Origin of the sequence: Caballeronia sp. INML3B (assembly GCF_023631305.1) — a bacterium.
Taxonomy (GTDB): Bacteria; Pseudomonadota; Gammaproteobacteria; order Burkholderiales; family Burkholderiaceae; genus Caballeronia; species Caballeronia turbans.
Window position 1 is genome coordinate 1 of sequence record NZ_JALQDI010000077.1, and the last position, 225,519, is coordinate 225,519.

Genomic DNA, 225,519 nt, shown 5'->3' on the forward strand with positions numbered 1-225,519 from the left:
ATTTACTCCATCCAAAGATGGAAAAACCTTCCTCTGATACTTCGTGTGAGACTCTTGATACTTTCGCTATATCCAGCCCCGAAGAACCAGACCGCACCCAACATCAAGCGCCCACACTTATCGGCTGTTAGTTTTTAAAGAGCATTGCGCCAAGAATTTGCTTTGCTGCTTGCTTGCTTTCTTGCGCACCGTCATTCAACGGGAGGCGAATTATGCGGACCAATTTCGATGCCGTCAAGCGGCTTTTTTAAAAAAAATCGAATCAGAACCACGAGAAGGGCGCCTGCAGCCGACCGATGACTCGCAACGAATTGTCGCCCTGATCGCCGCAGCACGAATGTCGTAGCCCAGTGCTTCGGCCTGCACTCCTTCCTCCGCTAGATTGCACGCTCAATCGCGGGTGCAGATGTACGGCTGGCGCGAAGCCGCCCGGCCGCGACCGTAACCGGGCAGGAAGAACAAGCTCAGGATTCTTGAATGAGCACCCTCGCCGATAGCAGCGGGCACATGCTCGAGATCCCAATCGCGCACGCCGCAGGATGCGTTGACGGGGCACGATGACGCCGACCGCCAGTTCGTCGATGCTCTCGCCGTCGATCGGCATCGAGGGTTACAACTTTAGGGAGACGCTGTTAATCCGATGACCCGGAACGCCATCGGCCGGCATCAGCGCCGTGTTATACACGCTTCGGCGCCAGCGCTGAGCGTCAAATGCAACTCGACGATGCATCAGCGGCAAGGGCACGAGCGAAACGCCCGTTCTCGCCGATTGCAACGAGAAAACCAGTGTCCAGGGGCGTGAGCTACACGAGCGCGGCGAAGCAGAACGGCTTCAAGTTCAATTTGCTTTACGACGGCCCATATGAGCGCGCGATCTCGCTGTCTGCCGTCGCCGAGACATATTCGGCGCGGCGGGATCGACTAAAGGCAGTGAGGCCGCGACGTTTCTGATCGGTCATGACGGGGCGATCAAGGGTGTCGGAGCGAGCGGCTGTCGTTTAGCGGAACGGCGATTCCTCACTGAGACAAAAATTTTCTGGATGCCTCGGTTACGTTTGCAGCCGCGCCTTGTCTTTATCCGGACGCGACGGTCGCCGGGGTCGCGCTTTTCAGCAACGGCCAGTTGCTGACGGCGCTGACGCTGCCCGATCGGTCGGCCGAGTTCGTCGTTGCTGCTGCGAAGTAAGGGACGCGGCGTTTGAGTCGAACGGAATCGATGGCGCCCTCTCGATGCATCTGCCCACCTTTAATTTCGACGGGTCGGTTGATTTAATTCTGGCGTCTACTCAGGCTGTCGGCGAGTGCTGGTTTGCGTGAGTTTCATTTAAAGACCGTTAGTTGCGCTCGCCCCCGCTGGGGCTTCGGCAGATTTCCGGCGACGCGCCGCACCGTCGTACGTAGACTCGAAATTCGATCATCGCGTTGTATCTGCGCGTCCGGTTCGAACGCGGCGAAAAACCGGCGACACGCCTTGGATGTTTTCAAGATGAGCCCTAGGCGCGGTCAAACGCGGCGTCCAGGGACCCGTCAAGTCACTCGCAAGCGTGGATGTTCGCCGTACGATCGGACGACCGGTAGAACCGGTGCGCCGAAGCTGCGTCGCTCACCTTTCGCGATCACAAATCGCAAAGTATGTTTCGTTATCCAAACCAGTTTTTTATGGCGCAGGCGGACGGCGAATTCGATTTCGGCACTCGCTGGGCTACCGCGTCCAGCGCTGCACCGAATTTCGAAGTCGACTGCGAAGACTCCTTCGCGACGAATAGCTAGCGCATCCGCAAGAGGCCATCTGTGCCCTTGCGCCGATATCTGCGATGCTCCGCGCGCGCACCTGGCGCGCGCTGCAGGCACGAGCTTCGTCTCGTTTGGCCGTAATGCCGCGCTAGCATCATGCTGGCCGACGGCGAGCACTGTCCGTTTAGCCGCGCGCATCATTCAATCCTGGCGGAGAGACCTACGATGACTCGTCTGAGTTCTGCGCTGGCTCACGCGACCGTTATTGACTGCCTTCGCAATGCGCGCGTTGACGTGCGGTTCGAGCGGCACCCGTTCGAGTGCGGCGTTTGCGGCTCAGGATCGACCGATGAGGCCGATAGCAAGCCGAGTGCCATCAAGCCCGGAGCAGCGGAACGTCACATATTCAGCTCGACGCGATCCGCCGCCGCGCGCCCGTATTAAGTGGTCTTCTTCAGCGGATTGTGAGCGGCATCAGCCAGAGTTGAATCAGTGATCAAAGCCATATCGTGACGCCTTCTCACGACATTGATGTGGCGCTGCCGGACGCAAACTAAACGCAAGTAGATGCTACGACACAGTGGGATTCTGGAACCGAGGAGGTAGCCATGGCTTTGCTCGAATTGCTCGGCACGACGTTGTTTGTCGCCGTCGTGTTTTTTTCGTTACTGGCGATGATGGACATCCTGATACCGCGCTCGATTCCTGCCTCGATCGGTGGCCGTTCATTTGACCACTCGCGCGCAAGCAAAATTGCAAGAGCACACTCGCGTGCACGCTAATCACGCACCTGGGCTCCGCATCTTCGCTAATTTTCGACTGTGCTGACGGAACCGACTTAAGGCCGGAGCAAGTGCTGAATGCTTGACCCGTGACTACTTTAGGTGGGCCGGTGGCGCCGGCAACGCGACAAATCGCATACCGACGTTTTATCGGACGTGAGCTTGCATGGACGGCCGGTCAGTCCGGTCCAATGCCTACGGCGACGCCCTCGGGCGGCGATCACGTCTCGACGATCGACCGTATTGAATACTACACCGGTCGTTTTGATCACTACAAACGCTCATATGCCTCGTTCGATCGCGCATTCGACGCAGCGATGCTTGAGACGTCCCGCCTAACGCAGGGCCGTTCCGTGGAACAATCCCTCAAGTAGGGGCGCAGACTACTTCTGGAGTCTTATGCAGCAAGGCTCTTAGGGTTTTATCGCTGCTGAGGGGATTGTTTCACGATCTCTTCGTCATCGCGATATGCGCGCGGCGCTCAAGCTGCAGTCGAGATTATTCGCCCCCGCTGACGGCCCGAGCAGATTATCGTCGCGCAGGGATGGCAGGAGGCCATACACATTCGCGACTTATCAAGAGCGCGAGGCATAAACAATCGGCCCGCAATCAATTGGTGGGCTACTCTCTAAACTTACGGATACGTCCAAGCCACCTTGATTTCGACGAACGGATCTGGACGAGAGGCTGGAGTAAATCGGAAAAACTGCGATGGTGTAGGCGGAGTGCTTGCGGCAAGGGCAGAGGTGCCTTGCCCTCTCGTTCCCACGACGCCGCGTTGGGCTTACCGGGCTACCGAATACCCGACAATCGGAATTCCTCAACTCGTTGCGAGTTCAATCGAGCGTCGGCTCGAAGGGCGGCCCCGCAGTTTGTGAAGCCGCTGTCTCTGCCTAATAAGCAGCGACATCGGCATGGCAATTGCGGAACTAGAAATCTGCCAGAGGGCGTGAGAGTGTCCCAAGTCGGGACACTCGCGGGATGGGGCTCAGAAATTCATCGAGTGAAAAACCGGACCAAGAGTGTCCCAAGTTGAGACACTCTGACTAAAGGACGATCGACGTGCGAGTCACGGAGGCGTCGGCTGAAGAAAACCGTCCCCGGCTATCGAACGTTCCTAACCGTTATCCCCGAACAACTGCGCGACCAAATCACGGATCTGCTTTTCTTTATCGGCCGTGAGCATGCCCGCTTTGATTTTGACAGTCAGTCCCATCGAATCCTTGGTGATCGACCCCGCCTGAGATCCGCCCGCGAAAATCTTGTCGATGCTTCGATCGCTCACGCCCTGCGCCGGCTTCCCCTCGTCCTCCAACGCCTGCTTAATCGCCTTCCCAAACTTCAACTGGTCCAAATCGCCCGCTACCACCCGCGCCCACAGATCCTTCGCAATCTCGAACGCAGCGCCATTCCGTCCGCGGAGTACAGAGACGACGCTCTCGGCAGCTGTCGCACCCAGTAAGCGAGGCTGCACATCCAGATCCTGAACAACAAAATCGGGCAGCTCACCGAACGACAAATAGCGATAGAGCTCGGATCGAGAAATCCCCAAGGCTTCAGCCATTCGTTTGCGGTTCGGAAACTCTTTCTCGGTCCGTCGAATCGATCGCGAAATCTCGTAGTCGCAGAGATCCTCGCGTGCGACGTTTTCCACTAGGGCAAGCATCGCCATCTCTTCATCCGAGAGATCGACGACCAAGACCTTGATAAACTCTTTTCCGATCATCTTGTGCGCGCGCCACCGGCGCTCGCCTGCGACAATCTGAAAACCCGCGCCGACGCGGCGAACGACGATAGGCTGGACGAGACCCGCCTCGCGAATCGACTCGGCCAGTTGCACAAGCTTCGCATCGTTGAACACCTGACGCGGCTGCCAAGGATTCGGAACGATTTCCGATACCGGTGCCTCTGACGCGGGACCGGCGTGCTCGAGTTGAGCGATGCGCTGTTGCGCGGCCGCCAATGCGGCCGCCATTCCCGGCGCGGTACGCGGGCTCGCGGCCTTTTCCTGCTGCGGATCGAGCTGAATGTCTTTGGCCGCACGAACTTCAGCGGTCTTGCTCATCATGCGGTCGCGAAGGCTGCTCATTGTCCTGCCCTCCATTGGGCAACATATTGGTCATCGATCCATTTGCAGTAATCCACCATCGGCTGTTTTACACGCGCCAAGGTTTTCGCGACGGTCTCGGCACGCGACAAATCGAACACCGTCGAGAACGCCAACGCACCATTACTCATGACGGAACTGGCCGGGATTTCGGTGGTATGCAACCAGTCTCCATAGGCTCGCTGGGACCACGAGCGTACGACCGGCGCAGACGACGTGCTCCCATAGTCCACACGCGAGAGCAGCACCGATACGAAATCGTAGGTTTTGTCGACCTCGTGTTCGACGAAGCCATTCGCAACCTCGGCAAACAATGACCAGAACGACACGGACGAAATGAAGTCGAGACTTTCGGGGACGAGCGGCATCACCATCGAATCGGCGGCCATCAGCCCGTTGAGCGTCATATACGAGAGCGACGGCGCCGTGTCCAGAATGATGTAGTCATATTGCGCACGCAGCGGTTCGATCCCTTTCCTTAGCACCGACCAGAACTCGAAGTTGGCATTCGTCTTCTGCGCCGTCGGCAGGTGGAATTCGGCGTCGTGCAAATAGTTATGTGCCGGAATGACGTCGAGCCCGTCCCAATACGTAGTCTGTACTTTTGACGAAAGGCCACCCTCGATATCCGGATCGTAAATAAAGGGCAGGACTGTATCCTCCCAAGTCAAATCCTTCTCCGCGTACAAGCCGCACAGTTCCGAAAGCGATGCTTGCGGGTCGAGGTCGATCATGAGAACCTTGCGACCACGCAGACTCAGCCCTTGACCAATGCACATCGACGTCGTTGTCTTGCACGAGCCGCCTTTGAAGTTCGCGGTGATCAGGACGCGACCCCGATGCTCGCGCGTGCCAGTGACGAGCGGCGTCTGGTAGATGTCCGAGACCTGTTGCACCCAAGTCCGCGCATCCTGCAATGAGAAGATGCGCGCACGGCCGGTTCCGTGCGTCTCGCCCGGAGGCAGTTCGCTTCCCTCCTTGGTTGCCAGATAGTTGATCTTTTGGCGATCGATTCCGCACATGTCGGAGAGCTCGCCGATCGTGAAGACGGGAGCCGTCTTCCGCGGCCTGGGCGCCAGAATCTGGTCTCGCAGTTCGTTCGTCATGACCGACAAACGCTCCGCGAACTCTCCAAGATTGGAGAGCTTTACCCTTCGATTGATCCCTGGCAGTTCACTCAAATTCATTCGGCGCTTCCTTTTAAGTCCACGGTGAGGTGTTTTATCACGCTCGGTGGTGTTTCCACGGTTTTGCTGTAACTAGACGTCGAACCGTAGAATACTCGCCGGGTTGATGAATGGCTATTGGAATCGAATGAAAGTTGCAAAATCGTTCGCCGCGCTGAAGAAAACCCTTGTTTATCCGACGCTTATGCACTCGCGCGGTGCCGCTGTTCTGGCTGAACGGCAGCGGATTGGCGCGTCGGTACCTCCATCAGGCAGCAACCTGACACAAAACACCTCACCTCAGCGAGAGGCCGCGCACGCTATGAGCCGCAAAGCGATCGCACCGATCACAATTCGCCTCACCCAAACACCCCGTTTTTATGTGAATGAAAACGCCGCATATGCAATCCCTTTTTGAGTACCCCGCAACCCCTTTGTCCTAACCGCTGGTTAGTTCGTTTTTTTAAAAAAACAAAACGTACCACCACCAACACACATACCAAGTCCCCTATAAATCAGATACATACGCTCACATGGTGAGGTTTACTGTGATCAAAGTGATGTGGATTGAGCATCAAGGTGCTGCGTTTACCACACCAAGGTGAAGCGAAATGCCGCCCAAGGTGAGGCGTCTGGGCGGTAATGGTGAGGAGATTTGTGATGAAGGCCGGTAAAGGTGAGCTTTTATGTGTCGACGGCGGCCCAAGGTGAGGTAGCTTGTGTTGACATCTCACCTTGCAGCCGTTAACGTACCGCTCGATAGCAAAACTACAGCGCGTGACGTGGAGGCGGGATGACGACAGGAGGGCAGGTGGCCACGTCCAGACAACTGGCACTGGCGTTATTCGACGACGCGAACGCCGAAGGCCTGCCCGTTGATGCTGCACGATCGGACATCGGCTTCGCGCGCAAGAACGTTCTGATTCGGATCGTCGATCTCGGTGTGTCGGCTCGTCGTCTTATCGACGCAGCGTATTTCATCGTCGCTCAGGAACACAAGGTTCACGATCTTTACGATGTCGAGCTGGACTATTTCAAGTGGCTCATGCGTTACTCGAGCCGCAACAACGCGCATCTCGAACAGGTGATCACGGAGGCGCAGCGGGCCCTCATTCAGGCGACCGCCGAACCCGATGCCGACGGCTCGAAGCCCTTCGGATCGGTTCAACTGATCGGACGTATTTCGTACGTGGGCGGGCGCTTCCAGTTCCGGGTGCCTCCGGATCTCATCGGGATCATCCGCGGTCCCGGGAAATCGCACTGGCTGAGCCTGCGCATCACATCTCTTTTCACGCTCAGCTACGCGCGCGTCATGTACGACCATCTTCTTCCGTACGCGGGCGAGGGTGTAACCGAATGGTTCACGCTCGATGAACTGCGCGCGTGGCAGGGAACGATGGGCGCGAAGGCACAGGAGTTCAAGTACTTCAAACGGGACTGGCTCGCGCCGGCGGTGGACCAGATCAATGAGGTGTCCGATCTTTCCTTGTCGTACGAGACGCGCAACGAACCGGGCTCTCGCAAGATCGGGCGCATGCGTTTTCGCGTCGAACGAAAGGAGATGGCCGAGCGTTTGCTTCACACGCACGAACATGCGCAGGCGCTGTATCAGACGCTGAAGCAGGAGATTGGTCTTTCGAGCACGCAATTCGGCCAGATCGCTTCCGACCGTGACACCTACACCGATGCACGCCTCGAACAGGCAATCGAGCGCACGCGTTTCAGTCTGAAGCTGGGCAAAGTGTCGAAGAGTCCGGCTGGCTTCTTCATGAAGGCCTTGAAAGAAGGCTGGATCGTCTCCGATGCGGAGCGTCAGATGGTACAGATCCAGGAAGGCTTGTCGCTGACAGACCAACGCGAGGCCGAGGCCAAGGAGCAAGCAGAGGCGCGTCGGGCATTGCAGGTCGCAGCGCAAGACGTCAATGCCCAGAACCGGATCGTCGACGAAGTTCGTCGGGGCTGGGAAGTGTACGAAGCCGCGACGCCGCGACAACGCGAGGACTGGCGCCGCACTTACAAGACAAGCCCCGGCGGGAAACTCACGCTGCGCAGGCTCGGCATCGATCCATCGAGTGACCTGGCCGAAGCCATCATTCAGAAGTACCCCGACCTGCGGGACGGATTCTCGGGGTATGTGTTCAACAAGGTGCGATCCGTGAAGGGCAGGGGCTAGCTGCATCGGGACGATGCCGCTCAGCATTACGGCTGCTCGATCGCCTACGCCCCGAGCGGACGCGCAACCTGCCTTGCGCGCTTCCCGACTTTCGTCGCAGATGCGAACAACGCAAGCCAGAACGATTTCGGCTAGCCTGTCCGTTTCATCTCCAACTTTCACCACGCTTATGTCCCGCGCTCTCCAAATCGACTTCGTCTCCGACATTGCCTGCCCGTGGTGCGCTGTCGGCCTGTCTTCTCTGCTACGCGCGCTGGAGCGCCTCGGTAACACCGTCGATGCGCGCATCACGTTGCATCCCTTCGAACTGAATCCGGACATGGGGCCGCAAGGCGAGCGCATCGTCGATTATCTCGGTCGCAAGTATGGCCGCACGCCGGAGCAGATTCGCGAGACGCAGGCGATGATCCGCGAGCGCGGCGCGCAAGAAGGCTTCGCTTTCGGTGAACGCAACTGGGTGTACAACACGTTCGATGCGCATCGGCTGCTGCACTGGGCGCGCATCGAGGGCAAGCAGCTCCCGCTCAAGCTCGCGCTGTTGCGTGCCTATCACGGTGACGGCAAGGATACGAGCGATCCGGACGTTCTCATCGAAGCGGCCCGAAGCGTCGGCCTCGATGGCGAAGCAGCGCGCGCGGTGCTGGAAAATGGGAAATATGCCGACGAGGTGCGGGCGGAGGAGCGGGAGTTCCAGCAACTCGGCATCCAGTCGGTGCCCGCGATTATCTTCGACCAGAAGTATCTGGTGAGTGGCGGCCAGCCTTCCGAAGCATTCGAGGACGCGATTCGGAAGACCATCGATGAGAACGGTTGAAGCAGTTGTCGATTTTCGGCGATGCTGGCCCGACACTTCTCAGCGCTAGCCGACCACATGTAGTTCACTCGTATGCCCCCGCCGTCAAACGCCCCACGCGCACTATGCGATGCCGTAGAGCGACGAGCGCGCGCATCAGCGCGAAGATTCATGTGGCCGTGCGATGGTCGCTCCAAAAGCGCTTCACGAGATTCCGCGTCGCGCCGTATGCATGACGACTGTCGATCTTGACGGGCCTGCCGTCCTTGTCGCGCTCGTTCAATGCCGATGGGCGCAGTCCAACCCTCGTCTGGAACGCGGCGCTCGCAAGCGCGCAGAGCATTCCTTCAGATGCGTGCACATGTCGCACGAAGACAGACGCAGCCTGTGCCCATGCGCAAGCCGATCAGCGCGCGAAGCGAATCGCCGCCGCCGGGACACTGATCGATGCGAGCGGACCCTACGTTGTGCTCGCGGCGCGCGATCGTCTCGATGTGATCGTCGTCCAAACGTGCGCGAGCAAGCCCGCGACGATCGATCTCGAACTGCACGCGGGCGCGCGGCTGCCTGTCGCTTCGTCGCCGCTGGGCTGGGCGCTCCTCGCCCGCGTATCTATCGAACGTTCTTCACGAGAAAGCGGTCGAGTTGCGCGGCGAAATTCTTGCCGTCGCGCGGTGCATACGGTGACGGTCCGCCCGTCTGGACGCCGGAGCCGCGCAACTGATCCATCATCGCGCGGATCGACAGGCGTTCCTCGATGTTGTCCGCGTTCATCCATTCGCCGCGCGGATCGAGCGCGAAGGCGCCCTTTGCAATCACCGAGGCGGCAAGCGGAATGTCCGACGTGATGATGAGATCGCCGCCCTCGGCAATCTCGACGATGCGCGCATCGGCCACGTCGAACCCCGCCGGCACCTGGATGGCGCGTATCCAGGGCGAGGGTGGCGTGCGAAGAAATTGATTTGCGACCAGCGTCACGTTCACCTTCATGCGCGGGCCTGCGCGAAAGAGGATGTCTTTCACGACGGCGGGGCAGGCGTCGGCATCGACGATGATTTGCATCGGTTGGTATCCCGGAATGTTATGTCGCCGTCGCGAAGGGGAAGCGAGCATAGCGTCGCGACGAGTATCGCACGATGTCTTCCGGCGACGCGGCGCGGACCCGAGCGCCTATACTTTCTGAAACGCATCTCCTCCAGAACGGAGAATCACCGTGAGAACGAAGCTGGCAAGCATTGCTGTGTCACTCATCATGGGCGTTGTGGGCGTGTCCGCGGCCCCGCTTTCCTATGCTCAAGATACCGGTTCGGCCGCAACGGACGCGACGCAAGCCGCACCCATGACGAAAGCGGAAAAAAAGGCCGCGCGAAAACAGGCGCGCGCGAAGAAGAACGCCGAGTTGAAGAAACTCGAGGACGCGGGCTACAACCCCGGCCGCGCCAACGATCCCAACTATCCCCAGGATTTGCAGAACGCTCAGAAAAAAGCGGGGATCGGGGCGGGCGCGAGTCAGTAGGTCTTTGCCCGTCGCGGGTTGCCGTTGCCGCTGAAGGCATCGGTCGATCTCGTGATAGGACGGCTGCGATAGCTGAACAAAAAAATCCGTGCAATTGGGGTTCGGGCCGCTTGCACGCCGAATTCTATTGTCCAACACTTCATTGCATTCCGATTAGCCAGATATCTGTCCGATATACCGGACAGTGCGCCGTGACTAGCTCTACGATGCGGACGGGCTTTGGAACCGGTTCGCTTCCCAATCTTTCCATCAGGACCCGCACATGAAACTCTCGAACTTAGGCGCAAGAAGTGTCTCGCTGTTCGTCATCGCCGCAGCGCTGGCGTTGTCCGCGTGTACGAAAGTTTCGACGCCGGCGGAAGGGGGCCCCACGGCAGGCTCTGCTCCCACGCTTCAGGCCGTACTTCAACGCGGTACCTTGCGTGTCGGCGACTGCCTGACCTTCGCGCCCTTCGGCTTCTACAACAAGGACGGTCAACCGGACGGGTACGACGTCGATCTCGCCAAGGAGCTCGCCAAACAAATGGGCGTCAAGCTCGAAGTCGTGAACACGACGAGCGCGAACCGGATTCCGAACCTGCAGACGAGCAAGGTCGATGTCGTGTTCTGCAACTTCACGCGCAACCTGGAGCGCGCGAAGGTCATCGAATTCACGACGCCTTACGTCGTCGCGAGCGAGGCGTTGCTGGTCAAGAAGAGCAGCGGCATTCAGTCCGTCAAGGACATGGGCAACCGTACGATCGCGACCGTGAAAGGCTCGACCAACGGCGATGAAGTCCGCTCGCTGAACATTCCCATCAAGATCCAGGAATACGACAGCTCGCAGGCCGCGATTCTCGCCGTGAAGCAAGGTCAGGCCGACGCGATGATCGAGGACAACAACTTCCTCGCATATCAGGCGACGCTCGACCCCGAACTGACCGTGACGAACGAAGCGCTCGTGCCGCTCGAATACAACGGCTTCGGCGTGAAGGCGGGCGATCAGGCGTGGCTCAATTACCTGAACCTGTTCCTCTTCAACATCAACGCGTCGAAGCTCAACGCGCAGCTCTACAAAAAGTGGTTCGGCACCGATCCGCGCTATCCGCTCAACCCGCAGTTCTGAGAAAGGCGTGATGTCGATATCGCATGAAACCGGAACGACGCGGAGGCTGAAATGAGTTACGAGTGGCTCACCTTGTGGGGCTATGTCCCCGAGTTCCTGAAAGCCGGCTGGCTGACTCTGCAAGTGACGCTGCTCGCGTTCGTGCTGGCGGTGCTGCTCGGACTGCTGACGGCGCTGGCCAGCATATCGCCGGTCGCCGTGTTCCGGTACATCGCCCGGGCTTATGTCGAAGTCATCCGCAATACGCCGGTTCTCCTGCAGATCTTCATCGTGTTCTTCGGCTTGCCGTCGGCGGGCATTTCGCTCGATGCCTACTGGGCGGGCGTAATCGCACTGGGGCTCAATGTCGGCGCTTACCTGTCGGAAGTGTTTCGCGCGGGCATTCAGTCCGTGCCGCGCGGACAGCTCGAAGCCGCGGGCATCCTCGGTCTCGAGCGCGGTCAGATCTTCACCGAGATCGTATTGCCGCAGGCCGCGCGTGCGGTTTATCCGGCGATCGTCAACTATCTGATTCAGCTCTTGCTCGGCACCTCGCTGCTGTCCGCGATTGCGTTGCCCGAACTGACGGGCACCGCGACGGTGATCAACTCGCGCACGCTGCTGTACGTCCAGACCTTCGCGGTCGTTCTCGTCGCGTATCTGGTGCTGAGCAACGTGCTGTCGTGGATCGCGAGCCAGCTCGGCGCCCGGATGTTTCATCCGCCGCTGATCGTGCGGCCGCGCGCACGGTTCGGCGGCTTCGCGTTGCGCCGCGCCAATCGCGCCTGATGCCCGAACCGGAGCCGCATCATGTCAATCGAATTGCTGAGAACCAGTCTGTCGATCCTGCTGCAAGGTCTCGTGACGACGCTGCTGCTGTCGGTCGCCTCGATCGTCGGCGGCACGTTGATCGGCCTTCTTGCCGCCGTGTTGCGATCGTTCGGACCGTGGGGCACGGATCGCATCGCGCGCCTTTATACCGAGCTCTTTCGCGGCACGCCTGTCCTGATCACGCTGATGTTCATCTATTTCGGTGTCTCTTACTTCGGTTATGCAATCGACGTATTCGCGGCCGGCGTGATCGGCCTGAGCGTCTATCAGGGCGCGTATATCGCCGAAGTGTTCCGTTCGGGGATCGAATCGGTGGCGAAGGGCCAATGGGAAGTCTCGCAGATTCTCGGTCTGTCGCGCATGCAGGCGTTCGCGTTCGTCGTGTTGCCGCAGACCGGCAGGATCGTGCTGCCGCCGCTCATCGGACAATACCTCTCGCTGATCAAGGACACGTCGATCGTCAGCATGATCGGCATGTCCGAGCTGATGCACGGCGGGCAGGCGATCGTCGATCGGATCGGCAAGCCGGTCGAGATATACGGGCTCGTCGCACTCATCTATTTCGTCGTGTGCTTCCCGCTTTCGCAATGGGTGCGCCACCATGACCGCAGGAGACTGTCGTGAGCAATCAAAGCCAGACCAGGCCCGTCATTTCGCTCTCGGGCGTGAGTAAAGCATTCGGCGCGACGCGCGTGCTCAACGAGATCAATCTCGACGTGCGGGCGGGCGAGGTGCTCGTGCTCATCGGCGCGTCGGGTTCGGGCAAGAGCACGGTGCTGCGCATCATGGCAGGACTCGAAAAGACGGATTCCGGCGAAGTCTGGGTCAACGACGTGCCGATGCACGACCCGAAGCGCGCACGCGACATTCGCGGTCACGTCGGCATGGTCTTCCAGCAGTTCAATCTGTTTCCGCACAAGACCGCGCTCGGCAACGTGACGCTTGCGTTGATCAAGGCGCGCAAGATGAATCCGGCCGATGCGCGCAAGCGCGCAATGGAGGTCCTCGATCGCGTCGGGCTCGCGGATCGGGCCGACCATTACCCGAGCCAGCTGTCGGGCGGGCAACAGCAGCGCGTCGCGATCGCGCGGGCGCTCGCGGTCGAGCCGGGTATCATGTTCTTCGATGAAGCGACGTCGGCGCTCGATCCGGAACTCGTCGGCGAAGTCACCGAAGTGATGCGCGGACTCGCACGCGACGGCATGACGATGGTCGTCGTCACGCATGAAATGGGTTTCGCGCGCAAGACCGCCGATCGCGTCGTCTTCATGGACAAGGGCGTGATCGCGGAGCAGGGCGAGCCGGAGGAGATCTTCGTCAACCCATCGAACGAGCGCACCCGGCAGTTTCTGCATCGCGTGCTCGACCATTGACGCATACGGAGTGAATGCATGGCAGTTACAGAATCGTCGCGAGCGAGAGGCGTGGACCGGGTCATTGCCATGTTTCGGCAATTGCATCTCGCCCAGCGCCCGATGACGATGCGCGAGTTGATCGAAGCGACCGGTGCGCCGCGTTCGAGCATCTATGAGCTGGTCGCGATTCTCGCGGAAGTCGGCTGGCTCGAAACATCGGCCGATGGAAGCGTCTTCTTCGGTCGGGAGATGCACTACTACGGCTCCGACTATGCCACGCACAACGACCTGATCAGCCGCGCGCATCAGTCGATTCTCGCGCTGGTGCGCAAGTATGACGAAACCACGCAGTTGTGCATGCTCGAGGGCAACAAGTACACCGTGGTGCTGTCCGAGAACAGCGCGCGCCCGTTCAACATCAGTTCGGATATCGGCGTGAGAGTGCCGATTCCGTGGACCGCGACCGGACGCCTCCTGCTGGGTCATCTGAACGCCGACGACATCCGCGCGTTGATTCCGCGCGAGGACTTCACGCTCGACAACGGCGTGACGATCGACTTCGATGAATTCATGCGCGATGTCCAGCGCGCGAAGGAACTGGGCTACTGCTGCACGGAAGGATTGTCGAACGCGTTTCGCCTGTGCATGGCGGCGCCCGTGCGCGATCGCGCCGGCATGCCGATCGCCGCGCTGTGCTTCATGACGGGTCGCGATACCGATCCCGAACGCCGGCAGGCGATGCTCGACGACCTGCTTCAGTCCGCGAAGGCGCTGTCGCACAGATAATGTTCGTATGGCTCGTCGCAAGTTCGCGTGGAAGAGCGCCGCGCGGCCGGGACGGTTACTTGCACGCTCACGCCGCAGGCGCACGGAGCACACTTCGTCCGCGAATTCATTTACCGCACGCCTTCGCTCTGGTTTGCGCTCCTCGATCGCATCGCGCGAAGGGCACGAGAAAGCGCGGTTCAGCTTTGCCAAGGTACTCGTAAACTCACGCTGTTACGATTTCGCCTCTTTCCTCTCGAAGACAACGAACTCATGAAAAAGGCTGTTCTCGCCGTATTGGCCGCTGGCATGGCATTTTTTTCCGTCGCTCCGGCTTTTGCTGACTCGCATCACCATCATCCGGTGTGCCACAAGGTGCGCGTGCATCATCATTGGGAGCGCCACTGCAAGTAAGCGCATTACGCTGCTGAAAGCACAGAGCCCCGTCGCGAATGCTGACGGGGCTCTTTTTTTGATGCGACGCTTCAGCGAACCCGCGCCACCGGCACCGCCGCATCCGACAACGCCCACCCCAGCCCGAGGCTTTTCTGAAGCGACACGAAGTCCTTCAGCAATTCGGCTTGCGCGGCCACCACGTCCTGTTGCGCGACAAACTGCGTGCGTTGCGCATCGAGCAGATCGATGAGCGTCGATACGCCCGCCGTGTAACGCTGACGCACGAGCGTGGCCGAGCGTTCCGCCGATGCCTGAACCTGCTGAAGCCGCACCACGTGCTCACGCTGATTGCCATAACGCGACAGCGACGAATTGGCGTCCTTCAGCGCGCCGAGCACGGTCTTCTCGTAGCGCGCTTCGGCTTCGTCGCGCGCGGCTTCGGCGGCATCGACATTCGCCGCCGTCCGTCCGAAGTCGAACAGATTCCATTGCAGATACGGCACGCCGACCCAGGAAAAATTCTGCTTGCGCAGCAGATGGCCGGGGTCCGACGCGGAAAAGCCGATATCGCCGAGGAGGGACACCTTCGGGAAATAGTCCGCGATATGCTCGCCGATCTGCGCATTGCTCGACGCAAGACGCCGCTCGGCTGCGCGAATATCGGGACGCTGCTGCAGCATCGTCGCCGGATCGCCGATCGGCACCGACGACGGCAACGCGGGCAGCGGCGCACGCGCGCCGAGTTCGGCATCGAGGGCGCCGGGCGTGCGGCCCGTCAGCACGGCGAGCTGATCCAGCGAGTCGGTGATCTGCACTTGCAGCGGCACGAGCGTCGCGCGCGTCGTATCGACCTGCGTGGTGAGGCGTTCGACATCGACTTCCGCCGCCGTGCCGCGCGCGCGGCGCTGCTCGGTGAGCGTGAGCATCTGCTGTTGATACTCGGCCGTGTGTTCGGCGAGGGCGAGCCGCTGCTGCTGGTCGCGCAGGTCGACGTACACCGAAGCCACTTCCGCGGCGAGCGAAACTTGCGCGTCGGAAAGATCTGCATCCACGGCGTCGGCTTCGTCCGATGCGGCTTCGATCGCGCGGCGCGTGCCGCCGAAGAGGTCGATTTCCCAGGAGGCGTCGAAACCCACGGTGTAGAAATCGACCGGACCGCGCCCGTTCGATGCCGCCGCGCCCTGATCACCCGACGACGAGCCGAAGATCGACGTATCCGGCGAACGCATGCGCAGCGCCGCCGCCGAAGCCGACACCTTGGGCAACTCGTTGGCGCGCTGCCCGCTCAGTTGCGAGCGCGACTGGCGCAGACGCGCCCGTGCCATCTTGAGGTCGGGATTGTGCGCGAACGCGGCATCGATCAAGGTATTCAGTTGCGCATCGTCGAGTGCCTGCCACCACGCCGCGGGCGCATGCGTCGCGACAACGCCTCGTGCCGGTGCGCGCACGAATGCGCCGCTTTTCGCGGCATCGGACGCGACGTCCGGCGCGCCGTGATAGTCGGGGCCGACCGTGCACGCGGCGAGCGCCAGCGCGGCGAGCGGAAGCAAACAGGTGAAGCGTGAAGGAAACATCGTCGAATGATTCATGACATCAGTGGCCGGCGGACGGCATCTCGCCGGCTTGAGCGCGCGGCGTCTTGAGAAGGAGCGCGAGCGGCAGGCACGCGAGCAGTGCGATCGCCAGCACGTAAAAAGTTTCGGAGTAGGTCATCACGATTGCCTGCTGGCCGATTTGCATCGACAACTGACCGAGCGCCTGCATTTTCGCGTGTGCGATGTCGCCACCTTGCGCCGCGAAGCTCGCCGCGCTCGCCGCCATGCGCTCCTGACCGATCACCGAGTTCGCCGTCAGCGATTCGCGGATCGCCGCCGTATGGAAGTCGTTGCGACGGTCGATCACGGTGCCGATGATCGCGAGGCCGACCGACCCGCCGAGATTGCGCGCCATGTTGTAGAGGCCGGCCGCATCGCCGGATTCCTCGCGCGAAACCGCGGCCATCGACGCCTGATTGAGCGGCATCATCGCGAGCATCTGGCCGAAGCCGCGCAGGATCTGCGACCAGAAGAAGTCGTGCCCGACGCTTTGCGCCGTAAGCGAAATGTCGAGCAGGCAACTCGCCGCGAAGAACAGCAGCCCCGTGATGACCAGCACGCGAAAATCCACCTTGCCGAGCAGACGCGGCAGCACCGGCATGATGAGAAACGCGGGCACGCCGGACACCAGCATGATCGAGCCGGACTGCAACGCGTTATAACCCGCGACCACGCTCAGGAACTGCGGCAGCAGGAACGACACGCAGTAGAGCCCCGCGCCCACGGCGAACACGATCAGGATCACGCTCGCATAGCGCGGATTGCGCAGCAGCGAGAGCCGCACGATCGGCTTTTTCGCAAAGAACTGCGAGAGCGCGATGAAGAGGAAGCCGAACGCCGTGACGCAGGTGAGCATCACGATCTCGCTCGATTCGAACCATTGATTGCGCTGGCCTTCCTCCAGCACGACGGTGAGCGAACTCAGACCGATCGCCAGACCCGCAATGCCGAGCCAGTCGGCCTTGAGAAATGCCTCCCAGTGCGACTTCTCGGGCGGCAAGCCGGTGATGAGCAGCGCGACGAGCGCAAAGCCCACCGGCACGTTCACGAAGAAGCACCACGACCATGAGATGTTCTCCGCGAGCCAGCCGCCGAGCACGGGGCCGAGCAGCGGTCCGAGCAGCACGATCAGACCGAAGATCGTCATGCCGACAGGCATCTGCTCGCGCGGCAGCCGCGTGCGGATGATGGTCTGCGCGGTCGGGATCATCGCGCCGCCGGTGAAGCCCTGACCGATGCGGCCCACGACCATCATCGGCAGCGAGTTCGAAAGGCCGCACATTACGGAAAAGAGCGTGAACAGCACCGCGTTGCCGAGCAGGAAGTTGCGCAGGCCGAATACGCGCGTGAGCCACGCGGCGAGCGGAATCATCACGATTTCCGACATCAGGTAGCCGGTCGATATCCATGTGCCTTCGGTGCCGGTCGCGCCGATCTCACCCTGAATCTGCGGCAGCGCGGAGTTGGTGATGGAGATATCGAGCGTGGCCATCAGCGCGCCGAGCGCACCGGCCGTGACCGCGATCCAGTCGACGGCGCTCGCGCGTGCGTGCGATTCAGTCATGGCGATTCTCGGCGGCGACGCGCTTGCTGTCGTCGGTGGCCGCTTTCGTGTCGACATCGACCGTCACCGACAATCCCGGCAGCAGCACCTTGCGCGTTTCCGGACCCGTATCGACGCGAATACGCACGGGCACGCGCTGCACGATCTTCGTGAAGTTCCCGGTCGCGTTCTCGGGCGGCAGCAGCGCGAACTGCGCGCCGGTGCCCGGCGCGAAGCTTTCGACGACACCGTGCAGCTCGGTGCCCTTGAGCGCATCGACGTGCAACGTCGCTGGCTGACCGACACGCATCCGGCCCACTTGCGTTTCCTTGAAGTTCGCCTCGAGATACAGCGACTGGACCGGCACGACCGTCATCAGGCGCGTGCCGGGTTGCACGTACTGGCCGACGCGCACCGTGCGGTCGCCCACGCGACCCGCGACCGGACTCACGAGCGTCGTGTCGTCGAGGTCGAGCTTCGACTGGTTGAGCTGCGCCTGCGCCGCTTCCATCTGCGCGCGCGCCTGCGCGATCTGCGCTTCGGTCGCGCCGATCTGCATCGTGGCGGAGCGCGCGGCGGCGAGATTCGCGGCGAGCGTGGCGCGCGCCTGATCGCGCGTCGAAACGAGACTCGCGAGGCGCTCGGCGGTTTCGGCGCCGGTCGCGACGAGCGGACGATAGCGAGTGACGTCGTCCTCCGCGTGCGTGAGGCTCACGCGCGACACATCGGCCTGCGCCTTCGCCTGCTCGGCGTTCGCGTGCTGCTGCTTCAATTCGGCTTGCGCGCGCTGGATATCGGCGGCGCGCGCATCGAGCGTCGCCTTTGCCTGATCGAGCGATGCCTGATACTGCCGCGCGTCGAGGCGCGCGAGCGGCGCGCCCGCCGCGACGGCCTGATTGTCGTCGACCAGCACTTCCGTGATGTAGCCGCTCACCTTCGGCGCGATGGTCACGCTGTCGGCCTTGAGATAGGCGTCGTCGGTGGTTTCGACGAAGCGGCCGACAGTCCACCAGCGCAAACCCCACGCAACGCCGACGACGACCGCGACGATTCCGATCGCGATCAGCACGCGCTTGCGTGACGGTTTGCCCTGGGCGGCGTCAACGGGTTGGTCGCCGTGCGTGGGCACTGTGACTGACATGATTTCTCCGGGATCTTTTGCACTACCGCGTGCGTACGGTAGTCTTCGGTGAATACGAGACGGCGAGCGCGCTTGCGGCGTGTGCGATACACGCGGTGCGCTCGCCAAACTAGACGGTGTCGTCTAGTATGCCCGAGTCTAGACGATTGCGTCTAGTTTTGCCCGTCCCAGGAGAGACGATGAAGAAGCCTCGTGCGGATAATGAAAGCGAATTGCAGGGTCAGGAGCGCGGCAGCACCGCGCGTTCGCCGCTGCAGGCGCGCGGGCGTGCGCGCATCGAGGCTGTGCTCGACGCGACCGCCGAGTTGATTGTCGAAAAAGGTCTCGAGGGCGTCACGATGCACGGCGTCGCCCGGCGCGCAGAGACGCCGATCGGCTCGATGTATCACTTCTTCCCGGATCGCGACAGCCTGCTTGCCGCGTTGTGGGATCGGCACGCGGCGGCGCTCGACGAACTGGAAGACGAGCTTGGCCGGATCGACAGCGAGACGTGGCGCGGGCTGTCGGCGGAGGCGGTGATCGATCGCATCATGACGCCGCACATCGAATACTTCGAGCGAAAGACCGATTTCCTGATTCTGATGTCGGCGAGGCCGCACGACGAAGCGAAAAAGAAACGCAAGTCCAGCATGATGAGAAAGGTGATCGACGCGCGCATGCCCGGCGTGAAAGCGTCCGAGCGCGAACTTTACGTGGAGATGCTTCATGCACTCGCGGGCGGCGCGTTAGCCGTCAAATTGCGTCCGTCGATGGGCGATGTGCAGTTGGCGCGCCGCTATCTGCGCGAAGTCAAGCGAGCGCTGGCAGCCTATCTGGCCGCTGTGGAAGCGGCGGTCCTCAAGTGATGCGGTTGGGAAACAGCATGCGAACTGATTAGAGCTTCGTCGTGCGAAATATATCGAAGCGCATAGGAGTTCTTCGCGGCCGCGCCGAACGCAAAGCGCTACGCAGTGTTTGCATCCACGCTTATTCTCCGCCGCCGACGACCTCGGCCTGCCTCCGAAGCTGGCGCGTCATGAACTCGCTGGAATCGACATCGTCCGGAGTCAGCGAACGGCCACACGCTGAACACGCGGGCGTGTTGTCCGCGAAGAGGCGGTCGGTGCCGTCGTAGTGGCCGTTATCGGAGAGGCCTTGCAACGTCGCCCGATACCAGTGCGAGTGCCCGTCATCGTAGATGCTTTCCACGATCGAGCCGCGATGCCCGCAGGGGCAGTTCACGTGTGTGATGATGCCGACTTTCATGCGTGCCTCGATAACGATAGCGAAGCGTTGAAATGTGAGAAGCGCCCAGCAAGCGTGTCAATGGACAAAACACGCGCAACGCGTGTACCTGATTTCCTCGAATTTGGCAGGCGATCGGATAGCGAAGTTCATTCCGCATACAAGGAATCCGGCAAATAAGCGTCATCCTTCTCCGTAGCGGGTCGGGTCCGGTGAAAAGGACTCTCGACGCGTTTTTATTGTCGTCATGCATCGGCGGCATCGACGAAAATTTCGCTATACAAAATCCATAAACCGCGTAGGATGGAACAACTCAAGCGAGTTGAAATAATTCGCAGCATCCGATAGCGCTCAAGCGCCGGCCCCGAACGGGACAGCCTCACATCGGAGACCGTGCAACGCGGTCATTCGTGTCAGCTTGCCGATACTGCTCTACGCCCCCTTAATACATTGCCGCCTGCTTGCGGCGAGAGATCATTTCATGACAGTCGAAAACCGCCTTTACCGTGGCCTGGAAATATGCCCGCTCGTCTTTTCACATCGGGCCGCCGGAGCCGTTCACGCATACAACCAGGACGATGGGTTCGATGCCGCCGTGCGCATTCAGGAACCGCCGGAGTCAATGGGCCTGTCGCGCAGCCGTGTATTCAAGCTTAGCGCAAGCGAGCCGTTTCAGAGCGCCGGCGACGCGCGTCGCGCATCGATCGCCTATGCCGAGCAGATGATCGACAAGTGCCCGCAGGCGAGATCTTTCCTCGACTAGCGTGGTGAGCAGTTCGGGCAGCGCCCTCGATGGCCTGCTGTCGCAACCGGCGAGGCCGGGATTGACCGCTTCTCGCGGCGATCGGAGAGTAACTGTGATGCAACCCGACATCAGCAACATTCGCATCGATCCAACGCCGCGCCGGGCCGATGGGGAGTACATGGCGCATGCCCGCATCAGTACCAGCGGTGCGGACGGCCGCGAAACGGATGTCTTCGTGAGCGGCGACCTTGCCGGATTCGACCGGCGCGACGAGGCCGTCGCTTTTGCGGCGAACTGGGCGCGCGCGTGGCTCGAAGTCCGGTTTGGCTGAATTGACATCGGTATAACAAATGCCGTGATTTCGTATGCGCAGGCCGCCGCGCCTCTGGCTAACGTCTCACGTTGGCAAAGAAGCTGAATGTGGAGAGAGGATGGCCGGTTCCCGTCGAAATCAAGTAAGCGAAGTTCATCATCCGGACGCGCAAGGCGTCGTAGCCGATGCGGTGCAGTCCGACCGGCAGCGACGCGCAGACGAACAGCAACGGGCGGTACGCGCTTTGATCCGTGTAGCGAGGGATCAAGGCTTTGTCACGCATGCGCAGATCAATGATCACCTGCCCGATGATGTTGCCCAGCCGACAGTGCTCGAAGATATATCGCGCACGTTCCTCGAAATGGGCGTGACGGTCTACGAACAGGTTCCCGATACCGAAACGCTGTTGCTCGATGACGCGCTTCCTGCTGTCACGCTCGACGATCAGACGGAAGAAGACGCCGAAGTCGCGCTTTCGACCGTCGATGCCGAATACGGCCGCACGACCGATCCCGTGCGCATGTACATGCGCGAGATGGGTGCGAAGCAATTGCTGACGCGCGCGGCCGAGGTTCAAATTGCACGGCGAATCGAAGAAAGTATCAATGAGATGATTCAGGCCATCGCGGCTTGTCCTCCCACCATCTCGATGATTCTCGCGAGCGCCGGGCAGGTCGCGGAGGACAGGCTCGGCATCGACGAACTCATCGACGGCATCGACGATGCATCCATGCCGGCGGATCTCGACAAACCCGGGCGCGCCGATGGCGAAAGCGATCCGGAGGCCGAGGACGAGGCGAACCGGTTGCGGCTGATGCAACTCAGGCACGACGCACTCGATCTTTTTACGCGGGTGGGCCAGTGCGTCGATCAGCTGCGCGAAGCGGGCGCGGACGATGTTCCGGCCGCTCACGAGACGATTCGACATGAACTTGCGCGCGTGCGCTTTACCGCGCGCACGGTCGAACGCGCGTGCAACGACATCCAGCAGCGGCTCGCGCACGTGCGTCAGATCGAGCGGCGGATTTCCGGCATCGTCATCGACCGGTGCGGCATGCCGCGTGAGCAGTTCATTGCATCGTTTCCGGGCAACGAGACCGACCTCGACTGGACCGCGAATACCGCCGCGAAATCGCGCGATTACGGTCCATCGCTGGAACGCAGTCTGCCCGCCATTCAGGCCGAGCAGATGCGCCTGCTCGATCTCGAACGGCAGGCCGCCATGCCGATTCAGCGCCTGAAGCACATCGGCCGCAAGCTGCTCGCGGCGGAATCCCGCATGCGGCATGCGAAGAACGAGATGATCGAGGCCAATCTGCGGCTCGTGATTTCGATCGCCAAGAAATATATGAATCGCGGCGTGCACTTCCTGGACCTGGTTCAGGAGGGCAACATCGGATTGATGAAGGCCGTCGATAAATTCGAATACAGGCGCGGCTGGAAATTCTCGACATATGCGACGTGGTGGGTTCGTCAGGCCGTGACACGCGCGGTTGCGGACCAGGCGCGCACGATTCGCGTGCCAGTGCATATGGTCGAGACGATCAACAAGCTCAACCGCATTTCGAGCGAGATCCTGCAGCAAACCGGCAAGCCTGCGCTGCCCGCGGTGCTGGCCGAGCGCATGGAATTGCCGGAGGCGCGGATCGGCAGCATTCAGAAGATGGCCATGCGCCTGATTTCGCTTGAAACGCCGGCGAACGATGACGCTGACGCGACGCTTGGCGATCTGATCGAAGACTCGAACGCGGAGTCGCCGCTCGATGCCGTCGTGCGCGCAAGTTTGCGCGCTGCCATCGACGATGCTTTGAACGCGCTTTCACCACGCGAGGCCAGAGTGCTGCGCATGCGCTTCGGCATCGATATGCTCAACGAATTTACGCTTGGCGAACTGGGCACGCATCTGGGCGTGTCGCGCGAACGCGTCCGGCAGATCGAAAGCCAGGCAATCCGCAAGCTCATGCATCCTCGTCGCGCGGACAAGCTGCGTTCGTTTCTCGATCATTGAACGCCCGCAGGCATGGACGCAACGGACGCGCAGTGCAATGCGTCAGTCGTTCGTGAGGCTCATCAGTACGTCTGCGTACCAGGCGCTGTTGAGGCCGAGCGACTCGTCGACCTGCAAATCGCGCGTGTTCATGTCGATGGTCGACGAGTGAATGCCCAGCAGCCGCCAGGGAAGTGCGCCCGCCGCCCCGTTCTCATCGGTCGGCAGGTGGCTGATCACTACCGGCGCGCCGCTCGTGCCCCGGTGCGTGCGCGCATCCGTGATGAAGCAGCCTTTGCCCTGAAACCGCAGCCCGAACGCGGACGCGATGATGCCTTGTCTGACCACGGGCAGATGATGCAGCGAGTCATGAAAGCCCAGCGGAAAGCCGACGATCAGCACGGATGCGCCAATCGGCATTGCTTCGCCGGATGTGGGGAGATGTTCGGGACCAAACGCGGCGAACACGGCCGTAGCCGGCAACTGATTGCGGGGGACTTCGAGCACGGCGACGTCGATTTCGCCGCCGGTATCCGATGCCTGGCGCCACAAGCTCATGCCTTTGTCGTATAGCGGCAGTGATGCCCACGCTGACGCGCCCAGATTGCCGCCATCCACGTGCAATTCGATCTCGATACGGTCCGGATAATGCCGGCTCGGGGTGTCCGTGAGCACGTGACGGCTCGTGACGAGAAAGAGGCGATCGCCGCGCGTGAAGAAAAAGCCGCTCGCGTTGGTCAGATGGTGCGTCTGCGCGAAGGTGCGCACTCGCACCGCCGTGAGCAGAAGCGTTTCCACCGTGGGCCCGCGTGCCGCGTCAGATTCGCTGGGGACATTCGAACTGGCCGTGCTTCTTGCGAGGAAGTCTCGCAGCGCTTCGTGCTGCGGGCCCTGATTCTGCCGGTCGTTTTCCGACAGAAACTCCGCGACAGGCTTGTCCGAAACAGATCCGCCGGACGCTGCGTTTGGCACGTGCCTGACAACGGCACGCGCTCCATCGAACAAGAGCCAGCTGTCGCCGTTTGAACTGCGATAAAACTCGGTTGGGTGCATGCCGTAGTGTCCTGGTGACGCGCATTTGCAGCGTCGCCGTCGTCCACGCGACCGTCTATCCAAATGGGTCGCTTCGGGTGCAGCGGTCGCCGGGAATATGCAGATTGGAGAGGACGTGAACCGGAGCATGGATGCTCCCGCTCACGATTGAGGGACTCGAGCGGCGCGGGGTTTTATCGCCGCGTAAGGCAGTTGATTGATGGACAGCTATCGAATGCTCAAGCTTGAATCGACGATACGCATCTCGCTCGACCCGGTCAAGGTGTTTTCTCGGACCAGGCAGCGGGTGAAATGCGATACGCGGACGAACAAGTGCACGCGTGAATGAAGCGAGGCCCGCGGGCCACGCACTATCCGCGTGTGTCGATCCAGTCCTTCGCCCAGCGATAGGCGTAAGCGACCGCCTCGACTTCTTTCGAGAAATAACCGAGGGAATAAAAAGTGTATTGAGATTCTGAAGAACGCTTGCTCGTACGGTCGACAGACACATTTGCCGAAAACGTACGATCCGGCAGGCGGTGGGCGGTCGCTTGTACCGCATAGCCTTGATAACTCTGAATAGATGCCATTAGGTTTTATATTTTTTGGCGCTGATACTTACGTTCAAACGCGATGAGTGGGAAAAGAGTGCGCGCAATCAGTCACCGACCAATGTCGGGACACGCGGCAGGGAGGGGGTGAGGAGAAAAGCGGAGAGACCTGAGGGAACGGGACCCGGAGAGCGGATCCCGTGATGCTGCGATTACAGCGGCTTGATGTTCGAAGCTTGCATGCCCTTCGGGCCGCGCTTCGTTTCGAAGCTTACCTTCTGACCTTCAGCCAAGGTTTTGAAACCGTCAGCGCGAATCTCGGAGAAGTGCGCGAACAGATCATCGCCGCCGTTATCAGGGGTAATGAAACCAAAACCCTTGGTGTCATTGAACCACTTGACGGTGCCGTTATCCATGAAAAATCCTTGAAATAAAAATTGGGGTGTTGAAGAGGTGAAGCATCAAGGAGAGAGTGGACAACGAATTCCGGTGCAACGGACGATTGATGAGCAGCAGTCGACTTCTTGAACTTCAATTTGAATAGTACCAAACCCCAATGAATTGGTCAACTATTACTCGAATTAATTGCGGCGAGCGCGGCGGGACGGCCTCATCGGCATCCATCGGCAGTCATCGGCGACAACGCGCCGCTCGACGATCTGCGTCGCAGCCTTCATGGGACCGTCGCGCTTCGTCCGACAATACGGAGAATTAATGATTGACTGCCTCACGCCGCGAGGCCGATGCTTTCGGCAATACTTCGTCATGGAGCCCCTGGACTGATTACGCGCTGAACATATTTCCTTCCGCCATGCGCGACATTGCATGGTCTCGATAAACGGAGAAGAGAATGCGAAGGATACGAGGGCTGGTTCTCGCTATTTCATCAGGAGTATTGATTTCCGGATGCGGCGGCGACGCCGGGTCCGATGCTCCGGGTTCGAACGGAAAGAGTGCAACTGGGCAGCCGGCGGCGCAGGAAGGTGCCACGACCAAGGGTTATGCGCTGTCGACCGTCATCTGGGACCGCGTTCCCATTGGCGTCTGCTGGGACATGAGCAACGCCGATTTCGCACGGTACTCCGCAGAACGCGGCTGGAGCCGTCTCGCGGTTCAGGCAACCTGGGAGGAGCATTCGGGCGCCCGTTTCACGGGATGGCAGCAGTGCACGAACGATCCGAACTACTACGGCATACGGATTACTGTCGAGGACGAGCCGGGGAGCGCACCGCACACCCTTGGCCTGGGTGCGATGCTGGACAACGCGGCGGGCGGAATGGCGCTCGACTTCACCTTCAGGAACTGGAGCCAGAGTTGCCAGGGGCGTGAAGAGTACTGCATTCGACGGGTTGCCGCGCACGAGTTCGGTCATGCGCTGGGCTTTGCGCACGAGCAGAACCGCCCTGACACCCCTTCGACGTGCAACGAGCCCGCGCAAGGCACATCGGGCGACACGATGATCGGCGCATGGGATCTCGCATCGATCATGAACTACTGCAATCCGAACTGGAATGGCGACGGCGAGCTTAGCGCCACCGACATCGAAATGGCGCAGAAATACTACGGACCCCCGCGGCGCACCGAAACCGTGTACACGTTGACGCGCGCCCAGGCCCCGGCTCGGGTGACCGCGTACGATCTCGCTTCGCGCGTCGCCAAGGCTTCGATCGATCTTTCGCTGACGGGCGACTATAAACAGGTCGATCAGATGTTCGCCAGCCTGGACGGGACACGGCTGCACGTGCTTCTGGAGAGAAATCCGACGTCGATCGATCTCGCCACGATCGACACCGCAACCAACAGGGTTCTGCACGTCACGCCCATCGGTCCATTGCTGACGACCTCCACCGGATATAGCCTCGAGCCTGCGCCGGATGGGAAACAGGTTTATCTGTCGAGCAAGAACATCATCAACGTCATCGACACCGAGTCAGGCGCGCTACTCAGGAAGCTGGTGCTGCCTAAGGACTTCAGCCTCATCAAGGTAGTGACGGCGAAGAATGACGACGAACACCTCTACGCGCTGGCGAGCGCGCCGGGAGCGAGGCTGGAAGTTCTGCGCATCGAGACGGCCAGCGGGTACATCGTGGGCGGCTATCCGGCGGGTTCGGCGTCGAGCACGATGAGCGGCGAATTTACCGTGACCGACGATGCGAAAAAGGCTTATTTCGTGAGCTTTGCGTCCGTTCAGGCCGCGGGCAGCCTGACCGAAATGGATCTCGGGAGCGGCATTACGCGCGTGCTGACCGATCTGCCGGAAAAGAAACCGAGATTCCTCACGGCCATCAATAACCAGCAGATTCTTTTTGCTGACGACAACGACACGAGCCCGAGTCCGATCATCCTCTATGACGTGACGAGCAGAACCCGCACGACCTTGCTGAATTCACCGAGCATGGTGGCATACATGCAATACGATCCGATCAACAGGTCCATTCTCCTCGAGCGAAGCGGCGTTTGGTCGGTCAATCAGTTGAAGCAGCGGGCGGACGGCAAGTACCGGAGCACGGACCTCGGACTGCGGTCATTCACCAGCGGCGCAACGTACAACGGTCTCGCACCGTTCGTATTGGTGGCGCGCTGAACAACGCCATGGCGGGCGCCGTGGGCGACGGTCCATGCGCGCCCGCGCCGTCTCGCGGCCTTCGAAATCGCATGAAGAAAAATATTAAGCGATCCGAACGATGATATTCGTCAGATGTAATGCGGCGAGCTTCGACCCACTGATGAGCGGAAAGACGAAATTGAGAATACGCGCTTGACGATAGCCGAAAGTGCCGTATGATGGTCCTGTATATTGCAGTGCAGCAAAAACCATTTCGGTCATAACTACGGCGTCCCGTCGAATCTCATTTCAGGAGCATCAATGTTTCCTTCATTCCCTAATCAGACATTCGCATTCCCGGCAGCCAACGTGCAAGTTCTCGTGAATATCACCAAGCGCTATGTGAGCGGGCTTCAGCAGCTTGCCGAACTGAACGTTCAGACCGTGAAGACCGTTTTCGAAGAAAGCGCAGCGGTCGCCGGTGCGGGCCCGAAGGCGAAACCGGGCGACTTTCTGAACTGGCAAACTACGCTGCTTGCCGAGATGCCCGAAAAAGCGGCCGCATATTCAAGGCACTTTTTGCAGATCGTTCGTGCGACTCAGACGGATATCCTCAATGAAGCGAGTGGCCCGCTCAAGCAGTTCGGCTTTGAGTTGAAAGGGGTGACTGATTCTGTTTCGCAGAAGCCGCTCGCACTCCTTTCGGATATCGCCAGGACGTCGACCGATGTTGCGGATGCCGGCGCCGAGGCGATCAGCGAATCCGAAAAGGCACTCCGGCCTTCGAAAGCCGACTCGAAGCGCTAATGCATGTCATCAACCTGACGTGCTGCTAATGATGTTCAAAGCCCGCACCAAGCGGGTTTTTTATTCCGCCCGACCCCACGGGGAAAATCGATGAATCCCTTCCATCCCCTTGCGTGGGCGCACGACTCGTTCTGGTCGTTCTTCCCTCGCGAAATCGTCGGTCTCACGGCACAGTTATTCGACAACGCCGAGACCGCGATCGCGGCACCCGCAACTCCATTGCAGTCGGAGAGCGAAGCGCACACAGCGCATGCCAAAGATGACCCGCCGCGCAGCGACACGCCGGTCGCGCGAGTGAGCGCGACCGCCTCCCACGCCGAAACGCTCGTGCCCGAAGCGACCGCTCATCGTTGGTTGAGCAAACATTTCGAGCATGGCAACGAGACGTATCGATTCAAGGTCTACATTCCCGGTGCACACGATGGTCGTCCGTTACCGATGATCGTCATGCTGCACGGTGCGCAACAGGACTCGGACGACTTCGCGTCAGGGACCGGAATGAACATCGTTGCCGAAGAGAATGGCTTTATCGTCGTTTATCCGGAGCAGCCGGAGAGTTCGAATCCACTGAAATGCTGGAATTGGTTCCTGCCGGCGAATCAGACACGCGAATCGGGCGAAGCGGCGGCGATCGCGGCGCTCACGCGCGAGGTCGCGGACATGTTTAACGTCGATCGCGCGCGCATTTATGTTGCAGGCATGTCGGCCGGTGGCGCGCTGGCCGTCAATCTCGCCGTGACTCATCCTGAGCTGTACGCTGCCGCGGCGATTCATTCAGGGCTGGCATTCGGCGTCGCCGACGAGCAACTGGCGGCACTCTGCGCGATGAATGACGGCAAGGGAAAGGTGCGCCTTCCGCAAGCGTCGTCCGGGCGAGCCACGGCGCGCGCCGTGCCGCTGATCGTCTTTCACGGCGATGCCGACGACACCGTGCATCCGCGTAACAGCGAACAGATCGTGTCGATGAGTCGGCTATTGCATGGCATGTCTGACGACACGGTGACGTCATCCGTGGTCCACGTCGCCCAGGAGGAGGGCGGCCACGCTTATACCCGACACGAGTTTCATGATCGTGACGGTGTATTGATCGGCGAGCAGTGGATCGTGCACGGGCTGGGTCATGCATGGTCGGGAGGCCATCCCGATGGAACCCACACGGACATCCGCGGACCGCGGGCGAGCAGGGAAATCGCTCGATTCTTCGATCGACTCGCAGGAAACGGTAGCCTCTAGCCGCCGGCGTCCGGTTCAATGACGTCCGCATTGATTTTTCCTTCTCGCCGCCTAGACTTCGATTCCACACCATAAGCAGTCGACGAAAGCGCGAATTCGTCTGCGCATTTCCACAAGTGCTTCTGCCTGTCCGTGGGCGTGCCGAGAGGAGAGACGATGAAATGCATCGAATTATACACCGGCCACGACGGCCACTCGTCGTTCAGAACCGTCCACACATTCGAAGCAAGCCCCGTGATATTCAATGGCGTCGCCGTGTCGTTATCGGCGCCGCAGCCGTGCGAAAGCGTGCTCGTGCATGAGTTCGACGCAGACTATGTGCTCGGCTGGCACAACCCGCCATGCAGACAGTACGTCGTCGTCCTCGAGGGGGAACTCGAAATCACCGTGCAAGGCAGTGACGCCGCGCAACGTTTTGCAGCAGGCGCGATATTCGTTGCCGGTGACATGAACGGCACAGGCCATACGACGCGCGCCATCCGATCAGGCCGCGCATTGGTCGTCAACCTGCGGGGATGACACCAATGTTATCGAAGGATGCGCTGGCAGTCGTGACGGGCGGCGGCAGTGGCATAGGCCTCGCCGCCGCCGAACGATTCCTTGCCGAAGGCGCGCGCGTGGTCATCAGCGGACGTAACGCGGAAAAACTCGAACGTGCCGCGCACAAGCTCGGCAGGAACGCGCTGCCTGTTGTCGCCGACGCCGCGGTTCCCGACGACATGCGTCGGTTATACGAGACGGCAGTCGGCCACTTCCAATCGAATGTCGATATCGTCGTCGCCAATGCGGGTGTATCCCGTCAAACGCCGGTGCGCGACACGTCGCTGGCGCAGTTCTCCGAAGTGTTCGATACCAACGTCGGCGGGGTCTACGCCACCGTGCGCGAGGCACTGCCGTTTCTCGCGAGACCGGCGTCGATCATTCTCGTTGCGTCGCTTGCGGCCCATCAGGGCACGAAGAATTTTTCTGCGTACTGTGCGTCGAAGGCGGCGGTCGTTTCGCTTGCAAAGAGTTTCGCGGCGGAGTTCGTCGAGTCCGGCATACGCGTCAACAGCATTTCGCCGGGCGTGGCCAATACGCCTATATTCGATAGCCTCGGCATGTCGGAAGCGCAACTGCTGGAATGGTCTCGCGTAATTCCGATGAAGCGGCCCGCCGACCCCGCCGAAATCGCCGCAGCCATTCTCTTTCTTGCTTCCGATGCATCGCGCTACATGACAGGCGCCGACCTCGCAGTCGACGGCGGCATGTCAGGCATCAGTCCATTTTGATGGATGCTGTCAAGACGCCGCGCTAACCAGAAGCGCGCGCCTTTTTCCCGCACCCCGCGAAAACCCCTCTGCCGCCATGCGAAGCACGCTTCGCGGCTCGCCCCCGTTATCCCCGCATCAAGCGAAGCGGCATTCGCCGGCATTGCCAGCGCTCATCGTCTAACCCCTTGCGCGACAAGGCTTTGGCGCGTTTCTTCAAACTGGCACGACCTTCGCAAACAGAAGTGCGTGCGAGCTTCGAGTCTCGCCAAACAGCGCAAAAGGGGCGACAAAATGCACGATATCGGAAGTTCCCGGCCCACCGGATGGGGCCCCGGCTATAACGAGTTTGAGCAGGAATTGTCGGCCGAAGCGGCGGGCGAGACGGCTCAGGAATTCGAGGGCGAAGGCGAGTTCGAAACCGAGTTCGAAGTCGGCGAAAGCGAGTTCGAGAACGAATTCGAAGGCGAAGTCTCGGGCGAAATGCAGGAGATGGAACTCGCCGCCGAACTGCTCGCCGTCAGCAACGAACAGGAGATGGAACAGTTTCTCGGCGGGTTGATCAAGTCCGTCGGACGCGCGGCGACGAACTTCGCGAAGTCGTCCGCGGGCAAGGCGCTCGGCGGCATCCTGCGCTCCGCGGCGAAGTCCGCGTTGCCGATCGTCGGCAGTGCGCTCGGCAACTTCGTGGTGCCCGGAGCCGGCGGGCTGATCGGCGGCAAGCTCGCGAGCATGGCCGGCAGCGCGCTGGGTCTCGAACTGGAAGGGCTCAGCAACGAGGATCGTGAGTTCGAAGTCGCGCGCCGTCTCGTGCGCATCGGCCAGCATGCGACCCAGCATCTCGCGTCGATGCCCGCGCACGTGCCGCCCGCCCGTGCGGCGCGCATCGCGTTCCTGCGCGCCGCGCGTCAGGTTGCGCCGGGACTCGTGCCGGCAATGCGCGCGATCTCGCGCAACGGCATCGCGGCCGCGCGCCAGGCGCCTGTGGCGATCTTCGGTGCCCCCGCGCGCCGCTATCCCGGCCAGCGCTATGCGCCGGGCGCGTACTACGACGGCGCCGCAACCGCATCGGCCTACGAGGGCTCCGCGCCCGCCGCGAGCGCGCCTTGCCCGAACTGCGGCACGCATACGCAGGTCGCGATGCCTCACAGCGGGCAATGGCGTCGTTCGCGCAACGGGCGGGCCATCATCCTCTATCTGGGCCCGCGCCGTACGGCGTACTGAACCGCGAGGCTCGAGTGCGATGAACTCGTGTGAAGAAGCGCTGCGTCTGCTCGAACAAGAGGTGCTCGGCATCCGGGCACGGCTCGACGCGCAACTCCCGTATGCCCTGCAGATGCCGATGGTGCCCGCCGCGAACGTCAGCGACGAAGCGATGGGCGCCATCGAACGGCACATGCAGGCGGCCCGCCAGCAACTGCGCAAGCGCATCGCGCAATTTCTGCGGCAGTTGCGCACGCTCGCGGCCACGCCGGCGAACGTGGCCCGGGCGCAGCGCCGCCATGCGCTCCTGAAGCTGTATTTCCAGGCCGCGCTCACGCATTTCGAGATTTTCGCGGAGGTGCTCACGCAGCGCAGCCAGCACGGCACCGGCATCTGGCTCGCGGGCCTCGATGTCGCCGCGCAGGACGGCCTGCGACAGCCGGGCGTGCCGGTCGCGCCGCCGCCTGTCATCTGCTACGTCGAGCGCGGGCACGGCGGCGCGATACGGCGCGCGCGCACGCGGCTGCCGGGCGGCGGCAACAATCCGGTCGCGGTGATTCGCATGCCGCGCGAGCGGATGGTCGGCACGGGCATCGCGGCGTCGCTCTATCACGAAGTGGGGCATCAGGCGTCGGCGCTGCTCGATCTCGCCAACGCGTACAAGCGCGCCTCGCCGTCGCGTTTCGTGCGCGGGCCTTCGATCTGGCGTGCCTGGGATCGATGGATCGGGGAGATCGTCGCCGATCTGTGGGCGGTGTCGCGTGTGGGCATCGCGGCGAGCGTCGGGCTGATGAGCGTCGTGAGCCTGCCGCGCGCGTTCGTCATGCGCATCAATCTCGACGACCCGCATCCCGCGCCGTGGATACGCGTGAAGCTCTCCGTCGCGATGGGCCGCGCGCTCTATCCGCATCCGCAGTGGTCCGCGCTCGAAGCGGTGTGGGAGCGGCTTTATCCGCGGATGCAGATGAGCGCCACGCAGCGCAGTTCGTTCGATGCGCTGTCGCGTGCGATTCCACGCTTCGTCGCCGTGCTGCTGTCGCTGCGGCCGCATGCGTTGCGCGGCCGGACGATCGGCGCCGCGCTCAGTCTGCCGGACCGTCATCCCGAAGCGCTGCTCGCGCTCTGGCAACGCGTGAAGGCGCGGCCGCAGCAATTGCTCGCGGATACGCCGGCGCTGTCGTTCGCCGTGCTCGGGCAGGCGCGCTACAGCGGTCTACTGCCGGCGCAGACGGAGTTGAAAGTGATCGCCGAGCTGCTGCAACGCTGGGCGCTCGCGGGTTATCTGCCCTGGAGCGCGGGCAGCACGCAACTGAGCGTCGCGCTCAATCAGCGACGGCCGCCCGCAACCTCGCCTCACGCAAGTTCGCTGCACGCAAACCCATTCGCCGCATACGCATGATTTCATGAAGGAGCACAACGATGAGCACCATCTTATTTCCGGGCGTGCTGCAACTGAAGATCGATCGGGACGATCCCACCGATCCCGGCAACTACACCGTGCAGATATCCGTCGAAACGCTCGCCGCCACCGAGCGCAACGCGAAAGGCCTGCTGCTGCGACGCGCCGGCTTCACACCCGCTAAGCCGGCCGCCGTGAGCGCGGGCGGTTCGATCGACGGCGCGCTCACGCTCTACACGAATCCGGACAAGGCGAGCGAGCTGGACGCGGGCGACCTGATGCTGCAACTGGTCGATGCGCTCGGCGCGTTCGTCACGGCCGACACCGACCCGAACGTCATCACGAAGATGGCGGCGTTCCTGCTGCGGGGCGAGAACGTGAAGCTCACGGGCAAATTCACGGCGCCGCTCGATGCCGGGCCCGCGGCGGCGCCGGTGAATGCGCCGGTGAATGCGCCCATGAACGCGCCGGTCGATCCGAAGCGCATCGAACGCATCAAGGTGGGCGCGCGGCCCCTTGCGAACCCCGCGTCCATCGACCCGCTCGCCAACGAGCACCACGCCCTCGCGCCGCTCGCCGAGCACGCTGTGGCGCTGCCGGACCCGCCCGCATCCATCGAGGTCGACGACCAGGACAACGGCGGCGATCTCATCGGCGAACGCTCGGGCGTGGTCAACGACAACAGGATGTTCAGCAAGCTCACGCCGGTCACGATGCGCCGCGCGACGCTTCCGCTGACCGCCGACGTCGCGCTGTGGATCCTCATCAAGCGCAACGCCGACATGCTGTCGTGGGACAACTACACGCGCAATCTCGATCTGCTGTTCTTCACGGGAAAGAGTGTGGACGGCATTCCGCTCTACAACGAAGCCACGCGGCTGAGCCGCCGCCGCTTTCTGCCGTTCACCGATACGGAGGCGTATCGCGCGCTCAAGGTGGCGACCGAGGCGTTCGTCGTGACGTGGGGCGCGGTCGTGCAGAACGGCGACGACATCGTGATGCTCAAGGATCTGCTGATGGGCGACCAGCGCGCGGTGGCGCTCGCCAACGAGCGCCTCGGGCTCAATCTCAACACGACGGACGTGTCGATTCTCGCGGACATGTACTTCAAGGAGAAAGGCCAGCTCGACGATTCGCCGTCCGTGCCTTATCTGGAGCGCATCGTCAGTCAGTTGCAGGGCACGGGGGCGGGCGAGATCGCCGTCGAAATGACGAAGGAGATTCGCGGCGAGCGGAGCGATCAGTGCGGCGGCAAATGCCTCTGGCTCACGCAATGGAACAACAACTACTCCGCGAAGCTGTTGCACCCGCCGCTCGTCGAACTGATCTGGAGCTACTGGATGGAAGAGCTCCAGCTCGTGCAGACGATGAACGCGGTGTCGCGGCGCTTCCAGAACATCTCGAGCGGCCCGCGCGATCCGCTCGGCCAGCTCGAGCTCGATTCGCTTCGGCCCCTGAACAATCTCATCTGGGGCTGGGTGCAGGACGAGCAGCATCGTCTGCCGATCGAGCGGCGCGCGGCGGAATACGCGCATCAATACGGCCTGCAACTGTTCGGGCGCGCCGTTCCGAAGATGCGTACCGCCGATAACCGCAGCAAGTTCCTCGAAGCGTTCCACACGCTGCTGAACCTGTGCGTGCCGTTCTTCCGTCAGGCCGACGACACCACGGTCGTGCCCGACGGATTCCCGATCCTGAACGCGCTGCGCGAAGTGCATCTGATCCTGTCGGAAGGCGCGCACAACCAGTTCCTCGATCTGCCGACGACCTCGCGCATCGAAATGATGATGCAGCAATGGCTGCTCGCGCGGCCCGAATTCCGCGAGTATCTGCCGCGCCGCGCGATGGTCGCGTATCCGGAGCCGTGGATGCATTCCGTCGAAAGCATGCGCAAGCTGCAAGGCTGGGGCGACACCAACTCCTTCCAGTTCTGGCAACTCGCGACGATGGGCGAGCAGATCGTCTCGTCGATCCGCTGGGGCGACTGGAACTCGATCAACGATCCAGCCAATGCCGCGAACTGGGCCACGTTCTTCCGGCCGGAGATCCAGGCGTACATCCACTCTTACCGGGCGGTGACGGGTGTGGACGTGAGTGCGGAACCGGTCGATGTGCAGGTGCCGGGCATTCATCTGCTCAGGCGTCTGCGCGAGCGGCGCGGCAGTCTCGCGGCGTAAAGAGAAGAGGGGCGCGCGATGATCGACTTCGCTTCCGCGCTGTATCTCGGCATGCGGCATCCGGCGGGCGCGCTCGGCGCGTGGGACGCGCTCACGACCGGGCTGCCCGCCGCGCTGGCGGCCGCGCCGCTCGCCCGCCGCGTCGCCGCCGATGCCGCGTCGCTGCAGGGCACGGAAGCGGGCATGGTCGGCGCATCGACGCTGCATCTGGCGATCGATGCGTTCGACCGGCTCGGCCGCACGCATGCGCTGATCGCCGACGACGCGCTGTATCCGGTGATGCGCTGGGCGCTCGAGCGGATGATGGGCCGGGGCGTGCCGGTAACGTGGTTCAGGCACGGCGACGCCGCCGATCTCGCGCATAAGCTCGCGCGGCGCGCGGCGGCTCGCCCGCCCGCCGTCGTCACCGATGCGACCGTCGGCAATGGCGTGCCCGCGCCCATCGAACGATACGTGAACGCGGTACGGCGCGAAGCGGGGCTCGTGCTCGTCGATCACAGTCAGGTGCTCGGGCTGACCGGCGAGCGCGCATCGTCGCGCAGTCCGTGGGGGCAGGGCGGCGGCGGCGCCTTGCGGCATGCCGCGTTGACAGCGCCGTCGACGCAGCCGGTGCTGCTGCTCGCGTCGTGGGCGAAGGCCTTCGGCGCGCCGCTCGCGACGCTGTGCGGGCCGGCGGCGCTGATCAACGATATTGCCCGCGATGGCCCCGCGCAATCGCATTGCAGTCCCGCGAGCGCCGTGGCGCTGCTCGCCGCGCTCGACGCGCTCGCGATCAACCGCCGCGCGGGCGCACGGTTGCGGCTGCGGCTGTTGCATCGGTTGCATCGTCTGCATGACGGGCTGCGCGCGCTCGCGCGGTTCGCCGTGCCCGATCTGCATGTGTCGGGCCGATGGCATCCGCTGCAACGGCTCGAACTCGCGAGCGACGAACGCGCGCTCGCGCTGCATGCGGGCTTGATCGCGCGCGGCATGCGCACCGCGCTGCTGCGTCAGCGCGGCGGCGGCTACGCGCTGATCGTGATCGCGCGGGCCGATCATCGCGTCGCGGACATCGACGCGCTGCTCGACGCGATCGCGTCGCTCGCGCCGCGCCTTCCCGCTGCGAGGGGTGTCGCGCGGCGCATTACAGCATCTACGGAGATCGAGCATGTTTAAGACCGCGGACGGACACACACTGGAGCTCGCGCCGTGGCGCATGCGCCGGCTCATGCGGCTCGTCGCGCAGGCGCGGCGCACGCCGCCAGGCATGAGCTCGCGCACGCTCGGGCAGGACATGCAGATCCTGCTGCGGCGCGCACGGCGCGTGAGCGCCGACCCTCATCGCGGGATCGTGCGTTTCGAAAGCTCGGGCGCGTGCTGTCGCGCGTGCTTTCTCGCGCGGCAGAAGCGCGATGCGATGGAGATCGTCGCGCTTGCGGTCGCGCCGGGCGCGCATGTGCACGAGCAGGAAGCCGGAGGTTTCGGGATCGACTTCGAATCGATGCCGAAGTCGGCGAACATCACGCTCGCATGGACGCCTTACGACAGTCTCGAAAGCGCCGCGAAGAACGTGCGCGGAAAAGGCGTCTATATCCTGACGCGCGGCGGCAAGCCTCGCTATGTGGGCAAGTCGCTCGATCTCGCCGGGCGCATGCGCATGCATCGCCTGTATGCGACGCAGCACGGCGCCGGCCTCGGCGTGTGGGTGGCCAATACGCGCTCGCCGGAACAGGCGGCGGCGGTCGAGCACGCGCTCGTGAGGACGCTGGGCCGCGGCCTGACGAACTCGAAGCTGCATGGCGACATGCGAATCGGCAAGCGCGGGCTCGATATCAACGGTCTGCTGCCGACAGTGTTCGGAACCTACGAAAAGGCCCCGGGAAACCGGGCATTCCGCAAGCCGGGTGGAATTTTCGAGCTCGCGCCATGATCATCGACTTCCATGTACACGCGGGCCAGGGCGACGGCATGACCGGTCCGTGGGACACGACCGCGCCGCTCGCCGCTTACGCGCGCCGCGCGACACGCGCGGGCATCGCGCGTTCGGTGCTGCTGCCGGTGTTTCAGTCCGACTACGCGCGCGGCAACCGCGATGTCGCGGCGATCGTGCGCGCGGACCCGCAGCGCTGGATCGGCTTTGCGATGGTGCATGCCGAGCGCGACCGCGAGCGCATTCATCGCATGATCGAGGAAGCCGTGCTGATGCTGGGCCTGCGCGGGATCAAGGTGCATCGGCACGACGCGCGCATTCATCGGCAGGTCTGCGATGCCGCGCAACGCTGGAATCTGCCCGTTCTCTACGATCCCGGCGGCGAAACGGGCGGGCTGGAGCTGCTTGCGCAAACGCATCCGAATGTCGCGTTCGTGTTCGCGCATCTCGGCAGCTTCGCCGATGACTGGGCCGCGCAGCGGCGCGTCATCGATCTCATCGTTCGATATCCGAATCTGTATGCCGATACGTCCGGCGTGCGGCGCTTCGATCTGCTCGAAGAAGCGTTTCATCGCGCGGGGCCGCGCAAGCTGCTCTTCGGCACCGACGGCCCGTGGCTGCATCCGGGGCTCGAACTCGCGAAGATCCGCGCACTCGAGCCGTCGCGCGAAGCGTTCGACGCCATCGCGGGCGGCAATGCGATGCGCCTCCTCGCGCGCTCGCGCGTCATGGCGGCGCCGCGCGCGGCCGCTCACTGACCTGCTTCGGACGGCCGCATCTGACGACGCAACTGCAGCGCGCGCGGCGTGACGCGCAAGAGTTCCGCCGCGCGGCTCGTCGATCCGGCGCGACGCTCGGCCAGTTCCACGGCAAGCGTCTCCGCAATCTGCCCGATGTTCTTCAGCCCGAGTCCGGCGTCGAGCGCGCCTTCGATTGCGAGCGCGAGCGCCTGTTCCCATCCGCTCACGCTGACGGAGGGCGCGCCGGGCGTGAAGGCGTCGCCCAGACAGCCGGTGCTCAGCACCCGAAAGCCGCGCTGCCTGTCCGCGAGGCGCAGCACGACGTTGCGCAGCTCGCGCACTTTGCCCTGATAGTCCGCCGCAACGAGACGCTGCATTACTTCGGGCATGACCTGCGGCGCGGCATCGCCGTGTTCGGCGAGAAAGTGTGCGACGAGCAGCGGGATATCGTCGCGCCGCTCGGCGAGACTCGGCGCGCGCACGGTCCATCGCGCGATGCGGAAGTACAGGTCGTTGCGAAAGCGCCCGGCGAGCACTTCGCCTTCGAGGTCCCGATTGGTCGCACAGGTGAGACGGAAGTCCGACTTGCGCCACACGTCTTCACCGATGCGCTTGTACGTGCGTTCCTGAATCACGCGCAGCAGACGCGCTTGCAAACGCGGCTCCAGTTCGCCGATTTCGTCGAGAAAGAGCGTGCCGCCGTCGGCCATTGCGACGGCGCCATCGCGCGCGCAGACGGCGTGCGTGAATGCGCCTTTCGCGTGACCGAAAAGCTCGCTGCCCGACAGTTCCGGGCTGAGCGTCGTGCAATCGACGACGACGAACGGCCCGCGCCTTCGCACCGGATCGAGATCGTGCACGAGGCGGGCGAGCAGCTCCTTGCCGCAGCCGCTTTCGCCGAGCAACAGGCAAGCGCCGTCGCCGAAGCGGCCGATTTCCGCCACCGTGCGCAGCGTGTTGCGCCAGATCGTCGACGTGCCGACTGCGCGCTCGCGCAGCCATTCCGAATCGAGGATCGACTCCATCTCCGCGAGACGCGCGACGCGTCGCGCGATTTCATCGAGCAGCAGGTCGTCATCGCGGGCAAGCACCATGTCGCACAGCGACGCGGGCCACCATGCCTCGGGCTGGCAGTCGGCGCGCGTGGCCGGCGTGCATCCGACGATGAAGCCCTCCGGCAACGGATGGCGCCGCAGCCAGCGCGCGGCCGCATCGGCGACCCGGTTGCCCTGCGCGATCACGACGACCACGTATGGGCCCTCGCCCGTCGAACCCATTTCGACTTCGTCAGGGACGCCGCGCTCGCGCAACGCTGCATCGAGCGCGCGCGGATCGTCGTGATGCAGAACGATGCGCATCGCGTTCACATCGGCAAGTGGTCTTGCGGGCTCAGCGAGGCTCGGGTTCTGTCAATGCGCGAACGCGTGCCGTGTGCGTGCCCCGCGCGATGCGCTTGTCGGGAAATGTCCGCGTGTTTCGCATGTGAACCTCGCATTCGGCCGGCTGTCATGCGCCATGCATGCGCCCGCGATCGGGCAGCAAGGCAAGGACGCGCCGTGCCTGAACACGGCGCGCGTGCCTCTGCCCACATTGATCAATGCCCGAAGGATGGTTCCCGCTTTGAGTGTGCGGTCGCGTTGTGATGCCGACGCGTGTGTATCGGAGCCGGTCGAGCAGCTTTCGTGTATGCGTATCGTAGGAAACGTTTGCGCTGTCCTGTTGAACGAAAGCGCTTTACGTGAGGGTTAGCGCACAATCGTCCGCTAATACGCCGAGGGGCGCGAAACCGAATGAATTCGTTATCCGTATCAATGACCGCTAAGTGCGTGATCCTGGCGGATAACGTCTTCAAACGCGGGCTGCGCGGGTTTTCAGTACTTGCTTCGTGAAACGGCGCGGCCCGGTCTTTCGTGCCCGCATCGGCGGCCGACTCGAATGTGGACCCAACGATTGGTCCCGTCTGGCACTAACTTTCCGGATTTTTCGCTGTGGATACTCGGTCACCGGTTCGCTGCACGCGCAACGAGCCTGCACCGGAAAAGGGAATGCCGCGCGCAAGGCGTTTCCCATCCTCCACTTCTCCAGGAAAGCTCATGAAAACGATCCGCGTCTCCGGCTTGAAATGGTTGCCCCGCAAGCTGCTTCGAACGTTCGCGCCGGCGCGCGCGCTGGCCTCGCTTGCGATCGCCGCGTGTGCATGGGGCGTCGCACAGGCAGCCCATGCCGAAGACAAGGAAGTGACGATCGCGTACCAGCAGATCGTCGATCCGTGGGTCGTCGGCATCGCCGATGGCTCGATCGCCAAAGCGACGGGCTACAAGATCAACTGGCGTCAGTTCGAATCGGGCGCGAAGGTCGCGACCGCGATGGCGTCAGGCGACGTCAAGATCGGCGTGATCGGCTCCAGTCCGCTCGCCGCCGCCGTGAGTCAGGGCGTGGATGCGCAGCTCTTCTGGATTCTCGACAACATCAACGAGGCCGAGGCGATGGTCGTGCGCAACGGCTCGGGCGTCGAGAAGCCGGCCGATCTGAAGGGCAAGACCATCGGCGTGCCGTTCGTCTCGACGACGCACTATCACACGATGTTTGCGCTGCAGCACTGGGGCATCGATCCGTCCTCCGTGAAGATTCTCAACATGCAGCCGAATCAGATCGCGGCGGCATGGGAGCGCGGCGACATCGATGCCGCTTATGTGTGGGACCCGGCGCTCTCGCAACTGAAGAAGAACGGCAAGGTGCTCATCACATCGGGCGACCTGTCGAGGCTCGGCAAGCCGACCTTCGATGGCATCGCCGTCGATCGCGCATGGGGCGAGGCGCACAAGGACTTCATGGCGAAGTTCGTCAAGGCTATTTCCGATCTCGATCAGCAATATCGCAGCGATCCGTCCAGGTGGAGCGCGCAGTCGCAGCAGGCCGCGGCGATCGCGAAGACGATCGGCGGGACGCCGGCCGACGTGCCGGGATCGCTCGCGCTGTACGGCTATCCGTCGGCGCAGGAGCAGGCGTCGAAGCAGTGGCTGGGCGGCGGTGCAGCGAGCCGCGCGGCCTTCGCGCTGAAGGACACGGCGGACTTCCTCAAGCAGCAGAAGCGCGTCAACGCGGTGCTGCCGGACTATTCGAAGTACGTGACGGCCGAATACGTCGAGGCGGCTGAAAAGCTGAAGTGAGTCCGACTGCGGGCACGCGCCGCGCGCCCTTGCCATATCCGCGTCCGGGAGGACATATGAGCTGCATGCAGGTGAAGAACGTCAGTGTGGTGTTTCCCGGACGACGCCCGGGCGAGCGCGTGCATGCGCTCGATGGCATCGATCTCACGATCGGTGATGGCGAATTCGTCGTCGCGCTCGGTGCGTCGGGTTGCGGCAAGACGACGCTGCTCTCGCTGATGGCGGGCTTCATCGCGCCGTCGTCCGGCGAGATGTTGCTCGGCGGCAGGGCGGTCGAAGGGCCGGGCGCCGATCGCGGCGTCGTGTTTCAGAAACATGCGTTGCTGCCGTGGCTCAACGTGCTCGACAACGCGACTTTCGGACTGAAGTTGCAGGGCGTGCCGAAGGCGCAGCGTGAGGAGATCGCGAAGCGCAACCTCGCGCTGGTCGGCCTTCAGGACTTCCACAAGCACATGATCTATCAGTTGTCGGGCGGAATGCAGCAGCGTGTGGGCATCGCCCGTGCGCTGACCTGCGATCCCGCGATGCTGCTGATGGACGAGCCGATGGCCGCGCTCGACGCCCTCACGCGCGAGACCATTCAGGAACTGCTGCTCGATGTCTGGCAGCGCACGCAGAAGATGCTGTTCTTCATCACGCACAGCGTGGAGGAGGCGCTTTTTCTGGCGAGCCGCCTGATCGTGATGTCGCCGCGTCCGGGCCGCATCACGCATAGCTACGATCTCGATTTCAACCGCCGCTTCCTCGCCACGCGCGATGCGCGCGCGATCAAGTCGAGTCCCGATTTCATCGAGATGCGTGAGCGCGTGCTCGGCATCATCTACGGCGACGAACGCGCAGCGCATCAGGCTGCCGAGGAGATTCAGCATGGATAAGCGCGTATCGATGACGGTGCCCGCTGCCGCGATCGAACGGGAGATCGGCGCATCGCGGCGACCGCCCGGCAGACCCGCGCGACGGTCGAAGAAGAAGCCGGTGAAACCGGGCGACACCTTCGGCGTGCCGGGCTACGGCAGCAGCCTTGCGATGAGCATCGTCACGGTCGCCGTGCTGCTGGCCGGCTGGTTTCTGATCACCGGCATGCATTGGGTCAAGCCGCTGTTCCTGCCGTCGCCGCAAGCGGTGTTTGCGAAGTTCGTCTCGGTGGCGAGCGAAGGTTTCGCCAACTCGACGCTCACCGAACATATCGCGGCGAGCCTGTTGCGCGTATTCGGTGCGTTCGCGCTCGCCTGCGCCACGGCGATTCCGGTCGGCGTGATGATGGGCGTCTCGCGGCATGCGCGCGGCGTGTTCGATCCGCCTATCGAGTTCTATCGGCCGCTGCCGCCGCTCGCATATCTGCCGCTCATCATCATCTGGTTCGGCATCGGCGAGTTCTCGAAGGTCTTTCTGATCTATCTCGCGATCTTCGCGCCGCTCGCCATTGCCGCGCGCGCGGGCGTGCGCTCGGTCTCGATCGAGCAGATTCACGCGGCCTATTCGATGGGCGCGACGCGCACGCAGGTCGTCATCCACGTGATTCTCAAATCGGCGCTGCCGGAGATCTTTACGGGAATGCGCATTGGCATCGGCGTGGGCTGGACGACGCTCGTCGCCGCGGAAATGGTCGCATCGACGCGCGGCCTCGGCTTCATGGTGCTGAACGCGGCGGAGTTTCTGGCGAGCGATGTCGTGATCATGGGGATCATCGTCATCGGCTTCTTCGCGCTGTGCTTCGATCTGCTGATGCGGTATCTGGAGAAGGCGATGGTGCCGTGGAAAGGGCGGGTGTGAGTGCTGTACCGGCGAATGCGGGCGCTGCTTCGCTACGCCCGCAAGCGCCTGCATGTTCGCGCATTGCGCCTGGCCGTTTCGTACAGTGGCTAATGGCCGTCGCGGTGCGCTGCGACAGCTTAAGCATCGACTGTGCCGCCGGATCATCGACCTCGTCGTGTCGTCGAGGCCCGACGAAGGTTACTGATTGGTCGGCTCTCCCGGGTCCTCGACGCCTTTCTCGATGTTGTCTTTCTGATCACCATAATCCTTTCGATTCGCGCCATTGGTGATCTCGACATCGCCCTTTACCTTGCGGTCTTCATTGCCGGTGACGGTTCCGATTACCGTGTCTGTCCACCCTTTGATCTGTTCCTCGATACCTTCCTTTTGATCGCGGTTCATCGTGTGCTCCGTGGTTCGTATGTGAATCGGCGGTGTGTCCTGCGATGTCCGAAGCGCTCGTCGTGAGCCTAGGCTTCATTGTCGGACTTGCCTGGTCTGCCGCTGCGGCTCGCGGGTTCGAGATCCGGATCGACGTGATCGTGTTCGGGTGCGTACGGACCCTCGTCGGGATGTTCCTTGCCCTTCGGCACGAGGCTCGGGTCGATGTTGCCGTGCTCTCGCTGCTCGATGGTGCCGTCGCGTTTCTCTTTTACATCGCCTTCGCCGAGCGTTTTGCGGCGTTCGTCCGCGCGCTCGACGGGATCGGATGGTTCGTTTTGCATCGTCTGCTCCTTTGCGTCGGATGGGATTGCGTCGTACTTCCAAGCAACGGATATGCCCACGTCCCCGGCGTGTTGCAGCGCGGAAGCGGGTTTGTCAGGCGCAGGCAGTCAGGGGGCACACGTCATGCTGAATCAAGGCAATCCTCAACGAAACGCGGGTATGCCATGCGAATCAAACTGAAATCGCTCGACGAGCAGGTCATCGTCATTACAGGCGCGACAAGCGGGATAGGGCTCGTCACCGCGCGCCTTGCCGCTACACGCGGCGCTCGCCTGATGCTCGTCTCGCGTGATGAGACAGCGCTCACGGAACTCGTTCGAGAGTTGTCGCGGGACGCTCACGACCGCGTCGCGCATGCCGTGGCGGACGTCGGCGACCGGACGCAACTGCAGGCGGCCGCGGATGCCGCGATCCAGCGCTTCGGCGGATTCGACACCTGGATCAACAATGCGGGCGTGTCGATTTACGGACGTTGCGCCGACGTGCCGCTTGACGAGCAACGCAAGCTCTTCGACACCAACTTCTGGGGTGTCGTGAACGGATCGCTGATCGCCGTGCAACATCTGCGTGAGAAAGGCGGGGCGCTCATCAATCTGGGCAGTGAATTGTCGGATGTCGCCGTTCCGCTGCAGGGCGCATATGTGGCCTCGAAGCATGCGGTGAAAGGCTATACCGATGCGCTGCGCATCGAACTCGCCAATGAAGGCGCGCCCGTATCGGTGACGCTCGTCAAGCCCGCTGGCGTCGACACGCTGTTCGTCGAGCACGCCAGGAATCATCTCGACCGGCAGCCCAAACTGCCTCAGCCCGTCTATGCGCCCGATGTCGTCGCGCGAGCGATTCTGCATGCGGCCGTGCATCCGACACGCGACATATATGCAGGCGGCGCATCGCGCGGCATGGCGTGGTTCGGGCGCTCGGCGCCGCGCGTCTACGACGCCATACTGAGCAAGCTCGGCGTGAAGGCACAACTTACCGACGAGCCACGTCGCGACGGCGACGCGCTCGATCGCGGCGGCGCGGATCTGCGCGAACGTTCGGGACGTCATGGCAGGGTGCGCGAACGCAGCTTCTACACCGATGCCTACACGCTCGCCGCAGGCCCGCGCGCGGCGCTCATCGGGATCGCGGGCGTCATGTTGGTCGCGGCAGCGGGGCGCTACCTGCGCGAGGCCAAAGGGCATCGCATATCGGCGTTCTGAAGCGGCGTCGGGAAGGCTGATTCGGCAGCGTCACGGCGCAAAGCCGGTCGAGAGATAGGGAGGCATGGCATGCAAACGCACATCCGGGAATTACTCATCCGCGCGATAGGCTCCGGCTCCGCTGCCGGACTGGCGTCGGCAGCGGTCGCGTCCGCCGGCGCGATGCACAAGGGGCACGGGCCGTACGCGGCGATGAACGCCGTCACGCATTGTTTGTGGCGCGACGCATCATGGCGAAGGAGGCCGAGCGCGAAGTACACGGGCCTCGGCGCGGCGATTCATATGGGCAGCGCGGTCTTCTGGGGCGTGCTGTTTGAAGCGCTGTGCGAGCGCGGATACCGGCGATCCGGGGGGGCGAGCATCGCGAACGCAGCCGCAACGACTGCGGTCGTGGCCTACGTCGTCGATTATCACGTCGTGCCCAAGCGTCTCACGCCAGGTTTCGAGAGCCACCTGTCGAAGGGCTCGCTGGGGCTGACTTATGTCGCGCTCGGTGCGGGCTTCGCGCTCGCGGCGTTGCTGCGGCAGCGGGCATAGCCTCCCCCTCGACGGATGAGACCGCTGTTCCGGTGGCGCGTTGGGCGTCCATGCCGCATGGTCGTTTGTGCGTCGCTTGTGGCGGGTTTTCGTTGATGCCTCTTGGCGCGCTGGAGATCTGTCCGTTGATCAGCAATCGCTAGACGTGGCCCAGTGTCTAGGCGCTACTGGCTGGCGCCCGAGGGCGTGTCGCTGGCGGCCGTAGCAGGGAAGCTCGCCGCAGCCGGACCGGATGCACCCGACGCTGGCGCAGCCGCCGCGGTGTCGCTGGCCGCGTTGCCCGTGGTGACGGTCGTGCGGTTGCGGTTGCAGCCCGCCGTGAGACAACTGCACGCCGTCAATGCGATGATCAGCGATATTTTGATGCGGTTGGAAGCCTTCATGGTGCGCTCCTGGTCAGACGGCGGGTGAGAAGCGATGAGCCCTCATTTGAAGGCAGAGAAGCATCATGCGTACCCGGCGCGGCTCATGCGAAGGAATCGACGGCAGGTTTCACGCATGGTCGTGGTCGGCATCGAGCGGGATCACGGGTGCATCGCCGCGGAAGGACGACGCAAACAGCGAAACCCGATCCGAGTGGGCCGTACTGGATTCGAACCAGTGACCAACGGATTAAAAGTCCGCTGCTCTACCATCTGAGCTAACGGCCCGGACGCACTCGACATCGGTCGTCATCCCGCCACTTCGCGCGTTCCGCTCATCCAATATCAATAGTCCGACTCGCGGATCGTGCCGGCTCCGTTTTCGGCACGGTCAGCGTCAGCACACCGTTATCGAATTTGGCCAGAGCGTGGTCAGGGTCGGCGTCTTCCGGCATCGGGATCGTGCGCATAAAGCGTCCATAGGCTCGTTCGAGCCGATAGCAGCCGTCCTCCTCGCTGCGAACGTCCTGCCGTTTCTCACCGCGCAGTACGATCGCTCCGTCCTCGACGCTCACAGTGACGTCATCGCGTTCCATCCCTGGCAGTTCAGCGGTGACGCGCAGCACTTTCCCTTCGTCGACCACGTCGATGCGCGGCTGGAAGCGCGACGAACTGAAGTCGCCAAACCATCGCTCGAACGCGCCACGACCTGCGAACGGGTCATGAAGGAACTCCTCCACTGCCCGCCACGGCTCGCGGGAGAACAGCCGCGGAAGGTCAGGCCACGAGGCACGCCACTGTTCGTTTTCCGGCGGGCTTTCCGGGCTCTGCGCCTCGGACTTGTGCACCGCCCCGCGAAGAAACTTGAATGGATTCCACTTTTTTGGATCGGTGTTCATCGTTTCCTCCTTCAGGATGCACGGCAAGCGAGCCGAATCGGAGGGTGGCGGCTGACGCGCCGCCACCGATGATCCCCTTGCCGCTACCCCCTGCTTTCGCCTTCAGTCCGTCCGTACCTCGATCCGGCGCGGACGAGCTTCATCCCGTCGCGGGATCGTCAGCTTCAGCACGCCGTCCTTCAGGCTTGCATCGATTTTCGATGCATCCAGGTCGCCGCCAAGAGAGAACGCCCGCGCAAAGTGAGGCTGGCGAACCTCGGCGTGTTGCAGGCGCAGACCCGCGGGCGTGGATACCGCCGCCTCGGCCTCGATGAACAGGTTGCCATCGTGGACCTTCACGTCGAGCCGGTCTTTTGTAACGCCGGGCAGATCGGCCCACAGGGTTACGCCCTGGCTATCCTCGAAGATGTCCACGGGCGGCGTCAGCGTGATCCGGCGTGGCGACGAGTCGTCTTCGCGCCGGGTCATCGCCGTTTCGTCTTTCCGGGTAAGTTCGGTCGTGTCGTTCATGATGTCAGTCCTCAATCCTGCGACAAGTTTCATTGAACAGTGATGGCCCGCGGCTTCGACATCTCTCGCTTGCCGATGCTCACAATCAGACAGCCATTGATGTACTGTGCCGCGACCTTGTCGGGGTCCGCATGGTCCGGCAGTTCAATGACGCGCCGAAAGGCACCGGCGAACCGTTCCTGCGCATACGTTCGCGTGTCGTCGCCGGCTGCTTCCGGTCGCGCAGTCCCGCGCTCGCCGCTGATGTTCAGCAGCCCTTTGTCGATGGATACATCGAAGCTTTTCGGATCGACACCCGGCGCGAACGCGACGATCTCGATGGAATCGTCGGTCGAACCGATGTTGACCTGCGGAAAGGCGCCGGAGCGCCCCGAACGGATGCTGGAAGGGAAACCGCCGAAGGCGTTCGCCATCTGGCGTTGCAGACGGTCGAACTCACTGAAAAGGTCGGTCCCGAAGAAGAGATCGCTCATGGTCATTTCCTCCTTTCAAGCAGCAGGAAACGAACTGGCTTACGCGCTCCAGTCCGTCTGCCGTGCTGCAGGCAAACAAATCGAAACACGCAGCGCGCCGGACTGCCGGCGCGACTGTCCGAGCGAAATTCAAGATAGTTTCGGGAGCGGAAATTTCAAGGGGGCAAGGCGATTTTTTGCACAAAATCAACTGCCGTTCAAAGCCGCTTGGCAACTCTTATATAAGACATAAGACATAAGACGTTTGACGTTGTCCGCGACCTTAAATTAGAATGGCGATGAACGCGGTGCCCGGAACAGCCTCGGTGTGTCTGGAAAGCCTTTCCCTGAAACGCAATACAACGGTCCCCCATGCTTGAAAATTTTCGTGCTCACGTAGCCGCACGCGCAGCGCTCGGCATTCCTCCTCTGCCGCTGACCGCCCAGCAAACCGCCGAACTGGTCGAATTGCTGACGAACCCGCCCGCCGGCGAAGAGCAGATCCTGGTCGATCTGATTACCCACCGTGTGCCCGCCGGCGTGGACGAAGCCGCCCGTGTGAAGGCGGGCTTCCTGGCCGCCGTGGCCAAGGGTCAAACGGCCTGCGCGCTGATCTCGCGCGCCCGCGCCACCGAGCTGCTCGGCACGATGCTGGGCGGCTACAACATCCAGCCGCTGATCGAATTGCTGTCCGATGCCGAAGTGGGCGTCGTGGCCGCCGATGCGCTGAAGAACACCCTGCTGATGTTCGATCAGTTCCATGACGTCAAGGAACTGGCCGACAAGGGCAACGCCAACGCCCGCGCCGTGATTCGAAGCTGGGCCGACGCCGAGTGGTTCACCAGCCGCCCGGAAGTGCCGCAAAGCCTGACCATCACCGTCTTCAAGGTGACGGGCGAAACCAACACCGACGACCTGTCGCCGGCCCCGGATGCGACCACCCGCCCGGACATTCCGATGCACGCGCTGGCCATGCTGAAGAACGCCCGTCCCGGCATCACCCCGGAAGAAGACGGCAAGCGTGGCCCGGTCAAGTTCATCGAGTCACTGAAGGAAAAGGGCCATCTGGTCGCATACGTGGGCGACGTGGTGGGTACCGGCTCCTCGCGCAAGTCGGCCACCAACTCGGTGCTGTGGTTCACCGGTGAAGACATTCCCTTCGTCCCCAACAAGCGCTTTGGCGGCGTGTGTCTGGGCGGCAAGATCGCCCCGATCTTCTACAACACGATGGAAGACGCCGGCGCCCTGCCGATCGAGCTCGACGTGTCGAAGATGGAAATGGGCGACGTGGTCGAACTGCGCCCGTACGAAGGCAAGGCGCTCAAGAACGGCGAAGTGATCGCGGAGTTTCAGGTCAAGTCCGAAGTCCTGTTCGACGAAGTGCGCGCCGGCGGCCGCATTCCTCTGATCATCGGTCGCGGACTGACGGCCAAGGCACGAGAAGCGCTGGGTCTGCCCGCATCGACCCTGTTCCGCCTGCCGCAGCAGCCCGCCGACAGCGGCCGGGGCTTCTCGCTCGCCCAGAAGATGGTCGGCCGCGCCTGCGGCCTGCCGGAAGGCCAGGGCGTCCGGCCGGGCACGTACTGCGAACCGAAGATGACCTCGGTCGGCTCGCAGGACACCACGGGCCCCATGACGCGCGACGAACTCAAGGATCTGGCGTGCCTGGGCTTTTCGGCCGACCTCGTCATGCAGTCCTTCTGCCACACCGCCGCCTATCCGAAGCCGGTGGACGTGAAGACGCACCAGACGCTGCCGAACTTCATCAGCACCCGTGGCGGCATCGCGCTGCGTCCGGGCGACGGCGTGATCCACTCGTGGCTGAACCGCATGCTGCTGCCCGACACCGTGGGCACGGGCGGCGACTCCCACACCCGCTTTCCGATCGGCATCAGCTTCCCCGCCGGTTCGGGCCTGGTCGCCTTTGCGGCGGCCACCGGCACGATGCCGCTCGATATGCCTGAATCGGTGCTCGTCCGCTTCAAGGGCAAGATGCAGCCGGGCGTGACCCTGCGCGACCTCGTCAACGCCATTCCGCTGTACGCCATCAAGCAAGGCATGTTGACGGTTGCGAAGCAGGGCAAGAAGAACATCTTCTCGGGCCGCATCCTCGAAATCGAAGGTCTGCCCGAGCTGAAGGTCGAACAAGCGTTCGAATTGTCGGATGCGTCCGCCGAGCGTTCGGCCGCCGGTTGCACGGTGCACCTGAACAAGGAACCGATCATCGAATATCTCAACAGCAACGTCACGCTGCTGAAGTGGATGATCGCCCAGGGCTACCAGGACCCGCGCAGCCTGCAGCGCCGCATCACCGCAATGGAGCAGTGGCTGGCCGATCCGCAACTGCTTTCGCCGGATGCCGACGCCGAGTATGCAGCCGTCATCGAGATCGATCTGGCCGACATCCACGAGCCGATCGTGGCCTGCCCGAACGATCCGGACGACGTGAAGACGCTGTCGGAAGTCGCCGGCGCCAAGATCGACGAAGTGTTCATCGGTTCGTGCATGACGAACATCGGTCACTTCCGCGCCGCGTCGAAGCTGCTGGAAGGCAAGCGCGACATCCCGGTCAAGCTGTGGGTGGCTCCGCCGACCAAGATGGACCAGAAGCAATTGACCGAGGAAGGCCACTACGGTGTTTTCGGCACCGCCGGTGCGCGTACCGAAATGCCGGGCTGCTCGCTGTGCATGGGCAACCAGGCACAGGTGCGCGAAGGCGCGACGGTCATGTCGACCTCCACCCGTAACTTCCCGAATCGTCTGGGCAAGAACACGAACGTGTACCTCGGCTCGGCGGAACTTGCGGCGATCTGCTCGCGCCTAGGCAAGATCCCGACCAGGGACGAGTACATGGCCGACATGGGCGTGCTCAGCGCGGACGGCGACAAGATCTACAAGTACATGAACTTCGATCAGATCGAGGACTTCAAGGAAGTGGCCGACACCGTGAACGTGTAAGTGTTCTTGTCGTAGCGCCACGCAACGGCGCCGCGGGCTGAAGCCTGCGGCGCCGTTCTTCTTTTCGGGACGAGGAGATTGACGCGCCTCGCATCACATGAGTACCGTTGGAGTTCTTGCGGATACACGGCAACCTGGAGCAATCAGTGAAGAAAATCCTCATCATCGGAATTGGCGCAGGCGATCCGGAATACGTCACCGTTCAGGCGATCAATGCGATGAACCGGGCCGACGTGTTCTTCGTGATGGACAAGGGCGTATCGAAGGCGAAGCTCGTCCAGGTGCGCAAGGAAATCATCGAGCGATACGTCAAGGAGCGGGGCTATCGCATCGTCGAGGCAACGAGCCCCGAGCGTCAGCGGGACGTCGCGAGCTATGTCGATGCAGTCGAAACGCTGAATCACGAGAAGCAGATCGTGTTCGAGCGCCTGATCGAGGAAGAACTGCGTGACGGCGAATGCGGCGCATTTCTCGTCTGGGGCGACCCGTCGCTCTACGACAGCACGATGCGCATCGTCGAAGCCATCGCCGGCAGCGGACGGCATCGGTTCGAGTATGAGGTCATTCCGGGCATCAGCAGCGTTCAGGCGCTCGCGGCGAAACATCGTGTCGCGCTCAACACGATCGGGCGCGCAGTCGAGATCACGAACGGCAGAGGCATCGCCGAAGGTTTTCCTAAGAATGTCGATAGCGTCGTCGTGATGCTCGACGCGCAGAATGCGTTTCGACAGGTCGCGGATGAGGATCTCGATATATTCTGGGGCGCCTACGTGGGCACCGATGACGAGATTCTCATAGCGGGCCGGCTGCGCGAAGTGATGGACGACATCGAACGCGTGCGCGCCGAGGCACGCGCACGCAACGGCTGGATCATGGACACGTATCTCCTCAAGCGACGAACGCAGCCGAAAAACTGAACGAAAACAGCAGTGAAGTTCGATCCGCGTCGGACGATCAGGCGCCCTGCCGCAGGCTTCGTGCGGCCGCGACCATGTTCTTCTGCGCGGGAATGACTTCATCCCACTGACGCGTCTTCAGGCCGCAATCGGGATTCACCCACAAGCGCTCGGCGGGGATGCGCTCCGCCGCCTTCTTCATCAGATCGACGATGTGCGTCTCGCTCGGGATGTTCGGCGAATGAATGTCGTACACGCCCGGCCCGATCTGGTTCGGATATTCGAAGTCATTGAACGCGTCGAGCAGTTCCATGTCGGAGCGCGATGTTTCGATGGTGATGACATCGGCATCCATCTCCGCGATCGACGCGATGATGTCGTTGAACTCCGAATAGCACATGTGCGTGTGGATCTGCGTCTCGTCGCGCACGCCGTTGGCCGTGATACGAAACGACTCGACCGCCCAGCGCAAGTACTCGTTCCACTGCGAGCGGCGCAGCGGCAGGCCTTCGCGCAGCGCGGCCTCGTCGATCTGGATGACGCGCACGCCAGCCTTCTCGAGATCGAGCACCTCCTCGCGAATCGCGAGCGCGAGTTGCTGACACGACACCGAGCGCGGTTGATCGTCGCGCACGAAGGACCAGTTGAGGATCGTCACCGGACCGGTGAGCATGCCCTTCATCGGCTTGTTCGTCTGCGATGCGGCGTACCCGATCCACTCGACGGTCATCGCCTTCGGTCGGCTGATGTCGCCGAAGAGAATCGGCGGCTTCACGCAGCGCGAGCCATACGATTGCACCCAGCCGAACTGGCTGAACGCGTAGCCATCGAGCTGCTCGCCGAAGTATTCGACCATGTCGTTGCGTTCGGCTTCGCCGTGCACGAGCACATCGAGACCGAGCGCTTCCTGTTCCTTCACGGCGCGCGTGATCTCACGCTCCATCGCGGCCTGGTAGCCGGCGTGATCGAGTGCTCCCGCCTTGAACCGGCTGCGCGCGCGGCGGATCTCGCCCGTCTGCGGAAACGAGCCGATGGTCGTCGTGGGAAAGGCGGGCAGGCCGAGGATGGCTGCCTGCTTCTTCGCGCGCTGCTCGTAGGCGCTCTGACGCTTGCCGAGGGCTGCGTCGATCTTCGCGATCGCGGCCTTGACCGCGGGATTATTCACGCGCGGCGACTTTCGACGGCGCTCGATCGCGGCGGCGTTCGCCGCGAGCGCATCGGCGACCGAGCCGCGGCCGTGGTTCAGCGCGCGGGCCAGCACGTTCAACTCATCGAGCTTTTGCAGCGCGAAGGCGAGCCATGATCTGATGTCGGCGTCGAGCGTGACTTCGCTGTTCAGATCGACCGGCACATGCAGCAGGGAGCACGACGGCGCGATCCAGAGGCGTTCACCGAGTTGCCGATGCAAAGGCTCCAGCCAATCGAGCGTCGCATCGAGGTCGCTCTTCCAGATGTTGCGGCCGTTGATCGCGCCAATGGACACGATCGCGGTCTCGGGCAGGTGCCTCACGACTTCATCGATCTCATCACGCGCGTTGATCGCATCGATATGCAGGCCGTCGACCGGCAGCTTGCATGCGAGCGGGAGGTTGTCCTGCAATTGCCCGAAGTACGTTGCGAGCAACAGGCGCACACGTCGCGCCGACAGCGCATCGTAGGCGGTGACGAACGCATCGCGCCATTTCGCATCCAGTTCGGTGACGAGCGCCGGTTCGTCGATCTGCACCCAGTCGACGCCTTGCGCCGCGAAGTGATCGAGCAGCGCGGCATATACCGGCAGAATGCGCGGCAGCAGCGCGAGCTTGTCGCTGTCATCCTTCGCCTTGCCGAGCCACAGATACGTCACCGGGCCGATGATGACGGGCTTCGGATTCACGCCCTGAGCGCGCGCTTCGCCGAGTTGTTCGATGAGGCGCGACGCGTCGAGCCGGAACTGCGTGTCCGCTTCGAACTCCGGCACGATGTAGTGATAGTTCGTGTCGAACCACTTGGTCATCTCGCCAGCCGCGACGCCGCCGCAACATGCGGCGTGGTCTTGCGCGTCCTGCGCCGACCGGCCGCGCGCGACGCGGAACGCGTTGTCCAGCGCATCGCCGTGAAAACCACGCACGCGCGCCGGCAGGTTGCCGAGCGTGAAGCTCATATCGAGCACCTGGTCATAGAACGCAAAGTCGCCGACGGGCACATGGTTCAGATGCGCCTGGTCCTTCCAGTGGCGCGCGCGGAGCCCGGCGCCTTCGGCCTTCAGCGCATCCCGCGACGATTCGCCTTTCCAGTACTTTTCGAGTGCGAACTTCAGTTCACGCTTCGCGCCAATGCGCGGGAATCCCAGGTTATGTGTCGTGACCATCGTGCGATGTCGTCCGTAAAGAATAGATCGTTGCCGATGATAGAATTTTTGACGTATGAATAAAAATGGATTGTTTTCATACTTCGATTAACTTTCTTCATGGAGCGGCGATGCTGGAACGCAGCCATCTGATGGTCGTGCGGGAAGTCGAAAAGCAGGGCTCGCTGACCGCCGCAGCCGACGTGCTGAATCTCACGCAGTCCGCTTTGAGTCACACGGTCAAGAAGCTGGAGCAGCAACTGGGCACGCCGGTCTGGACGCGCGAGGGCCGCAGCATGCGGCTCACGCAGGCGGGGCATTATCTGCTGGGCCTTGCCAACCGCATGTTGCCGCAGTTCGAGCAGGCCGAAGTGCGCATGAAGCAGTATGCGCAGGGCGAGCGCGGCACGTTGCGCATCGGGATGGAATGTCATCCGTGTTATCAGTGGCTGCTGAAGGTCGTGTCGCCTTATCTCGCCCGCTGGCCCGATGTCGATGTGGACGTGAAGCAGCGGTTTCAGTTCGGCGGCATCGGCGCGCTTTTCGCCTTCGACATCGACGTGCTCGTCACGCCCGACCCGCTCAGGAAGGACGGATTGAAATTCTCACCCGTATTCGATTATGAGCAGGTGCTGGTCGTGGCCGAAAACCATGCGCTGGCTTGCGCGGACTATGTCATGCCTGAGCAGCTTGCGTCCGACGTGCTCATCACCTATCCGGTCGAAACGGATCGGCTGGACATCTACACGCGGTTTCTGACGCCGGCAAATGTGGTGCCGAGACGTCACAAGGTGATCGAAACCACGGACATCATGATGCAGATGGTGGCAAGCGGGCGGGGCGTGGCGGCGTTGCCCCGCTGGCTCGCCGAAGAATATGCGGACCGCATGCCGATCACGCCGGTCAAGCTCGGCAAGAAGGGCATCGCGAAAAAGATCTACCTCGGCGTGCGCGAGGCCGATCGGTCTATCGACTATCTGGCGGCATTCATCGCGTTGGCGCGCGAGGCGGATTGGGCGCAGTCGCGCGCCCGCGCGTGACGGTGAGCCCGAAGGCACGAGCAAATAACAGTTGACCGCACCCGTTAACCAGCCTATAACCATCCATATGGATGGCAACAGGAAGGAAATCACGGATATGGCGAAACAGGAAGGTTTTGACGCCGGACGCTCCCGAGGCGGCGAAACGGAAAAAATTACGATCAACCTAGGTCCTGTCGACCTGGGTCAGATCGACCTGCTCGTGGAAGAAGGCTTTTATTCGAACCGGACGGATCTGATCCGAACGGCGATCCGTAACCAGTTATCGGTTCACGCGCTGGTCGTCAAGGAAACGGTGACGCGACGCGAACTGGTGCTGGGCCTCCAGTACTTCTCCCGGCGGGATCTCGAAGCGGTGCGCGCGGCGAACGAGCGGCTCAATATCCAGGTTCTCGGATTGGCCAGCATCGCCAACGACGTATCGCCCGAACTCGCCCTCGCAACGATCGACTCGATTCTGGTGCGCGGTGCATTGCATGCATCGGCGGCTGTCAAGGCCGCGCTGGCGGATCGAATCCGCTAATGCCCGCATCGAACAACATACACACGGTAAATAAGATGAAACTCAATGAAGGTTTTCTGGACTCGATGAAGGCAGCGTTTGCGCACTTTCGCGAGAGCGATCCCGTCGCAGCGACGGAGGTGATTCAGCGCGCCTTGCGCGGCGCGCCGGCAAGCGCGGCGCCCGAAGCACCGGCTGCGTCCGCAGCACCAGCAGCACCCGCAGCGCGGGATGCGAAGGAAGAATCAAGGGCGTCGCACATCGCCGACATCCTGCAAAAGTTCGGCCGTGCCAGGCCGCACACAAGCAAGCCCGAAGTCGAAGATCGCGGGCATTTCAGCACGCGCAGCTACTCCGGCGCCGCAGGCCAGCGCAATTACAAGCTCTACGTGCCGAGCGGTTATCGCAATGAGCCGCTGCCGCTCATCGTCATGCTGCACGGCTGCACACAGGATGCAGACGACTTCGCCGCCGGCACGCAGATGAACGCGCTGGCCGAGCGACACGATTGCATCGTCGTCTATCCGATTCAACCGCAGGGCGCGAATCCGTCGAAATGCTGGAACTGGTTCAAGCCCGCCGATCAAAACCGCGAGAGCGGCGAGCCTTCGCTGATCGCTGGCATCACGCGCGAGGTGATGGCAAGCCACAACGTGGATTCGAAGCGCGTGTATATCGCCGGCTTGTCGGCAGGCGGGGCGATGGCGGCAATCATGGCGCAACGCTATCCCGATCTATACGCTGCGGCAGGCGTGCATTCGGGTCTTCCTGTCGCGAGCGCGCACGATTTGCCGTCCGCGCTCGCCGCGATGCGTGGCGGCAAAGGCCGCGCACAGTCGCGCGCGGCGGACGCGCCCAAGTGCCCGCTCATCGTGTTTCACGGCGATGCGGATACGACCGTGCATCCGGCCAACGGTCGGGACCTCGTTCGCGGATTCAGCGTGAACGCCTCCGCGGCCAGCCAGCCGTCAGCCGGGGCGGCAAGCGCGCGCAAGCATACGGTCGCCCATCTGAAGTCGTCAGACGGCGTGCCTGCGGAGCTTTGGACCATCCATGGCGCACCGCACGCATGGTCGGGCGGCAGCCCGCGCGGTTCTTATACCGATCCGTCCGGGCCGGACGCCAGCGCGGAAATGATGCGCTTCTTCCTTGCTCATCCGCGCGGTCATTGAGCGCACGGGGCACTGACACCGCAGCCGGGATCGAATGTCGATACCCGGCGCGACGGTAGTGAATGTTGGCATTGGGTATCCGACGGCATGGCGATTGCGGTGAGACAGGGTGCACCGCACATCCGCCTATTCCAGGAGAATCCCATGGCTGCCAAGACCTTGAATGATCTGTTCATCCACGCCCTTTCCGACGTGTACAGCGCCGAAAAGCAATTGACCAAGGCGCTGCCTAAGCTGGCGCGCGCCGCAACCCATCCCGAACTTGCCGCCGCTTTCACGACGCATCTTGAAGAAACGCAAGGTCAGGTCGAGCGAATCGACCAGGTCGTCGAGGCTTGCGACATCAAACTCAAGCGCGTGAAGTGCGTCGCGATGGAAGGCCTCGTCGAAGAAGGACAAGAACAGATCGAAGAGATCGAAAAGGGGCCGATTCTCGATGCCGCGTTGATCGCAGCAGCGCAGAAAGTCGAGCACTACGAGATCGCGACGTACGGGACGCTCGCGACCCTCGCGAAGAAACTGGGCTACGAGCAGGGGATGAATCTGCTGCTGGAGACGCTCGAAGAAGAAAAGGCCACCGACACCAAGCTGACAATGCTGGCCAAACAAGAGCTTTCGGAAGCAGAGGTCGGGAAATAACGATTACGAGAAGGCGGTCGGGCGCGGGGTTCGCTCGCGCCCGCTCCGCGGCCCCGTTTGAAGGCTTCCAAACCAGTCAGAACGTAGTGGGACGCTGCGGTTTGGTTCATTCGGCAGTCTCGTCCGATCGGGAATGCCAAGTGCGCGTGATGTTCCTGACATCCTGGAGAAGACAATGCGCACACACACAGGAGCCCGGCTACTCCTGGCCGACGACGATAGCGTGACGCTTCAGGCTTGCGCAGACGCACTGGTGCTCGAGGGATTCGAAGTTCGCACCGCGATCGATGGATATTCCGCACTGACAGTCATCCTGAGTTGGCAGCCCGATATCGCGTTGCTCGATATAGAAATGCCGGTCATGGACGGGCGCACGGTCGCACGGAACGTTCGGACCGTGGCTTCAAAAGCGCCCCCCTTGCTGATCGCGCTGACGGCTTTGGACTCTCTTGCGGATCGATTGGCCTCTATTCAAGCGGGATTCAACTATCACTTCACAAAGCCTGTTCAGTTCGAAGCGCTTCTGCGAACGCTCGACTTTCATCTTGACAAGTCGATCAGGCACTTTCCGCCAGTCGATGGCAAGGCCTGACAGCCAATGCAAAAAAAGCGGCCCATCCTCGGGCCGCTTTTGCATTGCTGTTACACCAACCCGATCACGCAGCTTGGCCTGCTCCGAGTTCAGCACCCGTGACCGGGTCGCTGCTGGGATCGGACGCCGTGCGTGCAGCCATGGCTTGCAGCGTTTCGACATCCGCCGGCGTCACCGTTACCGTCGCCAATCCATCGCCGCCATCCACTGCGGGTTGGGGATCGCCGACAAACGTCCACTCCGGTCCGTCGTTCCACGGGCCACGCGTGACTGCCGCGTCGCCCTGCGACATCTTGTAGTAGACGCCCGCGAATTCCGGGAAGCCGGGAAGCTTGCCTTGCGGAAAGTTCGGCTGTATCGAATGAAGGGCTTTTTCGAATGATTTCTGATGCGCGATCTCTCGCGTCATCAAAAAGCCGAGCGTGTCGCGAATGCCCGAATCGTCCGTCACGTTGATGAGCCGCTCATAAACGATCTTCGCGCGCGCTTCGGCCGCGATGTTGGAACGCAGGTCGGCAGTGGGTTCGCCGATCGTATCGACGTACGCGGCCGTCCACGGCGTGCCGGCCGAGTTGATCAAGGCAGGTCCGCCGCCATAAAGCAGGGATGTGGTGTGCGAATCGTTGCCGCCGCCTGTCATCGAGCGATAGAGTTCTGCCTCGCTCTCGACCGCCTCGGCTAGCTGGCCTTTCGCACCCTTATTCAGCATCGCGATAATCGAGCCGATGATTTCCAGATGGCTCAGTTCTTCGGTCGCGATATCGAACAGCAGATCCTTGCGACCCGGATCGTCCTCGCCCACGGCCTGCGTGAAGTATCGGCATGCAGCGGCGAGTTCGCCTTGCGGTCCCCCGAACTGTTCGAGCAACAGGTTAGCGAGACCGGGATTGGGCGCTGCGACGCGCACGGTGTATTGGAGGCGCTTGTTGTGAATGAACACGACGTTTTCCTTTGAAGAAGAGTCTTCGCCATGTGCACGAGACGTCCCGTATTTATCGGACGCTCTCGCCAATGACGATATTTCGCCGAGCAGTCCCGCGCCAGAATTGACGCGGCACGCCTTCTGATGAAGGCGCTCAGTTCTCAAAGCGAAAATCGCTTTGGCGTGGTTAGTTTCAGTTATCGGGTGTCGATAAGACGGGTGCCTGCATCTCGCGTTGAGAGGCGGCACCGCAAGTGGGCTAACGCTTTGCTTTGCGCTTTTTTGCTTTGGCAGGTGTGAGCGCCGCGGTCCAGAAATCGACCACGCCGCGTTTCGCTGCGGCATTCGCACGACCGCGCGCCGAGCCGATCACCGTGTTCGCACCGCTCAACCACATGCTCATGAACGGATTCTTTTTCGTCCAGGGATTTTTCATGGAATGTCCCTCACAAGAGCCAGGGCGAGCGCCATTCAGAGACGCCCGGCAATCGCCCCGGTTTTCACTTACACGGATTTCGTCGGCGTCTTTACGATCGCATCGTCCGCGCTTTGCGTGCCGGGCGGACGTTCTTGCTCCGCCGTCTTGAGACCGGCCGTGCCGGCGCCGACATGCTGGACTTCGACGTCCGTGCCGCGCAAGGTTTCGTTGATGGTTTCCGTGCGTTCGGTTGCCTCGCGGCCTACGACGACCTCTTCGATGACGTGTGCGGTCTTGGCCACCACTGCATGCTCAGCCGTCTCGCGAATTTCCACCGAACCTTCCTTCAGATCGGCGGCCGTGGCGACGCGATCCACCGGCCGGCGCTCGATCGTCGCGTGGGCTTCGCGCAGATTCACGGTCTCGGAAACAGGCGTTTCCGTGGCACGGGAGTAGACGCGCACGCCACCGGTCTCCACTTCGCGCTTGCCCACGTCGAGCGATTCACGCGTCACCGCGAACGCTTTGCGATCCGCGGCAACTTCATCCGGCGTGTAAGCCTTGGCGGTGGAGTCGAAGCCTGCATAGCCATTGCTCTTCCATTGCGCTACGCGTTCATCGATATCTACGGCGCCCGCTTCATGCAGAGTCGAGCGCACCAGTCCGACGTGCGCTTCATCGACCACCGTGACGGTGAGCAATGCGCCGCCGCGTCGGACGGCTTCCTGATAGTCGCCCACCTCGTCCGGCCGATCGTCTGCGCCGAACATATTGCTGAAGAAATGTTCGATCTTGCCGAATACGCCGACTTCGTCCGTCGTCGCGGTCGACGAGCGCGTATCGACCACCGTGCGCTCGCCGGGCACGTTTGCTTGCCCGGTGGCGTGCACCTCCATGTCGGCGCGGTCGAGACCGCCTTGGACTAGGCGCGAGACAGCGGTCTCAGCATCCTGAAACGAGTCGAATACACCTACGATTGCCTGAGTCATATGTAGCTCCGAATATATGTTGGCAGCCTGACGGCCGGCCAGAAATTGAAATCTATACAGCGGGATTTGAAGCGGACTCGCCCACGCCTGAGGACGGTATCGCGGGGTCCGCGATCCAGTCTCCAGCTGATCCGACTCGTCTTTCTACGACGACTTCCTGATGCTGCACCTCGGCGACGTGGACGTCGGACGTGGTGGAGACGACCGTCGTAATACGCAGCTCTTCTCTGAGCATCAGCCGGAGTTCGGTCACCGGCACATACTCGAAGACGGGCACGATCAAGGTGTCGCCCTCTTTGCGCGGAGCGAACTCGGCATCGACGAATTTATTGACTGCAACACGTTCCATCTGCACGGCGGTGCTGTGCAGCAGAACGGGAAGCTCACGCAGTTCGGTATGGGTGATGGTGCGAACGCGAACCGCGCCGGTTTCCTGTTCGTGGGCCGAAAGGGCTAGCCGTTCCTCGCTAGCAGTCAGCGTAGCCGAGTCGCTAGCGAGTTCCCGCATAGGTTCAGCGTCACTGCTCATGTCCGTGCTCCGGTTCGCGAGGCGCGTCGCTCAGTGCGCAGGACGGCTGCGCGGTGCGGTGCGGTCAGTCGAGCGGACGTTATCGTCCTCGTAGGCAGCACCGCCGGCGTCCTCGAACCGCGGCTGATGACGAAAGCCCGCGCCACCCGAAACAAGGGCGATGATCGCGCCGACCACGAGTGCCGCGAAAGAGAACCATGAGGCACGGGCAACGCCGCGCGCTGCCGTGTCGGCCGCCTGGCGCGTATCGGCTTCAGCCTGAGGACTGGAGGCCATGGCGGTCGCCGAGGCCACCGCGCCCTGAACCTGAGCCTTGAGCGAACCCATCATCGTTCCACTGGCGGCGGACGGATTCGCGGCGGCGGTCACCGTCGCGCCTGTCGATGCAATATTGCCCGCGGTGTTGACGGCGCTGCCGACCAGCGACGTTGCACCGTAAGCCATCACGATGATCATCACCGCCCAGGCGAGGAGGCCGTGAAGCCAGCCCAACACCGGCGCGCAACGGCCGGCGAAGTACGAACCGATGAAGACAGCGATGACCGTCATCGCGATCATGTAAGCGCCCGAACCGAACGCGAAGCCGCGCGTGGGGTCGGGCTGAGTGAGCGGCGACAGGACCGACGCTCCGATAGCCGTTCCGAGCACGGTGAGAACGAGGTAAGCGATCAGGGACAGGATGACCCCGGCGATGACGGCACCCCAGGAGATGCGGGGAAGACCGTCTTGTGTAGTGAGCAGGCGCATGTTCGAATCCATATCGTTAGGAAACCGAAAAACATTGAGTTTTCGGAGGTGGTGCTGAGGTTGGTAGCGCAACGGCTATGGCCAGGGGGCGAAGCGGATGGAGCGAGGCCTTATGCGCACGTTCCGTTGCCCGGATGAGCGCAATTAAGCGATATCCACTCAATCTATGAGTGCCGATGGGTCTAATTACCCGTGGACGCTACGGCGACGGATGCGCTCGAAAGAGTTCGAGCTGAGGGAAGTTTCAAGGAGCTGGACTGGCTGCCACGCGAAGTTCGCTGGGCGTGCTCGACCGGCCTTCGGCATACAAAACCCGCTCGAAAGCGGGTCCTTGTTGCTGCAATGGGTCGTGCTGAAACGAGCAGACCCAGCTATTCAATGCTTTTGATTCGGCTTGTTCACCGACTGCATGGCGGTATCGGCGCCGGTCTTCACGGCATTGCCCGCGGCCGAGACATTCGATTGGGTTTCCTTCGCGAGTGAATCCGCCGCGTTCGCTGTGGCGTCGAACGATGCCGAGGTCGCCTGCTTCAGGTTTGTCTCCACAGCCGCAGCAGCCTTTTCGGACGCCGCGGATGCGTTTTCCACCGCGGTCTTTAAGACCTCGTTGACTTGACCGCCATACGAAGCGAACTGGCTTTGCGCCTCGCGCACCACATCCTCACCGGTCGCCGAGACAATTGCATAAAAATGGCGACTATACGATGCCGATTTTTCCTGAAACTGCTTGAGCAAATTCGATTGCCATTCGCTCACGTCGTTCCCGTTCTCAGGCGTTAAATTAGCTGCACCCTCGTTTTCGGAAATGAGCGTTCTGACCGTTTGCACATTCAATTGCGTCAGCTTTTGAAAACCGTCCATATATTTATCGGTCAGGCTCATCCAGGCCTGGAATTTGGCTTTTTGAAACGCTGCTACTTGTTGCGGAGAAATCATGAACATGGAATATCCCGTGGAAATTTAGAAAGGGTTTGAATCCGAGGCAACGCGGCAAATCTGTTGTTGCACCGCACAGTGAAATTCATGCTACAGCATTAAATTCGAGCGTCAAGCCTTATTTCAGTTAACCCGGAATCAAATTCCCGGCTCGTATTTTTTACGCCGCCCCATTTCGATAATTCCCCGAATGACTTGGAACAGGTATAAACGACCCATTTAATCTTCCAGCACGCCACCTGATTGAGCCGCATATCGTGCGTCGGCGACGGCGTCGAAGAACCGCATCATCTCGCGCGCAGCGTGCGGTCCCCGGGCGTCGGTATGCGTGGCGTTGGAATCGCCGCCCGACCAGGCGTGCCCAAGCCCGTGAATCAGCCACTGTTCGCCGAAAACCTCGCCGCCGCCATGACAAAACGTATTGCGGGTATAGGGATAGCCTTGCTCCACTTGTCCAAGCTCGGTCGTAACCGATGCGCGCGCGTCCTCGGTCCCGGCTATCAGGCTCCGATGCATCTGCATGAGGACCTCGGCGTTTTGCGGATGCACCGTAGTGTCCTGATCGCCATGAAAGACGATAAGGGGCACCGCGCGGCGCACGCCTATCGCATCTCGCGCGGCGCTCAGCTGGGGCGCGCAGGTGCCCATCCTCATTGCAGACATCGCCGAAAAGGCTTCGTCGGCGACGCCGAACGCCAGGCCGGAATGAATTCCAGCCGCCGCGTAAAGATCGGGGTGAGTGACCGCAAGATTGACCGCCATCGCGGCACCCGCCGACATTCCGGCGATGAAAACCCGCGTCGGGTCGATCTCGTAAGATGCCATCACCTCGCGCGTGATGCCTGCGATGATGGAGGCTTCGCCGGAATCGCGGAGCTGATCCGCCGGCCGAAACCAGTTCCAGCATCGGAACATATTGGCACTGGTTCCCTGCTCGGGATACACGACGATATGACCGCCGCTTTCAGCGGCGAGATTCATTTCGGTGCCGAGCGCAAAGTCGTCGGCGTCCTGGCCTGCGCCGTGAAGCATGACGATCAACGATGTGGCTGCGCCGTCATAGCTCGATGGCACGTAGACCTTGAATTCATGCACGCCCGTGGGGTGGGAAAATCGGCCGGAGAGCCATTGCGGGCCCGGTTGCAGCGCGCGTTCGGTTTTATTGCCTGATTTCGGTGAGTGCGAATCGAGATTCGATGCTTCGGTGAAATCGTCATTAGGAACGGCCGAAACGAATAACCCTAATCTGGGGGGTAACTGGCTGTCGAAGGGCGGATGGCTCAAATTGCTTCTTGCGGCTGCTACGTTGAAATTTTTCATTGGACGCTTCTATTTAGAAATGACACAAGCAAGTGTCAAGCGTGGATTGGATACAGGCGTGTCACCGGGCGGCCAGCGAAACTCGAAATGGCCTATTTCCCGGCGGGGGCAAACGCTGCAAATTAAGGTAGTCAGGGAAAAACAGATGCGGTTAGTGCGGCTGATCAAGATTTGTAATTGTGCGCTTCGATATCATCGTACTCGCGTTTACCCTTAACACGAAGGCGAAGATAAATACTTACGCGTGTCGGTACCACAAGATGTCGACATACCGGGTGGAAGCAGGCATACGGTCATCGTTTCCGGCAACCGCGCCGAGTGCACGCGCATAGCGCAGAATAAGACTCTGGGCACTTATAGAGCGAAACGTGCCTGAAGGAAAGCAAATCCATGGTCCAGAGACTACCCACTACAGAGAAAGCGATGAAAAAAGGAAAGACGAAAGTTACGCGTCAGGATGCCGAGCGGCTTTTTGAGGGCCTGCCGGCCGGCACCACGAGAGCAGCGAGCCGACCGGAAAACCCATTCGGTGACGAGCCGGTCAAGGCGGCGAGCCGTGCCGACGACGAAACCAAGCTTTGGAAAGACAATCTCATCACGCTTCCGGTGACGATCGAGTTGCCGAGTGGCTACGCGTCCGCGTCCCGCATGCGCGAGGCGCTTGCGCAGGCGTGGCGCGTGAAGTGGGTGAGAGTGACCGAAAACGAGGTTGTCGGCGATTTTCCTGAAGGATGGAAAGCCGTGCGCCCGGGAACAGGACCGACAGAGTTGCGAGATTCGTCCGACGTGGTACGCGCCGTCTACGGCTGGGCAAAGGATGCCGAGCTCAGGATATTGCCGCGCTACCTGGTGGAGTCGCAAGCGAACAGCACGAGCGGATTAGGCAGCGTGCTTGTCCGCGACCGCGAGACTGGCCAGGTCCTCGAGAGGTCATCGGTCTGGTCGGCGCAAACGGGTACGAATCATCCGGACTGGAGCCGGCTGTCGAACTGGCTCAGCGCGCGCTATCCACACAATCGAGACCCGCTGCGGTACTGGGAAGACTGTGAGGCGAACGTCCCACGCTGAGTCGCTTTGGAAAAGGCGCTCACGCGCGAATCTCGTAGCGAGCGTCATCGCGGTCGTCGACGTCGCGCCGTGCCTGTGCTTGTGCTTGTGCCCGGGCGGACACTGGATGACATCGCCTGCGGGGATTCCGAATCGCGGCTCCCTGCCTCGCTCGATTTGCAACTAATCGTCTGGTTCGCCTGTAGTCCGAGACAGCTTCGCCAATCATCTGCGCGCCTCGTCAAGAATTAATTCGCTATCCAAAACATCCCCGCTACATCGAAAAAAGACACGAAGCGCGGTGTGATGACCAAACGATGCCGCCGCTGATTTGCTTTCGCCAAAGCATTCGTTGGCGATGCGCGCATCGCGCTTTAGCATCGGGCGCCAGAGATGATTTCACGCTCTGGCGGCTTTCCAGGAAAACTTCATGCGATACAAGGGATATGACGTGGCACCGTCCGCACATGCGTTGCCGAGCGGCCTGTATGCGGCGAACCTGATTATCGAGAGCCACACGGCGGCGAGCGGGGCATCGTTTACGTTCGATGCGCTCGACTACTTCTTCGAGCCCGATCACGCCATCGCATATGCGGCGCGCTGGGCCCGGCTATGGATCGATCAGCGCAGCAAGTCCGCGCGCGCCGGTGCGTGACAGGGCGCGCGGCGCTCAGGCGAGATCGGGCGGTGCGGCCTTGAGCACATCGACGTGCTTCGGTATGAGGCCGAGCTCGACGAACGTATCGGCGATCTGCTGCTGCTCGCCGATGATGTCGCGCGTAATGACCTCCGTGCCGAACGCCTGCCGGCTCACCGCGAGTTCGACGACAGGTTGCGGCAAGCCCCAAAGCCGCGCGAGCTCGCGCGCGAGTTCGTCCGGATGCTGCTTGCCCCACTGATCGACCGCCTTGATTTCCTCGATGACGATGCGGATCACATCGGGATTCTTCGCCACATAACGCTGCGACGAAAAATAGTAAGCGCGATTGCCGACGACGCCGCTCGCATCCGCCACGATGCGCGCATTCAGCGTCTTCTGCGCCGCGGCGAAGAACGGGTCCCAGATGACCCACGCATCGATGGAGCCGCGCTCGAACGCGGCGCGCGCATCGGCGGGGGCGAGAAAGGCCAGTTCGACGTCGCCATACTGGAGACCGTGCTTGCGCAGCAGCTTCACGAGAAAGTAATGGACGTTGCTGCCCTTGTTGAGCGCCACGCGCTTGCCCTTCAGATCCGCCGCCGCTCTGATCGACGATTGCGCGGGGACGATCACGGCTTCGGATTGCGGTCGCGCGGGCGTCGCCGCGACATACGCGAGCGGCGCACCGGCCGCCTGCGCGAAGATCGGCGGCGCCTCGCCGACATCGCCGAAATCGATCGAGCCGACGTTGAGCGCTTCCAGTTGCACGGGGCCGGCGGAAAACTCCGTCCAGCTCACGGATACGTTGAGCGGCGCCAGCCGCTTTTCCAGCGTGGCGCGTCCCTTGAGCAGGTTCAGATAACCCTTCTGGTTGCCGATGCGAAGCACGCGCGGCTCTCCTTGCGCGCCCTGCTGCGCGAAGGATGCGGGCATCGCGGCAAATGCGGCGGCGCTCGCCGCGGCGCGCGCGGAAAGAGACAGGAAAGCACGGCGAGCAGCGATAGGTCTACGTTTGGACATGACGGGAATCCGGCGTTTCTAAGGAGCCTCAGATCGTAGAGCGAAGGCGCATACGGACCAACGTAGCAATGGATATAACGCTATCGTCATCGCGTTCATATGCTTGTGCTTCCGGTGGATAGCCGATTTCACCGCGTTCGCGCGCAACGCCGGGCCGAATCTCTCAGTCTGCTTTCGGACCTGGACTGTTGCGAAGCCGTGGGCGGCCTCTGGTCGGCGACGCACAGACAGTGGCGGCGCGCTGCAGGAATATGCAAAGGCCGGCGCGGACAGCTTCGTGCTGCCGGGCTATTGGCGTTTGAATTTCCGCTTCGCCGGGCAAGGGGCGCGTCACGACCGGCGCGTCACGGCCCGCGGTGAAGAAGCGGAGTTTGTCATCGTAAGGGAGGAGTAGATGAAGATGGCTCACCGGGTCACGTCGTCGACGAGCGGCCCCGAATGGGGACTGGTGTTCGGTTTGATCATGACGGCGATCGGCGTGGCACTGTGGTACCGCGGCGTGTCCTCGTTCGCCGATACGGTCGACCAGTCGCTGGGTGTCGCGGCCTTGCTCGTGGGCGTTTTCATGTCCGTGTACGCCGGCCGCGAAACCCTTCACGCGAGACGGCGCAAGTAGCATCGGACCCGGCTGTCTCGAACGTTCGGGCAGCTACTCGATCTGCAAGGCTTCGTTCGAGAATCCCGCGAAGGCGCTCGACGGCGCATCGGGGGTCGGCGTCAGCGCAGGCTACGCGATCGGCGCGACGCAGCACGACCACGAGCGCCTCGACGATCAGATAACCGCCGCCGGCCCGCACGCATTATCGGTGGCTATATCGAAAGACAAAAAAGTCATTTCCGCTGTGCAGCCGACGATTTCATACTGAAGCGTTGATCCGCCGCGCAAAGGGGAAGACCGATGAGCAACAGATCGATTTCCGGCGACGCCGTCGCGGGAAACGCCGCACCGTCGAGCGAAGCGCGCAAACCTTTCGGCACGGAAGACTGGTGGGCAGTCGCCATCGGCTTGCTTGCGATCGTCGTCGCGTATGCGCTGTTCGCCTCGGGCAGCAGCATCAAATGGCTGGCCGTCGCGCCGGCGAAATGGTCGGGCATCGGGCAACTCGCGGGCGATCTCGGCAAGCATGCGAGCGGCTACGTCGCGCTCTTCATCACGTTCGCGGCGGTGTTTTCGGTTGCCATCGCCGCGCTCGGCCTGCACGTCGGGCGATTCCTCGCGGGCTTTCTCGTCATCTTCGTCGTGTCGACGATCATCTTCGCGGCGGGCGCATGGGTAGAGGCGAGCGCCTACAACCTCGAACCGCCGCTGATCGCGCTGGCGCTCGGGCTCTTCGTGTCGAACCTCTTCACGTTGCCCGCCTGGCTCGCACCGGCGCTGCGCGTCGAGTTCTATATCAAGGTCGGCATCGTGCTGCTCGGCGCGACGCTGCCGCTCACGCTGATCGTCTGGGCAGGACCGGTCGCGATCGGACAGGCAACCATCGTGTCGCTCGTCACCTTCTTCGTGATCTACGGCGCGGCGCGGGCGCTTGCCATCGACAAGCGCTTTGCCGCGGTGCTGGGCGTCGGCGGCGCGGTATGCGGCGTGTCGGCCGCCATCGCGATCGCCGGCGCGGTGCGCGCGCGGCGCGAACAGGCGTCGGTGGCGATCACGCTGGTCGTCGTCTGGGCGATCGTGATGGTGTTCGCGCTGCCCGCCGTTTCGCGCGCGCTCGGTCTGCCGACCGGCGTCGCGGGCGCATGGATCGGCACGTCCGAATTCGCCGATGCCGCCGGCATCGCCGCTGCGCAGGCCTACGGCGATTTCGCGCGGCATGCGCCGGGCGTCGTGGCCGGCGCGCCCGATGCGTCGCTGCAGGCCTTCGTGCTGATGAAGGTCGTCGGGCGCGATATCTGGATCGGCATCTGGGCGTTCGTGCTCGCGATCGTCGCGACTACACGCTGGGAGCGCGATGCCGCCGACGGCGTGCAGGCCAAACCGAGCGCCCGCGAAATCTGGACGCGCTTTCCGAAGTTCGTGATCGGCTTCGTCGTCGCTTCGGCGATCGTCACGTGGATCGCATCGCACTACACGCTGGCGGACTATCGCAGCATCGTGACGCCCGCGTTCGTCGCGCCGATCGTCGCGCTGCGCACCTGGGCCTTCACGTTCTGCTTCCTGAGCATCGGACTGACGACGCGCTTCTCGACGCTCGCCGGAACCGGCGCGCGGCCGCTCGCGGCTTTCACGGCAGGCGTCGCGGTCAATGTCGTGATCGGCTATCTGCTGTCGGTGCATCTCTTCGCGCCGTATTGGTCGGCGCTCGGGCAATGAGCGCGCGGTCTTGCGCGGGCGCGCCCGAATGCGGGCGATGCCGCCATTGGGCCGATGACCGCGCGTTGCTCGAAAAGCGTATCCCCGGGCTTGCGTCGTTCGGCTCGGCGTACGGCGCGAGCTTGGGCGAAAGCCGGTTGTGCCTGCGCCACGACCGGCTGACGATGCCGCGTGATCGCTGCATCGCGTTCGTCGCGCGAGCGGCAGTCGATACGCCGTCTCACGATTGACGACCTGCAATGCATTGCAGAAAAGCTTCGTTGTGGAACCGTTCCCGGCGGCCTAGATTTTGAAGCAATGGTCCTGCACGGAGCGAAACCATGAGCGATGTGGTGGTCGAACAACCGGTCGAAGTCGAGGCCGCACTCAACTATCTCGTGCCCACGGGCGTCAGGCCGACTGCCTACGCTTACGAGCCGCCGCCCGGCGTGCCGCGCCGCACCGGCGAATATCGCACGCATGCGGTGACGATCTCGAATGCGCGGCTGCGACCGCCGCCGGGCGGTCTGTCGCTCGACAGGAACGGTTTCGAGCTGCATCGCGAGCCAAGCGCACTGTCCGATTTCTCCGACGATGCCGCCATTCGTTCGGTCTACTACTCGCAATCCGAGCGTCTGCTGAAGCAGTGGACGGGCGCGAAGCGCGTCGTCATCTTCGATCACACGCTGCGCGACGGCAGCGCCGCGCGCGCGAACGGTGTCAGGGAGCCCGTGCATCTGATCCACAACGATCAGACCTTCGTATCGGGACCGCGCCGCGTACGCGATCATGTTCCCGCCGACGAAGCCGCGCGACTGCTGCAAGGGCGCTTCGGGATCGTCAATCTGTGGCGGCCGGTGGGCGACGTGGTCGAGTCTTCGCCGCTCGCACTGTGCGACTCGCGCAGCATCGATGAGCGCGACATCGTCGCGCAGGACTTCATCTATCCGACGATGACCGGCGAAACCTATGCGTTCGTCCACAACCCGCGGCATCGCTGGTACTACTTTCCGCGGATGTCGCCCGACGAGGCGCTGCTCATCAAGATCTACGACTCGGCGGGCGATGGCCTCGCGCGCCTCACCGCGCACACCGCCTTCGACGATCCGGCTTCGCCGCCCGACGCGCGGCCGCGCCGCAGCATCGAACTGCGCACCTTGCTGTTTTTCTGAAGCGCAACGAGCCGCCGTCGCTCGTTCCCAGACAAGATCGATCAATGGGCCTTGAGCGCCGCGCGGACAGTGCGTGCGAGTTCGTCGAGCTGGAAAGGTTTGCGCAGCGCGGTAAAGTGCGTTGCCGTGATCTTTGCGATATCGACGTCCGCGTATCCGGTGGCGAGGATCACTGGAATGTCGGGCCGGATATCGCGCACACGCATGAGGACTTGCACGCCGTTCAAGCCCGGCATCGCATAGTCGACGATCAGCAAGTCCGGCTTGTCGGTGTCGAGGCGCGACAAGCCGCTTGCGCCGTCGTGCGCGTGCGTGACCTTATAGCCCAGCACCTCCAGGCATTCGACGAGCATCGCGCGCACTTCTTCGTCGTCCTCGATGACGAGAATGTGACGTGCAAGGAGCGGGACATCGGGCGAAGCGGCTTCGACGCTCGACTCCGCAATATCGCTCACGCTGACCGGAAGCCAGATCTGCACCGTCGTTCCCTTGCCCGGCTCGCTCTCGATGCGCGCTTCGCCGCCCGCTTGTCGAGCGATGCCATAGACCTGACTGAGTCCAAGCCCCGTTCCTTTTCCAATCGGCTTGGTCGTGAAGAATGGATCGAAGACACGTGAGAGCACGTTCGGCTCGATACCGGAGCCGGAATCGCTGACGCTGACCACGACATAACGTCCCGCAGGGAGCGCCGCATCGTCCGACGTTCGTTCGTCGGCATGAATGGAGAGGCGTCCGCCGCCGGGCATCGCGTCGCGCGCGTTGATCGCGAGGTTCAGGACCGCGAGCTCGAGCTGGTTGGCATCGGCCTTCGTCCAGAGGTGTCTGGAACTCGAAGTCGTCGACAAGTCGATATGCGATCCAAGCGAGATCGAAATGATGTCTCGCATTCCGTCCAACAATGGGGCAACGTTGATTGCCTTGAGGTCGAGGTTGCTCGTGCGGGAAAACGTCAGTAACTGCGCGGTGAGCTTCGCCCCTCGTTCGGTGGCGCGCTTCGTCGTCGCGGCCATCCTGCGGACGCGCTCGTCATCGCTGATGCGCGAGAGCAGTTCAGCGTTCGCCATGATGATGTTGAGCAGATTATTGAAGTCATGCGCGATGCCGCCCGTCAACTGTCCGAGCGCTTCCATCTTCTGAGACTGAACGAGCACTGCTTGCACCTTGGCGCGCTCATGAATCTCTTTCATGAGGCGATTGTTCGCCGACGCGAGTTCCTGCGTGCGCTCCTCGATGCGGCTCTCGAGGGATGCGTTGAGCTTTTCCAGTGCTTCCTGAGCTTGTGCCCGTTCGATCAGATGCTCTTGCGATTCCGCAAGATGTCGACGTGCGTCATATTGTCGAGTGCGAGCGCGCAACGCCGAGGCGACCGCGCGGCGCAGGGTTTCCGAATTCAACGGCCGCTCGAGCACCAGGACATTGCCCAGTCGCTCGAGCATGTCGATGCTCGCCGCCGAACGCCCGCTCGAGAGTTTCCCGGAAAGCAGCACCACCGGAAGGTCCGACCAGGCCGCCTGCTTTTGCAGCCATTGCGCAATCGCCGCACCGTTGTCATGCCGAAGCGACTCTTCGGTCATGATGGCGAGGCCCGCGCCCCGGTCGAGTTCCGTCGCAAGCTCATGCAAGTCGGCGCATACGAAGCACGTGCGATTTTCCGGCGCGAGGACGTCGGTGATCACACGGGCGTCGCGGCCGAACGGGGCCAGAATTAGAACGCGATACTCCATGTTGTCATCGGCCCGGAGGTTCGAGTGACTCGCCGCGGGCCGGCGCAAGCATGGGCGAATCGCCGGAATACGAGGGCAGGCCGCTCAGGATGCCCTCGAAGTCGCGCAACGCTTCACCGACAACCAGTCCTTCACTGTCGAGCCGGAACTGCCGGATCGAGCGCTCGTGTCCGTTCGCGCGACTCTTCACCGCGGTAATGGCGCTCAGGACTTCGCCGTGACGCTCGAAATATCGGAACAACAGGACGACGTCGCTGAGATAGCTGATGTCGATGTCGCTTTGAATTTCTCCGATGATGCCGTGCTGCCCCAGCACCAGTAACGTAATCACGCCGCGCTGGTTGAGGTAGGTCAGCAATTCGTGCATCTGCAGGAGCAGATAGCGTTCACCGGGCATGGCCTGAAGATACGCATTGAGGCTGTCGATGGCGACGAATCGTGCACCGTGTTCCTCGACGCACTTGCGCACGTCGCTCGCAAACTCGCCGGGAGCGATTTCGGCGGGGTCGATCTGGCGAAGCGTCAGCAGTCCGCTATCGAGGTGCGGCCGCAGGTCGATGCCGAGGTTCGTCGAGCGACGCAGGAGCGTCATGCGCGTCTCATCGAAGAGATAGTAGGTGCACGGCTCGCCGCGTTCGAGCGCAGCGAGAAGACAGGACGCGACCGTGGTCGTCTTGCCGACGCCCGAAGGCCCGACGATCAGCGTGTTGGTGCCCGGAACCAGTCCGCCACCGAGCAGCGCGTCCAGGCCGCCGGTGCCGGTGCTGAGCGCGCTGGACGAATAGTCCGTGTGATGCTCGGCTGCGATCAGACGCGGATAGACCTCGATGCCGCCCGTCTTGAGCGTCATGTCGTGAAAGCCTTCGCGGAACCGGATGCCGCGCATTTTCGCGATCCTCAGGCGCCGGCGTTCTCCGCCGTAATCGTGCGTCACGTTGTCGAGGCTAATGACGCCATGCGCGATGCTGTGCAACTGCAAGTCGCCCGGCTCCGAGGTATTGTCGTCGAGCAACAACACGGTGCAGGCACGCGTCGCGAAATAACGCTTCAGGGCAAGGATCTGGCGACGATAGCGCAGCGGATTCTGCGACAGCATGCGAAGCTCGGACAGGCTGTCGAAGACGAGCCGGGCGGGCTTCATCTCATCGACCTTGGCGATCACGTCGCGAACGGTTTCTCCCAGCTCGACCTCGGCAGGATGCAGCACACTCTGCTCGAAGCTCGGGTCCAGCCCTTCATCCGAGAGCAATTCCGTGATGGTGAATCGTGTCGTGTCCCAGCCGTGACTTTCGGCGACCGCGATCAGTTCCGCCTTCGTCTCGGACAAGGTGACATAGAGGCCGGATTCGCCGTTCTCGACGCCCTTGAGTAAAAATTGCAGGGCGAGGGTCGTTTTACCTGCGCCCGGCGCCCCTTCCACCAGGTACATCCTGTGAGGGGTCAGCCCGCCGCCCAGGATGTCGTCGAGGCCCAGAATGCCGGATTCGATGCGGCCGTTCGGGGCGTGAAGCAGTTTTTCCGGCATATGCGCGCTCTTCGATATGAATGTACGGATCGGTAGAAGCGGCAGCGAGCAAGAAACGAGCCCCCCCGGCCGCGGTCGATGGCGCAGCGGCCAGGGCGGCACCGGGTTCGCGGCGAAAGAAAGGGATTCGAAACCTGGTGATTCGCAGCTACGACGCGATTGCCGCCTCGGTGATCTACGCCTCTGGCTTGCTGCGCCCGTACAGCAGCAACATCGCTGCGATCACCACGCCGTAGATGATCTGACGTCCCGCTTCGGGCATCTGTGCGACCGAGAGGATCGACTGCAGCAGCGTGATGAGAATTGCGCCAGCCACGGTGCCGAGGTACGACCCGCGACCGCCCAGAATCGACGTGCCGCCGAGGACGACCGCCGCGATGGCCGGCAACAGGTAGGCATCGCCCATCGACTGCGCGGCCTTCGACGCATAACCTGCGAGCAGCACGCCGCCGAATGCCGCGAACGCGCTGCACACGGCGAAAGCGGCCACGGTCACGAGCCGCGTATCGATGCCGGAAAGATACGCCGCGCGTTCGGTGTTGCCGATCGCGTACAGCGTTCGGCCGAACGTCGTGCGCGACAGCAGGAACATCGTCGCGCCGCCGATCACGACCCACAGCGCGACCGCATTCGGCACGCCCGGCACGAGCCAGCCCGCCGCGAGCCATCGCATCACGTCCGGCGCGGAATCCTGCGGCGACGATCCCCCCGTGTAGACGATCATGATGCCCTGCGCGACCGCATTCGTTGCGAGCGTCGCGATCATCGACGGAATGCGCAGGAGCGCCACGAGAATGCCGTTGACGACGCCGATCAGCACGCCGCAACCGATCCCGACCGGAATCGCGAGGACGCGTCCCAGTTCGCCGTGCCCGGCGACGGCGCACGCCATCATCGCGCCGACCGTGATGGTCCACGGCAACGACAGGTCGATGTGGCCGAGCAGGATCACCATCATCAGGCCGGTCGCGATGATGCCGAGGAACGCGCCGACCTTCAGTTGCAGCAGGATGTATTCCGGCGACGTGAAGCTGCGCGAATACATTCCGCCGACGAGCAATAGCGCGACGATGCACGCGAACGCGATCACGATCGGTTTGTCGATCCGGCGCGCGAGCCTCGACACGAACGTGCTGCGGCCGTTTGCGGACACGTCGCTCATTGGAACCACTCCAGGCGGTTGCGCACCCGGAACAGCCCGCACGCGCCGATCGAGACCGCGAGCAGAAGAATCACGCCCTGGAAGAGCGGCTGCCACAGCGCATCGACGTTGAACACGAACAGCAGGTCGCCGATCGAACGGAACGCGAATGCGCCGAAGACCGCCCCGATCGCGCTGCCCCTGCCGCCCAGCAGCGACACGCCGCCGATGACCACGGCGGCGATCGAAAACAAGGTATAGGAGTTGGCGCTGCCGAGGCTCGCTTCGCCCGTGTCCGTGAAGAACGTCAGAAAGAGGCCGCCGATCGCGGCGAGCAGGCCGGCGAGCGTGTAGCTCGCGAACTTCGCGCGGCGGATCGGCATGCCGGAGAGGAAGGCCGCGGGTTCGGACGAGCCGGTTGCATAAGCCGCGCGCCCGATCGCGGAGCGCTTGAAGGGCACCCAGACGATCACCACGGCCGCGAGCAAAATCAGCAGGCTGGCCGGGACGACGCCGGCGACCTTGCCGGTCAGGGCGTCGGCGAGATCTTCGTTGATGGCGCCGCCGGGCACCGGGCGAAGCAGCAGCGCCAGTCCGTAGTAGACGGCGCCCGTTGCGATCGTCGTCACGATGGGCTGCAGACGGCCGAAAATGATGATGACGCCGTTGAGCGCGCCGCACAGCGCGCCCGCCGCGAGCACACCGGCGATGCCGAGCGCGCTGTGCAGCGCGTCGCCCGTGACGATCCACGATCCCAGGCAATTCGTCAGCACGAGCATCGTTCCGATCGACAGATCGATGCCCGCCGTCAGCACGACGAGCGCCTGGCCCATCGACACCAGCGCGAGCAATACCGCCTTGTTGGCCGCCGTCTGAAACACATTCGCCGACAACGTCGACGGATAGTTGAAGAGGTAAATCGCGAACATCAGCACGAACAGGCCGAATGCGAACGCCGACCCGCGATTTTCCGCATACCAGTAGCGCAATCCGCTCATGGCGCGACTCCTGTGGAAGGCGCAACCTGTCCGACGGGCAGGTCCAGCGCACTGGCGATGAGACTCTGCTCGGTGATCGCCGCCCCGACCAGCTCCTTCTTGATCCTGCCTTCGTACAGCACGAGCACGCGGTCGCAGCAGCCGATCAGCTCGTCATAGTCGGTCGAATAGAACACGATCGCGGCGCCCTCGTCGGCGAGCCGCCTGAGCAACTGATAGATCTCCTGCTTGGTGCCGACGTCGATGCCGCGTGTCGGGTCGCAAAGCAGCAGGATTCGCGGCTGCCGGACCAGCCACTTCGCGATGACGACCTTTTGCTGGTTGCCGCCCGAGAGCGAGCCCACGGCCGCATCGACGCTGAACGACTTGATCGCGAGGAGCGCCATCATCCGGTCGACGAACGACTGCTGGCGGTCGCGATCGATCACGCCTGCGGTGGACATGCGATCGAGCGCGGCAAACGACAGGTTTTCGCGCACCGACATCGGCAGCATCAACCCTTCGGTCTTGCGGTCCTCCGGAATCAGCGCCATGCCGATGCGATTGGCGCGGGCGGCCACGGGGCTTTCGATCGACACGGCCTTGCCATCGATCTCGATCGCCCCTGTGCAACCGCGCAGCACGCCGAACAACGCGAGCAGCAGTTCGCGCTGGCCTTGTCCGTCGAGGCCGCCCAGCCCGAGTATTTCGCCGGGCCTCACAGAAAAGCTGACGCCGCGCAGGGTGTCGTTCCACGCGAGGTCTCGGCAGGCGAGCACCGGTGCGGCGGCGCCGCGCTGCCCGGGCGCGTCCGCGGGCCTGGCGGGAAACACATGCTGGTACTTGCGGCCGATCATCATTTCGACAACCTCGTTGTCGGAGCGCGTGCCTGCCTCGAAGCTCATCACATGACGACCGTTACGGTAGACGGTGCATTCGTCCGCGAGCGCCTTCACCTCGTGCATCCGGTGCGAGATGAACAGCAGCGCGAGCCCTTCGTCGCGCAGGCGCTTGAGCACGTCGATGACGCGCGCCACGTCGGCCGCGGTCAGCGCCGACGTGGCTTCGTCGAGAATCAAAATGCGCGGCTCGTGGGCCAGCCCCTTCGCGAGTTCGACCATCTGCTGGCGCGACAGCGGCAGATCGCGGACCTTTGTAAGCGGATTGATGTCGGCCGCGCCGGCGCGCGCGAGCGCGGCCTCGGCCTGGCGGCGCTGGGCGCGGCGGTCGATCATGCCGAAGCGTCGCGGCGGGTTCGAAGCGAAGATGTTGTCCGCCACGCTCAGGTCGGGGATCAGCGACAACTCCTGATACACGCAGACGATGCCGGCCGCGTTCGCCGCGGCGGGCGACGCGAACGAGACTTCGCGACCGTCGAGGTGCATCGTGCCTTCGTCCGGCTGCACGACGCCGGACATCACCTTCAGCAGCGTGGACTTGCCCGCGCCGTTCTCGCCGAGGACCGCGTGAATGCGTCCCCGGCGCACCGCGAGTTCCGCGTGATCCAGCGCGACGGCGCCGCCGTAGCTTTTCGACACCCCGGACATCTGAAAGAACGGCCGCTCTGCGTCCTGCCGCATGCTTCGTCTCCCGTCACGTGGCCGGCCATCGTCCGGTTACTGGTTGCCCTGGCTCTGCTTCATGATTTCCTGTGCGGAGAAGTTGATGCCGCATGTCGGAAACGAGTTGCCGACGAAGAAGTTGTCGGATTCGTTGGGGAAGTAGTTGACGCCCGCCTTCAGCTTCGCATCGTCCGTGATGTCGAGGGGCAGCTTGATCGCCACGGGAATCGTCTGACCGTCCAGCGCGGCGAGCGCGGTCTTGATCGCCACGGCCACCTGCGCGGGACCGCTGCCCGCCGACGTGCATTTCAGGCCCTGGCTGCCGTACTGCGCGCAGAACTTGCGAAAGCCGTTTTCCGTCTCGCCGCCGAACGGAACGAACGGATGCTTCGCGTCGATCATGGCGCGCACGACGCCGGTGTCGCCGCCCTGCGCCGAAATGCCGTCGAAATGGCCCTGCACCGCAATGGCGTCGGCGGCGGCCTTCTGCGCGACGCCGTCGTCCCACTTGCCGTAGACCTGGACGATGTTCCACTTCTTGCCGGTCTCGTCGAGCGTTTTCTGGAAACCATTGTGCCGGTCAGTATCGACCGAGGTGCCCGCCACGCCGCGCACCTCGAGCACCTTGCCGCCGTTGGGCACATGGCTCGCGAGCCACTTGGCCCACAGCACGCCGAGCCCGTACTGGTCGACGTCGACGTTGATCGCGTCTTCGCTGTCGAGCGTGTTGTCGAACGCGATCAGCACGACGCCGGCCTTCTTCGCGCGGCGAATCGCCGGGCCGAACGAGGACGGATTCTGCGCATCGACGATGATCGCGTCATAGCCCGCATCGATGAAGTTGTTGACGGCCGAGATCTGCGCCGGGACGTCCTCGCCGGTCGAGACGACCTTGAATTCCTTGAGTTTCGCGGCGACCGCCGGTTGCGCGGTGTACGCCTTGGCCGTCTTGATCATCTGGATGCGCCAGGTGTTGGCGATATAGCCGTTCACGAGTGCGATGCGGTAAGGGCCGTTCTTCTTCGGATACTTGACGAACTTCGTGTCGCTCTTCCAGGGAACCATGCACGCCGGATCGCTGGACGGACCGGAAACGATCGAAGCCTGCGCGAAAGCCGCACTTGCGCATAGCGCCAGTGCCGCGCTCGCCGCCACTCGAAGCACCTTGATTCCTGGACGCATGTTGTCTCCTTTTTGTTGGATTGAATCTAACGACTGCTGGCGCACAGGGCTCGTCGTGGATTCGCGACACGGTGCGCGCAAAGCGAGGAATCTTTCAGATTTGCCAGGCGGGATGCGATCGGACTGGCAGCAGGACTTTTTCCAAAGGCGCCCCTCGAAGGCGCGAGGAAGGGCACGCGCGTACACATTCGCGTGTGACAGTACTGGCATACCAATCCACGCGCGATAGTGGTTTACGAGCGTGCGCCATGTATGACGCAATCGGGCTGAAAGGCTTGATGGGAAAGGCTGTAGCACGATCGGCTTGCGGCCGTCATGGCGCGCGACGCGGACCGCTGCGCGCGGCGATGCCGGCACATTTCGCGCGCGAGGCCGGCGAGTTCACGCGGGCCTCGCGCTAGCCGGAGCAGCGGCCCGACAGTTCGAAAGCATGGCACGCGGCGCACGCGTGAGCCTAGCTGTCGCGCGCCACGTCTGCACTGGCGCTGCTGTAGAGCGGCGCCGTCTTCCCACTGGCGATGCTGTCGCCGATAGCCTGCAAGTCGAGAGAAGGCGTCTTCGCGAGCAGCACGTAGGCGAGCCGATTCGTGCGCCACGTGACCGTTTTCATTTCGCCGACCCGACTCGCGCGCACCGGCGCATCGCCCTCGTTTTCCTCGATCACGCACAGCGCGACCGGATCGCCGCGTTCCGGCAGATACACCATCTGAATGAGCGGACGGTCGTGATAGTTCAGGCGCTGCACGCGCTTGAACTTGAGGCCGACCTGACGCAGATCGGGAACGTCGACCGGCATGCCGTCGCGCTGATGGATATCCGCCAGCACCTGCTCGGTGGTGGCCTTGTCTTCCCGGATATTGGCAACCGTGTCGCGCCCGTAGAGCACCTGATAATCCGCGACGCTCTGCACCCATGGATCGACCCCCGGCTTCAACGGATTCACGCCCCCGAGATAACCGGTGAGCACGCCGGAGCAGATCGCACCTGCGACGAAGGCCGCGGCGGCCCATTGCATCGAAAAACGGCGGCTGCCGCGCCGCGCGTCGCGCTCTTGCGGCGCGCTGACGCTCACAAGTTCCTCGATGCGCCGCGTCAGGCTTTCAGGCACGGGCGGCACCGATTGCCGGTCGTAAGCTGCGCGGTAAGGCAGGACCGATGCCTGCAATGCCGCGGCCCGTGCCGCCAGTTCGTCGGAATGCGAGATCGCCGCCTCGACTTCCGCGCGCTGCTCGGGCGAAAGCTCTCCGTCAACATAGGCCATCAGCAGCGTGTCATCGACATTCATCATAATGATTCTCCTTTTCGGGCCGCGGCCGGCGACTGCGCACTGAACTTCTGGCCGATCGTCAGCCGCGCGCGCGACAGCCGGCTCATGACCGTGCCGATCGGCACGTCGAGCACCTCGGCGGCTTCGCGATAGCTGAGTCCTTCGATCGCGACCAGCACCATCACGACACGCTGCGCCTCGGGCAAAGCCTCCACGGCGTCGATCACCTGCCGATGCAACAAATCGAGCTCCGGATTGTGCGCCGCGGGATCGGCGAAGGATTCGATTTCCTCGTCCTGCCAGTCCATGCTGCCGCGGTTTCGAATCGAACGAGCGCGCAGTTCGTTCATCCATGTCGAGTGCACGATCGAAAACAGCCAGCTGAGCGCCGACGTGCCCGGCTGAAGCTGATTGCGCCGCTCGAGCGCCCGCACGCACGCCCGCTGCACGAGATCCTCGGCGTCGTGCGGGTTCTGCGTGAGCCGCAGTGCAAATCGCCATAGCCGCGGCAACAGCGTCGGCAGGACGGTTTGCAGGTCGTCGTCGTTCATCGGCGCAACTCCTGAAATGGGCGCACTCATGATTGACAACACTCCAGGCTGGAATCTATTCCACGAATTTTTCGAGTTTTTTTGCGGAATAAGCAGGCGCGGGCGGCTGTTTTCGGGTCACGGATCGCGCAACGCGGCGCACTCGAACCACCGAATAGGAGACAGATCATGGAGACCCTCCTCGACCGGGCCCGGCAAGCAGGCATGGCGGTCATGCTGGACGCGTGCATCGGACGCGAACGTTTTCATAGCATAGTCGGTTCGGCGGCGACCCTCGAACGATTTGCACAACTTTGCGAAACGCCTGCGGTGGATCGCGAAACGCTCGCGGGCTGGGCGGCGCTGTGCGAGCGCGGGGACATGCCGGCCGTGCAGGCTGCGATCCGCCGGGCGCTCGGCGCGTGATTCAAGGTTGATGCCGGACGTTGAAAAACGCATCGAAGCAGTATGAACAGTTAGCAATCCAAATAAATCAGGGCGATGGAAGTACGCCCGAATTTCAACTTCGCGATCAACGACGACGCGAATTTTGCCTGTGCCGCAAGGCGCATTTTTCTCTGGAGACTGACATGGCCGTAGATATGTTTCTCAAGCTGGGCGACATCAAGGGTGAATCACTGGCGGTGGGTCACACCGACGAAATCGAGGTGCTGAGCTGGTCGTGGGGATGCTCGCAGACGGGCACCACGCACACCGGAACGGGTGGCGGCACCGGGACCGCTTCGGTGCAGGATCTGTCGATCAGCAAGTACATCGACAAGAGCTCGCCCACCATCGTGCAATCGTGCTGCCAGGGCGTGCACATGCCTGAGGCCGTGCTCACGCTGCGCAAGGCGGGCGGCAACGAGCCGGTCGAGTATCTGAAGATCACGCTCAAGGAAGTGCTCATCAGCAGCCATTCGGTCGGCTCGGGCGGCGGCGATCAGGTTGCCGAGAACATCACGCTGAACTTCGCCGAATTCAACATGGAGTACCAGCCGCAGGACAACAACGGCGCGAAGAAGGGCGGCGTGGTGACCGGCAAGTGGAACATCCCGAAAAACTCGGCGACATCCGACTCCGGCGCGAGCAGCAGTTCCAGTTCGTCGAGTTCGACGAGAAGCCGCTAAGCCGCCTTCCGTTCAATGCGCCTCGCGGACACCGCCATGAACCTCGCAGATATCGCAACCTGGCTGACCGACCTCACGCCGGATTCTCCGTGCGGCGAGGACGAAGAGTACAGCGCCGATTTCCGGGCGCTGGAGCAGGCAATCGCCGGCAAGCCCGACGCCCAGTATGGCGGCACCGTGATCGCCGCGACGCCGCCCGACTGGACGCTGGCTCACGCCCTCGCGACGGCCCTGCTCGCACGCACACGCGACTTGCGGGTGGCGGTGCATTACACGCGGGCGAGCATGGTCCGCGAGGACTTCATCGGGCTTGCGCGCGGGCTCGCGCTGATCGAAGGGCTGCTCGCGCGGCACTGGAGCGGCGTGCATCCGCAACTCGATGCAAGCGATGGCGACGATCCGACCGCGCGCGTCAACGCGCTGTCGGCGCTCATCGACGGCTCCGGGCTCGTGGGCGAGCTGCGCGATACGCCCTTCGTCGCGCCGCGCGGCCAGCGCGGATTCACGCTGCGCGACATGGAAGTGCTCGCGGGCGAAGCGCCGCTTTTCGAAGGCGACGAGATGCCGACCCTCGCGGCCATCGATGCGGCGTTCGCTCAAGCGGGCGCCGAAGCGGGACGGGCGCAGTGCGAGGCGCTGTCGTCGGCGCGGGCTTCGCTCACGCAGATCGAGACCTTGCTGACAGAGCACGTGGGGCCGGCGCGCGCGCTCGACTTCGGGCCGCTCGCGCGTCCGCTCGGGCGCATCGCGGAGTTCGTGGCGGCGCGGGTCGGAGCGCCCGATCCGGATACGGGGCGAGGGGGCAGTGCGATGGAGACCCATAGCAGTGAAGAGGGCGCGGGTTGCGCAGCGGCGGCGCATGCCGCCATCGGCGGACCCGCCACGCCCCGGCGTATCGCGAGCGCGCAGGACGTGAGCGATGCGCTCGACGCGATCTGCGCCTACTACGACGAGCACGAGCCATCGAGCCCGCTGCCGGTGCTGCTGCAGCGGGCCCGCAGGCTGGTCGGCAAGCGCTTCATGGAAATCATCGAGGACGTCGCGCCGGACGGCGCACATCAATTCAGGCATCTGGGCGGGGTCGTCTGACCGGACTCAGGCAAAAGCAAAGGAGTGGACATCGTGGCAAAGGAAAGCAGTCAGAAATTCATCGCGCGCAATCGCGCGCCGCGCGTGCAGATTGAATACGACGTCGAAGTCTACGGCTCGGAAAAGAAAGTGAACCTGCCCTTCGTGATGGGCGTGCTCGCGGATCTCTCCGGCCAGAGCGCGGAGCCGCTCGCGCCCGCCGCCGAGCGGAAGTTCCTGGAGGTCGATGTCGACAACTTCGACGAGCGTCTCAAGTCGATGAAGCCGCGCGTCGCGGTGCAGGTGCCCAACACGCTGACGGGCGAGGGCAACGTCGCCGTCGATCTGACTTTCGAGAGCATGGACGACTTCACGCCCGCCGCCATCGCACGCAAGGTCGAACCGCTGCGGCAACTGCTGGAGGCGCGCACGCAGCTCGCCAACCTGCTGACCTACATGGACGGCAAGACCGGCGCCGAAGCGCTGATCGCGCGCCTGCTGGAAGAACCCGCGCTGATGAAAGCACTGAGCGCAGAGCCTCGCCCGAACGGCGACGAAGACGAGCCCACTACCGGAGCATGACGCGATGAACGATCTCAGCATCCAGCAACAGGCCGGCGCCAGCGTGATGGAAACGGCGCCCGCGCTCGACGATTTCTCCACGCTGCTGCAAAAGGAATTCAAGCCGAAGTCCGAGCGGGCCCGCGATGCCGTCGAACGCGCCGTGCGCACGCTTGCCGAGCAGGCGCTGCGCGACACCGGCGTGATCTCGGGCGACGTCCTCGCGACCATCGAGGCGCTGATCGCGCAGATCGATCAGGCGCTCACCGGCCAGATCAATCTGATCCTGCACAGCGAGCCGTTCCAGAAGGTCGAGAGCGCATGGCGCGGCCTGCACTACCTCGTGAACAATACGGAGACCGACGAGTCGCTCAAGATCCGCGTGCTGAACATCTCGAAGCCGGAACTGCACAAGACGCTGAAGAAGTATCGCGGCGTGGCGTGGGATCAGAGCCCGCTCTTCAAGAAGCTCTACGAGGAGGAGTACGGACAGTTCGGCGGCGAGCCTTACGGCGCGCTCGTCGCGGATTACTACTTCGATCACAGCGGCCCCGACGTCGACCTGCTCACGCAGATCGCGAAGATCGCGGCGGCGGCGCATGCGCCGTTCATCGCGGGCGCGGATCCGGCCGCGCTCCTGATGGAGTCGTGGCAGGAACTCGCCAATCCGCGTGATCTGACCAAGATCTTCCAGACGCCCGAGCATGCCGCGTGGCGCTCGCTGCGCGATTCGGAGGATTCGCGCTACATCGGCCTCGCGATGCCGCGCTTTCTGGCGCGCGCGCCCTACGGCGCGAAAACGGACCCGGTCGAAGCCTTCGATTTCGAGGAAGACACCGCAGGCGCGAACAGCAGCAAGTACGCGTGGGCGAACGCGGCGTATGCGATGGCGGCGAACATCACGCGCTCGTTCAGGATGTTCGGCTGGTGCTCGCGCATTCGCGGCGTCGAGTCGGGCGGTGCGGTCGAAGGCCTGCCGGTTCACGCGTTTCCGACGGACGACGGCGGCGTGGACATGAAGTGCCCGACCGAGATCGCGATCAGCGACCGCCGCGAGGCCGAGCTTGCCAAGAACGGCTTCATGCCGCTCGTGCACAAGAAGAACTCGGACTTCGCGGCGTTCATCGGCGCGCAATCGCTGCACAAGCCGGCCGAGTACGAAGACCCGGACGCCACCGCGAACGCCAATCTCGCGGCGCGCCTGCCGTATCTCTTCGCGTGCAGCCGCTTCGCGCATTACCTCAAGTGCATCGTGCGCGACAAGCTCGGCTCGTTCAAGGAACGCGAGGACATGGAGCGCTGGCTGCAGAACTGGATTCTCCAGTATGTCGATGGCGACCCCACGCACTCGTCCGACGACACCAAGGCGCGCAAGCCGCTCGCGGATGCGCAGGTCGTCGTCGAGGAAGTGGCGGGCAATCCGGGCTACTACACGTCGAAGTTCTTCCTGCGCCCGCATTACCAGCTCGAAGGTCTCACGGTGTCGCTGCGGCTCGTGTCGAAGCTGCCGACCGCCAAGACCGCCTGAGCCTCGCCGTGTCCGCCCGTCCTGCCTCGTTTGCTCAAAGGGAGTTGCTCATGTCCGAACCCTCCGCCCGTGACCGCCTGCAACCGTCGTTGCTGGACCGGCTGACCGATTTCGAGCCGCACGCGCGTCATGAAGCGCGCGAGCGTCGCGTGGTGTCGGCGCGCGCGCTGCGCGAGAGCGTCCAACGCGACATCGGCTGGCTGCTGAACGCGAGCGGTCTCGCGGACGGCGCACACGCGCCCGGTCTGCCGCACGTCGCGACATCGGTGCTGAACTACGGCCTGCCGGACCTCGCGGGGCGCAACGTCGCGGCGCTCACGCCCGGCGCGCTCGAGCGCGTGATCCGCGACGCGCTGTGGGCGTTCGAGCCGCGCCTCGCGCGCGAATCGGTGCGCGTGACGGCGATCGACGATACGAAGGGCGCGGCGCGCAGCCATGTGATCCGCTTCGAGATCGAGGCGCAGATGTGGTCCCAGCCGTATCCCGAGCGGCTTTTTCTGCGCACGGAACTGGATCTCGAAGCGGGCGAAGTGCGCGTCGCCGATGCATCGACCACGCGCGCCGGATCATCGGCCGGGGAGCAGCAGGCATGAACCCCGCGTTCCTCAAGTACTACAGCCAGGAGCTTCAGCACGTCCGGGAGATGGGCGGTGAATTCGCCGCCGCGTTTCCGAAGATCGCGGGACGGCTCGCGCTCGACGGCGTCGAATGCGCGGACCCGTACGTCGAGCGGTTGCTCGAAGGCTTCAGCTTCCTCGCCGCGCGCGTCCAGATGAAGCTCGACGCCGAGTTCCCGCGCTTCACGCAGCATCTGCTCGAACTGGCATATCCGCACTATCTGGCGCCGACGCCGTCGATGGCGGTCGTCCAGTTGCACGCGGACCATAGGAATCCGCAGCTTGCCGCGAGCGCCGATGGCATCGTCGTGCCGCGCCATACGGCGTTGCGAGGCATGCTCGACAAGTCCGCCTCCACGCGTTGCGAATACCGCACCGCGCATGCGCTCACGCTGTGGCCGGTCGAGATCGCGCGGGCGAAGTTCTTCACCCATGCGGGCGGCCCCGGTGCATCGTCGTTGCCGGCCAACGTCCGGGGCGGGCTGCGCCTGCGTCTGCGCGCGACCGGCGCGCTCGGCTTCGAGCGCCTTTCGCTCGATCGTCTCGCGCTCTATCTGCGCGGTCCGGACGGCTTGCCCGCGCGCCTGCACGAGCGTCTGCTCGCGCATTGCATCGGCGTGGCGGTGATGCAGCCGGGCGACGGCGCAAGCGCGTCGACCACGCTCGCCGTGCTCCCGAAGACCGCGTTGCAGCCGATGGGTTTCGCCGAGGACGAGGCGCTCCTGCCGGTCGGTCAGCAATCGTTCGACGGCTATCGGCTCTTGCAGGAGTATTTCGCCTTCGCGCCGCGCTTCATGTTCGTCGAGCTGGCCGGCCTGCGCGACGCGCTTCGTCTTTGCCGCGGCGCGGAAGCGGAGATCGTGATCCTGCTCGATCAGGCCGATGCGTCGCTCGAACGCGGGGTCGACGTTTCGCACTTCGCGCTCAACTGCACGCCCGCGATCAACCTGTTTCGCCGCCGCACCGACCGCGTCGCGCTGTCGGACACCGAGTTCGAGTATCACGTCGTCGTCGACCGCACGCGGCCGATGGACTACGAGATCCATCAGATCGACGAAGTGACCGGCTACGGCGCGGGCGCGGCCGCCGAGAAGCAGTATCGGCCGTTCTACTGCGCGAAGGATCTCGATGCGCCGGGCGAGGGCGGCGCGTTCTATCAGTTGCGGCGCGAGGCGCGGCGTGCGTCGGTGCGGCAGCAGCAAAGCGGCGCGCGCAGCAGCTATCTCGGCAGCGAAGCCTTCATCGCGCTGGTCGATGCGGCGAGCGCGCCCGAGCGCGGCGAAGTGCGTCAGCTCGGCATCAGCGCGTGGTGCACGAACCGCGATCTGCCGCTTTCGATGCCCGTCGGCGCGGGTTCGACCGACTTCACGCTCGATGCCGAGGCGCCCGTCACCGCCGTGCGCTGCGTCGCGGGCCCGAGCCGGCCGCTGCCGTCGTTCGCGCAGGGGCCGGCGTCGTGGCGGCTGCTCGATCATCTTTCGCTGAACTACGCGTCGCTCGTGGATACGAACGCGCAGGAAGGCGCCCGCGCGCTGCGGGAACTGCTCGCGCTGTACTGCCCCGCCGACGATGCCGCCGCGCACCGGCAGGTCGAAGGCCTGCGCTCGGTGTCGTGCGAGCCGGTCGTGCGCCGCCTGCCGTCGCCGGGGCCGATCGTCTACGGGCGCGGCCTCGCGGTCACGCTGCGCTTCGACGACGCCGCGTTCGAAGGCGCGAGCGCGTTTTTGCTCGGCGCGGTGCTCGCGCAGTTCTTCGCGCGCTACGTGTCGATCAATTCGTTCACCGAGACCGCCGTCGCGACGCTCGCGCGCGGCCCGATCATGCAGTGGCCTGCGAGGACCGGACGATGCGCGACGCTCTGACCCTCGACGGCATGCTCGTCCGTGACGCGCGCCGCTTCGACTTCTTCCAGGCGCTGCGGCTCATCGAGCAGGCGCATGCAGAGCGCCCGCGCCTCGGCCGCTCGCTCGCCGCGCGCGACGATGCCGTGCGCCTCTCGCAGGACCCGGAGCTGATCTTTCATCCGACCGCGCTCGGCGAATACGTGCCGGGCGAGAACGGCCGGCCGGGGCGGCTCGCGGTGAATTTTCTCGGCCTGCTCGGCCCCAACGGCCCGCTGCCGACGCACCTGACCGCTTACGTGCGCGAGCGCGTCCGTCACGCGAACGATCCCACGCTCGCGCGCTTTCTCGACGTGTTTCATCACCGGATGCTGTCGCTGTTCTATCGCGCGTGGGCGGATGCGCAGCCGGTCGTGAGCGCCGACCGTCCGGGCGACGATCGCTTCGCGGGCTACGTCGGCAGCCTGTTCGGTCTCGGCGCGCCCGCGCTCGCCGATCGCGACGCGGTGCCCGATTCCGCGAAGCGCCACTTCGCCGGCATCCTCGCCGCGCCCACGCGCCATGCGAGCGGGCTGCGGCTCATTCTCTCGCGCTTCTTCGGCGTGCCGGTGTCGGTCGAGCCGTGGCGCGGCCACTGGATCACGCTGCCGGAAGAAGGCCGCACGCGTCTGTCCGGCGCGCGGCTCGGCGAATCGACGGTCGTCGGCACGCGGGTGTGGGACTGCCAGCACAAGTTCCGCATCGTGATCGGGCCGCTGCGCTACGCGGACTTCGCGCGCTTCCTGCCGGGCGGGCAGAGCCTCGTGAAACTCGCCGACTGGGTCCGCGATTACGTGCGCGATCCGCTCGACTGGGACGTATCGCTGCATCTGAAGCGCGACGACGTGCCCGCGCTGCGTCTGCAGGGCAATACCGCGCACGGCGCGCGTCTGGGCTGGAACACGTGGCTCACGAGCGGCGCGCCCGTGCATGACAACCATCGGGTCGTGATCGCCGGGCAGGCGGGCGCGAGCCATCGCAAGGAGACTCCTCATGACTGAGATCAGCCGCATGGCGTTGTTCGGCAAGCTTCATCCGCTCGCCTATCGGGCGATAGAAAACGGCGCGGCGTTCTGCAAGTTGCGCGGCAATCCGTATGTCGAGCTCGCGCACTGGGTGCATCAGATCCTGCTCGCGGCGGATTCCGACCTGCGGCGCCTCGTGCGTCACTTCGATCTCGACGAGACCGCGCTCGAACGCGATCTGACCGCCGCGCTCGACCGCCTGCCGCGCGGCGCGAGCGCAGTCTCCGACATCTCCGCGCAGGTCGACGAAGCCGTCGAGCGCGGCTGGGTCTTCGGCTCGCTGATGTTCGACGCCGCGAACGTGCGCACGGGCCATCTCGTGATCGGCATTCTCCGCACGCCGAACCTGCGCAACGCGCTTTACGCGCTCTCGCGCCAGTTCGAGAAGATCAGCTTCGATGCATTGTCCGCACGCTTCGATGCGCTGCTCGAAGGCTCGCCCGAAGCGCAGGCCGCGCCTGCCGCCGAGCCCGTGGCGCTGCCCGCGCAGCATGACGCGCTCTCCCGCTATACCGTCGATCTGACCGCCGAGGCGCGCGAGGGCAAGCTCGATCCCATCGTCGGGCGCGACATGGAGATTCGCCAGGTCGTCGACATTCTCATGCGCCGCCGCCAGAACAACCCGATCCTCACGGGCGAGGCGGGCGTCGGCAAGACGGCGGTGGTGGAAGGCTTCGCGCAGCGCATCGTCGCGGGCGAGGTGCCCCCCGCGTTGCGCGACGCCGTTGTGCGCACGCTCGATGTCGGCCTGCTGCAGGCGGGGGCGAGCGTGAAGGGCGAGTTCGAGAACCGGCTCAAGCAGGTGATCGAGCAGGTGCAGAAGTCGGACAAGCCGGTGATCCTTTTCATCGACGAGGCGCATACGCTCGTCGGCGCGGGCGGCGCGGCCGGCACCGGCGATGCGGCCAACCTGCTCAAGCCCGCGCTCGCGCGCGGCACGCTGCGCACCATCGCCGCGACGACGTGGGTCGAATACAAGAAGCACATCGAGAAGGACCCGGCGCTCACGCGCCGCTTTCAGGTCGTGAAAGTGCCCGAGCCTTCGGAGGACAACGCGATTGCGATGATGCGCGGCCTCGTGCGCAAGATGGAGTCGCATCACGGCGTGCAGGTGCTCGACGAGGCGCTCGAAGCGGCGGTGAAGCTCTCGCATCGCTTCATTCCCGCGCGCCAGTTGCCCGACAAGGCCGTGAGCCTGCTCGACACCGCCTGCGCGCGCGTCGCGGTGAGCCAGCAGGCGCTGCCCCCGGCCATCGACGATGCGAAGCGGCGCATCGAAACGTGGCAGACCGAAAGCGAGATCGTGGCGCGTGAAGCCGCGCTCGGCATCGACACGCAGGAACGCGCGGCGGATGTCGCCGCGCGCCTCGACGCCGAGCGTGCGCGTCTCGCGGAATTGACGGCGCGCTGGGAAGCCGAACGTGCGCTGGTCGCGCGCATTCTCGCGGCGCGCCGTGCGATCGGGGAGGGCGGCGAAGCCGTGACCCTCTCCGACCTGCAGGGCCTGACCGATGAACTCGCGCAACGCCAGGGCGAAGCGCCGCTGATTCTGCCGGGCGTGGACGCGCATGCGGTGGCATCGGTCGTGCAGGACTGGACCGGCATTCCGGTCGGCCGCATGGTGCGCGACGAAGCCGCGAGCGTGCTCGATCTCGCCACGACGCTGAACCGGCGCATCGTCGGGCAACGCCACGCGATGGACATGATCGCGCGCCGCGTGCAGACCGCGCGCGCCGGCCTCGACGATCCCGGCAAGCCCGTCGGCGTGTTCATGCTGGCGGGCACCTCGGGCGTCGGCAAGACCGAAACCGCGCTCGCGCTCGCCGAAGCGCTTTATGGCGGCGAAGAGAACGTCGTCACCGTGAACATGAGCGAGTACCAGGAAGCGCACACGGTGTCGCTGCTCAAGGGCGCGCCGCCGGGATATGTCGGCTACGGCGAAGGCGGCGTGCTCACCGAGGCGGTGCGGCGTCGTCCGTACAGCGTCGTGCTGCTCGACGAATTCGAGAAGGCGCATCCGGACGTGCACAAGCTGTTCTTTCAGGTCTTCGACAAGGGCCGCATGGAAGACGGCGAGGGCCGCGAGATCGACTTTTCCAACACGCTGATCCTGCTCACAACCAACGTCGGCACCGAGCTGATCACGCAACTGTGCGGTGGCGGGCGCGAGACGCCGTCGCCCGAAGAGATCGCGCGTGCGCTGCGCGCGCCGCTGCTCGACGCCTTCCCGCCCGCGCTGCTCGGGCGCGTCGCGGTGATTCCGTACTACCCGCTCGACGACACGATGCTCGATGCGGTGATTCGCCTGCAGCTCGCTCGCATCGAGCGGCGCATCGCGGAGCGCCATCGCGTGAAGTTCGCCTATGACGACGCCGTGGTCCGACAGATCGCGCGCCGCTGCACCGAGCTCGCGAGCGGCGGCCGCATGATCGACGCGATCCTCACCAATACCGTGCTGCCCCGCGTGAGCGCGGAATTCCTCGGCCGTCTCGTCGATGGCCGCAGTATCGGAAAAGTCGAGGTCGGCGTATGCGACGGCGACTTCACCTATGCCTTCGATTGACAGGGAGCCAGCCATGCCTCAACAAGTCAGCATGGGCGCGACGTTGCAGTGCTCGTTCGGCATGACGCCGTCGACGCTCGTCGTGCTGCCCGTGAACCGCGTGCGCTGCGAAGGGCCGCTCGCCGCGAACATCATGGATCACGAGCCGCTCGTGAACATCATGCCGTTCGGCATGTGCACGTCGGCGGCGAATCCCGAAGTCGCCTCGGCGACCGCCGCCGCGCTCGGCGTCCTGACGCCGATGCCCTGCGTGCCCGCGACCATGACGCCGTGGGCGCCGGGCGCGGTCACCGTGCTGCTCGGCAACCAGCCTTCGCTCGACAACGTGTCCAGGTGCCTCTGCAACTGGGGCGGCGTGGTGACGGTCGTCGAGCCGGCGACGTGCGCCACCCGGATTCCCTGAAGACGAGGCCCGCCATGATGCTCTCCGATACCAATCGCATCGCGCACGTGAGCTGTGCGCTCGGCAAGAACGCGCTCGTGCTCTGGCGCATGCGCGGACGCGAGGCGCTGGGGCGGCTCGCGCAATGGGATCTCGAACTGCTCGCCGATCAGTCGAATCTCGACATCGCGACGATGCTCGGCAGTGATTTCTCGCTGTCGCTGGAGATTCCGGGCGACGGCGCGCGCGAATACAACGGCATCGTCACGGCGTTCGAGCTGGCGCGGCCCGCGAGCACGCAGCCCAACCGGCCGGCGCTGTATCGCGCAACGGTGCGGCCGCGCCTGTGGCTGCTCACGCGCGCGTCGCATTGCCGGTTCTTTCATCAGATGACGGTGCCCGCGATCATCGGCAAGGTGCTCGCCGACTATCACATCGACTTCGAGAACAAATGCTCGGCGGCGTATCCGAGCCTCGAACACTGCGCGCAGTACCGCGAGACCGACTTCGATTTCGTGAGCCGGCTCGCCGAGCGCGAAGGCATTTACTACTTCATCGAGCATCGGGGCGGCACGCATCGGATGATTCTCACGGATTCGTCGCAGGTGCACGAGAGCGCGCCGCACGGCGCGACGCTGCGCTTTCGTCCGCAGCCCGCCGCGCCGCACGAGCACGAATGGGTCTATGCGTGGTCCGCGGGCGGCGAGGTGGCGACGGGCATCGTCGAAACCAACGACTACGACTTCGAGAAGCCGTCGCAATCGGCGCAGGAAGGTCTCGTCGCGCGCGCCCGGCGCAGCGAGCCGTTCGACAAGGCCGTCTACGCGATGCAGGAGCATGGCCTCGGCTACACGCGTCACGAGGACGCCGAGCGCTTCGCACGCGCGCATGTCGATGCGCATCAGGCGGGCAACGTCTTCGTGAGCGCTCGCGCGACGGCGCGCGGCATCTGGCCCGGCGGCCTCGTCAGGCTCACCGGCCATCCGCTCGACGTGCAAAACCGCGAGCATCTCGTCGTGGCGGCCGAGTACGCGCTCAACTCGGACGACTATCTGTCCACGCTCGACGCGCGCGACCGGCCGCCCGTTTTCGATTGCGCGTTCAGGGCGCTGCCGCGCGATGCCGGCTTCCGCGCCGCGCGCAGCACGCCCCGCGCATGTGTCGCGGGACCGCAGACGGCGGTGGTCGTCGGGCCGAAGGGCGAGGAAATTCATACCGACAAATACGGCCGCATCAAAGTGCAGTTCCATTGGGAACAGCTCGGCCCCACGGAGGCGCGCGAGTCCTTGCAGCGCTGCTGGGTGCGCGTCGCGCAGCCGTGGGCGGGCAAGGGCTACGGGGCGTTCTTTCTGCCGCGCATCGGTCAGGAAGTGCTCGTGCATTTCATCGAGGGCGACCCGGACCAGCCGCTCGTGATCGGCAGTGTCTACAACGCGGCGCAGACGACACCAGACGAACTCCCCGCGAAGATGGCGCGCACGACGCTCAGGAGCAATTCGACCAAAGGCGGCAACGGTTTCAACGAAATGCGTTTCGACGATACCAAAGACACCGAGCAACTGTTCTTTCACGCCGAGCGCGATCTGGAGACGTGGGTGAAGCACGACGCGCTGACGCGCATCGGCGGCGAACGGCATGTAATCGTCGAGCACGACGATCTTGCGCGCTGCAACGGCAGCCGCAGCGACGCGGTGCAGGGCGGTCACAGCGCGCGCATCGGCGGCAAATATTCGCTCGATGTCGGCGGCGATACACATCACAAAAGCGGGGCGAATATTTTGGTGGGGGCGGGTGTTAACGTCGATGTGAAGGGCGGGGCCAACGTCACCATCGAGGCGGGCGTGACGCTCACGCTCAAGGCGGGCGGCAACACGATCGTGCTGGGGCCGGAAGGCATCGCGATCAGCGCGGCCGGGCCGGTGTCGATCGACGGCGTCGTCGTGCAGATCAACTGCGGCGGCGGCGGTGGCGGCGCGGGCGCGGCGAGCGCATCGCCGGATGCGCCCGCCGATCCCCGGCAGGCCGACGACGGCACCACATGAACGCACACGAAGGAGAGATCATGCATCTGACGCTCGCGGTCGAGACCTATCAGGGCATCCCGACCGACGCCCCGCTTTCGTGCCGCTTCGGCGCGGCGGGCGGCACCATCGGGCGCGGCTCCGACAACACGCTCGTGTTGCCGGATGCGGCGAAGACCGTGTCGCGGGTGCATGCGCGCATCGACTGGACCGAGGACGGCTGGCGGCTCGCCGACCTCGGCAGCAATCCGAGCCGGCTCAATGGCCGGCCGCTGTCCGCCGGGCAGAGCGCGCGTCTTGCCAGCGGCGACCGGCTGGAGATGGGCGGCTACCGGCTCGATGTGCGGACGATGGAACGCGCGCCCGCCGAAGCTTTCGATGCGCCGCCCGGCGTGCATGACCGCCACGGTTTCGATCCGCTCGAAGCCGTGAGCCTTCAGGACAACGCAGCGCCGCGCTCTTTCGCGCACGATCCGCTCGCGCTGGCGGCGGTCCTCGCTGATGCGCCGCTGCCGGGTCCGCGCTTCGATCCGCTCGCCGCGCCGCTCGACGGTGAGCACGAACCCGCGACGCGGCTCGATGGACGCGCGGCGTTCGCCGGATCGCAGAGCGATCACGTGGCGCCGGAGCAGTTCGCCTATGTGCCGCCAGCCGGCGCGGTAGCGCATGCGCCGGCGGGCGGCATTCCGCATGATTACGACCCGTTGAGCGAAGACGCATGCGCGCCGCTCGCGGCCGTCGTGACTCCGCCGGCGCAGCCTGCCGCGATAAGGCCCGAAGAAAGACCCGAAGAAAGACCCGAAGCGGCCAACGAAGCCATTGCCGAATCGGCCTTTGCCGCGCTGCTCGACGGCATGGGCGTCGATGCCGGCACGCTCGGCACGCGCAACGCCGCCGAAATCGCGCGTCTCGCCGGCGCGATGCTGCGCACGGCGGTGCGCGGCGTAGTCGACGTGCTGCTGTCGCGCTCGGTCCTCAAGCGCGAAATCAGCCTCGACACGACGATGCTCGTCCAGCGCGACAACAACCCGCTCAAGTTCTTCCCCGACGGCGACGGCGCGCTCGCGCAGATGCTGCGTGGCGCGAGCACGGGATATCTGCCCGCGCAGACCGCGCTCGAAGGCGCGTTCGACGACATCCGCCGACACGAGCTCGCGGTCCTCGCGGGCACGCGCGCCGCCATGCAGCATCTGCTCGGCCGCTTCGATCCGCAGGCGCTCACGCGCGCCGATACGCGGCGCGGCTGGCTCGACTGGCTACCCGCATGCCGCAAGGCGCGGCAGTGGGACCGTCTCGTCGCGCTGCATGCCGAGCTCACCCGCGCGAGCGCCGACGACCTTCAGGCGCTGTGCGGCAGCGCGTTCAACGACGCATACGAGCAGCACGCGAACAGCTTCGCCGATACGAAGCAGACTTCCTTCCACTGAGAGCGAGGCATCGATGTCCTGGAACAACAAGGTGATCTGGTCCGAAGGCATGCTGCTTCAGCCGCAGCATCTGCAACAACACGACCGCTACCTGCGCGCGCAGATCGAGACGCGCTGCGCGGCGCTGCGGCCCTATGCGTTCGGCTTCTCGGAACTGGAGATCGACGCCGCGCAACTGAAGCTCGGCCGCATCGCGCTGGTTTCGTGCGCGGGCGTGCTGCCCGACGGCAGTCCGTTCCGACTTCCTTCGGATGACGAACTTCCGCTGCCGCTCGCCGTGCCCGAGGACGCGCGCGACCTGACGGTCGTGCTCGCGCTGCCCGTCGCGCGTCATGGCGTGCCCGAGGCCGCGTATGCGGCGCAGGCCGGCCACGATGGTTTCGTGCGTCACCGCATCGCGGAAACCGAAGTGCCCGACAGCAACGAAGGCGCGGTCGGTGCGGCGCTCGTGCAGGTCGGCAAGCTGCAATTGCGGCTCGCCTTCGAGCGGGACGTGGCCCATGCGCATACCTCGCTCGGGATCGCGCGCATCGTCGAGCGCCGCGCGGACAACAGCATCGTGCTCGATGCCGCTTACGCGCCGCCCTGTCTCGACTATCGCGTGTCGCGCCGGCTGTGCGGGTTCGTCGACGAACTCACGGGCCTCATGCACCAGCGCGCCGATGCGCTCGCCGCGCGCCTCGCCCGCCCCGCGGCGACCGGCGCGGCGGAGATCGCCGACTTCCTGCTGCTGCAGGTGCTCAATCGGGCGGAGCCGCTGTTCGCGGGCATCGCCTCGACGACCGGGCTGCATCCGCACGATCTGCATCAGCATGCGCTGCAACTGGCGGGCGAGCTCGCGACCTTCAGCCAGCCCGGCAAGCGTCCCGCCGCGTTTCCCGGATATCGCCACGAGCGGCTGGATGAAACCTTCACGCCGCTCGTCGATGCGCTGCGCGTCGCGCTGAACGCGGTGATGGATCCGCATGCGGTGCCGATCGCGCTCGAGGAGCGCAAGTACGGATTGCGCGTGGCGATCGTGCCGGATCGCGACCTGTTCCGCTCGGCGAGCTTCGTGCTCGCGGCGAAGGCCGATCTCGCGCCGGCCGCGCTTCTGAACAGCTTCCCGCAGCAGGCCAAGCTCGGACCGGTGGAGCGCATCCGCGATCTCGTGAATCTCCAGTTGCCCGGGATCGCGCTGCGCGCGCTGCCGGTCGCGCCGCGCCAGTTGCCGTTCCATGCCGGCTACACCTATTTCGAGCTGGAGCGCAGCGGCGATCTGTGGCGACAGTTCGCGACCTCGGCCGGCGTCGCGCTGCATGTCGCGGGTGACTTTCCGGGCCTCGAACTCGAATTCTGGGCGATCCGCCCGTGAGCGCCGCGCCCTCTTCGAAGAAGGACCTCATCGTGAATGCCCCGATCTTTCCGCCAGCCGGCTTCGACCCGGACGACACCATCCTGATTCCGCAACCGGGCGGGTCCGTTGCGGCACGCCCGCGCCAGGAGCGCCAGGAAGAGAGCGCGCAGGAGCGGCCGGAAGCCGCGCCGCGCGCGTCGGTCCTGCCGGTCGCGAGCGGCCTGAGCCCGCTCGTGCGTGCGGCGAACCCGATGCTCGAACTCGCGCTGCCGCTGCGCCATCGTGCGGCCATCGCCGATATCGAAGGTTTGCGCGCCGAGCTCGTGCGGATGGTGCGGGCCTTCGAGCACGACGCCCGCGCGAGCGGCATCGACACCGAAACGCTCGCGGCGGCGCGCTATTGCCTGTGTACCTGCATCGACGAGTCGATCTCGGGCACGCCGTGGGGCAGCGGCGTGTGGGCGAGCCGCAGCCTGCTCGTCACCTTCCATAACGAGGCGTCGGGCGGCGAGCGCTTCTTTCTGATCCTGCAGCGGCTCGCGCAGGACCCGGCGCGCCATATCGACGTGCTGGAGCTGCTTTACGTGATCCTGTCGCTCGGCTTCGAAGGGCGCTATCGGCTGATCGACGGCGGGCGCAGCCAGCTCGACTCCGTGCGCGAGCGGCTCGAACGCATCATCCGCAACCAGCGCGGCCCCTTCGAGGCCGAACTGTCGGTGCACTGGCGGCCCGCCGAGCGCGCGCGCAGGCCGCTCGGGCAGCGCATGCCGCCGTGGGTCTGCGCCGCGCTCGCGGGCGTCGTGCTCGTGGCGACGCATATCGCGCTGGCCGTGAGCCTGAACCGCACGTCGGACCCCGTGTTCGACGCGCTCAACCGCATCCGCGTGAGCGAGCGGCCCGCGGCGCAGCCGGCCATGATCGCGCCCGCCGCGATGCCCGCCGCCGCCGCGACGCTCTCGACGTTCCTCGCGCCGGAAATCCGCCAGGGCCTGGTTTCGGTTCGCGAGGCGGCGGATCGCTCCATCGTCACGATCAACGGCGACAACCTCTTCACCTCCGGCAGCGCGACGCTCGACCCGGCCTACGATGCGCTGATCGGCCGCATCGCCAACGCGCTGAAGCAGGTGCCCGGCAGAGTCGTCGTGACAGGCCACACGGATGACCAGCGCCTCCTGTCCGCGCGCTTTCCGTCCAACTGGCATCTGTCGCAGGCGCGCGCCGAAAGCGTGCGGGCGATGCTCGCGTCGCTCACCGGCGTGCCCGCGCGCTTTTCCGCCGAAGGCCGCGGAGACGCCGAACCGCTCGCGCCGAACGACACGCCCGCCGGCCGCGCCAAGAATCGTCGCGTGGAGATCACGCTGCTCGCCCCGGGCGCGTCGTCCTGAGGCGCGGCTCATTCGTTTAGCAGAACAGGCATGGAGACATCGATGAAAAAGATCGCAGGAACGCTCAGGACACCGCAATGGATCACGTTCGCGGGCGTGCTCGCGCTGCTCGTCGTGGTGTGGTTCGAAGGACCGCTCTTCGCGTTCGACGGCCACGCGCCGCTCGAATCGCCGCGCGCCCGCTGGATCGCGATGACCCTGCTCGTCGCCGCCTGGGCGCTCGCGTGGGGCGTGCGCCTCGGCGCCGCGCGTCTCGTCAACCTGCGCTTCATGAGCGGCGTCGCGGGGCAGGGGGCGGGGGCATCGGCGGGCAGCGCGGAGCTCGCCGTGTTGCGCGAGCGCTTCGAGCAGGCGCTCGCGATCCTGCGGCAGGCGCGCATGAAAGGCGTCAACGGGCGTCAGTGGGTGTATCAGTTGCCGTGGTACATGTTCATCGGTGCGCCCGGTACGGGCAAGAGCACGGCGCTCTCGAACTCGGGGCTGCGCTTTCCGCTGCGCGAGAAGCTCGGCGACGAGGCGATCGGCGGTGTCGGCGGCACGCGTCATTGCGACTGGTGGTTCACGGACGACGCCGTGCTCGTCGATACGGCGGGCCGCTTCACGACGCAGGACAGCGACGCGCAGGCCGACGAATCCGCCTGGACCGGCTTCCTGCAACTGCTGCGCAAATACCGTCCGCGCCGGCCGTTGAACGGGCTCATCGTCACGCTGTCGGCGGCCGATCTCGTGCGCCAGGACGACGCCGCCCGCGAGGCGCACATCCGCACGATCCGCAGCCGCCTGACCGAGCTGAGCGAGCGGCTCGGGGTGCGCTTTCCGGTCTACGTCGTCGTGACGAAGTGCGACCTGCTCGCGGGCTTCACGGAGTTCTTCGACGATCTCGGCGAAGCGGAGCGCAAGCAGGTCTGGGGCATCACCTTCGCGCTCGATGAATCCCCGGGCGCGGGTCCGGCGCTCTCGGCGTTCCCGGCCGAATTCGATGCGCTCGGCGCGCGCTTGCAGGCGCGCGTGCTGCATCGCATGCAGCGGGAAACGGACGTAGCGCGGCGTGCGCGCATCTACGGCTTCGCGCAGCAGTTCGCGGGCCTTCAGCCGGCGCTCGGGCGCTTCCTCGACGGCGTGTTTCGCGGCACGCGCTTCGAAGCGTCGCCGCTCCTGCGCGGCGTGTATTTCACGAGCGGCACGCAGCACGGCAGGCCGATCGACCGCGCGATCAGCGCCATCGCGCAACCGCTCGGATTGCAGCGCGACATCGCCTATAACCGCGACGCTTCGGGGCGCGCGTACTTCATCAACGGTCTGCTCAGGGACGTGGTGATTGCCGAGGCCGGGCTGGTGGGCGCGAACGCGCGCTTCGAGCGATGCAGCGCGTGGCTGCGGCGCGCGGCGCTGGCGGCGGTCGGCGTGGCGCTCATGCTCGCGCTCGCGGGCATGGCGGTGAGCTATCAGCGCAACCGCGCGTATGTCGCGGAGTTCGACCGGCAGACGCAGCACGTGCGCCAACTGGCGCGCGACGCGAATGCGGCCGCCGATCCGCTCGCGGTGCTGCCGCTGCTCGACGCGGCGCGCGCGCTGCCCGGCGGTTACGCGGACGCCGGCAAGCCGGTGCCGTGGCTCACCCGGCTCTGGCTCTATCAGGGCGACAAGCTCGGCCAGGAGGCGCGCGTGACGTACCGCCGTCTGCTCGACCAGACCTTGCTGCCGCTCGCGGTCGGCAAACTCACGCAGGAGTTGCAAGACGGCGGCGCGGGAAATGATTCGACCACCGAGGCGTATCGCTATGAAGCCTTGCGCGCCTACCTGATGCTCGGCGACGCGCGCCATTTCGATCCCGCCGCGCTGCGCGCGCATCTGGTCCCGGCACTGGCACGCGACGCGAGCCCGGCGCAACGAAGCGCGCTCGATGCGCACCTCGCCGCGCTGTTCGACCGGACGCACTTCGATCCGTCGCTGCCGCTCGACGAGGCGCTCATCGAGTCGGCGCGCGCGCGGCTGGCCGAACTGCCGCTGTCGCAGCGCATCGGCAACCGGGTCGATGGCGAACTCGCGCAGGCGAACGTGCCCGCGTTCAGCGTGAGCGCCGCGGCCGGTCCCAATGCGCCGCTGCTGCTCAGGCGCGCGAGCGGCGCGCCGCTCACGGGCGGCGTGGCGGGCGCGTACACCTTGAACGGCTACGCTCGCTACGCCCGGCTGCGCGACGCCGCGCTCGCCGATGTCGCGAAGGATGCGTGGGTGCTCGGCCGCGACGACGTCGCGCCCACGCCCGAAGGCGTCACCGCGCTGCGCACCGCGCTCGACGCGCGCTATTTCGACGCCTACGTCCACGCGTGGGACGCCCTGCTCGACGATGTGACCGCCGTGCCCGTCACCGCGCTCGCCGATGGCGCGCGCGTCGCGAACGAACTGTCGGCGCCGGATTCGCCGCTCAGGAAGCTGATCGTCGCGGCGGCGCGCGAGACGACGCTCGCGTCGAACGCATCGGGCAAACAGAACGCGACGACGCCCGTCGACGAGCACTTTCAGGCGCTGCATCAACTCGCGGGCAAGCCGGGCGATGCCGCGTCGCTCGATCGCGAATTCGCGCCGCTCAAGGACGCCGCCGTCTATCTCGATGCAGCCGACGCCGCGCGCAGAACGGGTCAGCCCGCGCCCGCCGGCGATGCGCTCGGCAAGCTGAGGCTCGCGAGCCAGACGAGCCCGGCGCCGCTCACGCCCGTGGCCGCGTCGCTCGCCGCCGCGGGCACGGCGCTCATGGAGGGCGGCGAGCGCGCGCGCCTCAACGCGTTGTGGAACGCGAGCGCCGGCCCGTTGTGCCACCGCGCGCTCGATGGCCGCTATCCGTTCGTGCACGGCTCGACCCGCGATGTCGCCGCCGACGACTTCGGCAAGCTCTTCGCGCCGGGCGGTCTCATCGACGATTTTTTCCAGAAGAACCTCGCCGCGCTGGTGGACACGAGCGCGCCGGTCTGGCAATGGCGCGCCGGCACGCCGCCGGCGGGCATGCCGCGCGATGCGCTCGCGCAGTTCCAGCGCGCCGCGCAGATCCGCGACGCGTTCTTCCGCGACGGCGGCCACGACATGTCGATCCGTTTTCGCGTGAAGGCGCTCTCGCTCGATCCGGCGGTGGCGCAGGTGAATCTCGACATCGACGGACAGCAGCTCGCGCTGAAAGCGGACGGCGTTCAGTCGATGCTGTTGCAATGGCCGGGGAGCAGGAACACGGGCCGCGCGAGCGCGCAGTTCGATCCGCCCGCGACCGCGCAGGGCGCGGCGCTCGACGCGAGCGGACCGTGGGCGCTGCTGCATCTTCTCGACGCGGGCAGACTCGAGCCGACCGCGCAGCCGGACCGCTACACACTCACGCTCGCGTCCGCCGGTCGCCGGGCCGTGCTCGAACTGGATGCGACGAGCGTCGTCAATCCGTTGCGGCGCGCGCCGCTCGAGCAGTTCCGCTGCCCGGAGCATCTGTGATGACGGGACCGGGCATCGCCGGATGCTTCGGCAAGCTGCGAAGCAACGGCGACTTCGTCTCGCGGCGCTTGCCGCCGTGTTTCGTCGAGCAGTGGGATGCGATGTTGCAGGCCGGTGTGCTCGCGAGCCGCGCAACGCTCGGGCGTGCGTGGCTCGATGCGTATCTGACCGCGCCGCTGTGGTGCTTCGCGCTCGGCGACGGTGTCATCGGCGAGACCGGATGGGCGGGCGTGCTGATGCCGAGCGTCGATTGCGCGGGCCGTCATTTTCCGCTCACGATCGCTGCGCCCGTCGAGTCATTCGCGTGGCGCTTTCAGATGGACGGCTGGTTTTCGCGCTGCGCCGCGCTCGCGCTCGCGACGCTGGATCGGGACGCACGTCTCGCCGACTTCGACGCCGCATTGCTCGCGCTCCCGCACGCGCACGCGCACGCGGATGATGCGGCGGGCGTCCCGGTGCCGTCCGGGGCGGGCGAGCGGGGAGTGAGCCATTGGTGGCATGCGGGATCGGTGCGCGCGAGCGCCGGATTGCCCGATGCCGCGTTCGTCGCGGCGCTATTCGATCGTGCAGGCTAGATGCCGTCGAAGCAGACGATGACGGCCGTGATGTTGTCCTTGCCGCCTGCATCGAGAGCGAGGGCGATGAGATGCCTGCACGCCGCGTCGATTCCGTGCGGCTTCACGCCTTTCAGCACGGCCTCGATCTCGCGATGCGACACCTCGCCGTGCAGCCCGTCGCTGCACAGCAGATAGCGGTCGCCGGGAAGCCAGTTGTGCGCTTGGACGACGGGCGCGATGGACGGCAGCGGGCCGAGCGCCTGCAGCAGCACGTTGCGCGGCGGCAGATGTTCGATGGCGCCGCGCTCCAGCGCTTGCTGATAGAGCGTCTGGTCGCGAGACAGTTGCGACAGCGCGCCGTCGCGAAAGCGATAGAGCCGGCTGTCGCCGACGTGAAACGAGATCAACTGCAACGAGCCGGGCGGCTGCCAGATGCCGGTCAACGTCGTGCCCATCGATCGTTGCGGCGTGAGACGCTCGCGCTGGTTCATCGCGTGGAGCGTCGCATTCGCGTGATCGAGTGCGTCGGCGGCGGCGCGCATCGCACACGCCGGCGCGTCGTGCAGGGTGGCGTCGGGATCGTCGGCGCTCGCATGCGTGGCGGGCCGGGCGGCGAGTTCGGCGGCGATGCACTCGAGCGCGGTCGCACTCGCGCGCGCACCGAATGCGTGACCGCCCATGCCGTCCGCCACCGCGACGAGATTGAGCCCGGCGTGGATCAGAAAGCGGTCCTGATTGTCGCGGCGCACGCGCCCGGCATCGGTGTGGCCGAACGCCGAGCAGGCGGCAAGGCGCAGCGGAGCGCGGCGCGTCAACGTGTCGGAATCCATCGGTGAAAGCTCCTTCGGATGCGTGCTTACAGTCCGACGTCGCGCCTGAAGCGCGAGCGGTCGTGTTCGTTGGAGATCGCCGCCGCGAGCCGCTCGTGCAGCGCTTCGAGGCTGCCTGAGCGCGAGGCCTCGCGTTTCGCGACGATGTTCGCGATCGGGCCGAGATAGACCGCGAGCTTCGACGCGGCGGCCTGTACCTCTTCCACGCCGAGCGACGGAAAGCGCGATGCGTCCAAAGACGTCGCGGCGCCATGCGTCGTGCCCGCGCGGGAGCCTTCCTCGAAGGCCGCGACGAACAGCGCGCGGCCCTTGTCGGACGGCACGTGCGGGGCGAGCAGCGCGACCAGCGCGGGCAGGTCCGGCGCGCCGGCGATGCGCGCTGCCGCGCGCCGCACGAGCAGACGGGCCACCGGCCCGATCTGCCCGGCGAGTTGCATCTCGACCGAGGCGAGCATGGCGGCGGGCCACATCGTGAGCGAGGGCAGCGAGTCGCCGCGCCAGGCGCCCGAACCGGAGGCGAGCGGCCCGTCGGGACTCACCGTGCGTGCTTCCAGAATCGTGCGGTCGTCGGCCGGGACGGGCGCGTGATCCAGCGCACGCTGAAAATCGGCGGCGGTCTGAAAACGCGCGTCAGGGCGTCGTGCCAGCGCGCGCATCAGCACGTCGTCGAGCGCGGGGGTGAGCGCCGGATTGCAGGCGGACGGCGCGCGCGGCGTTTCGTGCATGACCTGCCGCATCACCTCGGCCTGCGATGCGCCCGTGAAAGGCCGGCATCCAGTGAGCATCTGATACAGCACGATCGCGGCGGAAAAGAGATCGGAGCGTCCGTCGACGGACTCGCCCGTGAACTGCTCAGGCGACATGTAGCATGGCGTGCCGATCATCGCGCCCGCCAGCGTCAGCGTGGACGATTCGACGTGTGCGACGCCGAAGTCCGCGACCTTGAGCCGCCCTTGCTCGCTGACGAGCAGGTTCGCGGGCTTGATGTCGCGATGCACGACGCCGTGCGCGTGCGCGAAGCCGAGCGCGGCGAGCAACTGGCCGAACCAGTCGACCGCGGTCGCGAGTGCGAGCGGACGGCCCGCGTCGAGCAACTGCTTGAGGCCTTGCCCGTTCACCAGCTCCATGGCGATGAAGGCGGTGTCCGCGGTCTCGCCGTAGTCGTACACGCCGACGATATTCGGATGCGCGAGCCGTCCGCCGGCCTGGGCTTCGTTGCGCAGGCGCGCCAAGAGGCTCGCGCGTTCGCCGCCGTCGAAGAGATCGTGACGGACCGTTTTCAGCGCGACATGCCGCTCGATGTGCGGATCGAACGCGCGATACACGACGCCCATCGCGCCCGCGCCCAGCATCGCCTCGATGCGGTACTTGCCCAGGTGCGTGATGCGCGGCGGGTCCATCGCGGCACCCGTCATCTCATGCCTCGATCATCTTGAATGCTTCGACGAGGCTCGTCTTCATGCGCGCGAACGACGCGGCGAGCGAAGCGATCTCGTCGCGGCCGCGCTCGGTGAAGTCCGCGCCGTCGAGTTGCCCGAGGCTCGCCTGATCGGCGGCTTGCGAGAGCGCCCGGATGCGCCTTGTCACGAGCAGATGCACCATCACGTTCAGCGCGATCAGCAGCAGCACGAACACCGCGAGCAGCGAGGCGAGAAAGGTGCGCAGCACCGCATCGCTGCGCGCGACCGGCAGCGCCATCGGCACCGACACGAAGTCCGCGCCGATGACTTCATGCATCGCCCAGTTGAAGCCGTTGTTCGGGCCGTATTTGTCGATGAGCGTCTTCGGCGCGCGCGAGGGCACGCTGTGGCATTCCATGCACGCGGCATCGTTGATGCGGTTGGGGCGCGCGATATACAGGTTCTGCCCGGAAGGCGTGTCGCGCAGACCGACGACTTCCTTCAGCTCGGGCTTGTCGTGCAGATGCCGGATGACGTCCGCTTCCCAGTCCGAAGGACGGTCGCGCGGATTGGTCGGATTGAGCATCGTCGAACGATACGAGTATCCCGCGAGACGCTTCTCCAGCGTCATCAGGGTTTCGACCGCCGAGAACGCCGGCACCGATTGCGGCACGAAGCTGTATTTGAGCTGCGTCTGCAGGAGCGGCGTGACCTGCGTCGCGGTGTAGTTCTGCGCCGCGCTCGCGGCTTCCATCAGGACGCGCGCATTCTGCACGGTTTCCTCGATGGCCGCGCGCCGCAGCAGTTCACGCGCGGCAAACCCGGCCGACGCGAAACCGATGACGAACACCGCGAGAAACACCAGATTGAACTTGACGGCGAGCGACAGTCTCATGACTCCACCTCGGTTGATTGCGCGTTGACGGGCGCGACCGCGCGCCGGCGCGGCATGGCGGGCGGCGGGCACAGCACGCGCCGCCATTCGGGAAGATCGCGCAGGTTCTGGCGCACTTGCGTGCGAAACGGCTCGCCCTGTGCGAGCGGCCGAAAACGCGCGACGAAGGTGCGCCGGATATCGAGCGGTGCGGTGAGCCAGCCGGCGAGGTCGGCATACGTCGCCGGACGGCCTTGCACCGGCGCGTCGGGTTTCGTTTTCGCGAAGGCGACGAACGCGAGCGGATCGCGGAACGAAACCGGCATCGCGGCGATGAACGATTGAGCCGCGCGCGGGTGCACGTCGAGCGGCTTGCCGGCCGCACGCTCGATGTAGCGCTCGCCGTCGAATGGCTGGCGCGCTTCGGCGTGCTCGGGCAGGGCGAGCGTCACGCTTCCGGTTTCGATGAAGAGCGAGGTCGCATCGCGGCTTGCGTGCAGGACGGCGGAACCTTCGCGCAGGGCAACGCGAAGCGCCGCGGTCTCGATCGACAGGGGTTCGGCTGCGGCGTGAATGCGCGCGATCTTGATCCAGCCCGACAGCAGCGCGAGCGCAACGGCGTGCGGCGCCGCATCGATGGCGAGGCGCGTATCGGCACCGAGGGCGACGATCGTGCCGTCGTCGTCTTCGATTTGCGCGCCGCCGTGGGCATCGGTGGCGAGCAGATCGCCGGGCTCCACAGCGAAGGGTGCATCGACGCTTACGACCGTCTTGCCGCGGACCAGCGTGACCGCGCCGTCGGGCAGCAGGACGGGCTGGCCCGCGTATGCGCACTGGAGCGCGCATAGAGACGCAACGGCGAAGCCTGAGCGCAGAGCGTGAGAAAGGGTTCGGACGTTCATCGCTGTCGATGCCTCGAAGCATGGAGGGATTGCGACGAAAACAGCCGGGACACCGCTTCTATTCCAGAGAATTTCCCCTATGGCCGATGGAACAAATCGGCGCCGCCCGGTGTTGTCGGCAGGACGAGACCGCCGCGCGATGCCGTTCGTGATCGCGCGTCGCTTTCGCACACTCGAACCACTCAACCAGGGCAATCTCCATGATGAGCAAACTTGCTTCACAAGCCGTGGCCGGCGCGCTCGCGCTCGCCGCCTCGCTGACATGCGCAACGAGCCAGGCGGCGTGGCGCGTCGACAGCGGCCAGTCCACGTTCTCCTTCACGACCACGAAGGCCGCCCGTCCGGGCGCGGCGGCGCTCGCGGAAGTGCAGACGTTCAGGCAGATCGACGGCTCGATCGGCGATGACGGCAAGCTCGTCTTCGATGTCGATCTCGCAAGCGTCGAAACGAACATCGACCTGCGCAATCAGCGGCTGAAGGACATGCTGTTCAAGGTCGCGGATCATCCGAAGGCCGTGTTCAACGGTGCCGTCGATATGCGGCGCGTGCAGGCGCTCCATACGGGCGCGAGCATGGACATCGACGTGAGCGGCGCGCTCGCGATCAGCGGCGTGGCACGACCGCTGAGCGCGAGCTTGCGCGTCGTGAAGCTCGCGAACGGCGCGCTTTATGTCGGTACTCGTCTGCCGATCGTGGTGAACCTGAAGGACTATGGCCTGCAAGACGAGGTCGAGGCGCTGCGCGCGCTGATGAACCTCGATGTGCTCGCGGGCTCCGCGCCTGTGAGCTTCGCGGTGATGCTCGAGCCGCAAAGATGAGCGGCTGAACGGCGGACGCCTTCGCGAGCGCGAGGGCGTCCGATGTGTCGAAGATCGCGGGGTGTTACGCGTTCAGGAAACCGAGAACGGCCTTGCGCAGTTTCAGGTCCCAGGTCTGCTCTTGCGCGTGGTTCGCGGCGAGCGTGAGCAGGCCGCTGATCATCGCATCGTCCGACTTGAACGCGAAACCCGCATCCCCGAGATAGCTCGATCCCCAGACCTTGAGGCTATCCACGTATTTGCAGCCCGCCGTGTAGGCCGCCTGCGTGATGATGGTCTCGTCGTCCTTGAACATCGCGAGAAAGTGCATCTTGTCGCCGCAAATGCCCGAGTTGAGGGCGAGCACCGACAGCGCCGGAATCGATACCGCGTAGCGCTTGAACCAGTTGTTGAACGCGATCGGCCGGGTATGCAGTGCATCGCGCTGCATGCGGGCGTCCCAGTACTCCTTCGCCTGCTCGCAGAACCGCTTGATGCGCTTGATTTCGACGATCTTCCAGATGACCTTCGCGAGCGTTTCCATGATGGAGACGACCGCGTCGACGATGGTCGATGCACCCTGACTCGCGAACTGCAAGCCGAGGCTCGCGCCGCCTTTCACGAGGTCGTACACGCCGGAGCCGATGCTCAGCTTCATCGCGCGTCTGATCGCTTCCACGATGGTACCGGGGTGTCCCGCGAGCAATTGCACATCGCGGCCCTGCACCCATTCGCGATACTTGGTGATGCTGCTGTCGACGGTATTCGCGATGCCCTTGGCGATGTCGAGGCCCGCGCCGATGAACGGTGCGAGCGTGGCGAGCAGCTTGCCGCACAGCACGTCCACCAGCTTGCGCAAGAGCGCGGGCATCGTATCGAGCGCGAAGCCGCCGGGATCATTGCGAATATCCGTGACTTTCTCGCGGATCATGTCCCAGAGTTTTTTCGCGCCTTCCTCGACCTTGGCGCGAATGGCATCGTAGAGACGGCGCGCCGCACTGCTCAACGCAGGCAGCGTGACAGTGGATAGCGTGAGCTGATTCGAACTCACGAGCGTGGGTTCCTTGTGCTTCTTTATCTTCTTCTGAACATGCTCGAGTGCGAGCGATGCCGACTTCTGCACGAGACTGTTGTCCAGTACCTCGGCGGCGCGCGACGCCGCGACATTGGCCTCCGGCGCGAAGCCGAGACCGACATTGGTGACTTCGAAAGCGCCTTCGAGAAGCACCTGGAACGTGTCGTCCTCGACTTCCATGTTGCCGAAGAGATAGAGGACGCCGAGCCGCGAATTGATGAGCGCGGGCGCCATGAAGTCGAGCGCGCCGCCTGCGGCATCGGAGTCGCCCTGGCCGTGCAGTTGCTGGTCGAGCAGCGTGAAGCACTTCGCGCCATTGCGGGAGATTGTTTTCCAGGCATCGCCGGGACCGACCGACTGCTGCCAGCGCTCGAAGGCGCGCACAAGGCTGTGGAACCGGTGAACGGTTCGGATTCTCTGGTACAGAAGGATCTGCTCGTCCAGATCTTTCAACGCTGCACTGCGCACCTGAAGCAGCGACGACGTTCCTCTCAGCCATTCATCGTGGCGAACGATGTCGGGCAAACTGGCGTAAGCGTAGGGCATGGATGGGTCTCCTCGGAACCGGATGTGATCGTTGGCTGCGCCGCGCCGCCCTAGCACCACGCGATATCGTTGAGCTTCACGTAGTGGGTTTCGATCAGGCGGCCGCTGCGACTGCGCAGGTCCACCCGGTAGAAGCAGCCGAAACTGAAAAAGCTCTGGTCCAGGATAAAGATTGCGCGGTGCATGATTCCCCCTGTTCGTGCGGTTCGGCGGATGAAAACGCGCCGTTCGGATCGCCACGGGTTGCGGCGACCGTGATATCAGAACAACGGGGTGCGCGCGTTTCTTCCGCGTGCGATCGACAATTTATTTTCGGGGGGATGAAGGAATAAAAGAGGCGCTCGCGTGTGAGGCTCGATTGCGATGTCGGGCAGCGCGCTTTCCGTGGTGGGGCCGGACAGATGGAAGCGGCTCCATCGCTTCGACCGGTCCGGTGTGTGGGCAATGCCGGCCGACGCGACGTATCCTGTATTGCAGTGGCAGTCGATGCAGCACTGAGACGTTGTGCGCGAGCCATCTGATATACGGTGCCGACGGCTTTTGCAGGTTTGCGAACGACCGTTCTTAATTGACGATGCGCCACTTTGTCATTGCAGGCTTAAGCGTGGCACTCCGTTTGCTTTGCGCACGAGAGAACTATGGACGGAGCATGATGAAAGCGACTATTTGGGGCCATAGCCTGTTGCCAGACGGCCATGAGGAGATTCATCGCTTTGCGTTTGAACTTCAGGACGGAAGCGAAGCGCCGCCCGTGCGGGAATCGGTTTCCCTGCGTACCGCGCGCGTGATCGTGGCGCATCTGCACGACGGCAACGCATTGATACAAATGTTCCGGGCAATCGTCGACACTGAATCAGCGAAGTACGACGAATTAATCGGCCGAAGCTTCGAGGACGATTTCCTCGAGAACGGTCCAAGCGATCGGGTCAATAGCTCGCAGGGGTGGGAAAACGCGGAGCAGTGAGCCTGGATCGAATCGGAACGGCGTTGCGGGGTGACGCGAAGAGTCCAACATCGACCGTATGCTCTTTCAATGTTATTTCGATGTTCGGGGCGCGCAGGAAGCGAACGCAAAGGCCGCTCCGTCAACGGATCGATTTACGAGGAAGGAGTCAGCATGAGCGCGCGCTTGCCTTGTATTGTTCGCGGCCTCGCACGGCGGACCGCGATTTCTGCACTGGCGATGTCGTGCTCCCTCGCCTGCGCCGGGAATCTCAATTTCCTCAAGGACACGCCCATCACCTATATGCGACCGGCCGACCGCCAGGCGCTCAACCGCGCGGCACAGGAAGCGCTAGACACGAAGAAGGACGGCGAATCGCTCAAGTGGAGTAACGCGGGCACCGGCAATACGGTGCACATCGAAGGCACAGTCACGCCTCGCGATACTGCGAAGAGCGGGAGCGAGACGTGCCGTAAGGTCACGCTCGTTGCGGTCGCAAAAGGGCAGACGCAATCGTGGACGCCGACCGCGTGCAGGAAAGGCGGCGGCCAATGGAAAATCAAACGGCAGTGACAGCGCGTTCAAAAGCTGACGGCGAAGCCGAACGACACGCCGCGCACGTTATGGCCGAAGACGTAACGCGCCATCGCGCGCGTGCGCGTGATGACGACCGGATACTTGCTGCTGTCGAGTTCGAGACCCACGCCGAGCGAAGTCAGATCGTTGAAGCCGAGCACGCCGGCGCTGTCGCCGAAGTAATGCGAATACGCGGTTTCGAGCACATAGCGCACCGGGCGGTCGAGCGCGGAAAGGCCTGTGGGCGCGCGCCAGCGCCCCCACAGGCTGAACTGCTGCGCCGTCGCCGATCCCCGCACGGCTTCCGACGATCCGCCGAAACTGCGTAAATAGATATCGGTCGCGCGAAGTTCGAGATCGACCTCGTAGTGCTCGCGGTAATGCTCCAGGTCGAGCATCAGCGAGCCGCCCACGCCATACGCATTGAGCGCGCCGTCTTCGAGGAACTGGAGGTTGGTGTTGGCGACATGGTTGAACACGGTCTCGGCGACGTGCAGATCGCTCGCCACTCGGCCGACCATGCCGTTGACGATCGGCCGCAGGCGCAACTCGTCGGTGATCGGGAAATCCCAGCCGATGCCGATGGTCGAACTGGCCGTGTTCCATTTCACGGGCACCGGGCGTTGCTGATTGCCGCTGGTTGCGATGAAGATCGGATCGTACCGGCTGTATGCGACGGTGCCTTCGAGATAGAGCGGGAGCGAGCGGCTGAGGGTGAAGCCGCCGCCGAACTGCGTCTGGCCGAAGCCCGGATTGCCGCTCGTGCCGTTGTTGATGGAAAGCGAACTCGTCGTGACGTCGGGCACCGCGGTATAGGACATGATCGCAAGCACGCCATTCGCGTACTTCCTGACGTTGGCGCCGACGACCGTGCGGTCCGGCGATGCAACCTGCGCATAAACAACCGAGGGCGTAACGACGAGAAAGAGTACGGGCAGCAAAAGGCTGTACAACCGACTACGGGGGAGGATGGGCATGCTCGGCGGTCAGGTGGACGTTGAGTGCGTTTGACGTTGTGCAACCTGATCGCGTGAGCGCAGGCTGTTGCCCAATCCTGCGGCGACGCGCCGGAAATTTAGCTTACCGATCGCTATGGGCAAACACGAATTGTCCGAAATTGAATGGTTCGAACGGAGATCGATCGAGACGGCGACAAGCAGCATTGCGCTGCAGTCACCGGTGCCGAACGGCGGGTCTCGTCTAGATCCTTAACCGTCTCGATCCGAGGCATCCGGCTTGCACCCCGGACGCCCGGAATTCGCTTCGACGACCCTCAGAAGGAAGACGCCTGATCCGCACGCGCGGCCTCGCGATACGCATCGACCGCGCTGCCGATGGTTGGATGAAAGCGCTCGGCGGGAAAGACCGACGTCAACTCGAAGCGTCTGAGCTTGTCGCGCACGGGGTCTTTCATCTCGGCGAAATGCAGGTCGATGCCGCGTTCTCTCAACGCGCGATTCAACTCGCGCAGCATGTCGGCGGACGTCACGTCGACGCTCGTCACGGGCTCGGCGGTGACGACGACGCGCTTCACGGGCGTCGGCGCGTGATCCACCGCCTCGATCACGCGCTGCTGAAACAACTCCGCATTCGCAAAGAAGAGCGGCGCATCCCAGCGAAACAGCAGCAGTCCGGGAATCTGTTCCGCGTTCGGGTAGCGCTTCAGGTCGTGATAGCCGCGCAATCCTTCCACCCGGCCGAGCACCGCGAAGTGCGGGCGCCAGCCGTCCCACAGGAACTCGATCACCGCGATCACCACGGCGATGCAGATGCCCGGTATCGCGCCGAACACGGCGACGCCGACGAAGCAGCAGATGGAAAGCCAGAACTCCCACTGCTGGATGCGATAAATGCGTTTGAGATCGCCGAACTCGAAGAGGCCGATCGCCGCCGCGATCACGACGGCCGCGAGCGCACTGTTGGGCAGATGCCGCAGCAAATTCGGCGCCGCGAGCAGGACGGCCGCGACGGCGAGCGCGCCGACGATGCCCGTCACTTGCGTGCGCGCGCCCGCTGCTTCGGCGACCGGCGTGCGCGACGAACTGCTGCTGATCGGAAAGCCCTGGAATAGCCCGGTCGCGAGATTGGCAACGCCCAGCCCGATCATTTCCTGATTCGGATCGACGCGCATGTTGGCGCGCGCCGCGAAGGTGCGCGACAGCACGCTGGTGTCCGCAAACGCGATCAGCGCCACGGCGCAGCCGCCCAGCACGATGCGGAAGAAATCGGCGCCGCTCGCCCACGGCAGCGAAAACGCGGGCAATCCCTGCGGAATCGTGCCGAGCACCTTCACGCCTTCGCGGTCGAGATGCAACACCGTGACGCACACGGTCGCCAGCACGACGGCGACCAGAATGCCCGGCACCTTGTCGAAGCGCTTGAGCAGCAGAATGAGCACGAGACTGCCCGCGCCCACGGCGAAGCTCGTCCAGTTGGCTTGCCCGGCGGCGATGGCTTCGGAGAGTGTCAGCAGATCGCGCAGCGGCCCCTGATCGTCGATGGAAACGGCGAAGAGCTTCGGCAACTGGCTGATCAGCACCGTCAGCGCGATGCCGTTCATGTAACCGTAGCGAATCGGCTTGGACAGCAACTCGGTGACGAAGCCGAGCTTCAGCAAGCCGAAGACGATGCACACGACGCCCGAGACGACCGCCATCATGCCCGCGACGGCGATGGCGCGTGACGGATCGCCCGCGCTGCCGATCACGACGACCGCGAGGACGGGCGCGGCGAGCGCCGAATCGGGGCCGAGCACGAGAATCCGGCTCGGACCGAAGATCGCGTAGGCGAGCAGCGGAACGATCGTCGCGTAGAGGCCGCACACGCCGGGCACGCCCGACGCCTCCGCGTACGCGATGCCGACGGGCACGAGCATCGTCGTCAACACGAGACCGGCGACGATGTCGTTCTTCAGCCACGCTGCGCGATAGTCCCTCAACATCGCGACGACCGGCAGATGGCGCGTCCAGCGCCGCACTGCGTCGGGGGCGCCCCGCCGCGACCGGACCGTGTGATCAGTTGGCATGGATCGGCATCGTGAAGCGTTCAATGAAGAAAGCGCGTGAGCACGACGACATACGCCGCCGTGACCGCGAGCTGGCACACCGTGAGCGGAAGGCCATAGCGCAGGAACCGGCCGAAGCTGATCGGCGCGCCTTCCTGCGTGCAGATGCCCGCAGCCACGACATTCGCCGCCGAACCGACGAGCGTCGCGTTACCCCCGAGCGTCGCGCCGTACATCATGGCGATGAAAACGGGAATGACAGGCGCGGGCCACTGCGTGAACTGGTCCGACATGGCTGACTCCGGAACGAACTCGGCCGTGACGAGATAGCCCTTGACCATCAGGATGGACGCGGCCGCGACCGGCACATTGGCGAGCAGCGAGGAAAGCAGGCCGATGCCGCAGATCATCGCGAGCGCGACGAGCGTGAGGCGCGTGCCGAACACCTCGTACAGCTTGAGCGACATCACCTGCAGCAGCCCCGTCTTCGCCATGCCCTGCACGAGACAGAAGATGCAGGTGAGAAAGAGCAGCGTCTTCCAGTCGACATCGCGCAGCACGCGATCGGTGGGCTCGACCTTGAACGCATACGCGACGAGCAGCGCGAGCGCGCTCGCGATCACCGCGACGACGGGCGGCACGATGCGCGTGGGCAGTTCCTCGCCGAACACGAAGAGCACCATCATGAGCGCGAGCACCGCGACCGCCAGCGCGGCGTAGACCGGCCGCTTCAGTTTCGCCCGCGCGACGCGGGGCGGCAGGGGCGCGACGGTTCGCCAGATCCCGCGCATCAGCACGGGCAGCAACGGAATGACCACGGCGATCGCAAGCACGCCGCCGAGGCTCGCGCGCCGCAGATACTCGCCGAAACTCATGCCGATCGAACTGCCGACGAGGAAGGTCGCCGGATCGCCGACGAGCGTCAGCAGACCGGCGGCATTGCTGAGGAGGGCGGTCAGGATCATCGGCGGCACGATGTCGATGTCGAGCGCGCGGGCAACGCGAATGATGATCGGAGCGAGGAGGATCACCGTCGTCGCATTGGGAAGCAGCGCGCACAGCGGCGCGACGATCACGATCAGCAGGAGCAGAAAGCGCTTGCCGCTACCGCCCGTGGCCCTGAGATAGTAGTCGCCGACGAGATCGAACAGGCCCGTGGTCGCCAGGATTCGCGCGACGATCATGCCGCCGAACAGCAGGCTTATCGGTCCCGCCGCGGTTCGGGCGGTCGCAAGCAGATCCTGCTCGCCGATGATGCCGAGCGCGATCAGCACACTCGTGCCGACGAGCGCGGCGACGGCCATGTCGATCAGATCGAAGGCGATCACGAGTATGACCACCGAAAACACGCCGACGACGAGGTAGATTTGCCAGTCGCTCATGATGGGCTCGCGCAGGCGTCATTGCATCGGCGGCGCGTACATCAGGCCGCCGCGCCGGAAAATTTCGTTCGGACCGCGCTCGAGTTTGATCGGGCTTCCGGTGCCGAGATTGCGGTCGAACATTTCTCCGTAGTTGCCAGCGCTCTTCAGCGCGCGAAGCGTCCAGCCAGGTGCGATGCCCAGCGTTGCGGTCACGCTCGCGTCCGGAACGAGCGCGCGCGCGACGAGCGGATCGCGGACGCGCTCGGCCTGGTTCTGACGCGTCACGCCGAGTTCTTCCGCGGCGATCAGCGTGAAGAGCACCCAGCGCACGATGACGAGCCACGCCTCATCGTCGCGGCGCACGGCCGGCGCGTGCGGCTGCTTCGAGATTCGTTCCGACAGGATCGTCAACGCCGACGCACCGCCGGGCGCGCGGCTGCGCAGCGTGGCCAGCAAGGAGACGTCGGCCGTCACGGCGCGACAACGCCCGGCGGTGAAGGCCTGCTCGAGTTCCGCCGCAGAGCCGACTACCAGCGGCTTCAGATCGAGCGCGTTCGCATTCGAGTAGATGACGAGATTGGTTTCGCTGGTCGTCTCGCGCTGAACGCAGATGGTCGCCCCTTTGAGCGATGCGAGCGTGCGAATGCCGCTCGCCGTCGGCACCATGAAGGCCTGCGCGTCGTAAAACAGCACGCCCGCGAATTGAACGCCGAGCGTGCCTTCGCGCAGCAGGGTCCATGTCGTGTTGCGCGCGAGCACATCGATGCGGCCTGTTCGGAGTGCCGGAAAGCGGGCGGACGTCCTGAGCGGGACGAAGGCGACCTTGTTCGCATCGCCGAGCGTCGCGGCGGCCACCGCCCGGCAGAAATCCGCGTCGATGCCGGACCAGTGCCCGGACGCATCCTGTTGAGAAAAGCCTGCGATGCCGTCGCTGACGCCGCATCGCAGTACGCCTCGCGCCTCGACCTGCGCGAGCGTGACCGATCCCGCCGCGAAGGCGGGGACCGACGATGTCAGCAGCGCGAGCAGCGCGGCGCCTACGATCGCGATGAATGTCACCGCAGAGTTGCGCATCGTCTTCTCGATATGAAGACTCCCGTTCACGGCGTCTTGTCACGTGGTTCGTGCTCGTAGCGGCAGAGCGTCTGCTGTTTCCTGTCTCTGCCCGGTCCGACGGGACACGTGTCAGATTAGGTTGTAGACGAAAACTGGTCCAGTTCAAGCGGTTGTTTCCCCGTATTCGAGGCAATGGCATGAAGCGCGTCGCGTCGATCTTCGCTGCTGTAGTGCGAAAGCGCACGGAAGGACCGGCTCGTCTGCCAGATACTGTGCCCTCCCCAAAGGCCGGGAGGTTTCGATGCGCGCTTACGTCTCGCTGCCGGTTCTTGCACTTCTGATTCCTCTCGCCGGGTGCAACACGCCACCCATTCCGCCGGGAAAGTCGGTGGATATCCCGACGGCGCTCCAGAATGTCCTGGACGGAGTGTGCAACTTCAAGAAGGCTCAAGCCGAACGCAAACAGGATTACGGTGTTGCGATCGACTCGATCACCGTCGAACTCGACCTGACTGTCGACGGAGCGCAAAGCCCGCCCGTCGCCGTCGCGCCCGATATCAAGTTCATCCCGACAGTCAGTTACGGGCACATCATCACGGCGAATACGGGAAGCAGGCTGCTCGTTTCGCTGAAGAACGTGGATGTATCCAAAGGGGCCGGCGTGACGTGTCCGCCGTCCGCGCCAGCGAAGCAGGAGAAGACGACGGTTCAGTGAGGCGAGGGGAAAGTCTGCGCGGTCGCTTTCAACGGGCGCGTTGGCGGCGGCCGTATGGATAACATCGGTCGCGCCAGCCATCGGCATCGCGAAGCAGACGACAGCGCTCAGGTTGCGGAAACGTCACGCTCGCGTGGCGATCGAAGCCGCCGCATGCGGCGAACACATGCGTGATCAGTCTTATCGACGCACCACATCATTCGTTCCGGCCGAGAACAGCCAGGGACTCTGCTGAAGGTTCGCGCGCTCGCCTTCTGATACGGATACTGTTGCCGCTGGTGCGATTTCCTCCGAGGGGGGCGGCGTTACCGCCGCACGGACGAGGACGCCAGCCGATGTGAGGAAAATTGCGGCCAACAACAGGATTCCCATGGCGTTTGCCTTGCAGGTCTGGCAGTTGTGAGACGCGGAGCCGTACTGTCAAGTTACACTCACGCACCGGTGTCCGATTGACACACGTCAACCGTTCGCAGACGCGTGCGACGGATTTTCATGTCAATCGCCGGTTCGCATCTCGACTTCGCCATCGATCGTTTCGACGTGGAGCTTCGTGAGACACAAGCCCTTCGCGCCGACGACACAGCCCGACCTGAGATCGAAGCGCAGTCCGTGCGCGGGGCACTGCAGTATGTGACCGTCGAGACGGCCGTTCGCGAGCGATGCGCCATTGTGCGGGCATGAATTGTCGATGGCGTGAATGACGCCTTCGACATTGAAAAGCACGACGCTACGCCCTTCGACGAACCGGAGCACGCGTGAGCCCGGCTCCGGCGCGTTGCCGCCGGCGATCGATATCGATGTGTTTCGCGTCATTTGTGTGGTGCCTAGGTGAACGTGTCTGCATCCTGGTGCAGCGACGCTTCGTGCAACCCTCTCCGTGAGAGAGGGCTGCGCGCATGCCGACGAATCGGGCGTCGCTGAAACGATACTCAATGCCACGCGCTCAAATCATGGCAGGGCGTATGCGCATCCATCCAGTCGTACGGGTCGTGCTGTTTTCCCCACGACCACGTCTGCACGGCCGGTACGCGGCTTTTTGCAACCTGCAATGGCACAGCCTTCGCCTCCAGATGAATAGCAGAGGCTACGCAAGCGGCTTCTGCAAAGGCTCATCGTTCGCCGCTTCCCCACGCAGCGTGTCGATGCGGCTCAGGTCACGCGCATATCTCGATCTGCCGATCGCGAAGGCGATCATCGCCGCGACGCTTACGAGCGGAATCAGCTGCAGGGCGCCCAGCAGACCGATACGGTCGGCGATCGCGCCGGTGACGAGCGGACCGGGCGCGAGGCCGATCAGGTTGTTGGCTAGCGTCAGCGTCGCGAATGCGGATGCATGGATCGCCGCCGGAGTCAGGTTCGCGACCATCGCGCCCGCCGGTCCCGATGTGCCCGCCACGATGAGAATCCCCGCGCCGAGCAGGACGAGTTGCAGCGGGCCGGCATCGAGCCTGAAGCCGATGGAGAGAAACACGAGCGAGAACAGACAATAGGCGAGCGCGGTGATCCACTTGCGCGACGGCGCGTTTCTGCAGATGCGGTCCGTGAGCACGCCGCACGCGACCATGCCGACGCCGCCCAGCAGCACGAAGACGGCTGCGCCCGCGGCTGCCTTGTCGGCGGGCATCGCATAGTAGCGATTCAGGAAGCTGGGCATCCACGCGATCACGGCGCCCATGATGAAGAGTTGCAAGCCGCTGCCGATATACGCGCAGACCACCGAGACCGTCGAGAACAGACCTGCCAGCAGCGTGCGCAGGCTCGTGCGCACACCGTCCGCGCGCCGTTTCGCAGCCGGGACATCGGGAAACCGTGCGGCGATGCGTTTGTCCGACACCACCAGCCGGTAGGCGATCACGAGCAAGAGGCCGAAGGCTGCCATCGCTCCGAAAGACGCTCGCCATCCGAAGTGCACGGCGACGAATCCGCCCAGCGCCATGCCGAGCACCGAGCCGAACGCGCCGCCGGCCATGAACGCGCCAGTGAGCGTGGAGCGCAGATGCGACGGAAAAATACTGAGGATGAGCGCGATACCCACGCTGCCGTAGGCAGCTTCGCCGAGTCCGACGCAGGCGCGGGCGATCAGCATTTCGCCATAGTTCGTGGCGACGGCGCAGCCGAGCGTCGCGACGCTCCAGAGCGCCGCCATCAGAACGAGGCTGCGCACGCGGCCCCAGCGGTCAGCGAGAACGGAGAGCGGGAAGGTCAGAAGACCCACCATCAGCGCGACGACGCCGCTCAGCGAGCCCAGCTGCGTGTCGGAGAGGCCCCACGCTTGTTTCAGCAGAGGGAATACCGCGTTGAGGACCTGTCGGGACATGTAGTCCGACAACAGAAGTCCGAACGTGAGCGCGAATACGATCCATGCGTATTTGCGCGATACGGCGCGGGTGGCGTCGATGTTGCGCGCGCCCGGCTCGATGCAGTCGATTTCCAAGATTGTCTCCTCCAATGTACGCCGTGGGCATCGTCATGCGCATGCGTGCGCGGCGTGCCTTTGTTCGTTGTGACCGGGAAGACGTACTTCCCGGCCTGCGCCGTGGCGTTTCAGTGTAAGTGTGAAGGCGCGGCGGCCAGCGCCGCGCCCGCGCGCCGTATGTCAGGCCGCGCGCAGCGGCATGTTGACCTGGCCCGGCTTGCGGTTCGGCGCCATGCCGTTCGCGGCAAGCGTCTCGTCGGCGGTCTCGTACTGCACGCCGATACGGTAGATCTCGCGCGCTTCCTTGCCGCTCGCGATCTCGCGTCCCAGTTCGCGCGCCACGCGCACGCACTGCTCGATCTGCTGCACCGACGTGAAGCGGTTGCCGTGCTGATCGATGATCGTGTCCTCGATGCCGCAGCGCGGATGCAGGCCCATCGACATCGCCATCATGTTGAACGGCAGGACGTTCTTCAGCAACGACTCGGCCGTGAGCGTGCAGCCGTCCGGCGCACGATGGACGAAGTTGAAGAAGTTGAACGGGTTCGGGCCGTCGAAGCCGCCGCCGATGCCGATCCACGTCAGATTCAGCGGCCCCTTGTAGACGCCCTTGCGCACGAGGCGTTCGAGCGTTTCCAGCGCGTGGATGCCGGTGAGCTGGAAGTGCGGCTGGATGTTCGCGGCCTGCAGGCGGCGCAGATGCTCCTCGACCCATGCCGGGCCGGCGGGAACGGTCATTTCGCTGTAGGCGGCCATGAACGCGGGATTCGACAGCGAGGTGCCTTCCAGATACTCCGGATACAGCAGCTCCATGATGTTCATCTGCGTCGTGTTGATCGCGACGGTCACCTGGTCGGGCTTGGGATCGAGCTCGGCGAGCATGTGGCGCGTATCGTCGGACAGCCACTTGGCGGCCTGACCGTCGTCTTCCGGCGCGAACGAGATGGAGCCGCCGACCTGAATGATCATGTCCGGCACGGCGGCGCGCACGCCCGCGATCAGCTCGTTGAACTTCGACAGGCGCTTGGAGCCCTTGCCGTCCAGCTCGCGCACGTGCAGATGCAGGACGGTGGCGCCGGCGTTATAGCAGTCGACGGCTTTCTGGACCTGTTCGTCCATCGTCACCGGAATGTCTTCCGGGAAGTCGGCGGGCATCCATTCGGGGCCGTAGGGCGCGACCGTGATGACGACCTTGTCCTGGTTTTCGGGGTGAAGCGAATCGTCGAGGAATTGCATGTTTTGCTCCAGCTTGAAATTGAATTCGATTAGAGGTGTGCGCCGCGCGGTATCAATACGGCACGTCGCCGATGATTCCGGCACGTTCCATCTTTCGATGGCAAGGCGGGTAGTCCATGACCGCGTAATGCTGCGTGCTGCGGTTGTCCCAGATCGCGACGCTGTTCTTCTTCCAGCGCCAGCGAACCTGGTATTCGGGGATGTATGCCTGGCTGATCAGGTAGCTCAGCAACTGACCCGCGCCGGGATTGGCGTCCTGCCCGAAGCGCACGCGCGCCGGCGTGTGATAGTTCGTGAAGTGCGTGGTGAAGGCGTTCACGAACAGCGTTTTCTCCTGCGTATCGGGATGCGTACGCACGACGGGATGCTCCGCGTCCGGGAACTGGGCTTTCAGGGCGAGCCGCTTTTCGATCGGCATGGCGGCCCCGAAGCTGGCTTCGATGCTGTGGCGCGCCCGCAAATCGGCGATTTGCGCCTTGACGTGCTCGGGCAGGTTCTCATAGGCGAGGACCATGTTGGCCCAGATCGTGTCGCCGCCGACTGGAGGCGTCTCGACGCAACGCAGCACGCAGCCGAACGGCGGCGCGGCACGCCATGTGGCGTCCGTGTGCCAGGCGTTTTCGTAGCGATCGTTGGGCTGGTCGGGGTTCTTGTAGATTCGCACCAGACCCGGATGCTCCGGATCGCTGCCGGCGACGGGGTGATCTTCCAGTTCGCCGAAGCGGCGTGCGAACGCGACGTGCTCGGCACGGGTAATGTCCTGATCCCGCAGGAACAGCACGCGATGCTTGAGCAGCGTCGCGCGGATTTCCGCGAACAGGCCGTCGTCGTGCACCGCATCGGCGATGCTGACGCCGCTCAGTTCCGCCCCGATGGCGCAGGTGATTTGGTCGACGCGCATAGTTTTCTCCTTACACGACGAAAATGGATGAACCGGTGGTCTTGCGCGACTCGAGATCGCGATGCGCCTGGGCCGCATCCTGCAACGCATAGCGCTGGTTGATCTCGATGCGGATGCGCCCGCTCGCCACGTGGTCGAAAAGCTCGCCTGCGAGCGCGCTTTTCTCGGCCGGATCGGCGATGTAGTCGGCGAGCGCCGGGCGCGTCAGATAGAGCGAGCCTTTCATCGCGAGCAATTGCGGATTGAACGGAGGAATCGGACCCGACGCGGTGCCGACGCAGACCATGAGCCCCCGGCGGCGCAGCGAGTCGAGCGACGATTCGAATGTGCTCTTCCCGACGCTGTCGAACACGACATTCACGCCGACGCCGTCCGTCAGTTCACGCACGCGTTTCGCGACATCCTCATGGCTGTAGTTGATGACGTGCTCACAACCGTGCGCGCGGGCGATCTGCGCCTTTTCGTCGCTCGACACCGTGCCGATGACCGTAATCCCCAGGAGACGCGCCCACTGCGACACGATCAGGCCGACACCGCCGGCCGCGGCATGCAGCAGGATCGAATCGCCCGGTTTGAACGCGTGGATGCGGCGCATCAGGTACGACGCGGTCAGGCCGCGCATGGTCATCGCGGCGGCCGTCGCGCATTCGATTCCGTCCGGCAAGCGGATGAGGGCCGCCGCGGGCACGAGGCGTTCGGTGCTGTAGGCGCCGAGCGTGTTGATGAAACCGGTGTAGGTCACGCGGTCGCCCACGCGCACCTGATCGACGCCCGCTCCGACGGCCTCCACCACGCCCGCCGCTTCCACGCCCATGCCGGCGGGCAGGGGGACCGGATACAGGCCGCTGCGGAAGTACGTATCGGCGAAGTTCAGGCCGACGGCCTCGTGACGCAGCCTGACCTGGCCGGGGCCGGGCGTTTCGACCGGGACTTCTTCCCATCGCAGGACTTCGGGGCCGCCCGTTTCGTGAAAGCGGATCGCATGTGCCATTTGTTTCTCCATTCATGCACGCGAGCTAACCGGCTCGCAGTGGATAAAGAGCCGATGCACGGCGCTTTACGCAAATTCGGTGGGTGTGTGAACTGATACGCATCGTAGTGCAGGGTGATTTTCTGCAACCCTCTCGCGTAGGGAGGGGTCGCCCCCCAAAGCGCTACGGAGCCTTCTGAAGCGCTTTTCACGCTCTATTCGATAGGCGGCCCGCGCCTCGTCGAATAGAGCGACGCGCTGCCAGGTTTGTCGAACGCCGTGGCCCCTCCCACCGCGAGAGGGGCTTGAATCGCGTTCGTTTCGTATTCTTGCTGCAATCCTTCACACACTGTCCCGATGCCGTCGGGTTGGCCCGCAACGCTGCATCGGCAGCCAGTCGAACGATGCGTCTGTGAAGGGGCCCCTTAACCGATTGCCCGGCCCTGGCCCACATTCTTCCGCCCATCGGCACGTGCAAGCGAAAAAAATATGGATACCTTATGAAGCGATGTGCAACCAGTGCGGCCGTGCTGCTGGCTTTTTCCGGCGCCGCAAACGCGCAAGGCTCGATGACGCTGTACGGCGTGGTCGATTCCGGGCTGCTTTACCAAAGCACGGCGGCGGCATCGTTCGCCCCGAATGCCCCCAATCTCGGCAAGGTGTATCGGTTCAAGGACGGCGGCATCTATTCGAGCGGCTGGGGCCTCAAGGGCACCGAGGACATCGGCGGCGGCTATCGCGTCAACTACAAGCTGCAGAGTTCATTCGACAGCGGCACGGGCAGATTCGGCCTGAGCGACACACCGGGCGTGACCGCCCAGTTCAACCAGTACGCGACGCTCGGCGTATCCGGGCCTTTCGGCAAGCTCGACGCGGGCCGCCAGATCGTCCCGATGATCTGGGCGATGTACGACACGGACGTGCGTGGCGCGCAGTACTTCGGCAGCATCCTGACCGCGTGGCTCGGCATGAACCAGGCCGCGGGCTGGCCCGGCACGAGCACGAATGGCGCGATCGGCGCGCTGTACGACAGCAACGCGCTCGTCTACGAATCGCCGAAGTTCTATGGCGCGTCCCTCGCGCTGGAGTACGCGCCTGGCGGTGTGCCCGGGCATTTCCAGGGCGGCACGCGCGAGTCGGCCGTGCTCAAGTATTCGAACTACGGACTGAACCTCGCCATGGCGTATTACAACGGGCATGACGCCAACCCGTTTCCCGCCACGTATCCCGCCACCCCGGCGATTCCGGCGACAGGGCAAGCGAACAACCGATTTTTCTACGCTGGCGCCCAATACACGTTTTACGGTTTCTCGGTGTCCGGCTCATACGGCCATGGCAAGAATCCGGCAAACAGCAGCCGTGCCGATATCGATATGTATTCAGCTGGTCTCGGCTATCGATTCACCCCCGCTTTCAAAGTGACGTCCGGTTTCTATTACCTGAAGGACAACAACAACTCGACGAATCATTCGAGCGAGTTTGCGGTGGGCGCGGAATACAACTTGTCCAAGCGCACGCTCGCTTATGCGCAGGTCGGTCATGTCGACAACCACGGAACGATGAATCAGACGATCGTATATGGACAGCCTGTCGCGCCCGGCGAATCGACCACGGCAGCGATGATCGGCGTTCGCCATAACTTCTGACTCGCGGCCGAACATCCCTTGAACAATAAATGGAACAGTCCATGAAGAGCATCAAGTCACTCCGTTCAGGTTGTGCAGCGTTGGTCGTCCTCGCGTCCATCGCAGGCATCTTTCACGCCGGCGACAGCGTCGCGGCGGCGAGCGCGCCTGCGGTTGCGTCGAGCGCGAGCGCGCCTGTCGCCACGCGCAAGGACAATCGCGCGCTGCGCAAGCTCGTCTACGCGGAATTCGCGAAAGACAAAAGCATCGACGCCGGCGATATCGGCGTCGGCGTGAAGAGCGGCGCCGTGACGCTGACCGGCACGGTCAGCGACGCCGCGCAGAGCGAGAAGGTCGCCGCGCTGACGAAGGGTGTTCCCGGCGTCGTATCGGTGACGAACAAATTGACCATCAGACGGAATTTCGCGCAGTAGTCCATGCAGCGTGCAGAGCAGGGCGGTGCCGTTGCGCGCCGCCTGGCATCAAGGAAACTCAAGTGAATCACGACATGTTCGAACCTTCTCAGTCGGCGTATGCGTACCCGCTGCTCATCAAGCATCTCCTGCACACACCGCTCGCCCACGCGCCGGATCAGGAGATCGTGTATCGCGGCGAGACACGCCTGACTTACCGCGCGATGCAGGAGCGCATCGCGCGCCTCGCCAACGGGCTTGGCCGGCACGGCGCGGTCATGGGCAGCACCGTCGCGGTGATGGACTGGGACAGCCATCGCTACCTCGAATGCTACTTCGCCATTCCGATGATGGGCGCCGTGCTGCAGACGGTCAACGTGCGGCTCTCGCCGGCGGAGATCGCCTACACGATCAATCATGCGGGCGCGCAGATCCTGCTCGTCCATTCGGACTTCCTGCCCGTCGTCGAATCGATCAGGGATCAGCTCGAATCGGTGCGCACCTTCATTCTGATCGACGACGAAGTTAGCGCAGCCAGCGCGCACGCGATCCCGTTCGCGGACGAGTACGAAAACATGCTCGCCAGAAGCGAGCCGGCATACGACTTCCCGGACTTCGACGAGAACACGCGTGCCACCACGTTCTATACGACGGGCACGACGGGCTTGCCCAAGGGCGTCTACTTCTCGCACCGCCAGCTCGTGCTGCACACGATCACAGGCATGGCGGCGCTCGCGAGCCCGGTTTCGGGACAGCGCTTTCATCGCGGCGACGTGTACATGCCGATCACGCCGATGTTCCACGTCCACGCGTGGGGCATGCCCTACATCGCGACCGTGCTGGGCGTGAAGCAGGTCTATCCCGGCCGCTATGTGCCGGAGCGGCTCGTCGGGCTGGTGCGCGACGAGGGCGTCACGTTCTCGCATTGCGTCGGCACCATCCTGCACATGCTGCTCAATTGCGAAGAGGCGAAGACCGTCGATCTGAGCAGATGGAAAGTGGTCATCGGCGGGGGCGCACTGCCTCACGGCCTTGCGCGCGCCGCGCTCGATCGCGGCATCGATGTCTTCGCGGGCTATGGCATGTCCGAGAGCTGCCCTTTGATGAGCCTCGCGCAGTTGCAGCCCGGCAGCGAGACGCTCGGCCTCGACGAGCAGGTGCCGCTGCGCTGCAAGACGGGTCTGCCGCTGCCGCTCGTCGACCTGCGCATCGTGAACGAGGAAGGGATCGACGTCGCGCACGACGGGCGCGCGAGCGGCGAGGTCGTCGTGCGCGCGCCGTGGCTCACGCAAGGCTATCTGAAGGATGCCGCCGCGTCGGCCCAGCTTTGGGAGGGCGGCTATCTGCATACGCAGGACATCGCGAACATCGATCCGAACGGATATCTGCAGATCACCGACCGCATCAAGGACGTGATCAAGTCCGGCGGAGAGTGGGTGTCATCGCTCGAAATCGAGAGCCTGATCTCGCTGCATCCGGGCGTCTCCGAAGTGGCCGTGATCGGCGTGAAGGACGAGAAGTGGGGCGAGCGGCCCGTGGCGCTGGTGGTCCCCAAGCCGGAGTTCACGCCGGCTGTGACGGAGGCGGAGATCAGGAATCACGTGCTGACGTTCAGCGAAACAGGGCGGATTTCGAAGTACGCCGTGCCGCAAGTCGTGCGGATCGTCGAATGCCTCGAAAAGACGAGCGTCGGCAAATTGAACAAGAAGCGGCTGCGCGAAGCGTTCGCGTGATCGTTCGAAGGAAAGAAAAAGCATGAGCATGACCGGATACAACATGGCGACGATCGAAAACTTCGTCGGCCGGGAGCTTGGCGTGTCGGAGTGGGTCGTCGTCGACCAGGCACGCATCGAAGCATTCGCACACTGCACCGGCGACACGCAGTGGATTCACATGAACGAGGAGCGCGCGAAACGCGAGGGCCCGTTCGGCGGCACGATTGCGCACGGCTATCTGACGCTTTCGCTGCTGGCGACGCTCGCGATCGAAGTGGGCCTCATCCCGGCGGACGCCTCGGCTGCGCTGAATTACGGGCTGGACAAAGTGCGCTTCATGACACCGGTACGGTCCGGCAGCCGCGTCAGAAGCCGCGTCGTGCTGATCGGAGTCGAAAGGAAGGGCGGCGGGCGCATCGTCGTCAAGGCGGACAACGAGTTGCAGGTGGAAGGCGAGGACAAGCCCGCGCTGATCGCGCAGACGCTCGCGATGATCGTGGCGTGAAGCGTGACAAGAAAGAGAGTACGGAGACGGACATGGCAGCAAACATGAGCAGCGACGACAACGACATCACGGCTCGCGCAACCGACGGCATGCTCGGGCCCAACCCGTTCGTCGGGCTGCGCGCCACGGATATGTTCGAAGCCGCCGGGCAGATCTGCACGCAGGCGATGCTTCATCCCGCACTGCTGCTGGAGCAGACCGCGGCGCTCGCGCGCGATCTGACGTCGGCGGCGAGCGGCAACGGCACCCCCTCGCCACCGCCGGGCGACAAACGCTTCGCCGATCCGGCATGGCGCGAGCAGTCGCTCTACCGCACGACGCTCCAGGGTTATCTGGCCTGGCGCAATGCGCTTGCGGGATTCGTCGAGCGTTCGGCGCTGGACGACCGGAGCAAGGAGCGCGCGCAGTTCGTCGCGTCGCTCGTGACGGACGCGCTTGCGCCGACCAACACGCTGCCGGGCAATCCCGCGGCGCTTCGCAAGTTCGTGGAGTCGGGCGGCGCGAGCGTCGTCGCCGGCCTGAAGAACATGCTGGCCGATACGCTCGGCAACAACGGCATGCCGTCCCAGGTCGACAAGCGCGCGTTTCAGGTCGGCAAGAATCTCGCCACTTCCGCCGGCGCCGTCGTGTTTCGCAACGAAGTACTCGAACTCATCCAATACACGCCGGCGACGCCGAACGTCCATGCGCGCGCGCAACTGATCGTGCCGCCGCAGATCAACAAGTTCTACATCTTCGATCTGTCGGCGAACAAGAGCATCGTCGAGTATCTGGTGAAGAGCGAGTTTCAGGTATTCGCCGTGAGCTGGCGTAATCCGGCCGGGAAACATCGCGACTGGGACATGAACACATATGTCGCCGCGCTCATCGAGGCCATCGAGGCGGTGCGCGACATCACCGGCAACCCGGACGTGAACCTGCACGGCGCATGTTCCGGCGCGATGACGATCTCGGCGCTGCTCGGCCATCTGGCGAGCCGCGGCGACAAGACGGTGCATGCGGCCACGCTGATGGTGGCCGTGCTCGACAGTAGCTCGCCGTCGCAACTCGGGCTCTTCACCACGCCCGAGACCGTCGAAATCGCCAAGCAGAACAGCAAGGCGAAGGGCGTGCTGGCCGGCGAGGACATGGGTCGCGTGTTCGCATGGATGCGGCCCAACGATCTGGTATGGAATTTCTGGATCAACAACTATCTGCTCGGCGAGGCGCCGCCCGCCTTCGACGTTCTCTACTGGAACAACGACGCGACGCGTCTGCCGGCAAAGCTGCACGGCCAACTGCTCGACATCTTCACGCGCAATATGCTGAGCACGCCGGGGGCGCTGGACGTCCTCGGCACGCCGATCGACTTGTCAGCGGTCACGTGCGACACCTACGTCATGGCGGGCATGACCGATCACATCACGCCGTGGAAAGGCGTCTACAACACGGCGCGCGCGTTCGGCGGCAACACGCGCTATGTGCTGAGTTCGAGCGGCCATATCCAGAGCCTGATCAATCCGCCGGGCAATGCGAAGGCAAGGTTCTTCCGTAATGCCGAACTGCCGGAGGACGCCGACGCATGGCTTGCCGGTGCCCAGCCCGAGACGGGTTCGTGGTGGAACGACTGGCGCGAGTGGCTCGCAGAGCGCTCGGGCGAATTGCGCGCGGCGCCCAAAACACTTGGCAACAAGCGGCATAAACGCCTTGCCGATGCGCCGGGAACGTATGTCATCGAGGCTTGATACACGGGGCTTCAATCGATGTGAATCACGGTCTCGTCAGACGCAAAGTTGTGATCGCAGAAAGGCGGATCGAAAAAAGTGCCGCGCGTTGGCGCGGCCTTACGCCGACATTCACATGGACAAGAACGATGAAAAGTGTGCGCACAATGGATATACAGACCGTCGCGCTCGACGGTCAACTGCTTCGCGTCGGCATCTGGCGGGGCAGTAACGCCTCGCCGCCGCTCCTCATCTTCAATGGCATCGGCGCCAATCTGGAACTGGTCCAGCCATTCGCCGACGCGCTCGGCGACGTGGAAGTCGTGATCTTCGATGTTCCCGGTGTGGGCGGATCGTCCACGCCGCTCGCGCCGTATCGCTTCTCCACGCTGGCCGTGCTGGCCGACAAGCTGCTCGCGAAGCTCGGCTATGCCGGACCGGTCGATGTCCTCGGCGTGTCCTGGGGCGGTGCGCTCGCGCAGCAGTTCGCGTATCTGTATCCGTACCGTTGCCGGCGGCTCGTGCTTGCCGCCACATCGCCGGGCGTCATCATGGTGCCGGGGAGGCTCTCGGTGCTTTCCAAGCTGATCGGCGCGCGCCGTTACCGGGACCCGGATTATCTGCGCGAGATCGGCGCGGAGATCTACGGCGGCGCGTACCGGCGCGACCCCGAACTCTTGGCCGAACATGGGCGTCACATCCAGGCGCCGGGCGGGCGCGGCTACGTGTATCAGTTACTGGCCACATGCGGATGGAGCAGCCTGCTCTGGCTCGGTTCGCTGCGCCAGCCGACACTCGTCATGCACGGTGACGACGATCCCATCGTTCCTCTCGTCAACGCGAAGATTCTTGCGCGCTGCATCCGTCGGGCGAGGCTGCATGTTATCGAGGACGGTCATCTGTTTCTCATCACGCGAACGAGCGAAGTCGGCCCTCTGGTGCGTGACTTTCTCATGCAGCAGTAGGAACGATTTGAAGCCTGCGAAAATCCACAAGCCGAAGGGCTGCCCATGAAACGTGTCAGTACGATTCCGGCGTCGATGGAGCGCAACTCCAACGGCGCCGCACCTGCTTTGTCGATCGACGTCTTTTTCGATTTCGTTTGCCCGTGGTGCCTGATCGGCAGCCGCCAACTGAAGGCCGCGATGAGCCGGTTCGCCGATTTGCGCGCCGACGTCAAGGTCGGCGTGAGATGGCGTTCATGCGAGCTTTTGCCCGAGACGCCTGCGGGCGGCGTCGATTACCAGGCGTTCTATCTTGCGCGCCTCGGCAGCGCGGAGAATGTCGCCGCCCGGCGGCGGCAGGTCAGGGAGGCGGGCAAGTCGGCAGGTATCGACTTCCGCTTCGAGCGCATCGGCGTGTTGCCGAATACCGCGGTCGCACATGCTCTTGTTGCTTTCGCGGGGGACGCGGGCACCGGGGCGTTGCAGGCGGATCTGATCGAAAGCCTGTTCACCGCCTATTTCATGGAGGGCGAGGATATCGGCGACCTGGCCGTGCTGGAGGAGCGCGCAGTCGAATGCGGCATGGAGCGTGGTAGCGTGCGCGAGCATCTGGCAGGCTGGTACGGCCGGTTCCATCGGGCGATGGACCGGCGATCGCAGAAGCCGTCTCACCCGATCGGCGGTGTGCCGTTGTTTGTGTTCGACGAGTCGTTTGCGGTGTCCGGCGCGGCATCGGCCGAAACGCTGCTCGACGCAATGCTTCGTTCGGTTCGGGATCGAAGGCAGTCGGCCTGACGCATCGGGAGGCCGCGTTCGGTCCGGGCCCGCATGCGATCCGCATGTTCATATAGCCCGGTTGGCGGTAGCTTCGGGCGTTGACCCGCGCGATGTTCTGCGTCGGGGGACCGCGCCCGGATCGTCACGATGTAGCCGCTCGTTCAGAACTGGTCCTCGTCGAGCGCGAACACGCCTTGATCGCTCTTCGTGCTGACGATCGACGCTTCGAGCGCAACGGCCTGCGGCAGCAGATGGTCGGCGAAGAAATGCGCCGTCGCGATCTTTGCGCCGTAAAACGCGGGATCGTCGGCGTGTTTCGAATGCGCCACGAGCAGTGCGCGCGCCATCTGCCAGCCCGACAGCACGATACCTGCGAGCTTCAGATACGACACGCCGCCGGCGAACACCGCTCTAGGGTCGTCTTTCGCGCTACGCAGGATGAACTCGATGGTGCTCGCAAGTGCAGCGCGTCCGGCCGCGAGGCGCCGTTGCATCGCATCGAATGCCGCGCCGTCATGCCGTCCGAGCGCGGCAAGCGTCTCGTCGACCTGAGCGAGGATCATGCGGGCCGTCGCGCCGCCGTCGCGAATCGTCTTGCGGCCGATCAGGTCATTCGCCTGGATCGCGGTCGTGCCTTCGTAGATCGTCAGGATGCGCGCATCGCGGTAATGCTGCGCCGCGCCCGTCTCCTCGATGAAACCCATGCCTCCGTGCACCTGCACGCCGAGGCTCGTGACGTCGATCGACATCTCCGTGCTCCATCCCTTCACGACGGGCACGAGGTATTCGTAGATGGCGGAATGCCGCGCGCGCGTTTCGGCGTCGATCGCGTGATGTGCGATGTCCGAGTGCGCCGCCGCGACATAGGCAAGCGCGCGGGCGCCTTCGGTCAGTGCGCGCATCGTCGCGAGCATGCGGCGCACATCCGGATGATGGATGATGGCGACGGCATGTTTCGCGGAACCGTCGACGGGACGGCTCTGCACGCGATCCTTCGCATAGGCGGCCGCCTGCTGGCAGGCGCGATCGGAGACCGCGATACCCTGCACGCCGACCGCGAATCGCGCGGCGTTCATCATGATGAACATGTATTCGACGCCGCGATTTTCCTCACCGATCAGATAGCCTGCTGCGCCGCCATGATCGCCGTATTGCAGCACGGCAGTCGGGCTCGCCTTGATGCCGAGCTTGTGTTCGATCGATACGCAATGCACGTCGTTGCGCTCGCCGAGCGAGCCGTCCGCATTCACCATGAACTTCGGCACGAGGAAGAGCGAGATGCCCTTGACGCCCTCGGGCGCGCCCGGCGTGCGCGCGAGCACGAGATGGACGATGTTGTCCGCCATGTCATGCTCGCCGTATGTGATGAAGATCTTCGTGCCGAAGACCTTGTATGTGCCGTCGCCCTGCGGTTCGGCGCGTGCGCGCACCATTGCGAGGTCGGAGCCCGCCTGCGGCTCGGTGAGGTTCATGGTGCCAGTCCATTCCCCCGAAATGAGCTTGGGCAGATAACGCTGTTTCAGCTCGTCGGAACCTGCGGTGAGCAGCGCTTCGATCGCGCCGTCGGTCAGGAGAGGGCAGAGCGCAAACGACATGTTCGCGGCGTTCAGCATCTCGATGCAGGGCGTGGCGATAAGTTTTGGCAGCCCTTGTCCGCCGAACTCCGTCGGATGCATGACGCTTTGCCAGCCGCCTTCGCCGTACTGGCGGAATGCTTCCTTGAAGCCGGGCGTCGTCGTGACCTGGCCGTCATGCCAGGTGCTCGGGTATTTGTCGCCCTCGGCGTTGAGCGGAGCCAGAACCTCGCCGTTGAACTTCGCGGCTTCGTCGAGCACGGCCTGTGCGGTTTCGAGCGTGGCGTCTTCGAAACCGGGCAGCGTGGAAATGCGCGTTATGTCGGCGAGTTCATCCATCACGAACAACATGTCTTTCAGCGGCGCGGTGTAGCTCAATTTGTCTCTCCGAATGAATATGTCCGAGCGCTACGGTAGCGTTGAAGTATTTGTCGAATGCGGGTGCCGTATCGCAAGACGACTGGAGGTCGCGGCCGATGTGAGACCCCTGAGCCGTTATGGCCGGGATGTACTTCTGGCGGACGTTCCGGGGGACGCGACGTCGGCGTGGCCGACGATGACGAGGCTCGATGTCACGAGGCTTCTCGCATTCGACACGCATCGAACCCGATCATAGAGCGACGTGGTTACGACACGCACCTCTCGCGGCGGGAGGGGATGACCTGGAGAGTACGTCGGGAGGAAGATGATGCGGCGCCGGTCCATGCCCGGCATCCGTACTTGGCTTGCACGCCGATATGTGTATCTGGCCGTGACGGCGAGACGTTCGCTGCGGGCCGTCATGGCGTTGCGCTAGGCGCGGACCGGCGCTTGCCGGCCCGGTTTCAGACGTTCGGGTCCGAAATTCACCCGATGCTCAGCCCACGCATGTCAGTGAACGCGGACTCCTCGCAGAGTCCGCGTGCGCCCTGGACTGAGCGACAGGTTCAACCCTGATTGGCCCAGAGATCGTCGACCGCGCGGATCGCCAGCAGGTAGCCGTTCGCGCCCGCTCCGCATATCACAGCGGTGGCCGCCACGGATATCGTCGAGTGACGGTACTCTTCGGTGCGCCGGTGGATGTTCGTGATGTGGACTTCCACCACCGGCCGGCCGATCAGCTTGACCGCGTCGAGCACCGGAATCCGCCCGAACGAAAAACCGGCCGGGTTGATGATCAACGCAGCGTCCTGCGTGAACGCTTCCTGAATCCAGTCGATCAGGTCGCTTTCGCTGTTGGTCTGGCGAAAGACGCAGTCAAACTTGAGCGCGTCGGCCAACGCAAGGCAGTTCCGTTCGATGTCCTTGAGAGTGGTACTGCCGTAAAGCTGAGGCTCCCGTACGCCGAGCATGTTCAGGTTGGAGCCGTTGAGGATATAGAGCTTGCGAGTCATGGTTTCAGTGTGTAGCGCAGCGTTCGAGGGCGGTGCCTTTGGTTTCCCGGGACGCCGCGATCATGAGGAAAGAGAGCAGGTTCAACGAGCCGCAGACCGCGACGATCGCCCACGGCGATCCGTGAAAGGCATTGAGCAGCGCCACGGCGACGATAGGCATCGGCCCGCCAGTGAGCAGGTTGGCTCCCGAGTACGACAGTGCGGAGCCCGTATAGCGCGCTTCGGTCGGAAAGGATTCGGCGAACCACACCGGCTGGATGCCGCTCTGGAACTGTGTGAAGCCCAGAAAGGCACCCATCACGGCCGCCGTCATGGCGATCGAATTGTGGTTGAGGATCGGAAAGTAGATGAGGCAGCACACCAGCGTGCAGAACGAGCCGATCAGGAGCGCACGCTTGCGTCCGATCCGGTCGCTCAGATAGCCGCCCGCGAGCGCGCCGACGATGGCGCAGACATTGGCGATCATCAACAGCATGAAGCCGGTCTGCTTCGGTACGCCGAGATTCTTCGTCAGGTAACTCAGCGAGAACACGACGATCAGATAAAACAGCGCAGCCGGGCCGCAGAAGAACAGCGTCAGGCGCAGCGCCGTGCGCCAATGGAATTTGAGAACGATGCCGAGCGGATTGGCAGCGCGCGGGCGTTGTCCACTCTTCCTGAGCGCTTCGAAGGCGGGCGTCTCGCTGACCTTCATGCGGATATAGATGCCCAGCAACACGAGCACGAAGCTCGCGAGGAACGGGATTCTCCATCCGAACGATTCGAAGTCCTCGAGCGAAAGCAGGCCTGACAGCGTGAACAAGGAGAGATTGGCGAGGATCTGGCTGAGCGGCGAGCAGATGCCCAGCAGGCCGGAATACAGCCCGCGCCGTTCGGCAGACGCATGTTCGACTGCCATCAGTTGCGCACCCGTCGATTCCCCGCCGAGCGCGAAACCCTGAACGATGCGCAACGAGACGAGCAATGTCGGCGCAAGGATGCCGACTTGCTGGTAAGTGGGCAGCAGCCCCATCAGAAACGACGACGCGCCCATCACCGAGACCGTGAGCAGCATCAGGTTGCGGCGTCCCCAGCGGTCGCCGAGCACGCCGCAGATCACCGCGCCGAGCGGGCGCGCGGCCAGCCCGGCCCAGAAGCTCGCCAACGACGCGAGCAGCGAAGCCGTCGGGTCGAGCGACGGAAAAAACAGCTTCGGAAAAATCGTGGCTGCGACCACGCCATACAACGCGAAGTCGAACCATTCCAGCGCCGTACCGACGGTCGCGCCCGCCACCGCGCGACGCGCCATCATTTGAGTCTGTGCGGTTCGTTCGCTCGCCGCGATGTCTGAGTCAGCAAGAACTGACATTTCGTCTCCCCCCATTTTCGATATGTGAAGCGTTCGTTTCTGTCACGAACAAGTGTTATTGTTTGCGCTATAGAAGGGGGGCGTTCCGCACCGGAACTACATTTCATATCATGAGAGCACGCGGAAATGTCGCTTAAGAACGGCTTGCGAATTCTCGATTTCCTTGCGTCGCAAGGCGAAGGGGCCGGGCTCCTTGCCATTGCGGATGCCCTGGGCCTGCCGCGCAGCACGTGCCACCGCCTGCTTGTGGATCTCGTCGAATGCGGATACGTCAGGCAGCTCGTCGAGCACGGCCGCTACATCCTGACGATGCGCATGACCTCGAACGGACTGGAATTCCTGAGCCTGACCGGCATCGCCGATATCGCCCAGCCGATCATCGAGCGCGTCGCTGCGCGGACCGGCGAACTGGCGCGACTGTCGCTCGTCGACGGCGAAGCGATCATCTGGGTGGGGAAGGCGGATGGCCAGCGCACCGGCTTTCGCTACGATCCGGACATGGGGCAGGCGGCGCGTCTATCGTGCACGTCGACCGGCCACGCATGGCTCATGACGATGACCGACGAACAGGCGGCAGCGCTGGTGTTGAAGCAGGGCTTTGGACAGCCGAACGAGTTCGGGCCCAGTGCGCCGACGACGCTAAAGGCACTGCTCGGTTTCCTGCACGCTGCGCGCGTGCGCGGCTACGCGATGATCGACGAGGTGTTTGCCCCGCGCATGTCAGCGGTGGCGGCGCCCGTGGTCAGCGGCACACGCTGCGTCGGCGTCATCAGCCTGGCCGGTCCGCGTGTGCGGCTCACGGTCGAGAAGATCCACGAATATTCGGTGCTCTTGCGCGAGGCGGCTAACGAACTGGCCCAATTGAGCAACCTGGCCGGGTTCCCCGGTCGGCCGCCGCTCGGCAAGGGATGAGCCTGAACCAAAGCATCGACCTTCGGCCCGCTGCGAAAGGCGTGGCCGTCCTTGTTCGAGACGGGAAGTAGGGCTGGCGCTCCGCCGGACGCGAAGCAGAAGCAAGGAATCGGATGTGCGCGCGCAAGCCTCGATGGCTTGCACACGCGTGGCCGGATCGTTCGGGCTCGACAGGAAGACCGCTTGCGCTTCGCCGTATCGACTTGTGGGCGACGGAGTCACCCGAAACGGTCTACTTGCGCAGCGGCCTCAATCCCGCCCGGACTTCCTCGGCGAACAAGTCCGGCTGTTCCCACGCGGCGAAGTGTCCACCCTTGTCGAGCCGGTTGTACCAGATGAGGTTGTGATAGGCGCGTTCCGTCCAGCTCCGCGGCGCCTGATAGTTCTCGCGGGGAAAGACGCTCACGGCAGCGGGCACCGACACATCCGCCGCGGCAGTGAAGTTGATGTGCGACTCCCAATAGAACCGCGCAGCGGAGATTCCTGTGTTGGTCAGCCAGTAGAGCGTGATGTCGTCGAGGACGTCATCGCGCGTCATCGCTCCGGACGATTCACCGTTGATCGCGCGCCCATAGACGGCGGACGTCAGCGCCGCCGCCGGCTGTGTGTACCCGTCGCCGTGATCGAGCAGCCATCCCGCGAGGCCAATGGGCGAATCCGACAATCCATAAAGCGTTTGCGGACGTGTACCTTGTTCGAGCGCGTAGGCGCGCCGCTTCTTGGCGCCGCTGCTCAACTGTTCGTACGCGTGACGCTCGTCATCCGAGAGGCCGGCGGGCGCGGGATCGCCTGCGGCGAGCGCCTTGACGATGTCCGCGGGCACCGTCGCCGGAAAATTCACATGGATGCCGAGCAACTCGGGCGGCGCCTGTTTGCCCATCACGTTCGCGACGACACCGCCCAGATCGCCACCCTGCGCCGCGAACTTGTCGTATCCCAGCCGTCTCATGAGCGTCACCCAGGCGCGCGCGGTCCGTTCGGGGCCCCAGCCGGTTTGCGTCGGCTTGCCCGAGAATCCATAGCCGGGCAAAGAAGGAATGACGAGATGAAAGGCATCCGATGCACTCGCGCCGTGAGCCACAGGGTTGGTCAACGGATCGATGATCTTGAACTGCTCGATGACCGAACCGGGCCAGCCGTGCGTGACGATCAGCGGCATGGCGTTCTCATGCTTCGAGCGAACGTGGATGAAGTGAATGTCCAGTCCATCGATCTCGGTCACGAAGTTGGGGTACGCGTTGATTCGCGCCTCGCACCTGCGCCAGTCGTAATCCGTCGACCAGTGACGCGCGAGTTCCTGCATCAATGCGAGCGGCACGCCTTGCGAGTCGTCGGAGACCGTCTCGCGTTCCGGCCAGCGTGCCGACCGGATGCGTCGGCGCAAATCGGTGAGATGCGCTTCGGGCACGTGCACGCGAAGTGGGCGAATCGCTTCCTTGTCGTCGGTCGCTGAACTTCCGAGTGAAGTGATTGATGAAGTGGTCGAGGCAAAAGCGAGCTGACTCAGCGATGCGGCAGCAACGCCGGCGGCCGCGGCTTCCACGAAACGACGGCGCGCGGGTGACTGGGGGAGGCTTGTGTTATCCGACATGAGAACTCCGGGAGAAAGATAGGGGCTGCGCCTTCAGCGGCAAAAGTGACTTCGCGTGTGTCGCGAGCGCCCGCACCGGGTATCCGTTCGCAAGCAGCAGGGCTGTGAGACTTCAGCCGATGCTGCGCCGCGGCGCCTGCAGCACCCGTTACGGGAGGACGGTCGTGCCCTCTTCCCGGCGACGCTCAAGGGCGCGCGCGATGAGCGTATTGAAGCCTGCGAACGTATCCCGCACGTGTCGAAAACGAGGCGTTGTGTATGCGTCCTTATCCGTCTGCGCAGGGGACACGTTGCGATACAAGGCGGGGCGATCGAGCAGGGCCTCCCTGTTCAGCGCGCGAAGCTCGGCACTCCATTGCTGACTGGGAGGACAGATGAATCGGCATCGAGCCGATCATCAACATCTTATTAGGAGCGCGTCATGAGCACGTCTGCACAGAATCCCGAGCAGGAAAAGCCCAAAGGTGGCGATGAAACCTTTACCACCGATATCTCCGAGACCGACGATGAAGGCACGACGATACGCGAGGCCGAAGTGCGCGAGGGCGATCTGACGGAAACGAAGCCGGGCGAGGGCCCGACCAGCCGCGAAAGCGGTGACGCCGGCGTTTGAGCACGCGCTTCGCTTATCGCCGTGGATCGAACGGCACTTCCTCCAGCCTCGTCTGGAGCGAGGTGCCGGATTCCCACGCGTTCGCGCCCGGCGCGATATCGCCCACGGGGATGTCGTAGCGTTTGCGTTTTCTGTTCTCGTGCGACACCTTGAGGCGCTTGTCGCGCGCGGCGACGGCCGCTTCATCGACCTGTCCGTCCTGCGTGAAACCCATCATGAGTTGCGGCGCGCCGTAGGGGAAATCGTCCCGGTCGATCTGCCAGGTGTGGAACGTCTTGCCGTATGTAGTGACGAGGTCCTTGAAATACGCACGTTCGGCCAGTTCAGGAATGCCTGGCGCCACGAGGACGCCCGACTTCACCTCGTAGTGGTGGCTGTGCCACAGCCGCTTCTCTTCCTCGGGGAGCTGCAGAAAGCGCTCTTCCGGAATGATGTATTCGATGCCGATGAGCCGCGCGCCCGGTGCGTTCGAATCGAAGATCACGCACTGATGCAGATCGTGACGCAGATGAATGCAGAAGTGATGCGCTTCCACCTGCCGGCCCATGTCGTCGGCGTAGAAGTGAAATCCGTTCAGCCATGTACTCATCGCCTGAAGCGGATACTTCGGCTGCATGACGCCGGCAGCGAAGTCCAGCGCGCGATGTTTGGCCGAATGACCGGCGCCCACGCTCATGACAGCGGCCGCCCGACGCGCGATCAACGCGGCGGCAGCGGCGGCCAGACCGGTGATCAGGCCGGCGGCGAACGGCGTAAAGCTGTCGGTTTCCTCGGGTCGATAGCTCATGATCGCGCCCCCATGGAATCAGTGTCATTCGGGCAGCAATCGTCGTTCCATGCGCGCTTCGACAAAGTCGTCGAAGCGCGACCATGCCGAAGCGAAGCTCGCGCAATCGGCCGTGACGGTTGGCGGTTTTCTACAACGCCTGCGTGAGCTGCGGTATCGCTTCGAACAAGTCGCCGACCAGTCCGTAATCCGCGACACTAAAAATGGGCGCTTCAGCATCCTTGTTGACGGCAACGATGACCTTCGAGTCCTTCATGCCAGCCAGATGCTGAATCGCGCCCGAGATGCCGACCGCGACATACAACTGCGGCGCGACGATCTTTCCGGTCTGTCCGACCTGCCAGTCGTTCGGTGCGAAGCCCGAATCGACGGCCGCCCGCGAAGCCCCCACCGCCGCACCGAGCTTTTGCGCAAGCGAATCGAGAAGCGCGAAATTTTCCGCACTGCCCATACCGCGGCCGCCCGACACGACGATGCGCGCCGACGTGAGCTCGGGCCGCTCGCTCACCGCGACCTCGCGGCGCACGAAACGCGCACGCTGCGTCCCTGCAACAGCCGCCTTCGTGTCGACAGGCGCCGGCGCACTCGCCGAAGGTGCGGCATCGAAGGCAGTGGTTCGAATCGTCAAGATCTTGATCGCGTCATCGCATCGCACGGTGGCGATCGCATTGCCAGCATAGATCGGGCGGTCGAACGTATCGGCATCGTGAATGGCGATCACATCGGAAATCTGCGACGCATCGAGATTCGCAGCCACGCGCGGCGCGACGTTCTTCCCCGCCGCCGTGGCCGGAAAAAGCACATGCGTGTAGGACGTCGCAAGCATCAGCACCTGTGCTGCGATGTTTTCCGCGAGACCGTCCGCAAGATGCGGCGCATCCACGAGAACGACACGGTCCACGCCTTCGATGATGCGCGCGGCATCCGCCGCACCGCGCGCATCGTGACCTGCAACCAGCACGTGCACACCGTTGTTCAACTGGCGCGCCGCGCTGATGGTATTGAGCGTGGCCGCCTTGAGCCGCGCGCCTTCGTGGTCGGCAATGACGAGAGTGGTCATTCAGATTACCTTCGCTTCATTCTTGAGCTTGTCGATCAACGCCGAGACGTCGTTCACGCGGCCCCCCGCCTTGCGCGCCGCAGGCTCGACGACCTTGAGCGTCTTCAGGCGTGCAGAAGCATCGACGCCCAGATCCGCAGGGCTCCATGTCTCGATCGGCTTCTTCTTCGCCTTCATGATGCTGGGCAGCGTGACGTAGCGCGGCTCGTTCAGGCGCAAATCCGTCGTGACGATGGCAGGCAACGTAAGCTCGAGGACTTCGAGACCGCCATCCACTTCACGCGTGACCGTGGCGGTATTCGCGCCGATCCGGATGTTGCTGGCGAATGTCGCCTGCGGCCAGTCGAGCAACGCAGCGAGCAGTTGGCCCGTCTGGCCCGCATCGTCGTCGATGGCCTGCTTGCCGAGAATCACCAGTTGCGGCTGTTCACGTTCGACAGCCGCCTTCAGCAACTTGGCGACCGCCAGAGGCTGCAATTCGACGTCCGTCAGGATGTGGACGCCGCGATCCGCACCGATGGCAAGCGCCGTGCGCAGCGTCTCCGAGCTCTGCGCCGGACCGCATGTCACCGCGATAACCTCGCTGGCGTGACCGCCTTCCTTCAGGCGCGTGGCCGCTTCGACGGCGATCTCGTCGAACGGATTCATCGACATCTTCACGTTGCTCGTCTCGACACCGCTCTGATCCGCTTTCACGCGGACGTTCACGTTGTAGTCGACGACACGCTTCACTGCGGCCATGATCTTCATGGTTGCGTTCCCTGGTTCGAATCTCAAGAGCGAGGGTCAATGAACTCGATGAGGACGAGCGCAGCCTGCGAGCCGCGATGCGGCGCGAGATGAAGCGGCGGTCCTCGTTCGTCGCGCAATAAGACATGCGCGGCATCGAGCGTGGCCTCGAAGCCTTTGACGGCGAACGTGCATTCCGCCTCGATCGTCAACGCGACTACGAAGCATCCCGATGGCACGGTCATCGTTTCAGTCAGCGGCCGGATACTCGCGCGACAGACGCCACGCGCAGCCATCGCATTGAGGGCGAGCACCGGTCCATCGTGCAAGGTGGCGTCCCATGCGACATCGCCGTCGTAATCCGCGACGGCGCCGCTGCTCAGGCGACATTGCACATCTCCATGGCGTAGCGTGACGCCCGCGCCCTGCATGACGAGCGACAAACGCGTCATGCCCGCAAAGCGCGAATAAGGCCCGTCACGCACGACCGTTGCGAGGCTGATGCGCCACGCGCCATCCTGGTCGTAAGCGAGGGGCCGCGTCGTTCCGCCGCCGTTGCGCCAGGGCCGCGTCTCGAACGACGTCAACGCCCGGACTTCGACGCCGTCCGGCACGCGCGCTTCAGGACACTGCGCCGACACCGTATTTCCCGGTCAGCAATGCGCCGGTCGCAAAACGTTCGACGGAATACGGCGCGAGCGATACATCGGTGTCCAAGCCGAGCGCGGCCTGCGCCAGCACCTTGCCCACGGTGGGCGACAGCTTGAAGCCGTGGCCTGAAAAACCATAGCCGACCACGAGCCCTTCGATACCCGGCAACGCGCCGAGCACGGGGTTCCAGTCGGGCGTGACGTCATACACACCCGTCCACGACGATGCGATGCCCGCCGCCTCATACGCCGGAAAGCGCTCGGCGACCTGCGCGCCGACTTCGACGACATAGTCCATCGGGATATCGCCTTGTTCGGTGTCGGCGGTGTCGAGCTTTTCGCCGGCAGTGCCTTCGCTCACCAGCATCTGATTGCCGCCGTAGCTGCGGTAATACAGCATGCCCCTCGATGCGAGGTCCTTGAACACCGGCATCGCGTATGTGTAGGCCGCGCCTTCGCATTCGAGGGCGAGCACCGCATGACGCTCGGGCGAGACCGGCAGCGATTTGCCCGTCCAGCCTGCGAGTTCGGGCGTCCAGATGTTCTGTGTGCTGATGACCGTCGACGCCGCGAAATCGCCCACGCTCGTCGATACGCCGCGCACCTTGCCGTGTTCGATCAGCAGCCGGTTCACCGTAACGTTTTCGCGGATCGTCACGCCGCCGCGTCGCGCGGCGCGCGCGAAACTCGTCGCGGTGAGATAGGCGTCCGCGAAGCCGGCCTCGGGTTCGAAGCCGATCAGCGCGGCATCGTAAAAGCGTGCAATCGGCATGAGTTCGTGCGCCTGCTGCGCACTCAGCAATTCAAGCGGAATGCCTTGCTGTCTCTGCTGTTCGAGCGATGCGCGCAACGGCTCGACCTTGTCGCCCTCGGCCGCGACAATCATATAACCGCTTTTCACGAGGCCGCACGATGCTTCGTCGTCGCCGAGATAGGCCGCGAAGTCATTGAACACCGCCCATGACTTGCGCGCCAGTTCGACGTTTTCCTTCACGGAATAATGCGTGCGCAGAATGCCCGACGATTGCGACGTCGTGCCCGCGCCGATGGTCGCGCGATCCAGCACGAGCACGCTTTTCGCGCCCAGCTTCTGAAGATGGAACGCGACGGAACTGCCGATCACGCCGGCCCCGATCACCACCACGTCATAGGTATTCACTGTTGCGCTTCCTTTCTCATGCGGATCATGGACGCAGTGTGCCGCGCCAGTTGCACTTCGCCCTCGTCATAAGAGAAACCGATGCTGAGCAGAAGCAGCGATGCATACCGCGGATTCACGCGGCGCCTTCGAGGCCCTTCATGACTTCGGCCTGCACGGTTTCCCAGATCGACTTCTTCATCTCCAGATACGCAGGCGAAAGCTGCACTTCGGCCGTGCGCGGCAACGGCAAATCGTTGCGGATATCCTGCACGATGCGTCCCGGCTTCGCGCCCATCACGATCATGCGCGTGGAGAGCATCAGTGCCTCGTCGATGGAATGCGTGATGAAGACGATGGTCTTGCCGCTCTTTTCATAGAGCGAAAGTAGTTGTTCCTGAAGCACTTGCCGCGTCATGGCATCGAGCGCGGCGAAAGGCTCGTCGAGCAGCATCACGTCCGGGTCGTTGGCGAGCACACGCGCGATCGACACGCGCTGCTTCATGCCGCCCGACAACTTGCCGGGATAGCTGTCCTCGAAGCCCTTCAGACCCACCGCTTCGATATGACGCCGCGCGGCCTCGCGCCTTTGCGCCTTGCCCATGCCGCGCATCTTCAGGCCGAACGCGACGTTCTCGCTCACCGTTTTCCACGGAAACAGCGCGTACTGCTGGAACACCATGCCGCATGCCGGCTCGACATCCTTCACGACCTTGTTGTTGACGAGCACGCGGCCCTGCGTCGGCTGCTCGAAGCCGGAGATCATGTTGAGCATCGTCGATTTGCCGCAGCCCGATGCGCCGAGCAGCACGAGAAACTCGCCTTTTGCGATGTCGAGATCGACCTCCCTCAGTACCTGCAACGGGCCGTAGCTCTTCGCGACGCCTTCGAGCCGGATCATCGGATGGTTCATCGTTGCCATGACAGCACTCCGCGTTCGATGAGCCGGAACACGGCATCCGTAACGAGCACCGTGATGCTGATGAGCACCATGCCGAGCACGACGGTATCGGTCTGGAAGAACTCGCGTCCGTTCATGATCATGAAGCCGAGACCCTGTTGCGCGGCGACGAGTTCCGCCGAGATCACGCAGGTCCACGAGAGGCCGAGAATCACCTTCATGCCCGACAGAATCTGCGGGATGCAGCCGGGCAGAATGACTTCGAACATGACCTGCCAGCGATTCGCGCCGAGATTGCGCGCCGCACGGATGAAGATCGGATCGATGTTGCGCGTGGCGTCGATCACATACAGAAGCGCGGGCGCGAACGAGCCCATGAACACGATGCTGTACTTCTGCGTCTCGGTGATGCCGAACCACAGCAGCGACAGCGGAATCCAGCTCATCGACGGCAGCGGGCGCAGAAACGACAGCAGCGGATCGAATACCGCCCGCGCCACGCGCGAGGTGCCGAGCATGATGCCGAGCGGAATCGAAACGACCGCGGCCGCGAAGAAGCCGACCATCACGCGACGTGTGGACGCGAGCACGTTGTCGAGCAGCGCATGCTGATTCCACATGCGGATGCTGCGCGCCAGCACCTGCGATGGCGCGGGCAGAAAGACCGCATCGACCAGCCCGGCACGGCATACGAGTTCCCACAGCAGCAGGAAGCCGATCAGCGAGCACGCGCTCACGACGAGCAGGCCGCCCCTCCATTTGCGATTCGATGCCATTCGTCGATGCTCACAGATAGCTTGCGTTGATCCAGTCCGCCACCTTCGGCGACTGATCGATCTGCTTGAGATCGACGAGCATGTCAGAGAGCTTCTGCACGCCGTCGACGAACGGTCCCGGCTTGCCGCCGCTGCCCACGAAGAGCGATTTTTGCTGCGCGTGCGAATACCACTGGGTCTGTTTGAGGACCGCCATCTGCTCGTCTTCCGAGAGATTCGTGAGCGTCATCAGGATGGGCGCGGCTTTCTCCGGATGCTGCGTCATCATGTCGTTGGCCTGCGCGATTCCTTGCAGGAAAGCCTTCGGCACCTCGGGATGCGCGCTCGCGAACGCCGTGCGCACCAGCAGCACGTCCGGTCCCGGCGTCAGTTGATACTGCTTGTAGAGCGAGAACGACGAATCGTCGAGCAGGAGCTTCGTGTCGGGCAGCGCCTTGATGCGATCGAAGGTCGGCGTCCATGCGGCGGCGGCATCGATCTGATTGCCGCGGTATGCGGTGAGCAGTTCGTTCGCGGGCAGATTGATGATGCTCACGTCCTTGCCGGGGTCCATGTTGGCCTGACGCAGCACGTCGAGCAGCAGCACGTGCGAACTCGACGCATACGTGACGCCGATCTTCTTGCCCTTCAGATCCGCGAGCGACTTCACGTTGCTGCGCACCAGCAGCCCTTCGGACTTGCCGAAGTTATTGGGCGTCGAGATCAGCTGGAACTGTTTCGCGCCGTTGGCCATCAGCGCGAGCGCCGAGACGACGCCCGTGCCCGCGATATCGATGTTGCCCGCCATCACCGCGCCCATGCGTGCCGACGAGGTCGAGAACGATTGCCAGCGGCAGTCGATCCCGAGTTTCGTGAAGATATCGGTCTTCATCGCGACATACGCCGCGTAGTGGCCGAGCCATGCCGAACCGCCGTAATTGACGGCGGTCGCCGCGCGCGCGAGCGGCGCGAATGCCGTCGTGAAGCCCGCCGTGGCCGCTGCCGCGCCGATCCAGGAAGCCTGCTTCAGAAATGTACGGCGATTGCTTGTCATCGTTATGCCTGTCTGAATGAGAGGTGGAAAACGGCGGCGGCCTGCCCGCAAAGCCTGGTCTGCAATGGATGGTAGTGGCGAACGTGACGCGGCCATTAAGCCATCTGACCAAATCAGAAACTCTTATGTTTTAAAGCAGTTTCGCTAATGTCATGCTGCGCCTTGCGCGTCGAAGTCGTGCGCATAGGCGTCGAACAGTTCGGCGGGCATGCCGGGCAGGGCGGCGTGCAATCCCGGCGCGATCACGTCGCGCGCCACCGCAATGGACTCGCGCGACACCGCATCGGCCATCGCGGACCATTCGGAGCGGCGCGTGAGAATGTAGAAGTGGCGATGCCCGATGCGCGTTGCGGGCAGCGGAACGACAGTCACGTCCGGCAGATGCGCGCGCGACTGCCACAAACAAAGCGGCGACGTGATCGCGCAGCCGAAGCCGGACGCGACGAGACTGAGCAGCGGATCGGTGGCATCGAATTCGTAGCGGTTCGGTGCATGGAAGTTCATGTGCTTGACGAGCCGCTCGACCTGTTGCCCGATCAGCGAGCGGCCCGTGTAGCGCAACAGCGGCAGTTCGCGCGCGACGTCGTGGAAGCCGCGCAGCTTGCGGCCCGCGCCGAATTTTTTCGGCGCGACGGCGATGAAGGTCTCCGAGAACAGCGGGCGCAATTCCACACGCCGCGGATCGAGCGTGGCTTCCGTGCAGATGGCGAGATCGAGTTCGCGATTGGCGAGCTGCTCGCTGAGCGTCGGCGTGAGGCCGGACCACATCGAAAGCGTCTTCATGCGATCGGACAGGCGCTGCACGAGATGCGGCCCGACGCTGGCGGCGAACGAATCCACGCAGCCGATGCGCAGGCTCGGCACGCCTTCGCTGGTTGCTGTGCGCACCTTATGCGAGACCGCCTGCGCATGTTCGAGCAGCCCGCCCGCCTGTTCGAGCAGGATACGGCCTGCCGCGTTGGGCCGCACCGGCCGGAACTCGCGATCGAATAACGCCACGCCCTGTTCGCGCTCCAGTGCGGCGATGAGCTGGCTCACCGCGCTCTGCGTGACGCCAAGCACACGCGCGGCTTCGGTCATCGAACGCGTCTCGCAGACTGCGACGAACGCCTGCAACGCACGCAGGTCCACCCCGACGAATGTATTTCGCATGGTCTCCTCCCGGGCCTATTCTGCCGCATAAGCCTCGTCGCGCCCTGTCCATCGGGCGGTTTTCGCGGCCATAATAGCGGGCACAGGTATCGAACCGGGCGCCTTCGCATGGACATGGGCTGATGCGAGGGCACGCAGGTCAACCCCACATCGCGCGCTTTGGTCAATCACACTTCCTCGTCCGACGCCATGCCGCGCCGGTTCGTGTTCCTCCTCGCGGACGGCTTGTCGATGATGAGCCTGTCGTCCGCCATCGAGCCGCTGCGCTCGGCCAACCGCCTCGCGGGCGACACCTTGTACGACTGGACGCTCGCGAGTCTCGACGGCGAGCCGGTGCATTCGTCGGGCGGCATCGCGCTGGCGGCGCGCAACTTCGACGACGTCTACAAGAATGCCGATTACGTGTTCGTCTGCGGCGGCCTTCGTCTCGCGCCCGCGCTCGAACCGGCCTTCGTCGCGGCGCTGAAACGCGCGGCCCGCACCGATGCGGTCATCGGTTCGCTCTCGACCGCGACGTATCTGCTTGCGCTCGCGGGATTGCTCGACGGCTACCATTGCACGATCCACTGGGAGAATCTGCCGGCGTTCACGGAGGCGTTTCCCAACCTGCTATGCAGCAGCAAGCTGTTCGAAATCGACCGCGACCGCATGACGTGCTCGGGCGGCATCGCTGCAATGGACATGATGCTGCATCTCATCAAGACGCAGCACGGCAGCGATCTGGCGGTGCGCGTCGCCAATCAGTTCCACCACGAACGCATGCGCGATACGGCCGATAATCAGCGCGGCTGGCGCGACCAGAATCACGCGAGCCTGCCGCGCGGCATCCGCCGGGCCATCGAGATGATGCGCGCGCATGTGGAAACGCCGCTGCAGATCAACGATATCGGCTCGGCCATCGGCATGACGTCGCGCCAGATGGAGCGGCTATTCTTGCGGCATCTGAACGCAACGCCCGCGCGCTACTACGTGCAGTTGCGGCTGGAGCGCGCGCACGAGATGCTGACGTATTCGAGCGTGCCCGTGGCCGATGTGGCCGTGGCGACGGGTTTCGCGTCGCCGTCGCATCTGGCGCGCTGGGTGCGTCGGGCGTATGGCATCAGCCCGACGGAGTTGCGCGCCGCGCAGCCGAGGTCGTGAAGGGCTTATGCCGCTTCGAGCTCCGGCGCTGCGGCTCGCAGCGGCAACGGCAGCCAGCCTTGCAGCTCGCGCCAGTTCGGTTCCAGGTGCGCAAAGCGCGAAAGCGACAGCGACGAGAGATCCGCGAACGCGCATCGCCCGTCCACCACGAGATCGCGGATCGCGTGGCCGCTCGCCGGCGACAGCCCGAAACCCACGCTCGATAACGTCGCGACCGTCACGTTGCCCTTCGCATCGGGGCGATCGATCACGGGCCGTCCATCCGGCGTGTTCTCGATGTAACCCGCCCAGCTGCGGATGACCTTCGCATGCGCGGCCTTCGGCAGCAGCGCCGCGAGCCGCGCCGCGATGCTGCATTGAAGCGGCGTCGAATGCGGACGCACCTTCGGCACGTCGTCGAGACCGATCCATTCGTGCGGACCGCCGCCGTACGCGAGGTTGCCGCGCAGCGTCTGCCGCCCGTACAGGCCGTTGCCGTCGACGCCGCCGAGCGGCATCTGCGGAAGCGGTTCGGTGACGATCATCTCCGCGCGCGCCGCCGCGAGCGGCACGTCGATGCCGAGTTGCGCGGCAAGCACGCCCGTATGCGGTCCGGCCGCGATCACGAGGTGATCGCAGGCAAAGTCTCCGCTGGACGTCTTCACCGCGCTGACGCGTCCGCCTTGCGTGACGAAACCCGTCACCGGCGTATGTTGCAGGATGCGTGCGCCGTGATCCTCCATCGCCCATGCATAAGCCTGCAAGGTGCGATGCGGATTCGCATGCCCGCCGAAGTGATAGAAATAGCCGGCATGCACGTTGTCGCCCGCGAGCGGCACGAGCTCGCGCACCTGCTTCGCATCGAGCACGTCGGAGCGCAGGCCGTGATGCGCCCCGTTCTCCAGTGCACGCCGATACAGCCGGAACTGATGCTCGTCGAGCGCAATGCGGATGCGCTCGCGGCAAAATTCGGTCGGATAGCCGAGCAGTTCGTCCATCATCGGCCAGAGGCGCTGTTCTTCCATGAAGAGCGGGCTGTGATGATGCGAGCAGCCGCCGCCGTTGCGCCCCGACGCGCCCCAGCCGATCATGCCCGCTTCGAGCACCAGCACGTCGATGCCTTCGCGCGCGAGCCACCATCCCGCGGAGAGGCCCGTCACGCCGCCGCCGACGATGACGACCGATGCGCCCTTGATATTGCCTGCTGCCAACGTGTTCATGCTTGCGAGCCTTGATTGCGAGATTTCGTTTCGATGAAAAGCCGATGCCGATGTCCGCTATTCGCTTGCAACCGGTTCTCCGACGCGCCGCGTGCCCGCGCGATACAGCGGATCGACACGCCAGAACGGCACCCATTGCGAGGCCATGCCGAACCAGCTATCCCAGTGCGCCGCGGTCGATGACGCTTCGGCCACGTCGGCGAGTTGCCGCAACGCGAGCGGGCGCACCGGCGCGCGAAAGGTCGCGAGCGGAATCTGCGGCAGGGCACAGCCGGCGCCGATCGCGACCAGTGCCGCCACTTGCTCGCGGCATCGGCGGCCCTGGCATGGGCCCATGCAGGCGCGCGTGAGACGCTTGACCGCATCGGGATTCGGCGGGCCGCTGCGTGCGAGGCCGGCGACGCCGCGCGTGTCGTGCGCCGGATCGGCGGGATGCCAGTCGAGGTAGCGCGGCGGGCGGACATCGAGGATTTCGCGCGCGGTGACTTCCTCGCACTGGCACACGAACGGCTCGCCCGCCGCGCCGAGAACGCTCGCGCGCACCCATTCCACGCGCGATCGGGCGATATCGTGCTCGGGTGCTTCGGGCTGCACGACCTGCGCTAGGTCCGCAACGCTCGACGCATCGAGCGCCGCACGCGCCGCGCGACGGCCTTCTTCGCGCGCGATGGCTTCATCGCGGCTCTTCGCCGCCCAGACGCCCGCGCAGTCGCCTGCTGCGTAAGCGAACGGCAGCGACGTCCGCTGCATTGCATCGACACTGACGACGTGACCGCCGCGCGCCGCATCGAACGCAGTCGCGCAACCTGCCGCTTCGAGCAGTTCGATCGCGGGCAGCGCGGCGATGCCGAGCAGCACCGTGTCGCAATCGAACCTGGCCGACGCGCCCGCATCGAGCGATGCCGCTTCGACCGACGTCACGCCATACGCATCCCCGTGCGCGTGGCGCACGACATGACGCGTGAGCATGCGCGCGCCGCCCGCTTCGAGTTGCGACGCGAGTGCGGCATCGCCGAGGATCGCATCGGACTGTTCGATCACCGCGACGATCTGCACGCCGCGCGTCATCAGTTCGACGCCCACGTTGAGCGCGTCCGTGTCGCTGCCGATCAACACCGCGCGACGCGCATCGAGCGCGCCGTACAGCGCCGCCAGCCGCCACGCGGCGCTTGCGCCCATCACGCCGGGACGCTGCCAGCCGTCGAACGCGAGGCCCATGTCGCGCCGACCGGATGCGACGATCACCCGCTTGAAACTCATGAGCCACGTATGCGATGAATCGGCGAGACCGGCGACATGCGTGTCCATCCAGGCGCTCGCCGGGCCGTGCGGAAAGAGGCCCCAGACTGCCGTGCCGAGCTTCACGTCGATGCCTGCTTCGAGCGCATCGCCGAGTTCAGGGCGCGCTTCGAGCATGGCTTCGAGCATCGCGTTGGCGTTGCCGGCCGCCGCGCCCATGCGAGCGCCGAAATGCAGCGGCACGTCCTCGCCCATCGTTTCGAGCGGCACGGGATTCTCATCGACGAGCGTCACGCCGATGCCGCGTCCGGCCGCTTCGAGCGCGGCCGCGATGCCCGCCGGACCCGCGCCCACGATGAGCAGATCGGTCGATTCATCGACGGGCGGCGCCTTGCCCGCCACGGATGCGGGATCGTAGAAGGGCGTTTGCATGGCTTCGTTTTCCACGGGTTCGACTCTTTGAGGTCAGGATGTCATGGCTTGCGCGTCGTCCCGCCGCGCATCCGATTCGCCGATGGCAGTCGGCGCGTTCAGCACGAGCTCGCACAAGGCGGCGGCGCTTGTGTCGGGTTCGGCGAGCGCATCGACGGCCGCTTCGAGTTCGCTCGCGAAACGTGCGCCGAAGCGCGCGCCTGTCAGCGTGCGGAATTTCTCGCGCTCGGCGCCCGGTGTCATCGGACGGGCGGGATCGCCGCTTGCCTGCATCGCGCCGGAATCGAGACGTCGTCCATCGCGCAGTTCGATTCGCACGCGCGCCCAGCGCTCGGCGGGAAACGCCGCGTTGAATTCGGCATGCTCGCGCGTGACGAGGCGCGGCAGCAGCGCGCGCACCGCAGGATCGGCGAGACCCGCATCGCCGATGGTGCCGGCATCCACGCGACCATGCAGCAACGCGGCGGCGACGGGAAACAGCACGCCGTATTGCGCTTCTTCGGTAGTGCGGGGCGCGCCGGACCACAGGCGCTTCGCCTCGTGGAAGGTCTCGATCTCCACACGCTCGATGTCGGCCGCATCGAAACCGGCCTGCGCGCGCACCGCCAGCGCCGCTGCAATCGACGGATGCGCCCAGCGGCAAACCGGATATGGCTTTACATACTGTTCGAGGATCAGCCAGCGCTCGCCGAGATCGGCCCAGATCGCGGGCGCATCGCGCTCCACGGTTGTCGCCGGTGCGCCGGTGAAGCCGCGCGATGCGAGCAGCGCCGCGCTGATGCCCGCGAGCGCGCCCCAGCACGAGCCGTCCTTCAGCATGGTCGGATGATCGATGCAGCGCATCATGTCCGAGCGCGGCCCGTGATACTCCGCGATGCCGAGCGCATGCCGCGTCGTCGTCAGGTCGAAGCTAAGCGCGCGGCTCGCGATGGCCGCCGCCGCGAGCGCATTCCACGCGCCGGAGGTGTGATATTCGCGGCTCGTCGCGTGCAGCGCGATGCCCGCGCGCGTGCCGAGTTCGTAGCCGAGGACGGTCTGCACGATGAATTCCCGCCCGCTCATGCCGGGCACGCGCTCGGTCATTGCGAGCAGCGCAGGCAGCACGGTGACGCCCGCATGTCCCTTGGTGAGCGCGTGGCCGTCGTGACCATCGAAACTGTCGATGGTCGCCGCGCCCGCGAACGCCGCGCCCGCCGCGCTCGCGATGCGTCCGTCGAACAGCATGCGCGCGGGCGTGCGGCCTGCGGCGAAGCAATCGAGCGCATGCTCCCGCGCAATCGACGACATGCGCGTAGACGTGCCCGCCGCCGCGATGCCGAAGAGGTCGAGCAGACGGCGTTGCGCATCGCGCACCACGGCATCGGGCAGCATCTCGAAGCGCAACGCGTGCGTGAAGCGGCTTGCGTCGTCGAGCAAAGGCAGGGCGGCGGTCATCATCGGAAGGCGATTTCGACGTCGGTGGACGGGCGGCTGGAGCACGCGAGAATCCAGCCTTGCGATTCCTCGGCGGCCGACAAACCGCCCGCGTGGTGCATCGATACTTCGCCGGACACGCGGCGCACCTTGCAGGTGCCGCACATGCCGCTCGCGCAGCCGCACGGAATCACGACCTGCTGACGCGTCGCCGCGACGAGCAGCGTTTCGCCCGCGCGCACCTGGAAGCGCTTGTCGCCGAGGGTGGCGTGATGAACCACGCCGTGCATTTCTTCGGGCAAGGAGGTTGCATCGTGTTCGGGTGCCGCCGAAGGCGAAGGCCCGAAATGCTCGATATGAAACGCCGCGCGTCGCGCGCCTTCGGCTGCATGAATCTGCCGGATGCTCTGCATGAAACCCGCAGGCCCGCAGCAATACACCGTGCGCCGCCCGAAGTCCGGCGTCATCGCCCAGAGCGTGCCGCGCGAGATGCGCCCGCGCAAGCCGAACCATCCCGGCGCGGGCGCGCTCAGCCACACGCTGACCTTGAGGTTCGGCATGCGCGACTGAAGCGTCGCGAGTTCGCTGGCGAAGAGGATGTCGTCGGCGTTGCGCGCGCAATGCAGCCATGCGACGTCGGCATCCGGCCTGCGGAGCGCGAGCGTGCGCAGCATCGACATGAGCGGCGATGCGCCCGATCCCGCCGACACGAGCGCAAGCGGCGTCGCGTTCGATGGATCGAGCGTGAAGCGGCCGAGCGGATAGCGCGCGTCGATCCGCATTCCCGGCGCGCAGCGCTCGTGCAGCCAGCGCGTGACGACACCATGCGCCTGCGCCTTGATGGTCAGTTCGATCACGTCGCGCTCGACGGACGACGATGCGATGGAAAACATTCGGTCATGACGCACGCCGTCGATGTTCAGCGCGAGCAGCATCGCCTGACCCGGCGCGAAGAGGCGCACGCCGTCGGGATGCGGATCTCGCAGGCGAAAAGTCTTGACGCCCGGCGCTTCGTCGCGCACGCCGATGCATTCGAGCGTGCGCGCTTGCGCTTCATCGAAAGCGCTGACGCTTTCGGCGTCGATCAGCACGTCAGCCATTCGACACCTTCAGCTCGAACGAACGATGCGCATGCGCGCTATCGAGATGAGTCGACAGCTTGTTCGCATACCAGTTGGTGAAGTTGCGCAGCATGAATTCGGACGGCGCATACGGCCCCGGCGTATAAGCGATCGATCCGACGCCGAGTTGATTGTTGGCCGCGAGCCGCGCGTCCTGCGTGTTGGTCGCGTTCCACACGGAGGTCAGTTTGTCGATGTCGTAATCGACGCCTTCCACCGCGTCTTCGTGCACGAGCCAGGTCGTGCGCAGCACCGTGCGCGACGCCGACAGCGGCAGGATGCGGAAATGGATGATGTGATCCGCGAGAAAGTGATTCCAGTTGTTCGGCACGCGGAACATGCGCACGGAGCCGAGATCCGGTTCGGTGAGATCGCCGAGCAGCTTGCCGCATGCAGGCGATCCATCCGGCGTGAACGACACCGCGCCGCGATGAAACGGCAAGCGAATGCAGCGGAACTCGTCGCCGCCATCGGCGGGCAGATGCGGCAGGCCGTGACGTTCCCACTTCGCGGCTTGCGCGTCCATCAGCAGGCGGAAGTCGCGCGAGCCGGCGGGATCGTCGGGCAATGCGAATTCGACCAGCGTCGCGAGCAGTTCCGGATGATTTCCCGCGCAGTGATAGCACTCGCGATTGTTTTCGATGACGAGCTTCCAGTTCGCGTCCTCGATCATCGTCGAGACGGCGGCGACCTTGGTACGCCACGGCTGATGCGGCGCGATGTACGGCGTCACGGCATCGCGAAAGCGGGCGATGTCGGGCGGCGTATCCGCGAGGCAGATGTAGACCATGCCGCACACGATTCCGACATGCACGGGACGCAGCCCATACGCTTCGCGCTCGAAGCCTGCGGGCATCTGCCGCGCATGCAGCAGCGAGCCGTCGAGCTCATAGACCCATTGGTGATAAGCACACGTCAGCCGATGCGCATGCCCCTTTTCGTCGAGACAGATGCGCGAGCCGCGATGACGGCACGTATTGAAAAATGCGCGAATCTCGCCGTCCTCGTCGCGTAACACGATGACCGAAGTCGCACCGATTTCGAGCGTCAGATAGTCGCCCGGCTCGCGCAACTCGCAGCTATTGCACGCGAACAGCCACTCGTTGTTGAAGACGGCGTCGATATCGAGTCGATGAAACGCTTCGTCGGTATAGAACGGCTGCGGCAGCGAGAAGTTGTCGCGGCGTTGCGCGAGGGCGGCGCGCACGCGCGTCGGGTCGATCATCGTCATGCTCTCCGTGCAAACGATCAGTTAAACCGATTGTCTGTCGCTGATTTCGCCGATGCGCACAGACAGACGACCAACCCGATCACGAAACCGACACGATGTCGTTTCCGGACCCGCGCTGCGCCAGAATCGTGTCGATGGCGCGGGCGTCGCGCACCGTCGGCAGGTCGAAACGCGCGTTGCGCACGGCGCCGTAGTCGAGCGCCGCGATCACGAGCTCCTCGCGTGCCGACTCGCTCTGCGCGAGGATCTCGCCACGCGGGCCGACGATGCGCGAGCCGCCCCAGAATTGCAGCGTGCCTTCCCGTCCGACGCGATTGGCGAACACGATCGGCAGGCCATAGACGAGCGCGTGAGCCCGCAACACGGTGTCCCAGCCGCGCGGGTTGTCGAATTCGGTGCCGACGGCTTCGACGGCCGAACTGACCGGCGCGGCGCACAAGGTCGCGCCGTCGCGCGCCAGGCGATGCATCAGCGCGGGGCTCCACAGGTCGGCGCAGATCGGCGTCGCGACGCGCCAGCGCGGATCGTCCGGCATCGGGAACTGGTCGAGGCACTCGCCGTGTCCGTAGAACTTGCCGTCGTCGAGCTTTCCGTAGGTCGCCAGCGCGATCTTCCGATGCACCTGCACCACGCGCCCCGCATGTAGCGTCGCGACGCTGTTGTAGAACGACGCGCCCGGCGCCTCCTCGATGAAACCGACCACGGCGCACAGCGACGTACAGCAGCGCGCGAGTTCGAGCAGCGTCTCGTCGTCGCGCGTGATGGCGAGCTTCAGCGCGTGCTCACCCGCGCCATGCCCCACGAGCGACAACTCGGGAAACACGAGCAAACGCACGCCGCGCGCCGCGGCTTCTTCGATCACCCGCCGATGCGCCGCGGCATTCGCCGCGAGATCGCCGACGACCGTCTCGACCTGCGCGGCCGCGACGAGCAAGGGTTCCGTCGCGCGCATGGATCAGAGCAGGCCGGCCGACTTGAGGAACGCGCTCGATACGTCGCCGAGCGACTTCTTCTGGACGTCGACCTCGGCGTTCAGGCGCGCCATCGTTGCGTCGTCGAGCTTGGCGGACAGCGCGTTCAGGACGCCCGCGAGATTCGGGTTGGCGTCGAGTGTCGCCTTGCGCGCGACCGGCGTCAGCGCATACGCCGGGAAGAAGTTCTTGTCGTCGCGCAGCACGATGAAGTCGAACGCGGGCACGCGGCCATCGGTCGTGAAGACGAGCGCGGTATCGACCTGACGATCCTTCAGCGCCTGATACGTGAGGCCCGAATCCATCCGCTTGATCTGCGCCGGCCCGAAGTGGAAGCCATATTCCTTCTCGAGCGGACGCAGACCGTCGGGCCGCGCGTAGAACTCGGAATTGCACGCGAAGGTCAGCTCCTTGCCGCCGTTGAGCACCTTCGCGAGATCGCTGAGCGTGGCGATGCCGAGTTTTTGCGCGACGTCACGGTTCATCGCGAGGCCGTACGTATCGTTCGCCTTCGACGGATCGAGCCAGACGAGACCCTTCTGCGCGTCGAGTTCCTTCACGCGCGCATAGGTCTGCTGCGGATCGAGCTTGTCGGTCACCTTGTTATAGGTGATCAGCGACGTGCCGGTGTATTCCCAGTACACGTCCACTTGTCCGTTCTCCTGCGCCTGACGCAGCACCGTGCTGCCCATGCCGTCCTTCTTCACGACCGTGAAGCCCTTCGCCTGCAGCAGTTGCGTGGTCATCTCCGCGAGCAGCACCTGCTCGGTGAAGTTTTTCCCGCCGACGGTTATGGTCGATGCAGCCCGCGCGGACTGACCGACGCCCAGCGCGCCGACGGCGAGCGTGAACAAAGATGCGCCGAGCAGGCGCGACCACAGCTTGCGTGACAATAGCGGCTTGAACATGGGCTTCGGTTCCCCGAGAAGGATCAACGTTGAGGACTGACGCCGCGCGGCACCAGCCAGTGCTGAAGCTGCGCGACGAACAGATCGGTGGCGACCGCGAGCAGGGCGGTCGGGATGGCGCCGGCAAGCAACATCGAAAAATCATTCAGGTCGATGCCGGTAAAGATAAGTTCGCCGAGTCCGCCGCCGCCGACGAGAAACGCCAGCGGCGCGGTGCCCACGGTGATCGCGAGCGCGGTGCGTACGCCCGCGAGGATCACGAACATCGCGTTGGGCAGTTCGACCTTGCGGAGAATCTGCCATTGCGTCATGCCGATGCCGTTGGCCGCTTCGATCAGCGCGGGCGGCACGGCGCGGATGCCTTCGTAGGTGTTCATCGCGATGGGCAGCAGCGTGGCGAGCCACAGCGCGAGAATCGCGGGCTTCGCGCCGATGCCGAACGCGCTCATCGCGAGCGCGAGAATCGCGAGTTTCGGCACTGCCTGACCTGCGTTGAGCGCGAACATCACCAACTGTGCGGCGCGGCCGTTCGCCGGGCGGCTCAGCCAGATGCCGACCGGCACCGCGACGACGATCGCCGCAACGCCTGCGATCAGCACCATCAGCATTTGCTGGCCGGCCTGATACACGATGTCCGCGCGATACTGGCCGATCGACGCGAACCAGTTGTCCGCATGCGCCGATGCGCTGAGCACTGCCGTCAGCGAGCCGGTAGCGATGCGGGCGGCGCGTCCGTTCATCGCGCACCTCCGAGCACGAGCGCGGGTTCGGGCGCATCGGGCGTGGCAGCGGGAACATGCGGCGACGCCTCGCCCGACGCGCACGCCGCGCGCGCCATCAGCGCGATGCGTTCGTGCGTCACATAACCGATGAAGCGCCCGTCGGCATCGACGCCCGGCAGCCACGTCGCGCCGTGCGCGAGCAGCATCGACATAACGGAGCGCAGGTCGTCGGTCGCACGTGCCAGGGCAGGCAGCGGGCGCAGTTGCGCGGCTTCGAGCGTGGCACCGCCAGCGGCGAGTTCCATCGAACCGATATGACCCACGGGCTTGTCTTGCGCATCGAGCACGACGAGCGTGTCGGCCAGGTGATCGCGCAGCAGCGCACGCGCATCCGCGCTCGAAAAGCCTAAACGCGCGACGCGTGCCGGTTCCAGCGCCGCATCGGCTGCGCGCATCAGGCGAAGGCGCTTCAATGCGCGGTCGGCGCCGACGAAATCCGCGACGAACGCGCTTGCCGGGCGCGCCAGCAGCTCGTCCGGGCTCGCCATCTGCTCTATCTTGCCGTCGCGAAAGATGGCCACCTTGTCGCCCATCTTCATCGCCTCGTCGATGTCGTGGCTCACGAACATCACGGTCTTTCTCAGGCTCTTCTGGATGTGGCGGAATTCGTCCTGAATCGACGTGCGGTTGATCGGATCGATCGCGCCGAACGGCTCGTCCATCAGCATCACCGGCGGATCGGCGGCGAGCGCCCGCGCCACGCCGACGCGCTGCTGCTGTCCGCCTGACAGATCGCGCGGATAGCACGGCATGAAGGTCGCCGGATCGAGCGATACCATCGCCAGCAGTGTTTCCGTGCGCTCGCGGATGCGCGCCTTGTCCCAGCCGAGCATCTGCGGCACGAGCGCGATGTTTTCCGCCACCGTCATGTTCGGGAAGAGGCCGACCTGCTGGATCGCATAGCCGATGCGCCGCCGCAGCTCGACGATGTCGAAGCCGGCCGTATCGACACCGCCGATCAGGATCTGGCCCGACGTCGGCTGCACGAGCCGGTTGATCATCTTGAGCGTCGTGGTCTTGCCGCAGCCGGACGGCCCGAGCAGCACGCACAGTTCGCCTTCTTCCACCGTCATCGAGATGTCGTCGACGACCGGCTTTGCGCCGCGCAACGCAAAGCGCTTGGTCAGGTTTCGAAGCTCGATCATCGTCCCTCCGCCGGGGTGGCTGCCGCATTGACGAGAGGCGCCGCGAGCGGCGGCTGCAGCCCACCGCGCCGCCAGAGGAAGCGCACCCGGCGCGGGCGCATGCCTTCCGGTGTGAGACGCCATTGCAGGGCGGCGAGGCCCAGATCGGCGAGGATCGCGAGCAGCGCGACGATCACCGCGCCCGCTACGAGCTGGCGCGGGTCCGACTGCGAGATGCCGCGGCTGATGAGCCGCCCGAGCCCGCCCGCGCCGATATACGTCGCGATCGCCGCGATGCCGATGTTCATCACCACGGCCATGCGCACGCCCGCCATGATGATCGGCACGGCGATCGGCATTTCGACGCGATACAGCCGCTGCCACGGCGTCATCCCCATGCCGAGCGCGGCTTCGCGCAGAGCGGGGTCGAGGTTGCGGATCGCGGCGTAGGTGTTGCGCAGGATGGGCAACTGGGAATAGAGAAATAGCGCGATGGCGGCGGGCAGAAAGCCGATGCCCTGGCCGATCAGCGACAGCACCGGAATCAGCAGGCCGAAAAGCGCGATGGATGGAATCGTCATCAGCATCGCGGCGGTGTACAGCACGACGCGGGCGAGCCGCTCATCGAGCGTGATGACGATGCCGAGCGCGACGCCCGTCACGATCGCGCAGCCGACCCCGGCCAGCACGAGCAGCATGTGATCGACGAGCATATGCCCGATCGATGCCGCGTTATTCCAGATGAAAACCAGTGTATCCACTGCGGCCCTCCCGCGCACCGATGCCAGCGTTGGTCGAATGTAACGGGCCAAAATCGGCTGGACCGACACAAACTCGACATCTACTGTCACCAATCCGACTCGGCCTGTGCGAACGCACACGACGCCCGCGCATCGTGGATCGTGACGTGCGAATATTTAGCATAAGACAAACTGATGGTCGTCATCGGCGGTTTGCTGATGACGCCAGGGCCATCCCCTGAAAGGCGCATGATGAGCGCCGCGCCGCGCCGCGGTTTCCAGATCCAATGCACCAGGCAGCATCACGGAGTCTCGATGAGACGCACCCCATCACCGCTTGACCTGCGCGCGCTGCAGGCTTTCGTCGCCGTTTGCGAGACCGGCTCGATGACCGCGGCTGCACGCCGCCTTGGTTTGAGCCAAAGCGCGGTGAGCCAGTCGATTGCAACGCTCGAACGCGAGCAGGGCACGGCGCTGTTCGATCGCGACAGCCGTCCGCCGCGTCCGAATCGCGCCGGGCGCGCGCTGCTCGAACTCGCGGGTCCGCTGCTCGATCACGCGCAGATGGTGAGCGCGCGCATCGGCGATGCGTCGCTTGAGGGCGCGTTGCCGTTGCGGCTCGGCTGTGTCGATTCCTTCGCGGCAACGGTCGGCCCTGAACTGATCCGCGCGATGTCCGGCTCGGCGCGGCAGATCTCGTTATGGTCGGGTTTGACGCCCGGCCTGTCGGCGCAGATGCACGCGCGCGAAGTCGATGTCGTCGTCTGCACGCAGACCGCGTTGAATGACGCGCGCATCGTCGAAGTGCCGTTGTTTTCGGAGGCGTTCGTGGCCGTGGTATCGCGCCGCTGGCTCGAAGAGCGCGAGCCGCTTCGACACGATGCGTCGGCGTGGCGCACGCTCGCCGATGAGCTGCCGCTGATCCGCTATACCGCGCGCTCCGTCATCGGCCAGCAGGTCGATCGCTTCGCGCGGCATCTCGGCATCGAAAGCCCGCGCCGTTTCGAATTCGACGCAACCGATCCGCTGCTGAGCCTCGTCAGCGCGAAACTCGGTTTCGCCGTTTCGACGCCCTTGTGTCTCTGGCAGGCGCGGCATTATCTCCACGAGATCGCCGTATTGCCGCTGCCCGAAGGACGTCTCGCGCGACGCGAGTTTTTCGTGCTGCATCGGCAAGGGGAATGGGACGATTTCGTCGATGAAACCGTCACGCTCACGCGCCGCGTGCTCGATCACCTGATTCGTCCCGCACTCACGCGCGCCGTGCCGACGCTGCCGGACGATGCGCTGTTATGACTTCCTTGTCGCAAACCACTTCACAATCGACATCATTCAATGGACGATCTCTACACGCTCGAACGCGGCGATGGGCCGCTGCTGCTCTCGATCCCGCACCTCGGCACGATCATCCCCGACGATCTGCGCGACCGGTACACGGATATCGCGCTGACGGTTGCCGACACCGACTGGCACCTCGACCGGCTCTATGCGTTCGCGCAGCAGCTCGGCGCAACGATCCTCGGCGCACGCATGTCGCGCTATGTGATCGATCTCAACCGGCCTTCGTCCGATGAAAGCCTTTATCCAGGGCAGACGACGACCGGCCTGTGCCCCGATCTGACGTTCCGTGGCGAGCCGGTGTACCGCGAAGGCTGCGTACCCGATGCCGCCGAAAAACAACGTCGCGTCGCGAAGTACTGGAAGCCGTATCACGACAGGATCGTCGTCGAGCTTGCGCGCCTTCGCGAGCGGCACGCCAATGTGCTGCTGTGGGAAGCGCATTCGATTGCGAGCGTGTTGCCTCGTCTGTTCGACGGCAAGCTGCCGGACCTGAACATCGGCACGCAGGATGGCCGCACGGCGGCGGCATCGGTGATGAAAGCCGTGACGGATGCGGCCGCGCGGAGCGATTACTCATGGATCGCGAACGGACGTTTCAAAGGCGGCTTCATCACGCGGAACTATGCGGCGCCGCAGGACGGGATTCACGCCGTGCAACTGGAGATGTGCCAGTCCGCCTACATGGACGAAGCACCCCCGTTCGATTACCTGCCGGCAAAAGCCGAAGCGATCCAGCCGACTTTGCGCGATATGGTCGGCGGCGCGCTCGACGCTGTCGTGGCGTTGTCCTGAGGCGTCGGCGGGCCGTTCGGGATAGCGCGCCGACTCCGCCAGCGGAGCCGATCACGGCGGGGCGCGAACTATTCGAGCTCCGCGCCCTCGGCTCGGAATGAGCGTGATGGTCGCGATGACATCGACGATATGGACGCACTTTCGTCAGATAGCCCGGCATGCTGTCTGCGGCGGTGAACGCATCGATTCATGCGACAATCGAGCCCGCAAGAAATACAGGCAATGGGCTCTGGAGATACACGTGACCACGCGAGCGACGAGATTCTGACGACGCTCGAGAGCGAGATCGCATTGCGGGCTGGCGGGGACGCAGCGTGATCGGCGCCTCCGATGCGAGCTGCCGCAGCGCCTCGCGGACCGGCGTGCGCGAGCATGCGAAGCGCTCGGAAAAGCTCGGTTTCCTCCAGCCGCGAACCGGGCGGCAGCCGCCCCGACACGCCGGGGCGAAGCGTGCCGCCATTTCCGGTTACGCTTGTCATTTGTCCGGCCATCGCGGACTCGATAGTCCGACCAGTTTTCCATTAATCGATTAGACGGTATTGCTCATGAGCACAATTCTCGAAAATCTTCCGGTCGGCCAGAAGGTCGGCATCGCGTTCTCCGGCGGTCTCGACACCAGCGCCGCGCTTCACTGGATGAAGAAGAAAGGCGCCGTGCCCTACGCCTACACCGCGAACCTCGGCCAGCCCGACGAGGACGACTACGATTCGATCCCGCGCCGCGCGACCGAATACGGCGCAGCGGGCGCGCGCCTGATCGACTGCCGCGCGCAACTTGTCGCGGAAGGCATTGCCGCGCTGCAAAGCGGCGCGTTCCATGTATCGACGGCGGGCGTCACCTACTTCAACACGACGCCGCTCGGCCGCGCCGTCACGGGCACGATGCTCGTCGCCGCGATGAAGGAAGACGGCGTCAACATCTGGGGCGACGGCAGCACCTACAAGGGCAACGACATCGAGCGTTTCTACCGCTACGGTCTGCTCGTGAATCCGGATCTGAAGATCTACAAGCCGTGGCTCGACCAGCAGTTCATCGACGAACTCGGCGGCCGCGCGGAGATGTCTGAGTTCATGCGCCAGTCGGGCTTCGCCTACAAGATGTCGGCGGAAAAGGCCTATTCGACGGATTCGAACCTGCTCGGCGCGACGCACGAAGCGAAGGACCTCGAAAGCCTGGAAAGCGGCATCCGCATCGTGAATCCGATCATGGGCGTCGCGTTCTGGCGTGACGACGTGAAGGTCGACCGCGAAGAAGTCACGATCCGCTTCGAGGAGGGCCAGCCGGTCGCGCTCAACGGCAAGACGTTCCCGAACGCGGTCGAGCTGCTGCTGGAGGCGAACCGCATCGGCGGGCGTCATGGTCTCGGCATGAGCGATCAGATCGAGAACCGCATCATCGAAGCGAAGAGCCGCGGGATTTACGAGGCGCCCGGGCTCGCGCTGCTGTATATCGCGTACGAGCGGCTCGTGACCGGCATCCATAACGAAGACACCATCGAGCAGTATCGCGAGAACGGGCGTCGTCTGGGCCGCCTGCTGTATCAGGGCCGCTGGTTCGACCCGCAGGCCATCATGCTGCGCGAGACGGCGCAGCGCTGGGTCGCGCGCGCCATCACGGGTGAAGTGACCGTCGAACTGCGTCGCGGGAACGATTACTCGATCATCAGCACGAAGTCGCCGAACCTCACGTATCAGCCGGAGCGCCTGTCGATGGAAAAGGTCGCTTCGACGTTCTCGCCGCGCGACCGCATCGGCCAGCTGACCATGCGCAACCTCGACATCACCGATACGCGCGACAAGCTGCGAATCTACTCCGAGGTCGGTTTGCTGACGCCGGGAGAAGCTTCGGCGCTGCCGCAGTTGAAGAGCGAAGAATAACGTTCAAGGTTTCTTCGCGGTTTCGCTGAAGTACACGAGCGGCCATCGGTCTTCGCACCGGTGGCCGTTTTTTTGTGCCCGCCGAGTTCGTGCCTGCCTCTGCTTCGTATAGACGGGCTCGCACTGTGCCGCAAGTTGCGAGCTTGCGGGCGTCGCGCAGCGATTCAGCGACGCCGGCGTTGGTGAACTGAAGAAAGTAGCAGGATGGTCGCGACGCAAAACCCCGCACCGACATAGAACGTCGCTGCTGCACTCACCCGATCCCATATCGCTCCAGCGAGAATGCTGGACAGCAAGGTAACGCCCCCGCTAAACAGGTTGAAGAAGCCGAACGCCGTGCCGCGCGAGTCAGCCGGCGCAGCGTGTGCAACCATGGTCGCGAGGAGACCCTGTGTCATGCCCATATGCATCCCCCATAGGACGACGCCCGCAAGCACGAAGCCCCAATGCGCACTCTGCGCGAGCATGATGTCAGCGGCGCAAAGCACGAGAAGGCCACCGATCAGCAGACGCGTATGGCTGACTCTATCCGCGAGCTTGCCGAACGGATAGGCACAAATCGCGTACACGACATTCATCGCGACCATGACGAGCGGAACGAGCGCCACTTGCACGCCGCTTCCCATCGCACGGAGAACCAGAAACGCCTCGCTGAAGCGCGCCAGTGAGAACACCGCACCGATGGCGACGACCCACCAATAGCCGCTGCCTAGTTCGACGAGCTTCTGCCAGCGGATCGGATTGGTGGCTTTGGCGCCTTTGGTGCCAGGCGCGTGCTCGGGCTCCTTGATGCCGAATGCGAGCAGTGCGACCGCAAGCACTCCCGGTATGACCGCGATCCAGAATGCGAGGCGATAGTTGTCCGACCAGGCGAGCATGATCCAGACGGCGAGCAGCGGGCCGAGGAATGCACCGACGGTATCGAGAGACTGACGCAAACCGTACGCAGCGCCGCGCAGATGCGGCGGCGTCACGTCAGCCACGAGCGCGTCCCGTGGCGCCCCTCTGATGCCTTTCCCTACTCGATCCATGACGCGCGCGCCCACGACGACGCCGATCGTCGGCGCTACTGCGAACAGAGGCTTGCTCAGTGCCCCGAGCCCATAGCCCGCGACGGCGAGCCATTTGCGATTCCGGAGATAGTCGCTCAGCGCGCCGGAGAACACCTTGACGACAGGCGCCGTTGCCTCCGCGATGCCTTCGATGACGCCAATCGTCGTGGCACTCGCGCCGAGGCTCGCCATCATGAACATTGGCAGAAGGCTATGGATGATCTCCGACGAGACGTCCATGAGCAGGCTGACGCATCCGAGCACCCAGACGCTGCGAGGGATCTGGTGAAGAACGCCTGGTCTTTGTCGGCTTTTTATTCTTGGCATGCAACAGGGGTTCAGCTGGAAGTGACACTCACCCCTTACGTTATACGCAATATCGTGCACGCATACATCGAAGGATGAGGCGCGGCTAATGGCCCGCGTTCGCCGGATCAAAGGGCAGGCCGAGGCACTCATACGAAACGAGATGAGAGGAACCCCAAGCACGGTGTTTCAAGGTGATATCCGCGATTACAGCAGAATCGGGTGCGCGGTTTATCCACATACTTCAAGAAGTCCCGCCGCCCCACGGCGATGCGGCATTACCGGGATGGGCAAAGGCGCGTGACAAGTCGCGCTGCCACGGGGATGATGACATTGGAGAAATAGCAGAGATTCTGCGATGACCGACGATCTGGCGACATGGTTGACGCGGATTGGCCTCGGCGCTCACGCTGCGAAGTTCATTTCGCAAGGAATTGACTGGGATGTGCTTGGGGACCTTTCCGAGTGCGACCTGAAGGAACTCGGCCTCGGGCTCGGTGACCGCAAGCGGTTTGCGATAGGGCTTGCGGGCCTGAGCGAAGCCCACGCGAATGCGCCGAAGCGGGCGAAGGAACGAGCGGACTCAGCTTCGCCGCGCACACGTGAGTCCACCGAGGCCGAGAGGCGGCAAGTCACGGTCATGTTCGTCGATCTCATCGACTCGACATCGCTGGGCGAGCGATTCGATCCAGAGGATATGCGGCGCCTCCTGGGCGTCTATCACCAAGCCTGTGCACGCGCGATCGAAGCTCGCGAAGGCCATATCGCGCTGTATATCGGCGATGGCCTGCTCGTCTATTTCGGCTATCCCCACGCGCACGAAGACGACGCCACGCGCGCAGTACTCGCCGCGCTCGCCGCCGTAGCGGCGCTTCGCGAGGTGAACGATAACGTCGAGGCCGAGTATGGGCTGCGTCTGCGGGTGCGGATCGGAATCGAAACGGGACTTGTCGTCGCTGGCGCGATCGGCGCGGGATCTTCGCTGGATCACCAGGCGATCGTCGGCGAGGCGCCCAACATCGCGGCACGGCTGCAGGCGCTCGCTCCGCCCGATGCAATCGTCGTGGGGCCGAGGGCACAACATCTGATCGAGGGATCGTTCAAGCTCGAAGACCTCGGTTACCGGGACTTGAAAGGGGTCACCGGTCCGGTCCGAGTCCAGCGCGTTCTGGCGCCGGCCGATGCGATCGACCGTTTTGAACTCAGGGCGGCCCGCGGCATGACGCCGCTCATCGGCCGGGCCGCGGAACTCGAACTGATCTTGCAGCGCTGGAAGCAGAGCGTCGAAGGCGAAATGCGCTGCGTGCTTTTGATCGGCGAGCCGGGAATCGGGAAATCCCGCGTGCTGCGCGCGGTCTGCGACAGCATCGGTGAAGAGTCGCACGCGACAGTCTCGCTTCACTGCTCTGCGTATGATCGCGATAGCCCTTTTTGGCCGGTCCTTCGCTGGCTCCAGCGCACGTTTGGCGTCGGTCTGAGCGTGGCGGATGCGTCGGATCGTGAGCGGCTGAAGGCCGGAATCCTGAAACTCGGAGCGGATGTCGACGAGACGCTTCTGGTTCTGGCGAGCCTGATCGGAATTCCGACGGACGCGTCGCATCCGACAGTCGACACTTCTTCTCCGTCCTTCAAACGCCGGACGCTCGACGTTCTTGTCGGCATTCTCGAAACATCGACGCGCGCGCAGCCAGTGCTCCTCGTTGTCGAGGACGCGCACTGGATCGATCCATCATCGCTTGAATTTATCCGGCTCGTGCTCGAACGGCTGATCTCCGCGAGGCTGCTCGTGCTGCTCACGGCGAGGCCCGAATTTGAGGCGGGATGGACTTTTCCGCATCTCGTGCAACTGAATCTCGACCGGCTGTCGCGCCGCGACTGCGCGGCGATGATCGAGCGGCTGACGGGCGGCAAGCGGCTTCCCGATCTCGTTCTCGATCAGATCGTCTCGAAGACGGACGGCGTGCCGCTCTTCGTGGAAGAACTGACCAAGGCCGTTCTCCAGGGCGACCTGTTGCGGGATGCCGGCATCAGTTACGAGTTGAAGGGCACGCCGCAGACGATCGCGATTCCGGACACGCTGCAGGGCTCGCTGCTCTCGCGGCTTGACCGGCTGGAGGCGAGCGTCAAGGAGACCGCCCAGATTGCCGCCACGGTGGGACGGGAGTTCGGCAGGAAGCTGCTGGGTCTGATCGCGTCCAGGTCGGAGATTGAACTGCAGCGAACGCTCGATCGCCTGATTGCCGCCGAAATCATCGTTCCCGCTCCGGGCAAACCCGCTGACGGCGATGCCTACGTGTTCCGGCATGCGTTGATCCAGGAGATTGCTTATCAATCGCTTCTGCTTGCGCGCCGGCGGCATTTCCACGCTCGAATCGCCGCCGCCCTGGAGGAACATTATCCGGACATCGTCGAGCGGCAACCCGAATTGATTGCGCAGAACTTCGCTGCGGCCGACCTGCCGGAACGCGCGATCGGCTATTGGCAGCGTGCCGGCGAACACGCGCTCGCAGGCGCCGCCTACGAGGAGGCCATCGCCCATGTGCGGCGCGGACTCGAACTGGTCGAGCGATGCCACTATAGTGAGCCCGAGCGGGCCGCGCGCCTGCTGCCCATGCTGCTGACGAGAGGCAGGGCGGAACTGCGCCTGGCCCAACGCGAGGCGATCGCGACTTTCCGCGAGGCCGCGCGAATCGCCCGCGACCAGAAATCCACGTCGTATCTCGTGCAGGCAGCGCTGGAATTCGACACCGCGGAGACGTTCCTCGAAGGCTCCGGCGATGCTTCGCTTTCATTGCTCGAGGAGGCGCTCGCCCTCACCGGGACCGAGGAATCGGTCATGCGCTGCCGCCTGTTGAGCCGGCTCGTCCGCACTGTTCATATGACAGGCGCTCGGGAGCAGAGCAGCGAATTTTCCCGGAAGGCCGTTGCCCTCGCGCGACGCCTGAACGATCTGCCGAGTCTCTTCGACGCATTGGCCTGCGAGGTGATGCATGTCGGTGCTCTGCCGCTGTCGGCGGACAGGTTTGCGGAGCGTGAAAGTGTGTTGCTGGAGTTGAGGCAGATCGCGGAAGAACTCGGCGATGCGCACACCATCGGTCACGCGTGCGCCCGATGTCTGGCTGGCTACCTGGAGATCGGCGACGCCGACCGATTCGAGAGCGCGCTGGAACGGTATCGGCAGATTGCCGCAAGCGGGCAGCATTTCGTCGACAAGTGGTGCGTGACGGGGGCACAGGCAATGCGGGCCATACTCGTTGGCGACTTTGCCGAGGCGGAGCACAAGACGCGCGACTCCCTGCGGATGGCGCAGAGCGCCGACGCGAATCTCGCAACGGGCGTCTATGGCATGCAGATGTTCTCGGTTCGCCGCGAGCAGGGCAGACTCGCCGAGGTGGCGCCGATCTTCAAGCGCTTTGTCGACGCGCATTCCGAGGATGCAACATGGCGGCCGGGATTCATGTTGATCTGCAGCGATCTCGGGTTCGAAGCCCAGGCCCGCGACAATCTCGAGCGGCTTGCGGAATCGGAGCACAGCATTCCCGTGGACAGCAAGCGGCTAGTCACCCTGGCGTATCTGGCGGAGGTTGCCGCGCGCCTGCGGGACGTCAAGCATGCCGAACAGATCTACTCCCTTCTTCTGCCATTTCGGGATCAGGCCGTCACGGTTCCTGTCTTTACCCTTTGCTGCGGATCTACGGCAAGGTTTCTCGGGATGCTCGCGCACGCGCTTGGCAACTGGGCAGCGGCCGAACAGCATTTCGAATACGCCCTTCACCTGGACGAACGCTTGCGTGCGTGGCCCTGGCTCGCGCATAGCCGGTACGAATACGCGCTCATGCTGGTGGCGCGCAATCGCGTTGAAGACAGAGCACGAGCGCAAGATCTGCTTTCGATGGCGGCGGCCGAAGCGAGGCGACTCAAGATGTTCGCGCTCATCGAGCGCATCGGAGGAGGGCAGATTTGCGCAAGGACCAGGAACTAGCACAGGCTAACGCGCAAGATGATGTGCGATGTGCTGTCGATACCCGAGGAGGATGTCATGCCACGTTTCATGATCGAACGTAATTTTGCGGAGCAACTCGACGTCACGAACGACAGCGCGGCGACCGTAAAGCGAATCAACGACGAGGAAGGTGTCGAGTGGCTTTTTTCGTTTCTGAGCGCGGACAAGAAAAAGACCTATTGCTTATATGAAGCACCCAGTGTCGATGCCATCCGCGCCGCGGCACGCCGAGCGAATCTTCCAGCCGACGTGATCGTCGAGGTAAGCGATTTGCGACCGGAAATGTTCAGTTGATTCCTCGGCAAGAGCTTTGTCGGGCGCGGCGCTGACCAGCATTACCGTGGCAGCCTGAAGGTCCGGATGAAGAGAACTCGCTTTCGCCTTGCGAAACTCCCATCGCCCTATGCTGTGCTATAACTCAACGTGCCTCTCGCTCCAGATCTATGCGGTTTCCCGAATTCCACGACGGAGAACAACCATGCAAAGACGGAACTTCGTGCTCAAGTCGACCGCCGTCCTGGCGCTGGGCGGCCTCGCGCTCGCCGGCTGCACGACGAACAGAAACACAGGAGCCGAACAGGCTGCGGGCGCCGCTGATCTGCGCCGCTCCATCGATGCCGACGTCGATGGCACCTTGCAGCGTCTCTATTCCACGGTAGGCGGCTCGCGCGAACTGGTCGCTAAAGCGAGCGGCGTACTCGTATTCCCGTCCGTGCTCCAGGCCGGCTTCGTCGTCGGCGCGCAGTATGGCAAAGGCTCACTGCGCGTGGGCGGTCGTACCGTAGGCTATTACAGCACCACTTCGGGCTCGCTCGGCCTGCAGGCGGGCGCGCAATCGAAGGCGCTCATCTTTTTGTTCATGACGCAGGACGCGCTCAGCAAATTCCGCAACTCCGACGGCTGGTCGGCCGGTGCGGACGCGTCCGTGGCACTCGTCAGAATGGGCGCGAACGGCATGGTCGACACGACCACCGCAAGCAAGCCGGTCCAGGTGTTCGTGCTGACCAACGCCGGCCTGATGGCCGACGCCTCGCTTCAGGGCACGAAGATATCGCGGCTGACCGAGTGAGCGCATTGCGCAGGCTGCGGCGGCATGTGGCGTAACCTGTGGTTGCGCCGCATCCGTTGCGCGAAACTCTTCACCGGTTTTGATTTGCCTCGTGAACGGAGCGCTTGCGCTCATCGGTCCTCGACAAAAAAGAGAGCAGCGGACATCGCCGCGATGACCCCCGCCGCGGTGAAGGTGTCTGTGGTGAAGAGAACGCTAACGCCTTCTGGAGAAAGGCGTCCAAATCTTCATTGGGCCAGATAGAAATCCAAGGGGATAAGCTCCACAGCCCATCCGCCTTCTTCGCCAAGTGTGGCAGCCGGGTGCATGGACGCGATGCGCAACGCCTCGTCAGGGCTATCCGCCTCGATAATGAACAGGCCTCCGACGACTTCCTTCGACTCGGTGTAGGGCCCATCGGTGACGCGCGTCTGTCCAGCGCGCGGGCGAAGCGTTCTCCACTTGTCCAGATCGCCAAGCGAGGCGGAAATCAGAACCTTGCCGGTAGCGCGCATCTTCTCGTCCAATGCCGGGCATTGGCTCACCAATTCCTTGATGTCGTCTGGAGCCATCGCGGCGAATTTTTCAGGGGCGAAGTAGGCCAAGCCGAGGTATTTCATCGGAGATCCTTTGGATGGAGTTCAGTGACGACGAATGTGATGATCGGAAATCGACAATGCTCCAGCTAGTTTTTAGCCCGTCTCGCCAGCCTGTCCGCTTTTGGTCCGAAATACGACACCGCACGGAGCACGTGGCGATCATGTACGCGACATCATGGCCACCACGCCCCGCGTGGACTCATTCCTCAATCATGACGATGACGTTTGTGATGCTTGCCGCGATGACCACGGCTGTAGTCGTCCCCATACGAATTCGATCGAGAAACATTGCCGCCCAGCGCGGCACCAGCGCCGCCGCCCAGCGCAGCGCCGATCAGGCCGCCGCCGGGACCGCCCATGGCATTGCCTGCGGCCGTGCCCGCACCGCCGCCCAGCGCGCCGCCGACGATAGCGCCCGTGCGTTCGCGACGATTCGACGTGACCGCACCGCCCGCTCCACCACCCACTGCGCCGCCGAGCACCGCGCCCGTGCTGCCTCCTACGGCGCCGCCCAGCGCGGCCCCGGCTACTCCGCCGAGCGCACCGCCTAGCGCATTATTCATGTCGCCAGCGACGGCTGGGATCGACGTCGCGGCCGTGACCGCTGCAATAGCAATAAGCTGAATGATTCGCTTCGACATTGTTCGGACGTTTTGTTTTAGACGGCGCCGAGTATAACCGCAGGTCAGAAAGGTTTTCGTAACATCATTAATAAACCTCGGTAAGAGCTGTAACAAAAGTGATTCATGAGGTTCCTATCAACGCGTGGTTCAAGCGCAGCGGACCATGCAGCATCGCGCGCTAAACGTATTCTTCATAACATTCACTTAAGGCGTGCGGCGTTACGATCAGAGCCGGACAATGCGAGTGTGCCGAATGAATCGATACTTCACCGACAAGCAAGGAGCCATCCGGCGCGTCATGGCCATCAAGCGCGATGTGATGGAAGCATGCCGCGCGACGGTCGTCGGCATGCGGAAAGATGGCGGGGAGGTCCACGGGCTCGAGCAGGTTTTGCTGCAGTTGCGGATCGGGCGGATCGCGTATTTCACTTGCACCAGTTCGATCACTTGCGACGTCGTCTTCGTCAGCTAGGCGAGGGCGCGCCCGATCTCCGCAACGTCAAAGCGGTATCGCGATGTTTTCCGTTCCCGTCTTGCCTGCAATTCCGCGTTCAGTTAATTACGCGATAAATGCGTACTAACGCGAGGCAAGCATCCCGATCACCAACCCGGCCAACGCCGCCATCGTGATGGCCTTCCACGGATTGTCGTGCACGAAATCGTCGGTCGTGTCCGCGGCGACTCTGTACTTCCTGGTCATGGCGTCCTGCACGTCGGAAAACTTGTTCTTCGCCACTGAACGCAGATCCGCGGACGCCGAGGAATTGCTGCTTGCGTCCCATGAGCGCGACGATTCGCGGAACGTGTGAGTTCCGCCGTTTGCGGATGATTCGTTATCGCCGTTCGATGCAGCGACGCTTTCGCTCGTCGGAAACTCGTAGGCATTGCCGGCTTTTTCGGTCTTGAGCGCGTCGACGGGTTGCAGAGAGCTATCGTTGTCAGCCATGTTTGCCTCCTTGGGCATTGTGAAGTTCGGTATTCTGCGGCTCGCTTGAAGAGAGACATGTTCAGCAACGCAATCGCCGTGCCGCTGACGTTCTGCTAACGCCCCCTGATCGCATAGAGTCGGGTCGGCAGCGCAATCGGGCTTTGCGGATCGAACCAGTTCATGTCCGGGATCCGCGAATCGGTGACGTAGAGCGTGCCGTCCGCGCCTTGCGAGAACGTGTCGGGCCATACAAGTTGCTTATCGCGCAATAGGGTGTAAAAGCGCTCGCCATCGCGCACGCGAATGGCGTGATGTTCCACCGACGACACGTAAAGCCGGCCGCGTTCGTCGAACCAGAGGCCGTCCGCGGGGCCATCGATACCGACCGCTTCCACGCGCGCCGAAACCTGCTGCGCGCTCAATTGCGTGTTCTGAAGCGCATCGGTCGCGATGCGATAGAGCGTCTTGCCCTTTACCGCCTGCCAGTACAGATAACGCCCATCGGGTGTCAGCGCGATGCCGTCCGCCGAGAAGCTCACGCGCCGCCCGTCGGTCTGCTGCAGCGGCTTGCCGTCGACCTTGACGGTCACGCTCTTGTCGGCCTGCGTGCTCGGATCGCCGTCGAGCACGCGCCGCGCCGCGCCGGACGTCGTATCGACCACGACAATCGCGCCGCGCACACCGGAGTCGGTTATGTAGACGAACCGGCCGTCTGGGCTCATGCGGACATCGTTGAGATAGCTGCCTTGCGGCGCGATCGTTTCATCGAATGAATAGACATGTGCGACGCGGTTCGACGCCAGATCGACCTGCACGAGCTTCGGCGCGCCCGGGACGATGAGCGATTGGGCCGGCGCACCCGGGTCGATTACCCAGAGATTGCCGCGCTTGTCCGCGACGACCGACTGCACACAGACCCAATGATCCTGCGGCGTGACTTGATCGCGGCGGGCATTGCGCCAGCTATTCCATTCGACATCGGGATAAGGCCGCAGATCGCCCGCGCTGCCGAGTTCGGCGACCGATATGGGCGCATCTTCCGTCCAGCGCGGAAAGTTCACGAACGTGCGGCCGTCCGGGGTCACGGTGACGCCGGTGACTTGATGCTCGAACGTCGCGATGAGCTGGAGCTTTGTGCCATCGCCGTGCCTCTCGGACCGGCTGGCGGTTTCCTGTGCGATGCCCGCGTGCGCAAAAGCGGCGAGGCTCACGGCGAGGATGGTGCAAACGAGCGGTCTCATGATGGGCTCCGAAGCGGCGATGCAGGGTCTCAGCAATCCCGATGCCGTATGCGTCGAAGCCCGGCACCGTTGCTTGCCCGAAGCGTAATAGCGTTCTTTCAGCTCGGTGCCCACGCCGTGACTGCCTTTTGATTTACACCAGGCGAACGGTCTGCGCGCTGCCTAATATTAAGCAGGTGGCAGTCGCCGAGTCAGTTCGGTCAGGAAGCGCATCATGGAATGGCCTGAAATGCGATACAAGGAACTGGTGCTTGTGCCCGGCCTCGCGGAAGACGACGGCATGTATGCCGTCAAGCTCGTCATTCGCTCGCCCGATGGCATACAGCATACGACCGGCGTCCTTGGCGATTTTCCCTGTCCAATCGAAGCGCTGCGCTTCGCCTTTCAGTACGGTATGGCACGAATCGATCACTGTCCACTTCCATCGCCGGAGTGGACAGTGCAGGAGTGGCACAATCGGCAGCTTGCCGCGTGAACGCATCGAAGAAGCGTGTCAGCGTACCGGCTTGGTTTATTCGATCGCCGAATGTAGTCTCGAATGATTTCGCGAATTTACGGTGCCATCTGGATAACTCAATATCGGATAGTGAGCGGTTCCGGATAGAACTGCGTGATGGGATAACTGCTTTCGGGCGTGAACGCCGAAGGTATCGTCCCGGAGTAGGACGTGCACTCGCTCAAATTCGGGTTTTGCCGAACTGAAGCGGCTACCGCGGGTGTGGAATAGGCATCGGCGGCGACGTACACGATAACATCGGTGCCCTGTCTGACGGCCATCGACGGGCGCGGTCCATCATAATAAACAATGATAGGGGAACCGCTGCAATTCGCACCGGTGTAGGGGACGAATCCCGTATCCGACCATTGGAATTGCGAGGCGGAGTACTGCTGATAATCAGCGGTGTTCTGGCGGCGTACGGGTACGAAAGTCAAGGCGCCGTTAATCGAGAGATACACTCCCGGTTCACTTCGGAACGACTCGATCGGCCCCACGACTTTGCCCTGCGCGTCGAATAATTTGGGGACGCGTCGATCGTCGGGCCGATGCCCGCTGCGCGCCGCATCGTCGCCAAACGACAGGGTCGAACAGAAGAAAAGCAAGGCTACGAACAATCTCGAGTTCATTAGAACCTCCTTGCGCGCTGACTTTGCTTCTGCCCAAGCTATCGTGACCGCCGCCTCCAGCGAACGCAAGCATATTCATCCACGCGGGTCTCTGCGCCGGGCGTCGTCGGCAGCCAGGGCAACTGTTAAAGCATCGTAGGTTGCCAGCGCGGCGGATTCAAGACTGCATCGCCGATGCGATTTCGCGGCTCGCTATGAGGGCATGAAATGAATTAGGCATCCTTCGATAAATGACATAGGGGAATTTGGCATTGCCAGCGACAAGTCCGCCGCCCAGGTGGACGATGAGCGCGTGAAGGTGCGGCCCTTGGAACGCAGCATCGGATAGCGCAGAGCAGGCAACGCAGCTTCACGCGATACGTGTGTCGCAGACGCTTGTCGTGAACGAAAACTCGTTTTCGGGCCATGCGATTCGACTTTTTCCTGCGGCGGGCATCGTCAATGCTTCAAGGCCAGCGCATGAATCACCGGAGACATTCATGAACGGCAAATCGCTTTTGGGCCGGGTTTTCGCATGGCCCGCACGCACCTTCAAACGTTTCGGCGCCGATCGCGGCGCGCCGATGGCCGCGAGTATCGCGTTCTATTCCGCTTTTTCGCTCGCGCCGACGCTCGTCATGGTGATCGCCGTCGCCGGCCTCGTGTTCGGTGCGGAGGCCGCCCGCGGGCAGCTTTTTCACCAGATCAGCGGCATGCTCGGGAAGGACGCGGCAGAAAGCGTGCAGACGATCGTCTCGCATGCGCATCGGAGCGGGGACAGTGGCATCGCGGCCGCGATGTCGTTCGTGCTGCTCGCGGTGGGCGCGTCCGCGACGTTCTCGTCGCTGAACACGGCGCTCTCCATCATCTGGCCGACGCCTAACGAACGGAAGTCGGGCGTCGCGACGCTCGTCAAGGTCAGGCTGATTTCGTTCGGCCTTGTCATGGGCGTCGCGTTCCTGCTGATCGTGTCGCTCGTGATGGACACCGCCGTGCAGGCCGCGGGCAAGTGGGTGTTCGGTGATTCGCCGCTTGTCGTCATCGGCGATATCGTGCAGTTCGTGCTCGGCCTCGCGATTCTTTCGTGCGCATTCGCCGCTTTATTGAAGTATTTGCCTGATGGGCACGTACCTTGGCGCGATGCCCTCGTTGGCGGTGTCATTTCCGCGGTGCTGTTTTCCGTCGGCAAGAAGCTCTTCGCGCTATATCTCACACACGCCGGCACGGCGAGCGCGTTCGGCGCGGCCGGCTCGCTCGCCGTGCTGTTGATGTGGCTGTATTTCGCCGCCGCCGTCATGCTGCTCGGCGCCGAAGCTGCTGCAACGAGAGTGGAAGCGCGTGAAGGCGAGGCAGGGGAAAGCGAAGGAAAGGCATCGAACGGGGAGCGCACGCCTCGCGCTGCGCCGATGAACCTGCCCGCGAACACCCGTGCGCAAGCGGCGCCCGTTGCCGCACATGCGATCGTATCCGCGTCCGCGGTGCACTCCGAGCATCGCGTCGCGCGGACCGGCTTGCCGGTGATCGCAAAGGTGCTCGATGCAGTGAAGGCGAACCCGAGTCGATTCGCAATCGCAGCGGCGGGCGCGAGCCTTTTCGTGTTCACGAAGGGCGCACATCGTCATCACACGGGGAGACGGTCCTGATCCGGCCTTCCGCGCGGCAATGCATGCAGATAGAGAAGCGATAGCGTCTCTATTATCAATTGCAAGGCTGCTCGCGGCATTCGATCCGAGGCGGAGGATGCTTACTCATGGAGCCCAGCGAGAGTCTCGATGTGGCTCTCTATTCGTGCTTTTGCTTCGGCTGCTGCCAGCTCGGGCGTTCTCGCGCACAATGGAAACACGAGACCGTTGCCCTTGAATTCCCGGGCAAAATGCACCCACGACTGGTACCTGAAGATTCCCGATTCATATTGGACGACAGTGACCGTTACGTCGTACGTGCGCTGTAGACCTTGCTGGCGCGTGTATTTCAGATTGAATGTCTTCGGACGAAGCACAGGGCCTCCCTTGGCAATTCGGTCCGCTCTTGAAGTTCCGATGCAGCCTTCGACAATTGCCTGCCGCGCGGGAAGCCATTACTCCGGCTATCGTTCTCTCGGATTCTCTTTGTCGACCGGCGACTTTTCATCCGGCAACGCATCTGGCTTTGGGCGGCGCCTACGGGCTGCGCGCTCAACAGAAGACGCCGCTGATTGACCCCTATCGACCGTTGGCAAGCATTCTAGAAGCCGGTGCGTTCTCTCTTGGATGTCGGCCTCCGAATTTGGACTGCAAAGCGCGAGCACCCTGGATCGCCAATATTCGGAACTATAAATAATAGAACCGGCGCCAAATGAACCGCAGCTTCTCAACCATTCGAGATGAGCCACAATGCTTTCGAGGTGCGAAAGCTCTCTCCGCTGTAACTCGTGCACATTCATAGGTTAAATCGCTATTAATGTACGTCGTTTCGTGGTTTCGTCTGGCAGTACAAATAGCTGCAAGTGCCGTCCAACCTTTGTAGCATTAAAACATGCTAACCGTTCGCATATTAATCAGGGTTTACTACACAGCGATTCGTTAAGCTCGATCGTTCGGGTTATTTAGGCAGAGAGGAGTCTGGGAAAACATTGTTTTGGGTGACGGATGTCGAAGGTCGCCTACCGCGTACTGGAATTTGGATTCGCTGATATACGCCTTCAGTGCGTCATGCTTCGCTTTGTAATCGGAATAGCCTTTTCATAACTTTTCCGGGCATATCGCCCGGCAGTCGATCAGTCTGTGCCAAGGCGTAGAAGAGCAAAGCAAGCCGTCGGTGAACTCAACGAGATCGACGATCACGGAGGAAAACATGCGCAAGCTGTTCTTTACAACAGGATCGTGCTTGTTGAAAAAGGACTCGACTTCGAGCGTGCGGAAACCTATACCACGCCCAGCGCTGAAGACCGTGCGAAGGTGACGCCCACTCTGCAAGTTCCTACCCTGGTCGATGGCGAGCTGACCTTATGGGATTCCGCCGTGATCATCGACTATCTCATGTCCAGCTATGCAGGCCGTCCTGCGCCACAAGGCATGGCGCCGTTAGCGGCTGATTACGTGCGCGCGACAGTGGGCTGGCACGATAAGCTCGTCCTGGCCACGTTGCAAACCTTCGGCGTGTCGACGACGACGGTGTCGCAACTGCAATGGTCCGGCGTCCGGCATGAAGAGAATGGACATGCCGGGCGATGTGCAATTCGCAATCAGCATCTTCTCGACTGGTTCGAGGCTCAGCTACTCGGCGCCGACGACGGTTTCGTCCCCGGCGTGGTTTCCGCCCAGGACATCCTGCTCGCATGTTTTTGTCACTTCATCGAACGCCGGCCACTGCGACTATCATGGCGGGCTCCAGGCCGACCCAAGCTCGAGTCTTTGGTGGCGCGAATGCAAAGACGACCGTCTTTCCAGCAGGAGGGCGCGCTTTGGTGGGAGCCAGGCGTGACGTATGGAACCGCCGCTGAAGTCGAGTGGGCGAGCCGTAAAACTATTTACGACGGGCCCGGTTTCAGCGACTGGGCGGCGCAGTGCGCAGGTTAGGTGACGCCCTGGCGGCGATCGAATTCCCAGCCCTTCCACGGAACCCGTCAGGCAGGAGCCGGCCATGAAGCGAGATTCGCATGTAACGTCGGTCAGACGTTCAGGTATCCGTTCCAAACCGTAACCGCCCACGCTATTGCGCCTCGTTCCTTCGGTTGCAGGCGATGGAATGAATGGGTACAGGCCGCCGGTTGCCGTGCCAGACGCGTCCGACGATCGCAGGGCTGAACAGCGACGACGGCGGCATCATCAAGTTGACAACCTTCAGGAACGCAGTCGCCAACGTGCTGTCCCGTGTCGCAGCAAGATGAAGCTTGCCGATGTACCAGTTGATGAAACGCATCGTCGGCGGCCGCGCGCCCTTCACGTCTGGATGGCGCAGGTCGTTGCCAACCGCGATGTCCCACGGAATATCGACGATCTTTGCGGCCGCCCCGAAGAATCGACGCGCAAGGTCGATCGAGCCCGCACGCAAGCACTGATGCAGCGTCAGCGCCTCCTCTGCTGCGACCGTCATGCCCTGCCCGTAGACGGGGTTGAAGCTGCAGATAGCGTCGCCGAAAACCAGGTAATTTTCGGGGAAGCGCGCGAGCCTTTCATACCGCCGGCGCAGGCTTGAGACGTGGCGGTAGCGCCTGTAATCGGTCAGCGGCTCTGCTCTTGCGACGACGTCATGAATCTCCATCGTCGGCAGCGTCGCCAGATACGTGAGAAAGCCCGCGTCGTTGTCCGGGGCGTCGTCGCCAAGATAACCCCCGGCGCTGACAATCCAGGTTTCGCTTTCCTGTGCGAGCATGACGCCGTTGCGCCAGTTCGGCGCGCTGCCAGCGACGACGATACCGTGCTTGCCGTCGAGATCGGTCGGCCGGCGCCGATAGGTACGGGTCGTGTAGCAGATGCCGATCTCGACCTTCTCCTCGGCGGGCGGGGGGTAGCCGAGGTCATCGAGCCACGCGGCACTGGATGAGCCGCGACCGGTCGCATCGACGACGAGGTCCGCGTCGATGATCTCTTCCGGCTTGCCCTTGGCGAATGTGCGCACGCCCGTCACGCTCTTGCGATCGGGACCGGTGGCAATCGCCCGCGCAGCGCAATTTTCGATGGCATGCACGTTGGGTAATCCCAGAAGCCGTCGACGCAAATGGCCTTCGAGCACCGGACGGCTCGCAAGCAGACCGCTCAGGTCGCTTGTGCCGTTGGCAAGCCTGACGTTGCGGCCGATCCAGATCACATCGTTGGCTACATCGCCGATCAGACCGCCGCTTTGCGCGACGACGTCATTGTTATATCCCGGGAAGAATTCCTCGAATATCGCACTGCCGCGGGCCAGGAGCCCGTGAGTATGACGACCCTGCGGCACGCCCTTGCGCGGGCTGTCGTCGGTGGGAAACGCATCGCGTTCGAGCACGGTGACGTTGGTATAGAAATCCGACAGGACGCGGGCGGCCAGGAGCCCACCTATGCCGGCGCCGATCACAATGGCATGCTCGCCGAGTTTCTTCATGGCAATCCCCCAGTTCAGTCTGTCGCGATGAGCACAGCGGCCATCGTCTGCAGGCAAATGCTAGGATTGCGTCGTCCCCTGAGCGTCCCCGGGACGCCGTCGTCGAGGGCTGTCTTGCCATGGCTTTTTTCAGCGTGCGAACGCTTGGATTTCCGGAGATCCGTCGGGACGGCCGGCTGTGCCAGCTGGCCTTGCGCAAGGGACTGGCTCTGCTCGTCTACCTGGCCGAAGCGAGGACGTCGGTCGGGCGCGACACCTTCGCCACGATGTTGTGGCCGGAAGACTGCGAAGAGGTTGTGCGGGCGCGGCTGCGGCGTCTGCTGCATCGCCTCCAGCTCTCGCTTGGCGACAGTGTTCTGACCATCGACCGCTCGACAGTTCGATGGTCGGAATCGATCGAACTGCAGGTGGATGCCCGGCTATTCGAAGAAGCCTGCGACCGCGGGGAGTTCGAGCGGGCGTGCCGCGCGTATTCGGGCGACTTTCTCGAGGGTTTTTCACCCGGCGACTGCCCGGAGTTCGACGAGTGGGCCTTCTTTCGCCGGGAAGCATTGCGAGGCCGGGCGATCCAGGCGCTAGAGAGAGTGGTGCACGACAGGAATGCGGCCGGTGAGTACGCTGCGGCGGCCGCGCACGCCGGCCGTCTTGTCGAGTTCGATCCGCTTAGCGAAGTGTACGGCCGTCACCTCATCCGCAATCTCCTGCTTGCCGGAGACCGGGCCACGGCCCAGCGCCACCTCGAGGCCCTGACACGCCGCCTTCGCGACGAGCTTCATGTGGCGCCCGAATCCGAGACGCGCGCGCTGCTGAGCGACAGCGCAGCCTTGTCCATCGACGATCCGCCGTCGACGCGCTACGTCGGCGGCGGCGGCGTCCATCTTGCATTCCAGGCCTGCGGCGTCGGCCGGATCGATGTTCTGCTTCTGCCCGGTTTCGTCTCCCACGTCGAGCGGGTGTGGGAGGAGCCACGTTGCCGGGCGTTTTTGTCCTCCCTCGCCAGAATGGGCCGTCTCATCTTGCTCGATCGCCGCGGTGTCGGGCTCTCCGACAGAGTCGGGTTCAATCCCGGCGTCGACGCAACCGCGCAGGACATCGGGACGGTACTCGACGCCGCCGGCAGCCGTCGGGTCGTTCTGTTCGGCGCGTCGGAGGGCGGACCGGCATGCATCAAGTTTGCCGTCGATCACCCCGACCGTGTCGCCGGCCTCATTCTGTTCGGCTCACTGGCGAAGGGGACCGCAACGCATGATTATCGCCACGCGCTGCTGGCAGGTCAGTACGACGAATGGCTGCGGCAACTCATTGCAGTTTGGGGTGGGCCTGCGGGCATTGAGACTTTCGCGCCGAGCCTGTCCGGCGATCCTCGGGCGAGAGCCTGGTGGGCAGGCATGCTTCGGGCTGCGTCGAGCCCGGGAGCCATCAAGGGCGTGCTCGAGGCGTTGCGCGATATGGATGTGCGGCATCTTCTGGGCCAGATTTCCGTCCCGACGCTGGTGCTGCACCGTCACGACGACCGCGCCGTTCGCATCGGCGCTGGCCGCCATCTCGCCAGCCATATCGCGCATGCGCGGTTCGTCGAACTCGACGGGGCAGATCACTGGCCTTTCGCCGGAGATCAACAACCCGTCCTGGACAACGTCAGGCAGTTTGTCGAAAGTGTTGCGGCGTAAGTGCGAAGCACGGAAGACTGGTGGGCAGTGGCCACCGGCTTGCTTGCGAACATCGTCGCGTATGCGCTGCTCGCCCCGGGCAGCATTACCCAATGGCTGAACGTCGCGCAGGCGAGCTGGTCGAGCATCGGGCAACTCGCGGGCGCTCTCGGCAAGCATGCGCGCTGCCAAGCGCGCGCAGAGAACGGTCGTCAGCAAACCTGAAATCGCCGAGAATCGGGGATGCGCGCCGCCGAACTTGCTGACAGACTGTGTAACAAACACCTTTATTACGCGAGGCCGAAACTACCATGCGCTACTACTCTTTCGATCAAGGCAAGGACGCACTTCTTCTCCTCGCTCGCGTGCTCCTGATGGCGCTTTTTGTGCTCTTTGGCTGGCAGAAGCTGACGGGCTTCTCAGGCACTGTTGGCTATATGACTTCGGTCGGCGCACCCGCGCCGATGCTTTCTGCGGTTGTCGCGGTCGTCATGGAATTCGTGGTAGGCATCGCGATCGTCGTCGGCTTTTACACCCGCCCACTTGCCTTGCTGCTGGCCCTGTATACGCTCGGCACCGCGTTCATAGGCCACCACTACTGGACCATGACGGGCACGGCGCAGTACGCAAACATGATCAATTTCTACAAGAACGTCAGCATCATGGGTGGCCTGTTGCTGCTCGCAGCAACAGGCCCTGGCCGATACTCACTGGATCGGAAGTGAGGTCGTGCGAACCACGGCGGACGACACCGGGCAAAGCAGTCGGCCACCTCGAGTCGCGTCCCGCCGCATTGACGGCTTTCGGGAAAAGACGGCTCGCGGCAAATCGCGTTGAACGCGTCAGCCCCAATAAGACATGCGCCTCAATTTTCTGATTTTTCTGCCGTAAACGAGTCATGTCAGATCGTCTTCGGCTGGGCGAAGGCTCAACGAGCGCATGCGTGTCGACCTCATCACCTTTTACCTGTTAGCAATCGGAACGCTCCTCGCCAGCGGCGCCTTGACGCTCTGGGAGCGCCGGTCGTATCCGCGGCGCAGGCGCGAACTTGGCGTGCTGGCGGCGGGTTACGCTACGCTCGCATTAGGCTGCGCCGCCGCCGCGTTCCGGCATAACCTTCCCGGCCTTCCCGGCGTCGCGGGCTCCGCGCTGGCGAATCTCATCATCGTCGGCGGGTATCTGCTGAACTTGCAAGGTGTCGCGCTCCTGAAGGAACGCCGCTACGGCCGGATCGCCCTCGGCATTATGTCGATGCTCGCGTTCGCCTGGGCCATCGCGGGCGAGCGCGGCGAAGCGGTTATGTGGGCATACATCAGCGCCATTCCCATCTCCGTGGTGTGCGGCCTGACCGCGCGCGAACTCCTCGGCATGCGCGATTCAAAATGGAAGCAGTCGCGCAACATCGCCGTGGCCGTCACGGGCGGTCACGCGCTCTTCTACGCGTTCAGGGTCACCATTCTGCCGTGGCTGGCGGCATCGTTCGGACCGCACTTGCTGGCGCTCTTCGGCCAGGCGACGATGTACGAAGGGGTGCTCTATTCCGTCGTCCTGCCGATGACGCTCCTGCGCCTCGCGCGCGACGAAGCCCACGCCGATCTGCGACGCGAATCGCAGACCGATTACCTCACTGGTTTGGGCAACCGCCGATGGTTCTTCGAAGAAGGCGCAAGCGCCATCCGCGAAAGCAACGCCTTTCCGCCAGTGTCCTGTCTCGCGCTCGACCTCGACCACTTCAAGGCGGTCAATGACCGCTTCGGCCACGAAGCCGGCGATGAAGTGCTGAAGTCGTTCGCCAAAATTCTCCGCAGCGTGCTCGGCCGCGATGTGATTCTGGCGCGCATCGGTGGCGAAGAGTTTGCCGCGCTGCTGCCGGGGCACGAAAGCGCCCGCGCGAAAGACCTGGCCGAAGCCGTCGTTCGCCGATTCTCGCAGACGGTCACGCGCACGACGGGCGGCGTGGAGATCGCGGCCACGGTGAGCATCGGCATGGCGCGCTTTGGCACCGAGGAAGACACGCTCGCAAAAGTTCTCGCCGCCGCGGATCGCGCGCTCTACAGCGCAAAATCGCGCGGTGGCAACCGGCTCGAGATCGCGCGAGCCGCAACGACCCGCGCCAATCTCGACGATGCTCCGGACCGCCGCCTGACGGCCCTCTGAGCTTACTTCCTGCCGTCCGACGACCGACTCAGCCGATGAATTGGCAGCTTCATCGCTTCAATTCGAAGATGCTGTCGATCTCAACCGGGATGCCCATCGGCAACGTATGCACCCCGAGCGCGCTTCGAGCCGGAAGCTTGTCTTGCCCGAACAATGTCAGCAAGAGGTCACTGGCGCCGTTGGCCACCTGCGGATGTTGGGTGAACGACTGATCGGCACGCACGTAGACCGTCAGCCGGCTGCATCTCTCGACGTTGTCGAGCCCGCACGCCTGATCGACGCAGGCGAGGATCATGAGCATCGTCAGACGCGCTGCGTGCTGGGCTCTTTCCAGAGACACATCGGCGCCGACTATTCCGACGATCGGCTTGCCACCCTCGAAGGGCCCGAGACCGGAGACATAGAGTTGACTTCCGGAGACGGAGACCGTTCGATAGGAGCCGAGCGGGTCGATTGGAGGCGGCAATTCGAGGCCCGCTTGTGCAAGGCGTTCGGATACGTTCATGTTCGGGTCAGCGTGATGTGATGAAAACAATAGAGTAACTTGGTCAATTCTGTTCGATGCAGTGGGCTCGAAAGTCCGATTCGAAGCACGTCAACCGGCGGTTCAGGGTTGCGAACCGCCGAATAGCTTTCGAACTCGATGAATGACGCGACTAGCGCCGTCCGGAACGGCCCCAGACGTAACGCACCCACCGTCGCCATCGGTTCGTTTGCGAGGTTGACTTGTGCGCAGCCTGTGCCTCCTGGTCTCGCTGTACTGACTGCTGCACCTTTTCGTAGACCTGGCGCATCGTCATGCCACCAGGACCCGTCAGTTTGTCGGGATCGGGGCAAGAATCGTGATCGGAGTCGTCTGTCATTGGAACGCCTGGTGAAGATAACGGAAAGTGCGCGCCTTGCAGGAAGCGCCGGGCATCACGCAGATCAAGTGCCGTCAGTTACCGCCGGCATTCGATGAGCCGGACCGGTAGCGCAGCAGATGATCGGTGCCGGATTCGGACAACCAGACTTCTCCTGGGCGACCCATCATCTGACGCACGTTCGCGTGCGCCCGCGGCAGCGCGAACGTCTCGAAACGCTCCGTGCGCGGGTCGAAGCGGACTAACGCGTTGGCGCTCCACTCGCTAAGCCAGACGATGTCACGGTCATCGACGAATATCGCGTAAGCATGCGGACTTGCGCCCGGCAGACCCCACTCGCGCCATTGATTCGTTGCTGGGTCGAACATACCGACCTTTCCTGCATTCCACTCGCTGATCCAGACGCGTCCCCGCGAATCGGACCACGCTCTGCGCGCGCCCTGGTCCGGTGTCGGCGGTTCGATGACCTTCGCCGCGCCGCTCACCGGATCGATGCGGCCAAGGTAGCTGCCGGCAAGGGATGCGAAATATAAGCTCCCGTCGGGCGTGACGCAGATTCCGTAGGCCCCAGGTCCGCGCGGAGCGTCGAACACACGCATCCTCTTGCTTGCCGGATCAAGCTCACCGTAGATACCACGTTGCCCGGTAAACCAGAGATGGCCTCGCTTGTCGAAAACCGCCGTGTTGAGGTTCGCGTTCTGTCGGTCCTTGGGCAATGGAAAGTGCGTGACGGCGAGTGTCCCGGCGTCGACGCGCACGATTGCATTGAGGCCGCCGTCCGTGATCCATGCCGCCCGATCCGGACCGATGATCACGCCGTGCGGTGCCGACCCGTTGCCGAGCAGGACCCGATCGGTCTTGCCGTTACGCGGGTCCAGCCGTCCGACTGCGCCTTGCGCCTGCGCGGTGTACCAGACGGTGCCGTCGGGAGACGGAGCGACGTCGTGCGGTGCGCTGCCGGCGGGAACGGCGAACGAATCGAACGATGGGGACTGGGCGTGTGCCGAACCCAATGCGAATATCGCGACAACGAGAGCCGGCGTGAAATACCGGATGACCCGGGATGTGATGCTTCCGTCCATAGTTGCCGTTGCCTCCACGTTGGGAGTTGACTCGAGGTCACGCCTGCGGCCTATTGTGTCACTTACTCGAGTATGTAGTTCAGCGCCGCGCCTAGCGGTTCCTTTGACACTGCGGCGAAACGATGGACTACACGGACTTTCAGGTGGGGATCTCCCAGGCGAACGCCCGCCGCCGGAATCGCTTCCTTGACGGCAGCATGATCTTCCGCAATGCGTTCGGGCTTGCTTGCGCCCGGAATCACTGCCGCGACGACCGGATTCGCAAGCACGAATTGCAGCGCCGCGGCCTTGACACTCACGTTGTGGCGATCGGCGATTGCCTTGATACGCGCGACCTTCTCGAGGATCTCGGGCGATGCCTTCTGGTATTCGAAGTGTAGAAGCGGATTGAGGGATAAACGCTATTCGTTCGCCGCACTCGCGGGGCGATAATCGACAACCTCGACCGTTCCATGACCGACGATGCGCGACCGAATCGACGACGAAATAACCTTCCGCAAGCTCGAAGTCCTGCTCGCATTCATGGAGACGGGCAATCTGGCGAAGGCGGCCGAAGCGCTGAACGTGAGCACCGTCAGCGTGCACCGCGCGCTGCACTCGCTCGAGCAAGGCGTGCGATGCGCGCTGTTCCGCCACGAGGGCCGCAATCTCAAGTCGACCGAAGCGGCGCAGATGCTCGCCGACGTGGCGCAGGAGGTGCTGACGCTGATGTCCGAAGGCATTCGTGCGACACGCGAGGCCGCGGGTTATTCGTCAGACCGGCTCAAGATCGGCTCGCTGTATTCGCTGACCATCAAAACCGTGCCCGGCATCGTCGTCGATATCAAGGTGCGCCGGCCGACACTCCACGTCGAACTGGTGCTCGGTCCGAATGTGGAACTGCTCGACAAACTGAAGCGGGGCGAAATCGATGCGGCGCTGATGGCGGTGCCGGATGCCGAACCCGAGGTCGAATCCATCCCCCTTTTCGAAGACGACATCTTTTTCGCCGCACCGGCGGGTTCCGCCTACGCAAACCAGGAGGCGGTCGACCTGCGGGACTGCCGCGACGAGGCATTCGTTTCGCTCGGCGAGGGCTTTGCGACCTATCACGGCTTCGTGGAGGCATTTCGCGTCGCTGACTTCACGCCGAACGTGACGATGCGAACCGGCGATATCTTCTCGCTGATGAACCTGGTGAGCGGCGGTGTCGGCTACACGCTTCTGCCCGGGCGCGTGCGCGGGGTCTTCGGCGACAAGGTGCAATTCATTCCGCTCAAGCCGCAATACCTGATGCGCCAGACTATCGGCGTGAGCTTCCTGCGCGCGCGTGAGCGCGACCCGAACCTGCTCGCGCTGATGGCCGTCTGCCGCTTGCGCACAAGAAGCGCTGGCTGACGCTTCACCGTTCGTCGCGTCTGCGTTCGCGTTCGACGAGCGCGCCGAGGTCCGGCAGCGAGGTCTCGCTGCAACTCACCGCGACGCCCTCCGTGAAAATCGGGCTGGCCATGCGCGTCAGGACATTTGCGGGCGGCATCTCGATCGCGAGGCGCGCGCCGCGCTCCCACGCAAGTCTCATCGTGTCGTGCCAGCGCACCGGCCGCGCCATATTGCCGGCAAGATCGGCGGCGATGCGCGCACCGTCGAACAGCGGCCGGGCGGCGCTGCTGCTCAGATACGCGATACCCGGCGCACGTACGTGGACGTCTGCGAATGCATCGGCGAGGGAGGCCGCGGGTGCGTCGAGCAGGGCGCAATGCGATGGCACCGCGACATCGAGACGCTCGCAACGTTGCGCGCCGTGTTCGATTGCGAGCGTGGACAAACGTTGCATCCCGGCATCGCTGCCCGAGACCACCATCTGCGTTTCCGTGTTGATGTTCGCAAGAAAGACGGGCTCGGTGTCGCTATTCACTTGCGCGATCAGCCGTTCGAGCGCCCGTTGCGTCATGCCGATGATCGCAGTCATGCCGTAGCCGCCCGGATAGGCGCGCTCCATCAACTGGCCGCGCAAGGCGACAAGCCTGGTGGCATCGGCGTAGGCGAGGGCGCCGGCGATCACGGCGGCGGGATACGCGCCGACCGAAAGTCCCGACACCATGTCGGGCTCGTGGCCGCGGGCCCGAATGACGCGCGCCTGAGCGACGCCCGCGATCAGCAGACAAAGCTGCACGGCGACGGTGGAGCGAAGCGCTGCCGCGTCGTCGATGCACTTCACGTCGTAGCCGAGCACGTCGCTGGCTTCTTCGAGCGTGCGGGCGACTTCGGTGTGCGCCGGCAACGCATGCAGCATGCCGGCGCGCTGCGAGCCCTGACCGGGAAACGTGAATAGCACGCTCATGATGCGTCGGGCGCCCAGGGATCGGCTACGAGCACGGGACCGCGCCCTGTCTTCAGCAGCACGCGGTCGGCCCGGCCGGCCCACTCCGCCAGAGCGAAACCGCCGTGGCCGTTATCCACTTGCATGTCGATGCGCGCGGGCGCGGCTCGCAGCAGCGACAGCAGCGCCCGCGCTTCCTCTCGCGGCAACGGCCGCTCCGCACGCACCAGAAGGTCGAGGTCGCTGTCCTCCCGGAGCGTGCTCACGCCGCTTGCCAGCGCAAAGCCGACGCTGCCGGCAACGCCCCAGGTCAACGCGAGCCGGTCGAGTTCGGGCGCGATGCGATCGAGTGCGCGAATGCAGGGCAGGTTCGCGAGCGCGACGTGTGCCCGCCAGCCGCGCCCCCGGGCGAGCGCCTCGGGTGTCACGCGCCGCACGATGCGCTCGCGGGCCACGAACGCCGCGAAGCGCTCGCCGCGCGTGCGCCCTCGAATCCCCACCGGCACGAGGCCATGTTCCGCGACCGCCTCGCGCCGCACGACGACCGGCGCGACCGACAGCCACTCGGGCGAAGCCCATGCAGGCACGTCCGAAATCGGCCGGATGTCTTGCGGCGTTGCAATCCACAGGAGGTCGTGCGGGCGGATGATTTCTTCGGTGATGGACACGATGGTTCTCTCGGACGCATCACGCGCCCATCAGCGCCTTGGTCGCAAAGAAAAGCAGCGAGGGCCCGAGCAGGCAGCCGACGCCCGTATGGAAGGTCGCGATCAGCGCGCCGTAGGGAACGAGCCGCCGGTCGGTTGCGGCCAGCCCCGCGCTGACGCCGCTCACCGTGCCGGCCAGCCCGCCGAAGATCATCGCGGACCGTGGCGTCTTCAACCCCATGAAGCCTGCCGCGATCGGCGTGCCGATCATCACGATGATCGCCTTGATGAGACCCGTCGCGATGCTGAGCGCGATCACATCCGAGCTCGCGCCGATCGCCGCGCCCGTCACGGGACCCACGATATACGTGACCGCGCCCGCACCGATGGTCGTCATGCTGACCGCGTCCGTGTAGCCGAACGCATGCGCGATGCTCGCGCCGACGATGAACGGCAGCACTGTCCCGAGCAGCAGCGAGACCACGCCGATCAGTCCCGCCTTGCGGGCTTCGGTCGCCTGCACTTCGAACGCGGTCGCGACGATGGCGAAGTCGCGCAGCATCGCACCGCCCATCAGACCGACGCCGGTAAACAGCGGCAGGTCCGCGAGACCTTTTTGTCCTCCGGTGAACGCGCCGCCGAGGTAGGCAAGCACGAGGCCGATGACGATCGCGATCGCCGAGCCGTGCACGCGCCCGAAGGTCAGCTTGCGCGAAATCACCGACGACACCCACATGATGAGGCCCACGAGGAAGAACGCGGTGACGAGGCCGTTCTGGATCAGAATCTTGTCGAGCATATGCAGCATGGCGGTCTCCTGCTTCAGATTTCTTCGAGGTGCGGGGCGTTCACGAACGACGTGCTGTCGTGACCGGTGCGGGAAAGGACGGCGATGCAGCCCGCGCAGACAGCGGCAGCGCCCAACGCCGACAGCAGCGCGACGGGACCGCCCTTGAGCGCGGCGACAACGTTCTGGTTGGCCGCCATCGCGACGACGACGGGGATGTACATCGCGCCCCAGAAGCCCACGCCCGCTTCGGTCTCCTTCGGCAGCCAGCCCTTCTTGTGCAGATAGAGGCGCAGGAAAATCAGCAGCAACATTGCGATGCCGACGCCGCCGACGTTGGTCTTCACGCCGATGGCAACGCCGAGCAGATCGCCGAGAAATAGTCCTGCGAGGTGGCAGAACGCCAGAAGGGCGGTTCCGTAGATGATCATTTCGTGTCTCCGTTAATAAATTTATTGGCTTCTAGCGAGCCGCTGCGAAGGGCCGGTTCTAGCGCCACTGCTCCCGCAACTTGCGCCGCACGGTCGCGGAGGCCGCGCGGTGTTCGCTGCCGAGCCGGCTTTCCAGCCCGCGCGAAGGGTCGCGGCGAATGTCGTCGAAGGCGGCTTGCAGGGACGTCTCGACGGCCGTCTGATCGGCGCGGGTCGGCGCATCGGCATCGCTCACGCTGAGGAGCTTCCACAGCAGCCCGAGCGACGCATAGTTGTCGATGTCGTAGGCCATCGGCGGCACGCGCGCCGTGAAGGCTTCGAGATCCGCGACCGAGCGCAGCGTGACCCGCGCGGCCGATTCCTTGCCCATCGCATGAACCATGACCTGCGAATCGGCGAGCGCGATCAGCCGGTTCGCCTGATAGCCGTGCGCGAGAAACGCCCCGGACATCGCGCGCCCGACGATCAGCCCGATCACCGGATGACCCGCGAGCCGTGCGCTGGCGTAAGCATCCGCGGCACCGGCGAGCGCCTGGTGGATGCCATACGCTTCTTCGCGCCGTCCGTACGCCTGACTCGCGACATCGATGACCGCGACGATTACGCGCTTCTCGTCGCGCTCCTTGTCGGCCGCAATGACTTCGCGCACCGCCCGCGCAAGTTCCCACGCCTCGACAAGCCCGACCTCGCCGCCGCGCGCGCGCGGGAACGGGTTGTCCGGATCGGGCACCACGGCGATAAAGCGTGCGCGATGCTCGCCCAGCCGCGCATCGGCGACACGCACGGACGGCGGATAGCCGGGCTGCAACGGCGCGCTGTACGTGAGCGCGTCGAGCCAGACCGCGCCGCGCTTCGAAAGCTCTTGTGTGCTCATGACTGAAACCCCTTGCCGTAGATGGCGGCTACCTGTTCGGGCGTGGCCTGCACGCCCGGATCGACCTCGGAAAGCCGCGCCAGGAAACCCGCGACGCGTTCGCTGCGGCATGCCTCGGGCCGGCCCGCGCGAAACAGGTCGATGACGGCCGCGCGCATCGCATCGGCGTCGTCGGCGACGTAGTCATCGACGAGTCCCGTGCGATGCCGTTGCTCGCAACCGGTGAAGCTCCAGATCATCGGACGGTCGCGCGAATCGAATTCGGCGATGCCCGCTTCCTGCTCGATGACAGCAGGCCCGTTGAGGCCGAGGCGCGCTTCGCGCGTGCCGATGAGATAGCTGCACAGGCCTGCCGCGATAGACATGCCGCCGTAGCAGCCGATCGGTCCGGCCGTGATGCCGATCACCGGCTGGTAGCGCCGCAAGTCGACGATGCCCGCGTGAATCTCCGCGATCGCCGCGAGCCCGAGATTGGCTTCCTGCAGGCGCACACCGCCCGTTTCGAAGAGGATGACCGCGCGCGTCGGAATGCCGTTGCGGTTGTCCTCGGCCGCGAGTTCGAGGCTGCCCGCGATCTTCGCCGCCGACACCTCGCCCATGCTGCCGCCCTGGAATCCGCCGTCGATGCCGAGCACGACGGCGGGCTCTCCGTCGATAGTGCCCCGGGCGACCACCATGCCGTCGTCGGCCTGCGTGACGATGCCCTGGCGCATGAGCCACGGCGACGTGACGCGCTGGAACGGGTCGAGCAGTTCGCTGAACGTGCCTTTGTCGAGGAGTCTTTTTGCGCGGCTGCGCGCATCGAGCTCGATGAAGCTCTGGCGTTCGAGCAGTTGCCGTGTATCCATGATGTTCACGCTCCGCCGGTTGATTTCAGTTGTTCGAAGACTTGCCCGATGCGCATCTGCACGACGCCCGGCGTCGCGCCCGAGTCGTTGATCTCGAGTTTCGCGGCGGGCAGCGATCCGTCGCCGAAGATGCGTTCGAGCACGGCTTGCCAGAGGCGGCCTTTTCCGTCGACGGAGGTCGTGATGTTCACGACGGTGCGATTCGCCGCGTTCGCTTCGAGCAGCACTTCGAGGTCTCCCGAAGCGACGACCCCCACGAGCGCGCGGCCTTGCGCGGGCTGCCCCGCCGGGAATTCGAGGACGATGGTTTCCATGTGTGTTCCTATGCGTTCGACGGATGATTGGCTTCGCCTCGAAGCCGGTCGAGAAAGATGGCTGCGGCGAGCAGATCGGCGGCGCCGCCGGGCGATACGTGCAGTTCGACGAGACGCCGGTCGAGGGTCTTCAGTTCGCGGCGCCCCGCGAGCGCGGCGGCGCCGCCTCGTTCGAGCACGCACCGCGCGCCGTGCTGCATTTCGGCGAGCGCGTCAGGGCCGCCGCGCGCGAGCACGCAGGTGTCATCGAGCGTTGCCATCACGGCGAGCAATGCGTTGAGGCGCGCAGCCGTTTCGCTGTCGCCACGCGAGCGCGAACGCATGAGCTCCGGCAGCGCGATATCCACGACATGCGGGAAGCCGGCCTGCGCCTGTGCGCGCGCGCCGCCGACGTGGTAGTCGAGGCACGCCTGCTCGCCCTTGTTGCCGGTGATCGCCGGGGCGTGGCGGTCCTGCACGCGAGCGATGGACCCGGCACGCAACGCGACGGCTCGCGGTGCAAGTTCCAAAGGTGCGCGTGCCGCTGCGGTCACGAGCAGCCCGAGCGCCCAGATCGCGCCGCGATGCGTGTTCACCCCGCCAGTCGCGCCGAGCATGCGCGCTTCGCCGTCGCGTCCGATTGCGCCGATGCGCTCGCGCAGCGCGAGCATCGGCTCGATTTCGAAGCCGGCTCGCGCCAGCTCGACGAACGTCGGCTGCAATGCGAGCGCCGATACGCACATCAGCCTCCAGTCGAGATCGCGATGCGCGCCGCGGCTGCGGATATCGACGAGGCCGGGTTTCGGCGCGAGCGTGACTTCATCGATCAGCGCTTCCACCACATGCGCGCCGAAACGCTCGGCCAGATCCGGTGCGTGGCGCAGCGGCCGCGCCGCATTCATAGCGAGGTTCTCGCGCATTACCAGCTCCGAAAGCGTGCGGGCGGTTCGTACAGCCCGTCCGACCAGTCGACGATATCGGCCATGCTTTTCGCGGCGAGCAGCGACCGGCTCGCCTCGCTGCGATGGACGCCGAGGTCCTCGGGCAGCGCGACGAAGCCGTCGCGGCGCAGCGCCGCAAGCTTGCCTGCGTCGCTCTTGAGACCGATCGGCGTGACCCCCGCGACGGCGGCGATCATCTCCTTGCGATGTTCGAGCGAGCGCGCCTTGTAGAGATATGCGATGCCTTCCTCGGTCAGCACGTGCGTGACGTCGTCGCCATAGATCATGACCGGTGCGAGCGGCATGCCGGACTCGCGGCCCACCTCGACGGCATCGATCGATTCGACGATGGTCGGCTGGCCGCCCGCCTGGAACGTCTCGACCATTTGCACGACGAGCTTGCGGCCGCGTTCGAGGGGGCTATCCGTTTGCAGGAGATCGAGCCATGCGGGCGTCGCGTGGCGCCGGCCGTGCGGATCGTGGCCCATGTTCGGCGCGCCGCCGAAGCCGGTGAGCCGCCCATGCGTGACCGTCGACGAATTGCCAGCGCCGTCCATCTGCAGCGTCGAGCCGATGAACATGTCCACCGCGTATTGCCCGGCGAGCTGGCACATCGTGCGATTGGAGCGCATCGAGCCGTCGCGGCCGGTGAAGAAGATGTCGGGCCGTTGCGCGACATACGCTTCCATGCCGAGTTCGCCGCCGAAGCAGTGCACGCTCTCGACCCAGCCGGTTTCGATCGCCGGGATCAGCGTCGGATGAGGATTCAGCGTCCAGTGGCGACAGATCTTGCCCTTGAGGCCGAGCCTTTCGCCGTAGGTCGGCAGGATCAGTTCGATTGCCGCGGTGTTGAAGCCGATGCCATGATTGAGCGACTGCACCTGATGCCGCTCGTAGATGCCGCGAATCGCCATCATCGCCATCAGCACCTGGATCGGCGTGATGAGACGTGGATCGCGCGTAAAGAGCGGCTCGATGAAGAAAGGCTTGTCGGCCTGCACCACGAAATCGATCCACGAGCCGGGGATATCGACGCGCGGCAGGTCCTTCGGATCGTCGACGATCTCGTTGACCTGCGCGATCACGATGCCGTCGCGAAACGCCGCGGCTTCGACGAGCGAGGGCGTGTCCTCCGTGCTCGGACCCGTATAGAGATTGCCTGCGCGATCGGCCTTGTAGCCCGCGCACAGCACGACGTTCGGCGTCAGGTCCACATAGAGCCGCGCATACAGCTCGATGTAGGTGTGAATCGCGCCGATCTCCAGGATGCCGTCCTGCAGGAACTGCGAGATGCGCAGACTTTGCGCGCCGGCATAGGCGAAGTCGAGTTTCCTTGCGATGCCGCGCTCGAAGAGATCGAGATGTTCGGCGCGGCTCACGCTCGGAATGATGAGATGCAGGTCGTGGACGATGTCCGGATCGACCTTCGCAAGCGAACGCGACAGGAAATCCGCCTGCTTCTGGTTGTTCCCCTCGACGACGACGCGGTCGCCAGGTGCGACGAGCGCTTGCAGGACATCGACGATGCGCCCGGTGGGCAGCACCATGCCATCCGCGATCGATGCAACCCGCGCAAGCCGGCGATGTTTTTCCGCGCGGCGCGTGGCCCAGCGGGATTGGCTCTGACTTTGAATGGACATGTGGACTCTCGCTCAGGACATGAGGCAAGTCTAGGGAGCGGACGAAGTGGTTTCAATCAGCTTCAGAATGCGTTCGTTATCACGAGGGTAACGATCGGTCGGGGCGCATCCCGTGTGCCGCGCCCGACGGAGCTGTGGGGTGGAAGTTCGACGCTGAGGGTTTTCCCTCGTCACAGCAGGTCGCAATCAGCGGGGGATTGGACAAGCGACCGAGATCCAGAATTTTTTCTATTGGAAGTCGACGAGTCGCTCTCCTATATCGCATTCCGTTCGTTCGTGATGGATTCGAAACGAAGTGGTAAGGAATGTCGGCGCGACAGGGACTTTTGATTAGACGGGCACGGATGGAATGAAGCCGCCGCTGCGTTTGCCGTTCGGCACGGACACGCTCAAGGCGCTCGCGGAAAAGAATGCGCACGTGACTGCCGCAACGCAAACCTGGAAGGCGCTTTCCGCATCCACCGACTTTCCGGCCTGATCCGCGAAGAAAGAACGGGCAGACAGCGCGCGTGCAAGCGGCGTCTGCCCGACTCGGGCAACATACGCTCATTGTCTTCTCACGCTTGCGCGCAACGCTGACATGAAAAAAATCGGTTTTCTATCGTTTGGCCATTGGTCTCCTTCGTCCCATTCGCTTGCGCGTTCTGCTTCCGACGTCCTGCTGCAATCCATCGACCTCGCGGTTGCCGCGGAGCAGCTCGGCGCGGATGGCGCGTTTTTCCGCGTGCATCATTTCGCGCGCCAGCTCGCGTCGCCGTTTCCGCTGCTGGCGGCTGTGGGTGCGAGAACCAGCCGCATCGAGATCGGCACGGCCGTCATTGACATGAGGTACGAGAACCCGCTGTACATGGCCGAGGATGCGGGCGCGGCCGACCTCATCGCCGGTGGACGCCTGCAACTCGGCATCAGCCGCGGCTCGGGCGAACAGGTGATCGACGGCTGGCGCTATTTCGGCTATGCGCCGGGCGAAGGTGAGACACACGTCGATCTGGCCCGTCGACACACTGAAGTGTTCTACGAAGTGCTGCGCGGCGAAGGTTTCGCTGAGCCAAATCCCCGACCGATGTTTGCGAACCCGCCGGGCCTGCTACGCGTCGAGCCCCATTCCGAAGGGTTGCGCGATCGCATCTGGTGGGGCTCGGGATCGGATGCCACCGCCGTCTGGGCAGCCGGTATGGGCATGAACCTGCAATGCTCGACACTGAAGAACGACGAGTCGGGCCGTCCGCTCCATGTTCAGCAGGCCGAGCAGATTCGCGCGTATCGGCAGGCATGGAAGGACGCCGGACACGTACGCGTGCCGCGCGTGTCGGTGAGTCGCAGCATCTTCGCGCTGATGAACGATCGCGACCGCATGTACTTCGGACGCGATGCGAACAGCGACGACACGATCGGCCTGCTGGACGGCAACATCCGGACAGTGTTCGGCCGCAGTTATGCGGCAGAGCCCGACGCGCTCGTCAGGCAACTCGCAGCCGACGAGGCCATTGCGGAAGCCGACACGCTACTGTTGACCGTGCCGAATCAACTCGGCGTGGAGTACTGCGCACACGTGATCGAATCGATCCTCACGCACGTCGCCCCCGCGCTCGGCTGGCGCTAGCGCGACGGCTCGGGCTTCAGCGCAACGGAAGCCAAAGCGGTCCCTCCCACGCTTTCAGCGCATCGAGAAACGCCTTCAATTTCGACGGCATGAAGCGCCGCGTCGGAAAGATTTCGGGGCGGCGCCAGCTAAGGCGTGCTTTGTCTCGTGAGGTCGTCCGTTCGCTACACTGCGCACTTGCGCTGATATCCTGCCAGGAGGATGCACATGGACCGCATGGTGGCGTTGGAGACTTTCGTAACAGTTGTCGATGCGGGTTCATTCTCTGCCGCCGCACGCAGGTTGAAGCTGGGCCAACCAGCCGTCTCAAAGGCAGTCGCACAGTTGGAGGAACGTCTGGGCGCCCGTCTGTTATTAAGATCGACACGGGGCCTGGCGCCGACGGATGCCGGTCAGCGGTTCTACGATCACGCACTCAGAGCCATCGACGAGGCGGAGTTGGCCGAACAAGCAGTGCGTGAATCGGCGGATGGCTTGTCCGGCCGACTGCGCATAGGCGCAGCCGTCACCTTCGCACGGTTGCACGTCTTGCCGGCACTGAAGTCCTTCCTGGATCAACACCCCAGTCTGAGCATCGATATCGTACTTCATGACCGGTCCGTCGATTTGCTTGAAGAGGGCGTCGATGTCTCATTGCGTATGGGCACCCTGGACGATTCGACCATGACTGCGCGCCGTATCGCCACCGGGCGGCGGCTCGTCGTCGGCACACCGTCATATTTCGCGGAAGCGGGATGTCCGCAAACACCTGTCGAGCTAAACCGACATCAAGCGGTCGTGTACTCCGTCCGAGGCGGCGGTGAATCGTGGTTGTTCAGCCGCAGTGACGGCTCCGACTCAACCGTGACGCTGTCTGGCCGAATAAGCGTGAACGCAGCTGAAGGCATGCGCTCGGCGGTACTCGCTCACATGGGCCTTGCTGTCGCTTCGGAATGGATGTTCGCCCCCGAACTCGCGAACGGCACAGTCAAGGCCGTCCTGACTGACTGGACGTTGCCGCCGATTGATCTGTGGGCAGTTTTTCCGTCCGGCCGCATGGCAACCACGAAGGCGCGTGCTTTCGTCGCTTTTGTCGAGCACCTTCTCAATGAGCGCAAATCGAGCGAGGACCTCACCGCCTAGCCGCTTCGCACCTGGGCGCTGACTGCTTCGGTCTGCCCCCTCGTCGCAGGAATAGGAGCTATTCCTCACGCGCGACTACCGCGCGATGCCACCCGAGCGGAGGATACGCATCAGCCGGTGCACGAAAACATTGGCTCCGATGCAGCGGTCCCCCCCGGCTACCCGGGCCGGAGAACCGCTTTGAAACCTACCTGTTGAGGAAAAAATGACTCAAGCTCTGAAAGGCAAACTCGCCCTCGTTACTGGCGCTTCGCGAGGAATCGGTGCAGCTATTGCCGCACGTCTTGCGCGCGACGGCGCGTCGGTCATCGTTCACTATGCGTCGAGTCCGGCGCGGGCCGAAGCAGTCGTCAAGGAGATCCGTGATGCCGGTGGCGAGGCTGAGGCTGTCGGCGCCAACCTGTCGCAGCCCGAAGGCGTCAAGAGCCTTACTGACTCACTGAACGGCGCGTTCGGCGGCCGCTTCGAGGGGCGGCTCGATATCCTTGTTAACAACGCTGGCACGGTCGAGTACGGCCCATTTCTCGATTCTTCGGAGACGTCATACGACACTCACTTCAACCTGAACGTGCGTGCGCCGATCGAACTGGCAAAAGACGCGGCAGCGCGAATGGTCGCGGCGGGATGGGGACGCATTATCAACGTGGGCTCGGCCTTTGGCGAAGCCGCGCCCCTGCCTGGCGTGACGCTCTACATAGCATCGAAGTTCGCTCTCAGAGGCTTTACTCGCGGGCTATCTCGCGAACTCGGCAAATACGGCGTGACCGTGAATGCCGTCCAGCCCGGCCCGATCGATACAGAACTTGCTCCCCAGCCCGGCACGGAAGACCACGCAACGATGACGAAGCTCGCAAGCGTGGGACGTTTCGGCAAACCGGCAGAAATCGCGGCGGCCGTAGCTTATCTCGCCAGCCCCGAAGCAGGCTATACGACCGGCGAGAGCCTGACGGTCGACGGTGGATGGATCGCCTGATCCGGGCCGCCAAGCCGAGTGCTATTCGAATGCCGCGTGCATTTCGGATAGCGTCGGCTAAACGGCGCGACAAAGGCATTGATGGGCAATGCGCATCTACCTCGGCCCCGGTCGTACACGGCGGTGCCGCTAATCCTTTTTGACTAGCGGCACATCGCCGCCTCATCCTCACGGCGGATACCCGGTCACGGATTTCGTCGTCCACGCGAAGGACGGTCCATGCACGTTTCGCATCGAGACGGGGCCGGTCGCCTACACGGCGCTGATGTTCGTTGTCGGCGTTGCCATGGCGATCGGCAAGGCGTCGGTATTCAAGTTCGTCTCGGATGAGTTCTCCGCGAATATCGGTGCGGTGTCGGGCATCGTCGGCCTTGCGGGCGGTCTCGCCGGCTTCCTTTTGCCGATCCTCTTCGGCGTGCTCGTCGATCTCACGGGCGTACGCACCACCTGTTTCATGCTGATGTTCGGCGCCACCGCCGTCAGTCTCATCAGCATGCATTTCACGTTTCAACCCAAACACTAGCCATGTCATCAAGATACCTGCTCACCCGATGGGAGCCCGAGAACGCCGTCTTCTGGCGTGCGACGGGAGAATCAGTTGCCCGCCGCAATCTCTGGATTTCAATTCCCGCGCTCGCGCTGGCCTTCGCGGTGTGGTCGCTCTGGAGCGTGGTGGTCGTCAGTCTCGATAAAGGCGGCTTCCACTTCACGAAAGATCAGTTGTTCTGGCTCACCGCGTTGCCGGCAGTGTCGGGCCCCACACCATCAGGTACGTGGAGTTGTACCAGTCGGCGGATTCGGGTACGTCGGTCTGTTCGCCCCAGATTTGCGGCGAGGCAGGCGGCAAGTCGCAATACCAGTCGTAGAACGACAGACACGCACCGCCGATCAGACTCAGATAGCGCGCGCCGGCGGCGTAGGACACCATCGACATGGCCGGAATCGGCGAGAAGCCGATCACGCGATCGGGTCCGTACTTGCCGATGGTATATGCATTCGCCGCCGCGATGATCTCGGTCGCCGTGTCCCAGTCCGCGCGCACGAAACCGCCGAGGCCGCGCACGCTCTTGTAGCGCTTCGCCTTCTTTGGGTCTTCGCAGATCGACGCCCACGCCGCGACCGGATCGAGCGTCTTGCGCGCCTCGCGCCACATTTCGACGAGTCGGCCGCGAATCATCGGATGCTTTACGCGCTGTGATAACCGGCGAGGTTCACATAAATGGTTCCGCTGACGACGAGCCCCCACACGAACGACAACGCTTCCTGTGCAGCCACGCTGGTGGCGGAGTAGAACAACCCGTAGCCGAGCACGGCGGCAATCAGAAAGCTCACCGAGAGCATTTTGCGAGCCGACAGGGAGTCGCCGATCCAGCCGCCAGCAATCGATGCGAACACACCGATTCCGTAGGCGCTCATCACGTGTCCGGTAACGGCCGGCGTGAAGGCCAGATGCTCGCGCAGGAACGTTGGGTACATGCCGAGATACTCATAGATGATCAGGCTGCCGATCAGGCTGAGCACCGTCAACAGAGCGGTGTTGCGGTTGAGCAGCGTCGGCGCCGCGGAAATCTGCGCGCTATTGCGGCTCGCTTCCGCGGCCCGGACTTCGCTGAACCATGGGCGCACCGCCACAGCGAGCAGCACGATCGCGACCACCCAGAGGAGGCCGAATACGACCATGGGAAACCGCCAAGTATGCCGCATCGCAAGCAAGCCGCTGCCTGCGATAGGGCCGACGATCGCGCCGACGCCGAACGAGAAGTTCACCGCGCCCACCGCAGTTGACCGGAAGCGGGTGAAGTAGCGGGTGCCGATTGCGATGATCACCGACAGTTGCATTGCCTCGCCGATGCCGGTCGCGGCGCGATACAGCAGATGTCGACAAAGCCGTGCGCGCAGGCAGTCAGCACCGTGCCGAGCGGCAGTCGCGGCGTTATCGCGCGTACTGTTCGAGCGCGTCAGCGAGGGCATCGAAGGTAACGCGGCAGCGCGGGCTCGCGCGCAGATTCTCGTGCATCGTCACCCAGGTTTCGAGTTGGAGCGCGAACGCCTTCGACAGCACGCGTACGAGACCATCACGGCGCGCAATCGCGACATGACATCCGCCGATTCCCGCGCCCGCGCGGATGAGTGCGAGTTGCGCAAGATCGCTATCGGCGCGCATCGAAAACATCGCGTGACGAAAACCCGGCAACGTGCGACTCACATCGCGAATGAACGCGTTTGGCTGGTCGTAGCCGATGACGGCGTGCTCTGCGAGCGCCGCCATGCTGCGCGGCGTGCCGTGACGGTCGAGATAGTCGCGCCGCGCGTGAAGCCCGACGTCGATCACGCCGACGCGCCGCGCGACGAGTTGCGTCTGACGCGGACGCACCATGCGCACGGCAATATCCACTTCGCGCCTCAGCAAGTCCTGCACGCGGTTCGACAGCACGAGTTCGACGATCAATCGCGGATGCCGCTCGCGCAACGCCGCGATGACCGGCGGCAGCACTTCGACCCCGACCACTTCGCTCGTGGATACGCGCACGACGCCCTGCACGCCCGCGCCATCGTCGCCCGTGTGGCCGCTCGCCGCGCGCTTGAGCGATGCCGCCGTGCTCTGCATCGCTTCGGCGTGCGACTGTAATGCAAGCCCAACGTCGGTTGGCTGAAGCCCGTTCTGTGAGCGCGTGAATAAGCTCACCTTCAGCGCCCGTTCGAGCGCTTCAACGTGGCGCCCCGCCGTCGGCTGCGTGATGCCGAGCGCCCGCGCTGCACCCGACAGCGAGCCTTCGCGCAGCACTGCGAGGAACGTTCGGTAGAGCTCCCAGCCGATGTCGTCTGCCATACGTTTTTGTATATCGGATAAACGAAGTTCGCCAATTTTAATGTGCGCGCGAAGGGCGGAGAATGGCTCCGCCAACAACTTTGGGGGCGTGACATGGCGCAAGGCGAAACGGTTTTGATACTTGGGGCGACGGGCGGCATTGGCGGGGAAGTGGCGCGGCAATTGCGCGACGCGGGCTGGCGCGTGCGCGGGCTGCGGCGTGGCGCGGGGGCATCAAAGGGCGACGGCATCGAATGGATTCACGGCGATGCGATGAACGCGGCCGACGTGACGCGCGCGGCGCAGGGCGTATCCGTGATCGTGCACGCGGTAAATCCGCCGGGCTACAAGCGCTGGGCCGAACTCGTGCTGCCGATGATCGACAACACCATCGCGGCCGCGAAGGCGCAGGGCGCTACCATCGTGTTGCCGGGCACGGTCTACAACTTCGGGCCGGACGCGTTTCCGTTCATCGACGAAGACGCGTCGCAGCATCCCGTCACCAGGAAAGGCGCGATTCGCGTGGAAATGGAAGCGCGTCTGCAACGCGCGAGCAAGGAAGGCGCGCGCGTGCTGATAGTGCGCGCGGGGGACTTTTTCGGGCCAAGAGCGGGCAATAACTGGCTCGCGCAAGGACTCGTGAAGCCCGGAAAGCCGGTCACGAAGATCAGCAATCCGGGTGCGCGCGGCATCGGACATCAATGGGCGTATCTGCCCGATGTGGCTCGCACGATGGTAAAACTGCTTGCGCACCGCCATTCGCTTGATGCGTTCGCGCGCTTCCACATGAGCGGTCATTGGGACGAGGACGGCACCGGCTTGGCCGACGCGATTCGTCGTGTAGTCGCGCGCCGCATCGGACGCGAGCCCTCTGTCGGCGGCTTTCCGTGGTGGCTGCTTGCGCTCGCCGCGCCGTTCAATGTGACGTTCAGGGAGCTTCGGGAAATGCGCTATCTATGGACGACGCCCGTGCATCTGAATAACGCGCGGCTCGTCCACACACTCGGGCACGAGCCGCATACGCCGCTGGACGTGGCCGTCGAAAAGACGCTCATCGGCCTCGGATGTCTCACGACTGACCTTCACGCTTCGATATCGAGGCTCACATCGTAGAGCGAGCGGCCGTTCAGATGGCGCGGCGAGACGGGCCTCGCGCAGCTCGCGGGATCAATCTTCGAGCGACCTGAATACTGCTGAAGTGCGCGCTGGCGAGCGGCTCCGCGAATTGCAGGACGCCAGGCTCACGTAGCGCAGATTCGGCAAAAAGTCAGATTCAGTTCGGTCGGGCCGAACCTTCCCCCATTGGGTGCGACTGCACCTCCCGCCGTACCCCCATGCGTGACAATTCGTATTATCAGGAATCGCGCTGAAAATAATTTCGAAAACGTCGAGGCGGCTTTTTGCTTTCCGTTGGTGGTTCGGGGTGGTGTTGACGCCGATGACGGGAAGCTATCACCGTAAAACAATCCGACGACCGTTTCGAATCGCAACGTTAAGAATCTTTCCACCATGCCGACCCGCGGCATCCGCAAACCCGCAAAGCCCCGCCAGCCGGGGCCTTGACGCATTTGGCCCGGCCCTTGCATTAATTGCGCTCCAGACAACCCGGAGCTGCACATGATCGAACGAGGCCGAGCCACCACGCTCACCCATACCGTCACGACCGCGGATCTCGCGTCTGCTCACGCGCAACGCACGGGCGAGCGCTACCCCGACGTGCTGTCCACGCCCGCGCTGCTGTCGCTGATCGAGCGCGCGTGCGCCGAAACACTGCGCGATGCTGTCGGCGAAGGGCAACTGTCCGTCGGCGTGACGACGCATCTTAATCATTTCGCGCCCACGCCGCTCGGCGCCGAAGTCTTCGCGACCGCGACTTTCCGCGACCTCGAAGGCTCGCTGTACTGGTTCGACATTGTCGCTTCCGATGCCGGCGGCCCGGTCGGCACGGCGAGCCACGCGCGCGCCATCGTCGAGCGATGCGCGATCGAAGCGCGCGCCGCGATGACCCGCTCACACGACGAGAGAAGGCACATGGCTGATCATTCCCCGACGCACGGCGTCTTTTTCGACGAAGCGTTCGAAACGCTTCCGCCCGCCGACGTGCGCCGCCAGCAGGACGCGCTCTGGGCATCGCACTGGCCGTATCTGCGCTCGATGTCCGCGTTCTACCGGACCAAGCTCGCGCACTGGACCGGCCGCGACGACATCACGCTCGATACGCTCCAGGACATGCCTTTCACCGAGAAGGACGAGCTGCGCGTGAGCCAGGAAGGCGCGTCGCCGTACGGCAATTACGCCGCGTGCGCGGAAGCCGGCATCGCGCGGCTGCATCGCACGTCGGGCACGACCGGCCGGCCGCTGATTCTCGCCAACAGCGCTCGCGACGCTGCGGACATCGCCCGCGTCGGCGCGCGCTCGATGTGGGCGGCGGGCCTCCGTCCGGACGATCGCGTCGTGCATTGCCTGAACTACTGCATGTGGACGGGCGGCTTCACCGATCACACGATTCTCGAAGCCACCGGTGCGACGGTCGTGCCGTTCGGCGTCGGCAACACGCGGCTCCTGATCGATTCGATCCTCAATCTCGGCATCAACGCGATTTCCTGCACGCCGTCCTATCCCGCGCTGATCGAACAGGTGTTGCGCGAGACCCGCGGCCCCGCGCCGCGCGATCTCCGGCTGAAGCTCGGTCTCTTCGGCGGCGAAGCGGGTCTCGACAATCCCGAACTGCGCGCCGCGATGGAAGAGAAGTGGGGCTTCAAGGTGCGCAATGCGAACTTCGGCCTATCGGAAGTGCTGAGCATTCTTGGCGGACAGACCGACTGGACCCACGATCTGCTTTATCACGCGGCGGACGTGGTGTTCGCCGAGATCGTTGACCCCGAGACGCTCGCGCGTGTGCCGATCGAAGCGGGCACGACAGGCGAGCTCGTTTGCACGCACTTGCGCAAGCAATGTCAGCCGCTCGTGCGCTATCGGACGCGCGACGTCGTCACGGTGACCGCCACCGATCCTGGTCCGGACGGCCGCAGCGCGTGGCGCTTTCGTGTGACGGGCCGCACCGACGACATGTTCAACGTGCGCGGGGTGAACGTGTTTCCGGGCGCGGTGCGGCTCGCGGTCGAGGCGCTGCCGCAATGGGCGTCGGGCATGTTCCGCATCGTGCTGAAAGGGCCGGGTCCGTACGACCGCATCGCGATGACCGTCGAGGCCGCGAACGGCTTGCCCGTCGAGCGCTGGCCGGATGCGGCGCTGCGCATCGAGACGACCGTGCGCGAGCGCATCGGCGCGAGCGCGGCCGTGACCATGGTCCCGTTCGAACACTTTCCGCGCACCGAAGGCAAGACACGCTGGATCGACAAGGAGCCCGCATGAGCTACGTGAAGACAAGCATGGATGGGCCCGTTTGCATCGTGACGCTCGCGCGCCCCGAGCGCATGAACGCGATCGGCGGGCCGCTGCTCGACGATCTGCACGACGCGTTGCAACGCGCGAACGACGACGCGTCGTGCCGCGTGATCGTGCTGACGGGCGAAGGCCGCGCGTTCTGCGCGGGCGACGATCTCAAGGAATTCGGCGAGCAGAGCGCGAGCGATGCGAACATTCGTAGTCACATCGAGCGCATCCAGCGCATCACGCGCGATTTGATGTTCAACGCGAAGCCGGTCGTCGGTGCGGTGCATGGCTTCGCGGTCGGCGGCGGTTTCGAGTGGATGCTCAATTGCGACATCGTCGTGGCGTCGGACGATCTCGTCGCGTTCTTTCCGGAAATGGAGTGGGGCCAGTTCGTGACGGGCGGCGTCACGCATCTGCTGCCGCAATCGGTCGGCCATCAACGCGCGATGGAACTGTGGCTGCTCGGCGAACGGCAAAGCGCGCAGTCGCTGTTGTCGATGGGGCTCGTCAATCGCGTCGTGCCGCGCGCTGCGATGCTCGCCACGGCGATGACGCTGGCGGCGCGCATCGCGCGGAAGTCGCACACGTCGATTGCGCGTCTCAAGCGGACCGTCACCACGGCACTAACGGACACGCTTTCGCGCAGCCTCGAACTCGAATTCGCGGCGACCATCGAGGCCTTCGCGGACCCCGACGCCGCCGAGCGCGTGAAGGCCTTCGCGACGCGCAAGGAGAATGCACGATGAACCCGAAAGCCCTGACCTTCGATTACTTCGGCACGCTCGTCGATGTCGATCGCGGCGGCACGCTCGGCATGACGGAAGTGCTGCGGCGGCTGTCCGTCGAAACCAATGACGCACCGTTCGACATCTATCTCGACTGGGACATCCGCAACGTGCGGCTCTACCGCGGCCAGGCGTACGCGCGTTATCGCGATGTCGCGCAGCAGGCGCTCGCGGCCGTGCTGGATGCGCGCTGGCCCGGCGCGCGCCGTGGCCACACGATGGATGCGCTGACCGATGTGTTCCTCACGCATCTCGTCGAGGCATCGCCCGCGCACGAGGACGCGGCGCCGTTTCTGGACTGGGCCGCGTCGCGCTATCCGCTCATGCCGATCACGAACATGGATAGCGACCTGTGGCGCCGCACGCAGCTCACGCGCTACTTCGAGCACGTGACGACCGCGGAGATGGCGCAGGCGTACAAGCCGTCGCAGGCGATCTTCTCGCTCGCGCTCGACCGCCTCGCGCTGCCCGCGCAGGAGGTGCTGCATTGCTCGCTCGCGAGCTGGGCCGATATCGACGGCGCGAAGCCGCTCGGCATGGCGGTGGCGTGGATCAATCGCGGCGGCGATACGCTCGGCGCGTGGCAGCCGCGTCCGGATTTCGAGTTCGACACGTTGTCGCCGGTACGGGACGTTCTGGATAGTCTGTCATTCACAGCGACTGGGGAAACGATATGAAACCGATGAACATGGCGATTGCGTGCGTCGTATCCGCTGCGATGCTGTGCAGCGTTGTACACGCGCAGCAAGTGGTCAAGATCGGCGTGGCGGGACCGCTCACCGGCAGCGCGGCGCAAAGCGGCAAGGACGACGAGCGCGGCGTGCGCCTCGCCATCGACGAGCTGAACGCGACGGACTTTACGATCGCCGGCAAGCCCGTGAAATTCGAGCTGATCTCGATGGACGATCAGGGCGATCCGAAAGTCGGCGTGAACGTCGCGCAGAAGCTCGTCGACGATGGCGTTTCGGCGGTGATCGGCCATTACAACTCGGGCGTGAGCATTCCGGCGGCGCGTATCTATAACGATGCGCATGTCGTGATGATTACGGGCGCATCGTCGAATCCGGATCTCACGCATCTCGGTTATCCCTACGTGTTTCGCCTCGCCACCAACGACAACGTGATGGGAGGTCGCATGGCGGTCTATGCATCGAAGGTGCTCGGCGCGCAGCGCGCCGCCGTGATCGATGACCGGACCGCATACGGCACGGGCGTCGCCGACGTGTTCATCAAGACCGCGCAGAAGGAGGGCATGCAGGTCGTCGCGCGGGAATACAGCACCGACAAGTCAACCGATTTCAAGGCGATCCTCACGCAGATCAAGTCGCGCAATCCGCAGGTCGTGTTCTACGGCGGCTACTACGCGCAAGCCGCGACGCTCGCGCGGCAGATGGGCGAGCTCGGCGTGAACGCGACGCTCGTCGGCGGCGACGGCATCTGTTCGCCCGAGTTCGACAAGCTCTCGGCGGGCGTCGCCGACAAGCGCATGTTCTGCGCGCAGGGCGGTGCGCCGCTCGACACGCTGCCCGACGGCAAGACGTTCCGCGCGAAGTTCAAGAGCGCGTTCGGCGCCGATGTCGATACTTACGCGCCCGCGTTCTACGCAGCGACGCTCGTGGTCGCCGACGCGATGCAAAAGGCGGGATCAGCGAAACCCGAAGTATTCGTGAAGACGTTGCGCGTTCAGTCGTTCGCGAGCATCCTCGGCCCCGTGAAGTTCGATGCGAACGGTGACTGGATCGATGCGCCGGTCACGGTGTATCGGCTGAACGGCGGCGCGCTGACCGCGATCGCGCAGAAGGACTGATGCGCCACGCGACGCCGGGCGGCGGGATTTTGTCCTGATATATTCGAAGCCGTTGCCCGACCGTTCGCAGGCAGACATGGCCACCGTTGCGCTCGATCCCGACATCGCCACGCTGGAGAGCGCGCTCGCGTCTCCCCGCTGGCGCTTGGCGCGCCGTCTCGCGGCGCGCGAAGCGAAGGCATGCATCTGCACGCTGGATCGCGGCGGCCATGTGCTCGAAGGCGCCGCGCATATCGCCGATGCCACGCTCGATGCGTTCCTCGCGCAGTGTCCGTCGGATCGGCTCGCCGCCCTCGCGGAAGCGGCGACGGCGACATCGGATGGACGGTGCGTGATGCTCTCGTTGCAAGGCGCGGCTGCATCGGTTGCGCAGGCGTTCGCGCTGCGCGTCGATGCGCACGGGCGGCGGGTCTTTCTCGTCGCGTTGCGTTCGCCTTCATCAGATGATCCGACGCCCGCTCCGTGGATCGCGCTGCTCGGCGCGACGCTCGACGTCCTGCTTCACAGCGCCTTTGATCTCGCCGCCTATGACACGCTCGTCGAGGAACAGCGCGCGATCATCGATCATATCGGCGACGGTCTGATGGTCATCGGGCAAGGCCACGTGCTGCGGCACGTCAATTCGGTCGCGGGGCGCATCCTCGGCATCGATCCGAAGACGAGCATCGGCAAGACGCTCAACGAAGTGATCGATTTCGAGCCGATCGTCGGACCGATTTATCGCACGGGCGTGGGCTATGTCGATCGCGAACTGATCATCGATTCGCCGGCGCGGCATCTGCATCTGCTCGACACCGCCATTCCGATCAAGAACCGTTGCGGCGAAGTGGTGTCGGTCGTCAACACGTTTCGCGAGATGCGGCGCGTGCGCAAGATGGCCGGGCGCTACGCGGGCAATCACGCCCGCTTCACGTTCGGTAGCGTGATCGGATCGAGCGCGGGTCTGAAGCGCGCCGTCGATGCCGCGAAGAAGGCGGCGCGCGGCGCATCGAACGTGTTGTTGTCGGGCGAGAGCGGGGTCGGCAAGGAAGTCTTCGCTCAGGCGATCCACAATGCGAGCGCGCGCGCCGCGCAGCCGTTCATCGCGATCAACTGCGCGGCGTTGCCGCATGCGCTGATCGAAAGCGAGCTGTTCGGCCACGCGCCCGGCAGCTTCACCGGAGCGGCGCGCGACGGCCGTCCGGGCAAGTTCGAATCGGCCGATGGCGGCACGGTGTTTCTCGACGAGATATCGGAGCTGCCCATCGACGTGCAGGCGAAGCTGCTGCGCGTGCTGCAAGAGCGCGAAGTCACGCGCATCGGCGATACGCGCGGCATTCCCGTCGATGTGCGCATCATCTGCGCGAGCAATCGTGATCTCGCGTCGATGGTGATCGCGAAGACCTTCCGCGAAGACTTGTACTACCGCTGCAACGTGATCGAAATCACGATTCCGCCGCTTCGCGAGCGTCGCGAGGATATCCGTGCAATGGCGGCATTCTTTCTCGATCGATACTGCACGCGCATGCACAAGCCGACGCCGGAGATCGCGGAAGAGGCATTGCGGCAACTCGAAGCGCACGACTGGCCGGGCAATGTGCGCGAGATCGAAAATCTCGTCGAGAAGATCGTCAATTTCAATGAGGGCGAGCGTATCGCGGATGTGTCGTCGCTTCTCGGCAGTGCGCCTGTCGCGCAGACGGGCCGCGCGTCGCCGGACAATCTTGGCGCGCCGGTTTCGCTGAAGGAAGCGGAACGCATCGCGATACAGGCCGCGCTCGAAGCGTGCGGCTTCAATGTGACGAACTGCGCGAAGCTGCTGCAGGTGTCGAAGCCCGCACTCTACGCGAAGATGAAGCGGCATGGGATTCGTATTGAGAGGGCGATACGTGCGCCGGATTGAGGATCGCCAGTCGCCGTCTTTCGTCAGCAGCGACCAGACGGCGAGAAAGGGCACGGAACCGGCTCGCATCGCATGCGGATTATTGCGAACGTTATGAATGCCGCCGCCCATGCCCGGATCGATCCATTCGCCGTCGTCCTGCCGGAGTTCACCGGGCGTGAAGAGCACGTAGGCGGTGTCGTCGTCGATGAAGGGCGCAAGCGTGGCGTCGAGCCACTCGCATGCGGGATAGCGCGTCTGGGGCCGAACGCCATCGTCGGATGGTGTCTGCAGCCGCTCGAACACGCGCGCGGCGACGCGGCATTCGCCTTCCGGCAGTTTCTCCGACTGAAACAGCTTTTCCGCAATGGCGATGAAAGCCGCCACGTTCTCCGCACGGCGATTCATAAGAGCTTCCCCGCGACCAGGTGCTTCGGAAGACCATGCTGATTTTTTGCCGTTCGTGGATCGGTCTCGCCAAGAACATGTTGCAGTTCAGCTTGCGGAGCTAGACGTCGACGGTCTTGCGAGCGTCGAGGAGCCTGTTCGCCGCGCGCCGCGCCCATTTCCCCGAAAAGCCGCTGCTTTTCGAGTCTGATCGCAGGATCGGCTTTCATACGCTTCCCTTACGCTGGCGACGTCGATGCAAGGCTTTGCGAAGCCGCATCCGTATGTCACACGCCGTGCCTGCGGCGCGCAAATTCCAACGAAAAGGTCATCGTGAAGCCCATTCTTTCCACCGTCGCGGCGGGTGCGGCGTTTTCCCTGTTTCTTTCCGCGTGCGGCGGCTCGACGCCGTCCACGTCGGGCGGCGTGTATATGGGTCCGGTTGCGAACGCATCCGTGACCGCGCACGAGATCTCCGCCGACGGCACGGTGTCCGACAAACCCGCCGCCGTCGCCACCACCGATAGCGACGGCACGTTCAGCCTGCGCGGCACGCTGCGCTATCCGCTGCTCGTGCGCGTGACGGGCGGCAGCTTCGAGGAGGAAGCGAATGGAACGGCCACGAGCCTCTCCGGCGAACTCGACGCGGTCTATCTCAGCGCGCCGTCGCAGATGGTCGTATCCGCGTACTCGAACGCGGTCGTCGCCGATGCGCGCGCCGCGGGCGGCCTCGTCGCGGGCCATATCGCCGCGGCGATGGCGCGCGTGAACGCGTTCGCCGGCGATATCGACGTGCAGCAGACGACGCCGACGCTCGTCGCGATGGGCACGGCGTCGGCGGTCACGGACGGCGCGAAGATGGCGCTCGCCCTCGGCGCGGAATCCGAAAGCCGCACTACCGACGGCAGTTCCATCGATGCGAGCACGCAGGACATCGTCGCGCAGGCCGCCAACGGCGACACGCTGACTTCGTGCCACGCGGGCGCGGGCAATGTCGCCGCCGACGGCACGCTCGGCGCGCCCGACGGCGGCAACTGCTCGATCACGGCGGGCGCGTCGATGCACATGTCGAACCCGCGCAACCGCTCGGGCATCACGTCGGTCGCGCAACTGGAGCCGGTGATGCCGGGCGCGATCCAGACGGCGAAGGGCAGCGCGTCGACGTGCGGCGACCGCATCGCCTTGCTGAACGACAACCTCGCGCTCTTCGAAGGCCGCAGGAACGACGTGCAGGCGAAGCTCACCGGCAATATGACGAAGACCAACTGGTCGACCTTCCAGACGACGAGCAGCTGGGGCCCGCTCGCCGGCCAGTACGGCGCGATCGAGCCGCCCGCCGGATGCACGGACATCGCCATGTTCCAGCGCGAACTCGTGATCGCAGTCGAAAATTACTGGGTCGATCAGAATGTCAACTATTGCCATCACCACGTTCCGGGCTGGCTGCCGCCGGACGATTCGTCGTCGGCCGATCCGAGGTATCGCAATTCGTCGAAGGGCAGCACGTCGGGCGAGAAGAGCAGTTCGACGCAGAAGTACGGCATGACCTGCACCGCGCAGCGCAGCGGCATCGACGGCTCGCAGATCGTTCAGCACCAGGGCGAAGCGAGCGCGCAGGCCTTGCCGCCCGCGCAGATTCAATGGCACGGCGTGGACTGCTCCGACTTCACCGCGTGGGTCTACAACTTCGCGGGACTGACCACGGACAACCGCGAAGTCGAAACCGGCATCACCACGCAGGCGTGCATGACGCCCGCCGGCGCGGCGAGCACGCCCAAATGGGCCGGTCCGCAACAGACGGGCGTGCTGCTCGACATCAATCACGGCAACTTCGACGACACGTCGAAGCACCTGCTGCCGGGCGATCTGCTGTACATCACGGTCGCGCCGCCGAAGGTCAACAACGTGACGGTTCCGGAGACGGCAACCTCCACCATCGCGCTGTCGCATGTCGTGACCTGGACGGGGAAGAAGTGGTCCGAGCTGCGCAACGGGCCGGAAGGCTGGCGCTACGATCCGGCGCACATCGGCGAGCCGGGTTCGCGTCTCGGCGGCGATCTCGCCTACATCCTCAACGATAACGACGTGCTGCACGCGCTGAAGACGCTCGATCCGTACATGATCATCGACAGCCATTACGCGGGGCCGGCGTATCGGCCGTTCTACGGGTGGTACCGCGGCAGCGTGTCGAACGTGCGGCGCATCATCGGCGCGGACGAAGCGCGCGCGAATCCGCAACTCGCGGATCTGATCATCGAGCAACAGCCGTCGATGGCGCGTCCCGCCGCCAGGGGCACGCTCGGTCAGATCGTACTGGCGTCGAAGCACGGTCTCGCGAACGGCGGATACCGCCTCGCCTACACGCAAGGCAGCAACGGCGCGCTCGCGAGCTGCCAGCGGGTCGGTGTCGCGAAATAAGCGCGAGGTTAGCGAACAGCCGGCGCCGAGCAAGCGCGATGCAACGCGCGATGCAAAACACGCGGCGCGGCAAAGCCACGAATAGTCGCCTCTTTGGCGCTCTGCTCGGAGCTTTGGCCGCGCCGCGCATGGCTACACTGCGACGTACTCGAACCGGCGCGACACAACAACAAGGAACGGCGATGGCCGACGCTGTGGATCATTATTTCGTGGGCTTGACACAGCAGATTTCGGCTGGCGGACTCGCGCGACTGCGCGGTCATGGCGCGCCCACGATGCCGGCGTCGGTCGTCTATCCGGTCGGCGCGCGTTTCAGGCATTTCGTCGGGCCGCTGGTCACGCTGCTGACGAGCGACGCGCGCGTGCGCGAAGTCGTGCTGCGCCCCGTGCTCGGGCGGTATGGATCGAGTCAGGAACTATCCGTCGGTCTCGAAGTGAAAGCCGAAGCGGGCTTCGACGCCGCAAGGCTCGCCGCGAGCGTGTTCTCGCTCGCGAACGGCGCGGCGCAGACCGATGCTTTCGTCGGCCGCGTGCTGCCGCCGGGCGAGTGGACCGACAACGCGCGTCCCGGCCTCACGGTCATGTTCAAGGTGCCCACGCGCATCGCGGATACGGTCGAACTCGTGCGCCAGATCGTCGGCTTTCCCGGCGAAGGCTGGGCGATCGACGGTTTCACGATGATTCCCTCGGCCGATAGCCGCATCGGCATCGTGCAGGGTTTGCGCTACATCTTCCTTCCCGAAATCAGCGTCCGATGGGACGCCGGCCTGCGCGAGCGCCTCGGCGCGAACGAAAGCGAGATCGACGTGATCCTGCTCGATCAGGCGACGCGCATCGGACGTCTGTGCAAGCTGCTCGTGCAGGACGAGACCATCGAGGCCGCGTGGCTGAGCTGGTTCGACATCATGGTGGCGGGCATCGAGGACTACCGCGAGGTCATCGCCACGCTGATGGCGGAGCAGGGCGCGCGCACGGCCGATCCCAAATCCATGACGCGCATGGCCTTTTCCGAAATCCTGGAACTGACGAGCGCGAGCGTGCTGCAAAAGCGCCTGGCGTTTCTCGGCCACGGCGGCGCACGGCAGGACGAGACGGCACGCGCGGACATCGTGCCGGGCGTCGCCGCGTGAACGGCTCCGGTTACATCCGTAACGCAGCCGCCGGACATTGCAACACGGCGGTAGCACCGTCGCGCGAGACTCACGCAGAAGCAACAACGACGGAGCAAGCGATGAAAGCAACAGGCAGGCAAGGCAAAGCGCGCCGCACGCGGAGAAAGGCAGCATGACGCCGGAGCAGCTCAGGAACGCGCTCGCCCGCGACCGGCAGATCGCCGATATCGATCTGAGCGGCATTGATCTGTCCGGTCAGGACTTGTCCGGAAGCCGCTTCACGAATGTCTCGCTAGCGGGCGCGAATCTGTCGGGCGCGATGCTCGCCGGCGCGGAATTCCAAAAGGTCGCACTGTCCGGCGCGAATCTGACGCGCGCGCAGGCCGCGGGCGCGACATTCACGCGCGTCGATCTGCGCGCAGCGAATGCGCAGGACGCGGACTTTTCCGGCGCACATTTCAACGCCTGCGATTGCAACGCGAGCTCGTTCGCCGGGGCGCGGCTCATTCGCGCCGATGCCTACGGCAGCGTATTCGCCGGAACGGACTTCTCGCGCGCGACGCTCGTTCGCTGGACCGCGATGAACACCGATCTCGCGAGCGCCAAGCTGGCGGGCGCGTCGTTGCGCAATGCTTATCTAAAGGGCGCGAACCTTCGCGGCCATGATCTGCGGACGTGCGACCTGACCATGACGATTCTCGACGCCGCGCAACTGCAAGGCGCGAATCTCGGCGGGCTCGCGCTGGACCGCACGAGTTTCATCGATGCGCAACTCGACGGCGCAATGCTGGCCGGCGTGAAAGGCCAGTACACGGCGCTGCTCGGCGCGCGGCTCGCGCAGGCCGACTTGCAGGGCGCGCGCTTCGATTTATCGGATGCGAGCGGGGCGGATTTTTCCGACGCACGCGCCGATGGCGTGCACTGGGACCGCTCGGTATTGAAGAAGGCGACGTGGCGGCGCGCATCGCTGAAAGCCGCGCGGTTCGTGAACTGCGAGCTGTCTCATGCGGATTTTTCCGAGGCGGACGGCTCCCGCGCGGATTTGAGCGGCTCCAACGCACACGCGCTGAAACAGGAACGCACGCGCTGGGACGGCGCGAACCTGAGCAACGTGCGTCCCACGGACGACCTGCTGTTGCAGGCCGAAGAGTGGCGCGCCCGATGACGCGCCCGGCAGAGCGGACGCGGCAAACACGACTCGACACACGACTCGACAGGCGGAACGAACCATGAAGCAAACCAATCTGGTCCCGATGATGCGGGCGAGCAACGACGAAGCGGCCAGTCTCGTCTACGCGACCGTGACCGGGCGCGCGGGACAGTGGTACTTCCTGAGCGCAGCCGATGGCTCTCTGGAGCGCGCGCTGCGCGCGGATAGCTGCCTCGTCGAGCCGGATTGCGGCGATTCCGTGCTGGTCTGCCGCGCCGGCGCAAACGTCGCGGCTTACGTGCTGGCGGTGCTGGCGCGCGCGGTCCCGGACAGCGCCGATCTGCTGCTGCCGGGCGGCGTCGCGCTGCACGCGGCGCAAGGCGGGCTGCGGATCGACGCCGCGCGCATCCGCATGAACGCGACGTCGGAGGTGGCCATCGGTGCGCCGCGCGTGGCCGTGGAGGGCGTGATCGGCGATCTCGCCTTCGACCGGATGAACGCGTCGATTCGCGAGACGCAGGCGCGCTTCGGCATCGTGCGGACGGTCGCGCGGGAGATGACATCGACGGTGGAGCGGCTGGTGCAAAAGGCGCGCACGAGTTTCCGCTGGACCGAAGACGTCGACGAAACGCGCGCCGGCCGCGTGCGGATGCAGGTCGAGGAGCGGCTGCACATCACCGCGCAGCACGCGAGCGTGCTGGCCGAGGGCCATGTGCGTATCGACGGCGAAAAAATCGATCTCGGCTAAGGGGAACACCATGTTCGCAGTCACCAAACAGGCCGGGCAGTGCATGGGCGCGCCCGACGTCTGCAAGACGCCCGCGCCGCCCGCACCGCCCGTGCCGATTCCCTATCCGAACATCGGGATGCCGATGCTCGGCAATCCGGCGACGACCAAGGTGATGATCGGCGGGATGCCGGCGCTGACGACCGCATCGCAGATTTCCATGAGCGACGGCGATCAGGCCGGCGTGGCGGGCGGCGTCGTATCGAATCAGGTGATGGGGCCGGTCGCCTTCCCGCTCGGCAGCGTCTGCGTGATGCTCGAAGGCGCGCCCGCCGTGCGGCTCGGCGACATGACGCAGCACAACGACGGCAATATCGTCGGCTCGGTGGTGGCGCCGAGCCAGGCGATCGTCATGGTAATGAGCTGAGGCTCGCGCACACATGAAACGGCCATGCGAACGCCCGGAACCTGCGGCAGTGAAGGACGCGCGGCGCGACCAAGCGAGCGGCGCGCGACGCCGCGGGGCTGTTCGAACCCAAAAAAGCCTGTGAGGAAAGCATTGTGAATGCACCGTCTGACAACGTACTCGCGAATCGGCGCTTCGATTTCCGATCCGCCGCGCACGATGCCGGCAAGTTCGCCGTCGTCGAAATGGAAGGCTTCGAGGCGATCTCGCAGCCCTTCCGCTTCACGCTGACCCTCGTGTCGGAAGATGCGTCGATCGATTTCGACGCCATGCTCAGGCATCCCGCGACGTTCGTCATCTATCCGCCCGATGGCCGCGACAACGTGCCGTATCACGGCGTGCTGGCCGAATTCGACCAGTTGCATCGTGCGGACGGCTACGTGTTCTATCGCGCCGTGCTGGTGCCGCGTCTATGGCGGCTGTCGCTGTATCGCATCTCCGAGGTGTATCTCGACGAACAGCCGATTCCCGCCACGCTCGAGCGCGTGCTGAAGGACAGCCAGTTCACCGACAGCGATTACGCTTTCCGCCTGAGCGGCAATTTCGAGCGCAACGGCGCGTACCGGCCGCGCAGCTTCGTCTGTCAGTACGAGGAGACGCATCTTGATTTCGTGTCGCGCTGGCTCGAAAACGAAGGCATGTATTACTACTTCGATCACGACGCGGGCGGGCAACTGATCGTCGTCGATGACCGCATCATGCACGACGCGAACGCGGTGCAAGTCGACTATCGTCCCGACGACGAGATGGACACCGGCGTCTCCGGGCGCTCCGTGCGCGACTTCGTGAGCCGCCAGAAGCCCTTGCCCAAGGAAGTGATCCTGCAGGAGTTCAATCATCGCAAGGCGGCGGTGCCGCTGAAGATCGTCGAAACCGTATCGGACGACGGGCTCGGCCAGGTCATGCTCTACGGCGAGAATTTTCGCGGCGAGACCGAAGGCCGGCGCTACGCGAAACTGCGCGCGCAGGCGCTCGTCTGCCAGGGCCGCGTGTTTTCGGGCGAGGCGACGGCGGTCGGGCTGCGCAGCGGCTACTTCGCGCGGCTCGCGGGCCATTACCGGCAGGATTTCAACGACACCTATCTCATCACGGAGATTCATCACCGGGGCACGCAGGCGGGCGCGCTGCTGGCCGGCGCCAGTGGCGCGCGCGGCGAGACGTCGTATCGCAACAGTTTTCGCGCGATTCCCGCGAACGTGCAGTTCCGGCCGCAGCGCGCGACGTCCAAGCCGCGCGTGGCCGGCACGATGACCGCGTTCATCGACAGCGAAGGTTCGGGCCAGTACGCGGAGCTCGACGAGTTCGGTCAGTACAAGGTGCAACTGCCGTTCGATCTGACCGACAAGAATCCCAACAAGGGCTCCGCGCGCGTGCGCATGGCGACGCCCTATGCGGGCAGCGACCACGGCATGCACTTTCCGCTGCACAAGGGCGCCGAGGTGCTGCTGTCCTTCACCGACGGCGATCCGGACCGGCCCGTGATCGTCGGCGCGGTGCCGAATTCGGAGAATCCAAGCGTCGTCGAACAGGCGAGCGCGCACGAGAACCGCATCAGCACGGCGGGCGGCAACATGCTGCATATGGGCGACAGCGAAGGCAAGGAAGTCATGTGGCTGCATTCGCCGTTCCATAACAGCACGATCGGCATAGGCTCGATCGATCCGAAAGGCGGCGGCAGCATCTGGAGCAGCACGGCGGGCAACAGCGAAACCGTCACGCTCGGCACGACCAACGCGACGAGCGTCGGCGGCAAGAACACGTTGACGGTCGGCGCGGCGACGACGCTGTCGGCGGCCGTCAACAACAATGCGACGCTCGGCGCGACGCTTGCGATGTCGGCGGGCATGAGCGTCACGTGGAACGGCGTGTTCGCCGGGCTGCCCAACGCGGCGGCGGTGGGCGGGATCGCCGGGGCGGCGGCGGGCGGCGCGGGACTCGGGGCGCTCGCCGCGACATCGGGCGGCGGGGCATCGTCGATTGCGGGCAATACCGTCGCCGGCGCGGCGATCGGCGGTCTCATGGGCGCGGCGGCGGGCGCGTCGGGCGCGGGCTCGTGGCTGTCGCCATCGGTGCAGTCGCTGACCATCGACGATTCGACCGGCATCACGCTCAATCAGAAGCAGAACCAGCGCGCGGTGGAGAAAGTGACGCTGTCCGGCGGCCAGTTGCCGCTCGTCACGGCGACCGTGAACACGGTGAAGACGGGCGTCAAGATCGCGGCCAGCACCGCGCTCGCCGCGCAGGCGGCGCTCGCGATCGCCTCGACCTACAAGGCGTATCAGAGCGACGGCGCGAAAGCCGGCGCGTGGACGCCCAACACGACCGGGCTGCTGGACGCGCAGTACGCGCTCGCCGGGGCCGAGGCGCTCGGCGTCTATGGCTTCATGCAGTACGCGGCGCGATCGCTCGCCACGACGCTCAACACCGAAGCCGCCTACGTGAGCAACGTCACGCTCGACGACAAGGGCGTCAATCTCGGCGTCGGTCTCGCGGGCGTGGGCGCGAAGCTCGCGATGTCGACGCCCGATCTCGGCGCGAACGCGAGCGTCGCCATGACCGTGGGGCCGGCGGGCTCGCTCGCGAAGCTGTCGATGTCCGCGGCGGGCATCGCGATGACCACGCCGGCGAAATTCGGCGCCACCGGCAGCGATGTCGCGATCACCGGAGTCGCCACGACGACGATCAAGGCGCCGGCCGTCACCGTCGAGGCGGCGGCAGACCTGGCGCTCAAGGCTATCGGCAAGGCGAACCTGAGCGGCGCTTCCGTGTCGGCGCAGGCAACCGCCGATGTCGAGATCAACGCCGCGGGCAAGGCCGTGCTGCGCGGCCTCGGATCGACGACCGTGAGCGGCGCCACGGTGCTCCTGTACGCCGATTCCTGGGTGGCCTGCACCGGCAAACTGATCCAGTTGGGCTGAACGATGAAAGTCCTGAAATCGCTCGATATGGCGCTGCTCTACCGCGCCTTCCGTTTCGCGCGGCGCGACTCGCTTGCGCTGAGCCTGATGGCGTGTTTCCGCTTCGACGCGCCCGGCGGGATCGACGGTCTCGTGCCGGAAAACGAAGTCTGGGCGCTGGTCGAGCAGGCGCTCGGCAACGACGGAATGCTCGATCAGGGCTATCCGAAGCCGGCGGGCGAATATCTCGTCTACGGCGCGGCCTGCGCGCCGCTCGGCAGCGAGGTCGAGCAGATGCGCGTGAGCGTGCGTGTGGGCGAGCTCGCGAAAACGCTCGTCGTCAGCGGCGAGCGGCACTTCGGCGTCGGCGGATTGCCCTCGCGGCCAGCGCCGTATGCGCGCATTCCGATCGTCCCGGCGACGGCGTTCGGCGGGGCGGGCTGGACGGCGAATCCGTCCGGCAAGGGATGGGTATCGCCCGGGCAGGACGGCGGCGCGCGTCTGGCGCTGCCGAACGTCGAATACGAAACGCGGCGGATGCTCGGCCGCGCCGATTGTCCCGACCCGGCGGGCTTCTGGGCGTTCGATCCGATGTCGCCGCAGCGCCAGCAGTATCTCGGCGCGTGCGATGAACGCTGGCTCGCGACCGACTGGCCGCATCTGCCCGCCGACACGCGCGAGCAGTTCTTCATGAGCGCGCCGTCCGATCAATGGCGCGCGTCCGGCTATTTCGCCGGCGACGAGACGTTCGAGATTCAGGGCATGGATGCGCGTCGTCCGCTGTTGCGCGGCCAGTTGCCGGGCTTGCGCGCGCGCTGCTTCGTGTACGGCCGGGCGTCCGATGCGGCGTCCGATTCAGCGGTCGTGCGCGAACTCGACGCGCGGGCGGACACGGTCTGGCTGTTTCCCGAGCTCGGATGCGGGATGGTTCTGTATCGCGCGCTCGCCGCCGTCACCGATTCCGACGCGAGCGACGTCACGCACATGCTGGCCGCGTGGGAACCGATGGCATCGGCGCCGTTGCCGTTCGAGCATTATCGCGACGAGTTGCTGGCCAGCCTGACCAAAGCCGCCGACGCGACGCCCGCCGAACCGGCCGCGCCGATCGCCGCAAGCACGGCGGCGGCAACGGCGCCCGCCGCGCTGTCCGTCCCGGCGATGCCCGCGCCGATCACAGAGGAAGCGGCGCAAGAACTGGCTCAGGTCCAGACGATGACCGCGGACCTGAACCGTCAGACCGACGCCTTCATGAACAGGCACGGACTGACCGCGAAGGATCTCGAACCGTTCCTGAAGGTCGAGGAGCCGCCGGCTCCGGTGAGCCTCGCCGAAATCGAGCGCATGACCGCGGCGCAGAACGCGCGCACGCGTGCGTTCATGCAGACGCACGGCCTGAGCGACGCGGACCTCGCGCCGCTTCTGAAGGCCGCCGACCCGGGACCGGAGCCGAACCTCGCCGACTTGCCGTCGATGGCGGCGAGGATGCAGGACGCCACGCGCGAAATGCTGAAGCAGGCCGGCATGAGCGAGGGCGAGGTGAACGGCTGGCTGGCGTCGAATCCGGCAACCGCGGATCTCGCCGCGCTGCCGCAGCCCGGCACGCCGCTGCCTTCCGTCGATCCGTCCGCGCTCGCGGCGCTGGCGGCGCTGCCGGCAACACCCGCCATGCCGGACGCGCCCGACTTGTCCGCGCCGCCGTTGCCGCAGCCGCCGACGGCGCAACTGACGCGCGAGCAGGTGATCGCGCGGCACGCGGCGCGCGAGAGCCTCGCCGGCTACGATCTGTCCGGCCTCGATCTGTCCGCGCTCGATTTGTCCGGCGCGGATTTTTCGGCGGCGCTGCTCGAAAAGACCTCGTTCGCGAAGAGCGCGCTGCAACGCGCGAAGTTCAGCCAGGCGCTGCTCCGGGAGACGGATTTCAGCGGCGCGGATTTGCAGGATGCCGAACTGATGGACACGAGCGGCGGCGGCGCAAAGTTCACCGACGCCGATCTGCGCGCCGCGAACCTGACGGGCGGCGATTTCTCGATGGCCGATTTCAGCGCCGCGCGGCTCGGCGCGGCACGGCTCGGCCGCGCGCTCTTCAACAAGGCGAAGATGGCGGGCGCGGATGCATCGGCATGTCATGCGCAGGAAACCCACTTCGATGCCGGCGATCTGACCGGCGCGAACTTCCGTGGCGCGGCACTGGATCGTGCGACATTCCGCGAAAGCGTGCTGAACGGCGGCAACTTCGAAGGCGCGCGCTGCGAGCAGACGGTCTTCCACGGCGCACAGGCGCGGCAGGCAACGTTCGCCGGCGCGAACCTGGGCGCATCGCGCGCGCAGTCGGCGTGCTTCGACGGCGCGCAACTGGCGGGCGCGAACCTCGTCCGCGGGAACTGGCAGGGCGCGCAACTGCGCGGCGCGAATCTGGAGCGCGCGTTGCTGGACGATGCCGATTTCAGCAACGCGCAAGCCGCGACGGCGATCTTCCGGCGCGCGCTGGCGCCAGGCGCGAAGTTCGCGAAGGCCGATCTCAGCGGCGCCGATCTGACCGCGATCAACCTGTTCAAAGGTTCGCTGCGCAAGGCGAGGCTCGACGGCGCGCTGCTCCGGCACGCGAATCTGTACGGCGTCAATTTCGACGAGACGCAACCGACCCTCGCGATGGTCGAAGGCTCGAACATCGAGCGGACGATCCTCAAGTACCGGCCGCCGGCCGTCTGATGCGAAGCCCCGAACACTCGCCTCTTTGGCGCTTATTTCGAGGCATCGGACGCGCGGCGGCTCGCTACACTCTTGCCGATGTTTCCGATCGGCCGGAAGCACGAGAACAACCGAAGGGCGATGGCCGACGCCAGCCCGATAACCCAAGCAACGTATGTCCGATCTGACGGCGGCACTGTTCGCCCGCTATAACCGCGTCATGCGTATCGCGCTCGTCGGCGTGCTCGTCGTGGCGTGCGCGCTCGTCTATCTGCAATACCGGATGACGCTTCAAGCGCAGACTTCCGGCGTGAGCCAGCGGATGCAGGAGCAGGCGATCGCGCTCGACGCGCTCGTGCGCAGCAGCACCGACGCCGTCAACGCCATGCGCATTCAGGGCGAGACGTGGCTGCGGCTGCATCCGCAGGGCGCCCCCGATACGGCATTGCTCGACGCGCTCCGGCCCGGCAGGGAGCCGGACAGCATTCAGCTCGATGCGCTGCCCGCGCCGTGGACGCCCGCCGACGCGGGCAACTTGACAGGCCTCGTCGGGCCGCGCACGCGGGCGCTCGATCGCGAACTCAAGATGGCGCTGAGCCTGAACGGCCCGTTCAAGACGATCATGGCGAATCTGCCGGGCGCGACGTGGGTCTACTACACGTCGGCGCGGCGCTTCATCAATATTTATCCGTGGGTGGCGTCGAAGGATTACTTTTACGCCGACAGCCTCAGGAAGCAGGAGTTCTTTACGGAAGTGCAGCGCGCGCCGGGGCCCGAGCGTTCGGTGTTCTGGACGCCCGTTTATGTCGATGAAGCCGGCAAGGGTTTGATGGTGACCGCATCGGCGGGCGTGTTCGACGGCAGCGCGTTTCGCGGCTCGGTGTCGCTCGATCTGACGCTCGGCTGGCTCAACCAGTTCGTGCGTACGTGGCCGCCGGGACTCGGGCGGATGTTCATCGTGAACGACCGCGGACAGTTGCTCGCCGATCCCGAACTGGTGCACGCGGGCGCGCAGGAAGTGCGGATGGCCGCCGACGCCTTTCCGCCCGCGCTGCGCCGCGACGTCGAGCGCGTGCTGCGCGACGCCGACGGCCGTCTCACGATCTTCGACGACTATTACATCGAAGCGGTCGGCATCGGCCATGCGCCTTTCCGTCTCGTGCTGCTGCTGCCGCGCTGGAACCTGCAGCGCGTGGCGCTCGAAACCGGCGTGCCGAGCGTGCTCGTGCTGGTGCTGAGCCTCACGCTCATGCTGATGATCGCGAGCCGCATGACGTACAACGACGCGATTCTTCCCGCGCAGAAGCTCGTGCGCTACATCCAGGACGAAGACCGCGGCTCGGTCAAGTCGATTCCCGATATTCCGCAGGCGTGGCGGCCCTGGTTCCTGACGATCCAGAACGTCTTCAACGCGCATACGAAGCTCGTGTCGATCCAGCAGGAACTCGACGTCGCGCGGCGTATGCAGCAGTCGATCGTGCCGACGCGCTTTCCGTCGCGTCCCGACTTGCAGATGTTCGCGCGCATGGTTCCGGCGCGCGAAGTCGGCGGCGACTTCTACGATTACTTCTGGCTGTCCGATCAGAAGATCGGCGTGGTGATCGCGGACGTGTCGGGCAAAGGCGTGCCCGCCGCGCTTTTCATGGCGGTGGCGCGCACGCTGCTGCGCGCGATCGCGCCGAGCGCGGCGAGTCCGGGCGCGTGCCTCGCGCTCGCTAACGACCTGCTCGCGCAGGACAACGAGGCGACGATGTTCGTCACGCTGTTCTACGGCATTCTCGACACGGCGACCGGCGAACTCGAATACGCGAATGGCGGCCATAATCCGCCTTACGTGATCGCGCCCGACGGCTCGATATCGCAATTGCCGGGCACGGGCGGCATGGCGCTGGGCGTGATCGAAGGCACGCCGTTCGCGGAAGGACACATGCGTCTCGACGCCGGCACGACGCTTTTGCTGTACACCGATGGCGTGACCGAAGCGTTCAATCCCGCCGACGAGGAATACGGCGAACTGCGTCTCGCGCAGCATCTGGCCGACGCGAAGGGCGTGGAAGTCGAAGTGCTGCTGAAGCGCCTTTTCGACAGCGTGCATCGTTTCGCCGATGGCGCGCCGCAATCCGACGACATCACTTGCCTCGCGATTCATTACGGGGCTTCCGGACCGACGACATCATGAGCGCAACCGGCACGCTCGACACGCAACTGGACGCACGGACGCCGGATATCGGCGACCTGGTGGATCGCTTGGAGGCGCTCTTCGACGCGCACGGCCTGCCGCCGCCGCTCTTCCAGAGCTTCGCGATGGCTTTCGACGAAGTGATCTCGAACATCGCCGCGTACGGCTCCGCGCACGATCCGATTCGCGTGCGCGTGACGATCGCGGCCGACGCGGTGCGCGCCGAGGTCAGCGACGACGGCGTCGCCTTCGATCCGCTCCAGTTGCCGGACCCTGACGTGACAAGCGATGTCGATGATCGCGCGATCGGCGGTCTGGGCGTCTTCCTGGTCAGAAAGGTCATGGATGCGGTGACCTACGAGCGCCGCGACGATCGCAATTGCCTGCACTTCAGCAAGCGCATCGCCGCGCAGCCGGCTGCGTGATGCGCGTTATGAATTACCGAGGAACCCGATGAATATCAATGAAACCCGCGAAGGCGACGTGCTGGTGGTCGCCGTGGAAGGACGCATCGACAGCACGACGTCGAAACAGCTCGAGGACGTGTTGCCGGAGCGCGTGCAGGCGAGCCGCCGCGTGCTGCTCGACATGAGCGACGTGCAGTATGTGAGCTCCGCCGGCTTGCGCGTCTTGCTGAAGGCGGCGAAGGCGGCCCGCGGCACGGGACACGATCTGGTGCTGGCCGGCTTGCTGCCACAGGTGCACGAGGTGTTTCAGGTGATCGGCTTCGATTCGCTGTTTCGCATAGTGCACGATCGCGCGGCGGCGATGGCAGCGCTTACCGCCTGATCGCTCTTCCTTTTCTCGTGCAAACAAAAAAGACCGCCTCATGTGAGGCGGCCTGCACGTCGGGTCATTCGATCAAGCCTTCGGCGCGAGCCAGGAATCCTCGGCTTCGATGCCATCCGGATCGAACGTCCACGTGATCTTCTCGTATGTGAACGAGATGTCTTCCATGTGGCCCATCTGCTTGTTCTCCGGCGACAGGCAGTTCGGCGTCCACGACTTCATGTTCGTCAGAATCGCGTTGGAGAGCTTCACGGTGTAGTACTTCTCCTCCGTGCCCTTGGGCGAAATGCGGTAGAACTCGAGCGTCACGTCCTTCATCTGCTCGCCCGACGTCAGCGCCTGGAACAGCTTCGGCGACGACTTGTCGATTTCCTTGGTGAGCGTCATCGGCAGATGCACGCGCTTGCCGGTGGGCAGGCCCGTTTGCGGGCTCTTCGGGATTTCGATGGTGTGATCGACGGCTTGCACGAGGATCTTTCCTTCGTGACCTTGAACCTTGGTCGAGCCTTCGATCTTGCCTTGGTTCTGGCCTTCGAGGGCGAGGTAGCAGGGCATCGGCATGATTCTTCTCCAGTGGTTGTTTGTCGGTTGTGCGCAGTTCGTTCTGTGCATGGGATGAATTCTGCGCGTCAGCCGTTACGGTGAAGTTTCAGAAAAGCCGGCTCAGGTTACGGATGAAACATGCGCTCGAAACCGCAAACAAAAAGGCCGCCTCGATGACGAGGCGGCCTTGCTTACCGCGATGGATCGATCCGGCTCAAGCCTTCGGCGCGAGCCACGAATCCTCGGCTTCGATGCCGTCGGGTTCGTACGTCCAGGTGATCTTCTCGTACGTGAACGACAGATTCTCCATGTGACCCATCTGCTTGTTTTCGAGCGACAGGCAGTTCGGCGTCCACGACTGCATGTTCGTGAGGATCGCGTTCGACAGCTTCACGGTGTAGTACTTCTCTTCCGTGCCCTTGGGCGAAATGCGATAGAACTCGAGCGTCACGTCCTTCATCTGCTCGCCCGACGCCAGCGCCTGAAACAGCTTCGGCGACGACTTGTCGATTTCCTTGGTCAGCGTCATCGCGCCATGCACGCGCTTGCCGGTGGGCAGGCCCGTCTGCGGGCTCTTCGGGATTTCGATGGTGTGATCGACGGCTTGCACGAGGATCTTTCCTTCGTGACCGCGAACCTTGTTCGAGCCTTCGATCTTGCCTTGGTTCTGGCCTTCGAGCGTGAGGTAGCAGGGCATCGGCATGATTTGTTCTCCAGTTGTTCGTTGGTTGTGCGCAGTTCGTTCTGTGCATGGGATGAATTCTGGGTGCGCGCCGTTACCGCCGCGTTTCAGAAAAACGCGCCCAGGTTACGAATGAAACACGCGGGATTCACGCCACTTCGTCGAAGCGTTCGAGCGCGGAGGCCCGCGTATCGGTGACGTTGAGAATGTTGAGAAATCCGCTGATCTCGAAGACTTCGCGGATCTGGTCGTGCATACCGCAGAGCACGAGCCGTCCGGCGGATTGCTTGAGACGCTTCGCCGCGATCAGCACGACGCGCAGTCCCGCGCTGGAGATATAGCCGAGCGCGCTCAGATCGAAAAGCAACTGGTTCAGGCCCTGATCGAGCTGGCGCTGGATTTCCGCTTCGACCTGCGCCGCGTTCGTGCTGTTCAGCGCGCCCTCGAGGCTCACGATGAGCACGTCGCCCTGCACTTCATACTGGTTTGCCACAATGGTTTCTCACGTAAGGGCGATATGGCGGCCTGCCTGTGTCGAGGCATGTCGCGTCGTTCGATGACGCTCCGATTGTTGACGGCAGAAATAAAAAATCCTTGAGCATCGAAACGCCTTCAAGAATTTGCGAACGCGGTCGTTAATGCCCTCAGCGACAGGAAAGTCAGCGTATCACGCGGGTTTTATGCCTAAGGCACGAATAGAACCCCGAACCCGGTTCTCTTTGCGGCAATGACCGGCGATACGGCATGAGATCGTTCCGTGTCGCCAGCAGCACGCGATGACGCCGATGCGCCAGCTTTCGCGAACGATCGTGCGACTCAAGCGACATTCACGCGCCACCGCGCTGCGACGCTAACAAAGCGGCCTGATTTTTCATCAACACTTTTGGTATTGGGTTAGGGGGTAGGCATGGCATCTGACGGTTCAGTGGCTCCGAAGGAGCGGGTCAATATTGTGTATCGTCCGGCCACCGGAGATGCCAAGGCGGAAGTCGAGTTGCCGCTCAAATTGCTGGTACTCGGCGACTTCACCTTGCGCGACGACGAAACGCCGATCGAGGAAATGAAGCCGGTCAACGTCGACAAGGACAACTTCAACGAAGTGCTCAAGGGCCAGAAGCTCTCGCTCGATCTCGCGGTGCCGAACCGCCTCGAAGCGAACGCCGACCCGGAAGCGAAGATCGCGATGAACCTGAAGTTCGAGTCCGTCGACGATTTCTCGCCCGACGCGATCGTCGAGAAGGTGCCCGAACTGCGTCAGATGATCGCCCTGCGCGATGCACTGAAGGCACTGAAGGGACCGCTCGGCAACATTCCCGATTTCCGCAAGCGGGTTCAGGAACTGATCGAAGACGAAGGCGTGCGCGCGCGTCTGATGAGCGAACTCGGCATCGAGGAAAAGTGACATGAGCGACATGGAAAAAGAACAGGCAGCCACCGCCGCGCCGGAAGCGGACGCGAGCATTTCGCTGCTCGACCAGCTGATCGAGTCGGCGCGCATCAAGCCGGGCGACGAAGCGTATTCGATCACGCGCCAGGGCATTCAGGCCTTCATCGGCCAGTTGCTGGAGCCGCAGAACGCGGTCGAGCGCATCACGCAGGCAACGGTCGACAGCATGATCGCTGACCTCGACCAGAAGCTGTGCGCGCAGGTCGACGCGATCCTGCATCACGCCGACTTTCAGAAGATGGAATCGGCGTGGCGCTCGCTCAAGTTCCTCGTGGACCGCACCAACTTCCGCGAGAACGTCAAGATTCAACTGCTGAGCGTGAGCAAGGGCAAGCTTCTCGAAGACTTCGAGGATGCCGCCGACATCACCAACTCGGGTCTCTACAAGAATCTCTACACGGCCGAATACGGCCAGTTCGGCGGCCAGCCGTTCGGCGCAATCGTCGCGAACTACGAGTTCGGCCCGGGCACGCAGGACGTCAAGCTGCTGCAGAACGTGGCGAGCGTCTCGGCGATGAGCCATGCGCCGTTCATTGCCGCGGCCGGTCCGCATTTCTTCGGCGTCGACAGCTATGACCAGTTGCCGAACCTGAAGGACTTGTCGTCGATCTTCGAAGGTCCGCAGTTCGTCAAGTGGAACGCGTTCCGCGAGTCGGAAGACGCGCGTTACGTCGGCCTCACGCTGCCGCACTTCCTGCTGCGCGTGCCGTATGGCGCCGATACCGTGCCCGCCAAGAAGTTCAACTACAAGGAAGACGTCTCGGGCGGCAACAGCCAGTTCCTGTGGGGCAACGCGGCGTTCGCGTTCGCTTCGCGCCTGACGTCGAGCTTCGCCGATTACCGCTGGTGCGCCAACGTGATCGGACCGCAAGGCGGCGGCACGGTCGGCGATCTGCCGGTGTACACGTACGAATCTATGGGCGAGCTGCAGAACAAGATTCCGACCGAAGTGCTCATCTCCGAGCGTCGCGAGTTCGAACTTGCCGAGCAGGGTTTCATTGCGCTGACGATGCGCAAGAACAGCGACAACGCCGCGTTCTTCTCGGCGAACTCGGCGCAAAAGCCGAAGTTCTTCGGCAACACGAAGGAAGGCAAGGACGCCGAGCTGAACTACAAGCTGAGCACGCAACTGCCGTACATGTTCGTCGTGAGCCGCCTCGCGCATTACATCAAGGTGATCCAGCGCGAGAACATCGGCACATGGAAAGAGCGCGTCGATCTCGAAAGCGAACTCAATACGTGGATTCGCCAGTACGTCGCGGACATGGACAACCCCGCCGAAGGCGTGCGCAGCCGTCGTCCGCTGCGTCAGGCGGAGATCGTCGTGGCCGATGTCGAAGGCGATCCGGGCTGGTATCGCGTGGACCTGAAGGTGCGTCCGCACTTCAAGTACATGGGCGCGTCGTTCACGCTGTCGCTCGTCGGCAAGCTGGACAAAAAATAAGCATTGAAGCGTCGTGGCGCAGGGCGTGTTTCATCTGTAACGCAGCGCGGAGGAACTGAAACCAGGCGGTAACGGGCCTTCTGCAACATGTGAAACATGCGCAGCGCAAACAAGAGCTGAGCAAAAAACCGGAGGCGGCGCTTCATCAGAGATCGCGCCGCTCCGACATCCAAACAGAGTGCTACCCATTAGGGGAAATATCATGCCGATGCCGTGCTACCTCACCCTCGAAGGCCAGAACCAAGGCAAGATCGAAGGCTCGACCAAGGTTCAAGGTCACGAAGGAAAGATCCTCGTGCAAGCCGTCGATCACACCATCGAAATCCCGAAGAGCCCGCAAACGGGCCTGCCCACCGGCAAGCGCGTGCATCTGCCGATGACGCTCACCAAGGAAATCGACAAGTCGTCGCCGAAGCTGTTCCAGGCGCTGACGTCGGGCGAGCAGATGAAGGACGTGACGCTCGAGTTCTACCGCATTTCGCCCAAGGGCACGGAGGAGAAGTACTACACCGTGAAGCTCTCCAACGCGATTCTGACGAACATGAAGTCGTGGACGCCGAACTGCCTGTCGCCGGAGAACAAGCAGATGGGCCACATGGAAGACATCTCGTTCACGTACGAGAAGATCACGTGGACGTTCGATCCGGATGGCATCGAAGCCGAAGATTCCTGGCTCGCGCCGAAGTCCTGAACGTAGCAGGCAGGAGGCGAGGTGAGAGAACGTCGGCTGCTGGAGCGCATCGCCACCTGGAATGCGGGCGAGCAGCGCTCCAACGAAACCCAGGTCGACGTTCTGCTCGACTCGGTGATGAGCCACCTGAGCCGCCTGCTCAACACGCGGCAGGGCAGCGTGCAGATCGATCCGCTTTTCGGCGTGCCCGATTTCACCAACCTTGCCGGCACCACCGCGATGGGTTCCACGCGCGAGATCGAAGAAGAAATCCGCAGGATGGTGGTGCGCTACGAACCGCGTATTAAGTCACCGCGCGTCACGCTCAATCGTCAGGAAACCGATGTGCTGTCCATCCGCTTCTCGCTCGAAGGTTCGCTCGAAGTGGACGACCGCGAAATTCCGCTGCGCATCTCGACGACCGTGGGCGCGAACGGCCGCGTGAGCGTCGGCTGATCGCATCGTCAAAACCTTTTTCTTCCGGGTGCCGCCGAGTCGGTGAAGCATGTTCAATCGATACTATCAGGATGAGCTGAACAAGCTGAAGGGCCTGGCCGGTGAGTTCGCGCTCGCGAACCCCGCCACCGCGCCGATGCTGTCCGGCACGTCGGCCGATCCGGATGTCGAGCGTCTGCTCGAAGGCGTCGCGTTTCTCAACGGCCTCACGCGCCAGAAACTCGACGACCAGTTCCCCGAGTTCGTTCAGGAACTCACGAATCTGCTGTTCCCGCATTATCTGCGGCCGGTGCCGGCTTCGACGCTGATCGGCTTCACCGCGAAGGGTCCGCGTACGGGCGCATCGCGGGTCGCGGCGGGCACCGAGCTCGCCTCCGTACCGGTCGATGGCACCGCGTGCCGCTTTCGCACGAGCTGCGATCTCGACGTCGAGCCGCTGCGCATCGCCGGGGTCAATCTGCTGAGTCACGCGGGCACGGCGCCGGTGCTGATGATCGACTTCGAAATGGAAGGCGGCCTGAGCATCGCGCAATGGAACGGCGATTCGATCCGCCTGTTCCTGAGCGGCGGCTATGTCGATGCATCGAAACTGCTTCTGCTGCTGATGAATCACGTGACCGACGTGCGCATCTCCGGCGGCAGCGGCGAGCGCCTGTCGCTCGGCGCGAA

210 protein-coding genes, 1 tRNA gene and 9 pseudogenes (1 of these 220 only partly in view) are annotated in these 225,519 nt (G+C 64.1%); 117 read left to right on the forward strand and 103 right to left on the reverse strand.

The annotated features are described in order from the left end of the window. Positions 1-2,342: 2,342 nt before the first annotated feature. Positions 2,343-2,516: a hypothetical protein gene (locus NCS58_RS30990; protein WP_250478289.1), complete on the forward strand. Its 174-nt coding sequence runs from the start codon at positions 2,343-2,345 to the stop codon at positions 2,514-2,516. A gap of 1,117 nt (positions 2,517-3,633) precedes the next feature. Here NCS58_RS30990 and NCS58_RS30995 read toward each other — a convergent pair. Together NCS58_RS30995 and NCS58_RS31000 are read right to left on the reverse strand one after the other, a co-directional pair. Then, positions 3,634-4,605 (reverse strand): ParB/RepB/Spo0J family partition protein, encoded by a 972-nt coding sequence (locus tag NCS58_RS30995; protein ID WP_250478290.1) that lies wholly within the window; start codon positions 4,603-4,605, stop codon positions 3,634-3,636. Further along, complete coding sequence (locus tag NCS58_RS31000) at positions 4,602-5,810, reverse strand: ParA family protein (protein WP_061118385.1); 1,209 nt, start codon at positions 5,808-5,810, stop codon at positions 4,602-4,604. Before NCS58_RS31000 ends, NCS58_RS30995 begins: the two co-directional genes overlap by 4 nt. Positions 5,811-5,937: 127 nt before the next feature. On the opposite strand from NCS58_RS31000, the gene NCS58_RS31005 reads away from it, so the two are divergent. The 3 genes from NCS58_RS31005 to NCS58_RS31015 all read left to right on the forward strand — a co-directional run bounded on the left by NCS58_RS31005 (position 5,938) and on the right by NCS58_RS31015 (position 8,776). Continuing rightward, entirely contained in the window at positions 5,938-6,207 is a 270-nt protein-coding gene (locus tag NCS58_RS31005) for a hypothetical protein (RefSeq protein WP_250478291.1), read from the forward strand. A 375-nt stretch (positions 6,208-6,582) separates the two neighbouring features. After that, complete coding sequence (locus tag NCS58_RS31010) at positions 6,583-7,962, forward strand: replication initiation protein (protein WP_061118386.1); 1,380 nt, start codon at positions 6,583-6,585, stop codon at positions 7,960-7,962. 169 nt (positions 7,963-8,131) lie between these two features. Continuing rightward, positions 8,132-8,776, forward strand: a complete 645-nt coding sequence (locus NCS58_RS31015) for a DsbA family oxidoreductase (protein WP_250478292.1) — start codon at positions 8,132-8,134, stop codon at positions 8,774-8,776. A 148-nt stretch (positions 8,777-8,924) separates the two neighbouring features. Here the strand turns inward: NCS58_RS31015 and NCS58_RS31020 are convergent. Both NCS58_RS31020 and NCS58_RS31025 read right to left on the reverse strand, forming a co-directional pair. Next, positions 8,925-9,198: pseudogene (locus NCS58_RS31020) on the reverse strand (hypothetical protein); the annotation flags it as partial. A gap of 169 nt (positions 9,199-9,367) precedes the next feature. Then, the gene (locus tag NCS58_RS31025; RefSeq protein WP_250478293.1) at positions 9,368-9,817 is read right to left on the reverse strand and encodes a YaiI/YqxD family protein; all 450 of its coding nucleotides are present in this window, start codon (positions 9,815-9,817) and stop codon (positions 9,368-9,370) included. A gap of 190 nt (positions 9,818-10,007) precedes the next feature. On the opposite strand from NCS58_RS31025, the gene NCS58_RS31030 reads away from it, so the two are divergent. The 7 genes from NCS58_RS31030 to NCS58_RS31060 all read left to right on the forward strand — a co-directional run bounded on the left by NCS58_RS31030 (position 10,008) and on the right by NCS58_RS31060 (position 14,720). Then, the gene (locus tag NCS58_RS31030) at positions 10,008-10,271 is read left to right on the forward strand and encodes a DUF4148 domain-containing protein (protein WP_061118389.1); all 264 of its coding nucleotides are present in this window, start codon (positions 10,008-10,010) and stop codon (positions 10,269-10,271) included. Positions 10,272-10,533: 262 nt separating this feature from the next. Further along, entirely contained in the window at positions 10,534-11,376 is an 843-nt protein-coding gene (locus tag NCS58_RS31035) for a transporter substrate-binding domain-containing protein (RefSeq protein ID WP_061118390.1), read from the forward strand. Positions 11,377-11,427: 51 nt separating this feature from the next. Beyond that, positions 11,428-12,144: an amino acid ABC transporter permease gene (locus NCS58_RS31040; RefSeq protein ID WP_061118391.1), complete on the forward strand. Its 717-nt coding sequence runs from the start codon at positions 11,428-11,430 to the stop codon at positions 12,142-12,144. 21 nt (positions 12,145-12,165) lie between these two features. Beyond that, positions 12,166-12,810 carry an amino acid ABC transporter permease gene (locus NCS58_RS31045; protein ID WP_061118392.1) on the forward strand — a complete coding sequence of 215 codons (645 nt, stop codon included), beginning with the start codon at positions 12,166-12,168 and terminating at the stop codon, positions 12,808-12,810. Then, positions 12,807-13,559 carry an amino acid ABC transporter ATP-binding protein gene (locus tag NCS58_RS31050; protein ID WP_250478294.1) on the forward strand — a complete coding sequence of 251 codons (753 nt, stop codon included), beginning with the start codon at positions 12,807-12,809 and terminating at the stop codon, positions 13,557-13,559. The genes NCS58_RS31045 and NCS58_RS31050 overlap by 4 nt, the downstream gene beginning before the upstream one ends. An 18-nt stretch (positions 13,560-13,577) precedes the next feature. Further along, positions 13,578-14,327: an IclR family transcriptional regulator gene (locus NCS58_RS31055; protein WP_250478295.1), complete on the forward strand. Its 750-nt coding sequence runs from the start codon at positions 13,578-13,580 to the stop codon at positions 14,325-14,327. 27 nt (positions 14,328-14,354) lie between these two features. Then, positions 14,355-14,720 carry a hypothetical protein gene (locus tag NCS58_RS31060; RefSeq protein ID WP_250538990.1) on the forward strand — a complete coding sequence of 122 codons (366 nt, stop codon included), beginning with the start codon at positions 14,355-14,357 and terminating at the stop codon, positions 14,718-14,720. 71 nt (positions 14,721-14,791) lie between these two features. On the opposite strand, the gene NCS58_RS31065 is transcribed toward NCS58_RS31060, so the two are convergent. The 3 genes from NCS58_RS31065 to NCS58_RS31075 are packed head-to-tail and all read right to left on the reverse strand — an operon-like array spanning position 14,792 to position 18,981. Next, on the reverse strand, positions 14,792-16,291 hold the full coding sequence (locus tag NCS58_RS31065) for an efflux transporter outer membrane subunit (RefSeq protein ID WP_409241831.1): 1,500 nt from the start codon (positions 16,289-16,291) through the stop codon (positions 14,792-14,794). 4 nt (positions 16,292-16,295) lie between these two features. Next, a complete protein-coding gene (locus NCS58_RS31070) occupies positions 16,296-17,861 on the reverse strand; it encodes an MDR family MFS transporter (RefSeq protein ID WP_250478297.1) in 1,566 nt (521 codons plus the stop codon). Beyond that, a complete protein-coding gene (locus NCS58_RS31075) occupies positions 17,854-18,981 on the reverse strand; it encodes an HlyD family secretion protein (RefSeq protein WP_061118397.1) in 1,128 nt (375 codons plus the stop codon). The genes NCS58_RS31070 and NCS58_RS31075 overlap by 8 nt, the downstream gene beginning before the upstream one ends. A gap of 179 nt (positions 18,982-19,160) precedes the next feature. On the opposite strand from NCS58_RS31075, the gene NCS58_RS31080 reads away from it, so the two are divergent. After that, positions 19,161-19,826: a TetR/AcrR family transcriptional regulator gene (locus NCS58_RS31080; protein WP_061118398.1), complete on the forward strand. Its 666-nt coding sequence runs from the start codon at positions 19,161-19,163 to the stop codon at positions 19,824-19,826. A gap of 121 nt (positions 19,827-19,947) precedes the next feature. Here NCS58_RS31080 and NCS58_RS31085 read toward each other — a convergent pair whose 3' ends face one another. Further along, positions 19,948-20,226, reverse strand: coding sequence for a hypothetical protein (locus NCS58_RS31085; protein WP_061118399.1), 279 nt, complete (start codon positions 20,224-20,226; stop codon positions 19,948-19,950). A gap of 397 nt (positions 20,227-20,623) precedes the next feature. Between NCS58_RS31085 and NCS58_RS31090 the strand changes: the two genes are divergently transcribed. Together NCS58_RS31090 and NCS58_RS31095 are read left to right on the forward strand one after the other, a co-directional pair. Continuing rightward, positions 20,624-20,968 carry a hypothetical protein gene (locus tag NCS58_RS31090; RefSeq protein ID WP_250538991.1) on the forward strand — a complete coding sequence of 115 codons (345 nt, stop codon included), beginning with the start codon at positions 20,624-20,626 and terminating at the stop codon, positions 20,966-20,968. 97 nt (positions 20,969-21,065) lie between these two features. Beyond that, positions 21,066-21,281, forward strand: a complete 216-nt coding sequence (locus tag NCS58_RS31095) for a hypothetical protein (RefSeq protein ID WP_061118401.1) — start codon at positions 21,066-21,068, stop codon at positions 21,279-21,281. A gap of 58 nt (positions 21,282-21,339) precedes the next feature. On the opposite strand, the gene NCS58_RS31100 is transcribed toward NCS58_RS31095, so the two are convergent. Next, positions 21,340-21,546, reverse strand: coding sequence for a hypothetical protein (locus NCS58_RS31100; protein ID WP_250478398.1), 207 nt, complete (start codon positions 21,544-21,546; stop codon positions 21,340-21,342). Here NCS58_RS31100 and rpoD point away from each other — a divergent pair. Next, positions 21,454-23,271, forward strand: a complete 1,818-nt coding sequence (gene rpoD / locus NCS58_RS31105; RefSeq protein ID WP_250478394.1) for an RNA polymerase sigma factor RpoD — start codon at positions 21,454-21,456, stop codon at positions 23,269-23,271. The two genes, NCS58_RS31100 and rpoD, sit on opposite strands and share 93 nt — an antisense overlap. Positions 23,272-23,313: 42 nt before the next feature. On the opposite strand, the gene NCS58_RS31110 is transcribed toward rpoD, so the two are convergent. Together NCS58_RS31110 and NCS58_RS31120 are read right to left on the reverse strand one after the other, a co-directional pair. Continuing rightward, a complete protein-coding gene (locus tag NCS58_RS31110) occupies positions 23,314-24,048 on the reverse strand; it encodes a serine protease (protein WP_061118539.1) in 735 nt (244 codons plus the stop codon). A gap of 997 nt (positions 24,049-25,045) precedes the next feature. Continuing rightward, positions 25,046-25,249, reverse strand: a complete 204-nt coding sequence (locus NCS58_RS31120) for a cold-shock protein (protein WP_061118402.1) — start codon at positions 25,247-25,249, stop codon at positions 25,046-25,048. Positions 25,250-25,887: 638 nt separating this feature from the next. Here NCS58_RS31120 and NCS58_RS31125 point away from each other — a divergent pair. The 11 genes from NCS58_RS31125 (at position 25,888) to NCS58_RS31175 (ending at position 38,114) form a co-directional block, all read left to right on the forward strand. Further along, the gene (locus tag NCS58_RS31125) at positions 25,888-27,417 is read left to right on the forward strand and encodes an ATPase (protein WP_250478299.1); all 1,530 of its coding nucleotides are present in this window, start codon (positions 25,888-25,890) and stop codon (positions 27,415-27,417) included. Positions 27,418-27,630: 213 nt separating this feature from the next. Continuing rightward, complete coding sequence (locus tag NCS58_RS31130) at positions 27,631-28,185, forward strand: phasin family protein (RefSeq protein WP_250478300.1); 555 nt, start codon at positions 27,631-27,633, stop codon at positions 28,183-28,185. Positions 28,186-28,275: 90 nt separating this feature from the next. After that, positions 28,276-29,418 carry a PHB depolymerase family esterase gene (locus NCS58_RS31135; RefSeq protein WP_250478301.1) on the forward strand — a complete coding sequence of 381 codons (1,143 nt, stop codon included), beginning with the start codon at positions 28,276-28,278 and terminating at the stop codon, positions 29,416-29,418. 156 nt (positions 29,419-29,574) lie between these two features. Beyond that, positions 29,575-29,937, forward strand: coding sequence for a hypothetical protein (locus NCS58_RS31140; RefSeq protein ID WP_250478302.1), 363 nt, complete (start codon positions 29,575-29,577; stop codon positions 29,935-29,937). A 5-nt stretch (positions 29,938-29,942) separates the two neighbouring features. Beyond that, positions 29,943-30,689: an SDR family NAD(P)-dependent oxidoreductase gene (locus NCS58_RS31145; RefSeq protein WP_061118407.1), complete on the forward strand. Its 747-nt coding sequence runs from the start codon at positions 29,943-29,945 to the stop codon at positions 30,687-30,689. A gap of 273 nt (positions 30,690-30,962) precedes the next feature. After that, on the forward strand, positions 30,963-31,892 hold the full coding sequence (locus NCS58_RS31150; RefSeq protein WP_061118408.1) for a hypothetical protein: 930 nt from the start codon (positions 30,963-30,965) through the stop codon (positions 31,890-31,892). Between the two features lie 19 nt (positions 31,893-31,911). Beyond that, entirely contained in the window at positions 31,912-33,270 is a 1,359-nt protein-coding gene (locus NCS58_RS31155) for a hypothetical protein (RefSeq protein ID WP_061118409.1), read from the forward strand. 20 nt (positions 33,271-33,290) lie between these two features. Then, positions 33,291-35,447: an 8-amino-7-oxononanoate synthase gene (locus NCS58_RS31160; RefSeq protein WP_250478303.1), complete on the forward strand. Its 2,157-nt coding sequence runs from the start codon at positions 33,291-33,293 to the stop codon at positions 35,445-35,447. A gap of 18 nt (positions 35,448-35,465) precedes the next feature. Continuing rightward, positions 35,466-36,602 (forward strand): aminotransferase class I/II-fold pyridoxal phosphate-dependent enzyme, encoded by a 1,137-nt coding sequence (locus tag NCS58_RS31165; RefSeq protein ID WP_250478304.1) that lies wholly within the window; start codon positions 35,466-35,468, stop codon positions 36,600-36,602. Further along, positions 36,595-37,356 (forward strand): hypothetical protein, encoded by a 762-nt coding sequence (locus NCS58_RS31170; RefSeq protein WP_250478305.1) that lies wholly within the window; start codon positions 36,595-36,597, stop codon positions 37,354-37,356. Before NCS58_RS31165 ends, NCS58_RS31170 begins: the two co-directional genes overlap by 8 nt. Continuing rightward, complete coding sequence (locus NCS58_RS31175) at positions 37,353-38,114, forward strand: amidohydrolase family protein (protein WP_061118412.1); 762 nt, start codon at positions 37,353-37,355, stop codon at positions 38,112-38,114. Before NCS58_RS31170 ends, NCS58_RS31175 begins: the two co-directional genes overlap by 4 nt. On the opposite strand, the gene NCS58_RS31180 is transcribed toward NCS58_RS31175, so the two are convergent. Further along, on the reverse strand, positions 38,108-39,454 hold the full coding sequence (locus NCS58_RS31180; RefSeq protein WP_250538992.1) for a sigma 54-interacting transcriptional regulator: 1,347 nt from the start codon (positions 39,452-39,454) through the stop codon (positions 38,108-38,110). The two genes, NCS58_RS31175 and NCS58_RS31180, sit on opposite strands and share 7 nt — an antisense overlap. 735 nt (positions 39,455-40,189) lie before the next feature. On the opposite strand from NCS58_RS31180, the gene tauA reads away from it, so the two are divergent. From tauA to NCS58_RS31195, 3 genes are read left to right on the forward strand one after another with little or no spacing between them, the layout of a single operon-like run. Further along, entirely contained in the window at positions 40,190-41,266 is a 1,077-nt protein-coding gene (gene tauA, locus NCS58_RS31185; protein WP_250478307.1) for a taurine ABC transporter substrate-binding protein, read from the forward strand. A gap of 56 nt (positions 41,267-41,322) precedes the next feature. Further along, positions 41,323-42,141: a taurine ABC transporter ATP-binding protein gene (locus tag NCS58_RS31190; protein ID WP_250478308.1), complete on the forward strand. Its 819-nt coding sequence runs from the start codon at positions 41,323-41,325 to the stop codon at positions 42,139-42,141. Further along, positions 42,134-43,039 (forward strand): ABC transporter permease subunit, encoded by a 906-nt coding sequence (locus NCS58_RS31195; protein WP_409241450.1) that lies wholly within the window; start codon positions 42,134-42,136, stop codon positions 43,037-43,039. The genes NCS58_RS31190 and NCS58_RS31195 overlap by 8 nt, the downstream gene beginning before the upstream one ends. A gap of 180 nt (positions 43,040-43,219) precedes the next feature. Here the strand turns inward: NCS58_RS31195 and NCS58_RS31200 are convergent, their stop codons facing one another. Continuing rightward, the gene (locus tag NCS58_RS31200) at positions 43,220-43,423 is read right to left on the reverse strand and encodes a CsbD family protein (protein ID WP_250478309.1); all 204 of its coding nucleotides are present in this window, start codon (positions 43,421-43,423) and stop codon (positions 43,220-43,222) included. A gap of 68 nt (positions 43,424-43,491) precedes the next feature. After that, on the reverse strand, positions 43,492-43,746 hold the full coding sequence (locus tag NCS58_RS31205; RefSeq protein ID WP_061118415.1) for a hypothetical protein: 255 nt from the start codon (positions 43,744-43,746) through the stop codon (positions 43,492-43,494). A 165-nt stretch (positions 43,747-43,911) separates the two neighbouring features. On the opposite strand from NCS58_RS31205, the gene NCS58_RS31210 reads away from it, so the two are divergent. Continuing rightward, the gene (locus NCS58_RS31210) at positions 43,912-44,949 is read left to right on the forward strand and encodes an SDR family oxidoreductase (protein ID WP_250478310.1); all 1,038 of its coding nucleotides are present in this window, start codon (positions 43,912-43,914) and stop codon (positions 44,947-44,949) included. Positions 44,950-45,018: 69 nt separating this feature from the next. After that, positions 45,019-45,486, forward strand: a complete 468-nt coding sequence (locus tag NCS58_RS31215) for a hypothetical protein (RefSeq protein ID WP_250478311.1) — start codon at positions 45,019-45,021, stop codon at positions 45,484-45,486. Between the two features lie 164 nt (positions 45,487-45,650). Here the strand turns inward: NCS58_RS31215 and NCS58_RS31220 are convergent, their stop codons facing one another. From NCS58_RS31220 to NCS58_RS31240, 5 genes are all read right to left on the reverse strand, one after another. Next, positions 45,651-45,869, reverse strand: coding sequence for a hypothetical protein (locus NCS58_RS31220; protein WP_250478312.1), 219 nt, complete (start codon positions 45,867-45,869; stop codon positions 45,651-45,653). A gap of 194 nt (positions 45,870-46,063) precedes the next feature. Further along, positions 46,064-46,136 (reverse strand) — tRNA-Lys (locus tag NCS58_RS31225). A 47-nt stretch (positions 46,137-46,183) separates the two neighbouring features. Then, entirely contained in the window at positions 46,184-46,747 is a 564-nt protein-coding gene (locus NCS58_RS31230; protein ID WP_250478313.1) for an Hsp20/alpha crystallin family protein, read from the reverse strand. Positions 46,748-46,849: 102 nt separating this feature from the next. After that, on the reverse strand, positions 46,850-47,257 hold the full coding sequence (locus NCS58_RS31235) for an Hsp20/alpha crystallin family protein (protein ID WP_250478314.1): 408 nt from the start codon (positions 47,255-47,257) through the stop codon (positions 46,850-46,852). Between the two features lie 29 nt (positions 47,258-47,286). After that, positions 47,287-47,730, reverse strand: a complete 444-nt coding sequence (locus tag NCS58_RS31240; RefSeq protein WP_250478315.1) for an Hsp20/alpha crystallin family protein — start codon at positions 47,728-47,730, stop codon at positions 47,287-47,289. Here NCS58_RS31240 and NCS58_RS31245 point away from each other — a divergent pair. From NCS58_RS31245 to cobF, 3 genes are all read left to right on the forward strand, one after another. Next, on the forward strand, positions 47,729-47,962 hold the full coding sequence (locus NCS58_RS31245; RefSeq protein WP_250478316.1) for a hypothetical protein: 234 nt from the start codon (positions 47,729-47,731) through the stop codon (positions 47,960-47,962). The genes NCS58_RS31240 and NCS58_RS31245 overlap by 2 nt on opposite strands. Positions 47,963-48,081: 119 nt before the next feature. Further along, complete coding sequence (gene acnB / locus NCS58_RS31250; protein WP_061118419.1) at positions 48,082-50,667, forward strand: bifunctional aconitate hydratase 2/2-methylisocitrate dehydratase; 2,586 nt, start codon at positions 48,082-48,084, stop codon at positions 50,665-50,667. A 146-nt stretch (positions 50,668-50,813) separates the two neighbouring features. Next, positions 50,814-51,584 carry a precorrin-6A synthase (deacetylating) gene (gene cobF / locus NCS58_RS31255; protein WP_250478318.1) on the forward strand — a complete coding sequence of 257 codons (771 nt, stop codon included), beginning with the start codon at positions 50,814-50,816 and terminating at the stop codon, positions 51,582-51,584. A gap of 37 nt (positions 51,585-51,621) precedes the next feature. Here the strand turns inward: cobF and metE are convergent, their stop codons facing one another. Beyond that, positions 51,622-53,913 (reverse strand): 5-methyltetrahydropteroyltriglutamate--homocysteine S-methyltransferase, encoded by a 2,292-nt coding sequence (gene metE, locus NCS58_RS31260; protein WP_250478319.1) that lies wholly within the window; start codon positions 53,911-53,913, stop codon positions 51,622-51,624. A gap of 110 nt (positions 53,914-54,023) precedes the next feature. On the opposite strand from metE, the gene NCS58_RS31265 reads away from it, so the two are divergent. From NCS58_RS31265 to NCS58_RS31285, 5 genes are all read left to right on the forward strand, one after another. After that, positions 54,024-54,932, forward strand: a complete 909-nt coding sequence (locus tag NCS58_RS31265; protein ID WP_250478320.1) for a LysR family transcriptional regulator — start codon at positions 54,024-54,026, stop codon at positions 54,930-54,932. A 67-nt stretch (positions 54,933-54,999) separates the two neighbouring features. Continuing rightward, positions 55,000-55,455, forward strand: a complete 456-nt coding sequence (locus NCS58_RS31270; protein ID WP_409241832.1) for a CopG family transcriptional regulator — start codon at positions 55,000-55,002, stop codon at positions 55,453-55,455. Positions 55,456-55,490: 35 nt separating this feature from the next. Continuing rightward, positions 55,491-56,606, forward strand: a complete 1,116-nt coding sequence (locus NCS58_RS31275; protein ID WP_250478321.1) for a PHB depolymerase family esterase — start codon at positions 55,491-55,493, stop codon at positions 56,604-56,606. 144 nt (positions 56,607-56,750) lie between these two features. Beyond that, complete coding sequence (locus NCS58_RS31280) at positions 56,751-57,245, forward strand: ferritin-like domain-containing protein (protein WP_061118424.1); 495 nt, start codon at positions 56,751-56,753, stop codon at positions 57,243-57,245. A 175-nt stretch (positions 57,246-57,420) separates the two neighbouring features. After that, entirely contained in the window at positions 57,421-57,837 is a 417-nt protein-coding gene (locus tag NCS58_RS31285; protein WP_250478322.1) for a response regulator, read from the forward strand. 64 nt (positions 57,838-57,901) lie between these two features. Here NCS58_RS31285 and NCS58_RS31290 read toward each other — a convergent pair whose 3' ends face one another. The 7 genes from NCS58_RS31290 to NCS58_RS31320 form a co-directional block, all read right to left on the reverse strand. Next, positions 57,902-58,777 (reverse strand): manganese catalase family protein, encoded by an 876-nt coding sequence (locus NCS58_RS31290; protein ID WP_061118426.1) that lies wholly within the window; start codon positions 58,775-58,777, stop codon positions 57,902-57,904. A gap of 241 nt (positions 58,778-59,018) precedes the next feature. Then, positions 59,019-59,195, reverse strand: a complete 177-nt coding sequence (locus tag NCS58_RS31295; RefSeq protein ID WP_250478323.1) for a hypothetical protein — start codon at positions 59,193-59,195, stop codon at positions 59,019-59,021. 68 nt (positions 59,196-59,263) lie between these two features. After that, positions 59,264-60,166 carry a YsnF/AvaK domain-containing protein gene (locus NCS58_RS31300; RefSeq protein ID WP_250478324.1) on the reverse strand — a complete coding sequence of 301 codons (903 nt, stop codon included), beginning with the start codon at positions 60,164-60,166 and terminating at the stop codon, positions 59,264-59,266. 52 nt (positions 60,167-60,218) lie between these two features. Then, positions 60,219-60,695, reverse strand: coding sequence for a YsnF/AvaK domain-containing protein (locus NCS58_RS31305; protein ID WP_250478325.1), 477 nt, complete (start codon positions 60,693-60,695; stop codon positions 60,219-60,221). A gap of 30 nt (positions 60,696-60,725) precedes the next feature. Further along, a complete protein-coding gene (locus NCS58_RS31310) occupies positions 60,726-61,442 on the reverse strand; it encodes a hypothetical protein (RefSeq protein ID WP_250478326.1) in 717 nt (238 codons plus the stop codon). 375 nt (positions 61,443-61,817) lie between these two features. Then, entirely contained in the window at positions 61,818-62,384 is a 567-nt protein-coding gene (phaP, locus tag NCS58_RS31315; RefSeq protein WP_143756339.1) for a TIGR01841 family phasin, read from the reverse strand. Between the two features lie 213 nt (positions 62,385-62,597). Then, positions 62,598-63,698: a PHB depolymerase family esterase gene (locus NCS58_RS31320; protein WP_250478327.1), complete on the reverse strand. Its 1,101-nt coding sequence runs from the start codon at positions 63,696-63,698 to the stop codon at positions 62,598-62,600. Between the two features lie 423 nt (positions 63,699-64,121). On the opposite strand from NCS58_RS31320, the gene NCS58_RS31325 reads away from it, so the two are divergent. Further along, positions 64,122-64,766 carry a hypothetical protein gene (locus NCS58_RS31325; protein WP_250478328.1) on the forward strand — a complete coding sequence of 215 codons (645 nt, stop codon included), beginning with the start codon at positions 64,122-64,124 and terminating at the stop codon, positions 64,764-64,766. A 42-nt stretch (positions 64,767-64,808) separates the two neighbouring features. Here the strand turns inward: NCS58_RS31325 and NCS58_RS31330 are convergent. Continuing rightward, positions 64,809-64,907 (reverse strand): annotated as a pseudogene (locus NCS58_RS31330) (cupin domain-containing protein); the annotation flags it as partial. A gap of 268 nt (positions 64,908-65,175) precedes the next feature. On the opposite strand from NCS58_RS31330, the gene NCS58_RS31335 reads away from it, so the two are divergent. Continuing rightward, the gene (locus NCS58_RS31335; protein ID WP_061118432.1) at positions 65,176-65,400 is read left to right on the forward strand and encodes a hypothetical protein; all 225 of its coding nucleotides are present in this window, start codon (positions 65,176-65,178) and stop codon (positions 65,398-65,400) included. 15 nt (positions 65,401-65,415) lie between these two features. Here the strand turns inward: NCS58_RS31335 and NCS58_RS31340 are convergent, their stop codons facing one another. Further along, complete coding sequence (locus tag NCS58_RS31340) at positions 65,416-66,405, reverse strand: sulfonate ABC transporter substrate-binding protein (protein ID WP_250478329.1); 990 nt, start codon at positions 66,403-66,405, stop codon at positions 65,416-65,418. 394 nt (positions 66,406-66,799) lie between these two features. On the opposite strand from NCS58_RS31340, the gene NCS58_RS31345 reads away from it, so the two are divergent. The 4 genes from NCS58_RS31345 to NCS58_RS31360 all read left to right on the forward strand — a co-directional run bounded on the left by NCS58_RS31345 (position 66,800) and on the right by NCS58_RS31360 (position 69,870). Then, entirely contained in the window at positions 66,800-67,021 is a 222-nt protein-coding gene (locus tag NCS58_RS31345) for a hypothetical protein (RefSeq protein ID WP_061118435.1), read from the forward strand. Positions 67,022-67,303: 282 nt separating this feature from the next. Further along, on the forward strand, positions 67,304-68,719 hold the full coding sequence (locus NCS58_RS31350) for a YeiH family protein (protein WP_250538993.1): 1,416 nt from the start codon (positions 67,304-67,306) through the stop codon (positions 68,717-68,719). After that, on the forward strand, positions 68,716-68,949 hold the full coding sequence (locus tag NCS58_RS31355; protein ID WP_250478331.1) for a hypothetical protein: 234 nt from the start codon (positions 68,716-68,718) through the stop codon (positions 68,947-68,949). The genes NCS58_RS31350 and NCS58_RS31355 overlap by 4 nt, the downstream gene beginning before the upstream one ends. A 90-nt stretch (positions 68,950-69,039) precedes the next feature. Next, positions 69,040-69,870, forward strand: a complete 831-nt coding sequence (locus NCS58_RS31360) for a CmcJ/NvfI family oxidoreductase (RefSeq protein ID WP_250478332.1) — start codon at positions 69,040-69,042, stop codon at positions 69,868-69,870. A 41-nt stretch (positions 69,871-69,911) separates the two neighbouring features. Here NCS58_RS31360 and NCS58_RS31365 read toward each other — a convergent pair whose 3' ends face one another. The 8 genes from NCS58_RS31365 to NCS58_RS31400 all read right to left on the reverse strand — a co-directional run bounded on the left by NCS58_RS31365 (position 69,912) and on the right by NCS58_RS31400 (position 79,799). Next, entirely contained in the window at positions 69,912-71,594 is a 1,683-nt protein-coding gene (locus NCS58_RS31365; protein ID WP_061118550.1) for a response regulator, read from the reverse strand. Positions 71,595-71,598: 4 nt separating this feature from the next. Beyond that, a complete protein-coding gene (locus NCS58_RS31370) occupies positions 71,599-73,119 on the reverse strand; it encodes an ATPase domain-containing protein (protein ID WP_061118438.1) in 1,521 nt (506 codons plus the stop codon). 175 nt (positions 73,120-73,294) lie between these two features. Next, positions 73,295-74,281, reverse strand: a complete 987-nt coding sequence (locus NCS58_RS31375; protein WP_250478333.1) for an ABC transporter permease — start codon at positions 74,279-74,281, stop codon at positions 73,295-73,297. After that, a complete protein-coding gene (locus NCS58_RS31380; protein WP_250478334.1) occupies positions 74,278-75,258 on the reverse strand; it encodes an ABC transporter permease in 981 nt (326 codons plus the stop codon). The genes NCS58_RS31375 and NCS58_RS31380 overlap by 4 nt, the downstream gene beginning before the upstream one ends. Beyond that, entirely contained in the window at positions 75,255-76,817 is a 1,563-nt protein-coding gene (locus NCS58_RS31385) for a sugar ABC transporter ATP-binding protein (RefSeq protein ID WP_061118441.1), read from the reverse strand. The genes NCS58_RS31380 and NCS58_RS31385 overlap by 4 nt, the downstream gene beginning before the upstream one ends. A 36-nt stretch (positions 76,818-76,853) precedes the next feature. After that, positions 76,854-77,981 (reverse strand): sugar ABC transporter substrate-binding protein, encoded by a 1,128-nt coding sequence (locus NCS58_RS31390; RefSeq protein WP_061118442.1) that lies wholly within the window; start codon positions 77,979-77,981, stop codon positions 76,854-76,856. A gap of 454 nt (positions 77,982-78,435) precedes the next feature. After that, positions 78,436-79,269, reverse strand: a complete 834-nt coding sequence (locus NCS58_RS31395) for an anti-sigma factor (protein ID WP_250478335.1) — start codon at positions 79,267-79,269, stop codon at positions 78,436-78,438. Beyond that, a complete protein-coding gene (locus NCS58_RS31400) occupies positions 79,266-79,799 on the reverse strand; it encodes an RNA polymerase sigma factor (RefSeq protein ID WP_061118443.1) in 534 nt (177 codons plus the stop codon). The genes NCS58_RS31395 and NCS58_RS31400 overlap by 4 nt, the downstream gene beginning before the upstream one ends. A gap of 168 nt (positions 79,800-79,967) precedes the next feature. Between NCS58_RS31400 and NCS58_RS31405 the strand changes: the two genes are divergently transcribed. The 16 genes from NCS58_RS31405 (at position 79,968) to tagF (ending at position 100,747) form a co-directional block, all read left to right on the forward strand. Beyond that, on the forward strand, positions 79,968-80,204 hold the full coding sequence (locus NCS58_RS31405) for a hypothetical protein (RefSeq protein WP_250478336.1): 237 nt from the start codon (positions 79,968-79,970) through the stop codon (positions 80,202-80,204). Positions 80,205-80,368: 164 nt separating this feature from the next. Further along, entirely contained in the window at positions 80,369-80,908 is a 540-nt protein-coding gene (locus tag NCS58_RS31410) for a type VI secretion system tube protein Hcp (protein WP_061118445.1), read from the forward strand. A gap of 36 nt (positions 80,909-80,944) precedes the next feature. Further along, positions 80,945-81,997, forward strand: a complete 1,053-nt coding sequence (gene tssA, locus NCS58_RS31415; protein WP_061118552.1) for a type VI secretion system protein TssA — start codon at positions 80,945-80,947, stop codon at positions 81,995-81,997. Between the two features lie 33 nt (positions 81,998-82,030). After that, positions 82,031-82,558 (forward strand): type VI secretion system contractile sheath small subunit, encoded by a 528-nt coding sequence (gene tssB, locus NCS58_RS31420; protein ID WP_250478337.1) that lies wholly within the window; start codon positions 82,031-82,033, stop codon positions 82,556-82,558. Positions 82,559-82,604: 46 nt separating this feature from the next. Next, positions 82,605-84,065 (forward strand): type VI secretion system contractile sheath large subunit, encoded by a 1,461-nt coding sequence (gene tssC, locus NCS58_RS31425; protein ID WP_409219334.1) that lies wholly within the window; start codon positions 82,605-82,607, stop codon positions 84,063-84,065. Between the two features lie 50 nt (positions 84,066-84,115). Next, on the forward strand, positions 84,116-84,658 hold the full coding sequence (tssE, locus tag NCS58_RS31430) for a type VI secretion system baseplate subunit TssE (protein WP_061118447.1): 543 nt from the start codon (positions 84,116-84,118) through the stop codon (positions 84,656-84,658). Further along, positions 84,655-86,544 carry a type VI secretion system baseplate subunit TssF gene (gene tssF / locus NCS58_RS31435; protein WP_250478339.1) on the forward strand — a complete coding sequence of 630 codons (1,890 nt, stop codon included), beginning with the start codon at positions 84,655-84,657 and terminating at the stop codon, positions 86,542-86,544. The genes tssE (NCS58_RS31430) and tssF (NCS58_RS31435) overlap by 4 nt, the downstream gene beginning before the upstream one ends. Next, complete coding sequence (tssG, locus tag NCS58_RS31440) at positions 86,529-87,563, forward strand: type VI secretion system baseplate subunit TssG (protein WP_250478340.1); 1,035 nt, start codon at positions 86,529-86,531, stop codon at positions 87,561-87,563. Before tssF (NCS58_RS31435) ends, tssG begins: the two co-directional genes overlap by 16 nt. Beyond that, a complete protein-coding gene (tssH, locus tag NCS58_RS31445) occupies positions 87,556-90,150 on the forward strand; it encodes a type VI secretion system ATPase TssH (RefSeq protein ID WP_250478341.1) in 2,595 nt (864 codons plus the stop codon). Before tssG ends, tssH begins: the two co-directional genes overlap by 8 nt. Positions 90,151-90,163: 13 nt before the next feature. Continuing rightward, positions 90,164-90,553 carry a DUF4280 domain-containing protein gene (locus NCS58_RS31450; protein ID WP_250478342.1) on the forward strand — a complete coding sequence of 130 codons (390 nt, stop codon included), beginning with the start codon at positions 90,164-90,166 and terminating at the stop codon, positions 90,551-90,553. A gap of 14 nt (positions 90,554-90,567) precedes the next feature. After that, a complete protein-coding gene (locus NCS58_RS31455; RefSeq protein ID WP_250478343.1) occupies positions 90,568-92,574 on the forward strand; it encodes a type VI secretion system Vgr family protein in 2,007 nt (668 codons plus the stop codon). Beyond that, positions 92,571-93,980 (forward strand): type VI secretion system-associated FHA domain protein TagH, encoded by a 1,410-nt coding sequence (gene tagH, locus NCS58_RS31460; protein ID WP_250478344.1) that lies wholly within the window; start codon positions 92,571-92,573, stop codon positions 93,978-93,980. Before NCS58_RS31455 ends, tagH begins: the two co-directional genes overlap by 4 nt. A 13-nt stretch (positions 93,981-93,993) precedes the next feature. Further along, complete coding sequence (gene tssK / locus NCS58_RS31465; protein ID WP_250478345.1) at positions 93,994-95,334, forward strand: type VI secretion system baseplate subunit TssK; 1,341 nt, start codon at positions 93,994-93,996, stop codon at positions 95,332-95,334. 32 nt (positions 95,335-95,366) lie between these two features. Then, complete coding sequence (locus NCS58_RS31470; protein ID WP_250478346.1) at positions 95,367-96,701, forward strand: DotU family type VI secretion system protein; 1,335 nt, start codon at positions 95,367-95,369, stop codon at positions 96,699-96,701. Positions 96,702-96,743: 42 nt separating this feature from the next. Beyond that, a complete protein-coding gene (gene tssM, locus NCS58_RS31475) occupies positions 96,744-100,172 on the forward strand; it encodes a type VI secretion system membrane subunit TssM (protein WP_250538994.1) in 3,429 nt (1,142 codons plus the stop codon). After that, positions 100,172-100,747: a type VI secretion system-associated protein TagF gene (tagF, locus tag NCS58_RS31480; protein WP_250478348.1), complete on the forward strand. Its 576-nt coding sequence runs from the start codon at positions 100,172-100,174 to the stop codon at positions 100,745-100,747. The genes tssM and tagF overlap by 1 nt, the downstream gene beginning before the upstream one ends. Here tagF and NCS58_RS31485 read toward each other — a convergent pair. Genes NCS58_RS31485 through NCS58_RS31500 form a run of 4 tightly spaced genes read right to left on the reverse strand, consistent with a single transcriptional unit; the run spans position 100,744 to position 104,735 of the window. Then, a complete protein-coding gene (locus NCS58_RS31485) occupies positions 100,744-101,559 on the reverse strand; it encodes a PP2C family serine/threonine-protein phosphatase (RefSeq protein WP_250478349.1) in 816 nt (271 codons plus the stop codon). The genes tagF and NCS58_RS31485 overlap by 4 nt on opposite strands. A gap of 26 nt (positions 101,560-101,585) precedes the next feature. Next, positions 101,586-102,974, reverse strand: a complete 1,389-nt coding sequence (locus tag NCS58_RS31490) for a serine/threonine-protein kinase (protein ID WP_250538995.1) — start codon at positions 102,972-102,974, stop codon at positions 101,586-101,588. A 1-nt stretch (position 102,975) separates the two neighbouring features. Then, complete coding sequence (locus tag NCS58_RS31495; protein ID WP_250478351.1) at positions 102,976-103,854, reverse strand: DUF3365 domain-containing protein; 879 nt, start codon at positions 103,852-103,854, stop codon at positions 102,976-102,978. Next, on the reverse strand, positions 103,851-104,735 hold the full coding sequence (locus NCS58_RS31500; RefSeq protein ID WP_250478352.1) for a FecR domain-containing protein: 885 nt from the start codon (positions 104,733-104,735) through the stop codon (positions 103,851-103,853). The genes NCS58_RS31495 and NCS58_RS31500 overlap by 4 nt, the downstream gene beginning before the upstream one ends. A gap of 200 nt (positions 104,736-104,935) precedes the next feature. Here NCS58_RS31500 and NCS58_RS31505 point away from each other — a divergent pair, with 200 nt between their 5' ends. Beyond that, on the forward strand, positions 104,936-105,553 hold the full coding sequence (locus tag NCS58_RS31505; protein ID WP_061118460.1) for a YceI family protein: 618 nt from the start codon (positions 104,936-104,938) through the stop codon (positions 105,551-105,553). A 64-nt stretch (positions 105,554-105,617) separates the two neighbouring features. Here NCS58_RS31505 and NCS58_RS31510 read toward each other — a convergent pair whose 3' ends face one another. Together NCS58_RS31510 and NCS58_RS34280 are read right to left on the reverse strand one after the other, a co-directional pair. Beyond that, positions 105,618-107,153: a hypothetical protein gene (locus NCS58_RS31510; RefSeq protein ID WP_250478353.1), complete on the reverse strand. Its 1,536-nt coding sequence runs from the start codon at positions 107,151-107,153 to the stop codon at positions 105,618-105,620. 50 nt (positions 107,154-107,203) lie between these two features. Beyond that, positions 107,204-107,338 (reverse strand): hypothetical protein, encoded by a 135-nt coding sequence (locus NCS58_RS34280; RefSeq protein ID WP_284502485.1) that lies wholly within the window; start codon positions 107,336-107,338, stop codon positions 107,204-107,206. Positions 107,339-107,802: 464 nt separating this feature from the next. Here NCS58_RS34280 and NCS58_RS31515 point away from each other — a divergent pair, with 464 nt between their 5' ends. Further along, positions 107,803-108,117 (forward strand): hypothetical protein, encoded by a 315-nt coding sequence (locus tag NCS58_RS31515; protein WP_250478354.1) that lies wholly within the window; start codon positions 107,803-107,805, stop codon positions 108,115-108,117. Positions 108,118-108,270: 153 nt separating this feature from the next. Then, positions 108,271-108,669 carry an RT0821/Lpp0805 family surface protein gene (locus tag NCS58_RS31520; protein WP_250478355.1) on the forward strand — a complete coding sequence of 133 codons (399 nt, stop codon included), beginning with the start codon at positions 108,271-108,273 and terminating at the stop codon, positions 108,667-108,669. A gap of 8 nt (positions 108,670-108,677) precedes the next feature. Here NCS58_RS31520 and NCS58_RS31525 read toward each other — a convergent pair whose 3' ends face one another. The 4 genes from NCS58_RS31525 to NCS58_RS31540 all read right to left on the reverse strand — a co-directional run bounded on the left by NCS58_RS31525 (position 108,678) and on the right by NCS58_RS31540 (position 114,114). Continuing rightward, complete coding sequence (locus tag NCS58_RS31525; RefSeq protein WP_250478356.1) at positions 108,678-109,649, reverse strand: hypothetical protein; 972 nt, start codon at positions 109,647-109,649, stop codon at positions 108,678-108,680. 296 nt (positions 109,650-109,945) lie between these two features. Continuing rightward, positions 109,946-111,697: a SulP family inorganic anion transporter gene (locus tag NCS58_RS31530; RefSeq protein WP_250538996.1), complete on the reverse strand. Its 1,752-nt coding sequence runs from the start codon at positions 111,695-111,697 to the stop codon at positions 109,946-109,948. Between the two features lie 20 nt (positions 111,698-111,717). Beyond that, positions 111,718-113,058: an SLC13 family permease gene (locus NCS58_RS31535; RefSeq protein ID WP_061118465.1), complete on the reverse strand. Its 1,341-nt coding sequence runs from the start codon at positions 113,056-113,058 to the stop codon at positions 111,718-111,720. Between the two features lie 18 nt (positions 113,059-113,076). Beyond that, positions 113,077-114,114 carry an amino acid ABC transporter substrate-binding protein gene (locus NCS58_RS31540; protein WP_061118466.1) on the reverse strand — a complete coding sequence of 346 codons (1,038 nt, stop codon included), beginning with the start codon at positions 114,112-114,114 and terminating at the stop codon, positions 113,077-113,079. 283 nt (positions 114,115-114,397) lie between these two features. Here NCS58_RS31540 and NCS58_RS31545 point away from each other — a divergent pair, with 283 nt between their 5' ends. Beyond that, complete coding sequence (locus NCS58_RS31545; RefSeq protein WP_250478359.1) at positions 114,398-114,811, forward strand: hypothetical protein; 414 nt, start codon at positions 114,398-114,400, stop codon at positions 114,809-114,811. Positions 114,812-115,306: 495 nt separating this feature from the next. Here the strand turns inward: NCS58_RS31545 and NCS58_RS31550 are convergent, their stop codons facing one another. From NCS58_RS31550 to NCS58_RS31570, 5 genes are all read right to left on the reverse strand, one after another. Further along, positions 115,307-115,624, reverse strand: coding sequence for a Rieske (2Fe-2S) protein (locus NCS58_RS31550; RefSeq protein WP_250478360.1), 318 nt, complete (start codon positions 115,622-115,624; stop codon positions 115,307-115,309). Between the two features lie 271 nt (positions 115,625-115,895). Then, positions 115,896-117,245 carry an MFS transporter gene (locus NCS58_RS31555; RefSeq protein WP_284502487.1) on the reverse strand — a complete coding sequence of 450 codons (1,350 nt, stop codon included), beginning with the start codon at positions 117,243-117,245 and terminating at the stop codon, positions 115,896-115,898. A 162-nt stretch (positions 117,246-117,407) separates the two neighbouring features. Next, positions 117,408-118,463 carry a 3-keto-5-aminohexanoate cleavage protein gene (locus NCS58_RS31560; protein WP_061118470.1) on the reverse strand — a complete coding sequence of 352 codons (1,056 nt, stop codon included), beginning with the start codon at positions 118,461-118,463 and terminating at the stop codon, positions 117,408-117,410. Between the two features lie 52 nt (positions 118,464-118,515). After that, positions 118,516-119,364 carry a TauD/TfdA family dioxygenase gene (locus NCS58_RS31565; protein WP_061118471.1) on the reverse strand — a complete coding sequence of 283 codons (849 nt, stop codon included), beginning with the start codon at positions 119,362-119,364 and terminating at the stop codon, positions 118,516-118,518. A 10-nt stretch (positions 119,365-119,374) separates the two neighbouring features. Then, positions 119,375-120,355: a quinone oxidoreductase gene (locus NCS58_RS31570; protein ID WP_250478361.1), complete on the reverse strand. Its 981-nt coding sequence runs from the start codon at positions 120,353-120,355 to the stop codon at positions 119,375-119,377. Between the two features lie 479 nt (positions 120,356-120,834). Here NCS58_RS31570 and NCS58_RS31575 point away from each other — a divergent pair, with 479 nt between their 5' ends. The 7 genes from NCS58_RS31575 to NCS58_RS31605 all read left to right on the forward strand — a co-directional run bounded on the left by NCS58_RS31575 (position 120,835) and on the right by NCS58_RS31605 (position 128,034). Further along, a complete protein-coding gene (locus NCS58_RS31575; RefSeq protein ID WP_061118472.1) occupies positions 120,835-121,980 on the forward strand; it encodes a porin in 1,146 nt (381 codons plus the stop codon). A gap of 41 nt (positions 121,981-122,021) precedes the next feature. Then, positions 122,022-122,393 carry a BON domain-containing protein gene (locus NCS58_RS31580; protein WP_250478362.1) on the forward strand — a complete coding sequence of 124 codons (372 nt, stop codon included), beginning with the start codon at positions 122,022-122,024 and terminating at the stop codon, positions 122,391-122,393. A gap of 74 nt (positions 122,394-122,467) precedes the next feature. Next, positions 122,468-124,105 (forward strand): fatty acid--CoA ligase, encoded by a 1,638-nt coding sequence (locus tag NCS58_RS31585; protein ID WP_250478363.1) that lies wholly within the window; start codon positions 122,468-122,470, stop codon positions 124,103-124,105. A 22-nt stretch (positions 124,106-124,127) separates the two neighbouring features. After that, positions 124,128-124,592 (forward strand): MaoC family dehydratase, encoded by a 465-nt coding sequence (locus NCS58_RS31590; protein ID WP_250478364.1) that lies wholly within the window; start codon positions 124,128-124,130, stop codon positions 124,590-124,592. 32 nt (positions 124,593-124,624) lie between these two features. Next, entirely contained in the window at positions 124,625-126,316 is a 1,692-nt protein-coding gene (locus NCS58_RS31595) for an alpha/beta fold hydrolase (protein ID WP_250478365.1), read from the forward strand. A gap of 146 nt (positions 126,317-126,462) precedes the next feature. After that, positions 126,463-127,260: a poly(3-hydroxyalkanoate) depolymerase gene (gene phaZ, locus NCS58_RS31600; RefSeq protein ID WP_409241451.1), complete on the forward strand. Its 798-nt coding sequence runs from the start codon at positions 126,463-126,465 to the stop codon at positions 127,258-127,260. A gap of 75 nt (positions 127,261-127,335) precedes the next feature. Next, positions 127,336-128,034, forward strand: coding sequence for a DsbA family oxidoreductase (locus NCS58_RS31605; protein WP_250478367.1), 699 nt, complete (start codon positions 127,336-127,338; stop codon positions 128,032-128,034). A 143-nt stretch (positions 128,035-128,177) separates the two neighbouring features. Here NCS58_RS31605 and NCS58_RS31610 read toward each other — a convergent pair whose 3' ends face one another. The 3 genes from NCS58_RS31610 to NCS58_RS31620 all read right to left on the reverse strand — a co-directional run bounded on the left by NCS58_RS31610 (position 128,178) and on the right by NCS58_RS31620 (position 132,251). Next, entirely contained in the window at positions 128,178-129,968 is a 1,791-nt protein-coding gene (locus tag NCS58_RS31610; RefSeq protein ID WP_250478368.1) for an acyl-CoA dehydrogenase, read from the reverse strand. A gap of 548 nt (positions 129,969-130,516) precedes the next feature. Beyond that, complete coding sequence (locus NCS58_RS31615; RefSeq protein WP_061118477.1) at positions 130,517-130,963, reverse strand: type II 3-dehydroquinate dehydratase; 447 nt, start codon at positions 130,961-130,963, stop codon at positions 130,517-130,519. A 4-nt stretch (positions 130,964-130,967) separates the two neighbouring features. Next, positions 130,968-132,251 carry an MFS transporter gene (locus NCS58_RS31620; RefSeq protein WP_061118561.1) on the reverse strand — a complete coding sequence of 428 codons (1,284 nt, stop codon included), beginning with the start codon at positions 132,249-132,251 and terminating at the stop codon, positions 130,968-130,970. Positions 132,252-132,437: 186 nt separating this feature from the next. Between NCS58_RS31620 and NCS58_RS31625 the strand changes: the two genes are divergently transcribed. Continuing rightward, positions 132,438-133,223 (forward strand): IclR family transcriptional regulator, encoded by a 786-nt coding sequence (locus NCS58_RS31625; protein WP_061118478.1) that lies wholly within the window; start codon positions 132,438-132,440, stop codon positions 133,221-133,223. Positions 133,224-133,455: 232 nt separating this feature from the next. On the opposite strand, the gene NCS58_RS31630 is transcribed toward NCS58_RS31625, so the two are convergent. Then, positions 133,456-134,814: an epoxide hydrolase family protein gene (locus NCS58_RS31630; protein WP_250478369.1), complete on the reverse strand. Its 1,359-nt coding sequence runs from the start codon at positions 134,812-134,814 to the stop codon at positions 133,456-133,458. A gap of 421 nt (positions 134,815-135,235) precedes the next feature. Between NCS58_RS31630 and NCS58_RS31635 the strand changes: the two genes are divergently transcribed. Next, a complete protein-coding gene (locus tag NCS58_RS31635) occupies positions 135,236-135,427 on the forward strand; it encodes a hypothetical protein (RefSeq protein WP_250478370.1) in 192 nt (63 codons plus the stop codon). A gap of 13 nt (positions 135,428-135,440) precedes the next feature. On the opposite strand, the gene NCS58_RS31640 is transcribed toward NCS58_RS31635, so the two are convergent. The 9 genes from NCS58_RS31640 to NCS58_RS31680 form a co-directional block, all read right to left on the reverse strand. Continuing rightward, a complete protein-coding gene (locus NCS58_RS31640) occupies positions 135,441-136,214 on the reverse strand; it encodes an OBAP family protein (protein WP_250478371.1) in 774 nt (257 codons plus the stop codon). A gap of 130 nt (positions 136,215-136,344) precedes the next feature. After that, positions 136,345-137,274 (reverse strand): electron transfer flavoprotein subunit alpha/FixB family protein, encoded by a 930-nt coding sequence (locus NCS58_RS31645; RefSeq protein WP_250478372.1) that lies wholly within the window; start codon positions 137,272-137,274, stop codon positions 136,345-136,347. Next, positions 137,275-138,024 carry an electron transfer flavoprotein subunit beta/FixA family protein gene (locus tag NCS58_RS31650; protein WP_250478373.1) on the reverse strand — a complete coding sequence of 250 codons (750 nt, stop codon included), beginning with the start codon at positions 138,022-138,024 and terminating at the stop codon, positions 137,275-137,277. It abuts the gene before it with no gap. Positions 138,025-138,047: 23 nt separating this feature from the next. Next, complete coding sequence (locus NCS58_RS31655; protein WP_250478374.1) at positions 138,048-138,644, reverse strand: HutD family protein; 597 nt, start codon at positions 138,642-138,644, stop codon at positions 138,048-138,050. Then, a complete protein-coding gene (locus tag NCS58_RS31660; protein ID WP_250478375.1) occupies positions 138,625-139,812 on the reverse strand; it encodes an FAD-binding oxidoreductase in 1,188 nt (395 codons plus the stop codon). The genes NCS58_RS31655 and NCS58_RS31660 overlap by 20 nt, the downstream gene beginning before the upstream one ends. A gap of 115 nt (positions 139,813-139,927) precedes the next feature. Further along, positions 139,928-140,713 (reverse strand): ABC transporter ATP-binding protein, encoded by a 786-nt coding sequence (locus NCS58_RS31665; RefSeq protein ID WP_061118487.1) that lies wholly within the window; start codon positions 140,711-140,713, stop codon positions 139,928-139,930. Continuing rightward, complete coding sequence (locus tag NCS58_RS31670) at positions 140,701-141,468, reverse strand: ABC transporter permease (protein ID WP_250538997.1); 768 nt, start codon at positions 141,466-141,468, stop codon at positions 140,701-140,703. The genes NCS58_RS31665 and NCS58_RS31670 overlap by 13 nt, the downstream gene beginning before the upstream one ends. 10 nt (positions 141,469-141,478) lie before the next feature. Continuing rightward, positions 141,479-142,501, reverse strand: a complete 1,023-nt coding sequence (locus NCS58_RS31675; RefSeq protein WP_061118489.1) for an ABC transporter substrate-binding protein — start codon at positions 142,499-142,501, stop codon at positions 141,479-141,481. Positions 142,502-142,651: 150 nt separating this feature from the next. Continuing rightward, positions 142,652-143,653: a LysR family transcriptional regulator gene (locus NCS58_RS31680; RefSeq protein ID WP_250478376.1), complete on the reverse strand. Its 1,002-nt coding sequence runs from the start codon at positions 143,651-143,653 to the stop codon at positions 142,652-142,654. Positions 143,654-143,842: 189 nt separating this feature from the next. Between NCS58_RS31680 and NCS58_RS31685 the strand changes: the two genes are divergently transcribed. Continuing rightward, positions 143,843-144,793: a GlxA family transcriptional regulator gene (locus NCS58_RS31685; protein WP_250478377.1), complete on the forward strand. Its 951-nt coding sequence runs from the start codon at positions 143,843-143,845 to the stop codon at positions 144,791-144,793. 5 nt (positions 144,794-144,798) lie between these two features. Here NCS58_RS31685 and NCS58_RS31690 read toward each other — a convergent pair whose 3' ends face one another. The 10 genes from NCS58_RS31690 to NCS58_RS31735 all read right to left on the reverse strand — a co-directional run bounded on the left by NCS58_RS31690 (position 144,799) and on the right by NCS58_RS31735 (position 155,974). After that, a complete protein-coding gene (locus NCS58_RS31690) occupies positions 144,799-145,992 on the reverse strand; it encodes an FAD-binding oxidoreductase (RefSeq protein ID WP_250478378.1) in 1,194 nt (397 codons plus the stop codon). Between the two features lie 57 nt (positions 145,993-146,049). Then, entirely contained in the window at positions 146,050-147,678 is a 1,629-nt protein-coding gene (locus NCS58_RS31695) for an FAD-dependent oxidoreductase (protein ID WP_250478379.1), read from the reverse strand. An 18-nt stretch (positions 147,679-147,696) separates the two neighbouring features. After that, positions 147,697-149,100 carry an MmgE/PrpD family protein gene (locus tag NCS58_RS31700; protein WP_250478380.1) on the reverse strand — a complete coding sequence of 468 codons (1,404 nt, stop codon included), beginning with the start codon at positions 149,098-149,100 and terminating at the stop codon, positions 147,697-147,699. Then, entirely contained in the window at positions 149,097-150,176 is a 1,080-nt protein-coding gene (locus tag NCS58_RS31705) for a flavin reductase family protein (protein ID WP_250478381.1), read from the reverse strand. The genes NCS58_RS31700 and NCS58_RS31705 overlap by 4 nt, the downstream gene beginning before the upstream one ends. Further along, complete coding sequence (locus tag NCS58_RS31710) at positions 150,169-151,428, reverse strand: SRPBCC family protein (RefSeq protein WP_250478382.1); 1,260 nt, start codon at positions 151,426-151,428, stop codon at positions 150,169-150,171. Before NCS58_RS31710 ends, NCS58_RS31705 begins: the two co-directional genes overlap by 8 nt. Before the next feature lie 79 nt (positions 151,429-151,507). After that, positions 151,508-152,380: a nitrilase-related carbon-nitrogen hydrolase gene (locus NCS58_RS31715; RefSeq protein ID WP_250478383.1), complete on the reverse strand. Its 873-nt coding sequence runs from the start codon at positions 152,378-152,380 to the stop codon at positions 151,508-151,510. 3 nt (positions 152,381-152,383) lie between these two features. Next, positions 152,384-153,307, reverse strand: a complete 924-nt coding sequence (locus NCS58_RS31720) for a glycine betaine ABC transporter substrate-binding protein (protein ID WP_086961087.1) — start codon at positions 153,305-153,307, stop codon at positions 152,384-152,386. A 23-nt stretch (positions 153,308-153,330) separates the two neighbouring features. Next, on the reverse strand, positions 153,331-154,047 hold the full coding sequence (locus NCS58_RS31725) for an ABC transporter permease (RefSeq protein ID WP_250478384.1): 717 nt from the start codon (positions 154,045-154,047) through the stop codon (positions 153,331-153,333). Beyond that, a complete protein-coding gene (locus tag NCS58_RS31730; RefSeq protein WP_086961091.1) occupies positions 154,044-155,234 on the reverse strand; it encodes an ABC transporter ATP-binding protein in 1,191 nt (396 codons plus the stop codon). The genes NCS58_RS31725 and NCS58_RS31730 overlap by 4 nt, the downstream gene beginning before the upstream one ends. Next, entirely contained in the window at positions 155,231-155,974 is a 744-nt protein-coding gene (locus NCS58_RS31735) for an ABC transporter permease (protein ID WP_086961093.1), read from the reverse strand. Before NCS58_RS31735 ends, NCS58_RS31730 begins: the two co-directional genes overlap by 4 nt. Before the next feature lie 294 nt (positions 155,975-156,268). Here NCS58_RS31735 and NCS58_RS31740 point away from each other — a divergent pair, with 294 nt between their 5' ends. Together NCS58_RS31740 and hutG are read left to right on the forward strand one after the other, a co-directional pair. Continuing rightward, positions 156,269-157,249, forward strand: coding sequence for a LysR family transcriptional regulator (locus NCS58_RS31740; protein ID WP_250478385.1), 981 nt, complete (start codon positions 156,269-156,271; stop codon positions 157,247-157,249). Positions 157,250-157,288: 39 nt separating this feature from the next. Further along, entirely contained in the window at positions 157,289-158,086 is a 798-nt protein-coding gene (gene hutG / locus NCS58_RS31745; protein WP_061118499.1) for an N-formylglutamate deformylase, read from the forward strand. 187 nt (positions 158,087-158,273) lie between these two features. On the opposite strand, the gene NCS58_RS34570 is transcribed toward hutG, so the two are convergent. Continuing rightward, positions 158,274-158,546 carry a GntR family transcriptional regulator gene (locus NCS58_RS34570; RefSeq protein ID WP_409241452.1) on the reverse strand — a complete coding sequence of 91 codons (273 nt, stop codon included), beginning with the start codon at positions 158,544-158,546 and terminating at the stop codon, positions 158,274-158,276. An 85-nt stretch (positions 158,547-158,631) separates the two neighbouring features. Here NCS58_RS34570 and argG point away from each other — a divergent pair, with 85 nt between their 5' ends. Then, positions 158,632-159,963, forward strand: a complete 1,332-nt coding sequence (gene argG, locus NCS58_RS31750) for an argininosuccinate synthase (protein ID WP_061118500.1) — start codon at positions 158,632-158,634, stop codon at positions 159,961-159,963. A gap of 164 nt (positions 159,964-160,127) precedes the next feature. On the opposite strand, the gene NCS58_RS31755 is transcribed toward argG, so the two are convergent. Continuing rightward, the gene (locus NCS58_RS31755) at positions 160,128-161,342 is read right to left on the reverse strand and encodes an MFS transporter (RefSeq protein ID WP_250478397.1); all 1,215 of its coding nucleotides are present in this window, start codon (positions 161,340-161,342) and stop codon (positions 160,128-160,130) included. A gap of 337 nt (positions 161,343-161,679) precedes the next feature. Between NCS58_RS31755 and NCS58_RS31760 the strand changes: the two genes are divergently transcribed. The 3 genes from NCS58_RS31760 (at position 161,680) to NCS58_RS31770 (ending at position 166,393) form a co-directional block, all read left to right on the forward strand. Further along, entirely contained in the window at positions 161,680-165,303 is a 3,624-nt protein-coding gene (locus tag NCS58_RS31760) for an AAA family ATPase (RefSeq protein ID WP_250478386.1), read from the forward strand. An 18-nt stretch (positions 165,304-165,321) separates the two neighbouring features. After that, complete coding sequence (locus tag NCS58_RS31765; RefSeq protein ID WP_250478387.1) at positions 165,322-165,618, forward strand: nickel-binding protein; 297 nt, start codon at positions 165,322-165,324, stop codon at positions 165,616-165,618. Positions 165,619-165,802: 184 nt separating this feature from the next. Further along, entirely contained in the window at positions 165,803-166,393 is a 591-nt protein-coding gene (locus NCS58_RS31770) for a YSC84-related protein (RefSeq protein ID WP_061118502.1), read from the forward strand. 227 nt (positions 166,394-166,620) lie between these two features. On the opposite strand, the gene NCS58_RS31775 is transcribed toward NCS58_RS31770, so the two are convergent. Both NCS58_RS31775 and NCS58_RS31780 read right to left on the reverse strand, forming a co-directional pair. Continuing rightward, positions 166,621-166,992 (reverse strand): YciI family protein, encoded by a 372-nt coding sequence (locus NCS58_RS31775; RefSeq protein ID WP_250478388.1) that lies wholly within the window; start codon positions 166,990-166,992, stop codon positions 166,621-166,623. A 185-nt stretch (positions 166,993-167,177) separates the two neighbouring features. Beyond that, the gene (locus NCS58_RS31780; RefSeq protein ID WP_061118504.1) at positions 167,178-167,612 is read right to left on the reverse strand and encodes a hypothetical protein; all 435 of its coding nucleotides are present in this window, start codon (positions 167,610-167,612) and stop codon (positions 167,178-167,180) included. A 235-nt stretch (positions 167,613-167,847) separates the two neighbouring features. Between NCS58_RS31780 and NCS58_RS31785 the strand changes: the two genes are divergently transcribed. Continuing rightward, entirely contained in the window at positions 167,848-168,066 is a 219-nt protein-coding gene (locus NCS58_RS31785) for a hypothetical protein (protein ID WP_250478389.1), read from the forward strand. Positions 168,067-168,171: 105 nt separating this feature from the next. Here the strand turns inward: NCS58_RS31785 and NCS58_RS31790 are convergent, their stop codons facing one another. Both NCS58_RS31790 and NCS58_RS31795 read right to left on the reverse strand, forming a co-directional pair. Next, positions 168,172-168,540 (reverse strand): YqjD family protein, encoded by a 369-nt coding sequence (locus NCS58_RS31790; RefSeq protein WP_250478390.1) that lies wholly within the window; start codon positions 168,538-168,540, stop codon positions 168,172-168,174. Between the two features lie 95 nt (positions 168,541-168,635). Further along, positions 168,636-169,763 (reverse strand): L-dopachrome tautomerase-related protein, encoded by a 1,128-nt coding sequence (locus NCS58_RS31795; RefSeq protein ID WP_086961127.1) that lies wholly within the window; start codon positions 169,761-169,763, stop codon positions 168,636-168,638. Between the two features lie 214 nt (positions 169,764-169,977). Here NCS58_RS31795 and NCS58_RS31800 point away from each other — a divergent pair, with 214 nt between their 5' ends. Next, the gene (locus tag NCS58_RS31800) at positions 169,978-170,238 is read left to right on the forward strand and encodes a hypothetical protein (RefSeq protein ID WP_250478391.1); all 261 of its coding nucleotides are present in this window, start codon (positions 169,978-169,980) and stop codon (positions 170,236-170,238) included. 98 nt (positions 170,239-170,336) lie between these two features. On the opposite strand, the gene NCS58_RS31805 is transcribed toward NCS58_RS31800, so the two are convergent. Next, the gene (locus NCS58_RS31805) at positions 170,337-170,888 is read right to left on the reverse strand and encodes a hypothetical protein (RefSeq protein ID WP_250478392.1); all 552 of its coding nucleotides are present in this window, start codon (positions 170,886-170,888) and stop codon (positions 170,337-170,339) included. Between the two features lie 479 nt (positions 170,889-171,367). On the opposite strand from NCS58_RS31805, the gene NCS58_RS31810 reads away from it, so the two are divergent. Beyond that, positions 171,368-172,510 (forward strand): YihY/virulence factor BrkB family protein, encoded by a 1,143-nt coding sequence (locus tag NCS58_RS31810; protein ID WP_250478393.1) that lies wholly within the window; start codon positions 171,368-171,370, stop codon positions 172,508-172,510. A 1,119-nt stretch (positions 172,511-173,629) separates the two neighbouring features. After that, the gene (locus NCS58_RS31815) at positions 173,630-174,424 is read left to right on the forward strand and encodes a glutathione S-transferase family protein (RefSeq protein ID WP_250478443.1); all 795 of its coding nucleotides are present in this window, start codon (positions 173,630-173,632) and stop codon (positions 174,422-174,424) included. A gap of 133 nt (positions 174,425-174,557) precedes the next feature. Here NCS58_RS31815 and NCS58_RS31820 read toward each other — a convergent pair whose 3' ends face one another. Then, entirely contained in the window at positions 174,558-175,928 is a 1,371-nt protein-coding gene (locus tag NCS58_RS31820; protein WP_250478444.1) for an NAD(P)/FAD-dependent oxidoreductase, read from the reverse strand. Positions 175,929-176,047: 119 nt separating this feature from the next. On the opposite strand from NCS58_RS31820, the gene NCS58_RS31825 reads away from it, so the two are divergent. From NCS58_RS31825 to NCS58_RS31840, 4 genes are all read left to right on the forward strand, one after another. Beyond that, positions 176,048-177,598: an alpha/beta hydrolase gene (locus tag NCS58_RS31825; RefSeq protein WP_250478445.1), complete on the forward strand. Its 1,551-nt coding sequence runs from the start codon at positions 176,048-176,050 to the stop codon at positions 177,596-177,598. Next, a complete protein-coding gene (locus NCS58_RS31830) occupies positions 177,599-177,802 on the forward strand; it encodes a hypothetical protein (protein ID WP_250478446.1) in 204 nt (67 codons plus the stop codon). An 86-nt stretch (positions 177,803-177,888) separates the two neighbouring features. Then, entirely contained in the window at positions 177,889-178,302 is a 414-nt protein-coding gene (locus tag NCS58_RS31835; protein WP_061118512.1) for a DoxX family protein, read from the forward strand. Positions 178,303-178,516: 214 nt separating this feature from the next. Continuing rightward, positions 178,517-179,734 (forward strand): diguanylate cyclase, encoded by a 1,218-nt coding sequence (locus NCS58_RS31840; protein WP_250478447.1) that lies wholly within the window; start codon positions 178,517-178,519, stop codon positions 179,732-179,734. Positions 179,735-179,783: 49 nt separating this feature from the next. Here NCS58_RS31840 and NCS58_RS31845 read toward each other — a convergent pair whose 3' ends face one another. The 3 genes and pseudogenes from NCS58_RS31845 to NCS58_RS31855 all read right to left on the reverse strand — a co-directional run. Then, on the reverse strand, positions 179,784-180,239 hold the full coding sequence (locus tag NCS58_RS31845; protein ID WP_250478448.1) for a RidA family protein: 456 nt from the start codon (positions 180,237-180,239) through the stop codon (positions 179,784-179,786). A gap of 432 nt (positions 180,240-180,671) precedes the next feature. Further along, positions 180,672-181,679, reverse strand: coding sequence for a lyase (locus NCS58_RS31850; protein WP_250478449.1), 1,008 nt, complete (start codon positions 181,677-181,679; stop codon positions 180,672-180,674). Between the two features lie 62 nt (positions 181,680-181,741). Continuing rightward, positions 181,742-182,056 (reverse strand): annotated as a pseudogene (locus NCS58_RS31855) (aldo/keto reductase); the annotation flags it as partial. 85 nt (positions 182,057-182,141) lie between these two features. Here NCS58_RS31855 and NCS58_RS31860 point away from each other — a divergent pair. Beyond that, complete coding sequence (locus tag NCS58_RS31860; protein ID WP_061118516.1) at positions 182,142-183,056, forward strand: LysR family transcriptional regulator; 915 nt, start codon at positions 182,142-182,144, stop codon at positions 183,054-183,056. A gap of 4 nt (positions 183,057-183,060) precedes the next feature. Here the strand turns inward: NCS58_RS31860 and mdcH are convergent, their stop codons facing one another. Genes mdcH through mdcA form a run of 9 tightly spaced genes read right to left on the reverse strand, consistent with a single transcriptional unit; the run spans position 183,061 to position 190,439 of the window. After that, positions 183,061-183,999: a malonate decarboxylase subunit epsilon gene (gene mdcH / locus NCS58_RS31865; protein WP_250478450.1), complete on the reverse strand. Its 939-nt coding sequence runs from the start codon at positions 183,997-183,999 to the stop codon at positions 183,061-183,063. Next, the gene (locus NCS58_RS31870) at positions 183,996-184,646 is read right to left on the reverse strand and encodes a malonate decarboxylase holo-ACP synthase (RefSeq protein ID WP_250478451.1); all 651 of its coding nucleotides are present in this window, start codon (positions 184,644-184,646) and stop codon (positions 183,996-183,998) included. The genes mdcH and NCS58_RS31870 overlap by 4 nt, the downstream gene beginning before the upstream one ends. A 19-nt stretch (positions 184,647-184,665) precedes the next feature. After that, positions 184,666-185,433 carry a malonate transporter subunit MadM gene (gene madM, locus NCS58_RS31875; protein WP_061118519.1) on the reverse strand — a complete coding sequence of 256 codons (768 nt, stop codon included), beginning with the start codon at positions 185,431-185,433 and terminating at the stop codon, positions 184,666-184,668. Positions 185,434-185,447: 14 nt separating this feature from the next. Beyond that, entirely contained in the window at positions 185,448-185,843 is a 396-nt protein-coding gene (gene madL / locus NCS58_RS31880) for a malonate transporter subunit MadL (protein ID WP_061118520.1), read from the reverse strand. Positions 185,844-185,901: 58 nt separating this feature from the next. Beyond that, positions 185,902-186,717 (reverse strand): biotin-independent malonate decarboxylase subunit gamma, encoded by an 816-nt coding sequence (gene mdcE / locus NCS58_RS31885; RefSeq protein WP_250478452.1) that lies wholly within the window; start codon positions 186,715-186,717, stop codon positions 185,902-185,904. Then, complete coding sequence (locus NCS58_RS31890; RefSeq protein ID WP_061118568.1) at positions 186,714-187,565, reverse strand: biotin-independent malonate decarboxylase subunit beta; 852 nt, start codon at positions 187,563-187,565, stop codon at positions 186,714-186,716. The genes mdcE and NCS58_RS31890 overlap by 4 nt, the downstream gene beginning before the upstream one ends. A gap of 5 nt (positions 187,566-187,570) precedes the next feature. Continuing rightward, complete coding sequence (locus NCS58_RS31895; protein WP_061118522.1) at positions 187,571-187,879, reverse strand: malonate decarboxylase subunit delta; 309 nt, start codon at positions 187,877-187,879, stop codon at positions 187,571-187,573. Positions 187,880-187,887: 8 nt separating this feature from the next. Then, positions 187,888-188,778 carry a triphosphoribosyl-dephospho-CoA synthase gene (locus NCS58_RS31900; RefSeq protein ID WP_250478453.1) on the reverse strand — a complete coding sequence of 297 codons (891 nt, stop codon included), beginning with the start codon at positions 188,776-188,778 and terminating at the stop codon, positions 187,888-187,890. Next, a complete protein-coding gene (mdcA, locus tag NCS58_RS31905) occupies positions 188,778-190,439 on the reverse strand; it encodes a malonate decarboxylase subunit alpha (protein ID WP_061118524.1) in 1,662 nt (553 codons plus the stop codon). Before mdcA ends, NCS58_RS31900 begins: the two co-directional genes overlap by 1 nt. A 343-nt stretch (positions 190,440-190,782) precedes the next feature. On the opposite strand from mdcA, the pseudogene NCS58_RS31910 reads away from it, so the two are divergent. Further along, positions 190,783-190,917: pseudogene (locus tag NCS58_RS31910) on the forward strand (short-chain dehydrogenase/reductase); the annotation flags it as partial. Positions 190,918-191,019: 102 nt separating this feature from the next. Further along, a complete protein-coding gene (locus NCS58_RS31915; RefSeq protein WP_061118525.1) occupies positions 191,020-192,042 on the forward strand; it encodes an LLM class flavin-dependent oxidoreductase in 1,023 nt (340 codons plus the stop codon). Between the two features lie 16 nt (positions 192,043-192,058). On the opposite strand, the pseudogene NCS58_RS34575 reads toward NCS58_RS31915, so the two are convergent. Continuing rightward, positions 192,059-192,169: pseudogene (locus NCS58_RS34575) on the reverse strand (LysR family transcriptional regulator); the annotation flags it as partial. Between the two features lie 80 nt (positions 192,170-192,249). Here NCS58_RS34575 and NCS58_RS31920 point away from each other — a divergent pair. From NCS58_RS31920 to NCS58_RS31935, 4 genes and pseudogenes are all read left to right on the forward strand, one after another. Beyond that, positions 192,250-193,164 (forward strand): LysR family transcriptional regulator, encoded by a 915-nt coding sequence (locus NCS58_RS31920; protein WP_250478454.1) that lies wholly within the window; start codon positions 192,250-192,252, stop codon positions 193,162-193,164. A 205-nt stretch (positions 193,165-193,369) separates the two neighbouring features. Further along, a complete protein-coding gene (locus tag NCS58_RS31925; RefSeq protein WP_250478455.1) occupies positions 193,370-194,137 on the forward strand; it encodes an SDR family NAD(P)-dependent oxidoreductase in 768 nt (255 codons plus the stop codon). A gap of 178 nt (positions 194,138-194,315) precedes the next feature. Beyond that, a pseudogene (locus NCS58_RS31930) lies at positions 194,316-194,660 on the forward strand (MFS transporter); the annotation flags it as partial. Between the two features lie 2 nt (positions 194,661-194,662). Next, positions 194,663-194,899: pseudogene (locus tag NCS58_RS31935) on the forward strand (nitrate/nitrite transporter); the annotation flags it as partial. On the opposite strand, the pseudogene NCS58_RS31940 reads toward NCS58_RS31935, so the two are convergent. From NCS58_RS31940 to NCS58_RS31950, 3 genes and pseudogenes are all read right to left on the reverse strand, one after another. Continuing rightward, a pseudogene (locus tag NCS58_RS31940) lies at positions 194,871-195,335 on the reverse strand (molybdopterin-dependent oxidoreductase); the annotation flags it as partial. The pseudogenes NCS58_RS31935 and NCS58_RS31940 overlap by 29 nt on opposite strands. Continuing rightward, positions 195,323-196,108: an MFS transporter gene (locus tag NCS58_RS31945; protein ID WP_284502489.1), complete on the reverse strand. Its 786-nt coding sequence runs from the start codon at positions 196,106-196,108 to the stop codon at positions 195,323-195,325. The pseudogene NCS58_RS31940 and the gene NCS58_RS31945, both read right to left, overlap by 13 nt. Beyond that, positions 196,071-196,967, reverse strand: coding sequence for a LysR family transcriptional regulator (locus tag NCS58_RS31950; protein ID WP_250478456.1), 897 nt, complete (start codon positions 196,965-196,967; stop codon positions 196,071-196,073). Before NCS58_RS31950 ends, NCS58_RS31945 begins: the two co-directional genes overlap by 38 nt. Positions 196,968-197,060: 93 nt before the next feature. Between NCS58_RS31950 and NCS58_RS31955 the strand changes: the two genes are divergently transcribed. The 6 genes from NCS58_RS31955 to NCS58_RS31980 all read left to right on the forward strand — a co-directional run bounded on the left by NCS58_RS31955 (position 197,061) and on the right by NCS58_RS31980 (position 204,816). Then, entirely contained in the window at positions 197,061-198,059 is a 999-nt protein-coding gene (locus NCS58_RS31955) for an NAD-dependent epimerase/dehydratase family protein (RefSeq protein ID WP_250478457.1), read from the forward strand. Positions 198,060-198,563: 504 nt separating this feature from the next. Beyond that, positions 198,564-200,321 (forward strand): thioesterase, FlK family, encoded by a 1,758-nt coding sequence (locus NCS58_RS31960; RefSeq protein WP_250478458.1) that lies wholly within the window; start codon positions 198,564-198,566, stop codon positions 200,319-200,321. Then, positions 200,318-201,088: an enoyl-CoA hydratase/isomerase family protein gene (locus tag NCS58_RS31965; protein WP_250478459.1), complete on the forward strand. Its 771-nt coding sequence runs from the start codon at positions 200,318-200,320 to the stop codon at positions 201,086-201,088. The genes NCS58_RS31960 and NCS58_RS31965 overlap by 4 nt, the downstream gene beginning before the upstream one ends. Next, positions 201,085-201,804: an HAD family hydrolase gene (locus NCS58_RS31970; protein WP_250478460.1), complete on the forward strand. Its 720-nt coding sequence runs from the start codon at positions 201,085-201,087 to the stop codon at positions 201,802-201,804. The genes NCS58_RS31965 and NCS58_RS31970 overlap by 4 nt, the downstream gene beginning before the upstream one ends. Continuing rightward, entirely contained in the window at positions 201,801-202,934 is a 1,134-nt protein-coding gene (locus tag NCS58_RS31975; protein ID WP_250491310.1) for a branched-chain amino acid ABC transporter substrate-binding protein, read from the forward strand. The genes NCS58_RS31970 and NCS58_RS31975 overlap by 4 nt, the downstream gene beginning before the upstream one ends. A gap of 76 nt (positions 202,935-203,010) precedes the next feature. Next, positions 203,011-204,816 (forward strand): sigma-54-dependent Fis family transcriptional regulator, encoded by a 1,806-nt coding sequence (locus tag NCS58_RS31980; RefSeq protein ID WP_250478462.1) that lies wholly within the window; start codon positions 203,011-203,013, stop codon positions 204,814-204,816. Between the two features lie 99 nt (positions 204,817-204,915). Here the strand turns inward: NCS58_RS31980 and NCS58_RS31985 are convergent. Further along, a pseudogene (locus NCS58_RS31985) lies at positions 204,916-205,203 on the reverse strand (dimethylsulfonioproprionate lyase family protein); the annotation flags it as partial. Positions 205,204-205,614: 411 nt separating this feature from the next. Between NCS58_RS31985 and NCS58_RS31990 the strand changes: the two are divergent. The 10 genes from NCS58_RS31990 to NCS58_RS32035 all read left to right on the forward strand — a co-directional run bounded on the left by NCS58_RS31990 (position 205,615) and on the right by NCS58_RS32035 (position 219,608). Next, the gene (locus tag NCS58_RS31990; RefSeq protein ID WP_284502498.1) at positions 205,615-207,600 is read left to right on the forward strand and encodes a hypothetical protein; all 1,986 of its coding nucleotides are present in this window, start codon (positions 205,615-205,617) and stop codon (positions 207,598-207,600) included. 182 nt (positions 207,601-207,782) lie between these two features. Continuing rightward, the gene (locus NCS58_RS31995) at positions 207,783-208,730 is read left to right on the forward strand and encodes a hypothetical protein (RefSeq protein WP_250478465.1); all 948 of its coding nucleotides are present in this window, start codon (positions 207,783-207,785) and stop codon (positions 208,728-208,730) included. A 154-nt stretch (positions 208,731-208,884) separates the two neighbouring features. Beyond that, positions 208,885-209,877: a pentapeptide repeat-containing protein gene (locus NCS58_RS32000; protein WP_250478466.1), complete on the forward strand. Its 993-nt coding sequence runs from the start codon at positions 208,885-208,887 to the stop codon at positions 209,875-209,877. A 64-nt stretch (positions 209,878-209,941) separates the two neighbouring features. Continuing rightward, positions 209,942-210,610, forward strand: a complete 669-nt coding sequence (locus tag NCS58_RS32005; protein WP_250478467.1) for a DUF3540 domain-containing protein — start codon at positions 209,942-209,944, stop codon at positions 210,608-210,610. A gap of 10 nt (positions 210,611-210,620) precedes the next feature. Then, positions 210,621-211,016: a DUF4150 domain-containing protein gene (locus tag NCS58_RS32010; RefSeq protein ID WP_250478468.1), complete on the forward strand. Its 396-nt coding sequence runs from the start codon at positions 210,621-210,623 to the stop codon at positions 211,014-211,016. A 134-nt stretch (positions 211,017-211,150) separates the two neighbouring features. Further along, positions 211,151-213,973: a type VI secretion system tip protein TssI/VgrG gene (locus NCS58_RS32015; RefSeq protein WP_250478469.1), complete on the forward strand. Its 2,823-nt coding sequence runs from the start codon at positions 211,151-211,153 to the stop codon at positions 213,971-213,973. A 3-nt stretch (positions 213,974-213,976) separates the two neighbouring features. Then, positions 213,977-216,661 (forward strand): DUF2169 domain-containing protein, encoded by a 2,685-nt coding sequence (locus NCS58_RS32020; protein ID WP_250478470.1) that lies wholly within the window; start codon positions 213,977-213,979, stop codon positions 216,659-216,661. Between the two features lie 154 nt (positions 216,662-216,815). After that, the gene (locus NCS58_RS32025) at positions 216,816-218,819 is read left to right on the forward strand and encodes a SpoIIE family protein phosphatase (protein ID WP_250478471.1); all 2,004 of its coding nucleotides are present in this window, start codon (positions 216,816-216,818) and stop codon (positions 218,817-218,819) included. Further along, entirely contained in the window at positions 218,816-219,244 is a 429-nt protein-coding gene (locus NCS58_RS32030) for an ATP-binding protein (RefSeq protein ID WP_250478472.1), read from the forward strand. The genes NCS58_RS32025 and NCS58_RS32030 overlap by 4 nt, the downstream gene beginning before the upstream one ends. 28 nt (positions 219,245-219,272) lie before the next feature. Next, positions 219,273-219,608, forward strand: a complete 336-nt coding sequence (locus NCS58_RS32035) for an STAS domain-containing protein (RefSeq protein ID WP_250478473.1) — start codon at positions 219,273-219,275, stop codon at positions 219,606-219,608. 72 nt (positions 219,609-219,680) lie between these two features. Here the strand turns inward: NCS58_RS32035 and NCS58_RS32040 are convergent, their stop codons facing one another. From NCS58_RS32040 to NCS58_RS32050, 3 genes are all read right to left on the reverse strand, one after another. After that, complete coding sequence (locus NCS58_RS32040; protein ID WP_250478474.1) at positions 219,681-220,169, reverse strand: Hcp family type VI secretion system effector; 489 nt, start codon at positions 220,167-220,169, stop codon at positions 219,681-219,683. 196 nt (positions 220,170-220,365) lie between these two features. Further along, a complete protein-coding gene (locus tag NCS58_RS32045) occupies positions 220,366-220,854 on the reverse strand; it encodes an Hcp family type VI secretion system effector (protein WP_250478475.1) in 489 nt (162 codons plus the stop codon). A 127-nt stretch (positions 220,855-220,981) separates the two neighbouring features. Further along, entirely contained in the window at positions 220,982-221,326 is a 345-nt protein-coding gene (locus NCS58_RS32050) for an STAS domain-containing protein (protein ID WP_250478476.1), read from the reverse strand. A gap of 414 nt (positions 221,327-221,740) precedes the next feature. Between NCS58_RS32050 and tssB (NCS58_RS32055) the strand changes: the two genes are divergently transcribed. From tssB (NCS58_RS32055) to tssF (NCS58_RS32075), 5 genes are all read left to right on the forward strand, one after another. Then, on the forward strand, positions 221,741-222,235 hold the full coding sequence (gene tssB / locus NCS58_RS32055) for a type VI secretion system contractile sheath small subunit (RefSeq protein WP_250478477.1): 495 nt from the start codon (positions 221,741-221,743) through the stop codon (positions 222,233-222,235). Position 222,236: 1 nt separating this feature from the next. Continuing rightward, complete coding sequence (tssC, locus tag NCS58_RS32060) at positions 222,237-223,724, forward strand: type VI secretion system contractile sheath large subunit (RefSeq protein WP_250478478.1); 1,488 nt, start codon at positions 222,237-222,239, stop codon at positions 223,722-223,724. A gap of 202 nt (positions 223,725-223,926) precedes the next feature. Next, positions 223,927-224,415, forward strand: coding sequence for an Hcp family type VI secretion system effector (locus NCS58_RS32065; protein WP_250478479.1), 489 nt, complete (start codon positions 223,927-223,929; stop codon positions 224,413-224,415). Positions 224,416-224,436: 21 nt separating this feature from the next. Next, a complete protein-coding gene (tssE, locus tag NCS58_RS32070; RefSeq protein ID WP_250478480.1) occupies positions 224,437-224,850 on the forward strand; it encodes a type VI secretion system baseplate subunit TssE in 414 nt (137 codons plus the stop codon). A 49-nt stretch (positions 224,851-224,899) separates the two neighbouring features. Beyond that, on the forward strand, positions 224,900-225,519 hold the start of the coding sequence (gene tssF / locus NCS58_RS32075; RefSeq protein WP_250478481.1) for a type VI secretion system baseplate subunit TssF. Its footprint extends 1,105 nt past the window's final position; only the first 620 of its 1,725 coding nucleotides appear in the window; its start codon is at positions 224,900-224,902; its stop codon lies off the right edge, out of view.

What these genes read in the sequence shown, in the direction of transcription:
- mdcA (WP_061118524.1), bottom strand. Translation starts at nt 190,439, where the DNA reads ATGTCCATTCAAAGTCAGAGCCAATCCCGCTGGGCCACGCGCCGCGCG.
- NCS58_RS31945 (WP_284502489.1), bottom strand. Translation starts at nt 196,108, where the DNA reads ATGCCCTCGCTGACGCGCTCGAACAGTACGCGCGATAACGCCGCGACT.
- NCS58_RS31840 (WP_250478447.1), top strand. Translation starts at nt 178,517, where the DNA reads ATGCGTGTCGACCTCATCACCTTTTACCTGTTAGCAATCGGAACGCTC.
- NCS58_RS31270 (WP_409241832.1), top strand. Translation starts at nt 55,000, where the DNA reads ATGGATGGCAACAGGAAGGAAATCACGGATATGGCGAAACAGGAAGGT.
- NCS58_RS31820 (WP_250478444.1), bottom strand. Translation starts at nt 175,928, where the DNA reads ATGAAGAAACTCGGCGAGCATGCCATTGTGATCGGCGCCGGCATAGGT.
- NCS58_RS31605 (WP_250478367.1), top strand. Translation starts at nt 127,336, where the DNA reads ATGGAGCGCAACTCCAACGGCGCCGCACCTGCTTTGTCGATCGACGTC.
- NCS58_RS31645 (WP_250478372.1), bottom strand. Translation starts at nt 137,274, where the DNA reads ATGACCACTCTCGTCATTGCCGACCACGAAGGCGCGCGGCTCAAGGCG.
- NCS58_RS31395 (WP_250478335.1), bottom strand. Translation starts at nt 79,269, where the DNA reads ATGATGAATGTCGATGACACGCTGCTGATGGCCTATGTTGACGGAGAG.
- NCS58_RS31505 (WP_061118460.1), top strand. Translation starts at nt 104,936, where the DNA reads ATGATGAGCAAACTTGCTTCACAAGCCGTGGCCGGCGCGCTCGCGCTC.
- NCS58_RS31515 (WP_250478354.1), top strand. Translation starts at nt 107,803, where the DNA reads ATGATGAAAGCGACTATTTGGGGCCATAGCCTGTTGCCAGACGGCCAT.
- NCS58_RS31705 (WP_250478381.1), bottom strand. Translation starts at nt 150,176, where the DNA reads ATGGCTGACGTGCTGATCGACGCCGAAAGCGTCAGCGCTTTCGATGAA.
- tssC (WP_250478478.1), top strand. Translation starts at nt 222,237, where the DNA reads ATGAGCGACATGGAAAAAGAACAGGCAGCCACCGCCGCGCCGGAAGCG.
- NCS58_RS31200 (WP_250478309.1), bottom strand. Translation starts at nt 43,423, where the DNA reads ATGAACCGCGATCAAAAGGAAGGTATCGAGGAACAGATCAAAGGGTGG.
- NCS58_RS31165 (WP_250478304.1), top strand. Translation starts at nt 35,466, where the DNA reads ATGATCGACTTCGCTTCCGCGCTGTATCTCGGCATGCGGCATCCGGCG.
- NCS58_RS31045 (WP_061118392.1), top strand. Translation starts at nt 12,166, where the DNA reads ATGTCAATCGAATTGCTGAGAACCAGTCTGTCGATCCTGCTGCAAGGT.
- NCS58_RS31495 (WP_250478351.1), bottom strand. Translation starts at nt 103,854, where the DNA reads ATGAGACTGTCGCTCGCCGTCAAGTTCAATCTGGTGTTTCTCGCGGTG.
- NCS58_RS31490 (WP_250538995.1), bottom strand. Translation starts at nt 102,974, where the DNA reads ATGACGGGTGCCGCGATGGACCCGCCGCGCATCACGCACCTGGGCAAG.
- NCS58_RS31975 (WP_250491310.1), top strand. Translation starts at nt 201,801, where the DNA reads ATGAAACCGATGAACATGGCGATTGCGTGCGTCGTATCCGCTGCGATG.
- NCS58_RS31325 (WP_250478328.1), top strand. Translation starts at nt 64,122, where the DNA reads ATGAAAAAAGGAAAGACGAAAGTTACGCGTCAGGATGCCGAGCGGCTT.
- NCS58_RS31575 (WP_061118472.1), top strand. Translation starts at nt 120,835, where the DNA reads ATGAAGCGATGTGCAACCAGTGCGGCCGTGCTGCTGGCTTTTTCCGGC.
- NCS58_RS31410 (WP_061118445.1), top strand. Translation starts at nt 80,369, where the DNA reads ATGGCCGTAGATATGTTTCTCAAGCTGGGCGACATCAAGGGTGAATCA.
- NCS58_RS31400 (WP_061118443.1), bottom strand. Translation starts at nt 79,799, where the DNA reads ATGAACGACGACGACCTGCAAACCGTCCTGCCGACGCTGTTGCCGCGG.
- NCS58_RS31210 (WP_250478310.1), top strand. Translation starts at nt 43,912, where the DNA reads ATGCGAATCAAACTGAAATCGCTCGACGAGCAGGTCATCGTCATTACA.
- NCS58_RS31915 (WP_061118525.1), top strand. Translation starts at nt 191,020, where the DNA reads ATGAAAAAAATCGGTTTTCTATCGTTTGGCCATTGGTCTCCTTCGTCC.
- NCS58_RS31700 (WP_250478380.1), bottom strand. Translation starts at nt 149,100, where the DNA reads ATGATGACCGCCGCCCTGCCTTTGCTCGACGACGCAAGCCGCTTCACG.
- NCS58_RS31510 (WP_250478353.1), bottom strand. Translation starts at nt 107,153, where the DNA reads ATGCCCTACGCTTACGCCAGTTTGCCCGACATCGTTCGCCACGATGAA.
- NCS58_RS31730 (WP_086961091.1), bottom strand. Translation starts at nt 155,234, where the DNA reads ATGATCGAGCTTCGAAACCTGACCAAGCGCTTTGCGTTGCGCGGCGCA.
- NCS58_RS31055 (WP_250478295.1), top strand. Translation starts at nt 13,578, where the DNA reads ATGGCAGTTACAGAATCGTCGCGAGCGAGAGGCGTGGACCGGGTCATT.
- NCS58_RS31455 (WP_250478343.1), top strand. Translation starts at nt 90,568, where the DNA reads ATGATGCTCTCCGATACCAATCGCATCGCGCACGTGAGCTGTGCGCTC.
- NCS58_RS31835 (WP_061118512.1), top strand. Translation starts at nt 177,889, where the DNA reads ATGCGCTACTACTCTTTCGATCAAGGCAAGGACGCACTTCTTCTCCTC.
- NCS58_RS31075 (WP_061118397.1), bottom strand. Translation starts at nt 18,981, where the DNA reads ATGTCAGTCACAGTGCCCACGCACGGCGACCAACCCGTTGACGCCGCC.
- NCS58_RS31070 (WP_250478297.1), bottom strand. Translation starts at nt 17,861, where the DNA reads ATGACTGAATCGCACGCACGCGCGAGCGCCGTCGACTGGATCGCGGTC.
- NCS58_RS31450 (WP_250478342.1), top strand. Translation starts at nt 90,164, where the DNA reads ATGCCTCAACAAGTCAGCATGGGCGCGACGTTGCAGTGCTCGTTCGGC.
- NCS58_RS31755 (WP_250478397.1), bottom strand. Translation starts at nt 161,342, where the DNA reads ATGCCAAGAATAAAAAGCCGACAAAGACCAGGCGTTCTTCACCAGATC.
- NCS58_RS31595 (WP_250478365.1), top strand. Translation starts at nt 124,625, where the DNA reads ATGGCAGCAAACATGAGCAGCGACGACAACGACATCACGGCTCGCGCA.
- NCS58_RS31180 (WP_250538992.1), bottom strand. Translation starts at nt 39,454, where the DNA reads ATGCGCATCGTTCTGCATCACGACGATCCGCGCGCGCTCGATGCAGCG.
- NCS58_RS31205 (WP_061118415.1), bottom strand. Translation starts at nt 43,746, where the DNA reads ATGCAAAACGAACCATCCGATCCCGTCGAGCGCGCGGACGAACGCCGC.
- hutG (WP_061118499.1), top strand. Translation starts at nt 157,289, where the DNA reads ATGGACGATCTCTACACGCTCGAACGCGGCGATGGGCCGCTGCTGCTC.
- NCS58_RS31670 (WP_250538997.1), bottom strand. Translation starts at nt 141,468, where the DNA reads ATGGCATCGAATCGCAAATGGAGGGGCGGCCTGCTCGTCGTGAGCGCG.
- tssM (WP_250538994.1), top strand. Translation starts at nt 96,744, where the DNA reads ATGAAAAAGATCGCAGGAACGCTCAGGACACCGCAATGGATCACGTTC.
- NCS58_RS31950 (WP_250478456.1), bottom strand. Translation starts at nt 196,967, where the DNA reads ATGGCAGACGACATCGGCTGGGAGCTCTACCGAACGTTCCTCGCAGTG.
- NCS58_RS31220 (WP_250478312.1), bottom strand. Translation starts at nt 45,869, where the DNA reads ATGAAGGCTTCCAACCGCATCAAAATATCGCTGATCATCGCATTGACG.
- NCS58_RS31765 (WP_250478387.1), top strand. Translation starts at nt 165,322, where the DNA reads ATGATGTGCGATGTGCTGTCGATACCCGAGGAGGATGTCATGCCACGT.
- NCS58_RS31145 (WP_061118407.1), top strand. Translation starts at nt 29,943, where the DNA reads ATGTTATCGAAGGATGCGCTGGCAGTCGTGACGGGCGGCGGCAGTGGC.
- NCS58_RS31275 (WP_250478321.1), top strand. Translation starts at nt 55,491, where the DNA reads ATGAAACTCAATGAAGGTTTTCTGGACTCGATGAAGGCAGCGTTTGCG.
- NCS58_RS31380 (WP_250478334.1), bottom strand. Translation starts at nt 75,258, where the DNA reads ATGAGCGGATTGCGCTACTGGTATGCGGAAAATCGCGGGTCGGCGTTC.
- NCS58_RS31525 (WP_250478356.1), bottom strand. Translation starts at nt 109,649, where the DNA reads ATGCCCATCCTCCCCCGTAGTCGGTTGTACAGCCTTTTGCTGCCCGTA.
- tssG (WP_250478340.1), top strand. Translation starts at nt 86,529, where the DNA reads ATGCGCGACGCTCTGACCCTCGACGGCATGCTCGTCCGTGACGCGCGC.
- NCS58_RS31565 (WP_061118471.1), bottom strand. Translation starts at nt 119,364, where the DNA reads ATGCGCGTCGACCAAATCACCTGCGCCATCGGGGCGGAACTGAGCGGC.
- NCS58_RS31265 (WP_250478320.1), top strand. Translation starts at nt 54,024, where the DNA reads ATGCTGGAACGCAGCCATCTGATGGTCGTGCGGGAAGTCGAAAAGCAG.
- NCS58_RS31385 (WP_061118441.1), bottom strand. Translation starts at nt 76,817, where the DNA reads ATGCGGCAGGACGCAGAGCGGCCGTTCTTTCAGATGTCCGGGGTGTCG.
- NCS58_RS32010 (WP_250478468.1), top strand. Translation starts at nt 210,621, where the DNA reads ATGTTCGCAGTCACCAAACAGGCCGGGCAGTGCATGGGCGCGCCCGAC.
- NCS58_RS31065 (WP_409241831.1), bottom strand. Translation starts at nt 16,291, where the DNA reads ATGAATCATTCGACGATGTTTCCTTCACGCTTCACCTGTTTGCTTCCG.
- NCS58_RS34570 (WP_409241452.1), bottom strand. Translation starts at nt 158,546, where the DNA reads ATGGCGGCACGCTTCGCCCCGGCGTGTCGGGGCGGCTGCCGCCCGGTT.
- NCS58_RS31190 (WP_250478308.1), top strand. Translation starts at nt 41,323, where the DNA reads ATGAGCTGCATGCAGGTGAAGAACGTCAGTGTGGTGTTTCCCGGACGA.
- NCS58_RS31355 (WP_250478331.1), top strand. Translation starts at nt 68,716, where the DNA reads ATGAGCGCGCGGTCTTGCGCGGGCGCGCCCGAATGCGGGCGATGCCGC.
- NCS58_RS31305 (WP_250478325.1), bottom strand. Translation starts at nt 60,695, where the DNA reads ATGAGCAGTGACGCTGAACCTATGCGGGAACTCGCTAGCGACTCGGCT.
- NCS58_RS31170 (WP_250478305.1), top strand. Translation starts at nt 36,595, where the DNA reads ATGTTTAAGACCGCGGACGGACACACACTGGAGCTCGCGCCGTGGCGC.
- NCS58_RS31995 (WP_250478465.1), top strand. Translation starts at nt 207,783, where the DNA reads ATGGCCGACGCTGTGGATCATTATTTCGTGGGCTTGACACAGCAGATT.
- NCS58_RS31375 (WP_250478333.1), bottom strand. Translation starts at nt 74,281, where the DNA reads ATGAGCGACGTGTCCGCAAACGGCCGCAGCACGTTCGTGTCGAGGCTC.
- tssB (WP_250478477.1), top strand. Translation starts at nt 221,741, where the DNA reads ATGGCATCTGACGGTTCAGTGGCTCCGAAGGAGCGGGTCAATATTGTG.
- NCS58_RS31690 (WP_250478378.1), bottom strand. Translation starts at nt 145,992, where the DNA reads ATGAACACGTTGGCAGCAGGCAATATCAAGGGCGCATCGGTCGTCATC.
- NCS58_RS31015 (WP_250478292.1), top strand. Translation starts at nt 8,132, where the DNA reads ATGTCCCGCGCTCTCCAAATCGACTTCGTCTCCGACATTGCCTGCCCG.
- NCS58_RS31795 (WP_086961127.1), bottom strand. Translation starts at nt 169,763, where the DNA reads ATGAGACCGCTCGTTTGCACCATCCTCGCCGTGAGCCTCGCCGCTTTT.
- NCS58_RS31775 (WP_250478388.1), bottom strand. Translation starts at nt 166,992, where the DNA reads ATGAAATACCTCGGCTTGGCCTACTTCGCCCCTGAAAAATTCGCCGCG.
- NCS58_RS31650 (WP_250478373.1), bottom strand. Translation starts at nt 138,024, where the DNA reads ATGAAGATCATGGCCGCAGTGAAGCGTGTCGTCGACTACAACGTGAAC.
- NCS58_RS31010 (WP_061118386.1), top strand. Translation starts at nt 6,583, where the DNA reads ATGACGACAGGAGGGCAGGTGGCCACGTCCAGACAACTGGCACTGGCG.
- NCS58_RS30990 (WP_250478289.1), top strand. Translation starts at nt 2,343, where the DNA reads ATGGCTTTGCTCGAATTGCTCGGCACGACGTTGTTTGTCGCCGTCGTG.
- tssA (WP_061118552.1), top strand. Translation starts at nt 80,945, where the DNA reads ATGAACCTCGCAGATATCGCAACCTGGCTGACCGACCTCACGCCGGAT.
- NCS58_RS31155 (WP_061118409.1), top strand. Translation starts at nt 31,912, where the DNA reads ATGAACTCGTGTGAAGAAGCGCTGCGTCTGCTCGAACAAGAGGTGCTC.
- NCS58_RS31025 (WP_250478293.1), bottom strand. Translation starts at nt 9,817, where the DNA reads ATGCAAATCATCGTCGATGCCGACGCCTGCCCCGCCGTCGTGAAAGAC.
- NCS58_RS31710 (WP_250478382.1), bottom strand. Translation starts at nt 151,428, where the DNA reads ATGACGATGATCGACCCGACGCGCGTGCGCGCCGCCCTCGCGCAACGC.
- NCS58_RS31535 (WP_061118465.1), bottom strand. Translation starts at nt 113,058, where the DNA reads ATGAGCGACTGGCAAATCTACCTCGTCGTCGGCGTGTTTTCGGTGGTC.
- NCS58_RS32040 (WP_250478474.1), bottom strand. Translation starts at nt 220,169, where the DNA reads ATGCCGATGCCCTGCTACCTCGCCCTCGAAGGCCAGAACCAAGGCAAG.
- NCS58_RS31360 (WP_250478332.1), top strand. Translation starts at nt 69,040, where the DNA reads ATGAGCGATGTGGTGGTCGAACAACCGGTCGAAGTCGAGGCCGCACTC.
- metE (WP_250478319.1), bottom strand. Translation starts at nt 53,913, where the DNA reads ATGGTCACGACACATAACCTGGGATTCCCGCGCATTGGCGCGAAGCGT.
- NCS58_RS31790 (WP_250478390.1), bottom strand. Translation starts at nt 168,540, where the DNA reads ATGGCTGACAACGATAGCTCTCTGCAACCCGTCGACGCGCTCAAGACC.
- NCS58_RS31570 (WP_250478361.1), bottom strand. Translation starts at nt 120,355, where the DNA reads ATGGCACATGCGATCCGCTTTCACGAAACGGGCGGCCCCGAAGTCCTG.
- NCS58_RS31545 (WP_250478359.1), top strand. Translation starts at nt 114,398, where the DNA reads ATGCGCGCTTACGTCTCGCTGCCGGTTCTTGCACTTCTGATTCCTCTC.
- NCS58_RS31560 (WP_061118470.1), bottom strand. Translation starts at nt 118,463, where the DNA reads ATGCAATTCCTCGACGATTCGCTTCACCCCGAAAACCAGGACAAGGTC.
- NCS58_RS31925 (WP_250478455.1), top strand. Translation starts at nt 193,370, where the DNA reads ATGACTCAAGCTCTGAAAGGCAAACTCGCCCTCGTTACTGGCGCTTCG.
- NCS58_RS31620 (WP_061118561.1), bottom strand. Translation starts at nt 132,251, where the DNA reads ATGGCGCGTCGCGCGGTGGCGGGCGCGACCGTCGGTACGGCGCTGGAA.
- NCS58_RS31345 (WP_061118435.1), top strand. Translation starts at nt 66,800, where the DNA reads ATGAAGATGGCTCACCGGGTCACGTCGTCGACGAGCGGCCCCGAATGG.
- NCS58_RS32030 (WP_250478472.1), top strand. Translation starts at nt 218,816, where the DNA reads ATGAGCGCAACCGGCACGCTCGACACGCAACTGGACGCACGGACGCCG.
- NCS58_RS34280 (WP_284502485.1), bottom strand. Translation starts at nt 107,338, where the DNA reads ATGCACCGCGCAATCTTTATCCTGGACCAGAGCTTTTTCAGTTTCGGC.
- NCS58_RS32025 (WP_250478471.1), top strand. Translation starts at nt 216,816, where the DNA reads ATGTCCGATCTGACGGCGGCACTGTTCGCCCGCTATAACCGCGTCATG.
- NCS58_RS32000 (WP_250478466.1), top strand. Translation starts at nt 208,885, where the DNA reads ATGACGCCGGAGCAGCTCAGGAACGCGCTCGCCCGCGACCGGCAGATC.
- NCS58_RS30995 (WP_250478290.1), bottom strand. Translation starts at nt 4,605, where the DNA reads ATGAGCAGCCTTCGCGACCGCATGATGAGCAAGACCGCTGAAGTTCGT.
- NCS58_RS31615 (WP_061118477.1), bottom strand. Translation starts at nt 130,963, where the DNA reads ATGACTCGCAAGCTCTATATCCTCAACGGCTCCAACCTGAACATGCTC.
- madM (WP_061118519.1), bottom strand. Translation starts at nt 185,433, where the DNA reads ATGCTGCATATGCTCGACAAGATTCTGATCCAGAACGGCCTCGTCACC.
- NCS58_RS31080 (WP_061118398.1), top strand. Translation starts at nt 19,161, where the DNA reads ATGAAGAAGCCTCGTGCGGATAATGAAAGCGAATTGCAGGGTCAGGAG.
- NCS58_RS32035 (WP_250478473.1), top strand. Translation starts at nt 219,273, where the DNA reads ATGAATATCAATGAAACCCGCGAAGGCGACGTGCTGGTGGTCGCCGTG.
- NCS58_RS31920 (WP_250478454.1), top strand. Translation starts at nt 192,250, where the DNA reads ATGGACCGCATGGTGGCGTTGGAGACTTTCGTAACAGTTGTCGATGCG.
- NCS58_RS31150 (WP_061118408.1), top strand. Translation starts at nt 30,963, where the DNA reads ATGCACGATATCGGAAGTTCCCGGCCCACCGGATGGGGCCCCGGCTAT.
- NCS58_RS31740 (WP_250478385.1), top strand. Translation starts at nt 156,269, where the DNA reads ATGAGACGCACCCCATCACCGCTTGACCTGCGCGCGCTGCAGGCTTTC.
- NCS58_RS31485 (WP_250478349.1), bottom strand. Translation starts at nt 101,559, where the DNA reads ATGGATTCCGACACGTTGACGCGCCGCGCTCCGCTGCGCCTTGCCGCC.
- NCS58_RS31845 (WP_250478448.1), bottom strand. Translation starts at nt 180,239, where the DNA reads ATGAACGTATCCGAACGCCTTGCACAAGCGGGCCTCGAATTGCCGCCT.
- NCS58_RS31785 (WP_250478389.1), top strand. Translation starts at nt 167,848, where the DNA reads ATGAATCGATACTTCACCGACAAGCAAGGAGCCATCCGGCGCGTCATG.
- NCS58_RS31285 (WP_250478322.1), top strand. Translation starts at nt 57,421, where the DNA reads ATGCGCACACACACAGGAGCCCGGCTACTCCTGGCCGACGACGATAGC.
- NCS58_RS31955 (WP_250478457.1), top strand. Translation starts at nt 197,061, where the DNA reads ATGGCGCAAGGCGAAACGGTTTTGATACTTGGGGCGACGGGCGGCATT.
- NCS58_RS31030 (WP_061118389.1), top strand. Translation starts at nt 10,008, where the DNA reads ATGGGCGTTGTGGGCGTGTCCGCGGCCCCGCTTTCCTATGCTCAAGAT.
- NCS58_RS31175 (WP_061118412.1), top strand. Translation starts at nt 37,353, where the DNA reads ATGATCATCGACTTCCATGTACACGCGGGCCAGGGCGACGGCATGACC.
- phaZ (WP_409241451.1), top strand. Translation starts at nt 126,463, where the DNA reads ATGGATATACAGACCGTCGCGCTCGACGGTCAACTGCTTCGCGTCGGC.
- NCS58_RS31590 (WP_250478364.1), top strand. Translation starts at nt 124,128, where the DNA reads ATGAGCATGACCGGATACAACATGGCGACGATCGAAAACTTCGTCGGC.
- NCS58_RS31500 (WP_250478352.1), bottom strand. Translation starts at nt 104,735, where the DNA reads ATGAACGTCCGAACCCTTTCTCACGCTCTGCGCTCAGGCTTCGCCGTT.
- NCS58_RS31680 (WP_250478376.1), bottom strand. Translation starts at nt 143,653, where the DNA reads ATGCGAAATACATTCGTCGGGGTGGACCTGCGTGCGTTGCAGGCGTTC.
- NCS58_RS31280 (WP_061118424.1), top strand. Translation starts at nt 56,751, where the DNA reads ATGGCTGCCAAGACCTTGAATGATCTGTTCATCCACGCCCTTTCCGAC.
- NCS58_RS31530 (WP_250538996.1), bottom strand. Translation starts at nt 111,697, where the DNA reads ATGCCAACTGATCACACGGTCCGGTCGCGGCGGGGCGCCCCCGACGCA.
- NCS58_RS31340 (WP_250478329.1), bottom strand. Translation starts at nt 66,405, where the DNA reads ATGTCCAAACGTAGACCTATCGCTGCTCGCCGTGCTTTCCTGTCTCTT.
- tssH (WP_250478341.1), top strand. Translation starts at nt 87,556, where the DNA reads ATGACTGAGATCAGCCGCATGGCGTTGTTCGGCAAGCTTCATCCGCTC.
- NCS58_RS31005 (WP_250478291.1), top strand. Translation starts at nt 5,938, where the DNA reads ATGAAAGTTGCAAAATCGTTCGCCGCGCTGAAGAAAACCCTTGTTTAT.
- NCS58_RS31035 (WP_061118390.1), top strand. Translation starts at nt 10,534, where the DNA reads ATGAAACTCTCGAACTTAGGCGCAAGAAGTGTCTCGCTGTTCGTCATC.
- tssF (WP_250478339.1), top strand. Translation starts at nt 84,655, where the DNA reads ATGAACCCCGCGTTCCTCAAGTACTACAGCCAGGAGCTTCAGCACGTC.
- NCS58_RS31685 (WP_250478377.1), top strand. Translation starts at nt 143,843, where the DNA reads ATGCCGCGCCGGTTCGTGTTCCTCCTCGCGGACGGCTTGTCGATGATG.
- NCS58_RS31125 (WP_250478299.1), top strand. Translation starts at nt 25,888, where the DNA reads ATGAGCAACGCCGATTTCGCACGGTACTCCGCAGAACGCGGCTGGAGC.
- NCS58_RS31970 (WP_250478460.1), top strand. Translation starts at nt 201,085, where the DNA reads ATGAACCCGAAAGCCCTGACCTTCGATTACTTCGGCACGCTCGTCGAT.
- NCS58_RS31580 (WP_250478362.1), top strand. Translation starts at nt 122,022, where the DNA reads ATGAAGAGCATCAAGTCACTCCGTTCAGGTTGTGCAGCGTTGGTCGTC.
- tssE (WP_061118447.1), top strand. Translation starts at nt 84,116, where the DNA reads ATGTCCGAACCCTCCGCCCGTGACCGCCTGCAACCGTCGTTGCTGGAC.
- phaP (WP_143756339.1), bottom strand. Translation starts at nt 62,384, where the DNA reads ATGTTCATGATTTCTCCGCAACAAGTAGCAGCGTTTCAAAAAGCCAAA.
- NCS58_RS31195 (WP_409241450.1), top strand. Translation starts at nt 42,134, where the DNA reads ATGGATAAGCGCGTATCGATGACGGTGCCCGCTGCCGCGATCGAACGG.
- NCS58_RS31095 (WP_061118401.1), top strand. Translation starts at nt 21,066, where the DNA reads ATGCAACCCGACATCAGCAACATTCGCATCGATCCAACGCCGCGCCGG.
- NCS58_RS31980 (WP_250478462.1), top strand. Translation starts at nt 203,011, where the DNA reads ATGGCCACCGTTGCGCTCGATCCCGACATCGCCACGCTGGAGAGCGCG.
- NCS58_RS31300 (WP_250478324.1), bottom strand. Translation starts at nt 60,166, where the DNA reads ATGACTCAGGCAATCGTAGGTGTATTCGACTCGTTTCAGGATGCTGAG.
- NCS58_RS31240 (WP_250478315.1), bottom strand. Translation starts at nt 47,730, where the DNA reads ATGAGCGATCTCTTCTTCGGGACCGACCTTTTCAGTGAGTTCGACCGT.
- NCS58_RS31245 (WP_250478316.1), top strand. Translation starts at nt 47,729, where the DNA reads ATGGTCATTTCCTCCTTTCAAGCAGCAGGAAACGAACTGGCTTACGCG.
- NCS58_RS31900 (WP_250478453.1), bottom strand. Translation starts at nt 188,778, where the DNA reads ATGCGCGAGAACCTCGCTATGAATGCGGCGCGGCCGCTGCGCCACGCA.
- tagH (WP_250478344.1), top strand. Translation starts at nt 92,571, where the DNA reads ATGAACGCACACGAAGGAGAGATCATGCATCTGACGCTCGCGGTCGAG.
- NCS58_RS31805 (WP_250478392.1), bottom strand. Translation starts at nt 170,888, where the DNA reads ATGAACTCGAGATTGTTCGTAGCCTTGCTTTTCTTCTGTTCGACCCTG.
- NCS58_RS31960 (WP_250478458.1), top strand. Translation starts at nt 198,564, where the DNA reads ATGATCGAACGAGGCCGAGCCACCACGCTCACCCATACCGTCACGACC.
- NCS58_RS31760 (WP_250478386.1), top strand. Translation starts at nt 161,680, where the DNA reads ATGACCGACGATCTGGCGACATGGTTGACGCGGATTGGCCTCGGCGCT.
- NCS58_RS31665 (WP_061118487.1), bottom strand. Translation starts at nt 140,713, where the DNA reads ATGGCAACGATGAACCATCCGATGATCCGGCTCGAAGGCGTCGCGAAG.
- NCS58_RS31850 (WP_250478449.1), bottom strand. Translation starts at nt 181,679, where the DNA reads ATGGACGGAAGCATCACATCCCGGGTCATCCGGTATTTCACGCCGGCT.
- NCS58_RS31635 (WP_250478370.1), top strand. Translation starts at nt 135,236, where the DNA reads ATGAGCACGTCTGCACAGAATCCCGAGCAGGAAAAGCCCAAAGGTGGC.
- NCS58_RS31295 (WP_250478323.1), bottom strand. Translation starts at nt 59,195, where the DNA reads ATGAAAAATCCCTGGACGAAAAAGAATCCGTTCATGAGCATGTGGTTG.
- NCS58_RS31860 (WP_061118516.1), top strand. Translation starts at nt 182,142, where the DNA reads ATGCGCGACCGAATCGACGACGAAATAACCTTCCGCAAGCTCGAAGTC.
- NCS58_RS31160 (WP_250478303.1), top strand. Translation starts at nt 33,291, where the DNA reads ATGAGCACCATCTTATTTCCGGGCGTGCTGCAACTGAAGATCGATCGG.
- NCS58_RS31810 (WP_250478393.1), top strand. Translation starts at nt 171,368, where the DNA reads ATGAACGGCAAATCGCTTTTGGGCCGGGTTTTCGCATGGCCCGCACGC.
- NCS58_RS31365 (WP_061118550.1), bottom strand. Translation starts at nt 71,594, where the DNA reads ATGGAGTATCGCGTTCTAATTCTGGCCCCGTTCGGCCGCGACGCCCGT.
- NCS58_RS31390 (WP_061118442.1), bottom strand. Translation starts at nt 77,981, where the DNA reads ATGCGTCCAGGAATCAAGGTGCTTCGAGTGGCGGCGAGCGCGGCACTG.
- NCS58_RS31625 (WP_061118478.1), top strand. Translation starts at nt 132,438, where the DNA reads ATGTCGCTTAAGAACGGCTTGCGAATTCTCGATTTCCTTGCGTCGCAA.
- NCS58_RS32065 (WP_250478479.1), top strand. Translation starts at nt 223,927, where the DNA reads ATGCCGATGCCGTGCTACCTCACCCTCGAAGGCCAGAACCAAGGCAAG.
- tagF (WP_250478348.1), top strand. Translation starts at nt 100,172, where the DNA reads ATGACGGGACCGGGCATCGCCGGATGCTTCGGCAAGCTGCGAAGCAAC.
- mdcE (WP_250478452.1), bottom strand. Translation starts at nt 186,717, where the DNA reads ATGAGCACACAAGAGCTTTCGAAGCGCGGCGCGGTCTGGCTCGACGCG.
- NCS58_RS31675 (WP_061118489.1), bottom strand. Translation starts at nt 142,501, where the DNA reads ATGACAAGCAATCGCCGTACATTTCTGAAGCAGGCTTCCTGGATCGGC.
- NCS58_RS31895 (WP_061118522.1), bottom strand. Translation starts at nt 187,879, where the DNA reads ATGGAAACCATCGTCCTCGAATTCCCGGCGGGGCAGCCCGCGCAAGGC.
- NCS58_RS31890 (WP_061118568.1), bottom strand. Translation starts at nt 187,565, where the DNA reads ATGGATACACGGCAACTGCTCGAACGCCAGAGCTTCATCGAGCTCGAT.
- tssC (WP_409219334.1), top strand. Translation starts at nt 82,605, where the DNA reads ATGGAAACGGCGCCCGCGCTCGACGATTTCTCCACGCTGCTGCAAAAG.
- NCS58_RS32005 (WP_250478467.1), top strand. Translation starts at nt 209,942, where the DNA reads ATGAAGCAAACCAATCTGGTCCCGATGATGCGGGCGAGCAACGACGAA.
- NCS58_RS31335 (WP_061118432.1), top strand. Translation starts at nt 65,176, where the DNA reads ATGCGATACAAGGGATATGACGTGGCACCGTCCGCACATGCGTTGCCG.
- NCS58_RS31720 (WP_086961087.1), bottom strand. Translation starts at nt 153,307, where the DNA reads ATGTTCAAGCCGCTATTGTCACGCAAGCTGTGGTCGCGCCTGCTCGGC.
- NCS58_RS31040 (WP_061118391.1), top strand. Translation starts at nt 11,428, where the DNA reads ATGAGTTACGAGTGGCTCACCTTGTGGGGCTATGTCCCCGAGTTCCTG.
- NCS58_RS31350 (WP_250538993.1), top strand. Translation starts at nt 67,304, where the DNA reads ATGAGCAACAGATCGATTTCCGGCGACGCCGTCGCGGGAAACGCCGCA.
- NCS58_RS31405 (WP_250478336.1), top strand. Translation starts at nt 79,968, where the DNA reads ATGGAGACCCTCCTCGACCGGGCCCGGCAAGCAGGCATGGCGGTCATG.
- NCS58_RS31585 (WP_250478363.1), top strand. Translation starts at nt 122,468, where the DNA reads ATGTTCGAACCTTCTCAGTCGGCGTATGCGTACCCGCTGCTCATCAAG.
- NCS58_RS31135 (WP_250478301.1), top strand. Translation starts at nt 28,276, where the DNA reads ATGAATCCCTTCCATCCCCTTGCGTGGGCGCACGACTCGTTCTGGTCG.
- NCS58_RS31320 (WP_250478327.1), bottom strand. Translation starts at nt 63,698, where the DNA reads ATGAAAAATTTCAACGTAGCAGCCGCAAGAAGCAATTTGAGCCATCCG.
- NCS58_RS31715 (WP_250478383.1), bottom strand. Translation starts at nt 152,380, where the DNA reads ATGCGCGCGACGGAACCCTTGCTCGTCGCGGCCGCGCAGGTCGAGACG.
- tssK (WP_250478345.1), top strand. Translation starts at nt 93,994, where the DNA reads ATGTCCTGGAACAACAAGGTGATCTGGTCCGAAGGCATGCTGCTTCAG.
- acnB (WP_061118419.1), top strand. Translation starts at nt 48,082, where the DNA reads ATGCTTGAAAATTTTCGTGCTCACGTAGCCGCACGCGCAGCGCTCGGC.
- NCS58_RS31630 (WP_250478369.1), bottom strand. Translation starts at nt 134,814, where the DNA reads ATGTCGGATAACACAAGCCTCCCCCAGTCACCCGCGCGCCGTCGTTTC.
- NCS58_RS31640 (WP_250478371.1), bottom strand. Translation starts at nt 136,214, where the DNA reads ATGAGCTATCGACCCGAGGAAACCGACAGCTTTACGCCGTTCGCCGCC.
- NCS58_RS32045 (WP_250478475.1), bottom strand. Translation starts at nt 220,854, where the DNA reads ATGCCGATGCCCTGCTACCTCACGCTCGAAGGCCAGAACCAAGGCAAG.
- NCS58_RS31120 (WP_061118402.1), bottom strand. Translation starts at nt 25,249, where the DNA reads ATGGATAACGGCACCGTCAAGTGGTTCAATGACACCAAGGGTTTTGGT.
- NCS58_RS31215 (WP_250478311.1), top strand. Translation starts at nt 45,019, where the DNA reads ATGCAAACGCACATCCGGGAATTACTCATCCGCGCGATAGGCTCCGGC.
- NCS58_RS31540 (WP_061118466.1), bottom strand. Translation starts at nt 114,114, where the DNA reads ATGCGCAACTCTGCGGTGACATTCATCGCGATCGTAGGCGCCGCGCTG.
- NCS58_RS31370 (WP_061118438.1), bottom strand. Translation starts at nt 73,119, where the DNA reads ATGCCGGAAAAACTGCTTCACGCCCCGAACGGCCGCATCGAATCCGGC.
- NCS58_RS31725 (WP_250478384.1), bottom strand. Translation starts at nt 154,047, where the DNA reads ATGAACGGACGCGCCGCCCGCATCGCTACCGGCTCGCTGACGGCAGTG.
- NCS58_RS31085 (WP_061118399.1), bottom strand. Translation starts at nt 20,226, where the DNA reads ATGAAAGTCGGCATCATCACACACGTGAACTGCCCCTGCGGGCATCGC.
- NCS58_RS31000 (WP_061118385.1), bottom strand. Translation starts at nt 5,810, where the DNA reads ATGAATTTGAGTGAACTGCCAGGGATCAATCGAAGGGTAAAGCTCTCC.
- NCS58_RS31140 (WP_250478302.1), top strand. Translation starts at nt 29,575, where the DNA reads ATGAAATGCATCGAATTATACACCGGCCACGACGGCCACTCGTCGTTC.
- mdcH (WP_250478450.1), bottom strand. Translation starts at nt 183,999, where the DNA reads ATGAGCGTGCTATTCACGTTTCCCGGTCAGGGCTCGCAGCGCGCCGGC.
- NCS58_RS31100 (WP_250478398.1), bottom strand. Translation starts at nt 21,546, where the DNA reads ATGCGTGACAAAGCCTTGATCCCTCGCTACACGGATCAAAGCGCGTAC.
- NCS58_RS31800 (WP_250478391.1), top strand. Translation starts at nt 169,978, where the DNA reads ATGGAATGGCCTGAAATGCGATACAAGGAACTGGTGCTTGTGCCCGGC.
- argG (WP_061118500.1), top strand. Translation starts at nt 158,632, where the DNA reads ATGAGCACAATTCTCGAAAATCTTCCGGTCGGCCAGAAGGTCGGCATC.
- NCS58_RS31780 (WP_061118504.1), bottom strand. Translation starts at nt 167,612, where the DNA reads ATGTCGAAGCGAATCATTCAGCTTATTGCTATTGCAGCGGTCACGGCC.
- NCS58_RS31825 (WP_250478445.1), top strand. Translation starts at nt 176,048, where the DNA reads ATGGCTTTTTTCAGCGTGCGAACGCTTGGATTTCCGGAGATCCGTCGG.
- NCS58_RS31235 (WP_250478314.1), bottom strand. Translation starts at nt 47,257, where the DNA reads ATGAACGACACGACCGAACTTACCCGGAAAGACGAAACGGCGATGACC.
- NCS58_RS31550 (WP_250478360.1), bottom strand. Translation starts at nt 115,624, where the DNA reads ATGACGCGAAACACATCGATATCGATCGCCGGCGGCAACGCGCCGGAG.
- NCS58_RS31230 (WP_250478313.1), bottom strand. Translation starts at nt 46,747, where the DNA reads ATGAACACCGATCCAAAAAAGTGGAATCCATTCAAGTTTCTTCGCGGG.
- tauA (WP_250478307.1), top strand. Translation starts at nt 40,190, where the DNA reads ATGAAAACGATCCGCGTCTCCGGCTTGAAATGGTTGCCCCGCAAGCTG.
- NCS58_RS32020 (WP_250478470.1), top strand. Translation starts at nt 213,977, where the DNA reads ATGAAAGTCCTGAAATCGCTCGATATGGCGCTGCTCTACCGCGCCTTC.
- NCS58_RS31990 (WP_284502498.1), top strand. Translation starts at nt 205,615, where the DNA reads ATGGGTCCGGTTGCGAACGCATCCGTGACCGCGCACGAGATCTCCGCC.
- madL (WP_061118520.1), bottom strand. Translation starts at nt 185,843, where the DNA reads ATGATCATCTACGGAACCGCCCTTCTGGCGTTCTGCCACCTCGCAGGA.
- NCS58_RS31770 (WP_061118502.1), top strand. Translation starts at nt 165,803, where the DNA reads ATGCAAAGACGGAACTTCGTGCTCAAGTCGACCGCCGTCCTGGCGCTG.
- NCS58_RS31965 (WP_250478459.1), top strand. Translation starts at nt 200,318, where the DNA reads ATGAGCTACGTGAAGACAAGCATGGATGGGCCCGTTTGCATCGTGACG.
- NCS58_RS31520 (WP_250478355.1), top strand. Translation starts at nt 108,271, where the DNA reads ATGAGCGCGCGCTTGCCTTGTATTGTTCGCGGCCTCGCACGGCGGACC.
- NCS58_RS31310 (WP_250478326.1), bottom strand. Translation starts at nt 61,442, where the DNA reads ATGCGCCTGCTCACTACACAAGACGGTCTTCCCCGCATCTCCTGGGGT.